The organism is Rubellimicrobium aerolatum, from assembly GCF_017872975.1.
Classification (GTDB): Bacteria; Pseudomonadota; Alphaproteobacteria; order Rhodobacterales; family Rhodobacteraceae; genus Rubellimicrobium; species Rubellimicrobium aerolatum.
On sequence record NZ_JAGGJP010000003.1, the window covers coordinates 1 to 224391 of the forward strand.

The 224391-nt window shown below is 72.3% G+C and carries 197 protein-coding genes, 1 tRNA gene and 1 pseudogene (1 of these 199 only partly in view); 103 read left to right on the forward strand and 96 right to left on the reverse strand.

The window, feature by feature from the left end:
* Window positions 1–294 precede the first annotated feature (294 nt).
* Window positions 295–732, forward strand: a complete 438-nt coding sequence (gene arfB, locus J2Z33_RS04305; protein WP_209838278.1) for an alternative ribosome rescue aminoacyl-tRNA hydrolase ArfB — start codon at window positions 295–297, stop codon at window positions 730–732.
* A 711-nt stretch (window positions 733–1443) separates the two neighbouring features.
* Here arfB and J2Z33_RS04310 read toward each other — a convergent pair.
* The 4 genes from J2Z33_RS04310 to pncA are packed head-to-tail and all read right to left on the reverse strand — an operon-like array spanning window position 1444 to window position 5514.
* Entirely contained in the window at window positions 1444–2301 is an 858-nt protein-coding gene (locus J2Z33_RS04310; RefSeq protein ID WP_209838280.1) for a hypothetical protein, read from the reverse strand.
* On the reverse strand, window positions 2288–3577 hold the full coding sequence (locus J2Z33_RS04315) for an AAA family ATPase (protein ID WP_209838282.1): 1290 nt from the start codon (window positions 3575–3577) through the stop codon (window positions 2288–2290). Before J2Z33_RS04315 ends, J2Z33_RS04310 begins: the two co-directional genes overlap by 14 nt.
* A 45-nt stretch (window positions 3578–3622) precedes the next feature.
* The gene (gene pncB / locus J2Z33_RS04320) at window positions 3623–4915 is read right to left on the reverse strand and encodes a nicotinate phosphoribosyltransferase (protein WP_209838284.1); all 1293 of its coding nucleotides are present in this window, start codon (window positions 4913–4915) and stop codon (window positions 3623–3625) included.
* Window positions 4912–5514 carry a bifunctional nicotinamidase/pyrazinamidase gene (gene pncA, locus J2Z33_RS04325; RefSeq protein ID WP_209838286.1) on the reverse strand — a complete coding sequence of 201 codons (603 nt, stop codon included), beginning with the start codon at window positions 5512–5514 and terminating at the stop codon, window positions 4912–4914. Before pncA ends, pncB begins: the two co-directional genes overlap by 4 nt.
* Window positions 5515–5648: 134 nt before the next feature.
* Here pncA and J2Z33_RS04330 point away from each other — a divergent pair, with 134 nt between their 5' ends.
* The 11 genes from J2Z33_RS04330 to J2Z33_RS04380 all read left to right on the forward strand — a co-directional run bounded on the left by J2Z33_RS04330 (window position 5649) and on the right by J2Z33_RS04380 (window position 20945).
* On the forward strand, window positions 5649–6281 hold the full coding sequence (locus tag J2Z33_RS04330; RefSeq protein WP_209838289.1) for a nucleoside triphosphate hydrolase: 633 nt from the start codon (window positions 5649–5651) through the stop codon (window positions 6279–6281).
* A 160-nt stretch (window positions 6282–6441) separates the two neighbouring features.
* Window positions 6442–9165, forward strand: coding sequence for a glycosyltransferase (locus J2Z33_RS04335; protein ID WP_209838291.1), 2724 nt, complete (start codon window positions 6442–6444; stop codon window positions 9163–9165).
* Window positions 9162–10217, forward strand: coding sequence for a hypothetical protein (locus J2Z33_RS04340; RefSeq protein WP_209838293.1), 1056 nt, complete (start codon window positions 9162–9164; stop codon window positions 10215–10217). Before J2Z33_RS04335 ends, J2Z33_RS04340 begins: the two co-directional genes overlap by 4 nt.
* Window positions 10218–10546: 329 nt before the next feature.
* A complete protein-coding gene (locus J2Z33_RS04345; protein WP_209838295.1) occupies window positions 10547–12790 on the forward strand; it encodes a hypothetical protein in 2244 nt (747 codons plus the stop codon).
* Window positions 12790–14277, forward strand: a complete 1488-nt coding sequence (locus tag J2Z33_RS04350; RefSeq protein ID WP_209838297.1) for a hypothetical protein — start codon at window positions 12790–12792, stop codon at window positions 14275–14277. The genes J2Z33_RS04345 and J2Z33_RS04350 overlap by 1 nt, the downstream gene beginning before the upstream one ends.
* Window positions 14274–16466 (forward strand): glycosyltransferase family protein, encoded by a 2193-nt coding sequence (locus J2Z33_RS04355; RefSeq protein WP_209838299.1) that lies wholly within the window; start codon window positions 14274–14276, stop codon window positions 16464–16466. The genes J2Z33_RS04350 and J2Z33_RS04355 overlap by 4 nt, the downstream gene beginning before the upstream one ends.
* A gap of 95 nt (window positions 16467–16561) precedes the next feature.
* Window positions 16562–17473: a KpsF/GutQ family sugar-phosphate isomerase gene (locus J2Z33_RS04360; protein WP_245218580.1), complete on the forward strand. Its 912-nt coding sequence runs from the start codon at window positions 16562–16564 to the stop codon at window positions 17471–17473.
* Window positions 17474–17487: 14 nt separating this feature from the next.
* Complete coding sequence (locus tag J2Z33_RS04365) at window positions 17488–17988, forward strand: hypothetical protein (protein ID WP_209838303.1); 501 nt, start codon at window positions 17488–17490, stop codon at window positions 17986–17988.
* A 58-nt stretch (window positions 17989–18046) separates the two neighbouring features.
* A complete protein-coding gene (locus tag J2Z33_RS04370) occupies window positions 18047–18748 on the forward strand; it encodes a glycosyltransferase (RefSeq protein WP_209838305.1) in 702 nt (233 codons plus the stop codon).
* Between the two features lie 335 nt (window positions 18749–19083).
* Complete coding sequence (locus J2Z33_RS04375) at window positions 19084–19866, forward strand: SGNH/GDSL hydrolase family protein (RefSeq protein WP_209838307.1); 783 nt, start codon at window positions 19084–19086, stop codon at window positions 19864–19866.
* Window positions 19863–20945, forward strand: coding sequence for a GSCFA domain-containing protein (locus J2Z33_RS04380; protein ID WP_209838309.1), 1083 nt, complete (start codon window positions 19863–19865; stop codon window positions 20943–20945). The genes J2Z33_RS04375 and J2Z33_RS04380 overlap by 4 nt, the downstream gene beginning before the upstream one ends.
* A gap of 24 nt (window positions 20946–20969) precedes the next feature.
* Here J2Z33_RS04380 and J2Z33_RS04385 read toward each other — a convergent pair whose 3' ends face one another.
* From J2Z33_RS04385 to mutM, 9 genes are all read right to left on the reverse strand, one after another.
* Window positions 20970–23933, reverse strand: coding sequence for a type I secretion C-terminal target domain-containing protein (locus J2Z33_RS04385; protein ID WP_209838312.1), 2964 nt, complete (start codon window positions 23931–23933; stop codon window positions 20970–20972).
* A 190-nt stretch (window positions 23934–24123) separates the two neighbouring features.
* A complete protein-coding gene (gene gyrB, locus J2Z33_RS04390; RefSeq protein WP_209838314.1) occupies window positions 24124–26562 on the reverse strand; it encodes a DNA topoisomerase (ATP-hydrolyzing) subunit B in 2439 nt (812 codons plus the stop codon).
* 114 nt (window positions 26563–26676) lie between these two features.
* Entirely contained in the window at window positions 26677–27297 is a 621-nt protein-coding gene (locus J2Z33_RS04395) for a LysE family translocator (protein ID WP_209838316.1), read from the reverse strand.
* The gene (locus J2Z33_RS04400) at window positions 27294–27722 is read right to left on the reverse strand and encodes a VOC family protein (RefSeq protein WP_209838768.1); all 429 of its coding nucleotides are present in this window, start codon (window positions 27720–27722) and stop codon (window positions 27294–27296) included. The genes J2Z33_RS04395 and J2Z33_RS04400 overlap by 4 nt, the downstream gene beginning before the upstream one ends.
* A gap of 14 nt (window positions 27723–27736) precedes the next feature.
* Window positions 27737–28843, reverse strand: coding sequence for a DNA replication/repair protein RecF (recF, locus tag J2Z33_RS04405; RefSeq protein WP_209838318.1), 1107 nt, complete (start codon window positions 28841–28843; stop codon window positions 27737–27739).
* Entirely contained in the window at window positions 28840–29961 is a 1122-nt protein-coding gene (gene dnaN, locus J2Z33_RS04410) for a DNA polymerase III subunit beta (protein ID WP_209838320.1), read from the reverse strand. Before dnaN ends, recF begins: the two co-directional genes overlap by 4 nt.
* A 75-nt stretch (window positions 29962–30036) precedes the next feature.
* Entirely contained in the window at window positions 30037–31434 is a 1398-nt protein-coding gene (gene dnaA / locus J2Z33_RS04415) for a chromosomal replication initiator protein DnaA (protein ID WP_209838322.1), read from the reverse strand.
* Between the two features lie 628 nt (window positions 31435–32062).
* Entirely contained in the window at window positions 32063–32347 is a 285-nt protein-coding gene (gene rpsT / locus J2Z33_RS04420; RefSeq protein ID WP_209838324.1) for a 30S ribosomal protein S20, read from the reverse strand.
* A gap of 104 nt (window positions 32348–32451) precedes the next feature.
* Window positions 32452–33306 (reverse strand): bifunctional DNA-formamidopyrimidine glycosylase/DNA-(apurinic or apyrimidinic site) lyase, encoded by an 855-nt coding sequence (gene mutM / locus J2Z33_RS04425; RefSeq protein ID WP_209838326.1) that lies wholly within the window; start codon window positions 33304–33306, stop codon window positions 32452–32454.
* Between the two features lie 121 nt (window positions 33307–33427).
* Here mutM and ubiE point away from each other — a divergent pair, with 121 nt between their 5' ends.
* Together ubiE and ubiB are read left to right on the forward strand one after the other, a co-directional pair.
* Entirely contained in the window at window positions 33428–34183 is a 756-nt protein-coding gene (ubiE, locus tag J2Z33_RS04430; protein ID WP_209838328.1) for a bifunctional demethylmenaquinone methyltransferase/2-methoxy-6-polyprenyl-1,4-benzoquinol methylase UbiE, read from the forward strand.
* The gene (ubiB, locus tag J2Z33_RS04435; protein ID WP_209838330.1) at window positions 34183–35709 is read left to right on the forward strand and encodes a 2-polyprenylphenol 6-hydroxylase; all 1527 of its coding nucleotides are present in this window, start codon (window positions 34183–34185) and stop codon (window positions 35707–35709) included. Before ubiE ends, ubiB begins: the two co-directional genes overlap by 1 nt.
* 384 nt (window positions 35710–36093) lie before the next feature.
* Here the strand turns inward: ubiB and J2Z33_RS04440 are convergent, their stop codons facing one another.
* Entirely contained in the window at window positions 36094–36756 is a 663-nt protein-coding gene (locus J2Z33_RS04440; protein WP_209838332.1) for a flagellar hook capping FlgD N-terminal domain-containing protein, read from the reverse strand.
* Window positions 36757–36765: 9 nt separating this feature from the next.
* Window positions 36766–38148 (reverse strand): flagellar hook-length control protein FliK, encoded by a 1383-nt coding sequence (locus J2Z33_RS18655; RefSeq protein ID WP_209838334.1) that lies wholly within the window; start codon window positions 38146–38148, stop codon window positions 36766–36768.
* A 101-nt stretch (window positions 38149–38249) separates the two neighbouring features.
* Here J2Z33_RS18655 and J2Z33_RS04450 point away from each other — a divergent pair, with 101 nt between their 5' ends.
* The 6 genes from J2Z33_RS04450 (at window position 38250) to J2Z33_RS04475 (ending at window position 42305) form a co-directional block, all read left to right on the forward strand.
* Complete coding sequence (locus J2Z33_RS04450; protein ID WP_209838336.1) at window positions 38250–38528, forward strand: rod-binding protein; 279 nt, start codon at window positions 38250–38252, stop codon at window positions 38526–38528.
* The gene (locus J2Z33_RS04455; RefSeq protein WP_209838338.1) at window positions 38518–38853 is read left to right on the forward strand and encodes a flagellar protein FlgN; all 336 of its coding nucleotides are present in this window, start codon (window positions 38518–38520) and stop codon (window positions 38851–38853) included. Before J2Z33_RS04450 ends, J2Z33_RS04455 begins: the two co-directional genes overlap by 11 nt.
* Window positions 38854–39145: 292 nt before the next feature.
* Window positions 39146–40615 (forward strand): flagellin, encoded by a 1470-nt coding sequence (locus J2Z33_RS04460; RefSeq protein WP_209838340.1) that lies wholly within the window; start codon window positions 39146–39148, stop codon window positions 40613–40615.
* 90 nt (window positions 40616–40705) lie between these two features.
* The gene (gene flaF / locus J2Z33_RS04465; protein ID WP_209838342.1) at window positions 40706–41107 is read left to right on the forward strand and encodes a flagellar biosynthesis regulator FlaF; all 402 of its coding nucleotides are present in this window, start codon (window positions 40706–40708) and stop codon (window positions 41105–41107) included.
* A complete protein-coding gene (gene flbT / locus J2Z33_RS04470) occupies window positions 41104–41523 on the forward strand; it encodes a flagellar biosynthesis repressor FlbT (protein WP_209838344.1) in 420 nt (139 codons plus the stop codon). Before flaF ends, flbT begins: the two co-directional genes overlap by 4 nt.
* Window positions 41520–42305 (forward strand): DUF1217 domain-containing protein, encoded by a 786-nt coding sequence (locus J2Z33_RS04475; protein WP_209838346.1) that lies wholly within the window; start codon window positions 41520–41522, stop codon window positions 42303–42305. Before flbT ends, J2Z33_RS04475 begins: the two co-directional genes overlap by 4 nt.
* A gap of 539 nt (window positions 42306–42844) precedes the next feature.
* Here the strand turns inward: J2Z33_RS04475 and J2Z33_RS04480 are convergent.
* Window positions 42845–44185: a FliI/YscN family ATPase gene (locus J2Z33_RS04480; RefSeq protein WP_209838348.1), complete on the reverse strand. Its 1341-nt coding sequence runs from the start codon at window positions 44183–44185 to the stop codon at window positions 42845–42847.
* Window positions 44186–44287: 102 nt separating this feature from the next.
* On the opposite strand from J2Z33_RS04480, the gene J2Z33_RS04485 reads away from it, so the two are divergent.
* From J2Z33_RS04485 to J2Z33_RS04525, 9 genes are read left to right on the forward strand one after another with little or no spacing between them, the layout of a single operon-like run.
* Window positions 44288–44656, forward strand: coding sequence for a FlgB family protein (locus J2Z33_RS04485; RefSeq protein ID WP_209838350.1), 369 nt, complete (start codon window positions 44288–44290; stop codon window positions 44654–44656).
* 3 nt (window positions 44657–44659) lie between these two features.
* Window positions 44660–45043, forward strand: a complete 384-nt coding sequence (gene flgC / locus J2Z33_RS04490; RefSeq protein WP_209838352.1) for a flagellar basal body rod protein FlgC — start codon at window positions 44660–44662, stop codon at window positions 45041–45043.
* A 9-nt stretch (window positions 45044–45052) separates the two neighbouring features.
* The gene (fliE, locus tag J2Z33_RS04495; RefSeq protein WP_209838354.1) at window positions 45053–45343 is read left to right on the forward strand and encodes a flagellar hook-basal body complex protein FliE; all 291 of its coding nucleotides are present in this window, start codon (window positions 45053–45055) and stop codon (window positions 45341–45343) included.
* Window positions 45340–45609: a flagellar biosynthetic protein FliQ gene (locus tag J2Z33_RS04500; protein WP_209838356.1), complete on the forward strand. Its 270-nt coding sequence runs from the start codon at window positions 45340–45342 to the stop codon at window positions 45607–45609. The genes fliE and J2Z33_RS04500 overlap by 4 nt, the downstream gene beginning before the upstream one ends.
* A gap of 3 nt (window positions 45610–45612) precedes the next feature.
* Complete coding sequence (locus J2Z33_RS04505; protein WP_209838358.1) at window positions 45613–46329, forward strand: flagellar hook-basal body complex protein; 717 nt, start codon at window positions 45613–45615, stop codon at window positions 46327–46329.
* A 6-nt stretch (window positions 46330–46335) separates the two neighbouring features.
* Complete coding sequence (gene flgG / locus J2Z33_RS04510; RefSeq protein ID WP_209838360.1) at window positions 46336–47121, forward strand: flagellar basal-body rod protein FlgG; 786 nt, start codon at window positions 46336–46338, stop codon at window positions 47119–47121.
* Between the two features lie 11 nt (window positions 47122–47132).
* On the forward strand, window positions 47133–47546 hold the full coding sequence (gene flgA, locus J2Z33_RS04515; protein ID WP_209838362.1) for a flagellar basal body P-ring formation chaperone FlgA: 414 nt from the start codon (window positions 47133–47135) through the stop codon (window positions 47544–47546).
* An 8-nt stretch (window positions 47547–47554) separates the two neighbouring features.
* Window positions 47555–48295 carry a flagellar basal body L-ring protein FlgH gene (gene flgH / locus J2Z33_RS04520; RefSeq protein ID WP_209838364.1) on the forward strand — a complete coding sequence of 247 codons (741 nt, stop codon included), beginning with the start codon at window positions 47555–47557 and terminating at the stop codon, window positions 48293–48295.
* A 9-nt stretch (window positions 48296–48304) separates the two neighbouring features.
* Window positions 48305–48877 (forward strand): flagellar basal body-associated FliL family protein, encoded by a 573-nt coding sequence (locus tag J2Z33_RS04525; RefSeq protein ID WP_209838367.1) that lies wholly within the window; start codon window positions 48305–48307, stop codon window positions 48875–48877.
* 185 nt (window positions 48878–49062) lie between these two features.
* Here the strand turns inward: J2Z33_RS04525 and J2Z33_RS04530 are convergent, their stop codons facing one another.
* The 10 genes from J2Z33_RS04530 to J2Z33_RS04575 form a co-directional block, all read right to left on the reverse strand.
* Window positions 49063–49452: a hypothetical protein gene (locus tag J2Z33_RS04530; RefSeq protein ID WP_209838368.1), complete on the reverse strand. Its 390-nt coding sequence runs from the start codon at window positions 49450–49452 to the stop codon at window positions 49063–49065.
* Window positions 49449–50540 carry an EscU/YscU/HrcU family type III secretion system export apparatus switch protein gene (locus J2Z33_RS04535; protein WP_209838370.1) on the reverse strand — a complete coding sequence of 364 codons (1092 nt, stop codon included), beginning with the start codon at window positions 50538–50540 and terminating at the stop codon, window positions 49449–49451. Before J2Z33_RS04535 ends, J2Z33_RS04530 begins: the two co-directional genes overlap by 4 nt.
* Window positions 50537–51328, reverse strand: coding sequence for a flagellar biosynthetic protein FliR (locus tag J2Z33_RS04540; protein ID WP_209838372.1), 792 nt, complete (start codon window positions 51326–51328; stop codon window positions 50537–50539). The genes J2Z33_RS04535 and J2Z33_RS04540 overlap by 4 nt, the downstream gene beginning before the upstream one ends.
* Complete coding sequence (gene flhA, locus J2Z33_RS04545; RefSeq protein ID WP_209838374.1) at window positions 51325–53409, reverse strand: flagellar biosynthesis protein FlhA; 2085 nt, start codon at window positions 53407–53409, stop codon at window positions 51325–51327. Before flhA ends, J2Z33_RS04540 begins: the two co-directional genes overlap by 4 nt.
* A 3-nt stretch (window positions 53410–53412) precedes the next feature.
* A complete protein-coding gene (locus J2Z33_RS04550; protein ID WP_245218567.1) occupies window positions 53413–53994 on the reverse strand; it encodes a lysozyme family protein in 582 nt (193 codons plus the stop codon).
* A 361-nt stretch (window positions 53995–54355) separates the two neighbouring features.
* Complete coding sequence (locus J2Z33_RS04555; RefSeq protein ID WP_209838375.1) at window positions 54356–56671, reverse strand: hypothetical protein; 2316 nt, start codon at window positions 56669–56671, stop codon at window positions 54356–54358.
* Complete coding sequence (motA, locus tag J2Z33_RS04560) at window positions 56668–57534, reverse strand: flagellar motor stator protein MotA (protein WP_209838377.1); 867 nt, start codon at window positions 57532–57534, stop codon at window positions 56668–56670. The genes J2Z33_RS04555 and motA overlap by 4 nt, the downstream gene beginning before the upstream one ends.
* 72 nt (window positions 57535–57606) lie before the next feature.
* Window positions 57607–58185: a MotE family protein gene (locus J2Z33_RS04565; RefSeq protein ID WP_209838379.1), complete on the reverse strand. Its 579-nt coding sequence runs from the start codon at window positions 58183–58185 to the stop codon at window positions 57607–57609.
* The gene (locus tag J2Z33_RS04570) at window positions 58182–58553 is read right to left on the reverse strand and encodes a hypothetical protein (RefSeq protein ID WP_209838381.1); all 372 of its coding nucleotides are present in this window, start codon (window positions 58551–58553) and stop codon (window positions 58182–58184) included. Before J2Z33_RS04570 ends, J2Z33_RS04565 begins: the two co-directional genes overlap by 4 nt.
* A 19-nt stretch (window positions 58554–58572) precedes the next feature.
* On the reverse strand, window positions 58573–59073 hold the full coding sequence (locus J2Z33_RS04575) for a flagellar basal body-associated FliL family protein (RefSeq protein ID WP_209838383.1): 501 nt from the start codon (window positions 59071–59073) through the stop codon (window positions 58573–58575).
* Window positions 59074–59196: 123 nt separating this feature from the next.
* On the opposite strand from J2Z33_RS04575, the gene fliF reads away from it, so the two are divergent.
* From fliF to fliP, 4 genes are read left to right on the forward strand one after another with little or no spacing between them, the layout of a single operon-like run.
* Window positions 59197–60768 carry a flagellar basal-body MS-ring/collar protein FliF gene (gene fliF / locus J2Z33_RS04580; RefSeq protein ID WP_209838384.1) on the forward strand — a complete coding sequence of 524 codons (1572 nt, stop codon included), beginning with the start codon at window positions 59197–59199 and terminating at the stop codon, window positions 60766–60768.
* A gap of 1 nt (window position 60769) precedes the next feature.
* On the forward strand, window positions 60770–61348 hold the full coding sequence (locus tag J2Z33_RS04585; RefSeq protein WP_209838385.1) for a FliH/SctL family protein: 579 nt from the start codon (window positions 60770–60772) through the stop codon (window positions 61346–61348).
* Window positions 61341–61634, forward strand: coding sequence for a FliM/FliN family flagellar motor switch protein (locus J2Z33_RS04590; protein ID WP_209838386.1), 294 nt, complete (start codon window positions 61341–61343; stop codon window positions 61632–61634). The genes J2Z33_RS04585 and J2Z33_RS04590 overlap by 8 nt, the downstream gene beginning before the upstream one ends.
* Window positions 61631–62431: a flagellar type III secretion system pore protein FliP gene (fliP, locus tag J2Z33_RS04595; protein ID WP_209838387.1), complete on the forward strand. Its 801-nt coding sequence runs from the start codon at window positions 61631–61633 to the stop codon at window positions 62429–62431. The genes J2Z33_RS04590 and fliP overlap by 4 nt, the downstream gene beginning before the upstream one ends.
* Window positions 62432–63677: 1246 nt before the next feature.
* Here the strand turns inward: fliP and J2Z33_RS04600 are convergent.
* The 10 genes from J2Z33_RS04600 to J2Z33_RS04645 form a co-directional block, all read right to left on the reverse strand.
* Window positions 63678–64718: a flagellar basal body P-ring protein FlgI gene (locus tag J2Z33_RS04600; RefSeq protein WP_245218584.1), complete on the reverse strand. Its 1041-nt coding sequence runs from the start codon at window positions 64716–64718 to the stop codon at window positions 63678–63680.
* A 56-nt stretch (window positions 64719–64774) separates the two neighbouring features.
* Complete coding sequence (locus J2Z33_RS04605) at window positions 64775–65770, reverse strand: flagellin (protein WP_209838388.1); 996 nt, start codon at window positions 65768–65770, stop codon at window positions 64775–64777.
* A gap of 1 nt (window position 65771) precedes the next feature.
* Window positions 65772–67202, reverse strand: a complete 1431-nt coding sequence (gene flgK, locus J2Z33_RS04610) for a flagellar hook-associated protein FlgK (protein WP_209838390.1) — start codon at window positions 67200–67202, stop codon at window positions 65772–65774.
* A 24-nt stretch (window positions 67203–67226) separates the two neighbouring features.
* Window positions 67227–68543, reverse strand: coding sequence for a flagellar hook protein FlgE (locus J2Z33_RS04615; RefSeq protein ID WP_209838392.1), 1317 nt, complete (start codon window positions 68541–68543; stop codon window positions 67227–67229).
* Window positions 68544–68604: 61 nt separating this feature from the next.
* Window positions 68605–69456: a flagellar motor protein MotB gene (locus J2Z33_RS04620; protein WP_209838394.1), complete on the reverse strand. Its 852-nt coding sequence runs from the start codon at window positions 69454–69456 to the stop codon at window positions 68605–68607.
* A gap of 134 nt (window positions 69457–69590) precedes the next feature.
* On the reverse strand, window positions 69591–69989 hold the full coding sequence (locus J2Z33_RS04625) for a DUF6165 family protein (RefSeq protein WP_209838396.1): 399 nt from the start codon (window positions 69987–69989) through the stop codon (window positions 69591–69593).
* The gene (locus J2Z33_RS04630; RefSeq protein WP_342454127.1) at window positions 69986–71389 is read right to left on the reverse strand and encodes a tetratricopeptide repeat protein; all 1404 of its coding nucleotides are present in this window, start codon (window positions 71387–71389) and stop codon (window positions 69986–69988) included. Before J2Z33_RS04630 ends, J2Z33_RS04625 begins: the two co-directional genes overlap by 4 nt.
* Before the next feature lie 58 nt (window positions 71390–71447).
* The gene (locus J2Z33_RS04635; protein ID WP_342454128.1) at window positions 71448–72620 is read right to left on the reverse strand and encodes a Gfo/Idh/MocA family protein; all 1173 of its coding nucleotides are present in this window, start codon (window positions 72618–72620) and stop codon (window positions 71448–71450) included.
* Complete coding sequence (locus J2Z33_RS04640; protein ID WP_209838398.1) at window positions 72617–73402, reverse strand: ThuA domain-containing protein; 786 nt, start codon at window positions 73400–73402, stop codon at window positions 72617–72619. Before J2Z33_RS04640 ends, J2Z33_RS04635 begins: the two co-directional genes overlap by 4 nt.
* A gap of 65 nt (window positions 73403–73467) precedes the next feature.
* Window positions 73468–74235 carry a sulfite exporter TauE/SafE family protein gene (locus J2Z33_RS04645; RefSeq protein ID WP_209838400.1) on the reverse strand — a complete coding sequence of 256 codons (768 nt, stop codon included), beginning with the start codon at window positions 74233–74235 and terminating at the stop codon, window positions 73468–73470.
* A gap of 130 nt (window positions 74236–74365) precedes the next feature.
* Between J2Z33_RS04645 and tal the strand changes: the two genes are divergently transcribed.
* Window positions 74366–75328, forward strand: a complete 963-nt coding sequence (gene tal, locus J2Z33_RS04650) for a transaldolase (RefSeq protein WP_209838403.1) — start codon at window positions 74366–74368, stop codon at window positions 75326–75328.
* 144 nt (window positions 75329–75472) lie between these two features.
* Here the strand turns inward: tal and phoB are convergent, their stop codons facing one another.
* The 8 genes from phoB to J2Z33_RS04690 all read right to left on the reverse strand — a co-directional run bounded on the left by phoB (window position 75473) and on the right by J2Z33_RS04690 (window position 85002).
* Window positions 75473–76168 (reverse strand): phosphate regulon transcriptional regulator PhoB, encoded by a 696-nt coding sequence (gene phoB, locus J2Z33_RS04655; protein ID WP_209838404.1) that lies wholly within the window; start codon window positions 76166–76168, stop codon window positions 75473–75475.
* Window positions 76165–76899 (reverse strand): phosphate signaling complex protein PhoU, encoded by a 735-nt coding sequence (phoU, locus tag J2Z33_RS04660; RefSeq protein WP_209838406.1) that lies wholly within the window; start codon window positions 76897–76899, stop codon window positions 76165–76167. The genes phoB and phoU overlap by 4 nt, the downstream gene beginning before the upstream one ends.
* A gap of 13 nt (window positions 76900–76912) precedes the next feature.
* Window positions 76913–77710, reverse strand: a complete 798-nt coding sequence (gene pstB, locus J2Z33_RS04665; protein WP_209838408.1) for a phosphate ABC transporter ATP-binding protein PstB — start codon at window positions 77708–77710, stop codon at window positions 76913–76915.
* A 13-nt stretch (window positions 77711–77723) separates the two neighbouring features.
* Window positions 77724–79079, reverse strand: coding sequence for a phosphate ABC transporter permease PstA (gene pstA, locus J2Z33_RS04670; RefSeq protein WP_209838410.1), 1356 nt, complete (start codon window positions 79077–79079; stop codon window positions 77724–77726).
* On the reverse strand, window positions 79076–80497 hold the full coding sequence (gene pstC / locus J2Z33_RS04675; RefSeq protein WP_209838412.1) for a phosphate ABC transporter permease subunit PstC: 1422 nt from the start codon (window positions 80495–80497) through the stop codon (window positions 79076–79078). Before pstC ends, pstA begins: the two co-directional genes overlap by 4 nt.
* Before the next feature lie 63 nt (window positions 80498–80560).
* Window positions 80561–81604, reverse strand: a complete 1044-nt coding sequence (locus J2Z33_RS04680; protein ID WP_209838414.1) for a substrate-binding domain-containing protein — start codon at window positions 81602–81604, stop codon at window positions 80561–80563.
* A 193-nt stretch (window positions 81605–81797) separates the two neighbouring features.
* Entirely contained in the window at window positions 81798–82763 is a 966-nt protein-coding gene (locus tag J2Z33_RS04685; protein WP_209838416.1) for a TIGR03885 family FMN-dependent LLM class oxidoreductase, read from the reverse strand.
* Between the two features lie 121 nt (window positions 82764–82884).
* Window positions 82885–85002, reverse strand: a complete 2118-nt coding sequence (locus tag J2Z33_RS04690) for a TonB-dependent siderophore receptor (protein WP_209838418.1) — start codon at window positions 85000–85002, stop codon at window positions 82885–82887.
* A 479-nt stretch (window positions 85003–85481) separates the two neighbouring features.
* On the opposite strand from J2Z33_RS04690, the gene J2Z33_RS04695 reads away from it, so the two are divergent.
* The 6 genes from J2Z33_RS04695 (at window position 85482) to J2Z33_RS04720 (ending at window position 92259) form a co-directional block, all read left to right on the forward strand.
* The gene (locus J2Z33_RS04695; RefSeq protein ID WP_209838420.1) at window positions 85482–86480 is read left to right on the forward strand and encodes an XdhC family protein; all 999 of its coding nucleotides are present in this window, start codon (window positions 85482–85484) and stop codon (window positions 86478–86480) included.
* Window positions 86477–87151, forward strand: coding sequence for a nucleotidyltransferase family protein (locus tag J2Z33_RS04700; protein ID WP_209838421.1), 675 nt, complete (start codon window positions 86477–86479; stop codon window positions 87149–87151). The genes J2Z33_RS04695 and J2Z33_RS04700 overlap by 4 nt, the downstream gene beginning before the upstream one ends.
* Window positions 87152–87357: 206 nt before the next feature.
* A complete protein-coding gene (locus J2Z33_RS04705; RefSeq protein ID WP_209838423.1) occupies window positions 87358–88440 on the forward strand; it encodes a catalase family protein in 1083 nt (360 codons plus the stop codon).
* The gene (locus J2Z33_RS04710; RefSeq protein WP_209838425.1) at window positions 88437–88973 is read left to right on the forward strand and encodes a (2Fe-2S)-binding protein; all 537 of its coding nucleotides are present in this window, start codon (window positions 88437–88439) and stop codon (window positions 88971–88973) included. Before J2Z33_RS04705 ends, J2Z33_RS04710 begins: the two co-directional genes overlap by 4 nt.
* The gene (locus J2Z33_RS04715) at window positions 88970–89983 is read left to right on the forward strand and encodes an FAD binding domain-containing protein (protein ID WP_209838427.1); all 1014 of its coding nucleotides are present in this window, start codon (window positions 88970–88972) and stop codon (window positions 89981–89983) included. Before J2Z33_RS04710 ends, J2Z33_RS04715 begins: the two co-directional genes overlap by 4 nt.
* A gap of 14 nt (window positions 89984–89997) precedes the next feature.
* Window positions 89998–92259 carry a xanthine dehydrogenase family protein molybdopterin-binding subunit gene (locus tag J2Z33_RS04720; protein WP_209838429.1) on the forward strand — a complete coding sequence of 754 codons (2262 nt, stop codon included), beginning with the start codon at window positions 89998–90000 and terminating at the stop codon, window positions 92257–92259.
* 504 nt (window positions 92260–92763) lie between these two features.
* Here J2Z33_RS04720 and J2Z33_RS04725 read toward each other — a convergent pair.
* From J2Z33_RS04725 to J2Z33_RS04740, 4 genes are all read right to left on the reverse strand, one after another.
* Window positions 92764–92839, reverse strand: a tRNA-Thr gene (locus tag J2Z33_RS04725).
* Between the two features lie 41 nt (window positions 92840–92880).
* Window positions 92881–94323: a heme biosynthesis protein HemY gene (locus J2Z33_RS04730; RefSeq protein WP_209838431.1), complete on the reverse strand. Its 1443-nt coding sequence runs from the start codon at window positions 94321–94323 to the stop codon at window positions 92881–92883.
* A 36-nt stretch (window positions 94324–94359) separates the two neighbouring features.
* Entirely contained in the window at window positions 94360–96030 is a 1671-nt protein-coding gene (locus J2Z33_RS04735; protein ID WP_209838432.1) for a COG4223 family protein, read from the reverse strand.
* 42 nt (window positions 96031–96072) lie between these two features.
* Window positions 96073–96819, reverse strand: a complete 747-nt coding sequence (locus J2Z33_RS04740; RefSeq protein WP_209838434.1) for a uroporphyrinogen-III synthase — start codon at window positions 96817–96819, stop codon at window positions 96073–96075.
* Window positions 96820–96915: 96 nt separating this feature from the next.
* Here J2Z33_RS04740 and J2Z33_RS04745 point away from each other — a divergent pair, with 96 nt between their 5' ends.
* The 3 genes from J2Z33_RS04745 to J2Z33_RS04755 are packed head-to-tail and all read left to right on the forward strand — an operon-like array spanning window position 96916 to window position 99526.
* A complete protein-coding gene (locus J2Z33_RS04745) occupies window positions 96916–98112 on the forward strand; it encodes a tRNA (adenosine(37)-N6)-threonylcarbamoyltransferase complex transferase subunit TsaD (RefSeq protein ID WP_209838436.1) in 1197 nt (398 codons plus the stop codon).
* On the forward strand, window positions 98109–99074 hold the full coding sequence (locus tag J2Z33_RS04750; protein ID WP_209838438.1) for an NAD(P)H-dependent glycerol-3-phosphate dehydrogenase: 966 nt from the start codon (window positions 98109–98111) through the stop codon (window positions 99072–99074). The genes J2Z33_RS04745 and J2Z33_RS04750 overlap by 4 nt, the downstream gene beginning before the upstream one ends.
* 32 nt (window positions 99075–99106) lie before the next feature.
* Window positions 99107–99526 (forward strand): EVE domain-containing protein, encoded by a 420-nt coding sequence (locus tag J2Z33_RS04755; RefSeq protein ID WP_209838440.1) that lies wholly within the window; start codon window positions 99107–99109, stop codon window positions 99524–99526.
* Window positions 99527–99718: 192 nt separating this feature from the next.
* Here the strand turns inward: J2Z33_RS04755 and J2Z33_RS04760 are convergent, their stop codons facing one another.
* Both J2Z33_RS04760 and ahcY read right to left on the reverse strand, forming a co-directional pair.
* Window positions 99719–99913 (reverse strand): hypothetical protein, encoded by a 195-nt coding sequence (locus J2Z33_RS04760; RefSeq protein WP_209838442.1) that lies wholly within the window; start codon window positions 99911–99913, stop codon window positions 99719–99721.
* A 62-nt stretch (window positions 99914–99975) separates the two neighbouring features.
* A complete protein-coding gene (gene ahcY, locus J2Z33_RS04765) occupies window positions 99976–101370 on the reverse strand; it encodes an adenosylhomocysteinase (protein ID WP_209838444.1) in 1395 nt (464 codons plus the stop codon).
* 110 nt (window positions 101371–101480) lie between these two features.
* On the opposite strand from ahcY, the gene J2Z33_RS04770 reads away from it, so the two are divergent.
* The gene (locus J2Z33_RS04770; RefSeq protein ID WP_209838778.1) at window positions 101481–102086 is read left to right on the forward strand and encodes an HD domain-containing protein; all 606 of its coding nucleotides are present in this window, start codon (window positions 101481–101483) and stop codon (window positions 102084–102086) included.
* 196 nt (window positions 102087–102282) lie between these two features.
* Window positions 102283–103149: a LysR family transcriptional regulator gene (locus tag J2Z33_RS04775; RefSeq protein WP_209838446.1), complete on the forward strand. Its 867-nt coding sequence runs from the start codon at window positions 102283–102285 to the stop codon at window positions 103147–103149.
* A 25-nt stretch (window positions 103150–103174) separates the two neighbouring features.
* Here the strand turns inward: J2Z33_RS04775 and J2Z33_RS04780 are convergent, their stop codons facing one another.
* Window positions 103175–103759, reverse strand: a complete 585-nt coding sequence (locus J2Z33_RS04780; protein ID WP_209838448.1) for an ActR/PrrA/RegA family redox response regulator transcription factor — start codon at window positions 103757–103759, stop codon at window positions 103175–103177.
* A 56-nt stretch (window positions 103760–103815) separates the two neighbouring features.
* A complete protein-coding gene (locus tag J2Z33_RS04785; protein WP_209838450.1) occupies window positions 103816–104436 on the reverse strand; it encodes an SCO family protein in 621 nt (206 codons plus the stop codon).
* 102 nt (window positions 104437–104538) lie between these two features.
* Here J2Z33_RS04785 and regB point away from each other — a divergent pair, with 102 nt between their 5' ends.
* The 10 genes from regB to hslU all read left to right on the forward strand — a co-directional run bounded on the left by regB (window position 104539) and on the right by hslU (window position 118521).
* Window positions 104539–105876, forward strand: coding sequence for a sensor histidine kinase RegB (regB, locus tag J2Z33_RS04790; protein WP_209838780.1), 1338 nt, complete (start codon window positions 104539–104541; stop codon window positions 105874–105876).
* A gap of 107 nt (window positions 105877–105983) precedes the next feature.
* Window positions 105984–107579, forward strand: a complete 1596-nt coding sequence (locus J2Z33_RS04795; RefSeq protein WP_209838452.1) for a PAS-domain containing protein — start codon at window positions 105984–105986, stop codon at window positions 107577–107579.
* A 92-nt stretch (window positions 107580–107671) separates the two neighbouring features.
* A complete protein-coding gene (gene tsaE / locus J2Z33_RS04800) occupies window positions 107672–108139 on the forward strand; it encodes a tRNA (adenosine(37)-N6)-threonylcarbamoyltransferase complex ATPase subunit type 1 TsaE (RefSeq protein WP_209838454.1) in 468 nt (155 codons plus the stop codon).
* Window positions 108132–109115: an aminoglycoside phosphotransferase family protein gene (locus tag J2Z33_RS04805; protein ID WP_209838456.1), complete on the forward strand. Its 984-nt coding sequence runs from the start codon at window positions 108132–108134 to the stop codon at window positions 109113–109115. Before tsaE ends, J2Z33_RS04805 begins: the two co-directional genes overlap by 8 nt.
* Window positions 109112–109795 carry a nucleotidyltransferase family protein gene (locus tag J2Z33_RS04810; protein ID WP_209838458.1) on the forward strand — a complete coding sequence of 228 codons (684 nt, stop codon included), beginning with the start codon at window positions 109112–109114 and terminating at the stop codon, window positions 109793–109795. The genes J2Z33_RS04805 and J2Z33_RS04810 overlap by 4 nt, the downstream gene beginning before the upstream one ends.
* Window positions 109795–112734 carry a double-strand break repair protein AddB gene (addB, locus tag J2Z33_RS04815; protein ID WP_209838460.1) on the forward strand — a complete coding sequence of 980 codons (2940 nt, stop codon included), beginning with the start codon at window positions 109795–109797 and terminating at the stop codon, window positions 112732–112734. The genes J2Z33_RS04810 and addB overlap by 1 nt, the downstream gene beginning before the upstream one ends.
* 42 nt (window positions 112735–112776) lie before the next feature.
* The gene (addA, locus tag J2Z33_RS04820) at window positions 112777–116190 is read left to right on the forward strand and encodes a double-strand break repair helicase AddA (RefSeq protein ID WP_209838462.1); all 3414 of its coding nucleotides are present in this window, start codon (window positions 112777–112779) and stop codon (window positions 116188–116190) included.
* Window positions 116191–116271: 81 nt separating this feature from the next.
* Window positions 116272–116592 (forward strand): thioredoxin, encoded by a 321-nt coding sequence (gene trxA, locus J2Z33_RS04825; protein ID WP_209838464.1) that lies wholly within the window; start codon window positions 116272–116274, stop codon window positions 116590–116592.
* Window positions 116592–117149 (forward strand): ATP-dependent protease subunit HslV, encoded by a 558-nt coding sequence (hslV, locus tag J2Z33_RS04830; protein WP_209838465.1) that lies wholly within the window; start codon window positions 116592–116594, stop codon window positions 117147–117149. The genes trxA and hslV overlap by 1 nt, the downstream gene beginning before the upstream one ends.
* Before the next feature lie 64 nt (window positions 117150–117213).
* On the forward strand, window positions 117214–118521 hold the full coding sequence (hslU, locus tag J2Z33_RS04835; protein WP_209838466.1) for an ATP-dependent protease ATPase subunit HslU: 1308 nt from the start codon (window positions 117214–117216) through the stop codon (window positions 118519–118521).
* Here the strand turns inward: hslU and J2Z33_RS04840 are convergent.
* From J2Z33_RS04840 to J2Z33_RS04860, 5 genes are all read right to left on the reverse strand, one after another.
* On the reverse strand, window positions 118509–119342 hold the full coding sequence (locus J2Z33_RS04840; RefSeq protein WP_209838467.1) for a metallophosphoesterase family protein: 834 nt from the start codon (window positions 119340–119342) through the stop codon (window positions 118509–118511). The two genes, hslU and J2Z33_RS04840, sit on opposite strands and share 13 nt — an antisense overlap.
* Window positions 119339–120292, reverse strand: coding sequence for a diacylglycerol/lipid kinase family protein (locus J2Z33_RS04845; RefSeq protein WP_209838468.1), 954 nt, complete (start codon window positions 120290–120292; stop codon window positions 119339–119341). Before J2Z33_RS04845 ends, J2Z33_RS04840 begins: the two co-directional genes overlap by 4 nt.
* A 69-nt stretch (window positions 120293–120361) precedes the next feature.
* Complete coding sequence (locus tag J2Z33_RS04850) at window positions 120362–120949, reverse strand: Smr/MutS family protein (protein ID WP_209838469.1); 588 nt, start codon at window positions 120947–120949, stop codon at window positions 120362–120364.
* Window positions 120946–121911 (reverse strand): murein transglycosylase A, encoded by a 966-nt coding sequence (gene mltA, locus J2Z33_RS04855; protein WP_209838470.1) that lies wholly within the window; start codon window positions 121909–121911, stop codon window positions 120946–120948. The genes J2Z33_RS04850 and mltA overlap by 4 nt, the downstream gene beginning before the upstream one ends.
* Window positions 121912–121931: 20 nt before the next feature.
* A complete protein-coding gene (locus J2Z33_RS04860; protein WP_209838472.1) occupies window positions 121932–122594 on the reverse strand; it encodes a Tim44/TimA family putative adaptor protein in 663 nt (220 codons plus the stop codon).
* 139 nt (window positions 122595–122733) lie between these two features.
* Here J2Z33_RS04860 and J2Z33_RS04865 point away from each other — a divergent pair, with 139 nt between their 5' ends.
* Both J2Z33_RS04865 and secB read left to right on the forward strand, forming a co-directional pair.
* Window positions 122734–123213, forward strand: coding sequence for an FxsA family protein (locus tag J2Z33_RS04865; protein ID WP_342454135.1), 480 nt, complete (start codon window positions 122734–122736; stop codon window positions 123211–123213).
* Window positions 123214–123299: 86 nt separating this feature from the next.
* Window positions 123300–123824: a protein-export chaperone SecB gene (secB, locus tag J2Z33_RS04870; RefSeq protein ID WP_209838476.1), complete on the forward strand. Its 525-nt coding sequence runs from the start codon at window positions 123300–123302 to the stop codon at window positions 123822–123824.
* A gap of 7 nt (window positions 123825–123831) precedes the next feature.
* Here secB and dnaQ read toward each other — a convergent pair whose 3' ends face one another.
* From dnaQ to J2Z33_RS04890, 4 genes are read right to left on the reverse strand one after another with little or no spacing between them, the layout of a single operon-like run.
* Window positions 123832–124533: a DNA polymerase III subunit epsilon gene (gene dnaQ, locus J2Z33_RS04875; protein ID WP_209838478.1), complete on the reverse strand. Its 702-nt coding sequence runs from the start codon at window positions 124531–124533 to the stop codon at window positions 123832–123834.
* Between the two features lie 11 nt (window positions 124534–124544).
* Window positions 124545–125132: a dephospho-CoA kinase gene (gene coaE, locus J2Z33_RS04880; protein WP_209838479.1), complete on the reverse strand. Its 588-nt coding sequence runs from the start codon at window positions 125130–125132 to the stop codon at window positions 124545–124547.
* Window positions 125132–125959, reverse strand: coding sequence for a shikimate dehydrogenase (locus tag J2Z33_RS04885; RefSeq protein WP_209838480.1), 828 nt, complete (start codon window positions 125957–125959; stop codon window positions 125132–125134). The genes coaE and J2Z33_RS04885 overlap by 1 nt, the downstream gene beginning before the upstream one ends.
* Window positions 125956–126558 (reverse strand): Maf family protein, encoded by a 603-nt coding sequence (locus J2Z33_RS04890; RefSeq protein WP_209838481.1) that lies wholly within the window; start codon window positions 126556–126558, stop codon window positions 125956–125958. The genes J2Z33_RS04885 and J2Z33_RS04890 overlap by 4 nt, the downstream gene beginning before the upstream one ends.
* Window positions 126559–126946: 388 nt before the next feature.
* On the opposite strand from J2Z33_RS04890, the gene hemJ reads away from it, so the two are divergent.
* From hemJ to J2Z33_RS04930, 8 genes are all read left to right on the forward strand, one after another.
* The gene (gene hemJ / locus J2Z33_RS04895; RefSeq protein WP_209838482.1) at window positions 126947–127408 is read left to right on the forward strand and encodes a protoporphyrinogen oxidase HemJ; all 462 of its coding nucleotides are present in this window, start codon (window positions 126947–126949) and stop codon (window positions 127406–127408) included.
* Window positions 127409–127419: 11 nt separating this feature from the next.
* Entirely contained in the window at window positions 127420–127761 is a 342-nt protein-coding gene (locus tag J2Z33_RS04900) for a putative quinol monooxygenase (RefSeq protein ID WP_209838483.1), read from the forward strand.
* A gap of 130 nt (window positions 127762–127891) precedes the next feature.
* Window positions 127892–129166, forward strand: a complete 1275-nt coding sequence (rho, locus tag J2Z33_RS04905) for a transcription termination factor Rho (protein ID WP_209838484.1) — start codon at window positions 127892–127894, stop codon at window positions 129164–129166.
* 102 nt (window positions 129167–129268) lie between these two features.
* Window positions 129269–130567, forward strand: coding sequence for a tRNA uridine-5-carboxymethylaminomethyl(34) synthesis GTPase MnmE (gene mnmE, locus J2Z33_RS04910; protein ID WP_209838486.1), 1299 nt, complete (start codon window positions 129269–129271; stop codon window positions 130565–130567).
* Between the two features lie 4 nt (window positions 130568–130571).
* Entirely contained in the window at window positions 130572–132443 is a 1872-nt protein-coding gene (gene mnmG / locus J2Z33_RS04915; RefSeq protein WP_209838488.1) for a tRNA uridine-5-carboxymethylaminomethyl(34) synthesis enzyme MnmG, read from the forward strand.
* The gene (gene rsmG / locus J2Z33_RS04920; RefSeq protein ID WP_209838490.1) at window positions 132440–133057 is read left to right on the forward strand and encodes a 16S rRNA (guanine(527)-N(7))-methyltransferase RsmG; all 618 of its coding nucleotides are present in this window, start codon (window positions 132440–132442) and stop codon (window positions 133055–133057) included. The genes mnmG and rsmG overlap by 4 nt, the downstream gene beginning before the upstream one ends.
* Window positions 133050–133841: a ParA family protein gene (locus J2Z33_RS04925; protein ID WP_209838492.1), complete on the forward strand. Its 792-nt coding sequence runs from the start codon at window positions 133050–133052 to the stop codon at window positions 133839–133841. Before rsmG ends, J2Z33_RS04925 begins: the two co-directional genes overlap by 8 nt.
* Before the next feature lie 8 nt (window positions 133842–133849).
* Window positions 133850–134743, forward strand: a complete 894-nt coding sequence (locus J2Z33_RS04930; RefSeq protein ID WP_209838494.1) for a ParB/RepB/Spo0J family partition protein — start codon at window positions 133850–133852, stop codon at window positions 134741–134743.
* Between the two features lie 283 nt (window positions 134744–135026).
* Here the strand turns inward: J2Z33_RS04930 and hemW are convergent, their stop codons facing one another.
* From hemW to rph, 3 genes are read right to left on the reverse strand one after another with little or no spacing between them, the layout of a single operon-like run.
* Entirely contained in the window at window positions 135027–136208 is a 1182-nt protein-coding gene (gene hemW, locus J2Z33_RS04935) for a radical SAM family heme chaperone HemW (RefSeq protein WP_209838496.1), read from the reverse strand.
* Window positions 136201–136809 carry an RdgB/HAM1 family non-canonical purine NTP pyrophosphatase gene (rdgB, locus tag J2Z33_RS04940; RefSeq protein WP_209838498.1) on the reverse strand — a complete coding sequence of 203 codons (609 nt, stop codon included), beginning with the start codon at window positions 136807–136809 and terminating at the stop codon, window positions 136201–136203. The genes hemW and rdgB overlap by 8 nt, the downstream gene beginning before the upstream one ends.
* Window positions 136809–137513, reverse strand: coding sequence for a ribonuclease PH (gene rph, locus J2Z33_RS04945; RefSeq protein ID WP_209838499.1), 705 nt, complete (start codon window positions 137511–137513; stop codon window positions 136809–136811). The genes rdgB and rph overlap by 1 nt, the downstream gene beginning before the upstream one ends.
* A gap of 172 nt (window positions 137514–137685) precedes the next feature.
* On the opposite strand from rph, the gene hrcA reads away from it, so the two are divergent.
* Window positions 137686–138768, forward strand: a complete 1083-nt coding sequence (hrcA, locus tag J2Z33_RS04950; protein ID WP_209838501.1) for a heat-inducible transcriptional repressor HrcA — start codon at window positions 137686–137688, stop codon at window positions 138766–138768.
* Window positions 138769–138778: 10 nt separating this feature from the next.
* Complete coding sequence (locus J2Z33_RS04955; RefSeq protein WP_209838503.1) at window positions 138779–139330, forward strand: nucleotide exchange factor GrpE; 552 nt, start codon at window positions 138779–138781, stop codon at window positions 139328–139330.
* A gap of 221 nt (window positions 139331–139551) precedes the next feature.
* Here J2Z33_RS04955 and mutS read toward each other — a convergent pair whose 3' ends face one another.
* Window positions 139552–142179, reverse strand: coding sequence for a DNA mismatch repair protein MutS (mutS, locus tag J2Z33_RS04960; RefSeq protein ID WP_245218568.1), 2628 nt, complete (start codon window positions 142177–142179; stop codon window positions 139552–139554).
* A gap of 129 nt (window positions 142180–142308) precedes the next feature.
* Between mutS and J2Z33_RS04965 the strand changes: the two genes are divergently transcribed.
* Window positions 142309–144573 carry an NADP-dependent malic enzyme gene (locus J2Z33_RS04965; RefSeq protein ID WP_209838505.1) on the forward strand — a complete coding sequence of 755 codons (2265 nt, stop codon included), beginning with the start codon at window positions 142309–142311 and terminating at the stop codon, window positions 144571–144573.
* A complete protein-coding gene (locus J2Z33_RS04970; RefSeq protein ID WP_209838507.1) occupies window positions 144570–145436 on the forward strand; it encodes a ribokinase in 867 nt (288 codons plus the stop codon). Before J2Z33_RS04965 ends, J2Z33_RS04970 begins: the two co-directional genes overlap by 4 nt.
* Window positions 145437–145554: 118 nt before the next feature.
* Here the strand turns inward: J2Z33_RS04970 and J2Z33_RS04975 are convergent, their stop codons facing one another.
* Both J2Z33_RS04975 and J2Z33_RS04980 read right to left on the reverse strand, forming a co-directional pair.
* On the reverse strand, window positions 145555–146787 hold the full coding sequence (locus J2Z33_RS04975; protein ID WP_209838509.1) for an argininosuccinate synthase: 1233 nt from the start codon (window positions 146785–146787) through the stop codon (window positions 145555–145557).
* Window positions 146788–147414: 627 nt separating this feature from the next.
* A complete protein-coding gene (locus tag J2Z33_RS04980; RefSeq protein ID WP_209838511.1) occupies window positions 147415–147849 on the reverse strand; it encodes an NUDIX domain-containing protein in 435 nt (144 codons plus the stop codon).
* Window positions 147850–147966: 117 nt separating this feature from the next.
* Here J2Z33_RS04980 and hslO point away from each other — a divergent pair, with 117 nt between their 5' ends.
* The 7 genes from hslO to J2Z33_RS05015 all read left to right on the forward strand — a co-directional run bounded on the left by hslO (window position 147967) and on the right by J2Z33_RS05015 (window position 156510).
* Entirely contained in the window at window positions 147967–148974 is a 1008-nt protein-coding gene (gene hslO / locus J2Z33_RS04985; RefSeq protein WP_209838513.1) for an Hsp33 family molecular chaperone HslO, read from the forward strand.
* Complete coding sequence (locus J2Z33_RS04990; RefSeq protein WP_209838515.1) at window positions 148961–149581, forward strand: NUDIX hydrolase; 621 nt, start codon at window positions 148961–148963, stop codon at window positions 149579–149581. The genes hslO and J2Z33_RS04990 overlap by 14 nt, the downstream gene beginning before the upstream one ends.
* Window positions 149578–150744, forward strand: coding sequence for a CCA tRNA nucleotidyltransferase (locus J2Z33_RS04995; protein ID WP_209838517.1), 1167 nt, complete (start codon window positions 149578–149580; stop codon window positions 150742–150744). Before J2Z33_RS04990 ends, J2Z33_RS04995 begins: the two co-directional genes overlap by 4 nt.
* Before the next feature lie 114 nt (window positions 150745–150858).
* The gene (locus tag J2Z33_RS05000; protein ID WP_209838520.1) at window positions 150859–152727 is read left to right on the forward strand and encodes an ABC transporter ATP-binding protein; all 1869 of its coding nucleotides are present in this window, start codon (window positions 150859–150861) and stop codon (window positions 152725–152727) included.
* Window positions 152724–154619, forward strand: coding sequence for an ABC transporter ATP-binding protein (locus J2Z33_RS05005; protein WP_209838522.1), 1896 nt, complete (start codon window positions 152724–152726; stop codon window positions 154617–154619). Before J2Z33_RS05000 ends, J2Z33_RS05005 begins: the two co-directional genes overlap by 4 nt.
* A 78-nt stretch (window positions 154620–154697) precedes the next feature.
* A complete protein-coding gene (locus J2Z33_RS05010) occupies window positions 154698–155957 on the forward strand; it encodes a class I SAM-dependent RNA methyltransferase (protein ID WP_209838524.1) in 1260 nt (419 codons plus the stop codon).
* Between the two features lie 43 nt (window positions 155958–156000).
* Entirely contained in the window at window positions 156001–156510 is a 510-nt protein-coding gene (locus J2Z33_RS05015) for a L,D-transpeptidase family protein (RefSeq protein WP_377109764.1), read from the forward strand.
* Window positions 156511–156529: 19 nt separating this feature from the next.
* On the opposite strand, the gene dalA is transcribed toward J2Z33_RS05015, so the two are convergent.
* Window positions 156530–157051 (reverse strand): divisome-associated lipoprotein DalA, encoded by a 522-nt coding sequence (gene dalA / locus J2Z33_RS05020; protein WP_209838528.1) that lies wholly within the window; start codon window positions 157049–157051, stop codon window positions 156530–156532.
* A 167-nt stretch (window positions 157052–157218) separates the two neighbouring features.
* Here dalA and J2Z33_RS05025 point away from each other — a divergent pair, with 167 nt between their 5' ends.
* A complete protein-coding gene (locus J2Z33_RS05025; RefSeq protein ID WP_209838530.1) occupies window positions 157219–157821 on the forward strand; it encodes a L,D-transpeptidase in 603 nt (200 codons plus the stop codon).
* A 111-nt stretch (window positions 157822–157932) separates the two neighbouring features.
* Window positions 157933–158607 (forward strand): ribulose-phosphate 3-epimerase, encoded by a 675-nt coding sequence (gene rpe, locus J2Z33_RS05030; protein ID WP_209838532.1) that lies wholly within the window; start codon window positions 157933–157935, stop codon window positions 158605–158607.
* Window positions 158608–158620: 13 nt separating this feature from the next.
* Here rpe and J2Z33_RS05035 read toward each other — a convergent pair.
* From J2Z33_RS05035 to J2Z33_RS05045, 3 genes and pseudogenes are all read right to left on the reverse strand, one after another.
* A pseudogene (locus tag J2Z33_RS05035) lies at window positions 158621–159919 on the reverse strand (ABC transporter substrate-binding protein).
* A 122-nt stretch (window positions 159920–160041) separates the two neighbouring features.
* Window positions 160042–161106, reverse strand: coding sequence for a ferrochelatase (hemH, locus tag J2Z33_RS05040; protein ID WP_209838534.1), 1065 nt, complete (start codon window positions 161104–161106; stop codon window positions 160042–160044).
* A gap of 89 nt (window positions 161107–161195) precedes the next feature.
* The gene (locus J2Z33_RS05045; protein WP_209838784.1) at window positions 161196–162011 is read right to left on the reverse strand and encodes a methyltransferase domain-containing protein; all 816 of its coding nucleotides are present in this window, start codon (window positions 162009–162011) and stop codon (window positions 161196–161198) included.
* A 40-nt stretch (window positions 162012–162051) separates the two neighbouring features.
* On the opposite strand from J2Z33_RS05045, the gene J2Z33_RS05050 reads away from it, so the two are divergent.
* Genes J2Z33_RS05050 through J2Z33_RS05065 form a run of 4 tightly spaced genes read left to right on the forward strand, consistent with a single transcriptional unit; the run spans window position 162052 to window position 164699 of the window.
* The gene (locus J2Z33_RS05050; protein ID WP_209838535.1) at window positions 162052–162780 is read left to right on the forward strand and encodes a ComFC family protein; all 729 of its coding nucleotides are present in this window, start codon (window positions 162052–162054) and stop codon (window positions 162778–162780) included.
* Between the two features lie 55 nt (window positions 162781–162835).
* Complete coding sequence (gene grxC, locus J2Z33_RS05055; RefSeq protein ID WP_209838537.1) at window positions 162836–163096, forward strand: glutaredoxin 3; 261 nt, start codon at window positions 162836–162838, stop codon at window positions 163094–163096.
* Between the two features lie 5 nt (window positions 163097–163101).
* Complete coding sequence (locus J2Z33_RS05060) at window positions 163102–163917, forward strand: carbon-nitrogen hydrolase family protein (RefSeq protein ID WP_209838539.1); 816 nt, start codon at window positions 163102–163104, stop codon at window positions 163915–163917.
* Window positions 163917–164699: a hypothetical protein gene (locus J2Z33_RS05065; RefSeq protein WP_209838542.1), complete on the forward strand. Its 783-nt coding sequence runs from the start codon at window positions 163917–163919 to the stop codon at window positions 164697–164699. Before J2Z33_RS05060 ends, J2Z33_RS05065 begins: the two co-directional genes overlap by 1 nt.
* Before the next feature lie 10 nt (window positions 164700–164709).
* On the opposite strand, the gene ubiG is transcribed toward J2Z33_RS05065, so the two are convergent.
* The gene (ubiG, locus tag J2Z33_RS05070) at window positions 164710–165477 is read right to left on the reverse strand and encodes a bifunctional 2-polyprenyl-6-hydroxyphenol methylase/3-demethylubiquinol 3-O-methyltransferase UbiG (RefSeq protein ID WP_209838786.1); all 768 of its coding nucleotides are present in this window, start codon (window positions 165475–165477) and stop codon (window positions 164710–164712) included.
* Between the two features lie 53 nt (window positions 165478–165530).
* Between ubiG and pip the strand changes: the two genes are divergently transcribed.
* From pip to infB, 6 genes are all read left to right on the forward strand, one after another.
* Window positions 165531–166586 carry a prolyl aminopeptidase gene (gene pip, locus J2Z33_RS05075; RefSeq protein WP_209838544.1) on the forward strand — a complete coding sequence of 352 codons (1056 nt, stop codon included), beginning with the start codon at window positions 165531–165533 and terminating at the stop codon, window positions 166584–166586.
* A gap of 44 nt (window positions 166587–166630) precedes the next feature.
* Entirely contained in the window at window positions 166631–167908 is a 1278-nt protein-coding gene (locus tag J2Z33_RS05080) for an ABC transporter substrate-binding protein (protein WP_209838546.1), read from the forward strand.
* A 135-nt stretch (window positions 167909–168043) separates the two neighbouring features.
* Window positions 168044–168664: a ribosome maturation factor RimP gene (gene rimP / locus J2Z33_RS05085; protein ID WP_209838548.1), complete on the forward strand. Its 621-nt coding sequence runs from the start codon at window positions 168044–168046 to the stop codon at window positions 168662–168664.
* A complete protein-coding gene (nusA, locus tag J2Z33_RS05090; RefSeq protein WP_209838550.1) occupies window positions 168664–170262 on the forward strand; it encodes a transcription termination factor NusA in 1599 nt (532 codons plus the stop codon). The genes rimP and nusA overlap by 1 nt, the downstream gene beginning before the upstream one ends.
* 19 nt (window positions 170263–170281) lie before the next feature.
* Entirely contained in the window at window positions 170282–170923 is a 642-nt protein-coding gene (locus J2Z33_RS05095) for an RNA-binding protein (RefSeq protein WP_209838552.1), read from the forward strand.
* Window positions 170924–170939: 16 nt separating this feature from the next.
* Window positions 170940–173462: a translation initiation factor IF-2 gene (gene infB, locus J2Z33_RS05100; RefSeq protein WP_209838554.1), complete on the forward strand. Its 2523-nt coding sequence runs from the start codon at window positions 170940–170942 to the stop codon at window positions 173460–173462.
* A gap of 291 nt (window positions 173463–173753) precedes the next feature.
* On the opposite strand, the gene J2Z33_RS05105 is transcribed toward infB, so the two are convergent.
* From J2Z33_RS05105 to J2Z33_RS05120, 4 genes are all read right to left on the reverse strand, one after another.
* The gene (locus J2Z33_RS05105; protein WP_209838556.1) at window positions 173754–173900 is read right to left on the reverse strand and encodes a hypothetical protein; all 147 of its coding nucleotides are present in this window, start codon (window positions 173898–173900) and stop codon (window positions 173754–173756) included.
* Window positions 173901–173997: 97 nt separating this feature from the next.
* A complete protein-coding gene (gene mutT, locus J2Z33_RS05110; protein ID WP_209838558.1) occupies window positions 173998–174408 on the reverse strand; it encodes an 8-oxo-dGTP diphosphatase MutT in 411 nt (136 codons plus the stop codon).
* A complete protein-coding gene (gene argJ, locus J2Z33_RS05115; protein WP_209838560.1) occupies window positions 174405–175622 on the reverse strand; it encodes a bifunctional glutamate N-acetyltransferase/amino-acid acetyltransferase ArgJ in 1218 nt (405 codons plus the stop codon). The genes mutT and argJ overlap by 4 nt, the downstream gene beginning before the upstream one ends.
* Window position 175623: 1 nt before the next feature.
* Window positions 175624–176568 (reverse strand): peptidylprolyl isomerase, encoded by a 945-nt coding sequence (locus J2Z33_RS05120; protein WP_209838562.1) that lies wholly within the window; start codon window positions 176566–176568, stop codon window positions 175624–175626.
* Window positions 176569–176764: 196 nt separating this feature from the next.
* On the opposite strand from J2Z33_RS05120, the gene secA reads away from it, so the two are divergent.
* Window positions 176765–179548, forward strand: a complete 2784-nt coding sequence (gene secA / locus J2Z33_RS05125; RefSeq protein WP_209838788.1) for a preprotein translocase subunit SecA — start codon at window positions 176765–176767, stop codon at window positions 179546–179548.
* Between the two features lie 381 nt (window positions 179549–179929).
* On the opposite strand, the gene radC is transcribed toward secA, so the two are convergent.
* From radC to dnaK, 3 genes are all read right to left on the reverse strand, one after another.
* Window positions 179930–180694, reverse strand: coding sequence for a RadC family protein (gene radC, locus J2Z33_RS05130; protein ID WP_209838563.1), 765 nt, complete (start codon window positions 180692–180694; stop codon window positions 179930–179932).
* A 156-nt stretch (window positions 180695–180850) separates the two neighbouring features.
* Window positions 180851–182008, reverse strand: coding sequence for a molecular chaperone DnaJ (gene dnaJ / locus J2Z33_RS05135; protein ID WP_209838565.1), 1158 nt, complete (start codon window positions 182006–182008; stop codon window positions 180851–180853).
* A gap of 79 nt (window positions 182009–182087) precedes the next feature.
* Window positions 182088–183998 carry a molecular chaperone DnaK gene (gene dnaK, locus J2Z33_RS05140; RefSeq protein WP_209838566.1) on the reverse strand — a complete coding sequence of 637 codons (1911 nt, stop codon included), beginning with the start codon at window positions 183996–183998 and terminating at the stop codon, window positions 182088–182090.
* Window positions 183999–184204: 206 nt separating this feature from the next.
* Here dnaK and J2Z33_RS05145 point away from each other — a divergent pair, with 206 nt between their 5' ends.
* Together J2Z33_RS05145 and J2Z33_RS05150 are read left to right on the forward strand one after the other, a co-directional pair.
* Window positions 184205–184807: an alpha-ketoglutarate-dependent dioxygenase AlkB family protein gene (locus J2Z33_RS05145; protein WP_209838567.1), complete on the forward strand. Its 603-nt coding sequence runs from the start codon at window positions 184205–184207 to the stop codon at window positions 184805–184807.
* Between the two features lie 97 nt (window positions 184808–184904).
* On the forward strand, window positions 184905–185198 hold the full coding sequence (locus J2Z33_RS05150; protein WP_209838568.1) for a hypothetical protein: 294 nt from the start codon (window positions 184905–184907) through the stop codon (window positions 185196–185198).
* A 39-nt stretch (window positions 185199–185237) separates the two neighbouring features.
* On the opposite strand, the gene J2Z33_RS05155 is transcribed toward J2Z33_RS05150, so the two are convergent.
* On the reverse strand, window positions 185238–185831 hold the full coding sequence (locus tag J2Z33_RS05155; protein ID WP_209838569.1) for a COG3650 family protein: 594 nt from the start codon (window positions 185829–185831) through the stop codon (window positions 185238–185240).
* 131 nt (window positions 185832–185962) lie between these two features.
* Between J2Z33_RS05155 and cysQ the strand changes: the two genes are divergently transcribed.
* From cysQ to J2Z33_RS05195, 8 genes are all read left to right on the forward strand, one after another.
* Window positions 185963–186760 carry a 3'(2'),5'-bisphosphate nucleotidase CysQ gene (gene cysQ, locus J2Z33_RS05160; RefSeq protein WP_209838570.1) on the forward strand — a complete coding sequence of 266 codons (798 nt, stop codon included), beginning with the start codon at window positions 185963–185965 and terminating at the stop codon, window positions 186758–186760.
* Complete coding sequence (locus J2Z33_RS05165; protein ID WP_209838571.1) at window positions 186760–187560, forward strand: 3-deoxy-manno-octulosonate cytidylyltransferase; 801 nt, start codon at window positions 186760–186762, stop codon at window positions 187558–187560. Before cysQ ends, J2Z33_RS05165 begins: the two co-directional genes overlap by 1 nt.
* Before the next feature lie 119 nt (window positions 187561–187679).
* Entirely contained in the window at window positions 187680–188573 is an 894-nt protein-coding gene (locus tag J2Z33_RS05170; RefSeq protein ID WP_209838573.1) for a UTP--glucose-1-phosphate uridylyltransferase, read from the forward strand.
* A 294-nt stretch (window positions 188574–188867) separates the two neighbouring features.
* Window positions 188868–189752 carry a formyltetrahydrofolate deformylase gene (gene purU, locus J2Z33_RS05175; RefSeq protein WP_209838574.1) on the forward strand — a complete coding sequence of 295 codons (885 nt, stop codon included), beginning with the start codon at window positions 188868–188870 and terminating at the stop codon, window positions 189750–189752.
* Window positions 189753–189875: 123 nt separating this feature from the next.
* Complete coding sequence (locus tag J2Z33_RS05180) at window positions 189876–191051, forward strand: ScyD/ScyE family protein (RefSeq protein WP_209838576.1); 1176 nt, start codon at window positions 189876–189878, stop codon at window positions 191049–191051.
* A 162-nt stretch (window positions 191052–191213) separates the two neighbouring features.
* Entirely contained in the window at window positions 191214–192218 is a 1005-nt protein-coding gene (locus tag J2Z33_RS05185; RefSeq protein ID WP_209838578.1) for an ABC transporter substrate-binding protein, read from the forward strand.
* 49 nt (window positions 192219–192267) lie between these two features.
* Window positions 192268–193050 (forward strand): ABC transporter ATP-binding protein, encoded by a 783-nt coding sequence (locus J2Z33_RS05190; protein WP_209838580.1) that lies wholly within the window; start codon window positions 192268–192270, stop codon window positions 193048–193050.
* Window positions 193050–193808, forward strand: a complete 759-nt coding sequence (locus tag J2Z33_RS05195; protein WP_209838582.1) for an ABC transporter permease — start codon at window positions 193050–193052, stop codon at window positions 193806–193808. Before J2Z33_RS05190 ends, J2Z33_RS05195 begins: the two co-directional genes overlap by 1 nt.
* A gap of 7 nt (window positions 193809–193815) precedes the next feature.
* On the opposite strand, the gene J2Z33_RS05200 is transcribed toward J2Z33_RS05195, so the two are convergent.
* The 4 genes from J2Z33_RS05200 to J2Z33_RS05215 form a co-directional block, all read right to left on the reverse strand.
* On the reverse strand, window positions 193816–194019 hold the full coding sequence (locus J2Z33_RS05200; RefSeq protein WP_209838584.1) for a hypothetical protein: 204 nt from the start codon (window positions 194017–194019) through the stop codon (window positions 193816–193818).
* A gap of 406 nt (window positions 194020–194425) precedes the next feature.
* On the reverse strand, window positions 194426–194842 hold the full coding sequence (locus J2Z33_RS05205; protein WP_209838586.1) for a hypothetical protein: 417 nt from the start codon (window positions 194840–194842) through the stop codon (window positions 194426–194428).
* A 148-nt stretch (window positions 194843–194990) separates the two neighbouring features.
* Entirely contained in the window at window positions 194991–196499 is a 1509-nt protein-coding gene (locus J2Z33_RS05210; RefSeq protein ID WP_209838588.1) for a S8 family peptidase, read from the reverse strand.
* A 150-nt stretch (window positions 196500–196649) separates the two neighbouring features.
* Window positions 196650–196868 (reverse strand): YjiS-like domain-containing protein, encoded by a 219-nt coding sequence (locus tag J2Z33_RS05215; protein ID WP_209838590.1) that lies wholly within the window; start codon window positions 196866–196868, stop codon window positions 196650–196652.
* A gap of 262 nt (window positions 196869–197130) precedes the next feature.
* On the opposite strand from J2Z33_RS05215, the gene J2Z33_RS05220 reads away from it, so the two are divergent.
* Window positions 197131–197457: a hypothetical protein gene (locus J2Z33_RS05220; protein WP_209838593.1), complete on the forward strand. Its 327-nt coding sequence runs from the start codon at window positions 197131–197133 to the stop codon at window positions 197455–197457.
* A 10-nt stretch (window positions 197458–197467) separates the two neighbouring features.
* Here J2Z33_RS05220 and J2Z33_RS05225 read toward each other — a convergent pair whose 3' ends face one another.
* Together J2Z33_RS05225 and J2Z33_RS05230 are read right to left on the reverse strand one after the other, a co-directional pair.
* Window positions 197468–199780, reverse strand: a complete 2313-nt coding sequence (locus tag J2Z33_RS05225; RefSeq protein ID WP_209838594.1) for a Tex family protein — start codon at window positions 199778–199780, stop codon at window positions 197468–197470.
* A 115-nt stretch (window positions 199781–199895) separates the two neighbouring features.
* Entirely contained in the window at window positions 199896–200378 is a 483-nt protein-coding gene (locus tag J2Z33_RS05230) for a cupin domain-containing protein (RefSeq protein ID WP_209838596.1), read from the reverse strand.
* A 267-nt stretch (window positions 200379–200645) separates the two neighbouring features.
* Between J2Z33_RS05230 and J2Z33_RS05235 the strand changes: the two genes are divergently transcribed.
* Window positions 200646–200930, forward strand: a complete 285-nt coding sequence (locus J2Z33_RS05235; RefSeq protein WP_209838598.1) for a hypothetical protein — start codon at window positions 200646–200648, stop codon at window positions 200928–200930.
* 3 nt (window positions 200931–200933) lie between these two features.
* On the opposite strand, the gene J2Z33_RS05240 is transcribed toward J2Z33_RS05235, so the two are convergent.
* The 8 genes from J2Z33_RS05240 to J2Z33_RS05275 form a co-directional block, all read right to left on the reverse strand.
* Entirely contained in the window at window positions 200934–204476 is a 3543-nt protein-coding gene (locus tag J2Z33_RS05240; protein ID WP_209838600.1) for a PAS domain S-box protein, read from the reverse strand.
* A gap of 138 nt (window positions 204477–204614) precedes the next feature.
* A complete protein-coding gene (locus J2Z33_RS05245) occupies window positions 204615–205082 on the reverse strand; it encodes a PTS sugar transporter subunit IIA (protein ID WP_209838602.1) in 468 nt (155 codons plus the stop codon).
* 10 nt (window positions 205083–205092) lie between these two features.
* Window positions 205093–205713 carry a ribosome hibernation-promoting factor, HPF/YfiA family gene (gene hpf / locus J2Z33_RS05250; protein ID WP_209838604.1) on the reverse strand — a complete coding sequence of 207 codons (621 nt, stop codon included), beginning with the start codon at window positions 205711–205713 and terminating at the stop codon, window positions 205093–205095.
* Window positions 205714–205848: 135 nt separating this feature from the next.
* Window positions 205849–206670, reverse strand: coding sequence for an LPS export ABC transporter ATP-binding protein (gene lptB, locus J2Z33_RS05255; protein WP_209838606.1), 822 nt, complete (start codon window positions 206668–206670; stop codon window positions 205849–205851).
* Window positions 206667–207146 carry an LptA/OstA family protein gene (locus J2Z33_RS05260; RefSeq protein WP_209838608.1) on the reverse strand — a complete coding sequence of 160 codons (480 nt, stop codon included), beginning with the start codon at window positions 207144–207146 and terminating at the stop codon, window positions 206667–206669. Before J2Z33_RS05260 ends, lptB begins: the two co-directional genes overlap by 4 nt.
* Window positions 207146–207772 carry an LPS export ABC transporter periplasmic protein LptC gene (gene lptC, locus J2Z33_RS05265; RefSeq protein ID WP_209838610.1) on the reverse strand — a complete coding sequence of 209 codons (627 nt, stop codon included), beginning with the start codon at window positions 207770–207772 and terminating at the stop codon, window positions 207146–207148. The genes J2Z33_RS05260 and lptC overlap by 1 nt, the downstream gene beginning before the upstream one ends.
* A 5-nt stretch (window positions 207773–207777) precedes the next feature.
* Window positions 207778–208749, reverse strand: coding sequence for a KpsF/GutQ family sugar-phosphate isomerase (locus J2Z33_RS05270; RefSeq protein WP_245218572.1), 972 nt, complete (start codon window positions 208747–208749; stop codon window positions 207778–207780).
* Entirely contained in the window at window positions 208739–209350 is a 612-nt protein-coding gene (locus tag J2Z33_RS05275; protein WP_209838611.1) for a ribonuclease D, read from the reverse strand. Before J2Z33_RS05275 ends, J2Z33_RS05270 begins: the two co-directional genes overlap by 11 nt.
* Before the next feature lie 430 nt (window positions 209351–209780).
* On the opposite strand from J2Z33_RS05275, the gene J2Z33_RS05280 reads away from it, so the two are divergent.
* The gene (locus J2Z33_RS05280) at window positions 209781–217184 is read left to right on the forward strand and encodes a DUF7507 domain-containing protein (protein WP_209838613.1); all 7404 of its coding nucleotides are present in this window, start codon (window positions 209781–209783) and stop codon (window positions 217182–217184) included.
* 8 nt (window positions 217185–217192) lie between these two features.
* Window positions 217193–220753: a hypothetical protein gene (locus J2Z33_RS05285; RefSeq protein ID WP_209838615.1), complete on the forward strand. Its 3561-nt coding sequence runs from the start codon at window positions 217193–217195 to the stop codon at window positions 220751–220753.
* An 81-nt stretch (window positions 220754–220834) separates the two neighbouring features.
* Here the strand turns inward: J2Z33_RS05285 and J2Z33_RS05290 are convergent, their stop codons facing one another.
* Complete coding sequence (locus J2Z33_RS05290) at window positions 220835–221614, reverse strand: hypothetical protein (RefSeq protein WP_209838617.1); 780 nt, start codon at window positions 221612–221614, stop codon at window positions 220835–220837.
* 783 nt (window positions 221615–222397) lie between these two features.
* Window positions 222398–224391 carry the 3' portion of a putative bifunctional diguanylate cyclase/phosphodiesterase gene (locus tag J2Z33_RS05295; RefSeq protein WP_209838619.1) on the reverse strand. It continues 142 nt past the right edge of the window, so 1994 of the gene's 2136 nt are visible here — the last part of the coding sequence; the start codon falls outside the window, past its right edge; it ends in the stop codon at window positions 222398–222400.

Here is a 224391-nt window from a genome sequence, read left to right on the forward strand (position 1 = left end):
CGCGGCACACGACGCCGCAATGCTCAACCTCGTCGCGACACCCACGCTTCCCATCCAGATTGTCGCGCTCACCTCACCCAGATCGTCGCGCTACAAGCGGTTACGTTCGTTCAGGCGCCCCTTCTTGAGCACCAGACGGGATGAGCCCTCGGGTCGCGGACAACCCGAAGCGCACGGATGGGTGGGTTCGGTTCACGCCGGGCGAGCGCGCGGGGATGACAGGTCGGGCGGACGGGGCGATAAGTTCTCCGGTGGCCGCGCTTGGGTTCGGGCGCGAGGGCGAAGGGGGCGGTCGTGCTGCGGATCAGCGATCAAGTGACGATCCAGGACTGGGAATTGACGGAGCAGTTCACCCGCGCCTCGGGGCCGGGGGGACAGAACGTCAACAAGGTCTCGACTGCCGTGGAGCTCCGCTTCGAGGCGGAGCGGTCGCCGTCGCTGCCGCCGCCGGTCAAGGCCCGGCTGCGCCGCCTTGCGGGGCACCGCTGGGTGGGCGCGGAGGGGTCCGGCGCGGTGCTGATCCGGGTGGAGGACACGCGGCATCAAGCGCGCAACCGCGAGATCGCGCGGGAGCGGCTGGCGGAGCTGATCCGGCAGGCGCTCGTGGCGCCGAAGCGGCGGATCGCGACCAAGCCCACGCGGGGCAGCGTGCGGCGGCGGCTGGAGGCGAAGGCTAGTCGCGGCGAGGTGAAGGCCGGGCGCGCGAAGGTGCCCGGCGAGCCGCCGTCCTGAGCGCCGAGGGGGGCGGCCCGGCGGAGAGGCCTGATGGAGGGAGCGACGGGACGCTCCGGGTGGTCGATGCGGGTCATGTCGGTCCTCCTCGAATCAGTAGGGTGGCCGCTGGGGGCCGGGATGAGGACAGGTATAGCAGGGAGAGGTTAAGGAGTGGTTGAGCACACCCCAGGATCACCGGACGCGACGAAGCGGGTCGATCTCTGATGCGGCGTCTATTCGAGTCGTGGGCGCCCGCCGTCAGACCTGCATCCGTGAGATCAAGAAAAGGCCGGCCGAGCAAATTCGACAGGCGCTCGTGACACCGAAACGGCGGATCGCGACCAAGCCCAGGCAGGGAGCGCGCGGCGACTGGAGGAGAAGGCCAAGCGCGGCGACGTCAAGGCCGGGCGGGCGAAGCCGTACGACGAGTCCCTGTCATGACCGCCCGCGCGGGGGTGGACCCCAGCGGGCGGCGGCGGCGGAACGGACGATCCGGGCGGTGGGCGTGGCGGGATGCTCGGGGCGGTGGTGGAAGCGGGTCATGGCGGTCTCTCCGAATCAGTGGGGTGGCCCTGAGGGGCCGGTTCGAGAGACGGTATAGCAGGGGGAGGTTAAGGAAGGGTTGAGGGTGCCTCACTCTTCGACTGATCGTCCATGCTGGAGCGCAGACCGTGCATTGGAGTGACGCTTGGTCGAGTTGCTCGCCCGCAGTCGTGTAACCGCCTCTCCTTACGCGAGCGCGTAGTTCCTCCATCGCTGGACGAGCTCATCAAAATATGCATCACGCTGCCCGCCCCTACCATCATGCTGCATATTAAGAATTAACGCACTGCAAAAGGTGTCGTACGTTACCGACCGGCCGCTCGACTTGCTCTTCGAATTTCCAACAAACCACTGATAGGCTAGCTTTAGAACGGTTTTTCCGAAGAATAGTTCACGTCCCAAGCGACCATGCAGTTGTTCCTGTCGAATCTGAACCTTTTCAAAAAAGCGCGTCGCTCTACACTTACTTACAACACCAGATGCACGCAAAGCACGGCCACCTGTTGTATCACTTGCCACGAGCGACGCTGGTTTGCTACGGTCGAAAATCTGCACTGGTGCGCTTCGATAGCGAACATCAATCAAACACAGCCTTCGCAACTGTGCGTCGCTACTTTGCATGAAACTATAGTAACTCTGTTCCAGCCGCGAAGTATCGACAACCGTAAAGAAAAGATTCATGATCTTACCAAAAGAGAATCCATACGGGAGATCACTCTCCCAACTGTAGCCGTAGCTATACAGCACACACGGATGCTCCACCTGCTCGCTGAGCAACCAATCGTAATCCCGATCAAGCGCCACAATAGCCCGAGCCACGTTACCTGAAAATATTCTCCCAGCTAGCGCTATCAAATCAGCCTTGCAACCAAAACTCTTGCAAAAGACCTTCTGACCACGCGCCGCCATCACCTCCGACCAAAATAACTCATCCAGGGACGAAGTTCCATCTTCCTTCGATGAACCCTCGCAATATAGAACGACGTCAGCCTCATAAAATCTGTGCTCGGCCGACAGGCCGTCGGCAGTTCTACTGAATATCATGGATGCATTCCCGGACTTCGATTATTCGGTCCTGAAACTTGCCCACTATATCAGGGGAGTGGGTCGCTGTGATAACCTGACAAGACCCATTAAGCTTCCTGATATCTTCGAAAAGAGTGTTTTGCCAGCTTACATGAAGCGATAGCTCCGGCTCATCAGAGATGAAGACAACTGGTTTCTCTTCTTGCAGCAGCGCCTCCCCTAATAAAATAAAAAGTTGCTTCTCTCCCGAAGACAGAACGCTCACGCCAACCTTCTCACCAGACGCAAGATGAATCACTGGATCATTTCGAGCGTCAAATCGAATCTCTTTCCCGGTAAACAGTTTATTGATTATCTCCTCAAAAACTGTCTTTGGACGGAAGATTTTGCTGCGAGCCTCCACAGAGTCACGCCACTTATCAACCATGTGCTTTATTCTTCGCGAGTCGGATAGAGTTATCGCCTCAGACATGCTAATTGCACGGCGATCTCGCGCACTCTTTACAGCGGCCTCCAGTTTAGAATAATGCGAACTAACGCTTCGGGTTGCTTGGGCCTGACTCACACCAAGAGTCCGAAGCACTCCTATAACTGTTCTTCGGTCCTCTGGCTCAACCTCGGCGTATGCGAAGACATTAGCCCTGTCATCGTCCTGTTCTAGCAGAGATAGAAAAACATACTCCTGAAATCCTTTTGTAACTTCGGTTGCTTTGGAGTCGAGCAATGAGAAGTAGCTGGCAAACTTTCGCGACATTTCCCAGATTCGCTGATCTATGACCGTATCAAATTCTTCTTCCCTAGCAGCGCGACTGAAACGTTCGAAAGTGCCCCGATGCACAGTAACCCAGTTCACGGAGACTATCTGGCCCAAGATGCTTCCAAGTCTTGCGCCCATTTCTTGGGAACGCCTAGAGCGCACATAACGGGAATCCCGATATAGTCTTTCGTCGCTAGGACCTTCGATTCCGAACGTTTGACCCTCTTCCGTAGTCTTCTCCTTAACGCTATAAATTAACTCAATGTTACCAAGCGATGGGTTTACAATCTTGGCCACCTCAATGACAGGCTTCTGATTTCTTCCAAAAGATCGCAGCTTAACCCTCACCTTCTCGAACTGAGTGGCGTAGAGGGTGGGTATATCAGCGCGGAGTACCGCAGCTAGCAGGTTGATGATTGTTGTCTTCCCGCTACCGTTAGCGCCTATGAGAAAATTTAGGTCCCTGTAAAATTTTATTTGAACCTTCTTGTTACCCCAGAATCCGTCAATTTCGATGGATTCGACAAAGTTGATCATATTACATCCTAGTATTCGCGTTGCATGGCTTCGGTGTCAGTTTTATTACACCCTCACCCGCCTCCCCACCTGCTCCCCCACCCCGAACACCCTCTTATACCGCTCCACCTCCGCCGTCGGGCCCATCGCCTTCTCCGGGTTGTCCGACAGCTTGACGGTTGGACGTCCGTCAGCCTCGACGGCCTTGCAGACGAGGCTGAAGGGGGCCAGCGCGTCGCCCTCGACCAGCCCCGCGAAGTCGTTGGTCAGCAGCGTTCCCCAGCCGTAGGTCAGGCGGACGCGGCCACTGAACCGTGCGTGGAGGGACTCGATCTCCTCCACGTCGAGGCCGTCGGAGAAGACGATCAGCTTCTCGCGCGGGTCCTGGCCGTGGGACTCCCACCAGCGGATCGCGGTCTCGGTGCTTTCCACCGGGTCGCCGGAGTCGATGCGGATGCCGGTCCAACGGGCCAGCCAGTCGGGCGCGCGATCGAGGAAGCCCTTGGTGCCATAGGTGTCGGGCAGGATCACGAGGAGGTTGCCGTCGTGCTCCTCCTGCCAGTCCTCCAGGACCTTGTAGGGGGCGCGGGCCAGCTCCTCGTCGCTGGAGGCCAGGGCGGCGTAGACCATGGGCAGCTCGTGGGCGTTGGTGCCGATGGCCTCCAGGTCGCGCTTCTTGGCGATCAGGCAGTTGGAGGTGCCGACGAAGGCGGGGCCCAGCGCCTCGATCATCGCCTGCACGCACCAGTCCTGCCACAGGTAGCCGTGGCGGCGGCGGGTGCCGAAGTCGGCGAGGCGCAGGCCGGGGATGCGCTTGAGACGCTCGCCCTTCTCCCACACGCGGGTCATGGCGCGGGCGTAGAGGACCTGAAGCTCGAACCGGCCCATGTTGCGGAGGACGGCGCGGGAGCGCAGCTCCATCAGGATGGCGAGGGCCGGGATCTCCCACAGCATGACCTCGGGCCAGCGGCCCTCGAAGGTGAGGACGAACTGGCCGTCCTGGCGGTCCAGTTGGTAGGGGGGGAGGCGCAGGGCCTCGAACCACTCCATGAAATCGGGGGAGAACATCTGGCGCTTGCCGTAGAAGGTGTTCCCCCGCATCCAAGTGGATTCGCCGCGCGTGAGCGAGAGGGTGCGGACGTGGTCGAGTTGCTCGCGCAGCTCGCCCTCGTCGATGAGGTCGGCGAGGCGGATGTCGCGGGAGCGGTTGATGAGCTGGAAGGTGACGTGGGTGTCGGGCTTGTTGCGGTAGACCGACTGGCACATCAGCAGCTTGTAGAAGTCGGTGTCGATGAGGGAGCGGACGATCGGGTCGATCTTCCAAGTGTGGTTGTAGACGCGGGTGGCGAGGTCCATCACGCGGCCACCGTGATGCCGGCCTGGCCCCAGGCGGCGCGGGCGGCGGCGAGGCTGCCCGAAAGGTCGATGGCGCGGGTCAGGTCCTCGCGCACGGTGATGCGGAAGCCGAGGCGGGCGCCGTCGAGGGCCGAGTAGCTGACGCAGAAGTCGGTGGCGAGGCCCGCGAGGGTGATCGTGTCGATGCCGCGCTCGCGCAGGTAGCCGGACAGGCCGGTGGGGGTCATGCGGTCGTTCTCGAAGAAGGCGGAGTAGCTGTCGATGCCGGGGCGAAAGCCCTTGCGGAGGATGAGGTCGGCGTCGGTGCGGAGCGCGGGGTGGAAGGCGGCGCCGGGGGTGCCCTGCACGCAGTGGTCGGGCCAGAGGACCTGCGGGCCATAGGGCATCTGGATCGTGTCATAGGGGTCGCGGCTATGGGTGGTGGCGAAGGAGGAGTGGCCGGCGGGGTGCCAGTCCTGGGTAAGGACGACGGCGGGGAATTCGGCCATCAGGGCGTTGATGCCCGGCACGATCGCGTCGCCGTCGGGGACGGCCAGCGCGCCGCCGGGGCAGAAGTCGTTCTGGACGTCGATGACGACGAGGGCCTCGTTCGCGGGACGCATGGCAGTCTCCCTCCGCATGGCGTGGACGCCATGGGTAAGGAGGGGGCCGGGGGCGGTCAACCGGCGCGTCGGCAGGGCATGGACAAGGGACGGGGCGGGCTGCGAAAGAGGAACGGACGATGGAGGCGGAGCCGATGACGACCGTGACCGATCCCGAGGCGCTGGCGCGGCATCTGGCCGGGCTGTCGCAGGAACGGCGGGTGCTCTGCGCCATCGCCGGGGCGCCGGGGTCGGGCAAGTCCACGCTGGCCGAGGCGCTGGTCGGGCGGCTGAACGCCGACGCGCCGGGCCAGGCGGCGCTGCTGCCGATGGATGGGTTCCATTACGACGACCTTTATCTCGTGCCCGCCGGGCTGCGGCCCCGCAAGGGCGCGCCCGAGACCTTCGACGTGGGGGGCTTGCGCCACACGCTCCTGCGGCTGCGCGCGAACGACGAGGACGCGGTGGCGGTGCCGGTCTTCGACCGCGACCTGGAGATCGCGCGGGCGGGGGCGCGGCTGATCCCCGCGTCGGTGCGGATCATCGTGGCGGAGGGGAACTACCTGCTGCTCGACCGCGCGCCCTGGGACGGGCTCCGGCCGCTGTTCGACGCGACGGTGATGATCGAGGTGCCCGAGGCGGAGCTGCGCGCGCGGCTGACGCGGCGGTGGGAGCAGTACCGCCTGACGCCCGAGGAGATCGCCTGGAAGCTCGACGGCAACGACCTGCCCAACGGACGGGCGGTGCGCGATGGGAGCGTGTCGGCCCAGTTCGTGATCCGGGGCTGAAACGGCGGCCCGTGGCGCAGGACCGGGCGAGGCATCGTTGCGCTTGGGCGGGTCCGCGATTACGGAAGAGCCCGACGCGAGGCTCGATAGGCGCGGAGGGTGGCGGAGCGATGATCGTGGCGGCGGCTGCCCTGTCGCGCCGGACGACGCCAGGCCCGGCATGACCGGCGAGGCGGGAACGGCCCGTGAGCGGGACGAGGAGGCGCGGGCCCGGATCGCCGGCCACCCGCTCTTCGACGAGGTGTGGTATGCGGCGCGCTATCCCGACGTGGCGGTCTCGGGCCTAGGTCCGGCCGAGCACTTCCTGCGCCTGGGCGCGGCGCTGCAGCGCGACCCGGGCCCGGCCTTCCGCATGGCCGAGCATCTGGCCCGCCATCCGGAGGACGCGGCGGACGGCCTCAACCCGCTGCTGCGTCCCGGCTTCGACGGCCCCCCGGAGCCCGGGCGGGGGCCGGTCGCGCCCCCCGCGCCGGCGAGCGAGCGCGTGGACGTCATCGTGCCCGTGCACAACGCGCTGGAGGATGTGCGGATCTGCCTGCGCGCGCTGGTCCGCGCGCCGACCGGGTTCCAGGTCCGCGTCCTGGTCGTGAACGACGGATCGGACGCCGCCACGGCGGACTGGCTGCGCGCGGCGGTCGCGTCGATGGGCACGGCGACGGTGGCCTTCGAGCTGATCGAGCACCCCGAGAGCCGGGGTTACACGGTGGCGGTGAACGCGGGGCTGCGGGCCTCGACGGCCGGCCATGTGGTCACGCTCAACAGCGATACCATCGTGACGCCGTTCTGGCTCGACGCCCTGGTGCGCTGCCTGCGCTCGGCCCCGGGGATCGGGATCGCCGGGCCGCTGTCGAACGCCGGCGGCTGGCAGAACGTCCCCCGGCTCCGGGCCGCGGACGGCGGCTTCGCGATCAACGCCCTGCCGTCCGGGCTCGGGCCCGACGGGATGGCGGCGCTGGTGGCTCGGGCCAGCGCGCGGCTTTATCCGCGCGTCCCCTTCGTCAATGGCTTCTGCTACATGATCCGGCGCGAGGTGATCGACCGCATCGGGCTCATGGACGAGGCGGCCTTCCCGGTCGGCTACGGCGAGGAGAACGACTATTCGATCCGGGCGCGGGACGCGGGTTTCGCCCTGGCCGTCGCCGACGACGCCTATGTCTTCCACGCCAAGTCCAGGAGCTTCGGCACCAAGCGCCGGCGCGACCTGACGCGGGCGGGCACCGAGGCGCTCCGGGCCAAGCACGGGGCCGAGCGGCTGGCGGCTCTTATGGCCGAGTCCAGGGAGTCGCCGGTGCTGGACGGGATGCGCGCCCGGGTGGCCCGCGCGCTGGCCGAGCACGCGACGACGCCCTGGGCCGCCCTCGCCGCGATCCTCGAACGGCGCGTCCTGTTCCTCGGGTCCGCCCCGGAGGACGTGGACGCCGTGCGGCTCGCCTCGGACCTGCGGCGGATGGGGGTCGATGCGCGGGTCGGCGTCGAGGCGGCGCGGATCGAGGCAATGGCCCGAGCCTTCGCGGACCTGCCGGGGAGCGAGGACCTGTTCGTCGGCCATGCCCCGACCGACCTGACCATGACGGCGGCCCGCTTCGACATCGTCGTGGCGGCGCGGCCGTGCGCGGCCGGGCTCGTGGCGGGCATCGTCCGGCATTGCCCCTGGGTGCTGCCGGCCCGCCACGCCCGGGCGGACGCGGCCGAGAACCCTCCGGCGGTGCGCGATGCGGTCGGGATCGGGGCCGATCCGGGCCTGGACGGCGCCAGGGAGGACCTGCGCCGCCTCGGGCCCGCGTTGGCGGGCCTGCGCCGGCAAAGGCCGCGCCCGGAGCGCCCCCGGGTGACGGTCCTGCCCGCGCTGTCGTTTCCCGGACCCTACATCACCGGATCGGGCTTCGTCCGCACGGTCCTGCCCTATGGTCAGGACGGGCTTGCCGGGCGCTTCGACGTGACGGTCTCGGCTCGGGGATGGCTGCCCTACCGGGCGGCGGCCGAGGCCGTGCTGATCCAGCGGGATCTGTCCGAGAAGGCCTGGGCGAAGTTCGCGGCGTGGCATCCCCCCTTCCGCGCCATGGGGGGCCGCCTGATCTACGAGATCGACGACGACCTGCTCGACGCCGCGGGGCTGGTGGCGCGGGGCTATGCCCGCCCGCCCGAGGAGCTGGGCCGGCGCGTCGCGGCCTATGCGGCGGCGGCGGACCTCGTGGTCGTGTCCACCGACGAGCTGGCCGGACGGCTGCCCGGCTGCGAGGGCAAGATCCGCGTGGTGCCCAACCTCATCGACGAGCGGCTGTGGCTGGCGGACGGGCGGGAGCCGCGCCGCGCCCGGCCCAAGGCGCCGGGGCAGGTGCGGATCGGCTACATGGGCACCGCGACGCATCACGACGACCTGCGGATCGTGCAGGAGGCCATGCGCCGGTTGCAGGCGCGGCATGGGGCGGCTCTCGACATCGAGGTGATCGGCGTCTTCGAAACGCGGCCGCCGCTCTTCGGGACGCGCCTTCCGTTGCCGCGCCGGCGGTCCTACCCGGATTTCGTGCGCTGGCTGCGGGAGGTCGTGGACTGGGACATCGCCCTCATCCCGCTGGCGGACGACCGCTTCAACCGCGCCAAGAGCGACCTGAAGTTCATCGAGGCCGCCGCGCTGGGGACGGCCATCGCCTGCTCGGACGTGCCGACCTACCGGACGGTCGCCCGGCACGAGGCGAACGGGCTCCTGGTCCCGAACACGACGGCGGATTGGGTCGCGGCGCTGGAGCGGCTGATCGGGGACGCGGCCCTGCGCGGGAGGCTGGCCCGGACGGCCCATGAGGAGGTGGCACGGCGGATGACCCTGCAACGTCACGAGGACCTGCACCTGTCCATCCTGGACGAGGCGCTGGGGATGCCGCGATGAGCGCGCGGACGGCGGTGCTGGTGCTGGGCACCGGCTGGGACACCGGCCGGGCCCTGACGGACCTGCTGGACGGGGGACGCGACCGGACCGCGGCGGAGGCGTTCCCGGCCGCCGGCCCGAGGATGCGGCAGGTCGCGGCTCTGACCGACCGGGTCCTGGCGGCGTCGGGGCGGTCCTGGCACGACTGGCGGCCCGGTCCGGTCCCGGGACCGGACTCGGCCGAGGGGCGCGGCCTCCGCGAGTCGGCCGCCCTGATCGTCCGGGGAATGGACGGGGCTGGCCCCCTCGTCCTCGGCGACCCGCTCCTGGGCCGCGTCCTCCCCGTCTGGCGCGATGCCCTGGACGGGGGGCACCGTCCGGTGGCGGTCCTGACCCTGGCCGAGCCGATGGCCTTCGCCCGGGCGCTCCGGGCGGCCGAGGGACTCCCCTTGGCCCATGGGGCGCTGCTCTGGATGCGCCTCGCGCTCGACGCCGAGCGCCTCGGCCGGGGCCTGCCCCGGGTCGTCCTGCGGCCCGGCGCCCCCTGGGACGCGCTGGAGCGGCTGGGCCTGGACCTCCCGCCCGGCGGCGGTCCCGCGACGGAGACCCCGCCTCCCCCGGGTCGCGAGGAGGTCGCGGAGGCGGGCGTGCCCGCGCTCGGCGAGGCATGGCGCTGCTTCGCCATCCTTGACCGGTGGGCCTCCGAGGGCGAGCGGCCCGAGGATCGCGCCACGCTCGACGGGATGGGCGCGGCGCTGGACGCGGCCGCCTGGGCCTACGTGGACCCGCCCGACGACCGGCGCCTCGCGGCGGGGCTGGCCCGGGCGGAGGCCTCGGCCCGGGCGCTCGGCGAGGACCGCGACCGGCAGGCTTGGGAGCTGGGCGTGCTGGCGCGCCTCCTGTCCGAGGCCGAGTCCAGGCTGGACCGGCAGCGCGGGGAGGTGCGGGCCGCCCGCTCGGCCTTGGCGGCGTCGGAGCGGCGCTACGCCGCCATCGTCGGGAGCACGTCGTGGCGCATCACCGCGCCGCTGCGACGGGTCGCGGCCAAGCTCGGGCAGGGCCGGGGTTCCTGACCGGCGGACATGCGCCGGTTGTGTGACGCCAATGCCGCAACCGCGAAATCGGCGAGACGCCCCACGAGGGAGACGGTAGAAGAACCTTGAGACGGGAGGCCCATGATCCTATGGGAAACCCAACAGGCCGAGAGAACGCGCTTTGCGTGCATCAGTTCCCACGATGACCGAACATCCAGCCGAGCCCGGCGCGGCCCGAGGGTTCCGGATCGGCCGCCGCCGAGGCCCGTCGGCTGCGGAGCGAGCCCGCGGCCACCCCGTCCCTGCATCCGTTCGAAGGCCCATGCTCCAGATGATCGCTTCCCCATCCCGTCCGACAGGATCGCTCCATGGCTGAGGAGGACATCGTCATCGACGCCCGCTGGTATCGCGCCGCCCATCCCGACGTGGACCTGCTGGAGATGGACCCGGCCGAGCATTACGAGCGGATCGGCCGCCTTCTCGGCCGCCGGCCGCGCCCCGAGCCCTCGACGCTCGACAGGCCGCTGGCCGATCTCGCCATCGCCGTCGCGGCGCTGCCGCGCGCGGCGGCCGACGCGCCCCCCGGTACCCTGGGCGATCCCTCGTCCGCTCCGATCATCGACGCGCCGGCCGAAGCGGAAAACCAGGTCTCCTCCGTTCCGGCCCACGGCGTGGAGCCCTGGACGGGCGAGAGCCTGCGCGTGAACGGAACCGAGGTGGCGCGACCGGCGGACGACGAGGCCCTGGCCTGGCCCGTCCTCGCGGCCTTCTGCCGGCTGCATGGGCTCGACCCGGCCGCGGCCTGCGAGGTCCAGGCTGGGGGCGTCGCGCGTCCGGATCGCCTCCATGACATGGCGGGGACGACCCCGTTGCCATCCCCCATGGCCCCGCGCGGGCTCGGGGATCTTTGGTTCAGCTCCAGCCATGGCCTCGTGCTGTCCTTCGACGACCCGGACGGGCCTGGCAAGGGCGCGGCCGTCCGGCTGTTCCAGATCGACCCGCGCCTGGGGGACGCGGTCGTGCAGGTCGGCGGGCAGGCGCTCGCCCCGCAGGGACCGACCTTCGTGGAGGCCGTTCTCCGCAACCCCCTGATGCCCCTGCTCGTCGAGGTCTCGGATGCCGGGGGCGCGACGCGGGAGCTGGCGCTCCTGGCCTTCCCGTCGCTCGCGCGCGGCGGGCTCCACGCGGCCGAGCTGGCCGCGCTGGCCGAGGGCGATGGCGGGATGGACACGGTCTGGGCCTACGCGGCCGCGCGTCTGGCCGAACGGCTCGCGGCCGGGCCATCCGGCCAGTTGGGGCGGCTGGCCGTCACGATCGAGGGCGCGACGGGGGCCGAGGCGATCTTCTCCGCCGAGGTCGGGGCCTGGCTGCGCCTGTTCGGCCTCGCGCCCGAGCCCGCCCAGGGCGCCCAGCCGCAGGACCTGTCGCGCCTGCGGGCCATGCTGCCCTCGGCCGACGACGGGGCCGGCGCGGCCCAGGGGCCCATGCTCGTCCTGCCCGCCGACGCCATCCCGACCGTCGCGGCCCTGACGCGGCCCCTCGACGCCGTCGGCGGGGAGGGCGCGACGCTCGCGCCCTTCGTGGTCGCCGAGCGGGTGTCGAACCGGCCCCTGTGGTCGGTGGCCCCGCCCCGGGACGCCATGGAGGATCTGGCTGGCCTGCAGCCCGGCGCCTGGCACCCGCCGCTGCTGGCCGGAGGCGAAGGCCTGGGCCTGCCCTTGGCCGTGGTGCAGCGCGACACGCGGGCCCAGAGCCACGTGGAGCTGCTGCTCCCGTCCTCGCCCGACCGGCCGGCGCTGAGCGCCCCACCCGGACCGGGGCCGGTTTCCGGGGCCGTGACCTGCGTCCTCGTGGTCACCGAGGTCGCCGCCGCGCGCACCTTCCTCGAAACCCTGGCGGGCCAGGCGGAGCGGCCGGATCTCCGCGTCGCGCTGGTGGCTGGCGCGCGGGAGGCCGAGGCCCTGGACGAGACGCTCCACCGCCTCTTCCCCGCCGCGCATCGCCGGCTGGACGGTGGCCGCCTGCCGGACGCCGCCCGGCTGCTGGACGTGTCCGAGGGCCGGCCCCTGCTCCTCGCCGAGGATCGCGTCCTGCTCCACGATCCGCGCACGCTGGCGACGCTGCGGGCGATGCTGGCCGGCGGCCGCGTCGCCAGCGCGGCCTGCGTCGCCCTGCACGAGGAGGTCGGCCGGAAGGGCACGACCCTGCGACCCGAGTCCGGCGGCTTCTTCCCGTCGCGCATCGGCTTCGTCGGCGGGCCGCACCTCGTCTTCGACCAGCCGGACGTGCTGGGCGCTCTGCCGCGCGCCACCTATCCGGTGGCGGCCAACGCCTTCGCGGCAACGCTGGTCGAGCCCTGGGCCCTGGAGGCCGCCCTGCCCCGCCTCGCCGCCTGGAGCGGACCCGCCGGGGCCCCGCTCGATCCCCTGGCCTTCGGGCTCGCCACGGTGGCCGAGGGCTGGCGGCACCTCTGCACCTCGACGGTGCGGGTCGCCACCACGAGGCCGCGGCGGCGCGCGGACCGGACGGACCCGGCGCTCCTGCGCGCCGTCGCCCCGGCCCGCTGGGAGGACCTGCTCGCCCGGGTCACCGTGGCGCGGGAGCTGCGCTGATGGATATCACGGTGGTGGTCCCGTCGGAGGACTCGTTGGGTTTGGCGGGCGTCCGCATCCGCTACGACCGGCTCCGGCCGGCCCTTGAACGGCTGGGCCATCGCCTTGAGATCCGCGTCATCGACACGCTCGGCCTTGGCGACCCCTTCGAATCGGACGCCTACCTGTTCTGCAAGTGCCAGGACGTGCGCTCCGTCCTTCTGGCCCAGGCGATCCAGGCTGCGGACCGGCCTGTCGGCGTCGATATCTTCGACGACTACTTCAGCCAGGAGGAGGACCCGCGCCTCGTGCCGATGCGCGGCTGGCTCGTCCGGATACGGCCGCAGCTTCGCTTCGCGCTCTGCGCCACCGAGACCATGCGCGAGAGGCTCGGGACCATCGCTCCCGGCCTGCCCGTCCATGTGCTCCCCGATCCGGCCCCGGAGTTCGATCCGGATGTCGTGGTGGCGTCGGTGGAGCGCAAGATCGCCCGGGCCCGCGCGACCGGGCGGATCGGGATCGGCTGGTTCGGCACCGGAAGCAACAAGTACTTTCCCGTCGGGCTCGACGATCTCGTGGCCTGGGGCGGCGCGCTGACCGAGCTGCGCTCGGCCGGCCTCGCGCCCAGCCTCCGCGTCCTGACGAACCGACGGGCCCTCACGCCGTCGGCGCTGGAGGGACTCGCCCGCCTGCCCGTGCCCGTGCACCTAGCCGAGTGGAGCCTGGACCGCGAGGCGGCGCTGATGGACGAGTGCCTGGCCGTGTTCCTGCCGGTGAGCGCGCAGCCCTTCAGCACGGTGAAGTCGCTCAACCGCGCGGTGACGGCCCTGACGGGCGGCGCGCAGGTCTGGACCGTGGGCCACCCGCTCTATGCCGATCTGGACGACTTCGTTTACCGCTCGGGCCTGGAGCTTGCCCGGGACGTCCTGACAGGCCGGGCGCGGTTGGACCGCGCCGCCTTGCCGCGGCTGGTCCGCCGCCTGGAGGAGGCCGGAGACGCCGAGGTCGAGGCCGGCCGCCTCGTGGCGTTCCTGTCCGGTCCAGCCGGATCGGCGGAAGCCATCCCGTTCGACCGCAAGGCGGGACCGCCGATGGTGATCCACGGCGTGGGCAGCACGACCACGATGCACAACTGGTTGCGGAAGGACGAGATCCTCTCGGTCGCCAGCCCCTTCGCGCAGCCCAAGCCGGCCTGCGACCTTCGCTTCGAGAGCGACGCCGAGGGTCGGTCCTGGGCCGTGCTGTCCGAGGCCGCCTGCGCCCGGATCGACCCCGCCTTCGCGCCCGGCCTTGGCGAGCCGTTCAAGAAGAGCAACACCACGTTCCGGAAGCTGTTCCTCGGGTGGAGCCCGCTGCCCGGATCGAACGCCCCTCGAATGGCCGAGCGGATCGCGCTCTATCCCGCCGCGCTCGCGGCGACGCGGGACCTGGTGGCCCGCCTGATCCCCGGCGCCCGGATGGTCCTGTCCGAGACGGCGGCCCCCTTCCAGGAGGGACGCGCGCCATGAGCCGTCCCAGCCTCGTCTTCGTCGTCAACCTGCTCCAGGACGTGAACGTCCTGCGCCCCCTGGCCTTCCTGGCGGGGCGCGAGACCGGGGCCCGGCTCCGGTTCCTTGTCACGTCCCGGTTCTTCGATCGCGATGCCGGCGGGGTCTGGAAGGCCGAGATCGACGACATCGCCCGGCGGATCGGCGCGGAGGTGGACACCTACGGCAGCGCGATGGACGCCGTCCTGGCGCTGCAAGGCGGATGGGGCGCCCTGATCGCGGCCAGCGAGTCCGACCTGTCCGGCCATGTCCATGTGCACGAGGTCTTCCGAGCCGCGCCGCCCGGCTACCTGCGGATCACGCTCCAGCATGGGCTCGAATGCGTGGGCTTCCTCCAGAACCGCGAACACGTGATGGCGCATGGCGAATCCGTGACCTTCGCCGCCGACGTGGTCTGCGCCTGGATGGAGCCGAGCCGCCTCCTCTCGCTCCACCCCTCGCAGCGGGCCAAGGTGCGGGTGACGGGGCCGACCTCCCTGCTGTCGCGCCCCGAGGGCAGCCCTGCCCCGGCCCGCAGCGGGCTGGTCTGCGAGAACCTCCATTCCGTGCGGCTGCGCGCCTCCGGGGAGCACGGGCGTCCCTTCATGGAGACCTTCGGGCGGTTCTGCGGGCTCCTGGGCTCGGCGGGCGAGAGGGTGACCTTGCGCCCGCATCCCGGCGGGCAATACGTCCTCAAGAACAGGGTCGCGCTGCCGCCCAACGTGGCGATCGAGAACCGGCCGATGTACCGGGTGGACCTGACGGCCTTCGATTGGGGCATCTCCGCTCCCTCGACGGTGGTGCTCGACATGGCGCTCGCGGGGATCCCGGTCGGCGTCTGGCAGGACCCCGAGGGCGTCATGGACCTGTCCACCTACGAGGGGCTCCATCGGATCAGCACGCTGGAGGAATGGATGGGCTTCGTCCGCGACGCGCGGGCGCGCCCCGAGGCAATCCTGGCCCGCCAGCGCCGCTGGCTGGAGGGGCTGGAAATGCCGCTCGACCCGGCGGAGGTGTATCACCGCTTCGCGCGGCTGCTCAGGAGCGCCACCGTTCCCCGAACGCGGGTGAAGAACATCCCTCGAATAGGCTCCACCTCCCTGAACGCCGCGTCCCGAACCGACGTGCGTTCCGTGCATGTGGTGTCCGACCAGACAGGCCCGACCCAGGCCATCCATCTCCGCAACCCGATCGCGGACACGGTGACGATGACCTTCGCGGATTGTTCCGGTGGAACCAAGGACCTGCAATCGCTCCTGCCCGAGACCGTGCCGGACGTGCTCGTGCTGTCGCGCCTGACTTCCGCGTTTGGGGGGCCCCTCATCGACTGGGCTGCGACGCGGGACATACCTGTCGTCTTCCACATCGACGACGACCTCCTCGAGGTGCCCGAAGTCCTCGGACGGGAGAAGACGAAGCGCTACCGTGACCCTGTGCTGCTGCGGAACCTGCGCGCCAACATGGAGGGCAGCGACCTCGTCTATGCCTCCACCAGGCTCTTGGCCGACCGGCTCCGCAAGCATGGGATCAGCGCGCCGATCGTCGCGGGCGCCATTTCGGGTTCCATCGATCCGGGCAAGATCCGTTCGGGGCGTCCCTCTCCGACGCCAGTCCTGGGCTACATGGGCACGAAGGGGCATGTGGCCGACTTCGACCTCGTGACGCCGGCCATCCTGCGGCTCATGGACGAGATCCCGGCTCTCCGCTTCGAGACCTTCGGCACCATCGCCATGCCGGACGCCTTCCGGCGCTTCGGCTCCAGGGTGCATCACCATCCTCCCGTCCCCGATTACGACGGCTTCATGGACCGGCTCTGGACGTTGGGCTGGTGGGTCGGGATCGCGCCGCTCGTGGACCACCCCTTCAACCGCTGCAAGACGGAAACGAAATGGGTGGAATACAGCGCGGCCGGCATTGCGGTGGTGGCGCAGGACCTGGAGGTCTATCGCGGCCCTTGCGCCGGTGGAGCAGGACGGCTGGCCGCGACGGAGGACGAGTGGCTCACCGAGATAAGGATGCTTCTCGACGACCAGGGCGCTCGGGCTTCGGCCGTCGCGGCCGCACAGGCCAAGCTGCGCCGGGTCTATTCACGAGATGCCTTGCGCGAGCAGGTGCTGGCTGTATTCAAGCAGGCGCAGGCCGCGAGGCCATCGCTCAGGAGGGCGGGATGAACGATCTGGGACCACGGGGATGGGCTGGACGGACCGCCCCCTCCTCGCCCGAGACCACCGCCATCGCCGTCGCCACCGCGCGCCGGGTCCTGACGATGGAGGCCGAGGCGCTGGTCGCCATGGCCGATCGCCTGCCCGAGGACTTCGCGCCGACCGTGGAGTTGATCCTCGCCACCCGGGGCCGCGTGATCCTGTCGGGGATGGGCAAGTCCGGCCATATCGCCCGCAAGATCGCCGCCACCCTGTCCAGCACCGGCACCTCCGCCTTCTTCGTCCATCCCGCCGAGGCGAGCCACGGCGACCTCGGCATGGTGGGCGAGGACGACGCCTGCCTGCTCCTGTCGAACTCGGGCGAGACAGCCGAGCTGTCGGACCTCATCGCCCACACGCGGCGCTTCGGCATCCCTCTCATCGGCATGGGCTCGCGCCGCCAGAGCACGCTCATGGAGGCGGCCGACCTGCGGCTCGTGCTGCCGCCCATGCCCGAGGCCTGCATCATCGGCATGGCCCCCACCACCTCGACCACCATGTCGCTCGCCCTGGGCGACGCCCTGGCCATCGCGCTCATGGAGCGGCGCGGCTTCGCGCCCGAGCATTTCCACGCCTTCCACCCCGGCGGCCGGCTGGGCGCGCGGCTCGCCAAGGTCGGCAGCCTGATGCGCGGGGCGGAGTCGCTCCCGCTCGTGGGGCCCGACACGCCGATGGGCGAGACCATCCTGGAGATGACGGCCAAGGGCATGGGCGTCGCCGGCGTCGTCGAGGACGGTCGCCTCGTGGGGATCATCACCGACGGGGACCTGCGGCGGAACATGGAAGGGCTGATGTCCCGAACGGCGCGCGAGGTGGCGACCCGGTCGCCCGCGACCGCGCCGGCGGACATGCTCGCGGCCGAGGCCATGGCCGAGATGAACGCCCGCAAGGTCCATGTCCTCTTCGTGGTGGACGACATGGGGGTTCCCCGAGGCGTGCTGCACATCCACGACTGCCTGCGGGCGGGCGTGGTCTGACGGAGGAACCGGACATGGGACACAGGCAGGCCACCGCCGCGATGACGCTGGACCCGATCGGATTCGGCGAGGGCGCAGGACCCTCGACCCCCTCTGTCGAAGCGACGCCGGAGCGGGACGAGGCACGGCTCCACCTCCTTGAGCTGACGGTCGCGGCACGCGAGGCCGAGATCGCCGAGCTGGCCCGCCGCGCCCAGGCCGCCGAGGCCGCCGCCGTCGAGGCGCGGACTCGGGCGCGGGCGCTCGAGGCCGAGTTGGCCGAGCGCTACCGCGAGATCGCCACGCTGTCCCGGCTGCACCTCGCGGCCAGCGCCGGAGCGGGCGCATCGGCCCGGAGCGGCGCCGACGCGGAACGCCTCGTCAGCGCCGGTCCCGAGGCCGTGCGCCAGGCCCTCGCCTCCCGCGAGGCCGAGCTTCGGCAGATCAAGCGCCAGCATGACCGCCTGCTCGCCAGCACCTCATGGCGGCTCACGGCCCCCGTGCGGCGCGTGTCGGACTGGCTCCGCTCGCGCTGACCCTTTCCCGCGGAGGCGACCTTTGGGCCGCCGCCGCCTCCAACGAAGGACCACTGACGTGAACGACAAGCTCAAGATCTACATCGGCTACGACACGCGCGAGGACATCGCCTACCAGGTCTGCCGCCATTCGATCCTGCGGCACGCCTCCCGGCCCGTCGAGATCTACCCGCTCAAGCAGGCCTCGCTGCGCGAGCTCGGCCTTTACACGCGCGGCGCCGACAACGCGACGACCGAGTTCTCGCTGACCCGGTTCCTGACCCCCTACCTAGCGGCGCATGACGGCTGGTCGATCTTCGTGGACTGCGACTTCCTGTTCACCCGCGATGTCTACGAGGCGCTGGACATCGTCGATCCGAGCAAGGCGGTGCACGTGGTCCAGCACGACTACAGCCCGGCCAACGCCATCAAGATGGACAACAAGCAACAGACCGTCTACCCGCGCAAGAACTGGTCCTCGTTCATCCTGTTCAACGGCACGCATCCCGACGTGAAGGCGCTCACCCCGTCGGTGGTCAACGCCGCCGAGCCGGCCTTCCTGCACCGCTTCACCTGGGTCTCGGACGACTCCATGATCGGCAGCCTGCCGCTCGAATGGAACTTCCTCGAGGGCGAGTACAGGAAGCCCGACGCGGTGCCGATGGCGATCCACTACACCAACGGTGGGCCGTGGTTCGATAACTGGCAGCACGTGGATTTCGCCGACCTCTGGACGGCCGAGCGCGACCTGGTCACCCAGACCATGACCGAGGCCGCGTGAGGCCGGAATGATCGATCCCGTCACCGGCGGGGCGGGTTTCATCGGCTCGCGCCTCGCGCCTTTTCCCCTTGGAGCATGGCACGGGGTGCGGCGCCTCGACAGCTGGACGCCGCGGACCACGGCAACCTGCCGGGGCGGGGCTCGACTGGATCCGCAACCATCGGAGCATCGGGGTCCACCGACGCGCGGGTGACGGTCGAGGCGGACCCGCATGGCGCCGGCGCGGTGGCCCGCCCCGCCGACCGCATGGCCGGGGCCAAGGCGAACCCGGACGAGTGAAGGATGGCAGGATGAATTGGCTACCTTGGCGACGCGAGACGAAAGATGAATCATTCTTGCCCGACACGACATCCGTGACGACGCGCTCCATCACCATCATCGGCGACAGCCACATCCAGGCCATCAAGAAGGCCCTGCTCGACCGGACCAATGCCGGGGCGAAGCCGAGGATCTCCGCGCTTCGCCTGACGGGCAAGAAGCAGGGCGACCTCACCTTCGACGAGGCGGTCGCCTTCGCGGCGCAACGTGGCCCCGAGGACATCCTCGCCGTCATCCGTCGAGGAAACTTCTACAACACGCTGGCCCTAATCCAGCATCCGCAAGCCTTCGACCTGCTGGAGCCCGGAGCGGATGCGGCTGATCTCCAGGAAGGGGCCGAACTTGTTCCCCACGCCGTCATGAAGGACTTCTTCACGTCCACCATCCAATCGGGTTACGTCAAGATGCACCGTCGCCTCCGCGAGGCGTCGCCCGCCCCCGTGATCTGCCTGGAAGTGCCGCCCCCCAAGGAGGATGCGGAACACATCCGACGCAGCGCCGAAACCTTCTTCGTCCAGAACAACATCGCCGAGGCCGGCGTGACGCCCGCGCCGATCCGCCTCAAGCTCTGGAAGCTCCAGCAATCCGCCTTGGCGGCGAGCTGTCATGAACTGGGCATCGACTATCTCCCGAGCCCCGCGGGCACGCGAAACGAACGGGGCTTCCTCAGGCCGGAGTTCTACGCGCCGGACGCCACCCACGCCAACGCCGCTTACGGCGAGCTGGTCCTGCGGCAGCTCGAGGCCATCTCCCGGACGCCGAACGCCGGCCTTGCCACTGTCCAGGAGGCGATCCGATGAGCGGGCATCCCTACCGCGCCCTGCCCGCCAAGGCCTTCTGGCGCCGCGAGGTCGCCGGACTCGCCCCCGCCGATGTGGACCCCGTGGGCCGGTTCGACCTGCGGATCACCCCGGAGACGCGGGTCGCCACCGCCGGAAGCTGCTTCGCCCAGCACATCGCGCGGCATCTCAAGGGCTCGGGCTTCCATTACTACGTGGCCGAGGCCGGGCACCCGATCCTGCCCGAGAGGATCCGCGAGTCGCACAATTACGGCACCTTCTCGGCGCGCTACGGCAACGTCTACACCGCGCGCCAGCTCCGCCAGCTCGTCGATCGGGCCATGGGCCGCTTCGCGCCCTCGGAGCCCGCCTGGATCGACCCCGACGGCACCGTGCGCGATCCGTTCCGGCCGACCGTCCAGCCCGGCAACTTCGTGTCTGTGGCCGAGATGGAGATCGACCGCCGCCAGCACCTCGCCGCCGTGCGCCGGATGCTGACGGATCTCGACGTCTTCGTCTTCACCCTGGGCCTGACCGAGGGCTGGCTCTCGCGCGAGGATGGGGCCGCCTTCCCGCTCTGCCCCGGGGTCGAGGGCGGCACCTTCGACCCCGCTCGCCACGTCTTCCACAACCAGACCGTGGCCGAGGTGGTCGAGGACATGGAGGCCGTCCTCGCCACGCTGCGCGCCGTGAACCCCAGGGCGCAGGTCTGCCTGACCGTCTCTCCCGTGCCGCTGATGGCGACGGCGGTTCCCGGCCAGCACGTCCTTTCGGCCACGACCTACTCCAAGTCGGTGCTGCGGGTGGCGGCGCAGGAATTGACCGATAGCCACGCCTTCGTGCATTATTTTCCGTCCTACGAGATCATCACCGGTGCCTTCAACCGGGGTCGCTACTTCGCCGAGGATCTACGGAACGTCACCGAGGAGGGGGTGGGCCACGTCATGCGCCTCTTCCTCGCCCATGCGACGGTGGGGGAGGTCGCGCGTGCCCGGCCCGCGCCGCCCGCCAGGGAGGACGCGGCGGAGCACCTGCTCGCCCAGGCGGCCCGATTCGTCGAGGTGGAGTGCGACGAGGTGGCGCTCGACCGGGGGTCCTGACGGCCCCGGGCGGGGCCGCCGCCCTCAGAACAGCAGGATGTCGGCGCTGGTCACGCTCGCCTTGCCCTGGAGGTCGGCCAGGAGGGTCAGCTTCCCCGCCGCAGCGCCGTTGGCGTCGAACCAGAGCGTCCGGTCGGTGGTGCGGAAGATGAAGTGGTCGTCGGCATCCTGCGCGCGGTTGTCCGCGCGGACGCGGAACTCCGACGCGGGCAGCCGGCCTTCGTCAAGGCCGGCCCCGAAACCCGAGGCGTCGATGCGGAACAGGTCGTCGTCGCGAAAATCCGTGATGACGTCGCCCCCCTCGCTCGGCCGGAGGAACAGGAAGGCGTCGTCGCCCGCGCCGCCCGTCAGGCTGTCCTTGCCGGGGCCACCCTGGAGTCGGTCGTCGCCCGCCCCGCCGATCAGGATGTCCCTTCCGTCCATTCCCTTGAGCAGGTTGCTCGACCCATTGCCGGTGATGCGGTTGCCCAAGGCGTTGCCGGTCCCGCCGATCCGGCCCGCGCCGGTCAGCAGCAGGTTCTCGATCTCGGCGGGCAGCGTGACGGCGACGCTGGACCGGACCTGATCCGTCCCGCCGCCCCGCGCCTCGACTACGGCGTCGCGCGCGTCCCCGAGCAGGTAGAGGTCGTCGCCCGCGCCCCCGTCGAGCCGGTCCGTTCCGGTCCCGCCATCGAGGATGTCGGCCCCGCCCCCGCCGATCAGCACGTCGTCGGCGCCGGCCCCGGACAGCGCGTCGCCGCCCGCGCCGCCCACCAGGGTGTTCGCCCGGTCGTCCCCCGACAGGACCTCGGTCCCAAGGTCGGCCACGGCGATGACGAAGGTCCGAAGCGTCGCGCCTCCGCGACCGTCCTCCACGAGCACCTGCACCTGATGGGAGGCCTGCTGCTCGAAGTCGAGGCGGAGCCCGTCGGCCACCACGATCCGCGCGCCGGACAGGGCGAAGCGGCCGTCCGCCCCGTCGACCAACCGGTAGGTCAGCGCGTCCCCATCCGCGTCCCCCGCCGCAAGCACCCCCGCCACGGTGCCCGCCCCCGCCGCCTCGACCACCGGCCCGCCGTCCAGGTTCGGCGTCCCCGGCGCGTCGTTCACCGCCGCCACGGTCAGCCGGAACGTGGCCTGCGCCGTCAGCGCCCCGTCGAAGGCGACCACCCGCAAGTCGATCGCTCCGGTCCAGTTCGCGGGCGGCGTGCCCGAGAATCGCCGCGCCGCCGCGTCGAACCCCATCCAAGCGGGCAGCGCCGCCCCGTCGGACAGGCTGGCGGCATAGGCCAGCGCGTCGCCGTCGATGTCCGAGAAAGCCGGGACCGTGAAGCTCCAGGCCGTGTCCTCCGCGACGCCCTGGTTGGCGAGGATCGGCGCCACCGGCGCGTGGTTCTCGACCATGACCGCCCCCGGGTTCCAGCCCTGGGCGAGGTTGTCGGACGTCAGGGCGGCGGCGACGGTGCCCTCGAGCACCAGCACCGTCCGCCAATGCACGCCCGTTCCGGTCGGATCGACCCGAAGCTCGGCCTGCGGGCCCGACTGCACCCAGAGCAGGCACCCGGTCAGGAAAGGGTTCGCGCCGGCCGCATGGTTCTCAAGCTCCGCCACGAGGTCGGCGAGGTCGATCACGTCCCCGCCCGCGCCCGCCGTGAAGTCCGTGATCCGGTCCGCCGGGTCCGCGAAGATCAACTCGATCTGGTTGTCGGTCTCCAGGTCCCAGCCCCAGTCCCGCGTCCAGCCCCAAGCCAGGTGATAGGTGTCCCGCCCCGCCCCGCCAGTAAAAAGCTCGCCCGCCGCGTCGGCGTCGGACACTTCCCAGAAGTGGTCGGCCCCGGCCTCGCCCCAAAGCCGATCCACCCCCGCGCCGCCATAGAGATGATCGGCCCCGTCCCCGCCGACCAGCGTGTCCGCGCCGGCCCCGCCCCGCAGGAGGTCATCGCCGCCCTGCGCCTGCAAGATGTCGGCCCCGCCCGTGCCCTCCAGATGCCGCCCCTTGCGGAGGGGGGTCCAGGGCGGCGTAAAGTTGTCCGCCGTCAGGTCCGCGATGCCCAGACCCTCCAGCATCAGGAGAGCCGTCCAGACCCGCGAGGAGGCGCCGCCCGTGGCGACCATGAGCTCGGCCCCCGCGTCGGTCTGGAACAGCGCCAGCCGATCGGAGCCCAGGAGGTCCGTCCCCAGCGTCAACGTCAGGTCGATCAGATCGATCAGGTCCCCGCCCGCGCCCGCCGAGAAGTCCGTCACATGGTCGGCCACCGGCACGTCATTGCCCATCCATGTCCAGACGAGGCCATAGGCGTCGCGCCCCGCCCCGCCCGTCAGCACGTCGGCGGCCACGTCCTGCGACACCGCGCGGAAGCGGTCGTCGCCCGCCCCGCCCGACAGACGGTCCAGGCCGAGTCCGCCGAACAGCGAATCGTTGCCGTCCCCGCCGTCGAGGGTGTCGTTCCCGTCTTGGCCGTCCAGCCAGTCCGCGCCGGTCCCGCCGGCGATGATGTCGTTGCCGTAGCCGCCCCAGATCGAATCGTTGCCGGTCAGCCCGCTGATGTCGTCGTCGTTGGGCGTGCCTGCCAGCGTGTCATTGATGAGCGACAGCGTGCGGTCGCCCAGGATCGTGTCGCCCAGGCCGGTCGGGCTCCAGATCGGGCTGAAGTTGGCGCCGGTCAGGTCGCTGGCCTGGATGCCGTCCAGCACCAGCAGCGGCTGCCAGTTCGAGCCCGTCCCCCAGGCGTCCACCTGCAGCTCGGCGTCCGCGCCGACCTGCACCCAGCGCAGATACCCGACCAGGAAAGGGTTGTCCGCGTTCTGATGGCCGACGAACTGCGTCAGCAGGTTCGAGAGGTCGATCATGTCGCCCCCCGCGCCTGTCGTGAAGCCGGCCACGCGATCGGCGATGTTGCCCGCCCCGCGCGTCCAGTCGATGACGAAGGACTCGCGCCCCGCGCCCCCGGTCAGGAGGTCGAGGCTTCCATCGCTGGACACCCCATGATGCTGGATCTGCACCGTCATGTCGTGGCCCGTCACCTTCCCGTGCTGGGAGGGCCGGAGCCTCGCGATCCCACGGCGACGGCGTCGTCTGGCCGTCGTCGCGGCGCGAGCGCCCCGACCGAGGCCCGATCCTAGCCGACAAAGGGTAAACGTTTGCTTGACGGCACGCCCCCGGCCTCATGGCCGGGGGAGCGCGGATCTGGCTGGCGCGTCAGGTGTCGAGGTTCGCCACCGACAGGGCGTTCTGCTGGATGAACTCGCGCCGCGGCTCCACGGCGTCGCCCATGAGGCGCGAGAAGATATCCTCGGCCTCGGCCACGTCGTCGATGCGGACCTGCAGCAGCGTCCGCGCCTCGGGGTCGAGCGTCGTCTCCCAGAGCTGCTCAGGGTTCATCTCGCCCAAGCCCTTATAGCGCTGCAAAGCCAGCCCCTTCTCGCCCTCGGCCAGAATGGCCCTGAGAAGATCGAGCGGCCCGAAGATCATCTGGCTCCGGTCCTTGCGGATCAGCGTCGCGGGCTTGTCGTAGGTCTCGGCCAGCGCTTCGGAATGGCTGCCCAGCCGCCGGCTCTCGCCCGACCGCAGCATCGCGCCGTCGAGCGTCCGCAGCTCCTCCACGCCCCGCAGGACGCGGCTCAGGCGGATGCCCTTGTCCTGGGTGACGCGGCCGCGCCAGCCCTTCTCGTATTCCAGCGCGATGAGGTCGAGCCGCTGCGCCACCGTCTCGGCCACGCCGTGAAGGTCCTGATCCACGGCGCCGGCCCGGAACGCCCCGGCGATGGCTGCCTGCTCCAGGATGTGACGCGGATAGTGGGTCGGATAGGCCTCGATGCTCCGCCGCACGGTCCGCGCCTCCTCGACCACGCGCAGGAGGTCCGCGCCGGCGATCTCGGCCCCGGAGCCCAGCCGCAGCACCGCGCCCTCGGTCCCCTGCTGGATCAGGTACTCGTCGAGCGCCGCCTGATCCTTGAGATAGACCTCGGACTTGCCGCGCGACACCTTATAAAGGGGCGGCTGCGCGATGTAGAGGTAGCCGCCCTCGATCAGCTCGGGCATCTGCCGGAAGAAGAAGGTCAGCAGCAGCGTGCGGATATGCGCGCCGTCCACGTCGGCGTCCGTCATGATGACGATCTTGTGGTAGCGCAGCTTCTGGATGTTGAACTCGGTCCGGCCGATGCCGGTGCCGAGCGCCATGACGAGGTTGCCGATCTCCTGCGAGGACAGCATCCGGTCGAAGCGCACCCGCTCCACGTTCAGGATCTTGCCCCGAAGCGGCAGCACGGCCTGGGTCCGCCGGTCGCGCCCGGTCTGGGCGCTGCCACCGGCCGAGTCGCCTTCCACCAGGAACACCTCGGTCTTGGAGGGGTCCTTCTCGGAGCAGTCCTTGAGCTTGCCGGCCAGGAAATTCACGTCCATGGCCGTCTTGCGCCGCGTGAGCTCCCGCGCCTTGCGCGCCGCCTCGCGCGCGAGCGCCGCCTCGATGATCTTGGCCGTGATGACGCGGGCGTGCTGCGGGTTCTCCTCGAACCATTCGGCCAGCTTCTCGCCCACCAGCCCCTCGACCGCCGGGCGCACCTCGCTCGACACCAGCTTGTCCTTGGTCTGCGAGGAGAACTTGGGGTCCGGCACCTTGACCGACAGCACGCAGGTCAGCCCCTCGCGCGCGTCGTCGCCGGTGAAGTCCACCTTCTCCTTCTTCGCGATGCCCGAGGATTGCGCGTAGCTGTTGATCGTCCGCGTCAGCGCCGCCCGGAAGGCCGCGAGGTGCGTGCCGCCGTCCCGCTGCGGGATGTTGTTGGTGAAGGGCAGCACCGTCTCGTGGTAGCTGTCGTTCCACCACATCGCCACCTCGACGCCGATGCCCCCCCGCTCGCCGGCGATGTGGATGGGCTCGGGCATCGCCGAAGCCTTGGAGCGGTCGAGATACTTCACGAACTCCTTGACGCCGCCCTCGTAGAACAGCTCCGAGCGCAGCGGCTCGGCCGGACGCTCGTCCTCCAAGAGGATGCGGACGCCCGAGTTAAGGAAGGCCAGCTCGCGCAGCCGCGCCTCCAGCGTCTTGAAGCTGTAGTCGAGGTTCGTGAAGGTCCCGTCCGGCCGGTTGATCTTGGCCGAGGCGAGGAAGCGCACCTCCGTCCCCTTCTCGCCCGGCTGGGCGTCGCCTTCGACCCGCAGCGGGATGGCGGTGTCGCCGTTCTCGAAGCGGGCGTAATGGACCTTGCCGTTCCGCCAGATCCGCAGGTCGAGCCAGTCCGACAGCGCGTTCACCACCGACACGCCGACGCCGTGCAGCCCGCCCGAGACCTTGTAGCTGTTCTGGTCGAACTTCCCGCCGGCGTGGAGCTGGGTCATGATGACCTCGGCCGCCGACACGCCCTCTTCCTGGTGGATGTCCACCGGGATGCCGCGCCCGTTGTCGCGCACCGAGACCGAGTTGTCGGCGTGGATCTTCACCTGCACGGCGGTCGCGTGGCCGGCCAGCACCTCGTCGATGCCGTTGTCCACGACCTCGTAGACCATGTGGTGCAGGCCCGACCCGTCGTCGGTGTCGCCGATGTACATGCCCGGCCGCTTGCGCACGGCATCCAGGCCCTTGAGAACCTTGATGGAATCGGCGTCGTAGGCGGTGGCCGCGGCGGCGGTGTCGGACATGGGGGAAAGCCCTTCTGAAACTCGTCGATCTTATAGGGGGAGGAGGGGGTGATGTCACCCCTTGGCCCTTGCAAATATGGGGTTTCCCGGCCGGATTGCCACCCCCGGCGGGGGTCACAGGAAGGGGATCAGGAGCCCCACGCCGACCAGCAGCCCGCCCGCCGCGAAGGTGGTCCGCCGCACCGCCCCCGGCGAGGACAGGAGGGTCCGCGCCCGGTCCACGACCAGCGCCAGCCCCAGGTTGCCGAGGAGAGGGATCGTCCCCGACACGAGGAGGATCGCCGCGATGTCGGGGCCGCCCAGCCGCGTCACGTCGAAGAAGCCGGGCAGCATCCCCATGTAGAACAGGATCGCCTTCGGGTTGCCCAGGATCGCCAGCACACCGGCCCCGAACCCCGCCCACATCCCTGGCCGCGTCAGCCGCGAATCGGCCCCGAGCGGCCGGCCCGCGCCCCGGATCACCAGCGCGCCCATGAGAACGAAAGTCCCTGCCGCGACCCATTTCAGCGCCGCAAGGAAGCCGCCCCAGACCGACAGGACCCAGGTCACGCCCAGGATCGCGCAGAACGGCCACAGAAGGTCCCCGAGCGTCACCCCCACCGCGAGGGGCCACGCGCTTCGGAAGCCCCCCGCCAGCGTCCGCGCCGTCAGCGCCACCCAGACCGGCCCGGGCGTGAGCCACAGGAGCGCCACGGCAACCGCATAGAACCCCAGATCCGCAAGCGAGACGGTCATGGCGTCGGCAGCGTCAGGCTCCCGTCCTCGGCCAGTGGCCAGAACGGGTTCACCGCCAGTTCCCAGACATGGCCGTCCGGGTCGGCGAAATACCCCGAATAGCCGCCCCAGGACGTCGCCTGCGGAACCTTGATCGCCTTGGCTCCCGCCTGCATCGCCCGATGCCAGGCGGCGTCCACGTCCTCCTCCGCGCCGAAGTTCTGCGCCAGCGTCACCGCCCCCGTCCCCAGCTCGCCCACCGGCCGGTCCTGGTCGTCCGCGAGGTCTCCGAGCCCGAACAGCGCCAGCGCCGCCCCGTGCATCTGGTAGAACGAGATCCGCTCCGTCTCCTGCGCCGGCTGCCAGCCCAGCGCGCGATAGAAGGCCCGCGACCGCCCCAAGTCGCGCACCCCCAGCGTGACCAGGGTCACGCGCTGCTCGGGCAACAGATGGTGGCGGGTCATGGTGGGCTCCGTTCCTGCAAGATGCTGACGCCGCCCTCCTCGGCGGCCTCCCAATACTGCGCCCGCGCGCCCAGTTCCGCAAACAGCGCGGGCTCCGTCCCGGTCAGGAAGGCCTGCAACCCCAGCCCGCAGACCTCGTCATAAAGCGCCGCGCGCCGGCCGGGGTCGAGATGCGCCGCCACCTCGTCCAGCAGCAGGACCGGCGCGGTGCCGTCCTCCTCCAGCGCGCGGGCGTTGGCGAGGATCAGCGACACCAGCAGCGCCTTCTGCTCCCCCGTGGAGCAGTCGCGCGCCGCGACGCCCTTGGCCGTCCACAGGGCGTCGAGGTCGGCGCGATGCGGCCCCAGCAGGCTCCGCCCCGCCGCCATGTCGCGCCAGCGCCCGCGTTCGAGGGCCTGCGCGAACAAGGCCTCCGTCTCCGGCAGCGGCTCCTCGGGGTAGACGATGGCGAGCGTCGCCGCCGGAAACGCCGTCTCGGCCCGCGCCTGCGCCGCCATCAGCCGGCCCAGCGTCGCGTCGCGGTTCCCCGCCAGCCGCATCCCCGCCTCGGCCATCTGCCCTTCCAGCGCCCCATACCAATGCCCATCCCGCGAGCCATCCTTCAGCAGCCGGTTCCTCTCCCGCATCGCCTTCTCGTAGGCCAGCGCCGCCTCCCCGTGGTCGGGGAACAGGCTCAGGCAGGCCCGGTCGAGGAATCGCCGCCGACCCTCCGCCCCTTCCAGCCACAGCCGGTCCATCGCCGGCACCAGCCAGAGCACCGGAATCAGCCGCGCGAGGTCGAGCTGCGGCGCGCTCTTGCCGTCGATCCGCACGGTCCTAGGCTCGCCCGGATGGGCCTGGGTCTCGACCTCGCGGACCGCGCCCGGCATATCCAGCGTCGCCGCCACCCTCCAGCCGACGCCCTCGGCCCGCCGCCCGACCTCCTCGGCCCCCGCGCGACGCAAGCCCCGTCCCGGCGACAGAAAGGACACCGCCTCCAGCAGGTTCGTCTTGCCCGACCCATTCGCGCCCCAAAGCGCCACGGGCCGCCCGTCGAAGGCCAGCCGCGCCCGCGCGTGGCTGCGGAACTGCGACAGCGCGAGGTGCTGGACGTGCGGCCTCACACCCGCATCGGCATCACGACATAGAGCGCGGACAGGTCGTCGCCCTCGCGCATCACAGTCGGGTCGCCCGAGGAGTTGAACAGGAACACCGCGTTCTCGCGGTCCACCTGATGGGCGATCTCCAGCAGGTATTTCGCGTTGAAGCCGATCTCCAGCCGCTCGTCCCCGTAGGCCACGGCCAGCTCCTCCTCGGCGGTGCCCTGGTCCGGGGCGTTCACCGACAGGATCAGCCGGTCCTCGTCGAGGTTCAGCTTCACCGCGCGCGACCGTTCCGACGACACCGTGGCCACCCGGTCCACGGCGCGGGCGAACTCCTTGGCGTCCACCTCCAGCCGCCGGGCGTTGGCCTGCGGAATGACGCGGGTGTAATCCGGGAAGGTGCCGTCGATCACCTTCGAGGTCAGCGTGAGGCTCGGCGTCTCGAAGCGGATCTTGGTGTCCGAGACCGAGACCTTGATGACCGCCTCGTCGTCGTCGAGCAGCTTGCGCAGCTCCGCCACCGTCTTGCGGGGCACGATCACGCCCGGCATCCCGTCCGCGCCCTCGGGCAGCTCCGCGTCGATTCGCGCCAGCCGATGCCCGTCGGTCGCCACGGCGCGAAGCACGCGCTTGCCATCCGCGCCGGCGGACACATGGAAATAGACCCCGTTCAGGTAATACCGCGTCTCCTCGGTCGAGATCGCGAACTTCGACTTGTCGAACAGCCGCCGCAGCAGCGGCGCGGGGGCCTCGAAGCTCGTGGTGTAGTCGGGCGAGGCCATCTGCGGGAAATCCTCGACCGGCAAGGTCGAGAGCTGGAACGTGGACCGCCCCGCCTCGATGGTCAGCCGCCCCGGCGCCCCTTGCGTGGACAGCGTCACCAGCGCCCCGTCGCCCAGCTTGCGCACGATCTCGTTCAGCATCAAGGCCGCCACGGTCGTCGCGCCCTTCTGCGCCACCTGCGCGGGCGCGCGGTCCACCACCTCGACATCCAGATCGGTCGCGCGGAAGCGCACGCCGTCGCCTTCCGCCTCGATCAGCACGTTGGCGAGGATGGGAATCGTGTTCCGCCGCTCCACCACCGACTGCGCCTGCGCCACGGCCTTGGAGAGAACGGCCCGTTCGATGCTGAATTTCATATGCTCTCTCCCCCGTCATGCCCCGTTCGCCGGGAGGCGAACCCTATCCGTTTCCCTGCCCTTCTCAAGAGGGGATCAGGACTCCAGCGCCCGCTTCAGCAGGTCGAGGTCGTCGGCGATCTGCGAGTCGGTGCCCAGCAGTTCCTCGATCTTGCGGACGCCGTGCATGATGGTCGTGTGGTCGCGCCCGCCGAAGCGCCGGCCGATGTCCGGCAGCGACCGGCTCGTCATGGTCTTGGACAGGTACATCGCCACCTGACGCGGCCGGGCAAAGCTCCGCAGCCGCTTGGGCCCGATCAGGTCCGCAAGCCGGATGTGGTAATGCTCCGCCACCCGCCGCTGGATCTCCTCGATGGACACCTTGCGGTCCGACGCCCGCAGCACGTCCCCCAGGCAGTCGCGGGCGAGGTCCAGCGTGATCTCGCGACCCACAAGGCTCGCCTGCGCGCAGAGCCGGGTCAGCGCCCCTTCCAGCACCCGCAGGTTCGAGGTCACGCGCGCCGCGAGGAAGTCGAGCACCCCGTCCGCGATCCGCAAGGAGGGGTCCGCCGCCCGCGCTGCCGCCACCTTGGATTGCAGCACGCCCAGCCGCAATTCATAGTCGGCCGGGTTCACCTGCACCACCAGCCCCGACTGGAGCCGCGAGGTCACCCGCTCCTCCAGCGCCGCGATCTCCACGGGGGAGCGGTCGGCGGTCAGCACGATCTGCTTGCCCTGGTCCACCAGCGCGTTGAACGTGTGGAAGAACTCCTCCTGCGTGGAGTCCTTGCCGGCGATGAACTGGATGTCGTCCACCATCAGCACGTCCACCGCGCGGAAGACCTGCTTGAAATCCATCATCTTGCGGTCGCGCAGCGCGGTCACGAAGCGGATCATGAACTGCTCGGCCGAGAGATACAGCACCCGCGTCTGCGGCCGCCGCGCCCGCATCTCGTGGGCGATGGCCTGCATGAGGTGGGTCTTGCCCAGGCCCACGCCGCCATGAAGGAACAGGGGATTGAACCCCACCGCGTTGCCCTCGGCGATGCGGCGGGCGGCGGCGTAGGCCAGCTCGTTCGACTTGCCGACCACGAAGCGGTCGAAGACCAGCCGCGGGTCGAGCCGCATCGCCTCCTCGGCGGGCTCGGCCTGCGGCGCGGGGGCCGGGGCGACCGGCGCGGCGGCGGCGGCCTGCGGCGCCACCCGGCCTTGCGGCGCGAAGACGAGCCGGCTCGACGGCGCGCCGGCCTCGGCCAGCGCCGCCAGGATCGCGTCCTGGAAATTGCGGGCGACGTAGGAGCCCAGGAAGGCCGTCGGCACCGTCAGGGTCGCCACGCCCTCCTCGACCGAGGCGAGGCGCAAGGGCGCGATCCAGCTTTGGAAGCTGCCCGCGCCCACCCGCTCCCGCAGGGTCGCCCGGACCCGGCCCCAGAGGGCGTCCACGCCCTCCGCGCTGTCCGCGTGGATCGTTCCGAAGCCCGCGCCGTCCGCCATGTCATCGTCCTCGCATACGAACGGGCCACGTCGCCCGCCGGTCCCCCCAGGACCTCGCCTCGTTCCACGCCCGAGACGTCCCCAGGGGATGATGCAAGGCACCGCGCCCGCCCCTTCGGACGGCGCACGGCAACGGGACCCGCGTGGCAGCGCGGACCCACCCTTCCCGACCAGCGCGACAGGATCACCCCGACCGGCCTGGCAGGGCCGACCCGGCGGCCCCGCGCCGCCCTGGCAGGGGCGGAGGATGCGGAGCCATGTCGCGCCAATCCCTTCATTCCCCCAGGAACGACCGGAATCGCAGGACTGAAGCTAGCAACTCCCCGGGGTCCCGCAACCGAACAACACGCTTGACGCCCGAGTCCCGGGACTCGAATCGTAACGCTTCCTTAACGACTCGTCCGACTCCTGAGGATTCAGCCGAGTCGCGTCACAGGCTTGTGACAGACTCGCCAAGGACTCGAAATTTTTGTCCCCAGGCCCGGAACCCGCCCCGCCGCCCTCTGGACAAGCGCCCCGGCGCGAGTCCGCCGACCCACACCCCCGAGTCGCGCAATTCCTTGGAAACAAAAGAAAAGGGGCGCATCCCCCGCGGGATGCGCCCCTTGATGCCGCGAGTCGCTGGGACTCAGGCCGTCGCGACCGGAGCCGCGCCGGTCGCCTTCACGCGGGCGGCCAGGCGCGAGATCTTGCGCGACGCGGTGTTCTTCTTGACCACGCCCTTGCTGACGCCGCGCATCAGCTCCGGCTGGGCCTGGCGCAGCGCCTCGCGGGCGGCGGCGTTGTCGCCCGAGGCGATCGCCTCCTCGACCTTGCGCAGGAAGGTGCGGATGCGCGAGCGGCGCATCTTGTTGATCTTGAAACGGGCCTCGCTCTGGCGGGCGCGCTTCGCGGACTGGGGCGTATTGGCCATGTGATGTCGTCCCGCGGCAGGGGTTTAAATCTGAAGCCGCGTCCCTAGACGGGATGTGGGTAAGTGTCAACCGACTGGCGGGACGAAGTTGCCGGCTGTCAACTCTAGCCCTGGCACTCCGGGCAGTAGAAGCTCGACCGCCCCGACTGCACGACCCGCGCGACGGTGCCGCCGCAGCCCTCGGTGCGGCAGGGCTGGCCCGCCTGATCGTAGACGCGGAACGAATGCTGGAAATACCCCAGCTCCCCATTCGCCTGCCGATGGTCGCGCAGGGACGACCCCCCGGCCTCGATCGCCTCCTCCAAAACCGCCCGGATGGCCGCCACGAGGCAGGCGACCTCCTCCGCCGTCACCCGGCCCGCCGGCCGCAAGGGGCTGATTCCCGCCCGCGCCAAGGCTTCCGAGACATAGATGTTCCCCAATCCCGCCACGATCCCCTGGTCGAGCAGCAGCGCCTTAACCGGCGCGGCCCGCCCCCGGAACGCCGCCTCTAGCCCCTCGGGGGAAAACCCGTTGCCCAGCGGCTCCGGCCCCAGCGCCCGCAGCAGTCGGTGATTCCCCACCTCTCCCGTGGGCCACAGGTCCATCGCCCCGAACCGCCGCGCGTCGTTGAAGGTCACGCGCGCGCCGCCCTCCATCTCGAACACCACATGGTCGTGCGGCCCCGGAGCCGCACCCACGTCGTGGTGGAACCCGCCCAGCACCGCGCCGCCCACCAGCATCCGCCCCGACATCCCCAGATGCGCGATCAGCGTCTCGCCCGAATCGAGGTCGAGCAGCAGATACTTCGACCGCCGCCCCAGCCGCTCCACCCGCGCGCCGGTCAGCCGCTCGGCCATGCGCTCGGGGAACGGCCAGCGCAGGTCCGGCCGGCGCACCTCGGCCCGCGCGATCCGCCGCCCCTCCATCACGGGCAGCAGGCCGCGGCGCACCGTCTCGACCTCGGGCAGCTCGGGCATGATTGGGTCCTTTCGCGGGCAGGGCGTCCCCTATAAGGACCCGGACGCGAGGCCCCACAAGCCTTGGCAAGTCACGACCGCGCGCCACCCTCCGGCGCGCAACCCCAAGCGAGCCGGACCCATGCCCGATCACAGCCGCGACCAGACGACCCATTTCGGCTTCGAGACCATCCCCGAGGCCGACAAGGCGGGCCGCGTCCAGGGCGTCTTCACCTCGGTCGCCGCGCGCTACGACCTGATGAACGACCTGATGAGCGGCGGGCTCCACCGGCTCTGGAAGGACGCGATGCTCGACTGGCTCGCGCCCCGGCCGGGGATGCGCGCGCTCGACGTGGCGGGCGGCACCGGCGACATCGCCTTCCGCCTCCTGCGCCGCGCGCCCGGCGCCCATGTCACCGTGCTCGACCTCACCGAATCGATGCTGGTCGAGGGGCGCCGCCGGGCCGAGGCGCAGGCCCTCGCCGACCGCCTGACCTGGGTCGCGGGCGACGCCATGGCACTCCCGTTCCCGGACGCGACCTTCGACAGCTACACCATCTCCTTCGGCATCCGGAACGTCACCCGCCCCGAGGCCGCGCTGGCCGAGGCCTTCCGCGTGCTGAAACGCGGCGGCCGCCTCCTCGTGCTCGAATTCTCGCAGGTGCCGGTGCCGCTCCTGCAGGCGGCCTACGACCTCTACTCCTTCAACGTGATCCCCCGCATGGGCCAGGCCGTCACCGGCGACCGCGCGAGCTATCAATACCTCGTCGAATCGATCCGCCGCTTCCCGGATCAGGAGACCTTCCTCGGCCTGATCCGGCAGGCGGGCTTCCGGAACGCCAGCTTCCGCAACCTGTCCTTGGGCGTGGCCTGCCTCCACTCCGCCTGGAAGATCTGATGCGCGGGCCGGTCAACATCGTCCGCCTGCTGCGGACGGGCGCGACCTTCGAGAGGACCGGGGCCATGACCCAGATCCTCGACGCCATGCAGGCCCCGCCTCTCCTGCGCGGGCTGGTGCGCGGGCTCGTGTGGCCCTTCCGCTGGCTGGGCTATGCGGGCGACCCCGCCATGCCCCCCGTCACGCGCGCCATCACCGCGCTCGGCCCCGCCTACGTCAAGTTCGGCCAGATCCTTTCCACCCGCCCCGACATCGTGGGCGAAGGCCTCGTCCAGCAGCTCCGCATCCTCCAGGACCGCCTGCCCCCCTTCCCCACCCCCGTCGCCAGGGCCGCCGTCGCCGCCGATCTCGGCCGCCCGGTGGACGAGCTGTTCTCCGAGTTCTCCGAGCCCGTCGCCGCCGCCTCCATCGCCCAGGTCCACCGCGCGCGCCTCCGCGCCACGGGCGAGGAGGTGGCCGTCAAGGTGCTCCGCCCCGGCATCGAGCGCGCCTTCCGCCGCGACATCGACGCCTTCCGCTTCGCCGCCCGCACGCTCGACCTGTTCGTGCCGCAGACCCGCCGCCTGCGCCCCATCGACGTGATCGCCCATTTCGAGGGCGTCGTGCGCGGCGAGCTCGACCTCCGGCTCGAAAGCGCTTCCGCCTCCGAGTTCGCCGACACCACCAAGGACGATCCGGGCTTCCGCGTCCCCGCCGTCCGCTGGGCCCATTCGGGCAAGCGCGTGATGACGCTCGACTGGGTGGAAGGCATCGGCGCCGCCGACGTGGAGGCCCTGCGCGCCCAGGGCCACGACACCGAGGACCTCGCCCGCCGCGTCCTCCAGCTCTTCCTGCGCCACGCGCTGCGGGACGGCTACTTCCACGGCGACATGCACCAGGGCAACCTCAAGGTGGACGCCGAGGGCAACATCGTCGCCTACGACTTCGGCATCATGGGCCGGATCGACGACTACACCCGCCGCGTCTACGCCGAGATCCTGTTCGGCTTCATCCAGCGCGACTACCGCCGCGTGGCCGAGGTCCATTTCGAGGCCGGCTACGTCCCCGCCGACCGCAGCGTGGACCAGTTCGCCCAGGCCCTGCGCGCGGTGGGCGAGCCGATCTTCGGCATGGACGCCTCCCAGATCGCCATGAGCCGCCTCCTCGCCTATCTCTTCGAGGTGACGGAGCGCTTCGGGATGCAGACCCGGACCGAGCTCATCCTCCTCCAGCGCACCATGGTCGTGGTGGAGGGCGTGGCCCGCACGCTCGACCCCCGCATGAACATCTGGGACGGCGCGCGGCCCGTGGTCGAAGGCTACATCCGCGATTCGCTGGGCCCCCTGGCGCTGGCCCGCGACCTCGCCCGCTCGGCCCGCATCCTTGCCCGCTTCTCGCCCCGCCTCCCGGAGCTGGCGCGCGAGGGCCTGATCCGCACCGCGACCCCGCCCGCCCCCTGGCGCCCCGGCCTCCTCGCCGCCGCGCTCTACATGGCCGCCGGCGCGGCGCTGGCCGTCCTGGGCGGCCTCATCGCCGGCGTGCTCTGACACCCCCTCCTTGGTCCGCCACCAAGATCCGCGCCCGACGGACCATGTCCGACCGGCCGGGCCCTCCTGGCGGCCGAAGCCTCCGCACCCGCCCGAGCAGCCCCGAGCGAAGGGACTCGGCCTCCATGATCCGCCGCCAAGGACCGATGCCCAAGCGCGACGGTCCATGCCTGACCCGCCGATCCGCCCAACCGTCGGAGCCCATGCACCCGCCCGGCAACGCCGGACAACCGGACCCGGCCCCGAACGCCGCCGCCAAGGATCGATGCCCCAGCCTGATGGCCGCCATCGACAGGCCCTCCCCGACCGCCGAGTCGCGACGGTCGCGCCTTGACGGCCGCCGTGTCCGGCCCGGCATCATCGGACCGCCCTTCACGTCGCCCCTCACCCCGCCCGCCGCAGCCCCGTCACCGCCGAGGAGGCCACCGTCGCGCCCCCTTCCATGACCAGCACCGTCGCGCCGTTCTCCGTCCGCACCTCCGTCACCGTGCCATAGACCTCCGCCACCTTCGACCCGAGCACCTGCCCGTCCTTCAGGCTCACCACCTCGAAGCTGTAGAGCCCGCTCGCCAGCGGCGAGCCGTCCTCGCCCACCCCCGCCCACTCGACCGGCTCCGAGGAGACGGGGATCGCGCCCCGCGCCACCTCCCGGCCCGATGGATCGCGGACCACGAGCTGCGCCTCGTCCGCCGCCGAATCGACGGACGGCACGATCGTCACGGGCGATCCGTCGAACCGCGCCGGCATCGCCGCCCGCGCCTCCTGCCCGACCCAGCCCGCCATCACCCCCAGCCCCGACAGCGCGAGCTGCGCCGACAGGCTGTTCAGCAGGTCGTTGGTCTTCACCTGCTGCTCCACCCCGGAGAACGTCGCGAGCTGAGTCGCGTAGTCCGACGAATCGGTGGGGTTCAGCGGGTCCTGGTTCTGCATCTGCGCGGTGAGCATCTTCAGGAAGGTGTTGAAGTCGCTCGAGATCACGCCCGGGGACGTGGGGGAGGCCGCCGAGGCGGCGGTCGTGGTCGAAGCGGTGACGGTCGAGATGTCCAAGATGCTCTCCTAGAATCGCAGATCGATGTGGCCCGGCGCGGCGCGGGGCCGGGCGGCGACGGGAAGGGATTCGGCCAGGGCCGTCCCGGCGCTCCCGACGGCGGCATAGCCGGGACGGTCGGCCCCCTGGGACCGCCCCTGCGAGGTCGATTCGCGCTGGGAGTCGCCCCCGCCGATCGACACGCTGACCCCGCCCAGCCCCTCCTGCCGCAGTTCCTGGCGCAGCGCCTCCACGTGCCGCCGCATCAGGTCGGCAGTGTCGGGCCGCGCGGCCTCGATATGGACGCGAAGCCCGTCGCCCACGACCTCGACGCTCAGGCGCAGCTCGCCCAGCTCCTTGGGGGCCAAGCTCACCTCGGCCGCGCCCCCGGTCCGAAGCGCAGGCTGCGCCGCGATCTGGCGCGCGACGCTCCGGGCGGTCGCGGCCCCCTCGGGCCCGGGGGCCGTCGTGGCGAGGGCGGCGAAGCTCCCCGTCGGGGCCGCCCCGCCCTCGGCCGTGCCACGGTCCTCCGCGCGGGTCCGCCCGGGACTGGCCGAGCCTCCGCCCCGCGCGCGCGCCTCCCGCGCGGCCTCCACCGGCTCGGCCGCGACCGGCGGCCCGGCCCGGACGGGGGCCGGCTCGTCCGTTCCTTCCTGGCGACGCGCGGCCGAACGGGCCTCCGACCCGCGCTCCGGGAGTCCGGCCGATTCGCCGGCCCGCGCCCGCGTCGGAACGGAGGGAGCGGCTTCGGGACTCCGCGCGGGGGCCGGCGAAGGGGACGCAGGGTCGCCCAAATCTCCCGGCGACGCCTCGCCCGCCGAGGCGGGCTTCGCGGCCGCTTCCTCGCCTGGGTCGGAAACGGCGGTCCAGGCCAGCCGCGCCCGGGCCGCGTCCGCCCCGGCGCCGGCCGCCTGTCCCGCCCGCGACGCCACCCCGGTCCCCGGCCCGGCCTGCTCCGCCGCCTCCGCGACCGGGGCCTCGGCCTCGCCGGCCTCCGCACCCCCAAGGCCCGCCTCGCCCGGCGGCCCCGCCACCTCGCCCTTCGGCGGCAGCGGGAACGGGACGGCCGGCCATGGGCCTTCGCCAACGCCAAGCCCGCCCTCCGGGGCCGGGACGCCCGCCTCCGTCCTCGGGGGCGGCGCGGGGATGACCGGAACGACGGCGGTCGCGACGGCGGCCGCGTCCTCCGTCCTGTCGCGCTCCCCGTCCTCCGTCGCCTCCGGAGGCGATTCGGCCCCATCCGCCTCGCCGGCCCGCGCCGCCTCCTCGGGCCTGGGCCCGCCGCCGTCCACCAGTCCCGCGAAGCCGTCGTCCCCCGGGGGGGACCGCCCCTCGCCGTCCGCGCGCGCCCTGGGGGCCGCCGGTCCGACCGGGCCCACCGGGGGCCAACCTGCCGCGATCGCTCCTGCCATCCGATTCGTCCTTCTGCGTCACCCCCTTTTCCCGCAGAAAACTTACGAATCCTTTACCCGGCCGCGCGAAACTGCCCCGGACACCGATTCCGAGGACGCCCATGAACATTCCCCCGCCGCTGGCCCCACCCGCCGATCCCCTCGCCGCCCGCGACCACGCCCTGCGCGAGGCCGCCGTGAAGCTCGAGGCCGGGTTCCTCAAGCAGATGCTGAGCGAGGCCGGCCTCGGCCGCGCCCCCGGGGGGATGGGCGGCGGCGCCGGCGAGGACCAGTTCGCCTCCTTCCTGCTGGAGGAGCAGGCGCTCCGCATGGCCCGCTCCGGCGGGATCGGGCTGGCCGAATCGTTGTTCCAGGCGCTCAAGGCCCGAGATGCGGCCTGAGCCCCTCCCCGACCTCGCCCTCCTGCTGGAGGAGGAGCGCCGCCTGATCCTCGCCGGCGCCTGGGACGGGCTCCAGGCCCTCGCCCCCCGCAAGGCCGCCGGCCTCGCCGCGCTCCCGCGCGAGGGCGGGGCGGCTCTGGCCCCGCTGGCGCGCGGGCTGGCCCGCAACCAGGCCCTCCTGTCCGCCGCGCTCGACGGGGTGAGGGAGGCCGTCCGCCGCCGCGCCGCCATGGCGACCATGCGGCGGGGCCTCGTCACCTACGACGCCCAGGGCCTCCGGGCCGAGCTGCCCACCGCCCCCCCACGGATCGAGCGCAAGGCCTGAAGCCCGCCTCCGCGCCCCGCGCCCGGCCGTGCCCCCGCACCGCCGGGCGCGGCCGTTTCAGGCCCTCCCCACGGGCGGCCGCATTTGATTCGAATTGCAGGAATCTCCGCTCGCCGCGTTAAGCCCTCCTTCACCTCGGGGGCGCATGGTGGCCTGGCATCCGATGGATGGCGCAGATGGGGCAAAGCTCCCTCAGCACAGGTCAGAATGACGAACCGCCGACGCGGCCCACTCGCGGCCCCGGCCTCCCGAAACGCTGGCGCAAAACGCGCATCACGAAGGACCACTCATCATGTCGAGCATTCTGACCAACAACGGCGCGATGGTCGCGCTCCAGACCCTCCGCTCGGTCAACTCGAACCTCGCCAAGACCCAGAGCGAGATCTCGACGGGCAAGACGGTGGCGACCGCCAAGGACAACGCCTCCATCTGGTCGATCTCCAAGGTCATGGAGTCCGACGTCAAGGGCTTCCAGTCCATCTCGGACAGCCTGAGCCTCGGCGAATCGACCTTGGCCGTGGCTTCGACCGCCGCCGAGAAAATCACCGACCTCCTCAAGGACATGAAGGCGACCATCGTCTCCGCCCAGAGCGAGAGCGCGAACCGCGCCACGCTCCAGACCGACGTGGACAAGCTGCGCGACCAGATCAAGACCATCGTGGAGGGCGCGCAGTTCAACGGCGTCAACCTCCTCAAGGGCACCGAGTCGATGGACCTGCTGTCCTCGCTCGACCGTAACAGCAACGGCACCGTGGCCGTTTCCAACATCATCGCCGACCGCAACGACCTGACCACGTCGGCGGGCAAGCTGGGCACCGGCGCGGCCCTGACCGCCCCGACCGTCTCGGCCTCGCCCGTGGCCAACACGGCCAAGACCGCGACGCTGACCATCGCCGGTTCCGTCGCCATCGGCGACACCTTCACGTTCAAGGTGGGCGACACGGAGGTGAGTTTCGCCGCCACCGCAGCTACCGTCGCCAACGTCGCCACCGGCCTGACCTCCAAGCTCAACGAACTGGGGCTTTCAGGCCTCACCGCCGCCGCCTCGGCCGGCGTGCTCACGCTGTCGTCCACCAAGGCCTTCGATGCCACCGCCCTGGTGGCGAGCAACAACGGCTCCGGCACGAGCACCCTGTCCGCCACGACGATCGCCGCGCGGGCCGAGACGGTGACCTTCGGCACCACGGCGGTCGCGGAAGGCGACGGCTACCGGGTCGTTCTCGGCGGCCAGAACTTCGACTACGTCGCCGGCAAGGGCGAGACGATGGAGGACGTGGCCCGCGGGCTGAAGGGGGTCATCGACTCCGCCAAGGTTGCCGGCATCTCCACCAACGTGAGGCTCGACTCGGCCACCAACCAGTGGTCCCTGCAGATCGACAACAACAGCTCCACCTCCCGAACGCTCACGGCGAGCGGCGCCAAGGGCGGCACGGCCACCGGCGGCCTGCAGGCCTTGGCGGGCATCGACGTGACGACCAAGGCCAACGCGCAGTCGGCGCTCGCCAACATCGAGACGCTGATCCAGTCCGCCACCAGCGCCGCCGCCTCGTTCGGGGCCTCGAGCTCGCGCGTGTCGATCCAGAACGACTTCGTGACCAGCCTGACGGACACGATGAAGACCGGCATCGGCAGCCTCGTGGACGCCGACATGGAGGAAACCTCGGCGCGGCTCCAGGCGCTGCAGACCCAGCAGCAGCTCGCCGTGCAGTCGCTGTCGATCGCCAACCAGGCGCCGCAGTCGATCCTGTCGCTCTTCCGCTGATCGCGACGGCGGAGGCGTCCCGGCGCCTCCGCCCCCCTCCCCCGCCGCGGCAAAGCCACGGCCCGTCCTCCGGTCCCGAAAGGACATCGCGTGAACGCCATCGAACGAGCCCACCAGGCCTATGCGGGGGCCGCCGCCCCGATCATGACCGACCGGCGCGCCGAGCATCAGGTCTTCTCGACCGTCACCGCCCGCCTCCACGCCGCCGCAAAGGCCGACCCGGCGGAGCTTGGCGCCTTCCCGCGCCTCGCCGCCGCGCTCCACGACAACCGCCGCCTCTGGACCCGCCTCGCCGTCGATGTTGCCGACAGCGACAACGGCCTGCCCGCCGAGCTGCGCGCCCGCATCGTCTACCTGGCCAAGTTCACCCTGCATCACAGCTCCCGCGTCCTGCGGGGCGAGGCCGAGCCGCAGGCGCTGATCGACATCAACACCGCCGTCATGCGGGGCCTCGCCGGGACGCCGGCCGCCCCGGCCCAGGTGCCGCAATGACCGGGCTCGTCCTCAAGCTCGGCCCCAAGGAGCGGGTCCTCGTCAACGGCGCGGTGATCGAGAACGGGGACCGCCGGTCGCGCCTCGCGATCCTGACGCCCAACGCCAACATCCTGCGCCTGCGCGACGCGATCCGCCCGGGCGAGGCCAACACGCCGGTGCGCCGCGTCTGCTACATCGCCCAGCTCGTGCTGTCGGGCGACGTGGCCGAGGACCAGGCCCGCCACCAGCTCCTCCGCGGCATCGAGCAACTGGCCCAGGCCCTGATGGACCCCGACAGCCGCCTTGCGCTGGCCGAAGCGGCCGAGGCCGTGCAGGCGGCCGATTTCTACCGGGCGCTCAAGCGCCTCCGCAGCCTGCTGCCGCGCGAGGAGCGGCTTCTCGGCGGGGTCGGCCAGTCCGGGCTGCCGTCATGACCTACCAGCCGGTCCTGCCGCTGGGCGGCTACACCGGCTGGCGCGTCCTGCAGCGCACGCTCGACCGTCAGGAGGCGAACTTCAACAAGAGCGCCCCGGTCCAGCGCGCGACCGACTACTTCAAGGCCAACATCGCCAAGGCCAAGACGGCCGCCGACCTGGTCGGCGACCGCCGCCTGCTGGAGGTCGCGCTGGGCGCTTTCGGCCTGTCCGAGGACATCAACTCCAAGGCCTTCCTCCGGAAGGTGCTGGAAGGCGGGACGCTCAACTCGGCCTCGCTCGCCAACAAGCTGTCGGACAAGCGCTACGCGGCCTTCGCCAAGGCGTTCGGCTATGGGGACGGCGGGGCGCGCACGGGACTCTCGACCTTTCCTGACACCATCATCTCCAGGTATCGGGCCGAATCCTTCGAGCAAGCCGTCGGCGAGCAGGACAACAACCTGCGCCTTGCGCTCAACCTCAAGGACAGCCTCGCTGAAACCGCCGCCTCGACAACCAACACCAACGCGCAGTGGTACTACCTGATGGGGAACACGCCGCTGCGGAGCGTGTTCGAGACGGCGCTGGGCCTGCCCTCGACCCTGAGCGCGGTCGACGTGGACAAGCAGCTCGCCGCCTTCAAGAGCCGATCCGAGGCGGTGTTCGGGACCTCCAAGCTGTCGGACTTCACCGACGCGACCCGGCAGGAGAAGCTGATCCGGCTGTTCCTCGTCCGCTCCGAGATGCAGACGAGCGCGGCGACTCCCGCCGCGATGGCTCTGAGCCTGCTGAGCAGGTCCTGAAGCTCGCCCTGCTGTCACATGCCTGCGACGATGGCCCTGCGGAACGAAGGATTCGGTTGCCCCTGCACACGCGCACGAGCCGGCAGGCGGGTGTCATAACCATGTGCGAGGCGACAGGACGGTAGTTCGCGGAACACCCCCAGCGCGGCGCATGACCCTGCATGTCCCACAAGATGACAGGATCGCCGATCGCCACCATCTCGGGTTCCTGGCCGACAGAGCCCCATTTCTGCCGGGGTGGCTGGGTCTGGCGGCGATGTGGGAGCGGGCTCGCACCTCCGCACGCTTGGCCGCCATGCGGGGCACGTCGGAAATGAAGGGCTCGCCCCGGCTCTCCGGACGCTTTCGGAAATCCTGGTTGGCCCATACGCGCCTCTGCCCACCCGGCGCGCGACGACGAGCGCCTCCCGGCCACAATGCGCGACCTCCATCTCGTCCTCTTCGCCCGCCTCGTGCCCGGAAAAGCCGCGACCCTGCCGGCGCAAGTCCCTTCCCGGTAGGACGCGGCATCCAGGATCGCAGAACTCCACAGGTCGGCGTCACGCCTTGCGGGCCTGCGGCCGCGCTGGTGCGATGACCTGGCGGAGGGCCGCGAAGCTCGCCTGCGGCGAAGGCAGGCCGGTCTGGGCCAGGAAGCGGTCGAGCCCGGCCTGCACGGCCACGGCGGCATCGACCTCGGGGTCGGAGCCGGGGGCGTAGAGGCCCGCCCGGATCATCAGCGCCGCCCGGTCATAGGCGCCGAGCAGCGCCCGCGCCTCGCCGATGAGCTGGTTCTCGGGCCGCGAAGCGACGCCGGGCAGGGACCGGGACACCGAACGCAGCAGGTCCACCGCCGGGAACCGGCCCCGTTCCGCGATGGCGCGGTCGAGCACCACGTGCCCATCCAGCACGCCGCGCAGCCAGTCGGCCACCGGCTCCTCCATGTCCGAACCCTGCACGAGCACCGAATAGATTGCCGTGATGTCGCCCTGCTCGCCCGCGCCCGGTCCGGCCCTCTCGCAGAGCGCGGCGATGGCGGGGCCGGTTGAGGCGGGGAAGCCCCGCAGGGCCGCGGGCTCGCCAGCCGAGACGGCGACCTCGCGATGCGCCTCGGCGAATCGGGTCACGCTGTCGAGGAGGAGGAGCACCTGCCGGCCCTCGTCGCGGAAGTGCTCGGCCACGGCGGTCGCGGCGAGCGCGCAGCGACGGCGCACCTGCGGCGCGCGGTCGGACGTGGCGGCCACGACGACGGCGCGCGCCATCCCATCGGGGCCCAGCACGTCCTCGACGAAGTGGCGCAGCTCGCGCCCCCGCTCCCCCACGAGGCCGATCACCACCACCTCGGCCGCGACCCCGCGCGCGAGGCCGGCAAGGAGCGTGGACTTGCCCACGCCCGACCCGGCGAAGAGCCCGATCCGCTGCCCCTGCGCGAGCGGCAGGAGCGTGTCGAAGACCGCGTAGCCGGTCGCCGTGCGCGCGCCCATGGCCCGCCGCATCCCCGCCGGCGGCGGATCGGCGCGCAGGGGCCGCGCCGCGGGCCCGGGGAGCAGCGGACGTCCGTCGAGCGGCCGCCCGTCGGGGTCCACGACCCGGCCGATCCAGGACGAGTCGGGGGCAAAGGCAGGCGCGGGCTCGAGCCGCACCGGGTCGGACAGCGACACCCCGTCCGCCGATCCCTCGGGCAGCAGATGCACCAGTCCCTCGCCGATCCGAATCACCTCGGCCGCGAGCGGAGCGCCACGCCGGGGCGTCACCCGGGCCCGGTCGCCCAAGCGCGCGTTCTGCGAGAGCCCGGACACATGGAGCATCCCGCCGCTCGCCCCGGCGACGCGGCCCAAGGGGAAGTCGGCGCGCGCGCGCGCCACGGCGGCGGCAACGCGGTCGATCAGCGGATCGGCCATTCTGGTCCCTTTCTCGATTCTGCCCGCAAGACCGGGCGCGTGAACCGATCATTAGGGAATCGGTGTTAAATTTCCCTTGCATTGTTCGAGGGAGAAACCCCGATGTACGAGTCGCTGGACATCCTGCGCCTGTCGTCCGCGCTGGCCCGCAACGCCGGGCAGCGTCAGGCGTTGGCCGCCGTGAATGTCGCCAACGCCGACACGCCCGGCTATCGGGCGCAGGCCCTCCCTTCCTTCGCCGCGACCTTCGACGCCCAGGCCATGCGCGCGACGCGCCTCGGCCACCAGGGCGGTCGCGGGCTGGAGGAGGCGCAGCCGGTCGAGGCCGATGGCGAGGCTTCGCCCAACGGCAACACCGTCTCGATCGAGAGCGAGATGTTCGCCTCGGCCGAGGCATCGCGGGATCACGGGCGCGCGCTGGCCATCTGGCGCCACACGATCACGGTGCTCCGCACCTCGTTGGGGCGCTGAGCCATGGCCGACTTCTCCGACGCTCTCCGGGTGACCATGTCCGGCCTGCGGGCCCAGGCCACGCGCCTGCGGCTGACGGCCGAGAACATCGCCAACGCCGACACCTCGGGCTACCACCGCAAGACCGTCAGCTTCGCGGCCATCGCCGGCGAGCCCGGGCTGGTGGCGACCGGCCCCGTCACGCTCGACCGAGCCGCTGTGGAGCGGATCCACGACCCCTCGAACCCGCTGGCCGACGCCGGGGGCTACGTGGACGGCTCCAACGTCAACCTCCTCCTCGAGATGACCGACGCCCGCGAGGCGTCGCGCAGCTACGAGGCCAACCTCAAGATGTTCGAGCAGACGCGGGCCATGTCCTCGTCCCTCCTCGACCTCCTCCGTCGATAAGGAACCAGAATGGATCTCAAGGCCGTCCTCTCGCAGGTCACCAACGCCTATGCCGCCGCCCGGCCCGCCACGGCGCCCCAGCCGGGCACCGGCGGCAACCTCGTGCGCGACGCCGCGCTCGACTTCTCGGCCACCCTCGCACAAGGCGAGCGGACGGCCCTTTCCGCCATGGCGGGCGGATCGGACGCGCACGCCCTGGTGCAGGCCCTCACGCAGACCGAACTCGCGGTCGAGACGGCGGTGACGGTCCGCAACAAGGTCGTGGAAGCTTACCAGGAAATCCTGCGGATGCCGGTATGATGAGCGAGGTCGCCTTCTACGACATGCTCCGCCAGGGGCTCTGGACCGCCACGGTGCTGTCGCTGCCGATCCTGTCGGTGGCGCTGGTCGCCGGGCTCGCCATCGGCCTCCTGCAGGCGCTCACCTCGGTGCAGGAGCAGACGCTGACCTTTGTGCCCAAGCTCGCGGCCATCGTTGCGGTCTTCTGGGTCTCCATGGGCTTCATGACCGAGACGCTGGTGAGCTTCTTCCGCGACACCATCGCGCCCGCGATCGTGGGAGGGTGAGGCATGGACAACGCGGTCTACGCCACCCTCGGCCGACAGACGGGCCTGATGGCCCAGATGCGGATGGTGGCCAACAACATCGCCAACGCCAACACCACCGGCTACCGAGGCGAATCGGTGGGCTTCGTGGAATACATCCGCACGACCGGCTCGGGCGCGTCGCTGTCCATGGCGACGGCGCGGGTGAAGCTGACGGACTGGACGCAGGGCTCGCTCTCGCCAACGGGGGGCGACCTCGACCTCGCCATCGAGGGCGAGGGCTTCTTCCTGGTGCAGACGCCGCAAGGGCCGCGCCTGACACGCTCCGGCCACTTCACCGCCAACGAGAACGGCGACCTCGTGACATCCGAAGGCCACGCCGTGCTCGACGCGGGCGGGGCCCCGGTCTTCGTGCCGCAGGGCCAGGGCCCCGTCGGCATCGCTCCCGACGGGACGATCTCGGCCGGAGGGGAGCCGGTGGGCCAGGTCGGCATCGTCCTCCCGCGCGAGCCCGACGGCCTCGTGCGCGAAGGGGGGACGCTGTTCCGCGCCGACGAGGGCACCGACCCCGCCCTGAACGGTCGCGTGCTCCAGGGATTTCTGGAGGAGTCGAACGTCAATCCCGTGCTCGAAGTGTCCCGCATGATCGAGGTCCAGCGCGCCTATGAGATGGGCCAGGGCTTCCTCGACCGCGAGGACGAACGCATCCGCAAGACCATCCAGGCCCTTCAGACAAGGTAGACCGACATGCGCGCCCTCGAGATCGCCGCCTCCGGCATGACCGCCCAGCAGACCCGGGTCGAGGTCATCTCCAACAACCTCGCCAACATGAGCACGACCGGCTATTCGCCCCGGCGGGCCGAGTTCGCGGACCTCCACTACCAGCAGCTCGTCAAGCCGGGCACGATCAACGCCACGGATGGGACGGTCGTGCCGGTCGGCGTGCAGCTCGGTCTCGGGGTGCGGCCCACGGCGGTGTCGGTGATGATCGCGCAAGGGGCGCTGTCGGCCACGGGCAACAACCTCGACGTGGCGATCGAGGGCGCGGGCTACCTAGAGGTGACGCTGCCGGACGGCGGCGCGGGCTACACGCGGGACGGCTCGCTCAAGCTGTCGCCGGACGGCCTGATCGTGACCTCGGACGGCTTCACGGTCCAGCCCGAGATCACCGTGCCCTCGGACGCGCAGTCGGTGTCCATCAACGCCGAGGGCGAGGTCTACGCCTACTTCAGCAACCAGGCCGCGCCGCAGCTCCTGGGCCAGTTCACGCTGGCGAGCTTTACCAATCCCAAGGGGCTGGAGGCGACAGGCTCGAACCTGTTCCTTGAATCGCCCGCTTCGGGTCCGGCGCTGGTCTCCACCCCTGGGCAGGACGGTCTGGGCACGTTGCGGCAGGGCTACCTCGAGGAGTCCTCGGTCGATGCCGTGAAGGAGGTCACCGACCTGATCGAGGCGCAGCGCGGCTACGAGCTCAACTCCAAGGTCATCTCGGCCGCCGACCAGATGCTCGGCGCGACGGTCCAGGTCCGGTGAGGTTCCTTCCGATGCTCCGCCCACTCGCCCTTGCCCTGCTAGCCACGCCAGCGCCGGCCGAGATCGTCGTCCCGGCCCGCACCCTTGCGCCGCAGACGCTCATCGCGCCCGAGGACCTCGTCCTGTCGGACGCGGAGGTTCCCGGCGCGATCAGCGACCCGGCCCAAGCCATCGGCCTCGAGACGCGGGTAGCTCTCTACCCCGGGCGGCCCATCCGGCCGCAGGACCTCGGCCTGCCGGCGGTGGTGGAGCGGAACGCCATCGTGGCGCTGGTCTACGATCGCGGCGGGCTCCTCATCACCGCCGAGGGACGCGCCCTGGACCGCGCCGGTCCCGGCGAGGTGATCCGGGTGATGAACACCGCCTCCCGCACCACCGTCAGCGCCCGCGTAGGCACGGACGGGGCGGCCTACGTTTCAGAATGAGACCTCGCATGACCCCTCCCCGCGCGCTCCCGCTGCTTCTCCTGCTCGCCGCCTGCGGCACCGCGCCCATCGGACGGCCTCCCGCCTTCACGCCGGCCGACTACCCAATCCCGGACGAAGAGGCAGCGATGCGCGACCCTCTCGCCCTTCCGGCCGCGATGACGGCCCTGCCGGCCTCCGGCGCGGCGGGCTCGGCCTCGCTCTGGACCGGCGCGCGCGGATCGCTTTTGGGCGACAACCGCGCGGTGTCGCGCGGCGATATCCTGACCGTGGTGATCGAGATCGACGACTCGGCCCAGATCAACAACTCCACCGACCGGGGCCGGTCGAACTCGGAGTCGCTAGGGGTGGACGCCCTGTTCGGCCTGCCCGAATCCGTGAATGGCGATCTCCCGGGCGGGGCCGGACTATCGCCGGCGGTGGACCTGACCTCGCAGAACAGCTTCAGCGGCCAGGGCACGGTCAAGCGCGCCGAGCAGCTCGAGCTTCGCATCGCCGCCACAGTGACCGAGGTCCTGCCGAACGGCGTCCTCGCCATCGGCGGCAGCCAAGAGGTCCGGGTCAACAACGAGCTGCGCGAGCTTCTCGTGACGGGTTTCGTGCGCCCGACGGACATCACCCGCCAGAACGAGGTCACCTACGACAAGATCGCCCAGGCACGCATCTCCTATGGCGGGCGCGGGCAGATCACCGATGTCCAGCAGCCGCGCGTGGGCACGCAGGTGCTCGACCGCGTCCTGCCCTTCTGAGGTCCCGACATGAAACGTCTCCTGATCCCTCTCGTCCTGCTGCTCCTCGGCCTGGGGGGCGGCGTCGGCGCTGGCCTGATGCTCGCGCCGGCCCCCGTCGAGGAGCCGACCGCCGAGCTGGCCAACCCTTGCGGCGTCCCCCCCGGAGGAGAGGCCGTCGTGCCGGGCGAGGAGGAGCACGCCATCGCTGAAGGGGAGCACGCGGAGGGCGAGCCGGCCGAGGACGGCGAGGCGGCGACCGGCGAGGATGGGCTGCCCACCCACGACTACGTCAAGCTCAACAACCAGTTCGTGGTGCCGCTGCTGAACGAGGGGCGGGTCGAGGCGCTGGTGCTGATGTCGCTGTCGCTCGAGGTGCCGCCCGGCAAGCAGGAGACGACGCTGGCGCTCGAGCCCAAGCTGCGGGACGCCTTCCTGCAGGTTCTCTTCGACCATGCCAACACCGGGGGCTTCGACGGCCTCTACACCGCCTCCTCGGCCATGAGGGGGCTGCGCTCGGCGCTTGTCCGAGGGGCGCAGGACGCCGTTGGCGAGCTCGTTACCGATGTGCTGATCTTGGACCTGGTGCGTCAGGACAAGTGAGGACGGCCCGACCCTGGGCTTTCATCCTCCGGGATCGGGCGGCTTCACGGGCCGGATCGCGGCGGCCCTGAGCTTCGCGTTGGCCTGCCACTTGCCGTCTTGGGCTCGCGAGCGGCGGGTCGCGGCTGCCAGGACCGGGCGAGCAGCCGCGCGCCTCACGGGCGGCTCCGACGCAAGGCGCGGGTTCAGGAGTTCCGTTCCTCGAACCTGAGACGGCGGGCGGCCCTGTCGCGACGGACGTCCTCTGCCAAGGTCTCTATGGCCGTGCGGCGGCCGAAGGCGCGGGCGAGATCGTCGCGGGCGACCTCGATCCGGGCGCGCAGGCGGGCGAGCTCCGCGCCGAGAGCGGCGGACCGGCCCTCGATCCATCCTTCCCAGCGCAGGTCCGCCCCGGCGCGAAGCGCGACGTCGGTGGCCAGAGCCTCGGCGGCACGGGCCCGGCGGGCCGAATCCAGCGCGCCGATCTGGCGACGCAGTTCCGTCTCCTCCTGGCGCAGCCGCGCGAGCCGCGCCTCGGCGGCGTCGCAGGCCATCGCCGCGACCCCGGCCAGGGCGGTCAGGTCCTTCGCCGTCATCGGCTGCCCTCCTGGGCCTTGGCGCGCAGCCGTTCGGCGAATCGGATCGCCGCGGCGACGGCCCGCCATTCGGGGCGCGCGACCTCCTGGCCAATCTCGACGCTGGCGTAGATGGCGCGCGCCGTGGGCGGATCGCGCCGGATCGGAACGCCGGCGGCCATCGCCCGCTCGCGGATGCGGGCGGCCATCTCGTCCACGCCCTTGGCGACGCAGACCGGCGCGCCGCCCCGGGCGCGGTCCCATTTCAGCGCGACGGCGTAGTGGGTCGGGTTGACGACGACGACCGACGCCTCGGGCACGTCGTTCAGCATCCGGTTCATGGCGATGCTCATGCCCCTCTGGCGGCGCTGCTGCTTGACATGGGGGTCGCCCTCGCTGTCCTTGGTCTCCTCGGTCATCTCCTGGCGGCTCATCATCAGCCGCTTCTGGAAGGACAGCCGTTGCCAGAGCAGGTCGCCGATGCCCAGGACGACGGCGACAGCCGCGACCTTGCCAAGCAGAGCCAGGGCGATCTCGAACATGAGCAGCACCGCCTGCGGCGGCGCTTCGCGCACCGTGCCGACCAGCCGGGGCGTGGCCTCGACCAGCCCCAGGCCCAGCACCGTCCCGTAAAGGGCCACCTTGATAAGTCCCTTGGCGAACTCCACGAGGCCGTGGAGCCCGAACTTCTGCCCGGCCACGGCCAGGGGCGAGATGCGGGACAGCTTGGGCGCGAGCCGGTCGGGCGCGACCACCAGCCCCTGCTGCGCGAGGAGGCACAGGAGCGAGGCCCCCGCCGGCAGGACGAACCAGGGCCAGAACGCGCTCACGGCCTGGCCCAGCGCCGCCGCCCAGATCGGGTGCGGGCTGCCCGCGAAGGCCTGCGCGGCCAGCGGATCGGCCTGCGCCAGGAACGTCCCGAGCGTGGCGCCCATCGCAAGGAGCGATCCGGCGCCGAAGGCCGACACCGCCAGGACGAAGCCTCCGTAGGCCGCGGCGGTCACGAGGTCGTTGGACTGGGGGATCTCGCCGCGCTTGCGCGCCTCGTCGAGCCGTCGTTGCGTGGGTTCGAAACTCTTTTCGCTCTCGTCCCCGCCCTCGGCGCTCATGGGGAGCCCCCGAAGGGATCGCCCATGAAGGCGCCGAAGGCCTCGGCCCAGACGGCCAGCATGACCGGCGCGGCGACGAGAAAGAGGAGCAGGCCCCCCGCCGTCAGAGCGGGCGCGCCGATGAAGGTGATAGACAGTTGCGGCATCGCCCGGTTGATGACACCCATCGCGACGTTGTAGAGCAGCGCCGCCGTCACGAAGGGCGCGGCCAGCGAGAAGGCGAGCGCGAAGCTGCGCCCGACCTCCCCGAGGCCGGCCTCGAGCAGCATCCCGGGATCGAGCGCCGCGCCGGCCGGGACCAGCTCGTAGCTCTGGACCATGTAGGCGGCCACCTGCACGTGCAGCCCCAGGATCGCGGCCAACGCGAGGCCGCCGATCACCAGGAGGTGAGTCATGGCCGGCGACGGCTCGCCCCCCGGGCCGGAGCCGAAGAGCTGGGACAGCGAGGTGGACTGCGCGGCCATGGCCCCGGCCGTCTGCAGCGCCAGCACGAAGAGCCGCAGCATGAGCCCGAAGGCGAGGCCTATGGCCGCCTCGCCCAGCACGAGGAGGAGGAGCCGGGCCGGCGAGCCGGCGGATGGCAGGGTGGCGGCCTGGGTCGGCAGCACGACCAGCGTGAAGGCGAGTCCGAGGCCTAGCCGGACGCGCATGGGGATCGTCGCCTCGCCGAACAGGGGCACGGCGGCGAGCATGGCCCCGACCCGCAGGAAGACCACGAAGGCCTGCCAGAGGCCCGCCCGCGTCCACCCCAGCAGCGGGCCCAGCGTATCGAGCAGCTCCGGGCTCATGCCGGGACGAGCCCCACCAAGGCGGGGCGCGCGTCGATTCCGATCTCCTCGAAGGACAGGACCGGGTTGGTGATGCCCTTGGCGGCCAGCACCGTTCGCAGAAAGCGCCGCCGCCGCGTCGATGTGACCAGCGCCGGGAAGGTCCCGTGCTCGGCCGCCTGCGCCACCTTCTCCGCCACGGCACCGGCCAGCCGGTTGAACTCCTCCGGCGGCAGGGCCACGTCGGAGGGGCCCCGGTCGGCGCCGATCTGATAGGTGCTGAAGATCTCCTCCCATTCCGGCGCGAGCTGCACGAGGGGGATGGTCCCGTCCGCGCGCCGGAGCTCGGCCACGAGCTGGAAGCCAAGGCGCTGGCGCACGTGCTCTGCGATGGCCTCGGCGGTGCCCATCGAGGGGCGAGCCTCGGCCACCGCCTCGAGGATCAGGGGCAGGTTGCGGATCGAGACCCGCTCCTCCAGCAGGAGGCGCAGAACGGACAGGAGCAGGTCCACCGGCACCCGGTCGGGGATGAGCTCGTCCAGCATCTTGCGGTTGGCCTCGGCCCGTGCGGGATCGGACAGGTTCACCATCTCGTCGAGAAGGCGCCGCAGGGCCTTGAGCGTCATCAGCCGGGCGAAGTTGCGCTTGATGATCTCGAGCAGATGGGTGGCCAGCACCTCGGCGGGCCAGACCGTGGTCAGCCCGGCCAAGGCCGCCGCCTCCTGCTCGCCCTGCCCGATCCAGCGGGCCGGGGCTCCATATACGGGCTCCTTGACGTCCTGGCCGTCGAGGTCCGGGGCATCGAAGCCCGACAGCAACGCGAGGACGCGCCCGGGCTGGAGCACGTCCTTGGCCTGCTCCACCCCTTGGACCTTCACGCGGTAGGTGCCGGCGGGCAGCGCCGCGTTGTCGGTGAGCCGGATCTCGGGCAGCAGAACCCCGAAGGCGGTGGCCACGTGGTTCCGCATGTTGGCGATCCGCACGTCGAGTCCCGTCGCCGGGTCGAGGACCATGTCCACGAGGTCGGGCGCGAACTCCACGTGGATATCGTCCAGATCCAGCAGGTCGCCCATGGACGCCTTGGGCGCCGGAGCGGCCGAGGCTCCGGCCTCGCCCTTGGGCGTGGTCTCGGCGGGCCGGCGGAACTGCCGCCAAGCCACGCCGCCCAGGATGAGGGTCCCGGCCATGAACGGCAGGAACGGCATCCCCGGCACGACGGCGAAGACGCCCATCACGGCCGCCACGGTGGCGATGGCGGCGGGGTGCTGGCCGAGCTGGCCCATGATGGCGGCGTCGGTGGTCTGCGTGGAGCCGCCGCGTGCCAGGAGGAGCGCCGTGCCAACGGCGATGATGACGGCCGGGATCTGGCTCACCAGCCCGTCGCCCACCGTCAGGATCGCATAGGTCTCCAGGGCACTGCCGATCGGCATCCCGTGGACGAAGACGCCCATGGCGAGCCCCACGAGCAGGTTGAGCGCCGTGATGAGCAGCCCTGCCACCGCGTCGCCCTTGACGAACTTGGACGCGCCGTCGAGCGAGCCGAAGAAGGTGGTCTCCTGCGCCTCGCGCTCGCGTCGGGCGCGGGCCTCGGCGTGGGTGATGGCGCCGGCGGCGAGGTCGGCGTCGATGGCGAGCTGCTTGCCCGGCATGGCGTCCAGGGCGAAGCGCGCGCCCACCTCGGCCATCCGGGCCGCACCCTTGTTGATGACGACGAAGTTGACGATCAGCAGCACGAGGAAGACCACGATCCCCAGCAGGACCTGCCCCCCCATCACGAACATCGCGAAGCCCTCGATCACGTGGCCGGCCGCGTCGGTGCCGGTGTGGCCCTGTCCGATGATGAGCTTGGTGGAGGACACGTTGAGCGACAGCCGCAGCATCAGCGACGCGAGCAGGATCGACGGGAAGGCCGAGAAGTCCAGCGGACGCTCGATGAACAGGGTCACCGTGAAGATCAGGATGGCGAGCGCGAAGGACATCGCGAGGCCCACGTCCAGCACCCAGGCCGGCATGGGCAGGACCATCATGATGATGACCGCCATGAGCCCGAGCGCGAGAAGGATGCGCGGCTGGAACAGGGAGGAGAACGTGATCGTGGGCATGTCTCAACCGTCTCCGAGCGGGACGAGGGAGCCCAGGCGCAGCGCCCCGCCCGCCGGCTTGAGGAGCGGGAAGGTGTTCACGCGCGGCGCGCCCAGCCCCTTGCCCTCGGCCAGCAGCGTGCCTTGGGCGGCGAACGGCCCCGCGAGTTCGCCGCCATCGACGCCGGCGGCCTGGGCCACCGCGAGGTTCTCATCGAACAGCGCCCTGTATTTCGCAGCAAGGTCGGGCGTGCGGGAATGGAAGGCCCCCGCCGCCTCGGACCAGCCGCCCTTTTCCTCGGCCAGCGTCCTGAGGAAGCTCGCCGCGTAGGTGGCGTTCGCCAACGGGTCGAACATCTGGTCGATGGACACGAAGTTTTCGTGGTGCCACAGCCAGTTGATCTGGAAGCAGCCGACGTCGAAGCTTTCCGCGCCGCTGGCGTGACGGGCCTGCGCGAAGGCCAGCGCCTCGTCCCGAGTGGCGAACCAGTGCCCCTCGCCCTCCATGTTGACGGTCCAGGGCCATGGACGCCGCGTCCCGTCCCGACCACGTCCGGTCTCGGTCAGTGTGACGGCGATCAGCACGGACAGGGGGACGCCGGACAACCGGCTTGCGTCCTGCGCGGCTAGGAGGCAGAGGTCCGAATCGTCCGCCCGCGCCGAGCCGGCGAGACCCAGCGCAAGGAGCGCGCCCAGGAGGATCGCCGATGGCCGCCCGATGGAGGCGACAGCGCTGGCCCGGCACGTGGCTCCTGAACCGCGTCCGCCTCGGGCCGGGCCGCTCCCCTCTCCCGCAAGCCGGCGCGAGCGGCGGGCGATGGACCAAAAGGGCGTGGGGCCAAGAGGTCGAGGGACGTCCGGCAGGTCGGAGGCGGCGTCGGGCGGCGAGTCGGTCATGGCTGGCGGCTTTCTGCTGCTCTCCCCAAGTATCGGCCAAAGAGATTGAGAATTCCCTAACCCCCCTTCCTCAGGGGGAAGGAGACGGCCCGAGCAGCGCCAGTGCCCGGTCCCGCGAGGCCTGCGCCTGCTCGAGGAGGATCCGGCCCTGCGTCAGGCTGATGGTGGCTTGACCGTCGGACGTGGTGCCGGGCGGCGGGGTGATCGCACTGGCGGGGAGGCTGGGGATGGCGGGATCGCTCGCCATCGGGATGAGCGTCGTCACGGTAGCCGAGGAGGAATCAGCGGCCGCGGCAGATTCGAGGCTGGCGTTCGACGTCGGGCCGACCGCCGGCTGGACGGGCAGGAGTGCCGGGGGCAGCCCTGCATCGGACTGGAGATTCGCCGCTTGCGGCTCGGGCCTGGGAGGCGCGCGATCCTCGGAGGGAACGTCCAGCGTCCGCGACCCAGCGGTGGGCGGCAGGAGGGTCGGCAGGCCCGGGGCAGCGCTGCGCGATCCGGGCGTCGCGAGGAGGGGGTCCGGCGGCAGCAGGGTCGGCAGCCGGCTCGGGCCCGCGGCGGGGTCGGCCGGGATCGGTTCGGCGTAAGCGGCCGCATCCTTCGACGTGTCGAGGCCGCCGAGCCGACGCGCCTCGTCCGGGAAGCCGAGCGCCTCCAGGCGATTCGCGACGGCCCCGACGGCCGGAGGCGGCAGGTCCGCCGGGAGCCGGGCCAGGGCGAGCTCCAGGAACGGCCCGTCCTCCAGACCGTCCGTCAGCGCCAGGACCGCGGCCGCCAATCCGGTCTCCAGGTCGGGGCCGGGGTGCACGCGCCGTTCCTGAAGGAGCAGCGACAGGGCCTCGTCGAACCGCGTGGCGGCGGTCAGGGCCCGCGCCTCGGCAAGGAGGAGGGCGCGGCCGTCCTCGCCCCCATGCTCGAACCGCAACGACCGGGCCAGCTCCAGGTCGTCCTCGGACAGGGCGCGCCCTTCCCGGATCGACAGGTCGATCAGGTCCACCATTCCCGCCGGCGTCATGCGGGGATCGGTCTCGGCCAGCTCCCGAAGCTCCGCCAGGGCCGGCTCGGGGCCCTCGGTCTCCTTCAGGATGGTGGCCTGGGTCAACTGGGCATCTGTCGGCAGGTCCTCGGCATCGGCCATGTCGGCCACGGCCTGCGCCTCGTGGGGGGCGCCGTCCGTGAGGAAGAGATCGGCCAGCCGGGGGGCCAGGAGCGCGCGCGCCGGGTCCGGCAGGGCCCGCAGCGCGACGGTCATGGCCGTCCGCTCCCGCTCGTCGGTGGCGTCGATCGAGCCGCGCGACAGGGCGCGCCAGAGAGCGACGGGACCGGTGCAGCCTGCCTGGTCCTCCAGCACGTCCGCCGGGGCGGGCTCGCCGTCGATCAGGCGGGCCAGGAAGGTCAGGAGATCCCGCTCGCGGGAGGAGACCCCGTCGAGGCCGAGCGTCTGGCGGGCCTCGCGGCCGAAGCCGAAGACGAGATAGGCCCGCGCCAGGTCCTCGATGGCCTCGGGATCGAAGCGCTCCCGCTCGTCGCTGATCCGCGCCAGGCGCGGGGGGATCTCCGCCTCGAACTCGACGCCGTCGGTCCAGGCGGCGAGATCGAAGGTCTCGTCCGGCAGGCAGGCGGTGCCCCTGGAGCCCAGCGCGGCGCGGCGCGTGGGCCGGTCCGTCGCCGTGCGGAAGGCGATCCCGGGGCCGGCATCCGCGGCCGGGCGCGGGAAGTCCTGGGGCGGTCCGGGCTCCAGCACGCGGGCGCTCGGCTCGGGCATCGGCGGGCCGGCGGGCGGGACCGGCTCGGGCAGGTCCGCCGTCGGAGCGAGGTCGAGGAAGCCTTGCGACGCGGCGTCGGCGAAGCTTTCGAGGATCGCCTCCTCGGATTCGGCGACGCGCTCCATGGTGGCGACGGCCTCGGGGTCCGGGGCCGCCTCGGCGGGCGGGGGCGGCGGGGCGAGCAGCGTCGCCCCGCCCCGCCCTTCGGCGACGAGCGGAATGAGGCCCGGCCCGGCGGCCGGGGCCGAGGGCGCGCCCGGGCGCAGGGGTCCGGGGCCGTCGATCACGTCGAGGACCAGCCCCACCCCGCGCAGCGCCTGCGTCTGGACGTGGCAATCGCAGTCCACCGTCAGGCCGAGCCGCCCGAGGCCCCTGGCATCGAGGGCCCGGACGCGGGTGCGGGGGATCTTGTCGAAGGCGCGCGACAGGTCGTAGCTCGCCCCGGGCGGCATCCGCAGCTCGAAGCCGCCGGGCACGGGGACCAAGGTCCAGATGGCGCCGTCCGGCACTCCGACGACGAGGCGGGTGTATTCGGCGTGCTCCCCCCCCCGGATCGGCACCGTCTCGGCCAGGGCGGGACCGGCGGCCAGCAGCAGCGCGGACAGGGCCAGCGATCTCATGCGGCCTCCTTGGTGGCCTTCAGGGCTTCCTCGAGCTCCGCGAAGGAGGGGCGGTTGTGGCCGGGGGTCGCCTGCCGCCCGACCTCGATGCAGATGTTGGGCGCGTGGGCGTGGAGGTTCGCCACGAGCACCTGCCGGATGAGCTGGTGGAAGTGCGCGTCCTCCTCCAGCACGGTCTTGAGCTTGGTGGCGAAGGGGCCGACGAAGCCGTAGGCGAGGAACACGCCCAGGAACGTCCCCACGAGGGCGCCGCCGATCATGTGGCCCAGCACCTCGGGCGGCTGGTCGATCGCCGCCATCGTCTTGATGACGCCCAGCACCGCCGCGACGATCCCCAGCGCCGGCAGGCCGTCCGCCACCGACTGGAGCGCGTGGGTCGAATGCATCGCGTGGTGCTGCGCGGCCTCCATCCGGGTGTCGAGGATCTCCTCCACCTGGTGGGGGTCGTCGTAGTTCATGCTGCCGGCGCGCAGGGTGTCGCAGATCAGCGCCACCGCCTCCTTGTCGGCGAGGATGCGGGGATACTTGCCGAAGAGCGCCGATTCCTGCGGCTTCTCGATGTGCTCCTCCAGCGCGATGGGGTTGGAGCGGCTGATCCGGATCAGCGCGAAGAGCAGGCACAGGAGGTCGCGGTAGTCCTCGTGCTTCCAGCGGGGGCCCTTGAAGACCTTGCCCACGTCCTTGAGCGTGTGCTTGATCGAGGCCCCGTTGTTGGAGATCACGAAGGCGCCCACGGCCGCGCCGCCGATCATCATCATCTCGAAGGGCAGCGAGCCCAGGATGATGCCGATCTTGCCCCCGGCCAGCGTGTAGCCGCCGAACACCATCACGAAGATGATGACGATTCCGACGATTCCGATCATGCCAGCCTCCTTTCCTGTCCGTGACCCCCCGAGTCTCCCACGAAAAGGTTAAGAAACCGGGAACGCGCGCGCCTAATCCGTCGGCGCGCGCGCGTTGCGCCCCGCGAGGACGGCGCTGATGGCGTAGGCGGCCGCCGGTTCGAGGTTGGTCATCACGGCGGCGGCCGATTCGGGGTTCATCAGGCCCACGAACCCGGCCGCGAAGTCCGGGTCCATCGCCGCGAAGAGCGCGGCGGCGTCGGCGGGCTTCATCGCCTCGTAGACCTTGGACAGCCGCGCGAGGTCGTCCCGCGCGGCGGTCTCGGCCAGCGCCAGGGTGGCGGACAGGCGGGCCTCGGCCTCCTGGAGCGTGGCGATCTGGGCCTGGAGCTCGGCCCGGGCGAGGTCGATCTCGCGCAGCCGGGCCTCGACCTCGGCCTCGCGGGCGGCGATCCGCTCCTCCCGCGCGCGGAAGGCGGCGAGAAGCTCGTCCGGGGCCTCGGCGGGGGAGGAGGGGGCCTCGGCGGGGGCCGTCCCCTCGCTGGCCAGGACCTCGCCCGCGCCGGGGCCCAGCCGGACCAGCGCCGACAGGAACAGCATCCCAGCCACGACGGGAAGCACGCGGCGCGGCGCGCGGCGGCGCGCGGGGGCCTGCGACGCGCGCCGGGTCATGACGTCCCTCCCGCCGGGGCGGCGCCGCGGACGAAGACGGGGCCGATCGGGGCGCGGGCCTGCTCCTCAGCCGGCGGCGGCAGGTCGTGCAGCGAGGCCATCAGCAGCTCCAGCCGCTGGCCCGCGGCCTCGGCGCGGTCGGTGGCCTGCGCGAGGCTGGACACCGAGTCCCTGGCGGCCGATTCGGCCCGTCGCAGGGTCTTGGACAGGTCATCGACCTGCGCCGACAGGACGGCCACGGCGCCGCCGACCCCCCTTTCGAGATCGGTGAAGCGGCGCAGGCGCCGCGACAGCACGAGGCAGTAGACCCCCGCGCCGATCGCCCCCGCGGCGAGGAGGATGTCGCTCAGCTCGGCCAGGATCTCCATGTCGCGCACCTCGTCCGAATCAGTTGATCACGAATTCCATCACCAGGAGGTCGCGCACGCGGTCCCCCCCGGCGACGACCTGAACCCGCCGCAGCATCTGCGCGCGGATGCGGAGAAGGGCGGTCGGGTCCTCCACCTCCCGGGGCTCCAGCGCCCGCAGGTAGCCGTTGAGCACGTCCACCACGCGCGGCGACAGGGTCGTCACCTCCTCCACGTGCTCGGGCGCGACCTCGAGCTGGCCGGAGAATCGCAGGAAGCGCCGCCCGTCGCCGCCCGGAAGGTTCACGACCAGCGGCGGCAGGGCCACGAAGGCGGCGGGCGCCAGCTCGGGGAGCTGGGCCTCCTCCAGCGCCTCGGGCGCGGGCTCCTCCTCAGCATGGGAGCCCAGGAGGCCCATCTTGACGGCCATGAAGCCGCCCGCGCCGCCCAGGACCGCGAGCACGACCCCGAGGATCAGCGGCAGCTTGGACTTCTTGGGCTTCTCCTCGGCGGGGAGGTCGGTGGCGGCGGCTTCGGTCATGCGGGTTCTCCGGTCGGGGGCTTGGCCCTCCATAAACCGGCAGGAGCTAACCAATTCTTAATCCGAATCCCGCATGGTCGTGGCGTGGGGCAGAAGCCCCGGCCTTGGCAGGGAGGATCCCTCTTGGAAAGCGTGGTTTCGGTCTGGGGCAAGCTCGACGCGCGTCGCCGCCTCGTGGTGGTGGGCGCCACCCTGGCGATGTTCGCGGCCGTTCTTTTCCTGGCCCGGGGCCCCGGGCCGGGCACGATGGCCCTTCTCTACGCGGGGCTCGATCCGGCCGCCGCCGGCGAGGTCGTGGCCGCCCTGGAGGCGCGCGGCACCCCCTACGAGGTGCGGGGCGACGCCATCTGGGTGCCCGAATCGGCCCGCGACCAGGAGCGGATGACGCTGGCGTCGGAGGGACTGCCGGCAACGTCGGGGCAGGGCTACGAGCTGCTCGATTCGCTGTCGGGCTTCGGCACGACCTCGCAGATGTTCGACGCCGCCTACTGGCGCGCGAAGGAGGGCGAGCTGGCGCGGACCATCCTGGCGGTGCCGTCGATCCGCGGCGCCCGCGTCCACATCTCGGCGGGCGCGAGCCGGCCCTTCCGCCGCGAGGACGCGCCCACGGCCGCCGTCACCGTCACCACGCGGAGCGGCGCGCTGGGCCCCGACCAGGCCGACGCCCTGCGCCATCTGGTGGCCGCCGCGGTGCCGGGCCTCGACCCGGCGGACGTGGCGGTGATCGACGCGGAGCGGGGACTCGTGGCCGGGCGCACGGACGCCCAGGCCCCCGACACCCGCGCCGAGGAGCTGGCGCAGCGCGCCCAGCGGCTGCTGGAGGCGCGGGTCGGCGCGGGCAACGCCGTCGTGGAGGTCTCGATCGACGCGGTGACCGAGAGCGAGCGAATCACCGAGCGGAGCCTCGATCCCGAGGGACGGGTCGTGATCTCGACCGACGCCCAGGAGGGCAAGTCGAGCGGCGAAGGCGGCGGCAGCGTCACGGTCGCCTCGAACCTGCCCGACGGCGAGGCGCAGGGCGGCGGGCCGACGTCGTCCGAGGAAAGCTCGCACACCGTCACCAACTACGACGTGTCCGAGACTTCGCGCGAGGTGGTGCGGGCGCCCGGCGCGGTGCGGCGGCTGACGGTGGCGGTGCTGGTGAACGACGTGCCCGCCACCGACGCGGAGGGGGTGGTGACCTTCAGCCCCCGCCCCGCCGAGGAGCTGGCCGCGCTGGGCGAGCTCGTGTCCTCGGCCGTCGGGGTGGACGCGGAGCGGGGCGACGTGCTGACCGTGAAGTCGATGCCCTTCGAGCCGCTGGCGACCGAGGGCAGCGAGGCCGCGCCCGCCGAGGGGCGGCCTTTCGACCTGATGTCGCTGCTGCGGCCCGTGCTGCTGGCGCTGGTGGCGATCGTGCTGGGGCTCTTCGTCGTGCGGCCGCTGCTGCGGTCGGGCGCGCAGGCGAACATGGTCCCGCTGCCCCCCGCCCTGCCGCCGTTCGAGGGGATCGGGTTGCCGATGACCGCGCCGATGCTGGCGGGGGACTTCGGCGGGTTCGGCGGGGGCCCGGGCGAGGTGGCGGACGCGGAGATCGTCGATCCGGCCGCCCGCCTCCGCCGCCTGATCGAGGAGCGGCAGGACGAGACGGCGCAGATCCTCCAGTCCTGGATCGACGAGGTCCCGGGCGCGGGCCGGGCGCAGGAGACGGCGTGACATGGGCCTGATGCTCGAATCCTTCGACGCCGCCCCGCCCGAGCCGGTCCCCGAGGAACCCGCCGGCCCCTCGGCCGAGTGGCGGGAGGGCTTTGCCGCCGGCCATGCGGAGGGCCTGTCGCAGGGCCGCGCCGAGGCCGAGGCCGAATCGGCCCACCTGTCGGCCGAGCTCGCGCGGGGGTTGCAGGACATGGCCTTCGGCTATGCCGAGGCGAGGGGGCAGGTCCTGGCCGCGCTGCGCCCGCTGGTCGAGCTGCTGATCGAGCGGCTGCTGCCGCAGCTCGCCGCCGAGGCGCTGGGGCCCTGGATCGCCCAGGCGGTGCTCGACGCGGCGCGGGCCGACAGCGCCGCGCCCCTCGTCGTGGACCTGCACCCGGATCGCATCGAGGCGGTGCGGGCCTGCCTGCCGCCCGGGATGCCGGCGACGCTGCGCCCCGACCCCGCGCTGGGGCCGAACGCGGCACGGCTCTCCACCCTTCACCGCGAGAGCGACCTCGACATCGACGCCTGCCTGGGCGCGATCCGCGAGGCGCTGTCGGCCCTCATCGACACCAGCCCAGGATTGCTTCGCCATGGATGACCCGACCCTCGCCGCCCCGGTCCTCGGGGCCGACCACCCCCTTCGCGCCCTCCCCGTCGAGATCACCATCTCGGTCGGCCGCGCCCGGCCGCTGGTGCGCGATCTCCTCGCCCTCGGGCCGGGGGCGGTGCTGCCACTGGACCGCCGCATCGACGACCCGGTGGAGCTCTACATCGGCGAGCGGCTCATCGCCCGGGGCGAGCTCCAGGAGCTGGAGGGGGGCGAAGGCGGGCAACTGGCCGTGCGCCTGACCGAGGTGGCGCATCCCCGGGGCGACCTCGCATGACCCCGCCGCGCTATCCGGCCGGGGCCGGCGCCGGCCGGATCGCCGCGCTCCTGGACCGGACGGGCCCTGGCTGGAGGGTCGGGCCAGGCCTCCTGGTCGCCCTTCTCGCCTTGGCCGGGCCGGCCGGGGCGCAGGAGCTGAACCTGGACCTCGGCGGCGACGGCTCGCTCGCCACGCGGTCGATCCAGCTCATCGCGCTGGTGACGGTGCTGAGCCTGGTGCCGGGCCTCGCCATCATGGTGACCTGCTTCCCGTTCATCGTGACGGTCCTGTCGATCCTGCGGCAGGCGCTGGGCCTCCAGCAGGCGCCGCCCAACATGCTGATCGTCACTCTGGCGCTGTTCCTGACCTGGTTCATCATGCAGCCGGTGTTCGACCAGGCCTGGGCGACGGGCGTCCGGCCGTTCCTGGACGGCAGCCTGCCCCTGGAGCCAGCGTTCCTGACCGCGCTGCAACCCTTTCGCGTCTTCATGGCGGGGCGGGTGGCGGCGGACACCTACGACGCGCTCGCCGCGCTGCGCCCCGCCTACGACCCGGCGACCGCGCCGGTCGATGCGCCGCTGTCCGTCCTCGTCCCCTCGTTCCTCCTGAGCGAGATCACCCGCGCCTTCCAGATCGGGTTCCTGATCTACCTGCCGTTCCTGATCATCGACCTGGTCGTGGCGGCGGTGCTGATGTCGATGGGCATGATGATGGTGCCGCCCGCGATCGTCGCCCTGCCCTTCAAGCTCGCCTTCTTCGTCGTCGCGAACGGTTGGACCCTGATCGCCGGCAGCCTGGTCCGCAGCTACGGCTAAGGCCCGGACAGAGGGCCGGGGTTCCTCTTGGAGCGGCCCGACGCAAGCTGTCCGGAACACGGGATCCAGAGGGCGCCAGGGGACTCGGTCGCGTCGAGGCCGGGCGGGGCACCGCCGAATCCCTGGAGGCGCGTTGGACACCGCATCGCCTAGGACGGCCCCGGAACTGCGGGACCCAGACGCCCTCGCGCGGGATGCCATCGATGCGGCCCACCCAGGGACGGTCCGGGTGGAGGGGCTCCGAGGCCAGGGACGGCGCGACGCGCGAGGTCGGCGGGACACGCATCGACGCCTGGGTGACGGCCGACCGGCACGACGGCAGCACGCGGCGCGGCGCGCGGCGCGATCGACCGTGCCGGAGACATCTCGGGCTCCCCGCCTTCCAAGGCCGGCGATGCCGCATCCGTTCCGTGCGGTCCCCCAGTCCGGCTCGGGGCGGAGATCGGCAAGGACGGGCCGGCGCGATGTGGCGCTGGAGCCTTGGCGGCAACGCTTCCGTCCGCTGTCGATCCTCCAACAGCGGCCCGCCGATCTGCGCGAAGCCTCCAAGGCCCTCGGATCGCCCGCGCCTGCCGCAGCCAGATCGGACGAGCCTGTTGGGTGTCGTGAGCCTCGGCTCGGGCGGCTTGGGACCGCCCTCTGTCCCCCTCACGGAAGGATTCCGAAATGCGATGCACGACAGATCGAGGTCGCGCGACCGCTTCGTGGCTGGAGCCGGCTCCGGGCGATCCGCGCCTCACGCCGACAAGGGCGGTTCCGCTGGCCGGGGGGATGGGCAGGCTGCGGCTCGAACGTTGTTCCAGCAGCCTCGGGCCTCCCCCGACAGGGCACGGCGGCTCGCCCTCGTCCTGCCTCTCGATGACCGCCGCTTGCGCCCGTAGGATGTCGGGTGCAACCTCGCGCGGCCCTAGTCGGGCTGGTCCGTTTCGCCGCCTGCTTCCGCGTCGCCGTCCTGTCGCCGAACCGCCCGAGCGTCCCTCCAGTTCACCGGTCCGGGACCGTGGTCATGTGAGGCCAAGGCGGCTCCTTCGGCCCGCAGCCGATGAACGCGGCCCTCTGCCCTTCGCTCTCAGGCCGGACGTGGCGACAGGCGGCCACGCCGAGCAGGAACCCAGGCGCAGGCAGGGGCCTGCTGGACGCCGCCCGCCTCCAGGCTGGCCCTCGTCGGTGTCGCGGCGTCGGCCGCTCGCCCCGAGGTGGCCCGGGCGCCGGAGCCGGGCCCCGAAGGGCCGGATCCCCCTCGCGACTATCGCACCAGGAACTCGGCCTGAAGCGCGCCGGCGGCTTTGATGCTCTTCAGGATGTCGATCATGTCCAGGGGCGCGACCCCCAGGGCGTTCAGGCCGGCCACGACCTCGGAGAGCGAAACGCCACCCCCCGTCTCGGCCAGCCGTCCCGGCTCCTGCGTGATCGAGGCCTCGCTGCGCGGGACGACCACGGTGTCGCCTGGCGTGAACGGGTTCGGCTGCACGGCCAGCGGCGCCTCCTCGATCCGCAGGGTCAGGTTGCCCTGGCTGACGGCCACGCGGGACACGCGGACATCCTCGCCCATGACGATGGTGCCCGAGCGCTGGTCCACCACCACGCGGGCGCGGATCTCGGGCTCGACGAGGATGTTCTCGAGCCGCGCCAGCGCGTGGGCGGCCGAGGCCTCGCCCGTGGCGACGATGTCCAGCGACACCGTGCCCGCGTCCTGCATGAGGGCGACCGCGCGGCCGAAGTCCTGGTTCACCGCGTTCTCGATCCGGGCCGCCGTGGTGAAGTCGGGGTTGCGGAGCGCGAGCCGCAGCGTGCCCAGCGTCGAGAAGTCGAAATCGACCTCCCGCTCCACGGTGGCGCCGGAGGGGATGGTGCCGGCCGTCGGCACGCCCTGGGTGACCGAGGCCGCCTCGCCCCGGGCCGAGATGCCGCCGGCGATGATCGTGCCCTGGGCGACCGCGTAGATCTCCCCGTCGGCGGCGTTGAGCGGCGTCATCACCAGCGTCCCGCCAAGGAGCGAATCGGCGTCGCCGATGGCCGAGACGGTCACGTCGATGCTGCTGCCGGCGCGCGCGAAGGGCGGGAGCTTGGCGGTGACGAGGACGGCGGCGACGTTGCGCGGGCGGAACTGCTCGCCCGTGATGTTGACCCCCAGCCGTTCGAGGATGTTGGCCATCATCTCCTCGGTGAAGGGGGAGTTGCGGAGGCCGTCGCCGGTGCCGTTCAGCCCGACCACGAGGCCGTAGCCCAGGAGGTCGTTCGACCGCATCCCGTCGAACTCGACGAGATCCTTGAGGCGGATGGGCATTGCCGGGGCGGCCCCGGCGAGGCCGCAGAGGAGGAGCGCGAGGAGGGTCCGGGCGATCACCGCAGGTAGCTCATCAGGCTGAGGGAGGAGAGGCGCTGCGTCATCTCGTAATGGGTCTCGAGCTGGGTCTGGAGCGCCTCGACCTCGGAGGCGGTCCCGTAGGGATCGACCTCGGCCAGCTCGTTGCGCAGGATCTGCCAGGCCGAGGCCTTGGCGGCGTGGCGCGCGATGGCCTGATCGACGCGGGACTGGCCCAGGCCGATGCCGGCCCGCAGCTCGGTCAGCGGGGAGGACAGGGACAGGAGCGCGTCGCGCGATCCCTCGATCAGGGCGCCCGCCTCCTCGTCCGGCAGGTCGAGCGTGACGTCGGCGGCCAGGGCCCCCAGGGCGGCGGCCCTGAGCAGGCCCCGCAGGGTCGGATCGTCGGCGCGCACCCCGATCCGGACCCTGGTGTCCGCGTCGATGTCGCGGCGCGCGTCGGCGTCGCTGCCCTGGTAGGCCGCGCCGAAGCCGTCCCCGGTGCCGGCGAACCAGTCGTCGAGCCCGGCCTCGACCCCGGCCGCCGTGGTCACCCCGGCCATGGTCGCCAGGATGTCCGCCATCATCGCGTCGGCGCTGGCCAGGGCGGTGCCGCCCGTGGCCGTGCCGGCGAAGAGGCCGTCGTCGCCGAGCTGGGTGTTCAGGGCGGAGACGATGGTCGCGAAGGCCGAGCGGGCCGAGGCGGAGGCGGTGCCGAGATTGCCGCCGGCGGTGGCGGTGACGAGATCCGAGAAGAGGCCGGAGCGGGCCGTCTCCACCCGTTCGAGGGCCTCGTCCACGAGGCCGAGACGGGTGGCGGCCTCCTTGGCGGCGGAGCCGTAGGCCTTGGCCAGGGCCACGCGCCGGTCGAGGTCGGCCAGGGGCGCGGTGTCGCCCTTGCGATGGGCCACCATGTCGCTGGCCACGCCGGTGGACAGCTCCTGCGAGCGGGCCGCCAGGCGGGTGCGGATCTCCGTGTTCTGGCGCAGTCCGAGGAGGAGCTGCGCGCGATCGCCAAGTCCCGTGACGCTCATCTCAGATCTCCAGGATGGTCTGCATCATGTTGTCGAGGGCCGAGATGACCCGCGCGTTGGCGGCGTAGGCCTTCTCGATCTGGAGGAGCATCTGCGCCTCCTGGTCGCTGTCCACGCCGCCCGCGAGCTCGGAGGAGCGCAGGGTGGACCAGCGGGCGCTGGAATAGGTCTCCTTCTGCTCGGCCGAGAGCCGCCTCGCGCCGATGTCGGACACGAACTCGGCCGCGAGGGCGGCGGAGGAGCCCGGGCTGCCGCCGGAGGTCAGCGGCCGCGATTCGGCCAGGGCGTCGATCCAGCGGCCGATCTGGGTGGAATCGCCAGGATCGGCCGGGGTGGAGGCGCCCAGGCCGTCCCGCAGGAGGGTCGGGTCGCCGGCCGCCGCCGTGTTCACGGCGAGGCGGCGGGCGAGGCCCGAGGTGGTCGTGGCCGAGGCGGGGCCCTGCGCGTCGGTGAGGAGGCCCGCGTCGGACGCGCCCAGCGTGGGATCGGCGTCGGCGAAGCGGTCGAGGAGGTCGCGGGCGAGCAGGTCCAGCGTGTCGGCCACGGCGGGAAGCGTCTCGTCGCGCAGGACGAAGGCGGCGCCGAGCGAGCCGCCGGACAGGGCGCCCACGCCGTCGTCGCCGCCGACCGGCTTGCCGTTCAGGGTAAGGCCCTGGAGGTTGTCGGGATAGGCCATCGCGCCGGTGATGGTGGGCGAGGCGACGAAGCCGACCGTGGCCGCGCGGGAGCCGTCGAGGAGCGTGGCGCCCTGCGGCGTGATGAGGGCGATGGCGCCGCCCGTCCGCTCCATCTGGCGGATGGGGACCATGGTCGCCACCTTGTCGAGGAGGACCCCCTGCTGGTCGAGCAGGCCCGCCGCATCGACGCCGATGGCCCTGGCCCGGACGATATCCACGTTGAGCTGCGCGAGGCCCTGGAGCGCGGCGTTCAGGTCGCCGACCTGGGTGGCGATGGAGGCATCCGCCTCCTCGCGCCGCTGCTGGACGGTCGCCGCGCCCTGGTTGAGGGTGGAGGCCATGGACCCGAGGCTGTCCATGACCTGCGACAGCCGCGTGTCGGAGGACGGGTCGGCCGAGGCCGAGACCAGGGCCTCCTCGACCGCCTGGATTCGGGCGGCGAGGCTGGTGCCGGCGTCGGTCGAGCCGAGGTCGTCCTCGAGGCCCCGCAGCGCCCCCGCGAGGGCGGCGTCGCCGGCGAGGGTGCCCTCGGCGCTGCGGCGTTCGGCCAGGAGGGCGGTGTTGACGTGGCGGGCGATGCCGTCCACGCGGACGCCCATGCCGCGCCCGCCCACCGACAGGGAGGACAGCTCCACCGAGCGGCGCGCATACCCTTCGGTGAGGGCGTTGGCGAGGTTGGACGCCACCACCTCGGACATCCGGGAGGCGGCCCCGAGGCCGGACAGGGCGTTGCCGAAGGCGGTGCTGAGGCTCATGGGACGGACCCCTTTCGGTCAGGTTCAGCGCTTGAGGTTGGTGGTTTCCTGGAGCATCTCGTCCACGGTCTGGATGATCTTGGCGTTCGAGGAATAGGCCCGCTGGGTGCGGATGAGCTGGGTCAGCTCCTCGGCGACATCGACGGACGATTCCTCGCGCGCGTAGCCCTGGATCTCCCCCGTGGGGCCGGAGCCCGCGTCCCAGAGGATGAAGGCGCCCGAGGCCTCGGACGGGGCGTAGGTCTGGCTGGAGAGCGCGGTCAGGCCGTTGGGGTTGGGCACGTCCACCACGGGGATCTGGAACAGGCGGCGGGTGTCGCCGTCGCCGTAGGTGGCGACGACGTAGCCGCTGGCGTCCACCTCCACCCCCGTCATGCTGGAAGCGGCGGCGCCGTCCTTGGTCGTGTTGCCGGGCGAGAAGTCGTCGGCGAACTGGGTGAAGCGCCCGGCCTCGCCCGGCTGGCCGACGTTGATCTCGATGGGGCCGCTGGCCGTGGTGACGGTGAGCGCGCCGGTGGCCGCGTCGTAGGCCCCGCCCACGGTGCCGACGCGGGCGACGGTCGCGATGCGGCCGTTGTTCACGCTCGTGTCGGTGAAGGTCATCGCGTAGGTGCCGACCACCGCGTCGCCCTGGGCGCTGTCGGTGACCGTCATGGTCCAGGCGTTGGAGCGCGCCGTGCCGGTGGCGGGCACCGTCGGCGTGAAGGTGAAGGCGAGCGTCTGCGCGCCGCCCAGGTTGTCGTAATAGGTGGCGGACATGGTTTTGGTGGCGCCGTCGGCCTCGGGCAGCGTCTCGTCGGCGGGCAGGTTGGCCGAGATCGACATCTCCGTGGTGGGGGAGCCCTGGATCTGGTTGGCCTGGATCCGCACGGGGACCAGGGAGGCCGAGGTCGTGCGGGGGAAGGCGGGCGTGACGCCATCGTCGGCCACCGGCACGCCGAGCAGGACATGGCCCGTGGCGGTCGTCAGGTAGCCGTTGGCGTCCGGCTTGAAGGAGCCGGTCGTCGTCATCAGGAAGGGCAGGTCCGTGCTGCCGGCCCGGACATCGGTGATGCTGGTCACGGGGAGCATCCCGCGCCCGGTGATCGCCAGGTCGGTCGAGTTGCTGGTCGTGGTCAGCGCCCCCTGCGCGGCGACGTTGCGGAGGGCGGTCGCCCGCACCCCGCCGGCGGTGTAGGAGGACCACTGGTTGCCGCCGATCACCATGGCCGCGAAGTCGGTCGTCGCCCGCTTGTAGCCGGTGGTCGAGGAGTTGGCGATGTTGTCCGAGATGGTGGAGATGCTCATGGACTGGGCCGCGAGCCCGGCCACGCCGGCGTTCATGGAAGACGAGATCGACATGCGAGGGCCCTTGTGCAGCTTCGGTTCCCCCGAGTCGTATCATGTCGGCCCTAACATCCCCTTAACGCAGCCCGCCTTCGCGGCCCCGGCGCAGCAGCGTGATCTCCAGCCGGTCGTTGCGGGGGGCGGTGGGGTCGCCCACGGCGGGCGAGCGGTCGCCGTGGCCGGTGACGCGGGCGATCCGCTCGGCCGGGAGGCCGTGGTCGCCGAGCATCCGGCGCGTCCGGTCGGCGCGGGCGAGCGAGCTGTCCCAGGCCGGGCTGGGGGCCAGGAGCGCGGGCGCGGCGGGGACGTGCGCGGCCACCGCGACGGGGTTGGTGACGAGGCCCGCCATCCGGGCGACGGTGCCCACGATCTCGAAGGTGGCGGGGAGAGGCTCGTCGAAGGCGTCGAAGATGGGCGCGCCGGGGGTCGCGAAGATCTCGACCACGAGGCCCTCGTCGGTGAGGCGGGTCACGACGTGCTGGAGCGCCTCCTCGGAGATGAAGCTCTCGCCGCCGCGGCCGAGGAGCGCGTCCTCGATCTTGACGAGGGCCGCCACCTCGGCGGCGCGGTCGGCGGCCTCGGATTCGGATTCGCCCTGGCCGGGGAAGCCGGCGGCGCCGACGAGGCCGGGGGCGGTCTTGCCCTCGGTCCGGGCGGCGTCGGAGGAGGTGGGCGAGTCGCCGCCGAACATCCCGTCGGAGCCGCCCGAGACCCGCGACAGCGGGATGTCGGGCGCGAAGTAGTCGGCGAGGCCCTTGCGCTGCTGTTCCGTCGTGGCGTTGAGCAGCCACATCAGCAGGAAGAAGGCCATCATCGCCGTCACGAAGTCGGCGTAGGCCACCTTCCAGGCGCCGCCGTGGTGGCCGTCGCCGCCGCCGGCCTTCTTGCGCTTGATGATGATCGGCGCGAGGCCGGCCCCCTTGCTCATGGTAGATCACTCCCGTCTCACCCGCGACCGGGATAGGGGAAGAGTGGGCAAGGTTTTCTTAACGGATCGAATCCGCCCGAAACGTCGCGGGGATGCCGCAATGCGGCGCGGGTTCCGCCGCGGATGGGGCAGGGTCAGGGCGGCGTGCCGTGGGCGTGGTAGGACTTCTCCTCCACCAGCGCCGAGCCGGTGAGGCGGTTGATCGCGCGCTTGAGGGCGGCGCGGCGGTCGTTGGTGCGGTAGACGGCCTGGGCGAGGCGGACGAAGGCGGGGCCGAAGTCGCCGGCTGCGTCGCGGGCGCGGATCGCATCCTCGATGTCCCAGAGCTGCTCGTTGATGGCGCGGAGGTCGGCTTCGAGCGCGGACAGGGCCGGGCTGGGGGGGATGGCGCGGGCGACGGCTTCGAGGGCGGCGAGTTCCTTGTGGATGTTGGCGAGCTTGGCGGGATCGGGGATGCGCGCGGCCTTGATGCGGAGGATCGCGATCTTGTCGAGGAGCTCTCCGGCGGAAACGGGGGCGAGGAGGTCGGTCATGCGGGAGAGCCTTGGGTTCGGTCCCGGAGCAGGGCCTTGAGGTCGGCGCGGACGCGGGCGAGGACGCCGGGCCAGTCGCGGGGCGCGGATTGGCGGATGAGGCGCATGGAGGGATACCAGGGGGTCGCGTCGCCGGTGGGACCCCAGAGCCAGAAGGCGTCCCAGTGGAGGAGCGTCCAGACCGGGCGGCCGAGGCTGCCGGCGAGGTGGGCGGTGACGGTGTCGGAGGTCACGATCAGGTCCATCTCCTCCATCAGGGCGGCGCAGTCGGCGAAGTCGCGGTCGGCGGAACCGGCGTCGATGATGAAGGCGGAGGTGCCGTCGGCCTGGAAGGCGGCCAGCTCGGGGCCCTTGTAGAGGGAGACGAGTTGCAGGCCGGGCAGGTCGAGGAGCGCGTGAAGCTCGGTGTGGGGGAAGCTGCGGAAGGCGTTGCCGCGGTAGGTGACGGAGCCGCACCAGACGACGCCGACCTTGAAACGGTCCCGGACGGGGGCGGTGAGGGCGCGGGCGCGGGCGCGCGAGTCGTCGGGGATGTGCAGGCGCGTGGGCGGGGGGATCGTGTCGGTGGCGGCGAAGTGGAGGGTGGGCAGGTCCATCATGTCCACCCAGACGTCGAAGCCGCCGGGCGGCGCTCCGGGGCCGACGTGGTCTGCGCCGTCGACCCCCTGCATGAGACGGAGGAGGGGCGCTTCCGCGAGCAGCGCCACGCGGGCGGGGTTGAAGCGGCGCAGGGTGGGCAGGACTCGCGCGAAGCAGAGGGCGTCGCCGAAGCCCTGCTCGGGCAGGACGAGGATCGTTCGGCCGTCGAGCGGGCCGCCGTCCCATTTCGGTGCGTCGATCCGGCGGGGCGTGAGTTCCCCGGTGCGCCAGCGGGCGGCGTAGTGGCGGAAGCCGTCGGCGTAGCGGGCGGCGGCAAGCTCGGTCAGGGCGAGCTGGACCTGCGTCTCGGCGTCGTCGGGGAAGCGGCGGAGGGCGTCGTCGAGGAGGGCTATGCCTTCGTCGAGGCGGCCGAGGGAGCGCAGCGCCTTGCCGGCCATGGCGGGGTGGCTGGGGTCGTCGGGCGCATCGCTCAGGAGGTCGCGGCGGAGCGACAGGCTGCGCTCGTGCTGGCCGAGGTCGTTGAGGATGTTGGCGAGGTTGTTGCGGATGCCGGGGTCGGCGGGGAGCAGGGCGAAGGCCCGCTCCTGCGCCTGGAGGGCTAGGTCGTGGCGGCTCTCGGCCCGCAGGAGGGCGCCGAGGTTGGTCCAGAGGCCGGCGTCGCGCGGCGCGCGCGCCAGGGCGGCGGCGTAGAGCGGCAGCGCCTCGGCGCGCCGGCCGGCGCGGTGGGCGGCGACGGCGCGGTCGCGCAGGGTGGCGAGGCCGGGCGCGGGCCCGGGCCCCGGGATGGTCGGGACGGTCACGCGGTCCTCCCCCCTTTCACGGGGAGAGGAAAGCCGAAACCGGCGGGAAAGGAAAGGCTTAGACCGCCATGTCGAGCGAGCGCGCCTCGTCGGAGGCGGCGGCGAGGTCGAGCACCTTCTGGAGCGCCGCGCCGCGCGCGAAGTCCGGCAGGACCGGGGTGCCCGCGCGGATCGCGGCGATGAAGCGCTGGTAGTTGGTGGGCACGGGCGGGCTGGGCAGGTCGCGCCAGGTGCCGGACAGCATATCCTCGCCGAGGCTGCCGCGCAGCTCGCTCAGCTCGTTGTTGCCGCGCACCTCCAGGCCGCCCTTGGTGCCGAAGAGCTTGAGCGTCAGGTCGTTGAGGTGGCCCGAGGCGAAGCGGGAGGCATGGACGACGCCGGTCGCGCCGTTGGCGAGGCGGAGGTGCATGACCGCCGAGTCGTTGGCGTCGAGGACATATTCGCCGATCCGGTCGTCCGGCGCCTTGGGGAAGGTCGCCAGCCGGCAGGAGACGTTGGTGGGGATCGATCCCGCCGCGAAGGTGGCGAAGTCGAGGATGTGCACGCCCACGTCGCCCAGGACGCCCATGCTCCCGTGCGATTTCGACAGCCGCCAGAGCCAGGTGGAGGAGGTCGACCATTCGCCCCAGGCGGGCTGGGTCAGCCAGGACTGGAGATAGGAGGCCTCGAAGTGGCGCACCTCGCCGATCGCGCCCTCGGAGACCAGCCGGGCGGCCTCGTTGATCGCGGGGACGTTGCGGTAGGTGAGGTTCACCATGTTGACCACGCCGGCGAGGGAGGCGGCCTGCGCCATCTCGGCCGCGTGGGCGTAGTTGGAGGCGAGGGGCTTCTCGCACATGACGTGCTTGCCGGCCGACAGGAACGGCAGCGTCGTCATGTAGTGCACGGCGTCCGGGGTGACGTTGGTCACGGCGTCGAACTCACCCCAGTCGAGCGCCTCCTGCACGGAGGCGAAGCCCTGGGGGATGCCGTGCGCCTCCTGGAAGGCCGCGAGGCGGTCGGGGTTGGTGTCGATGCCGGCGGCCAGCGTCACGCCGGGGATGGCGCCGAACTTCTCGGCGTGCTGGCGGGCCATGCCGCCGGTGCCGACGATCAGGAGGCGCACGGGCCGTTCGCCCGCCTGGGCGGCGGGCTGGGCGGCCTCGGCCGGGGCCATCACGGCGCTGTCGGCGGGCTGGGTCGCGGGGGCGGTGGAGGTGCCCGTCTGGGTGCCGGATTGGGGGTCGCTCACCGGAAGCCCTCCTCGCCGGCCTCGTGGAGCGTCGCGCCCCATTTCTCGAAGGGCTCCAGCGCCTTGTCGTGGGGGACGTTGGGGGCCTTGGTGGGGTCGGACAGGCGGGCGGCCGGGTTGTGGGCCCATTTGACGGCGTTCTTCAGCACGAGCTGGACGTTGGCGTCGTGGTAGGTCGGATAGGTCTCGTGGCCGGGGCGGAAGTAGAAGACCGACCCCGCGCCGCGCTTGTAGGTGAGGCCCGAGCGGAAGACCTCGCCGCCCTGGAACCAGCTCACGAACACCGTCTCAAGGGGCTCGGGGACGCCGAAGGGCTCGCCATACATCTCCTCGTGCGGCAGCTCGAAGTGGTCGGGGAGGCCCGCCGCGATGGGGTGGTTGCGGGACGTGACCCAGAGGCGTTCGCGCTCCCCGGCCTCGCGCCAGGTGAGGTTGCAGGGCGCGCCCATCAGGCGCTTGAAGATCTTGGCGAAGTGGCCCGAGTGCAGGACGAGGAGGCCCATGCCGGACCAGACGGCCTCGGCCACGCGCTCCACCACCTCGTCCTTGACCTCGGCATGGGCGGCGTGGCCCCACCAGAGCAGCACGTCGGTCCGCGCCAGCCGCTCGGCCGGAAGGCCGTGCTCGGGCTCCTGGAGGGTGGCGGTGGTGGCCTCGATGGCGGGGTCCGCGTTCAGCGCGTCGGCGATCGTCCGGTGCATCCCCTGGGGGTAGACCTCCGCGACGCGGCGGTTCTTGTGCTCGTGGACGTTCTCGCCCCAGACGACGGTGCGGATGGCCATGGGTTCTCTCCCGGATGAAGGGTCGGCGCGAAATTGCATGGGCGGGGACGATAGCGCAACCGGGGTCAGAGTCCCGAAAGGCCGTCCCAGATGAGCTTGATCCCGACCAGCGCGGTGAGCGCGTAGGTGAGCGGATAGAAGACCTCGGCCCGCATCCGGCGGATGATCCAGGCACCCACGAAGGTGAAGGCGACCGCCAGCGGGGCGAGCAGCGCCGAAAGGCCGAGGTTGGTGGCGTCGAACTCTCCCAAGGCGGCGTAGGGGATCAGCTTGATGTAGTTGACGACCGTGAAGAAGGCGACGGAGGTCCCGGTCAGCGTGCGGGGGTCGAGGCCGAGGGGCAGCGTGTAGACCTGGAAGGGCGGGCCGCCGGCGTGGGCGACGAAGCTGGTGTAGCCGGCGAGCGCCCCCCAGAAGGAGGCGGGGGCGGGCCGTTCGGGACGCGGCTCCTGCCCGTGGCGGTGCCAGAGCTGCCAGAGCCAGCGGGCGACGAAGGCCACGGCGACCGCGCCGACGATCAGCCGCACGGCGGCGTCCGAGACCAGGGCGGCGGTGAGCCAGCCCACGCCGATGCCCGCCACCGCGCCGGGCAGCATGAGGGCGAGGGTCCGGCGGCTCCAGGTGCCCCACCAGGTCCAGGTGGCGACGATGTCGGTGAGGCAGAGGATCGGCAGCAGGATCGCCGCCGCCTGCACGGGCGGCAGCACCAGAGCGAGGAGCGGCACGGCCATGGTGCCGACGCCCGCGAGCCCGCCCTTGGCGAGCCCCACGACGGCGGCGGCCAGCGCCATGACGGCCAGGGCCACGGGATCGTGGAGCTGCGCGATGTCCATGCGGTGTCGGCCTTCTTCCTGCCCGGCGCCTCACTTGCGCCTTTCCCCGGCGGGGTCAACGGGCGCGCGTTTGCGGCGGGGCGCGGGATGGCCTAGATAGGGGGCGCAGCCTTCGGGGAGGACAACAGCCATGGCGAGCAAGCTCGAGCAACTCCGGTCCATGACCGTCGTGGTGGCCGACACCGGCGACCTGGAGGCGGTGCGGCGGCTCCAGCCGCAGGACTGCACCACGAACCCGTCGCTGGTGCTGAAGGCGATCCAGAACCCGGCGATGGAGGAGCACCTCGCCCGCGCTGTCCAGACGGGGCGCGGGTCCGACGACGCCGAGGCGGTGATCGCGCAGGAGCTGACGGTGGGGCTGGGGGCGGAGCTGGCGAAGATCGTGCCCGGCCGCGTCTCGACGGAGGTGGACGCGCGGCTGTCCTTCGACACCGAGGGGTCGGTCCGAAAGGCGGAGGCGATCCTTGCGGCCTACGACCGCTTGGGCGTGGGCCGGGAGCGCATCCTCATCAAGCTCGCCTCCACCTGGGAGGGCATCCGTGCCGCCGAGCGGCTCCAGCGCGACGGGATCGATTGCAACCTGACGCTGCTGTTCTCGCTCGCGCAGGCCAAGGCCTGCGCGGACGCGGGGGCGTTCCTGATCTCGCCCTTCGTGGGGCGGATCACCGACTGGCACGGCAAGGCCACGGGCCAGACCACCACGCCCGAGACCGATCCCGGCGTGCTGTCGGTCCGGCGCATCTACGAGCACTACAAGGCGCACGGCATCGCGACGGTGGTGATGGGCGCGTCCTTCCGCAACACCGGCCAGATCGAGGCGCTGGCGGGCTGCGACCGGCTGACGATCTCGCCGGACCTGATGACGAAGCTGGCGGAGGACGGGGGCGACCTGCCCCGCCGCCTGTCGCCCGGCGCGGCGGAAGGACGGGCCGAGCCCATCTCCGAGGAGGCGTTCCGCTGGGAGATGAACGAGGACGCCATGGCGACCGAGAAGCTGGCCGAGGGCATCCGCAACTTCCATGCCGACGCGGGCAAGCTGGGCCGGATCATCCGGGAACGGCTGGCGCAAGGCGCGGTGGCGGCGGCCGAGTGACCGCCGGCTCGACCCGAACGGCGGCGGGCTGACGCCCGGCCTGCTGGCCCTTCTTTGGCTCCAAATATCCCGGGGGGAGTCTCCGCAGGAGACGGGGGGCAGAGCCCCCCTCCCCCGCCGCGACCGGGCCTGGCCCCCGGCCGGTCAGCCCAGCGAATACCCGGCGCCGCGCACCGTCCGCAGCGGGTCCACGCCGCCCTCGGCCATCAGCGCCTTGCGGAGGCGGCCGATGTGGACGTCCACCGTGCGGGTGTCCACGTAGATGTCGCGCCCCCAGACCCGGTCGAGGAGCTGCTCGCGCGACCAGACGCGGCCGGGCTTCTCCATCAGCACCGCCAGCAGCCGGAACTCGGTGGGGCCGAGCCTCAGCGCGTGGCCGTCGCGGGTGACGCGGTGCGTCTCGGAGTCGAGGACGATGCCGCCGTGATCGAGCACCTGCCCCACCGTGGAGGGGCGCACGCGGCGGAGCTGGGCGCGCACGCGCGCCAGCAGCTCGGCCACGGCGTAGGGCTTGGTCACGTAGTCGTCGGCCCCGATCTCCAGGCCCCGCACGCGGTCCACCTCCTCGGAGCGGGCCGAGAGCATGATGACGGGGAGCGCCCGCGTCTCGGCCCGGGTGCGGATGCGGCGGCAGATCTCGATCCCCGACACGCCGGGCAGCATCCAGTCGAGCACCACCACGTCGGGCGGGTCGTCGCGCAGCGCCGACAGCCCCTCGTCGCCGTCCGCCGCCTGGGTCACGCGGAACCCCTCGGCCTCCAGGTTGTAGGCCAGGATCTCGCGCTGGGCGGGCTCGTCCTCCACCACCAGCACGTGGGGCGCGAGGGAGGGCCGGCTCACGGCGCCCCCGAGTCCGGTCCCGCCTCCGGCCCGGCGATGTAGGCGGTGCGGTCGCCCTTGGGCCGGTCCTCCTGGGGCTTCTCGCCGGTGACGAGATAGACCACCTGCTCGGCCATGTTGGTCACGAGGTCGCCCATCCGCTCCAGGTTCTTGGCGATGAAGTGGAGGTGCATGGAGGGCGTGATGGTGCGCGGGTCCTCGAGCATGAAGGTCAGGATCTCGCGGAAGAGAGCGTTGTACATCTGGTCCACGCTCTCGTCGCGGGCCAGCACCTCGCGCGCCAGCGCGGCGTCGCGGCGCACGAAGGCGTCGAGCGTGTCGCGCAGCATCCCCTGCACCTCGCGCGCCATGCGGCGCAGGGAGGCGTCGGCCCCCTCGATGCCCCGCGCCTCGGAGATCACCGTCACGCGCTTGGCGATGTTCTTGGCGTAGTCGCCGACCCGCTCCAGCGCGGCGGCGAGGCGAAGGACCGACAGCAGGATGCGGAGGTCGGCGGCCATCGGCGCGCGCAGCGCGATGGTGCGGGCGACCTCCTCGTTGACCTGCTCCTCCAGGGCATCGATGGCCTTGTCGGCCAAGCGGACGCGGTCGGCGGCCTCCACGTCCCGCGCGGCGAGCGCCTCGGAGCCCTGGAGGATCGCGTCCTCCACCAGCCCGCCCATCTTGAGGATCTGGGCCTGGATCGCCTCCAGGTCGCGGTCGAAGGACTTTAGGATGTGCTGTTCGTTCATGGGCGCGGCCTCCTCAGCCGATCCGGCCGGAGATGTAGGATTCGGTCCGGGGGTCGCGGGGGTTGGTGAAGATCTGCCCGGTCTCGCCGTATTCCACCAGGTTCCCGAGGTGGAAGAAGGCGGTGCGCTGGCTGACGCGGGCGGCCTGCTGCATGGAGTGGGTGACGATCACCACCGAGTAGCTCTGGCGCAGCTCGTCGATCAGCTCCTCGACCTGGGCGGTGGCGATGGGGTCGAGCGCCGAGCAGGGCTCGTCCATCAGGAGCACCTCGGGCTCGGTCGCGACGGCGCGGGCGATGCAGAGCCGCTGCTGCTGGCCGCCCGAGAGGCCGGTGCCGGGCGATTGGAGCCGGTCCTTGGCCTCGGTCCAGAGGGCGGCGCGGCGGAGCGCCTTCTCGACGATCACGTCGAGGTCGGCGCGGGAGCGCGCGAGGCCGTGGATCTTGGGCCCGTAGGCCACGTTGTCGTAGATGGATTTCGGGAAGGGGTTCGGCTTCTGGAACACCATGCCGACCTTGGCGCGGAGCTGCACCGGGTCCACGCGGCGGTCGTAGATGTCCTGGCCGTCGATCTCGATCCGGCCGGTGACGCGGGCCGAGGGGATGGTGTCGTTCATCCGGTTCAGGCAGCGCAGGAAGGTGGACTTGCCGCAGCCCGAGGGGCCGATGAAGGCGGTCACCAGCCGGTCGCCGATGTCCACCGACACGTCCTTGAGCGCGTGGGCCGCGCCGTAGTGGACGTTCACGCCCTTCGCCGAGATCTTGGTGTCGTCCAAGGCGGTCGCCCTTTCGATCGGTCGCATGTCGTTCATGGCCTGTATCCTATCACCAGCGCCGTTCGAAGCGGCGGCGCACCAGCACGGCCGCGAGGTTCATCAGGAGCAGGAACACGAGCAGGATGACGATGCCACCCCAGGCGCGTTCGTAGAAGGCGGGGTCGGCGCGCTTGGCCCATTCGTAGATCTGGGCGGGCATCGCCGAGTTGGGCGAGGTGAAGCCGTCGAGCGCGCCGTTCGGGTAGTTGGAGGCGACGAAGCCCACCATGCCGATAAGGAGGAGCGGCGCCGTCTCGCCCAGGGCGTGGGCCATGCCGATGATGGTGCCGGTCATGATGCCGGGGATCGCCAGCGGCAGGACGTGGTGGAACACCGACTGCATCTTCGACGCCCCGACCCCCAGCGCGGCGTCGCGGATCGACGGCGGCACCGCCTTGAGCGAGGCGCGGGTGGCGATGATGATCGTGGGCAGCGTCAGCAGCGTCAGCACCAGCCCGCCCACCAGCGGCGCGGATTGCGGCAGGCCCATGAACTGGATGAACACCGCCAGCCCGAGGATGCCGTAGACGATGGACGGCACGGCGGCGAGGTTGGCGATGTTGACCTCGATGAGGTCGGTGAAGCGGTTCTTGGGCGCGAACTCCTCCAGGTAGATGGAGGCGGCGACGCCGATGGGCAGCGACAGCGCCAGCACCACGAGCATGGTGTAAAGCGAGCCGATCATGGCGACGCCCATCCCCGCCTCCTCGGGCCGCCGCTCCGAGGCGTCGGCTCCGGTGATGAAGTCGGCGTTGAAGCCGCGCTCGATGGTGCCGGCCTCGCGCATGGCGTCCACGATGTCGAGATGCTCGGGCCGGAGGTTGCGGTCGTTGGCGAGGCTTTCGCGGGTGACGCGGCCCTTGACGTAGCCATCCACGCGCGACGAGGCGAGCAGGTCGAAGGTCACGGTCTGGCCGATCAGCGAGGGGTCGCGGAGCACCGCCTCGCGGATCTGCGCGCCGGCGCCGGGGGAGAGGATGTCCTCCAGGTCGCCGGGCTCGATGGCGGTCGGGACGCCGGCCGCCGCGACGGCCTGCACCATCGCGGCCTCGATGAGGTCGCCATAGCCGAGGCTCGACGTTTCGCCGATCACGGCGGGGTCGCGGGTGCCCTGGGGGTCCAGCTCCGACTCCAGCAGCTCCACGGGGAGCTGGATGCGGGTCTGCGTGAAGGCGCTCAGGCCGTTCAGGAGGATGGAGCCGAGGAGAAGCACCAGGAAGAACAGGCCGACCAGCAGGGCGCCCAGGCCATAGGCGCGGAAGCGGGCCTCGGCGCGGTTGCGGGCGCGGGTGCGCGGGTCGAGGTCGAGGATGGACCGGGCGGGGCGGGCCTCGGGCATTGCCCCGTGGAGGGGGAGGTCGGTCATTCGTACTGCTCCCGGTAGCGGCGCACGATCCAGAGCGCGAGGATATTGAGGCACAGCGTGACCACGAACAGGGTCATGCCGAGGGCGAAGGCGACCAGCGCCTCGGGCGAGGAGAAGTCCTGGTCGCCGGTGAGCTGGCTCACGATCTTGGCGGTGATCGTGGTCATCGCCTCGAAGGGGTTGAGCGACAGCTTGGCGGCGGCCCCCGCGCCCAGCACCACGATCATCGTCTCGCCGATGGAGCGGGAGGCGGCCAGCAGCACCGCGCCGGCGATGCCGGGGAGCGCGGCGGGGAGGACGACCTGGCGGATGGTCTCGGACGGCGTGGCGCCGAGGCCGAGGGAGCCGTCCCGCATGGCCTGGGGCACGGCGTTGATGATGTCGTCCGACAGCGAGGACACGAAGGGGATGAGCATGATCCCCATGACGAGGCCCGCCGTCATCACCGCCGTGCCGCCGTCCATCCAGCCGAGGCCGCCGTCGCCGAACACCGCGAGGAGCGCCGGGCCGACGGTGAGGAGCGCGAAGAGGCCGTAGACGATGGAGGGGATGCCGGCGAGGACCTCCAGCATCGGCTTGGCCCAGGCGCGGACGCGGTGCGAGGCGTATTCGGACAGGTAGACCGCCGACAGGAGGCCGAGCGGCACCGCGACCAGCAGCGAGATGAAGGAGATGTAGAGCGTGCCCCAGATCAGCGGGAGGATCCCGAGTTCCGAGCCGCCGCCGAAGGACGGGCTCCAGGTCAGGCCGAAGAAGAAGTCGGTGGCCGGGTAGAGCTGAAAGAACTTGATGGTGTTGAAGATCAGCGCGAGGACGATGCCGATGGTCGTCGCGATGGCGACCAGCGCGGCGGCGATCAGCAGCCCCTGGATGCCGCGCTCCACCTCGTTGCGGGCACGCAGGTCGGGAGTGGTGCGGCGCAGCGCCCAGGCGGCAGCGCCCCCCGCGATGGCCAGCGTCAGCGCGGTCAGCAGCCACGAGGAGCGGGCGGCCAGGATGTCGTATCGCTCGGCGGCGGCCAGGGTCGATTCCGACACGTCCTGGCCCACGGCGACGCCGACGCTGGCAAGGCGGTCGCGCAGGCCCTCGGCGGCAATGGTATCGAAACCCTCGTCCAGGATCACGAGGCCGCGGGCGACGCGGCGGACGTCGCTCATCACGAGGGCGGGGTCGCCTTGGTCGGCGACCATCGGCGCGACCATGCGGTCGATCACGGAGGGCGCGACGGCCGTCCAGGCGGCCATGAGCAGCAGCGACGGGATCAGCACCGCCATCGCCACGTTCCAGCCGTAGGCGCCCGGGAGCGAGTGCATGGCCCGGGTGTCGCCCCCGGCGCCGGACAGGGCGCGGCGTCGCCCCATGACGTAGCCTGCGGCGGCGATCAGCAGGACCAGGAGGAGGAGCCAGCCAAGGGGCATCGAAGCTTGTCCCGAATGAGGATGGGCCGGCGCGGGGATGCGCGCCGGCCCGGAGGGGTCAGGTCACTCGGCCGGGGCGGCCATAACCGTTTCGCTGGCGACGATCTCCTGCACGGAGGCGAGTTCCGGGTCGGAGACGAGGCCGTAGTCTGACAGCGGGCCGCCGGGGCCGGCCATGTCGTCGGACACGAAGAACTCGGCGAAGTCCTTGAGGCCGGGGATCACGCCGATATGGGCCTTCTTGACGTAGAAGAACAGCGGACGCGAGACCGGGTATTCGCCCGAGGCGATGGACTCGGTCGAGGGGGTGACGCCCGACATGGTGGCGACCTGGAGGCGGTCGGTGTTGTTCTCGTAGAAGGCGAGGCCGAACACGCCGATCCCGTTCGGGTTGGCGTCGAGCCGGGCCAGCGTCTCGTTGTAGTCGCCGTCGATGTCGGTGGACACGCCGTCGGTGCGGAGCGTCAGGCAGGCCTCCTCGGCCGCGTCCTCGTCCAGGCCGGAGGCGGTGAAGGCTTCGAGCGCGCCGGTGGCCTCGCAACCTTCGAGGATCACGTTGTCCTCGAACACCTCGCGGGTGCCGTGCTTGGTGCCGGGGATGAAGGCGGCGATCTCCTGATCCGGCAGGGCCGGGTCGATCTGCGACCAGTTGGTGTAGGGGTTGGCGACAATCTGGCCATCCTGCACGACCTGGGCGGCCAGGGCGTTGAACCAGTGCTCGGGCGTGAAGGCGAAGGCCGGGCCGGCCTTGGCCGAGGCGAAGACGATGCCGTCGTAGCCGATGCGGACCTCGATGATGTCGGTCACGCCGTTGGCGGCGCAGGTCTCGAACTCGCCGGCGCGGAGCGGGCGCGAGGAGTTGGCGATGTCGATCTGGTTCTCGCCCACGCCCTCGCAGAAGCGCGCGAGGCCCGCGCCCGAGCCGCCGCCCTCGACCACCGGAGTCGGGAAGTCGAAGTTCTCGCCGAAGGCCTCGGCCACGATGGTGGCGTAGGGCAGCACGGTCGAGGACCCGGCGACCTGGACGTTCTCGCGCGTCTGCGCGAGCGCGGGCGCGGCCGCGAGGACCAGCGCGAGGGCCGTGGCCGGGCGTTTCACGTGAAACATGGGGAGCTCCTGTTATTCCCTGCAAGCCGGACGGGCGTTCCGCCAGCTTCCGGGGCTGCTTTAGGGGCGGTCGGCGATGCTTGTGTAACGGTTGTGTAAAGGTTTCATGACAACCGGCGGATTCCTTTGCCATGTCGTCGAGCTGACGCCACGTCAGGGGACATGGCGAGCCGGGACCGTTCGGGTCCGAGCTTCAGGAGGCCCGGATCTGCGGCAGGACCCTGCCGCCGAAGGCGTCGAGGAACTCGTCCTGGTTGCGGCCGACGTTGTGCAGGTGGATCTCCTCGAAGCCCATCTCGATGTAGCGGCCGATCCATTCGACGTGCCGGTCGAGGCTGGCGGAGACGAGGATCGACTCGGCCATGTCCTCGGGGCGGACATGGCGCGTCGCCGTCTCGAACTGCTCGGGCGTCCGCAGCTCCCAGTTCACCTCGCCGCCCAGGACGTTGGTGCGCCACTGGTCCCAGGCGTTCCGGAGCGCCGCTTCCTCGGTCGGGGCCCAGCTCAGGCCGACCTGCATGACGAGCCTCTTGCCCTCCCCTCCCCCGCGCCGGAAGGCGTCCACGACCTTGCGGACCCGGTCGGGCTCGGCGCTGGTGGTCAGCAGGCCGTCGGCCCAGCAGCCCACGAACTCGGCCGTGGCCTCGGTGATGGCCGCGCCCAGGAGGGGCGGCGGCGTCTCGGGGCGGGAGTAGAGGCGCGCGTCCACCACGGGCACGCGGCCGTGGCACGACACCGATTCGCCCCGCAGCAGGTCGCGGATGATGCCGGCGCACTCCTCCAGGCGGGCGTTGCGCTCGGGCTTCTCGGGCCAGGGGACGCCCATGATGTCCTCGTTGAGCCGCTGGCCGCTGCCCAGCGCCAGCCAGAAGCGGCCAGGGAACATCTCGGAGAGCGTCGCGGCGGCCTGCGCCACCACCGCCGGGTGGTAGCGGTAGCCGGGCGCGCAGATGGAGCCGATGGGGAAGCGCGTCCGCGCCAGCGCCGCGCCGAGCCAGGACCAGGCGAAGCCCGAGTGACCCTGCCTCTCGCTCCAGGGTCGGAAGTGGTCCGAGCACTTGGCCGCGTCGAACCCCGCCGCCTCGGCCGCCACGACGAGGCGGAGGAGCTCGGAGGGCGGGAACTGCTCGTGCGAGGCGTGAAAGCCGATGCGGGCCATGGAGGTCTCCGGTTCGGCCGGATGAACCCGCGACGGGCCGGGAATGTTCCCCGGGCGGGAGCCCCGCCGGGCGGTGGGGCCATTCGGCCCCGGCGCGAGGTGCGCGCCGGGGCCGGGCGCGTCACCAGGTGTAGGTCAGGCGCGCGCGGACTTGGCGGCCGTCGTTGTACCAGTTCGCGTCGTAGGAGTAGATGACCTCCCGCTCGTCGAAGAGGTTGGACACGTTCAGCGCGAGGGCCACGTTGTCGGAAAGCTCGTAGCTGACCGCCGCATCGACCACGGTGATGCCGCCGAGCTCGGTGGTGTTGGCGTCGTCCGCGAAGCTCGGCCCCGTGTGGCGCAGGCCGCCGCCGAGGTTGAGGTCGCCGCGCGCCCCCTGCCCCGCCACGGTGTAGTCGGCCCAGAGCGAGGCGATGTGCTCGGGCGTGTTGTAGGGGCGGTTCCCTTCGTTGCCGCCCAGGCCGTTCTCGGTGATCTCGGCGTCCCAGTAGGCGTAGGAGGCGGTGAGGCTCAGGTTCCCGATGGCCCACTTGCCGTCCAGCTCCGCGCCGCGCACCCGCACCTCGCCGATCTGGCTGTAGGCCAGCGGCGAGAGTTGCCGCACGAGGTTGGTCTGCGTCAGGTCGAAGACGGCAGCCGTGAAGAGCGCGTTGCCGCCGCCGGGCCGATACTTCGCGCCCAGCTCGTATTGCGTGCCCTCCTGCGGCTCCACGTCCGTCACGAGGCTGCGGAAGTAGGAGCCGACCGGCTGGAACGACTCGGAGTAGTTGGCGTAGAGCGACAGGTCGGCCGTCGCCTTGTAGGTCAGCCCCGCGCGCGAGGTGACGGCCTCGTCCTCGAAGCTGGCGGTCGCGCCGGGCGCGCCCGTCTCGGTGCTCACCGTGTCGTAGCGGGTGCCGAGCGTCACGATCCAGCGGTCGGCGAAGGTCAGCTCCTCCTGGAGGAAGACGCCGGTGGTCTCCTGGGTGGTCTCCAGCTCGGTGGGCGTGCCGAGGCTGGCGAGGACGCAGGCGCGGCCGCAATACTCCGGGTCGAAGGGGTCGATGCCGGCGATGGACCCGAAGGCCGAGACCTCGGACAGCTCGTCGCGGGCGTAATCGACCCCTGCCAGCGTCCGCGTCCCCACGCCGCGCAGGGTGGCGTCGTACTGGAGCTGGCTGTTGATCGCGAAGGACTCGAGCGTCCCGTCCACGTAATAGGCCGAGCGCGGCGTGGCGGCGGTCGCGCCGCCGCCGTAGACCTGCTCGAGATCGAGGTCGAGGCTGGTGTAGCGCGCGACCTGGCTGAAGGTCAGGCCCGGCGCGACGCGGTGCGCGAGATCCCAGCCGAGGCTGGCCTCCTCCCGGTCCGTCCGGTTGAAGTCGGGCTCGGCCAGGAAGGTGTCGGGATCGATGTCCACGCCGACGGGCGTGGAATGGGGCGCGTTGCCGTCGCGTTCGTAGTAGTGCGCGAGGAAGGTGACCCGGGTCGCGTCGCTCGGCCGCCAGGTCAGCGCCGGGGCGAAGTAGAGGCGGTCGTCCCTGGTGTGGTCGCCGTCGTTGCTGCCGTCCTGCGCCAGCGCCGTGACGCGGTAGGTCCATTTTCCCGCCGCGTCGATCGGCCGGCCGAAGTCGAGCCCGAACTCCTGATGGTCCGGGCCGACGGCCATCGTGGATTCGCCGAAGGCCTGGTCCTGCGGGCGCTTGGTGATCGCGTTGACGAGGCCGCCCGGCGCGTTCAGGCCGAAGAGCGTCGAGGTCGAGCCCTTGAGCACCTCGATCCGCTGAAGGCCGAAGGGCTCCAGCTTGGGGCCGGTGAAGTTCAGGGTCCGGCTTGGCAGGCCATCGCGATACAGACCCTCGCCCGTCTGGTAGAAGCCCCGGATGCGGAAGTAGTCGTAGCGGTCGTCCGAGCCGTATTCGTCGGTCGTCACGCTGGACGTGTAGGACAGCGCCTGCGTGGTGTCCTCGACGTCGCGCCGCTCCAGCTCGGCCTCGGTGACGACCGAGACGGCGGCGGGCAGGTCGATGAGGGCGGTGTCGGTGCGGCTCCCCGTCGCGGTGCGGGTGGCGACGATGGTGTTGTCGGGGCCGATGGCGCCTTGGCCTTCCTGCTCGTAGCGGACGGTGCCGAGGTCGTAGGGGTCCGCCACCTCCTGCGCGAGAAGCGGCAGCGGCAGGAGGACGCAGGCCGTGCCGAGCAGCGCCCGCAGGCGGGCGGATCGGGACAGGGTCGGGATCGTGCGGGAGAAGACGGTCATGGGCCAATCCGGGCGATGAGGAGGAGGATTGGCTGCCCTCGCGGTGGCTCCCGCGAGGCTCTGGCTTGTGGCGCCCGGCTAGCGACAGGCCCGCCGCTGGTCAAACCTCGCCCATGCCGGACGACGCCGCGCCGTGGCCGAAAGGCCGCACTCGCCGTCGGATCGGGCTTGGCGCCGTCCGGCGGAGCGGCCGGCGGAACGGATCTGCTCGATGATGGTCCCGAGGCGGTCAACGCCTGCCAGCTGTCCGGTCGGTGGGAAGCGGGGCGGAATGATCTTCCGCCAGGAGCGCGGGGACGGCTTCACCGTGATGCGTGCCATCCTGGGACGCGGTTCTCGACTCCCCGAGCCCGACGGGCCGCGCGGGGGGAACCGGCCCACCGGAACGGGGGTTGTCGGCCAGTTTGGCGCGGATGCGCCTGGGCGGAGCGGAGGAAGGCCCGGATGTCGGAGCAAGCCCGGTCGTCGCGGCGGCTGCCGTGACCCTCCCGTTCCCACCCCCTCGGGAGGCCTTCGACCTGCCGTCTCGTGTCGCGGAGTCGCAGGCCGGGCCCGACGGGTTCGCGTCGTTCCTGGAGGAGGACATGGCCCCCGTCATCCTCGCGCTCGACCCGGGCGAGCCCTTCGCCCTGGCGACGCTCCACGGCCGCGAGGGCGGCCCGCGTCCCGTGGGCTCGCAGATGATCGTCACGGCGAGTCGCACCTGGGGCTTCCTGTCGGGCGGGTGCGTGGAGGCCGACCTCGCCACCCATGCGCGGGCGGCGCTGGCCGACGGCCGGGCGCGGCGCCTGACCTATGGCCGGGGCAGCCCCTTCTTCGACATCCGCCTGCCCTGCGGCGGGCGGCTCGACCTGCTGGTGGAGCCAATCCCGGCCGGAGACCCGGCCATGGCGCGGCTCCGAGCCCTGCACGGGCATCGCCGCGCGCTCCGCTACCTGAGCGACGGCGAGCGGCGGCGCTGCGTCGAGGCGGACGCGGATGCCGGGAAAGGCTGGATCGTGGACAAGGCCATCCTGCCGCCGCAGCGCCTCGTGGTGATCGGGAGCGATCCCTTCGCCTTGGCCATCGCGGTCGCGGGCGTCCAGCAGGGATGGGGGGTGACCCTGATCTGTCCGGTTCCTCCCCCGGGCCGGCCGCCAGAGAGCCTGCGCGTCGCGACGGCCCCGCCCGCCGAGGTCCTGGCCGACCTCCGGCCCGACCCCTGGACGGCCATCGCGGTGGCCAGTCACGAGGAGGAGGCCGGCCTTGCGGCGCTTGTGCCCGCCCTGCTCTCGCCCGCTGGATACGTCGGCGTCCTGGGATCGCGGCACCGCCTGGAGCAGCGACGGCGACGGCTGCTCGGGGCGGGCCTGGACGCGGCGGCCCTGGGCCGGCTGCGCGGCCCGATCGGGCTGCCGATCGCGGCCCAGACCCCGCGCGAGATCGCCGTGGCCACCATCGCCGAGATCGTCGCCCTCCGCCCGGGGGCGAGGGCGTGAGCGGCTTCCACGCCCTGCTGCTGGCGGCGGGGGCCGGGACGCGGTTCGGGGGCGGCAAGCTCCTGGCGCCCTGGCGTGGCGAGCCCCTGGTGCGCGCCGCCGCCCGGATCGCCCTGGCCGCCCCGGTGGACCTCTGCATCGCCGTGACGGGCTGCGACGCCGAACGGGTCGAGGCGGCGCTGGCCCCGGTCCGGGGGGATCGCCTGATCCTCGCGCGCTGCCCGGACTGGGGCGACGGGCTTTCGGCCTCGCTCCGGTGCGGCCTTCGGGCGCTGCCCCGCACCAGCCGAGGCGTCGTGGTCTTCCTGGCCGACATGCCCCTGGTCCCGCCCGGGGCCGCCGCCCCGCTGCTGGACGCGCTGGAACGGGGCGCCATCGCCGCCGAGTATCGGCGGGGCGGGCAGCCGGCGCATCCCGTGGCCTTCGCCCGCGACCTTTACCCGGAATTGGCGCTCCTGCGCGGGGACCAGGGCGGGCGGGCCCTCCTGCCGGGCCGGGCAGGCGTCGCGCGGCTGACGACGGGTGAGCCCGGGGCCGTGCTCGACATCGACCGGCGGTCGGACCTGGACGCCCCGGCCCGTTCGGAGCCGCGACGGCTCGCCATGATGAGGGACCGGAGCCTCGCCCGGGCCACGCCGTCCGGGGAACAAGAAGGCGTCGAGCCGCCTTGAGGTCGGATCGCGCGGACCCGGGGCCGGTCCGTGCACGGACATCCAGCGAGGCGGCCGCCTTCCTCCTGCGGAAGGGGCCGTCCAGGGAGGGCGGATATGATGGCAGGCCGGTCACTCGCGATAGGCGGGCGCGCGGATCGGGACCGTCTAGGGGACGCCCCCTCGCCGGCCGCGGCGGCCCCTTCCCAGGCTTGACGAGGAACCACATGCCCTACCTGCGCTACGCCCCCGAGATCGAACGGCCCGAGCCCGACGAGGAGGCGGTCATCGAGGGCATCATCCAGGGAATGATCGGCCAGCTCGGGACGGTGGAGGCGCGCGAGGGCCATGCCGTCCGCGCCAGCCACGCCAAGAGCACGGCCTGCGTCGTGGGCACGATGGAGGTGCCGGACGACCTGCCGGCCGAGCTGGCGCAGGGCCTGTTCGCCCGAGGGAAGACCCACGCGGTCGCGATCCGCTTCGCCCAGGGGCCGGGCGAGACGCTGGGCGACCGGGTGTCCACGCATCGCGGCATGGCGATCAAGGTGTTCGGGGCCGAGGGCGAGCGGCTTCCCGGCCACGACGCGCCCGTGCAGGATTTCGTGCTCTCGACCGGGACCACCTTCCCGTCCGGAACCGCCCGGGGCTTCCTGCGCGACGGCGCGGCCATCAGCGGCTCGGCCGCGCTCCCCGAGGGAGCCAAGAGCGCGGTGTCCTCGCTCGCCCGGAACCTGAACCGGGCGCTCGGGGCGGTCGGGGCCTCCAGCCCGACGGCCGAGTTCTTCGGCCACCCCTACGACCATCCGCTCCGCAACGCCTATTTCAGCCAGGCGCCGCTGCGCTGGGGCGACCACGTCGCCAAGATCGGGGCCTTCCCGGCCTCGGCTCCCCAGGACGCGCTGCGCGACTGGCGGCTCAACCCGCATCAGGACGAGGACGGGTTCCGCACGGCGACCGTGGCCTATTTCCGCGCCCACGACGCGGTCTTCGAGCTGCGCGCCCAGCTCTGGGCCAATGCCGACACCCAGCCGATCGAGGACGCCTCGGTCGAATGGCCCGAGGCCGACAGCCAATATCGCACTGTGGCGACCATCACGCTGCCCCGCCAGGACGCCCATTCCGACGCCCGCGCGCGCTTCTTCGACGAGGCGCTGACCTTCCGGCCGTCCCATTCGCTGGCTGCCCACCGACCGCTGGGCTCGGTCATGCGGGCGCGGCTGCGGGTCTATCCGGCGCTGTCCGAGGTCCGCCACCGCGCCACCGGCGTGGCCGAGGCCCACCCCACCCGCATCGAGGAGATCCCGGCATGAGCCAAGCGGCCCTGAGCCTCAAGGACGACCCCGGCCCGGCGCTCGCCTCGCGGCCCATCGGCACCCTGCCCGTCCGGCTCACCATCAACGGCGAGGACCACGCCCTCGACCTGGAGCCCTGGGTCACGCTGCTCGACCTCCTGCGCGAGCGGCTGCACCTCACGGGGACCAAGAAGGGCTGCGACCACGGGCAATGCGGGTCCTGCACGGTGCTGGTGGACGGCACGCGCCTGAACGCCTGCCTCAAGCTCGCCGTCTCGCTCGACGGGTCCGAGGTCACCACCATCGAGGGGCTGGGCCAGCCGGGGAACCTCCACCCCCTCCAGGCCGCCTTCATCGAGCACGACGCCTTCCAGTGCGGCTACTGCACGCCGGGGCAGATCTGCTCGGCCGTGGGGCTCATCGCCGAGGGGCACGCCCACACCCGCGACGAGGTGCGCGAGCAGATGAGCGGGAACCTGTGCCGCTGCGGGGCCTACACCAACATCGCCGACGCGATCCTCGACGTCATGGGGCAGGAGGGCCGGGAATGATCCGCTTCGACTACGCCCGCCCGGCGGATGTCGCCGAGGCCCTGCGCGACGGCGCGGACGCCCAGGCGGCCTACCTCGCGGGGGGGACCAACCTCGTGGACCTCCTCAAGGAGAACGTCGCGCGCCCGACCCGCGTGGTGGACATCACCCGCCTCCCGCTGTCCGGCATCGCCGAGATCGAGGGCGGCGGCCTGCGCCTCGGGGCTCTCGCGACCAACACCCGGACGGCCTACGACGAACGGGTGCAGGCGGACTATCCCCTGCTCTCCTCCGCGATCCTCGCCGGCGCGACCGCGCAGTTGCGGAACGCGGCCACCAACGGCGGCAACATCAACCAGCGGACGCGCTGCTACTACTTCTACGACGTGGGCACCCCCTGCAACAAGCGCAGCCCCGGCCAGGGCTGCGCGGCCATCGGAGGCGTCACCCGCATCCACGCCATCCTGGGCGCGAGCCACCAGTGCATCGCCACCCACCCGTCGGACATGGCCGTCGGCTTGGCGGCGCTGGAAGCCCAGGTCCGCGTCGCCGGCCCCGGCGGCGAACGGGTCATCCCCTTCGGCGATTACCACCGCCTGCCCGGCGACGAGCCTTGGCGCGACACCACGCTCCAACCGGGCGAGCTGGTGACGGCCATCGACCTCCCGCCCGAGACCTTCCCGACGCACTACACCTACCTCAAGCTGCGCGACCGCCTGTCCTACGCCTTCGCGCTGGTCTCGGTCGCGGTCGCGCTGCGGCTGGAGGCGGGGCGGATCGCCGAGGCGCGGATCGCCCTGGGCGGCGTCGCGCACAAGCCCTGGCGACGGCCCGAGGCCGAGGCGCTGCTCCGGGGCCAGGAACCCGCCCGCGACCTGTTCGGCGCGGCGGCGGACGCGCTCCTCTCGGGGGCCAAGGGCCAGGGCGCCAACGACTTCAAGCTGCCCCTGGCCCGCAAGGCCATCTTGCGCGCGCTGGAGCAGGCCGCCGCTGGAACGCCGCAGTCGCAGACCGACAAGCGCATCGCCTGAAAGGAGCCGACCCCATGCCCGACACGCGCCAGACGCCCATCAAGGTCGGCATCGGCACCCCCCTGAGCCGCGTCGATGGCGTGGACAAGGTGACCGGCCAGGCCCTCTACGCGGCCGAGTATGTCGTGCCGGGGATGCTCCATGGCGTGATCGTCTCGGGTCGCATCGCCAAGGGTCGGATCGCCGTCATCGACGAGGCGGCGGCGCGCGCCGTCCCCGGCGTCGCGGAGGTGCTGACGCACCGCAACCGCCCCCACGTCGCCTGGCGCGACAGCGCGCACAAGGACGAGCTGTCGATCCCCGGCGACCCGTTCGTGGCGCTGCGGGACGACCGCATCCTGTTCAGCGGCCAGCCCGTGGCCCTGGTCCTGGCCGACAGCTTCGAGGCCGCGCGCTTCGCCGCCTCCCTCCTGGACGTCACCTACGAGGAGGAACCCCACAACGTCGATTTCGACCTGTCGCTGGCCGAGAAGACCCTGCCCCTCTGGAAGCGCAAGAGCTTCCACGCCCCCAAGTCGCACGGCGACGCCGACACGGCCTACGCCGAGGCGGACCTGCGCCACGAGGGCGAATACCGCCTCGCGACCGAGCACCACAACCCGATGGAGATGCACGCCTCCACCGTCCACTGGCACGGCGACGGCACCATCACCGTCTATGACAAGTGCCAGGGCGCCCAGGGCGTGCGGGACTTCATCGCGTCGAGCTTCGGGTTCCGCAGCAAGGACGTGCGCGTCGTCAACGCCTACGTGGGCGGCGCCTTCGGATCGGGGCTCCGCCCGCAGTATCAGGTCCAGCTCGCGGTCCTCGCGGCCAAGCACCTGCAACGGTCGGTGCGCGTGGTGATGACGCGGCAGCAGATGTTCACCCACGTCCACCGCCCGCAGGCGATCTACTCCATCAAGCTGGGCGCCGAGCGGACGGGCAAGCTCACCTCCATGATCCACGACGCGACCACCTCCACCTCGCGGTTCGAAAACAACCTGGAGGACGTCGTCACCTGGGGGATGATCAACTACGCCTGCCTCAACATGCGCGGCGAATACACGGTGGCCCCGCGCGACACCTACACGTCCTCGGACATGCGCGCGCCGGGGGCGGCGACCGGCATGACCCTATTCGAGATCGCCATGGACGAGCTGGCCTACAAGGCCAAGGTGGACCCGCTCGAATTCCGGCTCCTCAACTACTCGGACGAGGACGCGATGAACCGGCAGCCCTTCACCTCCAAGGCGCTGCGCGAGGCCTACCGCGAGGGGGCGGCCGCCTTCGGCTGGCAGGGCCGCCCGATCGAGCCCCGCCAGATGCGCGACGGGCGCGAGATGATCGGCTGGGGGGTGGCCACCGGCATCTGGGACGCGCAGTTCTCCAAGACCTCCGCCCGCGCGACGCTGCTGGCCGATGGCCGCCTGGAGGTGGCCTCGGCCACCGCCGACATCGGCACCGGCACCTACACGGTCATGACGCTGGTCGCCGCCGACACGCTGGGGATCGCGCCCGAACGGATAACCAGCCGGCTCGGCGACAGCGACCTGCCCACCGCGCCGGTCGAGGGCGGCTCCTGGGGCGCGGCCTCCACGGGGGCGGCCGTCCAGCTCGCCTGCCGGTCGGTGGCCGAAAGGCTGCTCAAGGCCGCCGCCAAGGTCGAGGGCCAGCCCCTCGCGGCCGCGTCCTCCATCGACGACCTCGTCTTCGCCGACGGACGCATGGCACTTAGGGCCGATCCCGGCCGGTCGGTCGCGATCATCGATGCGATGCAGGCGGCGGGCCTCGACCGGATCGAGGTCGAGGAGACCGCCGCCACCGGGCTGCGCGGCCTCGTGAGCCAGGCGCGCAAGTCGCGCAAGACGCACAGCGCCGTCTTCGCCGAGGTGCGGGTGGACGAGGAGCTGGGCCAGATCCGCGTGACCCGGATCGTCAGCGCCATCGCCGCCGGGCGGATCATCAACCCCAAGACCTCGCGCAGCCAGATCCTGGGCGGCGTGGTCATGGGCATCGGCATGGCGTTGCACGAGGAGACGCTGGCCGACCTGCGGCTCGGCCGCTGGATGAACCACAACTACGCCGAGTATCACATCCCCGCCCATGCCGACATCCACGACATCGAGGTGATCTTCGTGGACGAGCCCGACCCCGAGGTGACGCCGCTGGGCGTCAAGGGCCTGGGCGAGATCGGCATCATCAGCGTCGCCGGCGCGATCGCCAACGCGATCTTCCACGCCACCGGCCAGCGCCATCGCAGCCTGCCGATCACCCTCGACAAGCTGGTGGCCTGAGCCTCGGCCCGGCCGATCCCAAGCGCCTGCTCGGTCCCGGACCCCGACTCTGGCCATCGCCTTGTTCCTGAGCGTCGGCACCACCTTGTGCCGGTCGGCCATGAGCGCGTCATGGGCCGCCTTGGCCACCACGGCCGGATCGTCCTTGCCCTGCGACGCCCCTGCCCGCGTGTCGTCCATGTCGGCGCGGCGGACGATGTGGTTGCCGGTGACGCCGGGCGTCCGCGAAGGGGCCCTGGCGGTGAAAGAACATCGTCCCCATGGGACTCGCGGACCAGTGATCCGGCTGGGATCAAACGGAGTCCAACCCGCATCGGTTACTTGCGGAACCGTGGCGCCTGTGAGCCGGTGCCTTGTCCCTGCTCCCCTCTGCTTCAGTCCAAGGCGGATCGAAGCCTCCGGCAGGATGCTTGGGCAGGATCACGTCAGGCCCGGATAGACGGAAGGTGGGAAACCCTTGTGAGCCGACAGCTTGCTTGATGTCCTCGGCATGGCCGGGAAGGCTGGTGCCGCAGAAGGGACTCGAACCCCCGACCCCATCATTACGAATGACGTGCTCTACCAGCTGAGCTACTGCGGCGACGGGGGCCGTTTAGCACCCGCTCGCGGGAGGGAAAAGCCCTAACTTGAAGTCACGGGGGCCGCGCGGGCCGCATCCGGTTCAGGCTCCGGGGCCGCCGCCGGGGGGGTGCCGTCGCGGACCAGCAGGGGCAGCAGCTCGACGCCGCTGGGCAGGGTCGCCTCGGTCGGGGGCGTCTTCCAGCTCAGGGTGTCGAAGGCGTGGCAGCTGGCGCAGATCGGCGCCCATTGCGGATGGATGCGCCCGCAGTTGTCACAGACCCATTGCGGCCCGCGCGGCGCCGTCAGCGCGCGGGTGAGCCAGCCGCGCACGGTGGCCTCGTCCTCGCCCATCCCGCGCGCGATCGCCGCCATCAGCGTCAGGTTGCGCCCCGTCGGCTGCGTCTCGGGCAGGTCGCCCAGGGCGCGGCGGGCGGCGGCGAAGTCCTCGGCGGCGATCAGCAGCTCGGCCACCAGCATCCGCGTCTCCGGATGCTCGGTCCGGATCGCGGTGAGCGCCTGGAACCGCTTCAGCCGCTCCTGCGGGGTCTCCTCGGGGGCGATCTCGGCGAAGGCGGCGGCGAGGTCGGGATGGGGCTGCGCGTCCCACGCCTTGCGGAGCACCCGCGCGGCATAGCGGGCGTTCCCGGCGGCGATGTAGCCGCGCGCCGCCATCACGGCGGCCGGGATCAGGTCCGGCGACAGGCGGTTCGCCTCGATCGCCGCCTCGCGCGCCTCGATGTCCTTGCTCTCGTCGATCACGTCGGCCGCCTGCGACAGCGCCAGCACGGCGTCCCGCCGCTTGTGCACGTCGCGCGGCAGCGCGCCCGACTTGCGCTGCGCCCCTAGCGTGCGCCGCGCGCCGGCCCAGTCGTGCGATTCGGCCTGGAGCCGCAGGAGCACGTCCTGCGTCTCCCGGTGGCGCGGGTCCAGCTCGAACGCCTTCTCGGCCAGCCGCAGCGCGGTCACGTCGTCCCCCTGCGCGAGCTTCTGGCGCAGCAGCCCCCGGATGCCGGCAAAGCGCGTCCGCTGGTGCCGCGCGAGCACCTTGTAGGTCTCCTCGGCCCGCGCGGCGTCGCCCGACACCTCGGCGGCCTGCGCGATCAGGAGCTGCGTGAGCTCGGGCTTGTCGAGGTAGCGGTTCGCGACCACCGCCCGCGACAGCGCCGCCTTGCCATCGCCCGAGGCCAGCGCCACGGCGGCGTCGGTCAGGGCCTCCAGCCCCTTGCGCTCGCGCCGGCGCGAGAAGTGGTTCGACAGGGCGTTGTTGTCGCCGTTCAGGAAGCGCAGCGCCGCCCCCAGAACGCCCAGGACCTGAAGCACGACCCAGAGCAGCGCCACGAGAAGGATCAGCCCAATGGCGAGCTGGAGGGGGCTCAGGCTGATCTCGTAGCCCGCCATGGCGACCACGGCGCCGCCGCCCTGCTCCATGAGATAGGCCCCGCCGAGGGTCAGGCCGGCGACGACCGCCACGAAGGCAAGCAGCTTGATGAGGGACCGAAGCATGGGCCGGGGCCTTTCGATGCGTGTTCCTGGGAGCCGTCAATCGGCCGGGGTCGGGGGCGCGGCACTCGCCTCGCGCAGCGCGTCGAGGGCGGCGGTCGCGTCGGCGCGGGCGCGGGCCTGGGCGATCCAGCCGTCCATGGCGGCGCGGACGGGCTCGGGCAGGGCCTCCACCTCGCCAAGGGCGACGGACAGGTTCCCCTGGGCAAGCTGCGCCTCGGCGCGCGACAGCACGGCGTCGGGGTCCTGCCCGGCGCGAGGCGTCACGGAGCGGACCGAGAGCTGCTCGCGCAGGAAGCCCACCACGCCCGAGCCGTCCCCGACCAGCCCGTCGTCCCGGGCCACGGACAGGGCGGCGCGCGCCGCCTCGGGAAAGTCGTCCCGCAGCGCGGCGAGGGTCGGGACGCCCTCGGCCGCCCGCGCGGACAGGGCCTCGGGCACCTCGACCCCCGCCGCGCGGAGCTGCCCGAGGGCGGGCTCCAGCGGCTCGCCTGCGTCCAGGGCGGCCTGCGCCGCCGCGAGGGCGGTCGCGGCGCGCGTCCGCGCCTGGGCGGTGGTGGCGCGGGTCTCCAGCTCGGTGGCGGCGGCCGAGGCGGCGCGGGCCTCCTCGACGGCGGCGGCGCTGGCGGACTCGGCGGCGCCCAGCCGGGCGTCGAGGTCGTCCAGCCCGGCGCGAAGCTCCGTCACGGCGGCCTCGGTGCCCGAAAGGCGGGGCTCCAGCGTGGCCAGCACCGCGTCGCGCAGGGCCGAGGCATCGGGGCCGGCGGCGGTGGTGGCCGGCGGCGCGGCTTGAGGCGCGGCGAGGGATCCCAGCGGGGCCTGACCGCCGGTCGGCGCGGCGGGCCGGGCCTCGACGGCGGCGAGGCGCTGCTCCAGCGCGGCGGCCCGGGTCTCGGCGGCCTGCGCCGCCCCGGCGATCTCGGCGCGGAGCGGGGCGAGGTCGATCGGGCCCGCCGATTCGTCCAGGGCGGCGACCTGGGCCTCGACCCGGTCCAGCCGGGCCGCCAGGGCCTCCACGGCGGCTCCGTCGGGCAGGGGCCGTGCCTCCAGGGCGGCGAGGCGGGCCTCCAGTTCGGGGGTCGTCCGCGCGGGCAGCAGGCCCAGCCGGTCCTGGGCGAACCAGGCCGCCCCCGCGCCCAGCACCGCCGCGATCATCCCGCCCAGGAGGAGCGCGCCGAAGCCGCCCCGCCGCCGGGGCGGCGCGACGGAAGCTGGCGCGGCCGACGCCGCCCCGGCGCCCGACCCAGCGCCCGACCCGGCGGCCCGGGGACCGTCCGCGCCCTTGTCCAGGACAGGCGTCGCGACCCGGGAGGCTTCGGCGGCGGCGGACGCCCCGGACGAGGGCCGGGGCCGCCACGGATCGGGCGGGACCGATCCGGACGCGGCCAAGGCCGGTCCGTCGTCCCGGGCGGGCCTGGTCATGCCGTCCGGCACCCCCAGGCTCCCGTCGTCGGGACCGTCGCCGGGATCGTGGCCCGGGCCGCCCAGGCCGTCGCCGTCGCGGCCGATGACGCCGCCCGGCGTCGCCACGACGCCCGCGCCATCCTCCGCCACGTCCGGCCCCACGCCGCCCGTCCCCGCCGCCCGGTCGCCCGGCTGGCCGGGCGCGGCCCTCTCGCCAAGGGGCTCCGCGCGGCCGGCGGATGGCTCCTCCGCGCGTCCCTCCGGAGCGATGTCCGTCCCGTCGTCGAGGCCCGGCTTGCGCGCCATGGTCGTTCCTTCGCTGGGAGCCCTCGGGCCCGATACCGAACCTTACCTAATCCGCTCCGCCCCGCCCCTCAAGCCGGGGCTCGGCCAAGCCAGCCGATCCAGCACCGCCTCCACCATCGCCAGGCCGTCCGGGGCGCGCGCCACGTCCAGGCTCGCGGGCCCGAGCGGCGCGGCGGCGACGGCGACGGCGGGGCTCATCGCCACCACGTGAAGGGGCGCGCGCGACGCCCAGCCTTGCGCGAGCGTGGCGCTGCGCGGCGAGAACAGCGGCAGGACCAGCGGCCGGTCGGCGTCGAGGGCGCGGCGGGCCTCGGGCGTGGGAGGCCGAGCCTCCTGCCGGTAGGCGACCAGCTCGCGCGCCTCAAGGCCCCCGGCGCGGAGCCGGGCGGCCACGTCGCCCCGGGCGTGCTGGCCCCGAAGGTGGAGGATCGGCCCGGCCGGGCGCGCGGCCAGCATCGCGGCGAGAAGGCCCTCCGCGTTGGGCCCCGCCTCGATGGCCCGCAGCCCTCCGGCCCGCGCGACGGCCGCCGTGCGCGGCCCAACGCACCACGCGGGCCGATCGCGCAGGCCCATCTCGACCGCCCGCGCCGCACCGTTCTCCGAGGTGAGGATCAGGGCGGCCGGGTCCTCGCGCAGGACGACCTCGACCGGCCGGATCGCCAAGACCGGGCTGACCAGGGCCGGGATCGGCCCGCCCCAGGCGGCCTCGCAGGCGGCAAGGAATCGGCGCGAGGCCGCCTCCGGCCGCGTCAGGAGCAGGCGCGCGCCCGGCTCGGCCCTGTGATCCATCCGCCGCGTCCTTGCCCGCCCCTCCGCCGGATGATACGCGCCGAGCCCAGCCGAAGGCCAGCCCGCGCGGACGGACGGCCATGGCACGGGAGCCCCATGGACCGACCCCTCACCTTCCTGGGCATCGAGTCGAGCTGCGACGACAGCGCCGCCGCCATCCTGCGCGACGGCCCGGCGGCGGGTCGCGTGCTCGCCTCCGTCGTGCGCGGCCAGGGGGCGCTCCACGCGGCGTTCGGCGGCGTGGTGCCCGAGATCGCCGCCCGCGCCCATGCCGAGGTGCTGGATCATTGCGTCGAGGCGGCGCTGGCGCGGGCCGGGGTGGGCCTGGGCGACCTCGACGGCATCGCGGTGACGGCCGGGCCGGGTCTGATCGGCGGGGTGCTGGCGGGGGTGATGACGGCCAAGGGGCTGGCGGCGGCGACAGGGTTGCCGCTCTGGGGCGTGAACCACCTCGCCGGCCACGCGCTGACCCCGCGCCTGACCGACGACCTCGCGTTCCCCTATCTGCTGCTCCTCGTCTCGGGCGGGCACTGCCAGTTCCTGGTCGTGGAGGGGCCCGACCGCTTCCGCCGCCTCGGCGGCACCATCGACGACGCCCCCGGCGAGGCCTTCGACAAGGTCGCCAGGATCCTCGGCCTGCCCCAGCCCGGCGGCCCCGAGGTGGAGCGCGAGGCCGCGACCGGCAACCCCCGCCGCATCCCCCTGCCCCGCCCGCTCCTGGACCGCGAGGGCTGCGACCTGTCCTTCTCGGGCCTCAAGACGGCGGTGCTCCGCGCCCGCGACTCGCTCATGTCCGCACATGATGGAATCATGTCCGGACATGACGAGATCAAGTCCGGACAGCAGACGCGAGTCCCGTCCGCGCATTTGTCCGGACATTCCGATGGGCAGTTGTCCGGACAATCCGGGCTCCGGGAGAGCGACCGGCGCGACCTCTGCGCCGCGTTCCAGGCCGCCGTCGCCGACATCTTGGCCGAGAAGACGCGGCGGGCGCTGGCCCTCTACCGGGACGCCGCCCCGCTCCGCCCCGCCTTCGCGGTGGCCGGCGGCGTCGCCGCCAATGCGGCGATCCGGTCGCGACTCCAGGCCGTCTGCGCGGCGGAGTCGGTGGAGTTCGTGGCGCCGCCGCTGGCCCTGTGCACCGACAACGCCGCCATGATCGCCTGGGCCGCCCTGGAGCGGGCGCGGGCGGGCCTCGGTCCCGACGCCGCCATCTCCGCGCGTCCGCGCTGGCCCCTCGACCCGTCCGCCGCGCCGATGATCGGGGCCGGCAAGAAGGGCGCCAAGGCGTGAGCCGCATCGCCGTGGCCGGCGCGGGCGCCTTCGGCACGGCCCTGGCGGTCGCCCTGTCCGCGACGCGCGAGGTTGTCCTCTGGGGACGCGACGCCCCGGCCCTGGAGCGGATGGCGCGCGAGCGGGGCAACCCGCGCCTTCCGAACGTGATCCTGCCCGACCTGCTCACGATCACCGGAGACCCGGACGAGGCGTTCGCGCGGGCCGGGACGGTGCTCCTGGCGGTGCCCGCCCAGGCCCTGCGCGGCCTCCTGGCCGAACAAGGGGCGCTGCTCGCGGGCAAGCCCCTGGTGGCCTGCGGCAAGGGCATCGACCTTGAAACGCTCCACGGGCCTAGCGCCGCCATCCGGCAGGCGATCCCCTCGGCCCGCCCGCTGGTCCTGACCGGGCCCAGCTTCGCCGCCGACATCGCCCGGGGCCTGCCCACGGCCCTGACGCTGGCCTGCGCCGATCCGGCGGAAGGGGAGCGCCTTCAGGCGCTGCTGGCGACCCCGGTCCTGCGGCTCTACCGCACCACCGACCTCGTGGGGGCGGAGCTGGGCGGCGCTCTCAAGAACGTCGTCGCCATCGCCTGCGGCGCCTGCATCGGCGGCGGCTTCGGGGAATCGGCGCGCGCCGCCCTGCTGACGCGCGGCTTCGCCGAGATGCAGCGGCTCGCCCTGGCGCTCGGGGCGTTGCCCGAGACGCTCATGGGCCTGTCGGGCCTGGGCGACCTCGTGCTCACCGCGACATCGGACGGCTCGCGCAACTACCGCCACGGCCTGCATCTGGGACGCGGCGAGGCCCTGGAGGAGCGCGTCACCGTGGAGGGCGCGGCCACGGCGCGGGCGGCGGCGCGGCTCGGGCGGCGGCTCGGGCTCGACCTGCCGGTGACCGAGGCCGTGGCGGCTCTGGTGGAAGGGCGAAGCGACGTGGCCACCGTGCTACGGCGGCTCCTCGACCGTCCGCTCCGGGCCGAGTAGGACCGGCGCGGGACAGCGAAGGAACACACGGGATGGCCTATTGGCTCTTCAAGTCCGAGCCGGACGTCTTCGGCTGGGACGATCAAGTCGCCTTGGGCGCAGCGGGCGGCGAATGGCACGGCGTCCGCAACTATCAGGCGCGCAACAACATGCGGGCGATGGTTCCGGGCGATCGGGGCTTCTTCTACCATTCGCAGAAAGGGCGCGAGATCGTCGGCCTCGTGGAGGTCGCCTGCGCCTGCCATCCCGACAGCACGGCCGACGATCCCCGCTGGGACTGCGTGGACGTGCGCGCCCTGCGTCCCCTGGTCCAACCGGTGACGCTGGAACGCATCCGCGCCGAGCCCGCGCTGGCGGACATGGTGCTGGTGCGGAACAGCCGCCTGTCGGTGCAGCCGGTCACGGCCGAGGAATGGCGGATCATCTGCGAGATGGGCGGCATCGAGCCCTGAACGGGGCAGGTCCGGGAAGGTGAACGAAGGGGCCCCGCAGGACGGCGCGGGACCCCTCCTCCTCACCCGCGCTCCCACACGCGACGAAGATCGTGGTCCGAACCGTCCTGGCTCCCGATCTGTCTACCATGATGTCCGGGCCTTCTCCAAACGGAGAACCCCGACAAATCGACGCAAATGCTTGGGACTGGCCTAGCGTCCGGCCCGCCGCGCGGCCCCGAGGACGAGGAGCCCGACCAAGGCCGTGAGCAGGCCCCAGCCGATCCAGGGCCGCTGGCCGACCATGAAGCTTTGCGTGGGATAGGGGAACAGCCCGCTGCCCTGCGCCGCCCAAAGGAGGCCCGAGGCGATCATCAGGACGCCCAGGAGGGCGAGGAACCGGCGCATCGCGGGTCTCCGGAGGGGAACGGCGCCAGACTAGGCCGGGCGCCGCTCCTCCGCCAGCGGGTTCAGTAGCGGTAATGCTCGGGCTTGAAGGGGCCCTCGACGGTCACGCCGATGTAGTCGGCCTGATCCTTCTTGAGCTCGGTGAGCTTGGCCCCGATCTTGCGAAGATGCAGCTTCGCCACCTTCTCGTCGAGCGTCTTGGGCAGGATGTAGACGCCCGGCGCATACTCCTCCGGCTTGGTCCAGAGCTCGATCTGCGCGAGGACCTGGTTCGAGAAGGACGCCGACATCACGAAGCTCGGATGCCCCGTGGCGTTGCCGAGGTTGAGGAGCCGCCCCTCGGACAGGAGGATGATCCGGCTGCCCGAGGGCATCTCGATCATGTCCACCTGTTCCTTGATGTTGGTCCACTTGTGGTTGCGAAGGCTCGCGACCTGGATCTCGTTGTCAAAGTGGCCGATGTTGCCGACGATGGCCATGTCCTTCATCGCGCGCATGTGCTCGATGCGGATCACGTCCTTGTTGCCGGTCGTGGTGATGAAGATGTCGGCCGATCCGACCTCGTCCTCCAGCAGCGTCACCTCGTAGCCGTCCATGGCGGCCTGAAGCGCGCAGATCGGGTCCACCTCGGTCACCTTCACGCGCGCCCCCGCGCCGCGCAGGGACGCCGCCGATCCCTTGCCCACGTCGCCATAGCCGCAGACCACCGCGACCTTGCCGGCCATCATGGTGTCCGTCGCGCGGCGGATGCCATCCACGAGCGACTCCTTGCAGCCGTACTTGTTGTCGAACTTCGACTTGGTGACCGAATCGTTGACGTTGATCGCCGGGAACGGGAGCAGGCCCTTGCGATGGAGGTCGTAGAGGCGCTTCACGCCGGTCGTGGTCTCCTCGGTGACGCCCTTGATCACGTCGCGCTGCCGGGTGAACCAGCCGGGCGTCTCGGCCATCCGCTTGCGGATCTGGGCGAACAGGCAGACCTCCTCGTCCGAGGTCGGCACGGCGATCAGGTCCTCCTCCCCGTTCTCGACCCGCGCGCCGAGCAGGATGTAGAGCGTGGCGTCGCCGCCGTCGTCGAGGATCATGTTGCAGGTCCCTTTGGGGAACTGGAAGATCCGGTCGGTGTAGGTCCAGTACTCCTCCAGCGTCTCGCCCTTGATGGCGAAGACGGGGACGCCCGACTCGGCGATGGCCGCCGCCGCGTGGTCCTGGGTCGAGAAGATGTTGCACGACGCCCAGCGCACCTCGGCCCCGAGCTCGACCAGCGTCTCGATCAGCACGGCGGTCTGGATCGTCATGTGCAGCGAACCCGCGATGCGCGCGCCCTTGAGCGGCTTGGAGGCCCCGAACTCCTCGCGCAGCGCCATGAGGCCCGGCATCTCCGTCTCGGCGATGGCCAGTTCCTTGCGGCCGAAGGCGGCGAGGCCGAGGTCCTTGACGATGTGATCGGCGGGCATGGGCGGCTCTCCTGCGTGCGGCGGGTTCAGCGGCGCGACTTAGCATCGCGGGGGTGAGGCGGCAATCGCTTGGCGAAAAGGCTATGGAATGGCTAGATCGCCCCGTCAGGATGGAGGTGCAGGTGGCCCGGCGCGCATGGCAGCGGATGCTCTCGGGGCGGAGGCTCGACCTGCTCGACCCCACCCCGGTGGACATCGAGGTGGAGGACATCGCCCACGGGCTCGCCTTCGTGGCGCGCTGGAACGGGCAGACGCGGGGGGAATGGCCCTATTCGGTCGCGGAGCACTCGCTGCTGGTGGAGGAGATCTTCGGGGCCACCGCGCCCGATCCCTCGCCGCGCTGGCGCCTCGCGGCGCTGCTGCACGACGCGCCGGAATACGTCATCGGCGACATGATCTCGCCGGTGAAGGCGGTGCTGGGCGAGGGCTACGGCGCGCTCGACGCCCGGCTGGCGCAAGCGGCGCACCTGCGCTTCGGCCTGCCCGCCACGCTCCCGCGCGAGGTGAAGGCCGCGATCAAGCGGGCCGACAAGGTGAGCGCCTGGCTGGAGGCCACGCGGATCGCCGGCTTCTCGGTCGCCGAGGCCGACCGGGTGTTCGGGCGGCCGGTCGAGGGGGTGCTGGCCGGCCTGGAGCTGCGGCTGCGCCCCCCGCTGGAATCGCGCGCCGCCTTCCTGGCGCGGCACGCGGAGCTGATGGGAGGGCTGACCCCTTAGCCTTGGCGCGGCCCGGCCGACTGGCGGCTGTCGCGGCGAAGGGCGGGGCGCGCCGGACCGGAGGCCCGGGCGACGAGGCTGATCACCTCGGCAAGGATCTGAAACATGATGTGGACTCCTGAAACCAACATCGCTCAGATAAGTGGCAATTCCGCAAAGCGCGAGTCAGGAATCCTGACGACCTGTTAGGCCAGCTATGATCCAGCTTCCCTCGCTGACCAGCCTTCGCGCCTTCGAGGCCGCCGCCCGGCTGGGTGGGTTCTCGGCCGCCGCCCGCGAGCTGAACGTCACCCACGCGGCCGTCGCGCAGCAGGTTCGGGGGCTGGAGACGTCCTTGGGCGTGACCTTGCTGGAACGGGCCGGGCGGGGCCTCGCCCTGACATCCGAAGGGGAGCGGCTGGCTGCGGCGCTGGCCGCCGGCTTCGAGACCATCGCGGCCGCCGTGCAGGAGGTGCGTGCGGGCGAGGACGGCCGGCCGCTTCAGGTGACGCTGACCCCCGCCTTCGCCAGCCAATGGCTGGTGCCGCGCCTGGGGCGCTTCTGGGCGCGCCATCCGGAGGTGCCGATCTCCCTGCATCCCGACCGGCAGGTCGTGGATCTGGCCCGGACCGGGATGGATCTCGCCATTCGCCTGGGCGAAGGGCAATGGACAGGACTCGAATCCGAGCTGCTGGTGCCGGCCGCCTACACGGTGGTGGGAGCGCCGTCGCTGCTGGGCGACCGCGACCGGCTCGACCCGCCGCAGATGGCGGCCCTGCCCTGGATCTTCGAGGAAGGCTCGCACGAGGAGCGGGCCTGGCTGCGCCGGATCGGCCTCGACCCGGACGCGCTCCAGGCGACGACGATGCCGACCGAGGAGCTGGCGCTCTCGGCCGCGCGGTCGGGCTATGGGCTGTACGTGGAACTCTTGGCGCTGCTGGGGGACGACCTGGCCTCGGGTCGCCTGCGCGCCGTCCACGCCGCGACCGATCCGCGCTTCGGCTTCTGGATGGTGCGCCGGCCGATGCCGCCGCGACGGGCGCTGCGCCGGTTCATGGCCTGGCTGCGCGCCGAGGCCGGCTAGGGATGTTTCACGTGAAACGGCGCCCCTATTTGGGGCTGCGCTTGGCCAGGATGCGCTGGAGCGTCCGCCGGTGCATCCCCAGCCGCCGGGCCGTTTCCGAGACGTTGCGGTCGCACATCTCGTAGACGCGCTGGATATGCTCCCACCGCACGCGGTCGGCGCTCATCGGGTTCTCGGGCGGGTCCGGGAGGTCCCCCTCGCCCGAGAGGAGCGCGCGCGTCACCTCGGCGGCGTCGGCGGGCTTGGACAGGTAGTCGATGGCGCCGATCTTGACGGCGGCCACCGCGCTGGCGATGGCGCCGTAGCCGGTCAGCACGATCACCCGGGCGTCGTCGCGCACCTCGCGCAGCCGCTCCACCACGTCGAGCCCGTTGCCGTCCCCGAGCCGCAGGTCCACGACGGCGAAGGCCGGCGGCCGGAGCGCGATGGCCGACAGCGCCGCCGCGACGGAGCCCGCCATCTCAACCCGGAACCCGCGCCGCTCCATCGCGCGGCCGAGGCGGCGCAGGAAGGCCTCGTCGTCATCGACCAGCAGGAGCGTGGGGTCGGGACCGAGGTCCAGGGACTCGGACGGATGGTCGGGTGCGGGGAGCGGGCCATCGGGCGACATGGCTCGACAATAGTCGCCGCCGGCCGGTTTTCAATGCGCCACGGGACGAGGCGCCGTCAGGCCGCCGCCCTGGCGAAGCATTCGAGCTTGTCGGCCACATCCTCCGGGGTGGCGTCGCGGCCGACGAAATCGACGAACCCGGCCTCCGGCAGCACGAGATAGCTGAAGGTGGAATGGTCCATCTGGTAATACTCGGGATCGCCGTCCTGCCTGGCGTAGTAGACCCGGTAGGCGCGGGCGGCCTCGGCCACCTGCTCCGCGTCCCCCGTGAGCCCGACCATGCGCGGGTGGAACGCCTGGGCGTAGCTGTCCACGACCTCGGGGGTGTCGCGCTCCGGATCGACCGAGATGAAGACCGGCGTGGCCTCCACGCCCCGCTCGGCCAGGAGATCGACCGCCTGGGCGTTGCGGGCGTTGTCGAGAGGGCACACGTCGGCGCAGGAGGCGAAGCCGAAGTAGACGATGGAGGGAGCCGTGATGACGTCGCGGTCGGTGACGGTTCGCCCCGTCCCATCCACCAGGGTGAACGGCCCGCCGATGTCGCCGCCGGCCACCTGTCCGTCCCGGCAGTCCGCGAAGGCGTCGGACGCGCCTCCCAGCCGTGGCGCCAGGGCCATGCCCGCGACGCCCGCGAGGACCACCGCCCCGGCGGCGAGAGCGAAGGTTCTGGTCCGCATGAGCGTTCCTCCTAGCTGTTCGGAACCTAGATCGGTCTGTCGGCGGAGCGCGGCAATGCGCCCATCCGCCGCAAGGAGGCGTCCCTGCTGAGCCCGGATCCCCTGCCCCGCTGGTCGGCCTCGCCCGATCTCGCCCATCCGCGCGACTGGGTGCCGCTGCGGACGCTGACCGTCCTGCGCTGGCTGGCCATCGGCGGGCAGGTCGCGGCGCTGGTGGCGGCGGACCGCCTGCTGGGCCTCGGCATCGCGACCGGCGCGGCGTCCCTCGCCATCGGAGCCTCGGTACTGGTCAACCTCGTGGCGACCTTCACCGCTCCCCGCACCCGCCGCCTCACGGAGCGGGAGGCGACGCTCCTCCTCACCTTCGACATCCTCCAGCTCGGGCTGCTGCTCGCGCTGACCGGGGGGCTCAACAACCCCTTCGCCGTGCTCCTCCTCGCGCCCGTCACCATCGCCGCCAGCGTCCTCGACCCCCGGACCACGCTGGTCCTGGGCGGCCTCACCGTCACCGTCATCACCGCGATCGGGCCCTGGCACGTGCCCCTGCTGACGCCCGAGGGCCCGCTCGAGACGCCGCGCCTGTTCCTGGGGGGCTTCTGGGTCGCCCTGACGATCGGCGTCGGGTTCCTGGGCCTCTACGCCCGCAGCGTCACCGCCGAGATGACCGCCATGAGCGACGCCCTCGTGGCGACTCAGCTCGCGCTCAGCCGGGCGCAGCGCCTGTCCGATCTCGACGGCGTCGTGGCCGCCGCCGCGCACGAGCTGGGCACCCCCCTCGCCACCATCAAGCTCGTGTCGAGCGAGATGATCGAGGAGATCCGGGACCGGCCCGAGCTGGCGCCCCTGCTGGAGGATGCCCGGCTGCTGCACGCCCAGGCCGACCGCTGCCGCGACATCCTGCGCTCCATGGGCCGCGAGGGGCGGCGCGACCCCTATCTCGACCGCGCCCTGTTCGAGGCCGTCCTGCGCGAGGCGGCCGAGCCGCACCTGTCCCGCGGCAAGGCGGTGGACATCGTGGTGGCCGAAGGCCGCCAGCCCGAGATCCCCCGGCGTCCCGAGATCGTCCACGGCCTGCGGAACCTCGTCCAGAACGCGGTCGATTTCGCGACCGCGCGCGTGGACATCCGCCTCGACTGGAGCCCCGACCGGCTTCGCGTCCGCATCCACGACGACGGCCCGGGCTTCGCGCCCGCCCTCCTCGACCGCATCGGCGACCCCTTCATGCGCGGCCGGTCCCCCGGCCGGCCGCCCTCCCCCGAGGGGGACCGGGCCCGGCCGGGATACGAGGGCATGGGCCTGGGCCTGTTCATCGCCAAGTCGCTGCTGGAGCGCACCGGCGCGCGGCTCGCCTTCGCCAACGACGCCTCGGGCGGCGCCGTGGTCGTCGTGAGCTGGCCGCCCGCCATGCTGGCCGCGCCGCAACCGCAGGACGGCTCCTGATCCGCCAGCGCCCCGTCGGCAGCGCCCGCGCACCATCTCCAGCCGGTTAACCCCTGATTAACCTTTTATCCCCAGGTTATCCCCATCAGCGGGAGCGGGATCGAAGGATGCTGGAGACGCTCGACATCGTCAGATCTGGGGTATTCGCCTTCGCGGCGGCCTCCGCTATCGTCCTCACGCTCGAAGGCTGGAACCGCGTGGCGGCCCGGCGAGGCGCGCGTCCCGCCGGCCGGGCCGTGTTCCTCTTCGAGGGCGGGGAGCTCGTGGACGCCTCGCCGGCCGGCCGTCGCCTCCTGCACGGCACGCGCCGGGCCGAATCCGACCTCGGGCGGCTGCTGTCGATCCTGTCGCGGGGCTTCGGGACCGACCTGGGCCAGCGGCTGGACGCCCTGTCCTCCGCCGGACGCCTGCTCCTCGTCTCGCAGGTGGGCGCCGGCACCCTCGAGGCGGTCGTGGCCGCCGGCCGGCTGCGCCTCACCCTGACGCCCGCCGCCGAGGGTGCCTCGGCCGTCGATCGCCTGTCCCTGGAGGCCGCCGAGGCCGAGCTGGCCCTCCTGCGCGGCTTGGCCGAATCGGCGCCGCAGCCGATCTGGGTCGTCGATGGGTCCGGCCGGCTGTCCTGGGCCAACGCCTCCTATCTCGCCCTCGCGGACAAGGTCCGCTCGCCGGCCGACGATCCGGAGAAGGCGGCGATGGTGCGGGCGCTCTGGCCGCTGATCCCGCTCTTCGAGGTGCCCCAGGACCTCTGGGACGGCCGGTGCCGACAGGCCCGGATGTCGCTCGCGCCGGTCTCGGGGACCGAGGAGCTCTGGTACGACGTCACGAGCATCCGGCGCGGCGAGGGCAGCCTCCATCTGGCCAGCGACGTGGGCGGCCTCGTGATGGCCGACTCCGCGCGCGAGCACGTCGTCCAGACCCTGTCCCGGACCTTCGCCCATCTGCGGACGGGCCTCGCCATCTTCGACCGCGACCGGCGGCTCGTGCTGTTCAATCCGGCGTTGGTCGAGCTCACCGGGCTGCCGGTCGGCTTCCTCAGCAGCCAGCCCCTGGTGCAGGCGGTCCTCGACCGCCTGCGCGACGCCCGGATCCTGCCCGAGCCCCGCGACGGCGCCACGTGGCACGACGCGGTCGCCGCCATCGAGGACGCCGCGACCGAGGGGCAGCTCTCCGAGACCTGGACCCTTCCCGGGGGCCAGACCTACCGCGTCACCGGTCGCCCCCATCCCGACGACGCCCTGGCCTTCCTGTTCGAGGACATCAGCGACGAGGCGGGGCTGACGCGCCGCCAGCGGGACGAGATCGACCTTGGGCACGCCGTGCTGGACGCCATGGACGAGGGCATCGCCGTCTTCGCCCCCTCCGGCGCGCTGAGCTGGACGAACGCGGCCTATGACCGGCTCTGGGGCGGCGCGGGGGACGCCGGCCGCGACCTGCCCGGAGAGGTCGGCCGCTGGGAGCGGGGCTGTCGCCCCTCCGCCGCCTGGGCCGGTCTGCGCCGGCGGGAACGCCCGCACGGCGTCCAGGACGCCTCGATCGTCCACGCCGATGGCCGGGGCCTCGCCCTCCGGATCGTCGCCCTGCCGCGAGGCGGCACGATGGCGAGGTTCCTCCGGCTGGACACGGATGAGCCCGCCCTTGCCGGAGGGGTCGGGACGCTGGTCCCGACCGCGACGGCCCGCGAGGCCGCGCCGATCGGGGCCTGACCGGACGGGCCGGCCACGGTCCGCCCGCGTCCGTCGGGTCGGGGCCGCCCCGGGGCTGGCGGCAGGACGACCGACTGCGTAATCTCGCGTCCATGCTGCTGGCCGGCCCCCTTCATCTTCCGACCGAGGCCGACACGGCCCGCCTTGCCGCGCGTCTCGCGCCCCGGCTGGGCCCCGGGGACACGATCCTGCTGTCGGGTCCGCTCGGCGCGGGCAAGTCGGCCTTCGCGCGGGCCCTGATCCGCGCCCGACTCGACGATCCGGCGGCCGAGGTTCCGTCCCCGACCTTCACCCTGGTCCAGACCTATGGCGAGGGCGGGGACAGCCTCTGGCACGCCGACCTGTATCGCCTGTCCCACCCCGACGAGGTGGCCGAGCTGGGCCTCCTCGCCGCCATGGAGGAGGCGATCTGCCTGATCGAATGGCCCGACCGCCTGGGGCCCTTCACGCCCGTCGGGGCGCTCCGGCTCGACCTGGAGCCCGCCCCGGACGAGGCCCGCCGCGCCACCTTCTCGGGGCCGGCCGGCTGGGCCCCCCGCCTCGGAGGGCTCGATGGCTGACGCGACCCTGGCCGAGACCCCGGAGGCGTTCCTGGCCGGCTCGCCCGCCGCCGGCTGGGTCCGCGCGCCCCTCGCCGGGGACGCCTCGGGGCGTCGCTACGAGCGGCTGACCGGCCCCGGCGGGCGCACGGCGATCCTGATGGACGCCCGCTCCGAGCCCGGCTCGCTCGCCCCCTTCCTGCGGATCGGCGCGCATCTGCGCGCCCTGGGCCTGCGCGCGCCGGAGGTGCTGGCCGAGGGACGCGGGCTTCTCCTGCTCGAAGACCTCGGCCCCCACACCATGGCCGCCTGGCTGACCGGACGGCCGGGCGAATCGCACCTCCTCTACGGCAGCGCCATCGACCTGCTTGCCCGGCTCCAGATCGCACCGCCCCCGGGCGGCCTCATGGCCCTGACGCCCGAGCGGGCCGCCGGGATGATCGCCCCGCTCTGGGAGCATTACGCGCCCATGACGGACTCCCGCCGGATGGCCGACCTGACGTTCCGCCTGCGCGAGGCGCTGGAGCGCCATGCCCCCGACGCCACCGTCCTGTCGCTGCGCGACTACCACGCCGAGAACCTGATCTGGCGGCCCGACCGCGAGGGGACGGACCGCGAGGGGACGGACCGGCTGGGCCTGCTCGACTTCCAGGACGCCGTGCTCGCGCCGCCCGAATACGATCTGGCCTCCCTCCTCCGGGACGCCCGGCGCGACACCGATCCCGCGCTCCGCGCCGCGATGACCCGCCGCTTCGCCGAGGCCACGGGGCGCGACGCGGCCCGGGTCGCCGCCGCCGCCGCCGTCCTGGGGGTGCAGCGCAACCTCCGCATCCTCGGCATCTTCGCCCGCCTCGCCCACGAGCGCGGCAAGCCCGCCTACCTGCGTCTGCTCCCCCGCGTCCACGCCCACCTGCTGGACGACCTCGCCCATCCGGCGCTGGCCCCGCTGGCCGACCTCGCCCGCGCCGCCGTCCCCTCGCCCGGGTCCCTTCCATGAAGCCTCGCGCCGCCATGATCTTCGCGGCGGGTCTCGGCACCCGCATGGGCGCGCTCACGGCCGACCGGCCCAAGCCGCTGATCGAGGTCGGGGGCCGCCCGCTGATCGACCAGGCCCTCGCCCACGCGCGGGACGCGGGGGCCGATCCGGTGGTGGTCAACGTGCATTACCGCGCCGACCAGCTCCGCGCGCACCTCGCCCCCCACGCCGTCCGCATCGCCGACGAGACCGAGCGCCTGCTCGAAACCGGCGGCGGCCTCAGGGCGGCGCTGCCGCTGCTCGGCCCCGGCCCGGTCTGGACCCTCAACAGCGACGCCGCCTGGACCGGCCCGAACCCGCTCCGCGCGCTGGCCGGGGCGTGGCGGCCCGGCATGGAGGCGCTCCTCCTCCTGATCCCCCGGTCGCGCGCCCTGGGCTACGCGGGGGCGGGCGACTTCGATCTCGACGCCACGGGACGGCTCGCGCGCGGGACCGGCTACGTCTACACCGGCGCGCAGATCCTCCGCACCGAAGGGCTGGCCGAGATTCCCGATCCCGTCTTCTCCCTGAACCGCCTCTGGGACCGCGCCGCCGCGCGCGGCCGCCTCCACGGCCTCGTCCACGACGGCCACTGGTGCGACGTGGGCCGGCCCGAGAACCTCGCCCTCGCCGAATCCCTCCTGCGCGAAGGGGCCGCCTGATGTTCGCCTCCCCCGGCCCGCGCCTCTTCGGCCTCCCCCCCGGCACCGACTTCGCGACCGAGATGCTGCGCGGCCTCGCCCAGAGGCTCGACGGCCAGCCGCCCGAAGCCTGGGCGCGCGTCACGGTCTACGTCCCCACCCGCCGGATGCAGCGCCGCCTGCGCGAGGCCTTCGACTCCGGCGCGGCCCGCATGGTGCCGCGCATCCGCCTCGTCAGCGACGTGGCGCTCGACCCCATCGGCGCGGACCTGCCCGCCCCGGTCCCGGCCCTCCGCCGCCGGCTGGAGCTGTCGCAGCTCGTCGCCGCCCTCCTGGCGCAGGAGCCCGGCCTCGCCCCCCGCGCCCGGCTCTTCGATTTGTCCGACAGCCTCGCCGACCTCATGGAGGAGATGCAGGGCGAGGGCGTGCCCCCCTCGGCCATCGCCGCGCTCGGCGTGGAGGACATGTCCGGCCACTGGGAACGCTCGCTGCGCTTCCTGCGAATCCTCGAACCCTGGTTCGAGGCCGAGGGCGCCCCCGACGGCGACGCCCGGATGCGCCGCGTGGTGGAGCGGCTGGAACGCGCCTGGCTCGCCGACCCGCCCGCCGATCCCATCCTCGTCGCCGGGGCCACCGGCTCGCGCGGGGCGACCATGCGGCTCATGGAGGTGGTGGCCCGCCTGCCGCAGGGGGCGGTGGTGCTGCCCGGCTTCGACCCCGACCTGCCCCCGCCCATCTGGGAGCGCCTCGACAGCCCGCTCACCGGCGAGGATCATCCCCAGTTCCTCTACGCGGGCCTGCTGCGCCGCCTGGGCCTCGCGCCCGGCGAGGTGCCCTCCTGGTCCGGCGCCGGGCCCCCCTGCCCGCCCCGCGCGCGGCTCGTCTCCCTGGCGATGCGCCCGCCGCCCGTGACGGACCAGTGGCTCACCGAGGGCCCGAGCCTCGGCGACCTCGCCCCGGCCTGCGGCCGGCTCACGCTGATCGAGGCCCCCTCGCCGCGCCTGGAGGCCGAGGCCATCGCCCTGCGGATGCGCGAGGCCATCGCCGAGGGCCGCACCTGCGCCCTTGTCACGCCCGACCGGACGCTGACCCGCGCCGTCGCCGCCACGCTCGACCGCTGGGGCGTGGCCCCGGACGACAGCGCCGGCGAGCCGCTGCCCCTCTCGCCTCCGGGTCGCCTGCTCCGGCAGGTCGCGGACCTGCGGGGCGCGCGGCCCAGCGGCGAATCGCTGCTGTCGCTGCTCAAGCACCCGCTCTGCCACGCCGGCGGCGACCGGGGGGCGCACCTGCGCCGCACCCACGCGCTGGAGCTGCAACTGCGCCGCAAGGGGCCGCCGCAGCCCGATGCGCGCACGATCCGCGCCTTCGCCGAAGGGCAGGCCGGCCACGATCCGGCGGTCGCGCCCTGGGCCGACTGGCTGGCCGACCTCCTCGACCGGCTCCGCCCGCGCGGGGACCTGCCCCTCGCCGAGCACGTGGCCGACCACCTCGCCCTGGCCGAGGCCGCGACGACCGGCCCCCACGAGGTTCCCCACCCCGCCCTCTGGCAGGAGGCCGCCGGGCGCGAGGCGCGGCGCGTCTGCGAGCAGCTCGTCCGCCACGCCGACGCCGGCGGGCGGCTCTCGCCCCGCGACTACGCCGCCCTCTTCGACGGCGTGCTCGGCACCGCCGAGGTGCGCGACCGCGACCGGGGCCACCCGCAGGCGCTGATCTGGGGTCCGCTGGAGGCGCGGGCGCAGGGGGCCGACCTCGTGATCCTGGGCGGCATGAACGAGGGCGTCTGGCCCCCCGCCGCCGCGACCGATCCCTGGCTGAACCGCCGGATGCGCGGGACCGCCGGCCTGCCCCTGCCCGAAAGGCGCATCGGGCAGGCGGCGCTCGACTATACGCTGGCGCTCGGCGCCCCCGAGGCGTGGATCACCCGCGCGGTCCGCACCGACGAGGCCCCCACCGTCCCCTCCCGCTGGCTGAACCGCCTCCTCAACCTCATGGAGGGCCTGCCCGGGCAGGGCGGCCCCGAGGCCATCGCGGCCATGCGCGCCCGGGGACGCGGCTGGCTGGCCCGCGCCGCCGCCCTGTCGCGCCCGGCGGCCTGCCAGGAGGCCGCCCCGCGCCCCTCGCCGCGCCCGCCGGCGGCGCACCGGCCCCGTCGCATCTCGGTCACCGCCCTCGACCGCCTGCGCCGCGACCCCTATTCCGTCTACGCCGAGACGATCCTGCGGCTTCCCGCGCTCGACCCCCTCACCGCCGAACCCGACGCGCCCCTGCGCGGCACCGTCATGCACAAGGCCCTGGAACGGTTCATCGGAGCGGGCGTCCCTCCCGACGGACCCGAGGCGCTGCCCCGCCTCCTGCAAACCGCGTCCGAGGTGTTCGAGTCCGACTGCGCCTGGCCCGTGATGCGCCGGCTCTGGCTCGCGCACCTCGCCCGGGTCGCGCCGGAGTTCCTGCGGGACGAGATCGGACGACGGGTCAGGGCCACGCCCAGCCTGTTCGAGACCAAGGGCGAGATCGAGGTGCCCGGCCTCGGCATCACGCTGGTGGCCAAGGCCGACCGGATCGACCTGACGCCGGATCGACGGGCGGTGATCCTCGACTACAAGACCGGCCAGGTGCCCACCGAGAAGCAGCAGAAGCTCTTCGCCAAGCAGCTCCTCCTCATGGCGGCCATGGCCGAGCGCGGGGCCTTCGGCGCGCTGGGGGCGATCCGGGTCGCCGAGGCGGCGTTCGTGGGCCTGGGCTCCACGCCCAAGGTGGTCCCCGCGCCCCTCCAGGACGTTTCCCTCGACGAGGTTTGGGACGAGCTGCAGGTCCTCCTCCGCGCCTGGATGGACCCGGCGCGCGGCTTCTCGTCCCGCATGATCGTGGAGCGGGAGGCCGAGGATGGCCCCTATGACCATCTTGCACGCTTCGGCGAATGGGATCACACGACCCCGGTGACGCCCGAGGACATGGTCTGATAGCGTCCTCCCGACGCCCATGACACCGGTGCCCGCGCCCGCATGACCGCCCCCCGCCCGAGTTTCCAGGCCGATCACCCGGCCTCCGAGCGGCAGCGCCAGGCCGCCGACCCGCTGGCCTCGACCTGGCTTTCGGCCAACGCCGGCTCGGGCAAGACGCGCGTGCTCACCGACCGGGTGGCGCGGCTGCTGCTGGCCGGGGTGGACCCGGCCAACATCCTCTGCCTCACCTACACCAAGGCGGCTGCCGCCGAGATGCAGACCCGGCTGTTCAAGCGGCTGGGCGGCTGGGCGATGAAGGAGGACGGCCGCCTCATCGAGGAGCTGCGCGGCCTCGGCCTGACCGAGGGGCTGGAGCCCGTGAACCTCCAGGAGGCGCGGCGGCTCTTCGCGCAGGCGCTGGAAACGCCGGGCGGCCTCAAGATCCAGACGATCCACGCCTTCTGCGCCTCGCTCCTGCGCCGCTTCCCCCTGGAGGCCGAGGTCTCGCCGCAGTTCCGCGAGCTGGACGACCGCGGCATGGCGCTCCTGCGCGCCGAGGTGGCCGAGGAGATGGCCATGGGCCCCCAGGCCCCGCTGGTGGACGCCGTGGCGCGGCACCTGTCGGGCGACGCCTTCGACAGGATGCTGGAGGCCGTCGCCGGCAAGCGCGACGCCTTCTGGCCCTGCCCCGCCGAAGCCGACCTCCGCGCCGTCCTCGACCTGCCCGGGGACGCCTGCGAGGAGTCGCTCCTCGCCTGCATCGAGAGCGCCGAGCGCCGCAAGCTGCTGCGCGACGTGGCCGAGCTCTGCGACGCGGGCGGCGTGAACGACCAGAAGGCCGCCACGGCGCTGCTGGCCGTCTGCGGGCACTCGCCGTTCCGGCTCGACTCCCTGGCCGATCTGGAGAAGCTGTTCCTCTACGGCGAGAGCGCCGAGAAAAGCGGCCCCTTCACCGCCAAGATCGGCGCCTTCCCCACCAAGGCGCTGCGCGGCAAGGCCCCCGACCTGATCGAGAGGCTGGAGGCGCTCATGCGCGACGTGGAGGCCGGGCGCGACCTCCGCCTCTGCCTCCAGGCCCATGCGAGGAACCGCGACCTCCACGCCTTCGCCGCCGCCTTCGTCGAGGCCTACGAGCGCCGCAAGCTCGCGCGCGGGCTCCTCGACTTCGACGACCTCATCGCCCGCGCCCGCCGGCTCCTGACCGACCCGGCGGTGGCGCAATGGGTGCTCTGGCGGCTCGACGGCGGCATCGACCACATCCTCGTGGACGAGGCGCAGGACACCTCGCCCGGCCAATGGGCGGTGATCGAGCGGCTGGCCGAGGAATTCGCCGCCGGCGAGGGCCGCGACCCCCAGCGCCGCCGCACGATCTTCGTCGTGGGCGACCGCAAGCAGTCGATATTCTCCTTCCAGGGCGCGGACGCCGAGGGCTTCGACCGGATGCAGGCGCATTTCCGCGAGAGGCTGGGCCGGATCGGCCAGACGCTCCAGTCCACCGCCCTCGAATACTCCTTCCGCTCCTCCGAGGCGGTGCTGCGCGTCGTGGACGCCACCTTCCGCGACCACGCGGGCCTGGGCGACGAGCCGCCCCGCCACCTCGCCTTCAAGGCCGGGATGCCCGGCCGCGTGGACCTCTGGCCCCCGATCCCCAAGACCGAGAAGGACAAGGACGACCGGCCCTGGACCGCCCCCGTCGATTCGGTGGACCCGGAGGACGCCTCGCAGGTCCTGGCCCGCCGCATAGCCGACGCCGTGCACCGCATGGTCCACCACGACAGCCTGCCCGTGGAGGCCAACGGCGTCTGGATGCGCCGCCCCGTCACGCCCGGCGACGTGATGATCCTGGTGCAGCGGCGCGGCGCGCTCTTCTCCGCCATCATCCGCGAGCTCAAGTCGCGCAACCTCGACGTGGCCGGCGCCGACCGGCTCAAGCTCAAGGGCGAGCTGGCGGTCCGCGACATCGAGGCCGTGCTGCGCGTCCTCGCCCTGCCCGACGATTCCCTGTCCCTCGCCTGCGCGCTCAAGTCGCCGCTCTTCGGCTGGACCGAACGGCAGCTCTACCGCCTCGCCCAGCCCCGGCCCGAGGGCCAGAGCCTCTGGGACGCGCTGCGCCAGGCCGGCCCCTGCGAGGCGCTGGCGATCCTCCACGACCTGCGGGACAAGGCCGACTTCCTGCGGCCCTACGACCTCGTGAACCGCCTGCTCCTGCGCCACGATGGCCGCCGCCGGCTCCTCGCCCGCCTCGGCCCCGAGGCCGAGGACGGCATCGACGCCTTCCTCGCCCAGGCCCTCGCCTACGAGGGCGAGGCCGTGCCCTCGCTGACCGGCTTCCTCGAATGGCGCGGCCAGGACGAGACCGACGTGAAGCGGCAGATGGACGCCGCCGGGGACCGCATCCGGGTGATGACCGTCCACGGCTCCAAGGGACTCGAAGCCCCCATCGTGCTCCTCCCCGACTGCGCCAGCCGCAGGCCGCCCACGCTGTCCCCGCTCTATCCCCTGCCCGGCCGGCGCCACGTCCTCTGGGCCTGCCCGGCGGCCGACATGCCGCGCGTCATGCGCGAACGGAAGGCGGCCCTCCTCGCCGCGCAGGAGGCCGAGCGGCGGCGGCTCCTTTACGTCGCCATGACGCGGGCCGAATCCTGGCTGGTGGTCTGCGCCGCCGGCGACTGCGGCCCCGAAAGCTGGCACGGCACGGTGCGCCAGGGCCTCGCGGCGCTCGAAGCGCCCGAGCATCCCTTCTTCGACGAGCCCGGCGGCCTCCGCTACGGCGGATGGGACCACCTGACCCCCATCCCCCGCCCCGACCGCCAGGACGCGCCGGACCCGACGCCCCCCGTCGATCTCGCGCCCGTGCCGTCCCCGCCGCCGCACGTCCAGGCGCGCGCGCCCTCGGACCTCGGCGGCGCCAAGATCCTCGACGACGAGGACGCCGACCAGGACCCCGAGGCCGTCCGCGCCCGCTCGCTCGCCCGCGGCCACCTGATGCACCTCGCGCTCGAGCACCTGCCCCGCACCTCGCCCGAGGCGGTCCTTTCGCTCCTCGCCGCCACCGAGGAGGCCGCGCTCGCCGGCGACCTGCCCGAGATCGTGGCCGAGGCGCGGGCCCTGATCGCCGCGCCCGGCCTCGCGGAGCTCTTCGGCCCCGGCTCGCTGGCCGAGGTGGAGCTGAGCGCCGAGGTGGAGGGCCTGGGCCGCCTGCACGGCCTCATCGACCGGCTGATCGTGACGCCCGAGGCGGTGACGGCGGTGGACTTCAAGACCAACCGCCTCGTCCCCGACACGCCCGAGCAGGTCCCCGAGGGCATCCTGCGCCAGCTCGGGGCCTACGTGGCGATGCTGGGCGCGCTCTATCCCGGCCGCGAGGCGCGGACGGCCGTGCTCTGGACGCGCGCGGCCCGGCTGATGCCGCTGCCCTCCGCCCTCGTCATGGCGGCCTTGCGCCGGGCGTCCGGCCCGCCGGGGCCGCCTTGACGCCCGGGGGCGCGGTCCATACCTTCCCCCTCCGACCCGTCGCGCCGTCCTCGACGCGACGCCCCTCTCAGGAGTGCCAACATGGCCAGCGTTCCCGTCACCGACGCGACCTTCGGGTCCGAGGTGCTGAATTCCCCCGTTCCCGTGGTCGTGGACTTCTGGGCCGAATGGTGCGGCCCCTGCCGGATGATCGGCCCGGCCCTCGAAGAGTTGTCGGCCCAGTATGGCGACCGCGTGAAGATCGCCAAGGTCAACGTGGACGAGAACCCGAACACCGCCGCCCAGCTCGGCGTGCGGGGCATCCCGGCGCTCTTCGTGTTCAAGGACGGCAAGCCCGTGTCGAACCGCGCCGGCGCCGCGCCCAAGGCCGCGCTCCAGGCCTGGATCGACTCGTCCATCTGATGGCCGGCAGCGATTTTCCCGGCTGGCACGGCACGACGATCCTGGCCGTCCGCAAGGGCGGCCGCGTCGTGGTGGCCGGGGATGGCCAGGTCTCGCTCGGGCAGACCGTCATCAAGGGGACGGCGCGCAAGGTGCGCCGCCTCTCGCCCGGCGGGCACCATGTCGTCGCGGGCTTCGCCGGCTCCACCGCCGACGCCTTCACGCTGCTGGAGCGGCTGGAGGCCAAGCTGGAGGCTTCGCCGGGCCAGCTCGCCCGCGCGGCGGTCGAACTCGCCAAGGACTGGCGCACCGACAAGTATCTCCAGAAGCTGGAGGCCATGCTGATCGTCACCGACGGCAGCGCCCTCCTCGTGGTGACGGGCGCGGGCGACGTGCTGGAGCCCGAGAACGACGTGGCCGCCATCGGCTCGGGCGGCAACTACGCGCTGGCCGCCGCGCGGGCGTTGATGGAGACCGACCTCGATGCCGAGGCCATCGCCCGCAAGGCCATGGCCATCGCGGCCGAGATCTGCGTCTACACCAACGGCAACCTGACGGTCGAGGCGCTGCCCGCCTGACCGCCGCTCCCTTGGCAGGCCCGATCCCCGGTCATACATGGGTCGCGACACCGAAGGACCCCCCATGACCGACCTGACCCCCCGCGAGATCGTCTCCGAGCTCGACCGCTTCATCATCGGCCAGGACGCGGCCAAGCGGGCCGTGGCCGTGGCCCTGCGCTCCCGCTGGCGGCGCAAGCAGCTCGCCCCCGACCTCGCGCAGGAGGTGACGCCCAAGAACATCCTGATGATCGGCCCCACCGGCGTCGGCAAGACCGAGATCAGCCGCCGCCTCGCCCGCCTTGCCAAGGCGCCGTTCCTGAAGGTGGAGGCCACCAAGTTCACCGAGGTCGGCTACGTGGGCCGCGACGTGGAGCAGATCGTTCGCGACCTCCTCGACGCCGCCATCGTCCAGACGCGCGAGACGATGCGCGAGGACGTGCGCGCCCGCGCGCTCCAGGCCGCCGAGGATCGCGTCATCACCGCGCTGGCCGGGGAGGACGCCCGCCCCGGCACCCGCGACGCCTTCCGCCGCAAGCTCAAGAGCGGCGAACTCGATGCCACGGTGATCGAGCTGGAGCTGAACGACACCTCCGGCCCCATGGGCCTGCCGCCGGGGCTCGACCTGCCCGGCAGCCAAGGCATCGCCATGGCGTCCCTGGGCGACCTCTTCGGCAAGGCCTTCCGCCGCACCAGCAAGAAGCGCATGACCGTGGCCGAGAGCTACGAGGTGCTGCTGAACGAGGAGGCCGACAAGCTCCTCGACGACGAGACGGTGACCCGCGCCGCCTTGGAAGCCGTGGAGCAGAACGGCATCGTCTTCCTCGACGAGATCGACAAGGTCTGCGCCCGCGCCGAGACGCGCGGCGCCGACGTCAGCCGCGAGGGCGTGCAGCGCGACCTCCTCCCCCTCATCGAGGGCACCACGGTCTCGACGAAGCACGGCCCGGTCAAGACCGACCACATCCTGTTCATCGCCTCGGGGGCGTTCCACATCGCCAAGCCCTCGGACCTCCTGCCCGAGTTGCAGGGCCGCCTGCCGATCCGGGTGGAGCTCCAGCCCCTCACCGAAGCCGACTTCGTGCGCATCCTGACGGAAACCGAGAACGCCCTGACCCGCCAGTATGCCGGATTGATGGCGACCGAAGGCGTGGAGGTCACGTTCACGGAGGATGGCATCGCCGCCCTGGCCCGCATCGCCGCCGAGGTGAACCGCTCGGTGGAGAACATCGGCGCGCGCCGCCTCTACACGGTGATGGAACGGGTCTTCGAGGACCTGAGCTTCGCCGCGCCCGACCGCGGCGGCGACAGGGTGACCGTGGACGCCGCCTTCGTGGAGCGGCACCTCGGCTCGCTCATGTCCCGCGCCGACCTCGGCCGTTACGTGCTCTGAGCGCGGCGGGGCCCGTCCGTGTCCGGCAGCGCCCTCCAGGGTGCGCCGGGATCGGCCGGGTCGCGCCCGAACCAGGCGCTCTCGGCCACCTCGAAGGCGGGCCGCTCGAAGGCCGCGTAGCGGTCCACCCGCACCAGCCCCGGCTCGATGGTCAGGAGGTTGAGCGTGTTGGGCTCCTGCCGCAGCCGCGTGGACAGGCCGGTGCCCGCCTGCACCAGCAGCACGCCCGGCGCCGCCGTGAGCGGGGCCACGTGCGCGTTGTGCAAATGTCCGGACAATACGATGTCCGCCCCCGCCCCCCGCAACGCCGCCACCCCTTCGGCCGAATGCCGCATCGGGCGCTTGGTCGAGCCATCGGGATGCTCGGGCGGGTGGTGCATGACCACGATGACCGTTTTCTGCGGATTGTCGCGGAACGCCGTCGCGATAGCGCGGAGCTGCGACCGCCCGATCCGGCCCGACTGATGGGCGTAGCGGTTCACGGTGTTGACGCCCAGAACCGTCATCTCCTCGTCCTCGTGGCGCGGCGCGAGGTCCTCGTGGATGAAGCTGCGATAGCGCCCCCAAGGGTCCAGGAGCCGCACCAGCACGTTGTCGAGCGAGACGTCGTGGTTTCCCGGCACCGCCAGCCACGGCGAGCGCAGCCGGTCCAGGAAGGCCGCCGCTTCCACGTATTGCCCCCGTCGGGCCCGCTGCGTGAAGTCGCCCGAGATCGCCACGAGGTCCGGCGCGGTCTCCTCGACCAAGGCGACCAGCGGGTCCACGAGGTCGGGCCGGGTGCGCCCGAAGTGCAGGTCCGACAGGTGGAGGACTCGTCTCATGCCGCCGCCCCGGTCGGCTCCGTCACCTCGCCCGACACGGCCTCGGACGGAGCGAAGACCTCCAGCGCATCGTGCCGCATCCTCAGGCGCAGCGGTGTCCGCATTCGGAACTTCTCGCCGTCGCAGGCGACGGTCAGGTGGCGCGACCGTGTGGCGATGCCTACCTCGCTCGCGCAGAGGAGGTCGAAGTCGCGTCCCTCCCTCATGCTGCGCCGCACGAGACGGAAGGCTTTCTCGAACAGGCCGACCCGCCCGGTGTCGGGTGCCACGAAGACGGCGAACCGCCCGTCCGCCACGCAATCGCTCCCCGCAAGCCCGAAGCTCTCGAGCTGATAGGCCGATCGCGCGACGAACAGCAGCGGCGTCCGCACTCGCCGCTCCTCTCCGTCGGCCTGCACCGTCAGGAAGAGCGGTCGCTGGAACCGCACGAAGGTCTTGGCCGCCGACCAGTGGGCGGCGATGCGGCGGCGGCCCCAACGGGCATAGACGTCCTCGCGCGCGCGCAGGATCGCCGGATAGATGCCCAGGCTGATGTTGTTGAGGAAGACGTGCCCGTTCACCTCGCCCACCGCGTAGGGCCGCGTATGGCCGTCGAGGATGATGCGGGCCGCGCCGGCCGGGTCCTCGGGGATGCCGAGGCCACGCGCGAAGTAGTTGAAGGTGCCTAACGGCAGCACCCCGAAGCGTCGGCCGGAGTCGGCCATGGCCCCGGCCACGGTCATGATCGTGCCGTCGCCGCCCGCCGCCACGACCGCGCCGAAGCCGTCGCGCACCGCCTGCTGGGCCGTGGCCTTGATGTCGTGGCCATTGACGCGTCGCAGCACGGCGTGCGGCCCCAGCACCTCCATGGCGATCCGGATGGCGTCGGCCTCGCGGCTGTTGCGCCCCGAGCCTTGGTTGCAGATCACGCAGATACGGTCGTCGGTGCGGCGGGGAGTCTGGTCTGTCATGAGGTAGGTCCGTGTCTCGGCGCGCGACGCGCTGGGACGCAACGCCGGCGGGCCATCTTGGGTTTCGGATCAGGATCGCAGATAGACGTAGAGCGCTCCCTCTCCCCCGTGCTTCCGGTGCGCGGGAGCGACTTGGAGCACCGCCTCGGCCAACGGCGGCAGGGCGAGCCAGCGCGGCACGTCGTGACGGAGCCGCCCGGCCCGCGCCGGCATGGGCGCGAGGTCCTCGGTGACGCGGCCCTTGCCGGTGATGACCAGCACCAGTCGCTTGCCGCGCGCCCGCGCGCCCAGGATGAAGCCCACCAGCGCCGGATGCGCCTCGGCCAAGGTCAGGCCGTGCAGGTCGATGCGCGCCTCCGGGGCCAGCTTGCCGCGCGTCAGCTTGCCGAACCGCCCCGCGTCCATCCGCAATGGCATCCGCGCCAAGTTCTCTGCCAGCCCCGGCAAGAGGTCGTTCGACCGGCGATGATCGACCATCTGCCCCACCCGGAACGGCGCGGGCTTCGGCGCGGGCGGCGTTCCCCCGGCCGCCTGAACGAACTCCTCCAGCTTCGGCTTCGGCGGCGCGGGAATGGGCTGGCGGGCGTGCAGCGGCACCGCGCTGCCCTTCACGCGCTCCCAGAGCTCGCGGTCCTCGGACGACAGGCGGCGCCTCACGTCGGCCCCGCCTCGCGCGGCCAGAGCACCACCATCCGTCCCCCGTCCCGGATGCGCCCGGCCCGGGCCCCCGCCTCTGGCCCCGTTCCCACGAAGATGTCGGCCCGCCGTGCCCCCTTGATGGCGCTCCCGGTGTCCTGCGCGACCATCAGGCGACGCCAGGGCTCCGCGCCGTCCGTCTCGATCCAGACCGGCGCGCCCAACGGCACATGGGCCGGATCGACGGCCAGCGTCCGTCCCGCCGTGACCGGCCGGCCCAGGGTCCCCAACGGTCCCGCCCCGGGCGGCAGGCCCTCCAGGACGCGGAAGAACACGAAGGAGCCGTTGGCCCGCATGACGTCCGCCCTCTCCCCGGGATGGGCGCGGAGCCAGTCCTTCACCTCCTCGGCCGAGGCGCGGTCCGCCGGCAACGCCCCCCGGGCGATCAGGAGCCGACCGATCGAGACGTAAGGGTGCCCGTTCCCGCCCGCATAGCCCAGCCGGAGCACCCGCCCCTCCGGCAGCCGCACCCGCCCGGAGCCCTGGATCTGCAGGAAGAAGGCGTCCACCGGATCGGACAGCCACGCAATCTCGTGGCCTTGCCCCGCCAGCGCACCCGCCTCGATCTCGGTCCGCGACAGCCACGGGGTTTCGGCCGGCCTGTCCGGCGGCAACGCATAGAGCGGCACGGGACAGCGCGCCGACGCGCGCAGGTCGCCATCCAGCTCGGGCTCGTGATAGCCGGTGAACAGCGCGGGCCCCCCATCCTCGACCAGCACCGGCCGGAAGGCACGCTCGAAGAAGTCGCGCGCCGCCCCGGGTCGCACGTCCCGCGCCAGCCCGGCCGCCCAGGCCCATCCGGGACCGGCCATCAGGTCGCAGGTCGAGCGGAAGACCTCCAGCGCCCCGGCGTGGTCGTCCCCGGCCCAGCCATCCAGGTCGCCGAAGCCGAGCATCGCCCGGCGGGCCGGCCCGGGGCGCATGGCGGCCTCGCCCGGCCCGATCATTCGCTGGTGGCGACCAGGATCCAGTTCGGATCGGACGACCCCATGGTGCGGGCGAAGGCCCAGACGTCCTTCTGCCGCCGGATCTCGGTCGGGGAGCCCTCGACGATCTGCCCCGCCGCGTCGCGCACGACCGAGGTCAGCTCGCCCACGAAGCGCACCGACACCTCGCCCTCGCGGGTGGCCGAGTCGAAGACCGCATCCTTGAGGGCGAGGTCGCTCACGCCCACGAAGGTCGCCTCGACCTTGTATCCGTTGCGATTCCGCTCCTCCACGACCTGGGCGAAGGCGTTGTAGACGTCCGGCGACAGGAAGGGCCGGACCGAGGCGAGGTCGCCCCGCTCGAAGGCCATTAGGATCATCTCGTAGGCGGCGCGAGCGCCTTGCAGGAACTCGCGGACGTTGAACGACGGCTCCGCCGCCTTCATGGCCGTCAGCGCCCGTGCGGCATCCGAATCCTCGGCCACGTGGTCGGTGATGTCGCGGTCGGGCCGCCCCTCGATCACCTCGAACTCGGGCCGGGCGCGGCGGGCCGGGGCCTCGGGCAGCGCCACGGGTGGCTTCTCGAAGCCCTCGCGGCTGCCCAGCACGCTCCGCAGGCGCAGGATGAGGAAGATGGCGATGCCGGCCAAGACGAGAAGCTGGATGATGGGAGAGTTCATGACGTCCTCGTGGCCGGGTGGGGCCAGCGCTAGCGCGGAGGCCTCGGGTCACCTATGTATGCCGCGGGTGGGATCAAGTCCATCGGGCCACAAGGAGCCCCGGACGGCGCGGATCCCGGCGAAACGGAGGCGTTCCTTGGTGCGATTTGTCGTGGCGGCCGTGGTCCTGGCCGAGATCGCGGGATTCGTTCTCGTGGGCCGCGGGCTCGGCGTGTTGCTCACGCTGCTCCTCGTCGTGCTGGCGACCGTGCTGGGCGCGGCGATCCTGCGTCGCGAGGGCGGCGAGAGCATCGCGCGGATGCAGCACGCGCTGCGGACAGGCGGCGACCCCCGGCCCGCGCTGTGGCGCGGCGGCTTCCGGCTCGCGGCGGCGCTCCTGCTCCTCGTCCCGGGCTTCCTGGGCGACATCGTGGCGCTCCTGCTGCTGCTGCCGCCGGTGCAGCGGGTGCTGGCGCGGCGCTTCGCCGTCCAGGGCGCGCGCATCGTCACCGTCCGCTCCGCCCATCCCGGTGAGGAGCCGCCCCGTCCGCCCCAGGACCGCGTCATCGATGCCGACTGGGAGGAGATCCCAGCTCCCAAGCGCCCGACGCACCGTCCCTCGGGCTGGACGCGGCACTGACGGGACCCCGCCATTGAGGCGGGGCGGCGGCGGTGCTAGGGACGGCGGATCGACGACGAACCCCTTGCGATCCCCCGGGAGGACCCATGCAAGACACGCCCGACGCCCCCGAAGGGGCCGCCCCCGCGCCTGTCGCGGCGCCCAAGGTCAGCCAGCGCATCCTCGCGCAGTACATCCGCGACCTCAGCTTCGAGAACGTGCTGGCCCGCAAGGGAGCCACCGGCGACGTCACGCCCGAGATCGCCGTGCAGGTGAGCCTCGACGGCCGCAAGCGCAGCGGCATCGACAACCAGTACGAGGTGACGACCAAGCTCACCGCCACCTCCAAGGGCAAGGCCACGGGCGACGTCCTTTTCGTGGTCGAACTCGAATACGTGGGCGTCTTCCAGATCGAGGGCGTGCCCGAGAACCAGATCCACCCCTATCTCCTGATCGAGTGCCCGCGCATCACCTTCCCGTTCGTGCGGCGCATCGTCTCGGACGTGACCCGGGATGGCGGCTTCCCGCCCCTGAATCTCGAGATGATCGATTTCGTGGCGCTTTACCGCAACGAGATCGCGCGTCGCGTCCAGGCGAACCAGCCCGCCGCCGCCCCGCGCCTGGACGCCTGATCGCGGCTCAGCGCCGCCAGAGCGCCGCGTCCCCCAACCCCGCCACGAACCTTTCGTGCGCCGCCACCTCCTCCTCGGTGATCCGGGGGGGAAGCGGCACGGGACGGGGACGCGGACGCCAGGCGACCGCCTCCTCCACCGCCTGCCGGGCGGCGCGGGCGGGCGGCGCCGGCTCGGCGCCCAGGCCGAAGTCCGGTTGCCGACCGCCGATCAACTCCAGATAGACCTCGGCCAGGATCTGGCTGTCGAGAAGCGCGCCGTGCAGCGTCCGCGCCGAGTTGTCGATCCCGAACCGCCGGCACAGCGCATCGAGAGAGGCCGGCGCGCCCGGGAACTTCCGCCGCGCCATCAGCACCGTGTCGATGGCGCGATCCATCGGCATGGGAGAGTAGCCCAGCCGCCCCAGCTCATGGTTCAAGAATTTCATGTCGAAGGCGGCGTTGTGGATCACCAGCTTCGCGTCGCTCACGAACTCCACGAACTTCGGGCCGATGGCGGCGAACTTGGGTTTGTCGCGCAGGAAGTCGTCGCCCAGGCCGTGCACCGCGAAGGCCTCGGGCGGCATCGGCCGCTCGGGATTGATGTATTCGTGGAAGGTCTGCCCCGTGGGCATATGGTTCCACAGCTCGACCGCCCCGATCTCGACGATGCGGTCGCCAGTCTCGGGCTCGAAGCCCGTGGTCTCGGTGTCGAGCACGATCTCGCGCATGGGAGGCTCCTCTAGGCCGCGCCGTTTCGGATGTCGGACAGGATCTGTCGCACGGCGACGCGGGCGTCCTCAAGGGTCTCGGTCGGCACGACCCAGCGCGCCCGCGCCCGCTTCTCCGCGTCCGGCATCTGCCGCGCGACCAGCATCGCGGCCCCCGCCCGGTCGAGCCCGGGCCGCGCCAGCAGCCGCGCCATCTGCGTCTCCGACCGGGCCGAGGCCACCGCGACCCCGTCGCAATCCGCGTCGATCCCCCGCTCGAACAGCAGCGGCACGTCCAGCACGACGATGTCGCCCTGGGCCACGGCCAGGAACCGCGCCCGGTCCTCGGCCACCAGCGGATGAACGACCGCCTCCAGCCGGGGGAACAGCGACGGATCGCGCTCCAGCGCCTCGCGCAGGGCCGGCCGGCTCACCGCGCCATCGACCACCGCGTCCGGCACCAGCACCGCCACGGGCGCGACTGCCGCCCCCCCCGGCGCATAGAGCGCATGAACCGCCACGTCCGCGTCCCAGACCGCCAGCCCCTCGTCGCGGAACATCGCGGCCGTGGTGGATTTCCCCATGCCGATGGAGCCCGTGAGCCCCAGCACGAAGGCCATCAGGCCATCACCGCCGCGCGCAAGGCGTCGTCCACCTCGGGCCGGACCCCGAACCAGCGCGCGAAGGCCGGCACCGCCTGATGCAGCAGCATCCCGAGCCCGTCCACCGCGACAGCCCCCGCCGCCCTGGCCTCCCGCAAGAGCCGCGTCTCCAGGGGCGCATAGACGAGGTCCATCACCACCTGTCCCTGCCGCAGCCCGTCCAGGGGCACCCGCAGCCCGGGCTTGCCCACCATGCCGAGCGAGGTCGTGTTCACGATCATTCGCCCTTCCTCCACCGCGTTCCCCGCCTGCACCCAATCGAAGACCCGCACCCGTTCGCCGAACTCCCCGGCCAGGGCGTCGGCGTTCTCCCGCGTGCGGTTCGTCAGCAGCACCTCCGGCGCGCCCGCGTCGAGCAGCGCCACGATCACCGCCCGCGCCGCGCCCCCGGCGCCCAGCACCGTCGCTGGCCCCGCGCCGGCGTCCCACTCCGGCGCGCCCTGCCGCAGCGATTCCAGGAACCCCTCGCCATCGGTGTTGTCCGCGAGGATGCGGCCATCCTCGAAGACGAGCAGGTTCGCCGCCCCGATCCGCCGCGCCCGCTCCGTCGCCTCGTCGGCGAGCGCGAGGGCGGCGGCCTTGTGGGGGATCGTCACGTTCACGCCCCGGAACCCCGCCTTGGGCAAGGCGCGCAGCACCTCCGCGAGATCCGCCTCGCCCACGTCCATCGCGACGTAGTCCCCGGCGATCCCGTGCCGGGCGAGCCAGTGGCGGTGAAGCTTGGGGGAACGCGAATGCGTGACAGGGCGTCCGACGACGCCGGCCAGGGGGAAGGAGCTGCTCATGCCGGGATGCTCCCCCGCACCGACAGGAAAGACAAGAGGGGCAGGAGCGGCAGTCCGAGGATGGTGAAGTGGTCGCCCTCGATCCGCGTGAACAGCCGCACTCCCTCGGCCTCCACCTGGTAAGCCCCGACCGAATGGCGCACGGCCTCCCAGTTCCGCCCGAGATAGCCGTCGATCCACTCCTCCGACAGTCGCCCCATGGTCATGCGCGCCTCCGCGACGTGCCGCCAGACCGGCTCCGCGCCGCGATGGATCACCGCCGCCGAATGGAGCCGGTGCGTCCGCCCCATCAGGAACGCCAGTTGCGCGCGCGCCTCCTCCACCGTCGCGGGCTTGGAGAACACGCGTCCCTCGCAGGACAGCACCTGATCGCAGCCGAGCGCCAGCGCCTCGGGCCGCCGCGCGCCCACCCGCGCCGCCTTCATCTCCGCCAGCGCATCCGCGAGGTCGCGCGGGCTCGTCCCTTCGGCCAGCAGCGCCGCCTTCAGCGCCGCCTCGTCCACGCGCGGCACCACGACCTCGAACTCCAGACCCGCCGCGCGCAGCATCGTCGCCCGCGTGGCGGAGCCGGAAGCCAGGATGAGCGGTTCGGACGGCATTGTGGACAACCCTGCGGAGGAACGGGGGACGGAACGCCCGGCACTCTGGACGACTCGGGGACCGGACGGAAGGCCTGTGGGGGACTCGGGGATTCGCGCCCCGAGTCGCCCCGAGTCCCCCACGGGGGATAGGGATAAGTCGGGCCTGTGGACGAATCGGAGTCTTGCCATCGCGGCTCGGCTGGCTTCCGGTAGGAACATCTGCGAAATCAATGGTCTGCTCGACTCCATGTGGCCATTCGGCCCGTCCTGCCTGTTGATTCGGCTGTGGACTCCTTTGGGGAGGACGGGCGGCCCGAGCGCTTGTCCACACTCCAACCGCCATCCACCTCCCCTTTCCCTATCGGGAATCTTAAGAGAAGGTGGGCCGACCCAAAGGCCGCCCGGAATGCTCGACGCCCTTCAACCCCTCTATCCCTGGATCAAGGCCGCCCATGTGATCGCGATGGTCGCGTGGATGGCGGGGATCTTCTACCTGCCGCGCCTTTTCGTGTATCATGTCGAGGGCTTGCGGAAGCAGGGCGTGGTTCGGGGCAGCGACATGGACCTGCTCTTCCAGCATCAGGAAAGGCTGCTCCTCCGCGCGATCATGAACCCCGCCATGGTCGCGACATGGGCGCTCGGCGTCCTGCTGATCGGCTTGGGCGGCTGGTGGTCCTCGGGCTGGCTCTGGGTCAAGCTCGCGGCGGTGGTGGCGCTCACGGGGTTCCACATGTGGCTCGCCGCGCGGCGGCGCGACTTCGTGGAGGGCCGCAACACCCTCAAGGGCCGCAGCTACCGCATCATGAACGAGGTGCCGACGCTGCTCCTTCTCGTCATCGTCGTCATGGTGATCGTGAAGCCGTTCTGAGGGAGGTGGCCATGCTGGTGCGCCTGGCCGAGATCGAGGTCGATCCCGAGAACCTCGAACGATACCTGACCCTGCTGCGCGAGGAGATCGAGGCTTCCGTGGCCAACGAACCGGGCGTGCTCGCCCTCCAGGCCATGGCGCTCCGGGATCGACCGGGCTGCATCCGGCTCCTGGAGGTCTACGCCGACGCCGGGGCCTATGCGGCGCACCTGCTCTCCCCCCACTTCCTCGCCTACAAGGCCGGGGCGGAAGGTCTGGTCCGATCGCTCCGCCTGACCGAGGTCGACCCCGTTCTCCTCCGCGCCCAGGACGGATTCGGCTCGGCCGGCGGGGATCGCGATGAGCCCGGTTGACCGGACGCCGAGAGATGCCTATCTCTGGGGCGCCCTCCCGTCCGGGAACGGCGCCTCACGCGCATACCTCCGCTCCGACCGCCGCCCGACATGGGGCGCGCGCGGTCGCGCCGGACCTTTCAGGACTTCCATGACCCAGGACCGTCTCAACCTCGCCGACCTCAAGGCGCAGAGCCCCAAGGATCTCCTCGCCCTCGCCGAGGAGCTCGAGATCGAGAACGCCTCGACCATGCGGAAGGGCGACATGATGTTCGCCATCCTCAAGGAGCGCGCGGACGAGGAATGGGTCATCGGCGGCGACGGCGTGCTCGAGGTGCTCCAGGACGGCTTCGGCTTCCTGCGCTCGCCCGAGGCGAACTACCTGCCCGGCCCCGACGACATCTACGTCTCCCCGGAGATGATCCGCCAATACTCGCTTCGCACCGGCGACACCGTGTCCGGCGTCATCCAGGAGCCCAACGACAACGAGCGTTACTTCGCCCTGGTCAGCGTGGAGCGCATCAACTTCGAGGAACCCGAGAAGGCCCGCCACAAGGTCGCCTTCGAGAACCTCACCCCCCTCTACCCCGACCAGCGCCTGCAGATGGAGGTCGCGACCGATCCCACGCTCAAGGACCGCTCGGGCCGGATCATCGACCTCGTGGCCCCCATCGGCAAGGGCCAGCGCGGGCTGATCGTCGCGCCGCCGCGCACCGGCAAGACGGTGCTCCTCCAGAACATCGCCCACTCGATCGCCAGCAACCACCCGGAGGTCTACCTGATCGTGCTGCTCATCGACGAGCGGCCCGAGGAGGTGACCGACATGCAGCGCTCCGTGAAGGGCGAGGTCATCTCCTCCACCTTCGACGAGCCCGCGACGCGCCACGTCGCCGTGGCCGAGATGGTGATCGAGAAGGCCAAGCGCCTCGTGGAGCACAAGCGCGACGTGGTGATCCTGCTCGACTCCATCACCCGCCTGGGCCGGGCCTTCAACACCGTCGTCCCCTCCTCGGGCAAGGTGCTGACCGGCGGCGTGGACGCCAACGCCCTGCAACGCCCCAAGCGGTTCTTCGGCGCGGCCCGCAACATCGAGGAAGGTGGCTCGCTGACCATCATCGCCACCGCGCTGATCGACACCGGCAGCCGGATGGACGAGGTGATCTTCGAGGAGTTCAAGGGCACCGGGAACTCCGAGATCGTGCTCGACCGCAAGGTGGCGGACAAGCGCGTGTTCCCGGCGATGGACATCCTCAAGTCCGGCACCCGCAAGGAGGATCTGCTGGTCGAGAAGGCGGACCTCGCCAAGACCTACGTTCTGCGCCGCATCCTGAACCCGATGGGCACCACCGACGCCATCGAGTTCCTGATCTCCAAGCTGAAGCAGACCAAGACCAATTCGGACTTCTTCGACAGCATGAACGCCTGACGCGGGGCGCGCGCCGGGGAACGCCCGAGCCGCGCCTCTCCGCCCTTCTCATCTCGCGGCGCCCGGGACCGTCCCGGGCGCCGTCCCGTTTCCGGTCCCGCCATGAGCCCCGCCCCGCCCGCCTCCGACACGATCTTTGCCCTGGCCACCGCGCCCGGCCGGGCGGGCATCGCCGTCCTGCGCGTTTCCGGCCCCGAGGCCCCGAGGGCCGCCCAAGCCCTTGCCGGCCCCTTGTCCCCGCACGGCCGCAGCCTCCGCACCCTGCGCGACGCCGCCGGAGAGCCGCTCGACCAGGCCCTCGTCCTCACCTTCGCGCCCCAGCGCAGCTTCACCGGCGAGCCCGTCGCCGAACTGCACACCCACGGCGCCCCCGCCGTGACCGCCGCCGTCCTGCGCGCGCTGTCCGCCCTCCCCGGCCTCCGCCCCGCCGAACCCGGCGAATTCACCCGCCGCGCCCTGGAGAACGGCCGCCTCGACCTCGCCCAGGTCGAGGGCCTCGCCGACCTCCTGTCCGCCGAGACCGAGGCGCAGCGTCGCCAGGCCCTGCGCGTCTTCGCCGGCGCGCTCGGGCAACGCGCCGGGGACTGGCGTGCCCGCCTCCTCCGCGCCGTGGCGCTGGTCGAGGCCACCATCGACTTCTCCGACGAGGACGTGCCCGCCGACGTCTGGCCCGAGGTGCTGGACCTGATCGCCACGCTGGAGGAGGAACTGCGCGCCGAGGCCCAGGGCGCGCGGATCGCCGAACGCCTGCGCGACGGCTTCGAGGTCGCCATCATCGGCCCTCCGAACGTCGGCAAGTCCACCCTCCTCAACCGTCTCGCAGGCCGCGAGGCCGCCATCACCTCCGAGATCGCCGGCACCACGCGCGACGTGATCGAGGTCCGCATGGACCTCGCCGGCCTCCCCGTGACGCTCATCGACACCGCCGGCCTCCGCGAGGCGCAAGACCCCATCGAGGCCATCGGCATCGCCCGCGCGCGGGATCGCGCCGCGCGGGCCGACCTCCGCGTCCACCTCCACCTCGCCGGCGAGCCCGCCCCCGACCCCGGCCCCGACGACCTCCCCGTCCTCGCCAAGTCCGACCTCGCGCCCGGACCCGGCCTCGCCATCTCCGCCACGACCGGCGAAGGCCTCGACGCCCTCGTGGCCGAGATCGCCCGCCGCCTCTCCGCCCGCACCGCCGGCCTCGGCGTCGGCCTGCGCGAGCGTCACGCCCGCGCCATGCTCGACGCCGCCGGCCAGCTCGACGAAGCGCGGGCTCTCATCGACATCGGCGCCCCGGTCGAGATCGTGGCCGAAACCCTCCGCCGCGCCCTGCGCCAACTCGACGCCCTTGTGGGGCGGGTCGGGGTGGAGGATATACTCGGCGAGATCTTCGCAAGCTTCTGCATCGGCAAGTGAGGCGGTGTTTCACGTGAAACAGTTCGACGTCATCGTGGTGGGCGGCGGCCATGCGGGCTGCGAGGCGGCGCACGCGTCCGCCCGCGCCGGCGCGCGCACCCTCCTCCTGACGCTCCGGCTGGCCTCCGTCGGCGTGATGTCCTGCAACCCGGCCATCGGGGGATTGGGCAAGGGCCATCTCGTGCGCGAGGTGGACGCCCTCGACGGCATCATGGGCCGGATGGCCGACCGCGCCGGCATCCAGTTCCGCCTCCTCAACCGTTCCAAGGGCCCTGCCGTCCAGGGCCCCCGCACCCAGGCCGACCGCCGCCTCTACCGCGAGGCCGTGCAGGCCGAGCTCGCCGCCTGCCCCAACCTCACGCTGCTGGAAGGCGAGGCCGCCGACCTCCTGGTCGAGAACAACCGCGTCGCCGGCCTCACCCTCGCCGACGGCGCCCGGATCCGCTCTGGAGCCGTGGTCCTGACCACCGGCACCTTCCTTAACGGCGTGATCCATGTCGGCGACCGCTCCCGCCCCGGTGGCCGCGTGGGCGAGCCGCCCTCCAAGGCCCTCGCCGACCGCCTCTACGGCCTGAACCTCCCCATGGGCCGCCTCAAGACCGGCACGCCCCCGCGCCTCGACGGCCGCACCATCTCCTGGGACCGGCTGGAGCGGCAGGAGGCGGATGCCGACCCCGCGATGCTCAGCTTCCTGTCGGACGGCCCCACGGCCCCGCAGATCGCCTGCGGCATCACCCACACCAATGCGCGGACACACGAGATCATCCGCGCCAACCTGTCCCGCTCGGCCATGTATGGCGGCCATATCCAGGGCGTCGGCCCGCGCTACTGCCCCTCCATCGAGGACAAGGTGGTGCGCTTCGCCGACAAGGATTCGCACCAGGTGTTCCTCGAACCCGAAGGGCTCGACGACCCGACCGTCTACCCCAACGGCATCTCCACCTCGCTTCCCGCCGAGGTGCAGGAGGATTACGTCCGCTCCATGGACGGGCTGGAGAACGCCGTCATCACCCAGCCCGGCTACGCCATCGAATACGACTACGTGGACCCGCGCGCGCTCTCGCTCTCGCTGGAGGTCAAGGTCCTGCCCGGCCTCTGGCTCGCCGGCCAGATCAACGGCACCACCGGCTACGAGGAGGCCGCCGCCCAGGGCCTCGTCGCCGGCCTCAACGCCGCCCGCGCGACCCACGACCAGCCCCCGGCCGAGTTCAGCCGCGCCGACTCCTACATCGGCGTCCTGATCGACGACCTGACCACGCGCGGCGTGACCGAGCCCTACCGGATGTTCACCTCGCGGGCCGAGTTCCGCCTGTCTCTCCGCGTGGACAACGCCGACCAGCGCCTCACGGCCAAGGGCCGCGACTGGGGCGTCGTCGGCGACACCCGCTGGCAGGCGTTCTCCGAGAAGATGGACGCGCTCGACGCAGCGCGGGCCGACCTCCGCGCCCGCCGCTTCACCGCCCGCCGGATCGCGGGCGCGGGCCTCAACCTCAACCCCGACGGCGAGACGCGCGACGGCCTCCAGACCCTCGCCCTCACCGACGCGACCTGGGACCACCTCGCCGCGCTCGACCCCGCGCTCCCCCTGCCCGCGCCGAAGGTCCGCGAGCAGCTCAAGCGCGAGGCGCAATACGCCACCTACCTCGACCGGCAGGAGCGGGACATCGCCCAACTCAAGCGCGAGGAATCCACGCGCCTGCCCGCCGACTTCGACTACGCGGCGGTCCCCGGCCTTTCCATCGAGCTGCGCCAGAAGCTCGAACGCGCCCGTCCCGCCTCCCTCCGCCATGCGGCCGAGATCGACGGCATGACGCCCTCGGCCCTCCTCCTCCTCGCCGCGCGGCTCAGGAAGCGCGCGGACGGCCTCGCCGCATGACCGTGACGCGGGACCTCCCCGGACTGGACCTCCCCCCCGCGACGCTGGAGCGGCTGGGGGCCTTCGAGGCTTTGGCCCGTCGCTGGACGGGGAAGATCAACCTCGTCGCCCCCTCCACCGTCCCCGACCTCTGGACGCGCCATATCGCCGACTCCGCCCAACTCTGGCCGCTCGCGCCTAGCGCCGCCGCGACCTGGGCCGATCTCGGCTCGGGCGGCGGCTTCCCTGGCCTCGTCATCGCCATCCTGTCGGGCGACACCGGCCCCAAACTCACGCTGATCGAGAGCGACGGACGCAAATGCGCCTTTCTCCGCACCGCCGCGCGCGAGTTGGGCCTGTCCGTGACCATCCTCGATCAGCGCGTCGAGTCCGCCCCGTCCCAGGCCGCGCAGATCGTCTCCGCCCGCGCCCTCGCCCCGCTCGTCACCTTGCTTCCGCTCGTCGCCCGCCACCTCGCCCCCGGCGGCACCGCGCTCCTCCCCAAGGGCCGCGACTGGGCGGCCGAGATCGACGCCGCCCATGCCGGGGGCTGGACCTTCGACGCCGAGCCCATCCCCAGCACCACCGACCCCACCGCGCGCGTCCTGCGCCTCCAGAACATCGCCCATGGCTGACCCGCGCAAGCTCCCCAAGATCATCGCCGTCGCCAACCAGAAGGGCGGCGTCGGCAAGACCACGACCGCCATCAACCTTGGCGCGGCTCTGGCGCGGCGCGACCGCCGCGTGCTCCTCGTGGACCTCGACCCGCAGGGCAACGCCTCCACCGGCCTGGGCCTCGCGCCCGAGGCGCGCAAGGTCTCCAGCTTCGACCTCCTCCTGGGCGAGGCCACGCCCGAGGAGGCGGCGCACCCGACCGCCAACCCCAACCTCCTCCTGGTGCCCGCCACCTCAGACCTCAGCGGCGCCGATTTGGAGCTGGGCAACCGCCAGGGCCGCACTGGCCTCCTGCGCGGCGCGCTGCGCCAGCCGCTCATGGACGCGCTGCGGCTCGATTACATCCTGATCGACTGCCCGCCCTCGCTGAACGTGCTGACGATCAACGCCCTCGTCGCCGCGCAATCCGTCCTCGTGCCGCTGCAAAGCGAGTTCTTCGCCCTCGAAGGCCTGTCCCAGCTCATGCTGACGATCCGCGAGGTTCGCCAGACCGCCAACCCCTCGCTCCGCATCGAGGGCGTGGCGCTGACCATGGTGGACCGCCGCACCAGCCTCGCCCAGATGGTCGAGGCCGACGCGCGCGAGAACCTGGGTGACCTCGTGTTCCAGACCGTCATCCCCCGCAACGTCCGCCTCTCCGAGGCCCCGTCGCACGCCCAGTCCGTCCTCGATTACGACCCCTCCTCGGCCGGCGCGAACGCCTACCGCGCGCTCGCGGCCGAACTCCTCGCCCGCGAAAGCTGAGACCGCCCATGGCCGAGAAACCCCTCCTGAAACGCGGCCTCGGACGGGGTCTCTCGGCGCTGATGGCCGACCTCGGCACCGACCTCGCCAAGGAGGCCGCGCCCGCTGCGCCTCCACCGCGCAGCCCCGAGCGGCTCATGCCCGTCGAATCGCTGCGCCCCAACCCCGACCAGCCCCGCCGCACCTTCGAGCCCGCCGCGCTGGAGGAGCTGGCCGCCTCGCTCCGAACCAAGGGCGTGATCCAGCCGCTGATCGTCCGTCCCGACCCGCACGAGCCCTCGGCTTGGCAGATCGTCGCCGGCGAGCGGCGCTGGCGCGCGGCCCAGAAGGCGGGCCTGTCGGAGGTTCCGGTGATCGTCCGCAACTACGACGATGCCGAGCTGCTGGAAATCGCGATCATCGAGAACATCCAGCGCGACGACCTCAACCCCATCGACGAGGGCGCGGCCTACCGCAGCCTGATCGACCGCTTCGGCCACAGCCAGGAGCAGGTCGCCACCGCCCTCGGCAAGAGCCGCAGCCACGTCGCCAACCAGATGCGCCTCCTGGGCCTTCCCGCCGAGGTGCAGCGCATGGTCGCCGATCGCACCATCTCCGCCGGCCACGCCCGCCCGCTCATCGGCCATCCCCGCGCCCTCGACCTCGCCCGCCGCATCGCCGAGCGTGGCCTCTCGGCCCGCGACGCCGAGCGCCTCGCCAAGACCGCCCAAGCCGAGAAGCAGAAGCGCGAAAGGACCGAAAAGGACGCCGACACCCGCGCCATCGAGGGCGAGCTGTCGGCGGCGCTCAAGATGGGCGTCCGCATCGACCACGGTGCCGCCGGCGAGGGCGGGCGCGTGACGATCACCTACAGGAACCTCGACCAGCTCGACGACCTGCTGCGGCGGCTCTCGGGCGGCTGAGGTCGAATGGGGCTCTGCCCCCGTCTCCTTCGGAGACTCCCCCGGGATATTTGGAGCCAAAGAAAGGCCAGTTCGGTAGAGCGGGTTTCAGCCCGCTTTCCTGCCGCTCCGCAACGGCGCGAACCTTCTCAAGTCGGAGACCGTCATCCCGTCGGATGAAGTTCCACCCCACCATAGCTCCCGCGCATAGGGTGCGCTTCAGCGCACCAAATGAGGCCTCCGGAACGTGGTGCGCTGAAGCGCACTCTACGGACGCGGATAGGACGAGCTGCGTCCGAATTCCCTACGCCAGCAGGTCCCGCAGCACCGCATTGAGCACAGGCCGCCCAGAAGCGGTTGTCCGCAGCCGCCCGTCCTCGACCACCACCAGCCTCATCCCCGCCAAAGCCTTCGCACGCTGCCCGAGGTCGGGCAGCGCCCACAGCCGCGCCAACTCCACGCCCTCGGCCAACCGCAGCCCCATCATCAGCCGCTCCTCGGCGGCCTCGACCTCGGTCAGCCACTCCCGCCCGCTCTCGCCCGAGCCCTCCCCCTCGACCCGCGCAAGCCAGAGCCCCGGCGCCCGCTCCGTCTCGATCCCCGTCCGCGCGCCGCCCAAGGTCAGCCGTCCATGCGCCCCCGGCCCGACGCCGACCCAATCGCCGCCCCGCCAGTAGACGAGGTTGTGCCGGCTCTCCTGCCCCGGCGCGGCGTGGTTCGACACCTCGTAGGCCGGCAGCCCCGCCGCCTCGGTCAGCCGCTGCGTCACGTCCCACAGGTCCGCCGCCCGGTCCTCGTCCGGCAGGTCGCGCAGCTTCCCGGCCGCGAAGCGGTCTCCGAAGGCCGTCCCCTCCTCGATGGTGAGCTGGTAGAGCGACAGGTGGCCCGCTGCGAGGCGCAGCGCAGCGCCAAGCTCCGCCTCCCAAGCCTCCGGCGTCTGTCCTTGCCGGGCATAGATCAGGTCCAGGCTCACCCTCTCGAACGTGTCCCGCGCGATCCCGAAAGCCGCGACCGCCTCCTCGGCCGAATGCATCCGCCCCAGCGCCCGCAGGTCGCGGTCGTCCAGCGCCTGCACCCCCAGCGACAGCCGGTTCACGCCCGCGTCCCGATAGCCCCGGAACCGCCCCGCCTCGACCGAGGTCGGGTTGGCCTCCATGGTGATCTCGATGTCGTTCGCGAATCCCCAGGCCGCCCGCGCCGCGCCGATCACCGCCGCGACCGTCTCGGGCTCCATCAGCGACGGCGTCCCTCCGCCCAGGAAGATCGACCGCAGCACCCGCCCCGGCACCTCCGTCGCGGCCCGCGCGATCTCCGCCTCGTAGGCCCGCGCCCAGCGCCCCTGGTCGATGCGTTGCGCCACGTGCGAGTTGAAGTCGCAATAAGGGCACTTGGCCGCGCAGAAGGGCCAGTGGACGTAGAGCGCGAAGCCCCCGGCCTCCCAATCCTCCCGCCGGACCTCGGCGACCGGGCGCGTCCCGTCAGCCAAGGCAGGCCGCCTCGAAGGCGCGGATCGACCGGCCCCGGTGGCTGAGCGCGTTCTTCTCGTCGTGGGTCATCTCGGCAAAGGTCCTCGTCTCGCCCTCGGGCACGAAGATGGGGTCGTAGCCGTGCCCCATCACCCCGCGCGGCGGCCAGATCACGCGACCGTTCACCTCGCCACGGAACGACTCCTCGTGCCCGTCCGGCCAGGCCAACACCAGCACGCTGACGAACCGCGCCCGCCAGGGCTCCTCGGCCCCCGCCGCGACCAGCGCCCCGTGGGTCCGCGTCATGGCCCGCAGGAAGTCCCGCCCCCCCGGTCCCTCCGCCCAGTCCGCCGTCCGCACCCCCGGAGCGCCGCCCAGCGCCTCGACCTCAATGCCGCTGTCGTCCGCCAGCGCCGGCAGCCCCAGCGCCTTCGCCGCCGCATGGGCCTTGATCCGGGCGTTGCCGAGGAAGCTGTCCTCCGTCTCCTCCGGCTCGGGCAAGGCGTGATCCTTCAAGGACGTGATCGCGATGCCGCGCGGCGCCAGCAGCTCGCGCATCTCCTCGAGCTTGCCCGCGTTTCCCGTCGCCACCACCAGCGAGGGCTCCGTCAGCCGCCGCATCACGCCACCGCCGCCATCTGCGCCTGCGCCAAGAGCCCGTTCCCCAGCCCCGCGAGGTCCAGCAGCACCGCCATCTGCTCGCGCGAGAAGGTCGCGCCCTCGGCGCTCATCTGCACCTCGATCAGCCGCTCGCCCGTCATCACGACGTTGGCGTCCACGCCCGCCTCGCTGTCCTCGGGATAGTCGAGATCCAGCACCGGCTGGCCCGCGTACATCCCCACCGAGATCGCCGAGACCGGCGCGGCCAGCGGGTCGCGCTGGATCGCCCCAGCCTTCAGCAGCTTGTTCACCGCCAGCCGCAGCGCCACCCAGCCCCCGGTGATCGCCGCGCAGCGCGTGCCGCCGTCGGCCTGGATCACGTCGCAGTCCACGGTGATCTGCCGCTCGCCCAGCGCCACGAGGTCGCACCCGGCCCGCAGGGACCGCCCGATCAGCCGCTGGATCTCCTGCGTCCGGCCCGAGGCGCCGTCGCGCTCGCGCCGCGTCCGCGTGTTGGTGGCGCGCGGCAGCATCCCGTATTCGGCCGTCACCCAGCCCTTGCCGGTGTTCTTGAGGAAGGGCGGCACCCGCTCCTCCAGCGAGGCGGTGCAGAGAACGTGCGTGTGCCCCACACGGATCAGGCAGGACCCCTCGGCGTGGCGGCTGAAGTTGGGCTCGATGGAGAGGGCACGCAGGGCGTCGGTGGCTCGGCCGGAGGGGCGCATGGGAACTCCTGTGGGATGGGATCGGGCCGGTCCCTACAGGAGGCACGGCCCGAGGCCAACCCGGGCGCCGCCTTGTCGCCCTGTCCCCGCGCCCGCCGCCGCGTGCCCGCGTCCGGTTGACGCCCCGGCCGGGGTTGCTTACATACGGCCGCCCCGGACTCCGCAGAGGCCCATGCCCGACCGCTCGCCCGCCATCGAGGAGATGAACGACCGCTCGCGCGAGGTCTTCCGCCGCGTGGTCGAGGCCTATCTGGAATCCGGTCAGCCCGTCGGCTCGCGCAGCCTGACCCGCACGCTCTCCGAGCAGGTCAGCGCCGCCACCATCCGCAACGTCATGCAGGACCTGGAGGAGATGGGTCTCCTCGGCCACCCGCACGTCTCGGCGGGCCGCGTGCCCACCCAGGCGGGCCTGCGCCTCTTCGTGGACGGCCTCCTGGAGGTCGGCCCCATGACCGGCGAGGACCGCGAGCGGCTGGAATCCACCGTTGCCGGCCCCCCCGCCCGGCGCGGCGCCGACGTGACCGACGCGCTCGACCGCGTGGGCGCGGCGCTCTCGGGCCTGACGCGGGGCGCCTCGCTCGTCCTTGCGCCCAAGCGCGACGGCGCGCCCATCCGGCACGTGGAGTTCGTCTCGCTCGGGCCCGACCGCGCCCTCGTGGTCCTCGTCTTCGCCGACGGCCACGTGGAGAACCGCGTCTTCGCGCCGCCGCCCGGCCAGACCCCCTCCTCGCTGCGCGAGGCCGCCAACTTCGTCAACGCGCTGGCCGAGGGCCGCACGCTCTCCGAGCTCCACGCCGCCATCGCCCGCGAGATGGAGACGCGGCGGCAGGAGCTCGACGCCCTCGCCCAGGCGATGGTGCAAAGCGGCTTCGCCACCTGGGCCAGCGAGGACCACGGCGCGCCCGAGCGTCTGATCGTGCGGGGGGCCGGCAACCTCCTCGACAGCCCCGAGGCGCAGGCCGACCTCGACCGCGTCCGCTCCCTCATGGACGACCTCGAACGCAAGAGCGACATCGCCAGCTTCCTCGAGCTGGCCCAGGGCGCCGAGGGCGTCCGCGTCTTCATCGGGAGCGAGAACAAGCTCTTCTCGCTCTCCGGTTCCTCCCTCGTGGTGTCGCCCTACATGAACGCCGACCGGACGATCGTCGGCGCCATCGGCGTCATCGGCCCCACGCGGCTCAACTACGGGCGCATCGTCCCCATCGTGGACTACACGGCGCAGCTCGTGGGCCGCCTCCTCTCCGAACGTTCCTGAAGGGTTTCCCATGTCCGACCAAACCGAACCGATGTCCCTGGACGAGCTCGCCGCCGAGGCGGACGCGGAGGAAAGGGCGCAGGCCGACCTGCTGGCCGAGCTCGACGCCCTGAGGGCCGAGCGGGACGAGCTGAAGGACCGCGTCCTGCGCCAGCTCGCCGAAACCGAGAACATGAGGAAGCGCGCCGAGCGCGACCGCAAGGAGGCCGAGCAGTACGGCGGCTCCAAGCTCGCCCGCGACGTGCTGCCGGTCTACGACAACCTGCGCCGCGCGCTGGACGCCGTGACCGAGGAGCAGCGCGCCCAGAACGCCGCCCTCCTCGAAGGGATCGACCTGACCATGCGCGAGATCGTCAGCGTCTTTTCCAAGCACGGCCTCAGGGTCATCGCGCCCCAGGTCGGCGACCGCTTCGACCCCGCCATCCACGAGGCGATGTTCGAGGCGCCCCTCCCCGGCACCAAGGCAGGCGACATCATCCAGGTCGCGACCGAGGGCTTCATGCTCCATGACCGCCTGCTGCGCCCGGCGCAGGTGGGCGTGTCCTCGATGCCGGCGTCGTAAGGGGGGCTCCGCCCCCCGCGCGTTCCGCGCTCCCCCCGGGATATTTGGAGCCAAAGAAGGGCAGGAGCGCCGGAGAGGCGGTGATCGTGGGGCGGGCTTCAGCCCGCCAGCGACGGCAAGGCCGGGGGCGCTCCAGATGGTCAGGGCGGGCTGAAGCCCGCCCTACGGCCTTGCCTTCGTAGGGTGGGGTTCACCCCAGCACGGCCCCGCCGCCGGACGCCTCACCCTTCCCCCAGCAGCCCCTTCAGCTCGTAGACCAGCGCCAGCGCCTCGCGCGGGGACAGGTCGTCCGCCCGCACCGCGCGCAGCCGCTCCTCCACCGCCGAGGGCTCGCGTGCGGGTTCGGCCTCCACTCCCCGCGCGAAGAGAGGCAGCTCCTCCTCCAGCGTCCGCGGCCCGCCCTCGCGCGCCCGCGCCTCCAGCCCCCGCAGCACCGCCCGTGCCCGTGCCACCACCTTCGGCGGCAGCCCGGCCAGCTTGGCCACCTGCACCCCGTAGCTCCGATCCGCCGCCCCCTCGCGGACCTCGTGGAGGAACACCACCTCCCCCTCCCAGTCCGCCACCGCCACATGGGCGTTCCCCGCGCCCGGCAGGGACGCGGCCAGCGTCGCCAGCTCGTGGTAGTGCGTGGCAAAGATCGCCCGACAGCGGTTCACGCCCTCCAGATGCTCCAGCACCGCCCAGGCGATCGACAGCCCGTCCCAGGTCGCCGTGCCCCGCCCGATCTCGTCCAGCAGGACCAGCGACCGGTCGTCCGCTTGGGTAAGGATCGCCGCCGTCTCGACCATCTCGACCATGAAGGTGGACCGCCCGCGCGCGAGGTCGTCCGAGGCCCCCACACGGCTGAACAGCCGGCTCACCAGCCCCATCTCCAGCCTCTGCGCCGGCACATAGCTCCCCGCCTGCGCCAGCACCGCCAGCAGCGCCGCCTGCCGCAGGTAGGTGCTCTTCCCCCCCATGTTCGGCCCCGTGAGCAGCCGCACCGGCCGTTCCGACAGGTCGCAGTCGTTGGCGACGAAGGCCTTCCCCTCGCGCCGCAGCGCCGCCTCCACCACCGGATGCCGCCCGCCCGTCACCCGGAACGCGCGGCTCCCGTCCAGCACCGGCCGCGTCCACCCCTCCGCCAGTGCCAGGTCCGCCAGCGCCGCCGCCACGTCCACCTCGGCCAGGGCCGCCGCCACCCGCGCCAGCCCCTCCGCCTCGGCCAGCACCGCCCCCCGCAACTCCCCGAAGATGCGCCGCTCGATCGCCAGCGCCTCGCCGGCGGCGTTCAGGAGCCGCGCCTCCGTCTCGCTCAGGGCTTGCGTGGCAAAGCGCACCGCCGATCCCGTCGTCTGCCGATGGTGGAACACCGCATCGAAGGGCGGCCGCTTCAGCTTCTCCGCCTGTGCCGCCGTCACCTCCACCACGTAGCCCAGCGTCCCGTTGTGCCGGATCTTCAGCGAGCCCACCCCCGTCTCGGCCGCATACTCCGCCTGCATCGCGGCGATCACCGCCCGCCCCTCGTCCCGCAGCCGTCGCGCCTCGTCGAGGTCGCCCGCGAACCCTGCCGCCACGAAGCCCCCGTCCCGCGCCAGCGTCGGCGGCGCGGCGACCAGCGCCTCGTCCAGAAGCCCGGCCAGCCCCTCCGGCCCCACCAGCCCCGCCCCGGCCAGAACCCCGGGCAGCGCCTCCGGCCCCAGCAGCCCCGCCACCCGCTCCGCCGCCCGCAGCGCGTCGCGCAAGGCCCCGAGGTCGCGCGGCCCGCCCCGGTCCAGCGCCAGCCGCGACAGCGCCCGGTCCATGTCCGGCGCCCCCCGCAGCGCCTCGCGCACCTCCCGCGTCAGCGAGGGCCGCTCCACCAGCGCCTCGACCGCATCGACCCGCCCGGCGATCACCTCCAGCCGTCGCGACGGCGCCGCGATCCGCGCCTCCAGCAGCCGCGCGCCCCCCGCCGTCACCGTCCGGTCGATGCAGCCCAGAAGCGACCCCGCCCGCCCGCCGCCTAAGGCCCGCGTCAGCTCCAGCGAGGCGCGGGTGGCCGCGTCGATCTCCACCACCTCGCCCTCGCCCTCGCGCACGGGCGGGCTCAGATGCGGCCGAGCCCCCTTCTGCGTGAGGTCGAGGTAGTCCAGCAGCGCCGCCATCGCCGCCACCTCGGGCCGCCCGAACGCCCCCCAGCCGTCCAGCGTCGCCACCCCGAACCAGCCCTGCACCCGCCGCGCGCCCCCGTCGAAGGCCGCGCGCGGCAAGGGCGTCATCGGCACCCCCGCCTCCCGCGCGAGCCCACCGACCTCCCGCTCCAGCTCATCGCAGACCAGCAGCTCGCGAGGGGCCAGACGTGCAAGTTCCGCCCCCAAGCCGCTGATCCCGCAGGGCTTCACCCCGAACGCGCCCGTGGAGATGTCGGCCCAGGCCAGCGCCCCCTCCCCTCCCCTTCCGCCCCAGGCGCACAGGAAGTTCGCCCGCCGCGCCTCCAGCAGCGCCTCCTCGGTCAGCGTCCCGGGCGTCACCAGCCGCACCACGTCGCGCTTCACGACCGACTTCGACCCGCGCTTCTTCGCCTCCGCCGGGTCCTCCAGCTGCTCGGCCACCGCGACCCGGAACCCCTTGCGGATCAGTTGCAGAAGATAGCTGTCCGCCGTCGCCACCGGCACGCCGCACATCGGGATGTCGCGCCCCAGATGCTGCCCCCGCTTGGTCAGCGCGATGTCCAGCGCGGCGGCGGCGGCCTCCGCGTCCTCGAAGAACATCTCGTAGAAGTCGCCCATCCGGTAGAACAGGAGAGCGTCCGGATGCCGCCCCTTGATCTCCAGGAACTGCGCCATCATCGGCGTCGCGGCACCCGTCTCCAGTCCCGTCCCGTCCATGCCCTGCCCCCCGGTGAACCGCGTCCCGCAGGCTAGGCCCTCGCGCGCCCTCGGGCCAGCCCCCGCGCCTCCGGGTTGCGGCCGACGTGGCCGTCGCGCAATCTCCTCCGCAACAGGGGGGAACCGACCATGACACGATCGCGCGTCACGCCCGAGGAGGCGCTGGCCTTCCACCGCGAGCCGCATCCCGGCAAGTGGGAGGTGCAGCCCACCAAGCCCATGACCACCCAGCGCGACCTGTCGCTCGCCTACTCCCCCGGCGTGGCGATCCCCTGCCTCGCCATCCGCGACGACCCCGGCGCGGCCTACGACCTCACGAACAAGGGCAACCTCGTCGCCGTGATCTCCAACGGCACGGCGGTCCTGGGCCTCGGCAACCTCGGCGCGCTGGCCTCCAAGCCGGTGATGGAGGGCAAGTCCGTCCTCTTCAAGCGCTTCGCCGACATCAACAGCATCGACCTCGAACTCGACACCGAGGACGTGGACGCCTTCTGCAACGCCGTGCGCCTCCTCGGCCCCTCCTTCGGCGGCATCAACCTCGAGGACATCAAGGCCCCCGAATGCTTCGTCATCGAGAGCCGCCTCAAGGAGGAGATGGACATCCCCGTCTTCCACGACGACCAGCACGGGACGGCGGTGATCTGCGCGGCGGGGCTCCTCAACGCGCTGCACCTGACGGGCAAGCGCCTCGCCGACTGCCGCATCGTCCTGAACGGCGCGGGCGCGGCGGGGATCGCCTGCATCGAGCTGCTGAAATCCATGGGCGCGCGGCCGGAGAACTGCCTCGTCTGCGACACCAAGGGCGTGATCTACCAAGGCCGCACCGACGGCATGAACCAGTGGAAGTCCGGCCACGCGGTCAAGACCGACCTCCGCACCCTGGAGGACGCCATGCGCGGCGCCGACGTGTTCCTCGGCGTCTCGGCCAAGGGCGCGGTCACGCCCGGGATGGTGGCCTCCATGGCCCGCGACCCGGTGATCTTCGCCATGGCCAATCCCGACCCCGAGATCACGCCCGAGGAGGCCCACGCCGTCCGTCCCGACGCCATCGTGGCCACGGGCCGCTCGGACTACCCCAACCAGGTCAACAACGTCCTGGGCTTTCCCTACCTGTTCCGCGGCGCTCTCGACATCCGCGCCCGCGCCATCAACGACGCCATGAAGATCGCCTGCGCCGAGGCGCTCGCCGCGCTGGCCCGCGAGGAGGTGCCCGACGAGGTGGCGCTCGCCTACGGCAAGAAGCTGGCCTTCGGGCGCGACTACATCATCCCCACCCCCTTCGATCCCCGCCTGATCCACCGCATCCCGCCCGCCGTAGCCGCCGCCGGGATGCGGACCGGCGTCGCCCGCAAGCCGATCCCCGACGCCGAGGCCTACGCCGCCCAGCTCCGCTCCCGCATGGACCCGACGGCCTCGGTGCTGCGCGGCATCCACGCCCGCGCCCGCGCGTCCCAGGCCACCATGATCTTCGCCGAAGGCGACGACCCCCGCGTGCTGCGCGCCGCCGTCAACTACCAGCGCGGCGGCTACGGCCGCGCCCTCGTCGTCGGCCGCTCGGGCGACATCCGCGACAAGCTCACCGCCGAGGGCCTCCCCGAGGCCGTGGACGAGCTGGAAATCGTCAACGCCGCCAACACCCCGCACCTGGAGACCTACAAGACCTTCCTCTACGGCCGCCTCCAGCGGCGCGGCTTCGACCGCGAGGACATCCACCGCCTCGCCGCCCGCGACCGCCACGTCTTCGCGGCGCTCATGCTCGCCCACGGCCACGGCGACGGCATGATCACCGGGGCCACCCGCAAGTCGGCCCACGTCATCGACCAGATCGGCCATGTCTTCGACGTGGACCCGGCCAGCGGCGCGGTCGGCATCACCGCCGTCCTCCACCGGGGCCGCATCGTGCTGATCGGGGACACCCTCGTCCAGGAATGGCCGATGGAGCGCGACCTCGCCCTCATCGCCCGGCGCGGCGCGCAGGTCGCCCGCGACCTCGGCCTCACCCCCCGCGTGGCCTTCCTCAGCTTCTCCACCTTCGGCCACCCGGTCTCCGAGCGCGCGACCAAGATGCACCTCGCCCCCCGCGTCCTCGACGAGGAAGGCGCCGACTTCGAATACGAGGGCGAGATGACCGTGGACGTGGCCCTCAACCCCAAGGCGCAGGAGGCCTACCCCTTCCAGCGCCTCACTGGCCCCGCCAACGTCCTTGTCATGCCCGCCCGCCACTCCGCCTCGATCAGCGTCAAGCTCATGCAGGAGATGGCGGGCGCCACCGTCATCGGCCCCATCCTCGCCGGCGTGGACCGCCCGATCCAGCTCTGCTCGACCGTCTCGACCGCGAGCGACGTGCTCAACATGGCCGTCATGGCCGCCGCGCAGGTGGAGCGCCCGGCATGACCATCTGGAACCTCGGCAGCATCAACGCCGACCACGTCTACGCCCTGCCCCACATCCCCGCACCCGGCGAGACGCTGGCCGCCCGCTCCCTGACCCAAGGCTTGGGTGGCAAGGGAGCAAACATGTCGGTGGCCTGCGCCCGGGCTGGCGGCAAAACAAAGCACATCGGCGCAATCGGCCCCGACGGCGCGTGGATGGCGGACCGCCTGCGCGCCTACGGCGTGGACACCGCCGCGATCCTGACGCTCCCCGGCCCCTCCGGCCACGCGATCATCGCCCTGGACGACCGGGCCGAGAACACGATCATCGTCTTCCCCGGCACCAACCGGCAGATCCCGCCCGCCCACATCGACGCGACGCTGGCGGGCGCGGCCCCCGGCGACCTCTTCCTCACGCAGAACGAGACCAACCACCAGCCCGAGGCCGCCTTCTCCGCCAGGCTGCGCGGCCTCCGCGTGGCCTACGCGGCTGCCCCCTTCGACGCCGGGGCGGTCCGCGCGATCCTCCCCCACGCCGACCTCCTCCTCCTCAACGAGGTGGAGGCCGAGCAGCTCCGGCAGGCCACCGGCCAAGGCCCGGCCGACCTCGGCCTTTCCGACGTGATCGTGACGCTGGGCGCGCGGGGCTCCGTCTGGCTCCAGGGCGGGCAGGAGCACCGCGTCCCCGCCCCCCGCGTGACCCCTGTGGACACCACCGGCGCGGGCGACACCTTCACAGGCTACGTGCTGGCGGGCCTCGACGAAGGCCGCCCCATGCCCGACGCCCTCGCGCTGGCCACCCGCGCGGCCGCCCTCAAGGTCACGCGGCCGGGCGCCGCCGACGCGATCCCCACCCGCGCGGAGGCCGAGGCCTTCCACCCCTGAAACGAAAAGGGGCGGGGAAACCCCCCGCCCGTGACACGTCCCGACCCGGTGTCCGCCCAGAGAGGCCGCCGGGCGTTCGGCGCGGCGACTGTCCCCCGGACAGTCGCCCAATCGCGCCTCACCCCTTCGCCCGCGCGTTCCGCACCGCCACCAGCCGCAGCCGCAGCGCGTTCAGCCGGATGAACCCTTCCGCGTCCTTCTGGTCGTAGGCCCCCGCGTCCTCCTCGAAGGTCACGTGCTTCTCGGAATACAGCGACTGGTCCGACCACCGCGCCACCGTCCGCGCGCTGCCCTTGTAGAGCTTCACCCGCACCGTCCCGCTCACGTGCTCCTGGCTCTTGTCGATCAGCGCCTGAAGCATCTCCCGCTCCGGCGAGAACCAGAATCCGTTGTAGATCAGCTCCGCATAGCGCGGCATGATCGAATCCTTGAGGTGCCCCGCCCCCGCATCCAGCGTGATCTGCTCGATCCCCCGGTGCGCCTCCAGCAGGATGGTCCCGCCGGGCGTCTCGTAGACCCCCCGCGACTTCATCCCCACGAAGCGGTTCTCCACGAGATCGAGCCGCCCGACCCCATGCCGCCCGCCGATCTCGTTCAGCCGCGTCAGGATCGTCGCCGGCGACATCCGCTCGCCGTCGATGGAAACGGCATCGCCCCGCTCGAACCCGATCTCCACCACCTCCGCCTGATCCGGCGCCTCCTCGGGATCGACGGTCCGCTGATAGACGTAAGCCGGCGGTTCCTCGGCCGGATTTTCCAGGACCTTTCCTTCGGAGGACGTATGCAACAGATTGGCATCGACCGAGAACGGCGCTTCGCCCCGCTTGTCCTTGGCAATGGGAATCTGGTTCGCCTCGGCGAACTCCAGCAGCTTCGTCCGCGAGGTCAGGTCCCACAGCCGCCACGGCGCGATCACCTTCAGCGCGGGGTTCAGCGCCGCGACGCCCAGCTCGAACCGCACTTGGTCGTTGCCCTTGCCGGTCGCGCCATGCGCCACGGCATCGGCGCCCGTTTCCGCCGCGATCTCCGCGAGCCGCTTGGCGATCAGCGGCCGCGCGATCGAGGTGCCCAGCAGATACAGCCCCTCATAGAGCGCGTTCGCCCGGAACATCGGGAACACGAAGTCCCGCACGAACTCCTCGCGCAGGTCCTCGATGTGGATGTTCGAGGCCTTGATCCCCAGCAGCTCCGCCTTCGCGCGCGCCGGCTCCAGCTCCTCGCCCTGCCCCAGGTCGGCGGTGAAGGTCACGACCTCGCAGCCGTATTCGGTCTGGAGCCATTTCAGGATGATGGAGGTGTCGAGCCCGCCGGAATAGGCGAGGACGACCTTCTTGGGGGCAGGCGCGGTCATGTGGGGCTCCCTTGGGGCAGTTCGCCGCGCCCCTAGCCCGTTTCGCCCACCCCGGCAAGCGAGCCCCCCGCGTCCACCGTCGAGGGGGGCTCTGCCCCCCGCGCGTTCCGCGCTCCCCCCGGGATACTTGGAGCCAAAGAAGGGCTCCCGCGCGCGTGGCACGGCCCTTCGGGGTGTTGCGCGGATCGCGCCCGACCGTTCGTTGCTGACACTCCGGGTTAACGCTTCCGTGCGACTCTCTCCCTCGCACGACCCCACGCAAGCGGCCCCCGTCCGCACGGCCCGGCGCTCCCCAGGGGCGGAGACGCCGGCACCGACGGCGGGGGGCGGAAAGGAGAGACAAGGACGAAGGGACGCCCATCCGCAAGGAGGGCTCGAACGAACGCGATGGGCCAGGAGCGGCCAGATACCCGGCCAGGGAGGCCGAGGCGCCCCACGGGCGTTCTCCCTCGATGCCACTGAGACCCAGCCCGCTAAATAGCGGCCGGTGCTCCCGCTCGCGCGCCCCTGGTCCCCGCGAGCCGGCGAGTGAACCCGGAGGCTTCGCGGGGATTTAGTCTGTCCGAGACCCCCCTCCTTCTTTGGCTCCAAATATCCCGGGGGGAGCGAAGCGGGGGGCGGAGCCCCCTACGTCATCAGCCGTCGCAGGAACTCCCGCTCCCCGTCGTTCGCCAGCAGCCCCAGAGCCACCCTGGGGCTCGCCCACAGCGCGACGTGCCCCGGCTCCGACGGCTCCCCCAGCCGCCGCACCGGCCGGGCCAGCCAGACCTGGCATACCTTCTCGGCCCAGAGATCGTATTCCGGCATGAAGGCGAAACGCCGGTAGGCCCCCAGCCGCCGCGCCCCCGCGATGCTCCAGCCGGTCTCCTCCCGCACCTCGCGATGCAGCGCCCGGAGCGGCGACTCGCCCGGATCGATCCCGCCGCCCGGCAACTGCACCTCGGGCTCGGGCTCGGCCTGGAAGGTCAGCAGCAGCTCGCCCTCGCGCCACAGGATCGCATAGGCCCCCGGCCGGCGGCGGTAGACCCGCCCCCGCTCCACCGCCCCGCCCCATCGCCGCATCCCGTCCCCCTTCAACACCCGGCCTCGCGGCCCTATATGGACCACCGACCCCCTCCCCGGCCAGTCGCGCCCTCTCCCCCGTTGGAGGCGCCGGCATTCTTCGCTAAGGATTTTCCCATGGATCTCGGAGCCCGCATTGCCTGGGACGATACCGTCCTGCCCTTCCAGCTCGACGCCTCGGACATCCGGGGCCGCGTGGCCCGTCTCGACGGCACGCTGGAAAGGGTGCTGGCCCAGCACGACTATCCCCCCGCCATCGAGGCGCTGGTGGCCGAGACCGCCCTCCTCGCCGCGCTGATCGGGCCGACGGTCAAGCTGCGCTGGAAGCTGTCGCTCCAGATCCGGGGCGACGGCCCGGCCCGCATCATCGCCGCCGACTACTACGCCCCGGAGGCCGACGGCGAGCCCGCGCGCATCCGCGCCTGGGCCAGCTACGACCCCGCCCGGCTCGACCCCGCCGGCGAGGGCTTCGGTCAGATCGGCAAGGGCTACTTCGCGATCCTGATCGACCAGGGCGAGGGGACGACCCCCTACCAGGGCATCACGCCCCTCTCGGGAGGCTCGCTCTCGACCTGCGCCGAAACCTACTTCGCGCAGTCCGAGCAGTTGCCCACCCGCTTCGCCCTGTCCTTCGGCCGCTCCCGCCTTGTGGGGGGGGCCGAGCAGTGGCGCGCGGGCGGCGTGATGATCCAGTCGATGCCCAAGGCCGGCATGGGCGTCGCTGCCGCCGAGGGCTCGGGCGACAACGGCCTCCTCCATCACCGCGACCTCCTCGACGGCGAGGAGGGCGAGAACTGGTCCCGCGCCAACATCCTCCTCGACACCGTGGAGCCGCTGGAACTCGTGGGTCCGCAGGTGCACCCGACCGACCTGCTCGTGCGGCTCTTCCACGAGGACGGGCCGCGCATCTTCCCGGCCCATCCCGTCGCCTTCGGCTGCTCCTGCGGCGAGGACAAGGTGCGCCAGTCCCTGTCGATCTACTCGGCCAAGGACATCCGCCACATGACCACGCCCCAGGGCGTCGTCACCGCCGACTGCCAGTTCTGCGGCGCGCATTACGAGTTCGATCCCACGACCCTCGGCTTCGAGGCCACCTCCCCGGCGGGCGCGGGTGCGTCCGTCTGAGGCCGAGCCCCTGCTGCGCCGGGCGCTGGCGGTCCCCCGGGCCGCCTCGTCCGACTACGACCTCGACCCCGGCCTGCCCCGCCCGGAGGGCCGGGCGCTGCGCCCCGCTGCCGTGCTCCTCGCCGTGGACCTGTCGGGACGCGAGGCGCGGGTGATCCTGACCAAGCGCTCGGCCCACCTGCGCCACCACCCCGGCCAGATCGCCCTGCCCGGCGGCAAGCTGGAGCCGGGCGAGGACGCCCCCGCCGCCGCCCTGCGCGAGGCGCGCGAGGAGATCGGCCTGCCCCCCGGCCAGGCCGAGGTGCTGGGCGCCTACGGCCCCCACGAGACGGTGACCGCCTTCGAGGTCACCGCCGTCCTTGCCCTGGTCCGCCAACCCTTCATCGCCCGCCCCGAGGCTGGCGAGGTGGCCGAGGTCTTCGCCGTGCCCTTGTCGCATCTCGCCTCGCTGGACCGCTACCGGGTCGAGGGCCGCCGCTGGCAGGGCCGCCACCGCCGCTATTGGGTCGCGCCCTGGGGCCCGTATTATGTTTGGGGCGCCACCGCCCGCCTCCTGCGCGAGCTGGCGGCGCGGATGGACGCCGCCCGATCCGAAGGTTCCGCATGACCGACCCGATCCCTGCCGCCCTCCTGTCCGACCCGTCCGCCGCCCGCGTCCTTCGCCTGCTGGGCGAGGGCGGCCACCGCGCCTGGATCGTCGGCGGCGCGGTGCGCGACGCGCTGCTGGGCCGCCCCGTCGGCGACATCGACGTGACCACCGACGCCCCGCCCGAGCGGGTGGCCGAGCTGGCGGGCCAGGCCGGCCTCAAGGCCCTGCCCACCGGCATCGAGCACGGCACCGTCACCCTCCTCGCGCCCCGGCCCGTGGAGGTGACGACCCTGCGCCGCGACGTGGAGACCGACGGCCGTCACGCGACCGTCGCCTTCGGCACCGAGCCGGAGGAGGACGCCCGCCGCCGCGACTTCACCATGAACGCGCTCTACCTCACGGCGGACGGCGCGCTGCTCGACCCGACCGGCGGCCTGCCCGACCTCCACGCCCGCCGCATCCGCTTCGTCGGCGACGCCTCCACCCGCATCCGCGAGGATTACCTGCGCGCCCTGCGCTACTTCCGCTTCCACGCGCAGGTGGGCGACCCCGAGGAAGGGCTCGACCCCGACGCGCTCGATGCCATCGCCCGCAACCTCGACGGCCTCGACACCCTCTCGCGCGAGCGGGTGGGCCACGAGATGCTCCGCCTCCTCGCCACCCCCGACCCCGCGCCCGCCGTCGCCGCCATGCGCGCGACCGGAGCGCTGGCCCGCGTCCTCCCCGGAGCGGGCGACGGCCTGCTCGCCCCGCTCGTCCACATCGAAGGCGAGGCCGGCCTCCCGCCCGACCCCCTGCGCCGCCTCGCAGCCCTGGGCGGCGAGGATGTCCCCGAGGCGCTGCGCCTGTCGCGCCAGCAGGCCAAGCGGCTCGACCGGCTCCTCGACGGCATGGGCACGTTCTCGGCTCCTGGCGAGCTGGGCTACCGGCTGGGCGAGGCGGAGGCGCTCGACGTGCTCGCCCTCCGCGCCGCGCTGTCGAACGCGCACCTCGACCCCGAGGCCGCCCGCCTCGCCCGCCACGGCGCGGGCCAGCGCTTCCCGTTGGCCGCCGCCGACCTCGCGCCCCTTGCGGGTCCCGCTCTCGGCCATCGCCTGCGGGCGCTCGAACGGGCCTGGATCGACTCGGGCTTCGCCCTATCGCCCAAGTCGCTGCGGACCCTCCCCGAGGAACCTGCCTGAAAACCCGGCACCTCCGGTTTCCCCAGCCTCCCGCCCGGCCTATATCCGCCGGGCAACCCCGTTCCCCTGGCCCGCTCCGCCACCGCGCGGCAGCGGCCCCCTTTTGATGATCCCATGTTCCGCTTCTTCGAGAACCTCGTCGATCCCTTCGCGCCGCACACCCCGGTGAACGACCCGCCGCGCCGGCTCTGGCCGTTCCTCAAGGGCTACATGGGTCCGTTCCGGGGCGTGTTCCTCGCCACCGGCCTCTTCGCCGCCGCCGTCGCGGCGGTGGAGCTGTGGCTGATCTCCTGCTCCGGCCGCCTGATCGACACCCTGACCGCCTCCTCGCCGGAGGCGGTCTGGCGCGACCACGGGACCGAGCTGCTGCTCGTCGCCGCCTTCGTGCTGCTCGTGCGGCCCTTGGTGTTCGGGGTGCAGGCGCTCCTGCTCAACAACGCGATCCTGCCGAACTTCGGCACGCTGATCCGCTGGCGCGCGCACGGCCACGTCCTGCGCCAGTCGGTCGGCTGGTTCGAGAACGACTTCGCCGGTCGCATCGCCAACCGCGTCATGCAGGCCCCCCCGGCGGCGGGGGATGCCGTCTACAACGCCTTCGACGCCATCGCCTATGCGATCTCCTACATCGCCGGCGCGGCGGTGCTGCTCTGGACGGCGGACCCGCGCCTGCTGATCCCGCTCGCGCTCTGGGTCATCCCCTACGCCGCGCTAGTGGTCTGGGTCGTGCGCCGCATCGGCCCGGCCTCCGAGGCCTCGTCCAACGCCCGCAGCCAAGTCAACGGCCGGGTGGTGGACGCCTACACCAACATCCATTCCGTGAAGATGTTCGCTCAAGGCGACCGCGAGTTGCACGAGGCCCAGGCCGCCATCGCCGAGACCCGCCGCACCTTCCAGCGCGAGATGCGGCTCTTCACGATCATGGACCTGGTGCTGACGCTGCTGAACGGCCTCCTGATCGTGGGCGTGGTGGGCTGGGCCATCGGGCTCTGGACCGGCGGCCTCGCGAGCGTCGGCATCGTCGCGGCGGCCTCGGCGCTGGTGCTGCGGCTGTCCAACATGTCGGGCTGGATCATGCTGTCGGTGTCCGACTTCTTCCGCTCGCTCGGCACCGTGGCCGAGGGGATGCAGACCATCGCCCAGCCCATCGAGCTCCTCGACGCGCCGGACGCCAGGCCCCTCCGCGTGACCGAGGGCCGGATCGAGATCCGCGACCTATCCCACCACTACGGGAAGGGCGGCGGCGGCCTCGACTGCCTGACCCTGACGGTCGAGCCCGGCCAGAAGGTCGGCCTCGTCGGCCGCTCGGGCGCGGGCAAGTCCACGCTGGTCAAGCTGCTCCTGCGCTTCTACGACGCCGAGAGCGGGTCCATCCGCATCGACGGCCAGGACATCCGCGCGGTGACGCAGGATTCGCTCCGCTCCGCCATCGGCATGGTCCAGCAGGACTCCTCGCTCCTTCACCGCACGGTGCGCGAGAACATCCTCTACGGCCGTCCCGACGCCACCGAGGCCCAGATGATCGGCGCCGCCCATCAGGCCGAGGCGCACGACTTCATCCTCCGCCTCCAGGACGGCGAGGGGAACCGCGGTTACGACGCCAAGGTGGGCGAGCGGGGCGTGAAGCTCTCGGGCGGCCAGCGCCAGCGGATCGCGCTTGCCCGCGTGATCCTCAAGGACGCGCCCCTCCTCATCCTCGACGAGGCGACCTCGGCGCTGGACTCCGAGGTCGAGGCCGCGATCCAGGGCACGCTGGCGACGATGATGGAGGGCAAGACGGTCATCGCCATCGCGCACCGCCTGTCCACCATCGCCCGCATGGACCGCATCGTCGTCCTCGACGACGGCCGCATCGCCGAGGACGGCGCGCACGAGGCGCTGCTGGCCCAAGGCGGCCTTTACGCCCGCTTCTGGAACCGGCAGTCCGGCGGCTTCCTTGACCTGGACGCGGAGCCCGAGCCCGCCCTCACGGAGATCGCCCGATGACCGACGCCGCGGATCACCGCCCCGCCCGCCCGTCCTGGGCCGATCGGTTCTCGCGCCTGATCCCGCCCTTCGACGAAGGCCCGGTGCCGCCGCCGCCCACGACGCTCTGGCGCTTCTTCGCCTGGTGCCTGCGCGGGTCCTTCCCCGTGCTGCTGGTGGCGTCGGTCGTCAGCGTGCTGGCGGGCTCGGCCGAGGTGGTCTCGGCCATGCTGCTCGGCACGGTGATCGACGCCGCCAGCGCGAGCGGCCCCGACGCGCTCTGGAGCGAGCACACGCTCCTCTTCGCGGCCATCGCGGTGTTCCTGATCGTGCTGCGGCCGCTGACCTTCGGCGCCTCGGCGCTGTTCCAGTCGGTGGTGATCGGCCCGTCGCTGAACGTGCTGGTGCTGTCGCGCCTGCACCGCTGGACGCTCGGGCAGGACATCACCTTCTTCGACAACGACTTCGCGGGCCGCATCGCGCAGAAGCAGATGCAGGCGGGCCGGGCGGTCACCGAATCGACGGTGGAGTTCATCAACACCATCGTCTTCGCGCTCTCCTCGGTCATCGCCACGCTGATCCTCGTGGTCGCGGTGGACTGGCGCGTCGGCCTCGCGCTCGGCCTCTGGTTCGTGGGCTACCTCCTCTACATCCGCCGCTACCTCCCCCGCATCCGCAAGCAGGCCGAGGGCCGGGCGGCGGCGCGCGCTGTGGTGACGGGGCAAGTGGTGGACACCATCACCAACATGCGGACCGTCAAGCTCTTCGCCCATGCCGAGGCCGAGGACGAGGCCGCCATCCGTGCCATGGCCCGCTACCGCGACACCACGCTCGACTACGGCACGATCTCCACCAGCTTCCGCTATGGCCTCATGGTCATCGCCGGCATCCTGCCGGTGCTGATGGTCGGCCTGACGCTGCACTTCTGGACGCAAGGAACAGCGACGGCGGGCGACATCGCCGCCACCGGCACCGTCGCCCTGCGGATCGCGCAGATGACCGGCTGGGTCAGCTTCGCCCTCATGGGCCTTTACGCCAACGTGGGCGAAGTCGAGGACGGCATGAACACCCTCGCCCACAACCATTCTCTCGTGGACGCCCCCGACGCCGTGCCCCTGCGGAGCGCCGAAGGCATCCGCTTCGAGCACGTCCATTTCACCTACGGCCGGCAAGGCGAGGAGGACGAGGGCGGGGGCCTGCACGACCTCGAGCTGTTGATCGCCCCGCGCGAGAAGATCGGCCTCGTCGGTGCCTCGGGCGCTGGCAAGTCCACGCTCGTCGCGCTGCTCCTGCGGCTCTACGACGTGGAGCGGGGGCGGATCACCGTCGGCGGCCAGGACATCCGGCACATCACGCAGGAATCGCTCCGCAAGGCCGTCGGCATGGTCACGCAGGAAACGGCCATGTTCAACCGCTCGGCCCGCGACAACATCCGCTACGGCCGCCCCGACGCCACCGACGAGGAGGTGGTCGCCGCGGCCAAGGCGGCCCGCGCCCACGACTTCATCCTGACGCTGGAGGACTTCAAGGGCCGCACCGGTTACGACGCCCACCTGGGCGAACGCGGGGTGAAGCTTTCGGGCGGCCAGAGGCAGCGTATCGCGCTGGCCCGCGCCATGCTCAAGGACGCGCCGATCCTGGTGCTGGACGAGGCCACGTCCGCGCTCGACTCCGAAGTGGAGGCCGAGATCCAGGCCGCGCTGGAGGAGGCCATGGTCGGCAAGACCGTCATCGCCATCGCGCACCGCCTGTCTACCATTGCCAGCATGGACCGGATTGTTGTTATGGACGCCGGAACCATCGTCGAGGAAGGCACGCACGAGGCGCTGCTGGCGCGCGGCGGCCTCTACGCCCGCTACTGGAACCGCCAGTCAGGCGGCTTCCTGACCATGGAGGCCGAGGCGGCCGAATGACCGTGTGCGACGCCCCGCCGACTTGCGCCGGGGACCGCCCTCGCCCATCTAGGCCGCCTTGACCTTCCGGGCCGCTTCATGACCGCAATCCCCGACACCGCCGCACGCGTCGCGACCCTCACGCACCACGGCCAAGGCCGCCTCGCGAACGGCACGCTGATCCCCCGTGTCCTGCCCGGCGAGGAGGTCGCGCCCCGCTCCGACGGGACGTGGCGGATCGTCACGCCCTCGCCCGACCGGGTGGCCGCTCCCTGCCCTCATTTCACCGCCTGCGGCGGCTGTGCCATGCAGCACGCCTCCGACGCCGTCGTGGCGGACTGGAAGGCGGGGATCGTGCGCGGCGCCCTCCAGGGCCAGGGCCTCGCGGGCGAGGTCGCGCGCGTCCTGACCTCCCCGCCCAACAGCCGCCGCCGCGCTCGCCTCGCTGCCCGGCGGCTGAAGAAGGGCGCGCTCCTGGGCTTCCACGCCCGCGCCTCGGACACGGTGATCGACAACCCCCATTGCAAGATACTCACGCCCGGCCTCATGGCGCTGCGCCCCGCGCTCCTCGACCTCGCCCAGATGGCCGCCCCGCGCTCGCGCGAGATCGGGCTCCTGCTCACCGACAGCCCGGCGGGCGCGGATGTCGTCGTGGAGGACGCGCGCGACCTCGACCTCGCGCTCCGCCAGGACGCCGCCGCCTGGGCGGCCCGCGCCGGCGTCGCGCGCGTGACCTGGAACGGAGAGCCCACCTTCCAGCGCGAAGGCCCCTGGCAACCCATGGGTCGCGCCCGCGTCGTCCCGCCGCCCAGCGCCTTCCTCCAGGCCACGCGCGAGGGCGAGGCCGCGCTCGTCGCCCTGGTCCGCGAGGCGACGCGCGGCGCGACCCGCGTGGCCGACCTCTTCGCTGGCGTGGGCACCTTCGCCCTGCCCCTCGCCGAATCGGCCGAGGTTCACGCCGTCGAGGGCGAGGCCGCGATGCTCGACGCGCTCGCGAAGGGCTGGCGCTCCGCGCCGGGCCTCCACCGCGTCACGACCGAGGCCCGCGACCTCTTCCGCCGCCCGCTCGACCCGCTGGACCTGCGCCGCTTCGACGCTGCCGTGATCGACCCGCCGCGCGCCGGGGCCGAGGCGCAGGTCCGCGCGCTGGCCGAGGCGCGGCTGCCCGTCATCGCCTACGTCTCCTGCAACCCGGCGAGCTTCGCCCGCGACGCGAAGACCCTTCTCGCGGCGGGCTACCGGATGGACCCGATCACCGTCGTGGATCAGTTCCGCTGGTCCGCGCACGTGGAGCTGGCGACGCGGTTCACGCTCGGCCGGGATCAAGAATCCCTCGCGGAATCGGGAACGATGACGTAGGATCGTCGGGGAACGGCGTCAGACCGGACAGGCGACAGTGATGATCTCCCGACGAAACCTCCTCCTGGGCGGCACCGCCCTGATTGGCCTCGCAGGCTGCGGCGCGCCCTCCAAGTTCCGCAAGTACAAGGGCCCGCGCGTCACCCGCGTCCTGGTCTACAAGTCCGAGCGCAAGCTCTACCTGATGCATGGGGACAAGGCGCTGCGCGTCTTCGACTTTGAATTGGGCGGCGACCCGGTCGGCCCCAAGATGATGGAAGGCGACGGCAAGACGCCCGAGGGCACCTACCGCATCGATCGCCGCAACCCGAACTCGAGCTACCACCTGTCCATCGGGATTTCCTACCCGAACGAGATGGACAAGGCGCGGGCCGAGGCCATGGGCGTGCGCCCGGGCGGCGACATCTTCATCCACGGCCAGCCCCGGGGGATCGACGGCCGCGCCTACATCGACGGCGACTGGACCGCCGGCTGCATCGCCGTCCCCAACCGCGAGATGGAGGACATCTACGCGATGGTGCCCGATGGAACCCCGATCACCCTGTTCCCGTGACGCGAGGCGCGGGCCGCCGTCAGGTGGCCAGCACCAGCGTCCACCAGATCTTGCCCGAGGGCTCCTGGAACCAGGCCAAGCCCAGCCGGGTCGCCGTGCGGTCGAGAAGCACGGCCCGGGTCGTCGGGTCCTCGGCCCAGGCGGCGAGGGTCTGCAACTCGTCCTCGTAGGTTTCCGAGATCAGCTCCCCCACGAGGCGGCCCTGGTAGCCTACGCGCTGGAGGCGATCCACCGCCGAGGAGCCGTCCGAGCCGAAGTGCCAGGGCCGGTTCTGCACCGCCATGTCGCGGCTGTGGGTGGCGGCGGCGGCGTTCAGCGCCGGGTCGAGCGCCACCGGCGCGGCCCCGGCCGCGGTCCGCAGCGTGTTGAGCGAATCGGCCAGCCGATAGCCGATCTCGGCCTCCATCTCGGGCGTGATTCGATAGACCGTCGGCAGCGGCAGGCCGTCCGGCCCCACCAGCGGCCGGGCCGCGCGCCCGCCTCCGCAGGCCGAAAGCCCCAGCAGGGCCAGTCCCGCCGCCATCATCGCCCTGCGCTGCATCCCGAGAAACCCCTGATCGCTGTCCCAGCGGCTCCTTTAGCCGCGCGCCCCGGGGGTTTCAAACGGGTTCGCCACAGTGGGACGCATCTGACGAGACCTTGAGTTGTGACGCCGCGACAGGGATTGTAACGCTCCGCTCACGAAGACGGCAGAAAAGGGCAGGCAACATGGCCGACGGCAAGGGAATCACTCGCAGGGGCGTGCTGGGCGCGGGCATGGCGATGCTGGGCGCGGGGCTCGCGGCCCCGGCGCTGGCGCAGCAGGCCAACTCCACGGAGATGGAGGCCGAGATCTCCCAATCGACGCGTCACAACATCTCGGCGTTCCGCACCGTGAATTGGCAGGACCACTTCGCCACCACGGCGGGCGGCGTCATCATCTGCGACATCCAGTGCCGCGCGCTGCATTACTGGAGCGCGGACCAGTCGATCTACCGCCTCTACCCGACCTCCGTGCCCGCCACCGACGAGCTGACCCGCCTGGGCGAATGCTCGGTGGTGGACAAGGTCGTCGCGCCGCCGTGGCGTCCCACGCCCTCGATGCGCGAGCGCAACCCCGACTGGCCCGAGTTCGTGGCGGGCGGCGATCCGATGAACCCGCTCGGGCCCTATGCGCTCTACCTGAGCTGGCAGTTCTACCGCATCCACGGCACCCACGACACGCGCAAGATCGGCCGCCGCTCCTCGAACGGCTGCATCGGCCTCTACAACGAGCACATCGCCGAACTGTTCAGCCTCACCAACGTCGGCACGCAGGTGAAGCTGATCTGAGGTCGAGAGAGGGGGGCTTCGCCTCCCCTCGGGATATTTGGGGTCAGAAGAAAGGCCGGGTCTTGGTTTTCGTGCCTTTCCTCGTCTAACTCCGCGACGGGAGGACCGACCATGAGCCACGCCGTCACCATCTGCCCTTCCATCCTCGCCGGCGACTTCGCCGCCCTGGGGGCCGAGTGTCGCGCCCTGGGCGAGGCGGGGGCGGACTGGATCCACGTGGACGTGATGGACGGGCACTTCGTCCCCAACATCACCTTCGGCCCGCAGATGTGCGCGGCGCTGCGGCCCCATGTCACGGGGGTCATGGACGTCCACCTGATGATCGCGCCGGTGGACCCCTACATCGACGCCTTCGCCAAGGCCGGGGCCGACGTCATCACCGCGCATCTGGAGGCCGGGCCGCACGTCCACCGCACGCTCCAGGCCATCCGGGGCGCGGGCTGCAAGGCCGGGCTCGCGATCAACCCCGGCACGGGGATCGAGGCGGTGGGGCACCTGCTCGACGACATCGACCTCCTTTGCGTCATGACCGTGAACCCCGGCTTCGGGGGGCAGTCGCTGATCCCCGCGATGGTGGAGAAGGTCCGCGCCCTGAAGGCCCTGACCGCCGGCCGGCCCATCCGCATCCAGGTGGATGGCGGCGTGACCCTCAGGACCGCTCGCAGCGTCGCGGCGGCCGGGGCGGACCTCCTCGTGGCCGGGTCGGCGGTGCTCCAAGGCGGCCCCGCCGCCTACGCCCGCAACATCGCCGCCCTGCGCGACGCGGCGCTGGGCGTCCTCGTCTAGGGCCGTCTCCCGCTCAGGGCCGGAGATACCCCGCCGCCGTCATCTCCTGCAAGGCGATCCGCTGCGCCATGGCCAGCGCCTCCTCGGGCGTCCGCTCCCCGGTCAGGACGGAGGCGATCACCTCGCCCACGGCATTGCCGAGGCCCTGGAACTCGGGGATGGCCACGAACTGCACGCCGACATAGGGCACCGGCTCCACCGCGGGATCGGACGGATCGGCGGCCAGGATCGACCTTAGGGTGAGCTCCGCGAAGGGCGCGGCGGCGCGGTAGTCGGGGCTCGCATAAAGCGAGGCGCGCGTCCCCGGCGGCGCGGCCGCCCAGCCGTCCCGCTCCGCCACCAGCTCCGTGTACCCCCGCGAGGTGGCCTAGGCGACGAACGCCCGCGCCTCGGGCACCGCGTCCGAGGAGGCGGGCACCGCCAGCGCCCAGGCCCAGAGCCAGCTCGCCCGCCGCCCCAGCCCCGCATCGGGGGCAAGCGCATAGCCCAGCGTCCCGGGCGCGCCCTCCAAGGCCGAGGCCGCCACCGTCGCGTCGATCAGGAGCCCGCAGCGCCCGTCGCGGAACAGGGCCACCGTCTCGTTGAAGCCCCGCGCCTCCGCGCCCGGCGGCCCCAGCGCCAGCAGCTCCAGGTAAAGGTCGAGCGTCGCCCGCCAGGCCGGCCCGTCGAGCTCGGGCCGCCAGGCCTCGTCGAACCACCGCCCGCCCAGCGAATTCGCCATCGCCGTCAGCAGGGCGACGTTCTCGCCCCATCCGGGCTTGCCGCGCAGGCAGATGCCGTAGGGTCCCGCCTCGGGATCGTGGACCGCCCGCGCCACCTTGCGGATGTCGTCCCAGGTCGGCGCCTCGGGCATCGCGACCCCCGCTCGGGCCAGCAGGTCGGCCCGGTGGATCGTCATGGACGACTCCCCGTAGAACGGCACCGCGTAGAGCGTGCCCTCCAGCGACAGCGCCTCGCGGATCGGCGGCAGCAGGTCCTCCACCTCGTAGGCGGCAGGCAGGTCGTCCAGCGGCACGAGCCAGCCCCGCCCGCCCCAGATCGGCACCTCGTAGGTGCCGAGCGTCAGCACGTCGTAGCGGCTGCCGCCCAGCGCGATCTCGGTCCCCACCTGCCGCCGCAGGGTTCCCTCGTCCAGCACCACCCATTCGAGCCGGAGGCCGGGATGTTCGGCCAGGAAGGCCCCGGACAGGGCCTGCATCCGCGCCATGTCCGGGTTGTCCACGGTCGCGATGGTCAGCGTCACCGGCTCCGGCTCCTGCGCCAGGGCGGGACCGGTCAGGCAGGCCAGCGCGGCCAGGAACCGGCGCATCATGGACATGGCTCCTCCCCAGGGCCGGCGTGACCCCGACCTCGGTCCTCGCGTCCGGAGAGCCTAGCGCGGGCGCCCCGCCATCGTCCATGCGCGATTCCGGCCGTGGGGCAGGCCGCGCCGGATCAGATCCAGCCCCCCAGGCTCCGCAGGATCGCCCCCGTAAGCGCGTCCAGATGCGCGGGGTCGTCGTTGAGGCAGGGGATGTAGGTGAACTGTTCCCCGCCCGCGTGCTCGAAGGCCTCGCGGATCTCGCCCTCGATCTCCTCCAGCGTCTCGATGCAGTCGGCCGAGAAGGCGGGCGCGCAGACGGCGAGGCGCTTCACGCCCTCCTCCTTCACCAGCCGCGCCACTTCCTCGACGGTGTAGGGCTTCAGCCATTCCTCGGGGCCGAAGACGCTCTGGAACGTCGTGCGGACCTTGGTCCTGTCCCAGCCCAGCGCCTCGCGCAGCAGGCGCGTCGTCTTCTGGCACTGGCAATGGTAGGGATCGCCCTGCATCAGATACCGCTTCGGCATCCCGTGATACGAGCAGACCAGCAGCTCGGGCTCCCGCTCCGCCGCCGCCCAGCCCCGCCGCACCGAGCCCGCCAGCGCCTCGATATAGGCCGGATCGTCGAAATAGGGGTCCATGACGCGGGCGATGGGCTGCCAGGTTTCGGCCATCAGCGCGCGGAAGAACTGGTCGCAGGCCGTGGCCGAGGTCGCGCCCGCGTATTGGGGATACAGCGGCACGAAGAGGATGCGCTGGCACCCCTCCTCCACCATCCGGTGCAGCACCGCCTGCGTGGAGGGATTGCCGTATCTCATGCAGAACTCGACCCGCACCCCGTCACCGAAGCGCGCCACCAGCCGGTCGCGGAGCCCCTCGGTCTGCGCCTTGGTGATGGTGAGGAGCGGGCTCTCGTTGCGCTCCCTGTCCCAGATCTTGCGGTAGTTGGCCCCCGAGGTGAAGGGCCGCTTGGTCAGGATGATGGTCTGGAGCAGCGGCTGCCACTTCCAGGCCGGGTAGTCGATCACCCGCCTGTCGGACAGGAACTCGCTCAGGTAGCGCCGCATCGACCAGTAGCCGGGATCGTCCGGCGTCCCGAGATTGGCGAGCAGGATGCCGATCCGGGCGGGCTGGACCGCCGGGTGCCCCTCGGGGGCATGGGCGGGGATGGCGGGCGGAAGGGGCGTCAGGGCGTTCATGGTGTCTCCCGAAACAGCGCCCGGCACCTTGCCGGGACCGGGGGGCGGGGGCAAGGGAGGATGCGCCGCAACTCCCTGCCCCGGCTGGATCAATTCGGCTCGACCGGAGGTCCGTCCCCGCGTCGCGCCTCCTCCAGCGCGTCGGACAGGCGGCGGGTGGCCGAGCCGGGCCGCAGCGCCTTGGGCTGGCCCGGCGCGGGGGCCCAGGCCGACAGCGTCACGACCTCGAAATGCGCCACCGCCCGGCCTTCGGCCAGCGGATAGCGTGCCGCCGCGCCCGCGATCACCGCGCGCCGGGTGAAATGGCGCACCCGCCCCTCCAGCGCGTTGGCCTCTCCCATCGCGCGCAGGTCCCGCATGAGAGCGAGCGCGTCGGGATAGCTCACGTCGTAGGGCAGCGAATCGGCCACCGGCAGCGCGAGCCCGACACGGCCCAGCAGGTTCCCCAGGTCGCGGATCTCCCCCATCGGCGCGACGCGCGGGCTCAGCCCGCCTGTCGCCTCGACCTCCGCCTCGGCCAGCGCCGCGCGCAGGTCGGCCAGCGTCGTCCCCCCGAACAGCGTGGCGAGCAGCAGCCCATCGGGCGCGAGCGCGCGGGCGCATTGCACGAGCTGGCCCACCGGGTCGTCGGCCCAGTGCAGGCAAAGGTCATGGATCACGAGGTCATGCGCGCCGGGCCGCAGGTCCAGCACCTCGGCATCTGGCAAAAATGTCGCGCCGGGCAGGCGTTCGGCCCAGACCTGCGGGAAAGGCGTCACCACGGCGGGTGCCGTGAACCGCCTCTTAACCTCGACCAGTCTATCCTGCACCTCGTCGGCGACCGCTTCCCGCAGGAACAAAGCGGAGGCCCGCCGGCGGTGTCGCAGCAATGCGGTCTGGTCGGTGAGCTTGGCCATGCCGCCCATGTAGGGGAGGGAACGAATGTTGCAAAGCGCGCGCGCGACGATGACGGACACGGCGATCGTGCTTCGCCGCGCGGTCTACCCGCCCGCCTGCGTGGCCTGCGGGGCGATGACCGAATCCGAGTTCGCGCTCTGCGGCCCCTGCTGGCGCGAGGCGGGCTTCCTTGCCGGCGCGCTGGTCTGCGACCGCTGCGGAACGCCCCTGCCCGGCCGCGACGTCGCCCTGGTGCTCTGCGACGACTGCCTCCGCCGTCCCCGCGCCTGGAGCCGAGGCCGCGCCGCCCTGCCCTATCGCGGCACCGGCCGGACCCTCGCCCTCGCGCTCAAGCACGGCGACCGGGCCGACCTCGCCCGCCCGCTCGGCGTCTGGCTCGCCGCCGCCGCGCGCCCCCTGCTGACCGGGGATCAGGTCCTCGTCCCCGTGCCCCTGCACTGGGGCCGCCTCCTGCGCCGCCGCTACAACCAGGCCCAGCTCCTCGCGACCGAGGCCGGGCGCGTCCTGAACCGCCCCGTCCTGCCCGACGCGCTGATCCGCCGCCGCTCCACCCGCGCGCTCGGCCATGGCGGGCGGGACGCGCGGTCCCGGGCCATGGCCGACGCCATCGCGCCGCATCCCCGGCGCGGCGCGGCGCTCCGGGGCCGGGCCGTGCTGCTGGTGGACGACGTGATGACCTCCGGCGCGACGATGAACGCCTGCGCCGAGGCCGCGCGGGCCGCAGGCGCGTCGGACGTGCGCGTGCTGGTCCTCACCCGAGCGCTGCTCGAACCCTAGAACACCGATGGCCCAAGCCCTAGCTTGATCCGGAACCCCTTCCAGGAGGCCCACCATGCCGACCGTCGAGATCTACACCTCCCCCACCTGCGGCTACTGTCACGCGGCCAAGCGGCTCCTGACGCAGAAGGGGGTCAGCTTCACCGAGGTGGACGTGGCGCGCGACCCCGCCCGCCGCCCCGAGATGATGCAGCGCGCCAACGGCCGCCGCACCGTGCCGCAGATCTTCATCGACGGCCGCCACGTCGGCGGCTGCGACGACCTTTACGCGCTGGAGGAGTCCGGCAAGCTCGACCCCCTCCTGACCGCGACCTGATCCCCATGCGTGCCGCGCTGATCCAGTTCACCTCCTCGGACGACCCTCAGGACAACCTCGCCCGCCTCCGCCCCCTGATCGCCGAAGGCGCCAGGGACGGCGCGCAGCTCCTCTGCACGCCCGAGGTGACGAACGTCGTGGCCCCCCGCGACCGCCTGCGGGAGGTCGCGACGACCGAGGACGCCGACCCGGTGCTTGCCGGCCTGCGCGAGGAGGCGTCGCGCCACGGCCTCTGGATCGCCGCCGGCTCCCTCGCGATCCGCACGGACGACCCGGACGGCCGCCTCGCCAACCGGTCTTTCCTCCTCGCCCCCGACGGCGCCATCGCCGCGCGCTACGACAAGATCCATATGTTCGACGTGGACGTGTCGGCGACCGAGACATGGCGCGAATCCAAGGGCTTCCGCCCCGGCGACCGCGCGGTGACGGCCGCCCTGCCCTTCGCGACCCTTGGCCTCGCCATCTGCTACGACCTGCGCTTCCCGCACCTGTTCCGCGCGCTGGCCAAGGCCGGCGCGCAGGTCCTCCTGGTCCCCGCCGCCTTCACCCGCCCGACGGGCGAGGCGCATTGGGAAACCCTTCTCCGCGCCCGCGCCATCGAGACGGGGTGCTTCGTCCTCGCCGCCGCCCAAACGGGCGAGCACGCGGGCCGCCGCCTCACCCATGGCCATTCGCTCGCCGTCGCCCCGTGGGGCGAGGTCCTGGCCGACGCGGGGCGCGCCCCCGGCGTGACGCTCGTGGACCTCGACCTCGCGCGGGTGGCCGAGGCCCGGCGGCGCATCCCCGCCCTCCTCCACGACCGCCCGTTCGCCGGGCCCTGATGCGGTCGCTCGGCCTCGCAACCGATCTCCTGGCGCTCTCAGGCCTCGCCTGGATCGAGGAGCATCCCGGCCATGTCGTCATCCGCACGCCCTCGGAGCCCGACTACTGGTCCGGCAACCTCGTGATCCTCCTCGGCCCGCCCGGCCGTCCGGCGGAGGAGATCGCCCTCTTTCGCCACCACGTCCCCGAGGCCCGGCACGTCAGCCTCGCCTGGGACCTCCCCGACCTCGACCCCGGCCCGCTCCGCGCCCTGTGGGAGCCGTTGGGCTTCGCCGTCGAGGTCGGGGATGTTCTGGCCTGCACCGGCCCCCCGCCCCGGCCCGAGCCGCCCACTGGCTATGTTCTCCGCGAGCTTCACGGTGACGCCGACTGGGCCGAGGCCCTGCGCCTTGGCCTTCGGATCGCCGCCGAGGAAGGCTACGACCTTCCGCGCCATGAGACTTATCTGCGCCGCCGCCTCGCCGGGCAGCGCCGGCAGGCCGAGGCCGGACGCGCCCGCTGGTGGGGCGCCTTCGCCGGACCGCGCCTCGCCGCCTCGCTGGGGCTGGTGGAGGGCGACGGCCTCGCCCGCTACCAGGACGTGCACACGGAACCGTCCGACCGCCGCCGGGGGCTCTGCTCCGCGCTGCTCGGCCACGCCGCCCATGCGGCGCTCGGACGCGACCCGTCGATGCGCCTCGTCATCGTCGCCGACGCCGAGGGCGCGCCGGGACGCCTCTACCGCCGCGCGGGCTTCGCCCTGGCCGAACGGACCGTCGGCGTCCTGCGCTCCGGCTACTGAGGCCTGCGCGTCAGTCCCGCACGCTCGTGGTGACGTAGTTCACCGACAGGTCCCGCTCGAACAGGCGCCAGTTCCAGCCCAGCGGGTTGAACACCATCCCCATCCGGTCCACCGGCCGCAGCCCCGCCCCGCGCAGCAGGTCGAACAGCTCGTCGGGCGTGATGAACTTGCGCCAGTCGTGCGTGCCGCGCGGCAGCCAGCGCATCACCCGCTCGGCCCCGACGATCGCCATAGCATAGCTCTTCGCGTTCCGGTTCAGCGTCGAGCAGACGTGCAGCCCCCCCGGAACCAGCAGCGCATGGACCGATCGCAGGTAATCCGCCGGGTCGGCCACGTGCTCGATCACCTCCATGTTCAGCACGATGTCGAACCGCTCGCCCGCCTCGGCCAGCGCCTCGGCCGTCGCGTGGCGGTAGTCGATCGCCAGCCCCGACCGCTCCGCATGGAGCCGCGCGACGGGGATGTTCCGCGCCGCCGCATCCGCGCCCACCACCTCGGCACCCAGCCGCGCCATGGGCTCGCTCAGCAGACCCCCTCCGCAACCGATGTCGAGAAGCCGCAGACCCGAAAAGGGCCTCTCCGCCTGCCGGTCCCGCCCGAAATGCGCCGCAATCCTCGTCACGATGTAATCGAGCCGCACCGGGTTCATCAGGTGGAGCGGCTTGAACTTTCCCTGCGGGTCCCACCATTCGGCGGCCATGCGCTCGAACTTCTCGACCTCCTGGGCGTCGATGCTGCGACCGGACGCCCCCTTCCCTGCCAGGCCGTCAGAACGCATATCCATGTCTCATCCCCTCGCAACCGCGCCACAAGGAATGATATAGCCCGGCCATGGACAAGGTCTCCGCGCCCCTTTCGTCGCGTTTCGCGCCCCATCCCGCCCTTTATCCGGGGCAGGAGCCCTTCGCGACGCACGCGCTCGACGTGGGCGACGGGCATCGGCTCTACGTGGAGGAATGCGGCAACCCCGACGGGTTGCCGGTGGTGGTGCTCCACGGCGGCCCCGGCGGCGGGTGCAGCCCGGCGATGCGGCGCTACTTCGACCCGCGCCTGTTCCGCGTCGTGCTCTTCGACCAGCGCGGCTGCGGCCGGTCCCGCCCCCACGCGAGCGTCGAGGCCAACACCACCTGGCACCTCGTCGCCGACATCGAGCGTATCCGCGAGCACCTGGGCGTGAACGCCTGGGCCTGCGTCTTCGGCGGCTCCTGGGGGGCGACGCTGGCGCTGATCTACGCCCAGGCCCACCCCGAGCGGGTGCGCGGCCTCGTGCTGCGCGGCGTGTTCCTGATGACGCAGGCGGAACTCGACTGGTTCTATGGCGGCGGCGCGGGGGCCTTCTGGCCCGACCTCTGGGACCGCTTCGCCGGCCTCATCCCCGAGGCGGAGCGCGGCGACCTCATCGCCGCCTACCACCGCCGCCTGTTCTCGGGCGACCCGCGCGAGGAGGTCCGCTTCGCCCGCGCCTGGGCCGGGTGGGAGAACGCGCTCGCCTCCATCGACAGCGAGGGGCCGGGCGGCACCCATGCCGCGACCGGGGCGCCGCTCGGCGGCTTCGACGCGCCGGCCGACTACGCCCGCGCCTTCTCGCGCATCGAGAACCACTATTTCGTGAACAACGGCTTCCTGCGGCCCGACCAGGCGATCCTGTCCAACATGCACCGCATCGGCCACATCCCCGGCGCGATCGTGCAGGGCCGCTACGACATGATCTGCCCGCCCTCCTCCGCCTGGGCGCTGGCGCGGCTCTGGCCCGCCGCCCGGCTGGAGATGGTCGCCAAGGCCGGTCACGCCCTGAGCGAGCCCGGCATCACCGCCGCCCTGGTCCGCGCCATGGACGCGCTGGGCGACCGCCTGTCCCCCGTCCGACAGCGGCAGGCCGCCCCGTGACGCCCCGCCGCCCCGCGCGCCCCCTGCGCCGCCTGGACTCCCGCATGAGCCGCCGGGGGCTCCTCGGGGCCGGGGTGCTGGCCGGGGTGCTGGCGGCCAGCGGCGTGCCGCTCCAGGCGCGGACGCGGGGCGGCGCGCTGCGCCTGGGCCTCGCGGGGTCCCTGCCCGGCCGCGACTGGACCCGCGCGCCCGCCGTCCTCGCCCAGGGCGCCGTCTACGAGACTCTCACCGAGATCGGCCCCACCGGCGACCTCCGGGGCGAGCTGGCCGAGGCCTGGGAGGCCGCGCCCGGCGCCCGCGTCTGGCACATCGCGCTCCGCCCCGAGGCCCGCTTCCACGACGGCCGCCCGCTGGGGGCCGAGGACGTGCTGGCCTCCCTCGCCCGCCACCGCGACGGCGTGCTGTCCGGCGTGGAGGAGATCGCCCCCCAAGGCCCCCTCGCCCTGCGGATCACCCTGGCCGAGGGCGATCCCGACTTCCCCCTCCGCCTCGCCGACCCGCGCCTCGTGATCGGGCCGGAGGGGCGGCTCGACGGCACCGGCAGCGGGCTCTACCGGCTGGCCGCGACCTCGCCCGACCGCCTGAGGCCCGACCGCTTGCGGCTCGACCGCGTGGCCGCCCATCCCCGCGACGGCCGCGCCGGCTGGTTCGACGCCATCGAGGCGCGCAGCCTCCCCGACCCCGCCCAACGGCTCGACGCCCTGCTCGCGGGCGAGGTGGACGTGGTGGACCCCCTGCCCCCCGACCTCCTGCGGGTCGCCCAGGAAGCCGGGCTCCTGGCCACCGCCGTTCAGGGCAACCGCCAGCTCCACGCCCGTCTGCCGCCCGACGCCGACCCGGCGCTCGCGGCGGTCCTGCCCCGCGCGCTCGACCGTGCCGCTCTGGCCGAGGCTTGGGGCGGCACGCCCGCCGCCGACCATCCCCTCGGGCCGCTGCACCCGGCGCTCGCCGCCCTGCCCCCGCCCGCCTTCGACCCCGGCGCGGCCGCCGCGCTGGCGGGCCACGCCCCCCTCCTGTCCGCCTGGGGGGGCCGCCCGACCGAGGACGCGACCTTCCGCCTCGCCCTCGCCGGGCCCTGGGGTCCCTTGCGCGACGACCCCGATCTCCGCGCCCACCTCGCCGCCGCCCGCGCGACCGAGGGTGAGGCGCGCGCCGCCCATTACGCCGCCGCCCAGGCGCTCTGCGCCGCCCGCGCGCCGGTCGCGGTGGTGGCGCACATTCCCGCCGTGACTCTCCACTCGCCGGCGCTGGCCCACGACGCTGTGTCCCCGCTCGCCCCTCTCGACGGCGGCCGCATCGCCAAGAGATGGTGGTTCGCCTAAATCCCTTGCAACAGGACGCGGCCTTCCCTATATGCCCTTCAACAGCGGCGTGCCGGCCTCCACCCCCGGCACTCCACCGGCAGACTATCGACGGGCCGCGCGCCCGTCTTTTCGTTTTCAGGACTGCCCTAGACCATGTCTGACCTCATCGCCAAGACCGCCATCGACAAGCGCCTCGCCGAGATCATCGAGCCGGTGGCCGCCGACCTCGGCCTCGAACTCGTGCGCCTCCGGCTCATGAGCGGCCAGCACCCCACGCTGCAGATCATGGCCCAGAAGCCCGACGGCAGCATGGAGGTGGACGACTGCGCCCGCCTGTCCACCGCCGTCTCGGCCGTGCTGGACGTGGAGGACCCGATCACCGAGGCCTACACGCTGGAGGTCTCCAGCCCCGGCATCGACCGCCCGCTGACCCGCCTCAAGGACTTCGACGCCTGGGCTGGCCACGAGGCCAAGCTGGAGCTCTCCGAGGCCGTGGACAACCGCAAGCGGTTCAAGGGCACGCTCCAGGGCACCGAGGGCGACGAGGTTCTCATCGAGATCGAGCAAGGCGAGGAGCATGTGACCATCGGCCTCAAGTTCGACTGGATCGCCGACGCCAAGCTGGTGCTGACCGACGACCTGATCCGCGAGACGCTGCGCGGCCGCCGCGACGCCGGCCAGATCGACGAGGCGCAGTTCGACGCCGTGGAAGAAATCATCGAGGGGGACGACGAAGGCGAGACGCCCGCCCCCACTTCGCAGGAGACCCACTGATGGCCATCACCTCCGCCAACCAGCTCGAGCTGCTGCAAACGGCCGAGGCCGTCGCGCGCGAGAAGATGATCGACCCCGGCCTCGTGGTCGAGGCGATGGAGGAGTCGCTCGCCCGCGCCGCCAAGTCCCGCTACGGCGCCGAGATGGACATTCGCGTGAAGATCGACCGCAAGACCGGCCGCGCCACCTTCACCCGCGTCCGCACCGTGGTCGAGGACGACGGCGTGGAGAACTACCAGGCCCAGCTCACCGTCGAGCAGGCCAGGCAGTTCCTCCCCGAGCCCAAGGTCGGCGACGAGATCATCGACGAGGTCCCCCCCGTGGACCTCGGCCGCATTGCCGCGCAGTCGGCCAAGCAGGTCATCCTCCAGAAGGTCCGCGAGGCCGAGCGCGACCGCCAGTTCGAGGAGTTCAAGGACCGGATCGGCACCATCATCAACGCCACCGTCAAGCGCGAGGAATACGGCAACGTCATCGTGGACGTGGGCGCCGGCGAGGCGATCCTGCGCCGCAACGAGAAGATCGGCCGCGAGGCCTACCGCCCCGGCGATCGCATCCGCGCCTATGTCAAGGACGTGCGCCGCGAGTTGCGCGGGCCCCAGATCTTCCTTAGCCGCACCGCGCCCGAGTTCATGGCCGAGCTGTTCAAGATGGAGGTCCCCGAGATCTACGAGGGCGTCATCGAGATCAAGGCCGTGGCCCGCGATCCCGGCTCGCGCGCCAAGATCGCCGTCATCTCCTACGACAGCTCCATCGATCCGGTGGGCGCCTGCGTGGGGATGCGTGGATCCCGCGTGCAGGCCGTCGTGAACGAGCTTCAGGGCGAAAAGATCGACATCATCCCCTGGAACCAGGACATGCCGACCTTCCTCGTCAACGCGCTCCAGCCGGCCGAGGTGTCCAAGGTCGTGCTCGACGACGAGGCCAACAAGATCGAGGTGGTGGTCCCCGAGGAGCAGCTCTCGCTCGCCATCGGGCGGCGCGGCCAGAACGTGCGGCTGGCCTCCCAGCTCACCGGCCTCGCCATCGACATCCTCACCGAGGAGGAGGAATCCAAGCGCCGGCAGGCCGAGTTCGACGAGCGCACCAAGCTCTTCGTCCTGGCGCTGGATCTGGACGAGTTCTTTGCCCAGCTCCTCGTGGCCGAGGGCTTCCGTACCCTGGAGGAGGTCGCCTACGTCGATCAGGAGGACCTCCTGTCCATCGACGGCGTGGACGAATCCACCGCACAGGAACTCCAGGCCCGCGCCCGCGACCACATCGAGGCCGAGCGCAAGAAGGTGCTCGACCGTGTGCGCGCCTTGGGCGTCGAGGAGACCCTCATCAACTTCCCCGGCCTCACGCCCCCGATGATCGAAGCTCTGGCCCAGGACGGCGTCAAGACGCTGGAGGACTTTGCCACGCTCGCCGACTGGGAGCTGGCTGGCGGCTGGACCGAGCAGGACGGCCAACGCGTCAAGGACACCGGCATCCTCGAGCCCTTCGACCTCGGGCTGGAGGAAGCCCGCGACATGGTGATGTCGGCGCGCGTCGCCTTGGGCTGGGTGGACCCGGACGACATCGAGCAGGATGCCCGAGAGGAGGCGGAGGGGGTCTGACCTCCTCCGGATCGCCGCGATGACGCGAGGCGGAGCCAGACTGGAACGCGAGGAGCCCGAGCGGCGCTGCCTCGTCACCAACGAGACGGGGCCCAAGTCGGGCCTTGTCCGTTTCGTGGTAGGGCCCGACAATGTGGTCGTGCCCGATATTTCCGGAAAACTTCCGGGACGGGGGATGTATGTGACGGCCTCCCGCCCCATATTGGAGCAGGCGAGGAAGGGCCAGTTCGCCCGCGCGGCGAAGGCGCCCGTCAACGTGCCCGAGGGCCTTGCCGACGAGGTCGAGCGTCAGCTCGTCCATCGCGTGGTGGATCTCGTGTCGCTCGCGCGGAAGGCGGGGCTCGCGATTGCGGGCTTCGAGAAAGTGAAGGAGGCCTTGGCCTTGGCGGGCGAAGGCCTCGGCAAGCGGGCCTGGTCCAAGGTGCGCGTCCTGCTCCAGGCCTCCGACGGGTCCGAGCGCGGGAAGGCGAAGCTCTGGACGCCTGAGGGCGCGCGCTACTTCAGCTGCCTCACGAGCGAGGAATTGGGGCAGGCCTTCGGTCGTGGAACCGTGATTCATGCGGCTTTGGCGTCTGGCGCCTTGGCCGACCGTGTTGTAGAGGAGGCCGCGAAACTCCGTGGCCTGAGAGAACTGGATGACGGCGACCGCGCCGCTCCCTGAGGAACAGATACCCTTCATGAACGATACCGGCGACAAGAAACCCCTTGGCCTTCGCGCTCCCGGCGCCCGGCCCGGCAACGTGAAGCAGAGCTTCTCGCATGGCCGGACCAAGAACGTCGTTGTGGAGACCAAGGCCCGCAAGCGCGTGGTCGCGGCGCCGCCGTCGGCCAGCCCCGCGCCGGCCGGAACGGCCACGCGGGCGAGCGCCATCTTGGGCGATCCCTCCAAGCGGCCCGCCGGCATCTCAGACGCCGAGCTTGAGCGTCGCATGAAGGCCCTGGCGGCCGCCCGCGCCCGCGAGGCCGAGGATGCCGCGCGCCGCGCCATTGAGGATGCGGCCCGCGAGGAGGAGCGCGCCCGCAAGCGCGCCGAGATCGAGGCCCGCGAACGCGAGGAGCGCGAACGCGAGGAGGCCGCCCGCGCCGCCGCCGCCGAAGAGGAGCGTAAGCGACTCATCGCCGAACGCAAGGCCGCCGCGCAGGCCTCGGCCGCCGCGCCGTCCCGCGCCCCTGTCCAGCCCGGCCCGCCGCCCTCCGAGGAGGATCGTCGCGCCGCGCTCCAAGCCCGCAAGCCGGACCGCGAGAAGGGTGACGCCCGCGGCCCCGCCAAGGAGGTCAAGGCCAAGCCCACCCGCGAGACCGAGGAGCGGCGGGGCGGCAAGCTCACGCTCACGCAGGCTCTCGATGGCGGCGACCGCCAGCGTTCCATGGCCGCGATGCGCCGCAAGCAGGAGCGGGCGCGTGCCAAGGCCATGGGCGGGCACGACCCGCGCGAGAAGGTGGTGCGCGACGTGCAGCTTCCCGAGGCGATCACGGTGGCCGAACTGGCCAACCGGATGGCCGAGCGCGTGGCCGACGTCATCAAGGCCCTGATGCGGAACGGCATCATGGCAACGCAGAACCAGACGCTGGATGCCGACACGGCCGAGCTCATCATCGACGAGTTCGGGCACCGCGTCGTGCGCGTCTCGGACGCGGACGTGGAGCAGGCGATCGACACCGTCATCGACAAGGACGAGGACCTCAAGTCGCGTCCGCCCATCGTGACCATCATGGGTCACGTGGACCACGGCAAGACCTCGCTCCTGGACGCGATCCGCCACGCCAACGTCGTGGCGGGCGAGGCCGGGGGCATCACCCAGCACATCGGCGCCTATCAGGTGAAGACAGAGTCCGGGGCCGTGCTGAGCTTCCTCGACACGCCCGGCCACGCTGCCTTCACGTCCATGCGCGCCCGGGGCGCGCAGGTGACGGACATCGTGGTGCTGGTGGTGGCCGCTGACGACTCGGTGATGCCGCAGACCATTGAGGCCATCAACCACGCCAAGGCCGCCAAGGTCCCGATGATCGTGGCGATCAACAAGATCGACAAGTACGAGGCCGATCCGCAGAAGGTCCGCACGGAGCTTCTGCAGCACGAGGTCGTAGTCGAGGCGATGTCGGGCGATGTGCAGGATGTGGAGGTGTCAGCCAAGACGGGGCAGGGGCTCGACAACCTTCTCGAAGCCATCGCGCTTCAGGCCGAAATCCTGGAGCTCAAGGCCAACCCGAGCCGCCCTGCCATGGGCGCGGTGATCGAGGCCAAGCTCGACGTGGGCCGCGGCCCCGTGGCAACGGTGCTCGTGCAGAACGGCACGCTTCGCAAGGGCGACATCTTCGTCGTCGGCGAGAAGTGGGGCAAGGTCCGCGCCCTTATCAACGACAAGGGCGAGACCGTCACCGAGGCCGGCCCGTCGGTTCCCGTGGAGGTCCTGGGCCTCGACGGGACGCCGCAGGCCGGGGACGTGCTGAACGTCGTCGAGACCGAGCAGCAGGCCCGCGAGATCGCCGACTACCGCGAGAAGGTCACGCGCGACAAGCGCGCGGCGGCGGGCGCGGCGACGACGCTGGAGCAGCTCATGGCGCGCGCCAAGGCCGACAAGAGCGTGGCCGAGCTGCCGGTTGTGGTGAAGGCGGACGTCCAAGGCTCGACCGAGGCGATCGTGCAGGCGCTGGAGAAGGTCGGCAACGACGAAGTGCGCGTGCGTGTGCTACATTCGGGCGTGGGCGCCATCACCGAGTCCGACATCGGTTTGGCCGAGGCGTCCAAGGCGCCGGTCATCGGCTTCAACGTTCGGGCCAACGCCCCGGCGCGGGCCTCTGCCAACCAAAAGGGCGTGGAGATCCGCTACTATTCGATCATCTACGACCTGATGGATGACATCAAGGCGGCGGCATCGGGCCTGCTCAAGGACGAGGTGCGCGAGCGCTTCATCGGCTACGCCCGCATTCTCGAAGTCTTCAAGGTCTCGGGCGTGGGCAAGGTCGCGGGTTGTCTCGTCACCGAAGGCGTGGCGCGCAAGTCGGCTGGCGTGCGGCTCCTGCGCGACAACGTCGTGATCCACGAGGGCACGCTCAAGACGCTCCAGCGGTTCAAGGATCAGGTCAACGAAGTCCAGTCCGGCCAGGAATGCGGCATGGCCTTCGAGAACTACGACGACGTCCGCCAAGGCGACATCATCGAGATCTTCGAGCGCGAGACGGTCGAGCGTACGCTCTGACCGTCATCGCCAGCCCAGTCAAAATAACGGAGGAGCTGACATCTCGTCGGCTCCTCCGCTTCGTTTATGCATCTGGTCAGGAAACTTGGCCGGACGGCGGGGCAGGGCCCTTTATGGAACCAGGCCACCCATGGGCTGGGAGCGTGTGATGAGCCGTGTCTGCCCTGAGTTCCGCGCACATGGAGCCACGTCGCGGAGTGCGGGAGCACCGACTGGTCCCTGTCCCTTGGACCTTGACACTGGAGCGGCAAACCGTGGTCGGTCGCCGCAGCCAGAATTTCACTGCAAACGTCAGGCCACCCGGGCGAGTGGGCGCTCGACAGGGAAGCCTTTGTAGACCTTCTCGTCGACCCGGATGATGACACGGCCATCGTCCAACTGGCGGACGAGGATGCCCTGCACCGACATGCAGCTCCCGATCTGGATTGTACGAAGCATCTGATTCCTCCCCTGCAAGCTCTCGTCATAAAAGTGCCACAGCAATAGTTAATAAACCATTTAAAGCGAGCAAGAACTCATCAAGTTGTAGAGATTTTCAGAGCCAGTCCCGCAGGATCGGGATCAGTGGGATATCGGCGGGCGGCATCGGGTAGCTTTGCAGCTTGTTCGGCTTTGCCCAAGCCAAGGTTTGACCTTCCCGGGGCTGCGGCGTGCCTTGCCAGCGCCGACAGGCGAAGAGCGGCATCAGGAGGTGGAAGCGCTCGTAGGCGTGGCTCGCGAAGGTCAGGGGGGCGAGGCAGGAGGCGTGGGTGTCGATGCCCAGCTCCTCGTGCAACTCGCGGATCAGGGCGGCTTCGGGGGTCTCGCCGGGCTCGACCTTGCCGCCGGGGAATTCCCAGAGGCCGGCCATGGACTTGCCCTCGGGGCGCTGGGCCAGGAGGATGCGGCCGTCGGCGTCGATGAGCGCGACGGCCGCCACAAGGAGGAGCGGCCGGGGGTCGGTCACGAGCGGTAGTCAGCGTTGATGTCGATGTAGCCGTGGGTCAGGTCGCAGGTCCAGACGGTCGCCGCGCCGTCGCCGAGGCCGAGGTCCACGCCGATCTCCAGTTCCTGCCGCTTCATGTAGGCCGAGGCGGCCTCCTCGGAGTAGTCGGGGGCCCGGAAGCCGTCGAGGGCCACGACGATGTCGCCGAAGCGGATCGACAGGCGGTCGCGGTCGGCCTGGGCCCCGGACTTGCCCACCGCCATGACGATGCGGCCCCAGTTGGCGTCCTCGCCCGCGATGGCGGTCTTGACCAGGGGGGAGTTGGCGATGGCCATGGCGGTGCGGTGGGCGTCGGGTTCGGAGGCGGCGCCGGTGACGCGGACCTGCACGAGCTTGGTCGCGCCCTCGCCGTCGCGGACGACCTGGAGGGCGAGGTCGAGGAACACGGATTCCAGCGCCCGCGCGAAATCGGGCTGGCCGGAGGCGTCCACGCCCGAGGCCCCGGTCGCCGCCACGAGCAGCGTGTCCGAGGTGGAGGTGTCGCTGTCCACGGTGATGCGGTTGAAGCTGCGGTCGCAGGCGGCGGAGGTGAGGGCCTGAAGCTCCTCCCGGCCGATGCGGGCGTCGGTGAAGACATAGACCAGCATCGTCGCCATGTCGGGCGCGATCATGCCCGAGCCCTTGGCGATCCCGGCGATCCGCACCGTGCCGCCGGGCAGGTCGAGCTCGGCCGAGGCGCCCTTGGGGAAGGTGTCGGTGGTCATGATGGCGCGCGCCGCCGCCTCAATGCCGTCGGGGGCCAGCGCGTCGCGCAGGGCGGGCACGGCGTCGGCGATGCGCTGCCAGGGCAGGGGCTCGCCGATGACGCCGGTGGAGGAGGTGAAGATGCGCGACGGCGGGAGGTCGAGCGCGGCAGCGGCGGCTGTGCAGATGCCGTGCACCGCCTCCTCGCCCAAGCGGCCTGTGAAGGCGTTGGAGTTGCCGGAATTGACGAGGAAGGCAGCTCGGCCGCCCTCGGAATGTGCCAGTTTGCTTTGCCCGTCGCGCACGGGGGCCGAGCGGGTGGCCGAGCGGGTAAAGGTGCCGGCGACGGTGGCCTCCTCTATGACGGCGAGCATCACGTCGGTGCGGCCCTTGTAGCGGACGCCGGCGGCGGCGGATGCGAAACGGACCCCCCCGATGATGGGGAGGTCCGGGAAGCGGGCGGGCGCCAGAGGCGAGACCTTGGACGCCAACTCAGTCGTCCAGGAGGGTCGCGTCGTTCAGCACAGCGGGGTCGAATTGGCCGGGCGCAGGCCGCGTGACCTCGGCCTGTCCTTCGAGCTCGGTCAGGCGGGCCTGCACGGCCTCCTGCTGGAGCTGGCCCTCGATCTCGCCGCGCACCTCGTCGAGGGTGGGGGGCGTCGTCGGGCGGGTGTCGTTGAGGCGGATGACGTGCCAGCCGAACTGGGACTGGACGGGGGCGGAAAGGGCGCCCTTCTCCAGGCCGGCGACGGCCTGCTCGAACTCGGGCACCATCATGCCGGCGGTGAACCAGCCGAGCGCGCCGCCCTGGGCACCCGAGCCGGTGTCGGTCGAAAGCTCGGTGGCGACGGCCTCGAAGGCCTCGCCGGCGGTGATGCGCTCGATGGCGGCGTTGGCCTCCTCCTCGGTGACGACGAGGATGTGGGAGGCGTCCCATTCCGTGCCGGGCTCGGCGCTGGCGTATTGGGCGTCGTATGCGGCCTGCACCGCCTCGTCGCTGACGGCGCCCGTGGCGATGTCGCCGATCACCTCGTTGGCGAGGAGCGAGCGGCGCTGGTTCTGGAGCGCGATCTCGGTGGCGGCGGAGGGGGTCGTGACGGTCTCGGCCAGGAGCTCCTGCTGGATGAGCTGATCGGTCACGCCGGAGAAGATCACGTCGGGCGGGAGCTGCTGGTATTGCGGCGGGAGCTGGCGCACGGCGACGAGAAGCTGGCCGAGGGTGATGTCGGTGCCGTTCACGGTGGCGACCACGGTGTCGCGCGTCACGTCCTGGGCGGGGGTCGCAGTTTCGGCCGTCACAGAGCCTTCGACCGGCGTGTCGGTCGCGGGAGCCTCGGGGGCGGGCGCTTCCGTCGTCGCCTCCTGCGCGGTAGCTGGCAAGGCCAAGGCCAGGGCCAGCACCGAGGCGGTCTGGAGGAGCGTGAGCTGTTTCAGCATGGAACGAAGCCTTGATCGGGCGGCCCGCCGGGCCGCGTTGACAGCGCGACAGCCCCCCCTTATGTCCGCGAACATCCCGAGGGGGCACACCGGCCCCCATCTAGGCCGGGCGTGCGCGGGCCACAAGGAACCTCCTCTCAATTTGGCGGGAGTCCCGGTCCAGCCCGGAGGGCGCGGACAGAGGACGAGGACGACGATCATGGGTTTGGGCACGCTCGCGCGGAGCATCTTCGGCACCCCGAACGACCGCAAGGTCAAGTCGGTTCGTCCGCTCGTCCAGGCCATCAACGCCCGCGAGGCCGAGGTCAAGGCGCTGAGCGACCAGGGCCTGAAGGACGCGACCGCCGCGCTGCGCGAGCGGGCGCGGGGGGCCGAGGACCTCGACCGGTTGCTGCCGGAGTGCTTCGCCCTCGTGCGCGAGGCGGCGTGGCGCGCGCTGGGGCTGCGGGCCTTCGACGTGCAGCTCGTCGGCGGCATCTTCCTTCATCAGGGCAACATCGCCGAGATGAAGACCGGGGAGGGCAAGACCTTGGTCGCGACCTTCCCGGCGACGCTGAACGCGCTCGCTGGCAAGGGCGTTCATGTGGTGACGGTGAACGACTATTTGGCACGCCGCGACGCGGAATGGATGGGCAAGGTCTACGGGATGCTGGGCCTGACGACCGGGGTCGTGGTGCCCCAGCAGCCCGAGCCCGAGAAGCGCCTAGCCTATCAGGCCGACATCACCTACGCGACCAACAACGAGCTGGGCTTCGACTATCTCCGCGACAACATGAAGTCGGACCTTGGGCAGATGACCCAGCGCGGCCACAACTACGCCATCGTGGACGAGGTGGACTCGATCCTCATCGACGAGGCGCGCACGCCTCTCATCATCTCGGGGCCGTCGCAGGACCGCTCGGACCTTTATATCCGCATGGACAAGCTGATCCCGCTGCTGCCCGAGAGCGGATATTCGGTGGACGAGAAGACGCGCAACGTCACCTTCACGGACGAAGGCAACGACGTCTTGGAGGAGAAGCTGCGCGAAGCGGGGCTGCTGCCCGAGACGCAGAGCCTCTACGATCCCGAGTCCACGACGCTGGTCCACCACGTCAATCAGGCGTTGCGGGCGCACAAGCTGTTCCAGCGTGACAAGGATTACATCGTCCGCGACGGCAAGGTGGTGCTGATCGACGAGTTCACCGGCCGCATGATGATCGGTCGTCGCCTGTCGGACGGCCTGCACCAGGCTATCGAGGCCAAGGAAGGCGTGAAGATCGAGCCTGAGAACGTCACGCTCGCCTCCGTGACATTCCAGAACTACTTCCGGTTGTATAGTAAGCTGGCCGGGATGACCGGCACCGGCCTGACCGAAGCTGACGAGTTCCGGGAGATCTATGGGTTGGGCGTCGTGGAGATCCCAACGAACCGTCCCGTCGCCCGCAAGGACGAGCATGACGCTGTCTACCGCACCGCGCGCGAGAAGTACGAGGCCATCGTCAAGGCCATCCGCGAGGCGCACGAGCGGGGGCAACCGATCCTGGTCGGCACGACATCCATCGAGAAATCCGAGATGCTGTCGGGCATGCTGCGGAAGGATGGCATCCCCCACAACGTCCTGAACGCCCGCGAGCACGAGCGCGAGGCGCAGATCGTAGCCGAGGCCGGGCAGCCGGGCGCCGTGACCATCGCGACCAACATGGCGGGGCGGGGCACCGACATCCAGCTTGGCGGCAACGTCGAGATGAAGGTTCTGGAGGCGCTGGCGGCCGATCCCGAGGCGCACCCCGACGAGGTGCGCGCCCGCATCGAGGCCGAGCACGCCGCCGACAAGGAGCGGGTGAAGCAGGCTGGTGGACTTTACGTGCTGGCCACCGAGCGGCACGAGTCGCGTCGCATCGACAACCAGCTCCGTGGCCGATCGGGCCGTCAGGGCGACCCGGGGCGGTCGAGCTTCTTTCTCTCGCTCGAGGACGACCTGATGCGGATCTTCGGATCCGAGCGGCTGGACAAGGTGCTGTCCACTCTGGGGATGAAGGAAGGCGAAGCCATCGTCCACCCTTGGGTGAACAAGTCTCTGGAGCGCGCGCAGGCCAAGGTCGAGGGGCGCAACTTCGACATCCGCAAGCAGCTTCTCAAGTTCGACGACGTGATGAACGATCAGCGCAAGGTGATCTTCGCCCAACGCCGGGAGATCATGGAATCCAGGGACATTGGCGAGATCGTCGCCGACATGCGGCATCAGGTCGTCGCGGATCTCATGGACGACTTCATGCCGCCGCGCTCCTATCCGGAGCAGTGGCAGGCCGAGGCGCTCTACGAGTCGGTCAAGCTGAAGCTCGGTCAGGATCTGCCCATCCTGCAGTGGGCGGCCGAGGAAGGGGTGGATCAGGACAAGATCCGCGAACGTATCGTCGAAGCTACGGACAAGGCAATGGCCGAGAAGGAGGCCGCCTTCGGTCCCGAGACGATGCGAAGCATCGAAAAGCAGGTCCTGCTGCAAACCATCGACGCCAAGTGGCGGGATCACCTGCTGCGGCTGGAGCACCTCCGCTCGGTCGTGGGCTTCCGGGGCTACGCCCAGCGCGACCCCCTGAACGAATACAAGACCGAAAGCTTCCAATTGTTCGAGAAGCTGCTCGACGGCTTGCGCGAGGAGGTGACGCAGAAGCTTTCCGCCCTCCGCCCCATCACGCCCGAGGAAAGCCAGGCCATGATGCAGAACCTGCTCGCGCAGCGGCGGGCTCAGGCGGCCGCGCAAGCTGACTCCGCATCGGCGGGGCAGGGGGGGAGTGTGGCCAACGCGATTCGGGTCGGGACGCCTGCCTTGGTGACGGCGGGTACGGAGAACGGGGCTCTGCAGCCGCAGCCGGACGTGGGCCTCGTTCGCCCTGGGTTCGATGTCGAGGATCCGTCGACATGGGGTAATCCCTCGCGCAACGATCCGTGTCCCTGTGGCTCGGGGCAGAAGTTCAAGCATTGTCATGGGGCGTTTTGAGGAACCCGCAGGACAGGCAGCACGGTCTGGACGTTTCACGTGAAACGTCGGACTCCGCGATGCGGGCCGGCTTCACGAGGGTGATCTGAGAGGATCCTAACTCGGCGGCACTTGCCGTCCTCCGCCTTGGCAGACGGCAAAACAAGACCGCAGAATTGAGGGGCGTCTTTCAAGTCCAATCTCGGGCTCATGCCGTGGCGACATTTTTCGGCCTTGGCATGATTCGATCTGAAACGCAGTAGGGACTCTGCCCTTCGTCCCTGCGGGCCTCACCCCGTGATATTTCAAGCCGAAGAAGGCCGGATGCACCCAACGGGGTGCGCTGGAGTCCTTGCCAGACATGGAGAAGCGGTTGCCGATGTGACGCCGTCGCCTGTGGTCTTACAGGTACCCTTCCGCCCGGAAGCTCAGTTCCCGCTCTCGCCCGATGATGAGATGGTCATGCAGCGAGAGGCCCAACGCCTGCGCCGCTGCCTCGACCTGCGCGGTCATGTCGATGTCGGCTTGGCTGGGCGTGGGATCGCCCGACGGATGGTTGTGGACGAGGATCAGGGCCGAGGCGTTCAACTCCAGAGCCCGCTTGACCACCTCGCGCGGGTAGACCGGAACATGGTCCACGGTGCCGCGCGCCTGCTCCTCGTCGGCGATCAGCACGTTCTTGCGGTCGAGGAACAGGACGCGAAACTGTTCCTGCTCCCGATGCGCCATGACCGTGTGGCAGTAGTCGAGAAGCTGGGCCCAGCTTGAGACCACGTGCCGCCGCAGCACCTTGGCCCGTGCCATCCGATGCGCCGCCGCCTCGATGATCTTCAACTCGGTCGCTACCGCCTGTCCCACCCCCTCGATTTGGAGAAGGCGGGGCAGGGGGGCTGACAGCACCGAGGCCACGTCCCCGAACGTCTCCAGGAGCCGCCGCGCCAGCGGCTTCACATCCTGTCGTGGGATCGCGCGAAACAGCACCAATTCCAGAAGCTCATAGTCCGGCAGCGCCGCCGCGCCCCCATCGAGGAACCGTTGCCGCAGCCGTGCCCTGTGGTCGGCGATGTAGGATGGGAGCTTGCTGCCGGACAGCGGGACAGGCAAAGCCTCGTCCCCGTCCAACGGGAAAAGCGCGAGTGAATCGGACAGGCCAGGCGGCTTGGTCATGCCCCCAATGATGCCTGCGAATAATTAAGATCCGGTGAAGGACAGCCTCGGAAACGATATGAAGCGGCGGCCGGGGCCAGTCCCGGACCACCGCTCTCCGCCTTCGATGACGATCGGGGGGCCCTACCGGGCATCCCGCCCCGAAGAAGGGACAGTTCAGCCCTTCATCGAGTCCCAGAAGCCCTTAACAGCCGAGAAGAACCCGGCGCTCTGAGGATTGTTCTTCTGCTCCGAGAGCTTGTCGAACTCGCGGAGCAACTCCTTCTGACGGGAAGTCAGGTTCACCGGAGTTTCGACCGCAAGCTCGATGAACATATCGCCCACGTCCTTGGTCCGCAGGACGGGCATTCCCTTGCCGCGCAGCCGCATCTGGCGACCCGCCTGCGAGCCCTCGGGGATGCGGACGCGGGCGCGGCCGCCGTCGATGGTCGGCACCTCGATGTCGCCGCCCAGGGCCGCCGTCGCCATCGACACTGGCACCCGGCAGTGCAGGTCCGCGCCGTCGCGCACGAAGATCGCGTGCTCCTTGACCTCGACGAAGATGTAGAGGTCGCCCGTGGGGCCGCCGCGCATCCCCGCCTCGCCCTCGCCGGCGAGCCGGATGCGCGTGCCCGTCTCCACCCCGGCGGGGATGTTGACGGAGAGCGTCTTCTCCTTCTCCACGCGGCCGGCGCCGTGGCAGGCCTTGCAGGGGTTCTTGATCGTCTGGCCCAGGCCGTTGCAGGTCGGGCAGGTGCGTTCGACGGTGAAGAAGCCCTGCTGCGCCCGCACCTTGCCGATGCCGGAACAGGTGGGGCAGGTCTGCGGCTCGGACCCACCCTCGGCGCCTGTGCCCTTGCACACGCCGCAGGTGACGGCGGTGGGGACCTGGATCGTTTTTTGCAGGCCCTGGTGGGCCTCCTCCAGAGAGATGCGCAGATTGTAGCGCAGGTCGTTCCCCCGCGCCGCCGCCCGCGCCCGGCCTTGCGCCCCGCGCGCGCCCATGATGTCGCCGAAGAGGTCGTCGAACACGTCCGAGAACGCGCTGGCGAAATCGCCGTTGGGCCGGAACCCGCCCGCGCCGCCCGGCCGCGCGCCGCCCATGCCGCCGTCAAAGGCCGCGTGGCCGAAGCGGTCGTAGGCCGCCTTCTTCTGCTCGTCCTTCAGGACCTCGTAGGCCTCGTTCACGTCCTTGAACTTGGCCTCGGCCTGCGGGTCGTCGGCGTTGCGGTCGGGGTGCAATTCCTTGGCCTTGGCCCGGTAGGCCTTCTTGATCTCCTCGGCCGAAGCGCCGCGGGTCACGCCCAGGGTCTCGTAGTAGTCGCGTTTCGCCATCACTCACATCCTCCGGCCCCTGAAACGAAAGCGGCCGGCCCGTGGCGGGCCGGCCCTTCCCCGATCAGGGGCCCCGCCCTCAGCGGCCCCGCTTGTCCTCGCCCAGGTCCTCGAAGTCGGCGTCCACGACGCCGTCCTCGTCCTGGCCCCGGTTCGCCGGGCCGTCATCGCCATCCGGCCCCTCGGCGGCCTGCGCCTTGTAGATCGCCTCGCCCAGCCGCATCGCGGCCTCGGTCACGTTCTGGATGCCCGAACGGATCTTGCCGACGTTGTCACCCTCGAGCTCGTCCTTGAGGGCGGCGACCGCCAGCTCGATCGCCTCGACCGTGGAGGGATCGACCTTGGAGCCATGCTCCTTGAGCGATTTCTCGGTCGAGTGGACAAGCGATTCGGCCTGGTTCCGGGCCTCGATCAGCTCACGCCGCTTCTTGTCGGATTCGGCGTTGGCCTCGGCGTCCTTCACCATCCGCTCAATGTCGGCGTCGGACAGGCCGCCCGAGGCCTGGATGGTGATCTTCTGCTCCTTGCCGGTGCCCTTGTCCTTGGCCGAGACCGACACGATGCCGTTGGCGTCGATGTCGAAGGTCACCTCGATCTGCGGCATCCCACGCGGGGCTGGCGGGATGTTCTCCAGGTTGAACTGGCCCAGCATCTTGTTGTCGGCCGCCATCTCGCGCTCGCCCTGGAAGACGCGGATCGTCACGGCGTTCTGGTTGTCCTCGGCCGTGGAGAAGATCTGCGACTTCTTGGTCGGGATCGTGGTGTTGCGGTCGATGAGGCGGGTGAACACGCCACCCAGCGTCTCGATGCCGAGGCTCAGCGGGGTCACGTCCAGAAGGACCACGTCCTTCACGTCGCCCTGGAGCACGCCCGCCTGGATCGCCGCGCCTAGCGCCACCACCTCGTCGGGGTTGACGCCCTTGTGCGGCTCCTTGCCGAAGAACTTGGTCACTTCCTCGACGACCTTGGGCATCCGCGTCATGCCGCCCACCAGCACCACCTCGTCGATGTCGCCCGTAGTCACGCCGGCGTCCTTGAGGGCCGCCTTGCACGGGTCCATCGACTTCTTGATGAGGTCGGCCACGAGGCTTTCCAGCTTGGCCCGCGTCAGCTTCATGACGAGGTGCAGCGGCTGGCCGTTGGCCATGGAGATGAAGGGCTGGTTGATCTCGGTCTGCGAGGTCGAGGACAGCTCGATCTTGGCCTTCTCGGCGGCCTCCTTGAGCCGTTGCAGCGCCATCTTGTCCTTGGTCAGATCGACGCCATGCTCCTTGCGGAACTCCTCGGCAAGGTAGTTCACGATCCGCATGTCGAAGTCCTCGCCGCCGAGGAACGTGTCCCCGTTGGTGGACTTCACCTCGAAGAGGCCGTCGTCGATTTCGAGGATGGTCACGTCGAAGGTGCCGCCGCCGAGGTCGTAGACCGCGATCGTCCGCGTTTCCTTCTTGTCGAGCCCGTAGGCCAGCGCGGCGGCCGTCGGCTCGTTGATGATGCGCAGCACCTCAAGGCCCGCGATCCTGCCGGCGTCCTTGGTCGCCTGCCGCTGGGCGTCGTTGAAGTAAGCGGGCACGGTGATGACGGCTTGCGTCACCTCTTCGCCGAGGTAGGATTCGGCGGTTTCCTTCATCTTCTGGAGAATGATGGCCGAGATCTGCGAGGGCGAATACCTTTGGCCGCGCGATTCGACCCAGGCGTCGCCGTTGCCGCCGTCCACGATCTTGTAAGGGACGAGCTTCTTGTCCTTCTCCACCTCGGCGTCCGTCGTGCGGCGGCCGATCAGGCGCTTGACGGCGAAGATGGTGTTCTCGCTGTTGGTGACGGCCTGCCGCTTGGCAGGCTGGCCGACGAGCCGCTCGCTGTCGGTGAAGGCGACGATCGACGGGGTCGTGCGCGCGCCTTCCGAGTTCTCGATGACGCGGGGCTGCGAGCCGTCCATGATCGCCACGCAGGAGTTGGTCGTGCCGAGGTCGATCCCGATCACTTTGGCCATGGTCAAATCCCTTTCAGGCGGTTTGAGCGTGGGGGCCCTGACGCATGAGGCACCCCCATATGGTTGATGGGTGTTGCGGGCGGGGCGGCCCCGCCGCGGACGCACGGTATATAAGGAGGGGGTCCAAGCCGCGCAACCACGCCCGGCCGGCCCCCTGCAACGAATTTGAGCGGGTGTCCGCGAAACCCCGCGACGAAGGGAGCCGCATGGCGATGATCGATGTCCGAGGGGTGGAGATCCGGGCGGGCGTCCTGTCCCGCCCGGAGCAGGAGGCGATGCTGCGCGACGTGCTGGCGGTGCAGGCCGCCGCGCCTCCGTTCCATCCCGTCACCCGCTGGGGGAAGGCCATGTCGGTGGCCATGACCTCGGCCGGGCGGTTCGGCTGGGTGTCGGACCGGAGGGGCTATCGCTACGAGCCGCGCCACCCGTCGGGCGTTCCCTGGCCGCCGATCCCGGACTCGGTGCTGGCGGTCTGGCGGGCCGTCGCGCCGGGGATGCGCGAGCCGGAGTGCTGCCTCGTCAACCTTTACCGCGCGGGCGCGCGGATGGGGTTGCACCAGGACCGGGACGAGGCGGATCTCTCGCAGCCCGTCGTGTCGATCTCGCTCGGCGACGAGGCGCTGTTCCGGGTGGGGAACCTGGAGCGGGGCGGGACGACCGAGTCCGTCTGGCTCCGGTCGGGCGACGTGGCGGTGATCGGCGGGGCGGCGCGCCTGATCCACCACGGCATCGACCGGGTGCGCGACGGCTCCTCGGACCTGATCCCCAGCGGCGGGCGGATCAACCTGACGCTGCGGGTGGTGACGTGAGGCACGCGGGGAAACTCGCCGAGCCGCCCGTGGGATGGGAACGCCCGCCGCGCTGCCGGGTTGCCCGCACGGATGGACCCACAACCCGAGGAACCCGATGGACCAGAACCAGACCGCCGGCGGCGATCAGGGCGACCAGCGCAGCCAATCCCTCCAGCGTCGCTACCAGGTGCGCGAGGTCACGCAATACCAGGCCTCCTGGGTCGAGCAGGGCCGGGGCGAGGACGGCAAGTTCACCCTCCAGCTCATCCTCGACAACGGGGTGGAGGAATACATCCTCGAACCCACCGAGGACGACATCGACGTGATTCTCAAGCTCCTGGGGCAGAGCAAGCACACGATGTTCGACATGGAGCGCAAGGTGCTGATGTTCTCGAACCTCAAGGCCTGAGCGCGGCCCGCGCGGGGGGCGTCCGCGCCCCTCGCTCCCTCAGGGCGGGGCCAGCGTGCAGCAGCCTTCCAGCACCGGCCCGTCCCGATCCCAGACCAGCGCCGTCAGCCCATAGGGTCGGTCGCTCATCCCGTCCGAGCAGGCGGCGCGCACCACCGTCAGGTCGCGCGTCGCGCCGTCGTCGTCGAAGGCCAGCACGAAGCCCGAGAATCCCGTCCCCCGTCCGATCTCGCGCAGCGCCCGCTCCCCCTCGGGCGTGGAGAAGGTTGCGCCCTCCGCCGTGACGGTCAGGTTCCAGAAGGGCTCGGTTCCCAGGCAGGCCAGCGGCACGGGCACGGCGCGCGGGTCGGCGGGCTCCTCGGCCAGGAAGCGGCGGGCCACCCAGCCCTCGCCCTCGGGCCGGCCAATCCGCGCCCAGGTTCCGTCGGGCGACAGGCCCAGCATCTCTACCCCTGTCGCGTCGGGGGGCAGCGTCGCCAGCACCTCCGCCCCGGCCGAGGGCGCGGCACGGACATTGAGCGCATCCCCCGCGGCCACGCCCGTCACGGCGGCGCGGGCCGGAAAGGGTTCGGCCGCGGCCGGCCCTGCCAGCGCGAGGGTCGTGGCGCAGAGAAGGGCACGGGGCAGGGGCATGGCGCGTCTCCGAACGGATCGCCCCATTGCACCACGCCCGACCCCCGCCCGGCAAGCTCCGGCTTGCCCATCCCCCTCCGCCACCTCATAACGGCCGGCATTCCCGAGGCAGCGGGACGGGAGGGACCCCCTTGGACTTCGACCATCTCTGCGAGACCCTGCGTCGCCTCGCCCTCGCGGCGGGCGAGGCCATCATGGAGATCTACGAGGCCCCGGACCTGGGCGTGACGCTCAAGGCCGACGCCTCGCCGGTCACCGCCGCCGACCTCGCCGCCGACCGGATCATCTCGGAGGGGCTGCGCGCCGCCTTCCCCGACGTGCCGCTGGTGACCGAGGAGCAGGCGGACACCCACACGGCGCTAGCCGGCGACTTCCTGATCGTGGACCCGCTCGACGGCACCAAGGAGTTCGTGCAGCGGCGCGGCGACTTCACGGTCAACATCGCCTTCGTCCGCGACGGCATCCCCGTGCGCGGCGTCGTCTACGCGCCCGCGCAGGGGCGGATGTTCTACACCAACGCCGTCGGTGATTCGGTCGAGGAGGACGGCACACGCGACCCTACCCGCGTCGGCGTCTCGCTCCCCATCCGGGTCTCCGAGCCCGACAACCGCGCCCTCCGCGTCGTCGCCTCGAAAAGCCACCGCGACGCCGCGACCGACGCCTACATCGCCCGCTACGAGGTCGCCGACTTCCGCAGCGCCGGAAGCTCGCTGAAGTTCTGCCTCGTGGCCTCCGGCGAGGCCGACCTGTATCCGCGCCTTGGCCGCACGATGGAGTGGGACACGGCAGCGGGCCACGCCGTGCTCCTGGGCGCGGGGGGGCGCGTCGTGCGCTTCGACACCCACGCGCCGCTCGGCTACGGCAAGCCCGGCTACGAGAACCCCTTCTTCATCGCCCATGCGCCGGGCGTCGCACTGAAGCACCCCTGATGTCCACGCTCCTCGTCATCCCCGCCCGCCACGCCTCCTCCCGCTACCCCGGCAAGCCGCTCGTCCCCCTGCGGGGCGCCACCGGCGAGGCAAAGAGCCTCCTGCGCCGTTCCTGGGAGGCCGCCCGGGCCGTGCGCGGCATCGATCGCGTGGTGGTCGCCACCGACGACGAGCGCATCCGCGCCCATGCCCTGTCCTTCGGGGCCGAGGTCGCCATGACCTCCGACCGCCACCTCAACGGCACCGAACGCTGCGCCGAGGCGCTGGCCCAGGCCGGAGCGGGCTTCGACCTCGTGGTGAACCTCCAGGGCGACGCGCCGCTCACGCCGCCCTGGTTCGTCGAGGCGCTGGTCGAGGGGCTGCGCACCCGGCCCGAGATGCAGGTCGCCACCCCCGTCCTGCGGATGGAAGGGGCGGCGCTCGCGGGGTTCCTGGAGGACCGGCGCGCGGGCCGCGTCGGCGGCACCACGGCGGTCTTCGGAGCGGAGGGCCGGGCGCTCTACTTCTCCAAGGAGGTGATTCCCTACACCGGCCGTCCCTACGCCGGGCACGAGGCCACGCCCGTCTTCCACCACGTCGGCGTCTACGCCTACCGGCCCGACGCACTCGCAGCCTACGGGGCCTGGGAGCCGGGGCCGCTGGAGATTTTGGAGGGATTGGAACAACTTCGTTTCCTGGAACGCGACTGGCCGGTGCTTTGCGTCGAGGTGGAGGCGAGAGGGCGGCAGTTTTGGGAGCTCAACAACCCGTCCGACGTGCCACGTCTCGAAGGGATGATGGCCGAAATGGGGCTTCCCTGACCGAAGGTCGCAGGCAGGGATAAGCCGCCCTGCATCTCGCGCCGCGATGCGGCGTATTTGCCTCGTCTAGGAGGCGTGCTAAGTTCAGGCAGCAACCAAGGCGAGCAAAAGGGATCGTGATGCAGCGCAAGGTGACCAAGGCGGTCTTCCCGGTCGCGGGAATGGGAACCCGGTTCCTGCCCGCCACCAAGTCCGTCCCCAAGGAGATCATGACGCTGGTCGATCGGCCGCTGATCCAATACGCGATCGACGAGGCGCGGGCTGCCGGCATCACCGAGTTCATCTTCGTCACCGCCCGTGGCAAGAACGCGCTCGAAGACTACTTCGACTGCGCCCCCGAGCTGGAGTCGAAGCTGGAGCGTGACGGCAAGCACGAGCTTCTGGAGGTCCTGCGGTCCACCTACATGGACTCCGGCGCCATCGCCTACATCCGTCAGCACAAGGCGCTGGGCCTGGGCCACGCCGTGAACTGCGCCAAGCGCCTCATCGGCGACGAGCCCTTCGCGGTCATCCTCCCCGACGACGTGATCGCGGCGGAAAAGCCCTGCCTCCAGCAGATGGTCGAGGCCCACGCCGAGACCGGCGGCTCGGTCGTCGCCGCCATGGAGGTGGCCCCGTCGCGCGCCTCCTCCTACGGCGTGCTCGACATCCGCGAGGACATGGGCTCGATGGTCTCGGTCAAGGGCATGGTCGAGAAGCCCAAGGCCGGCACCGCGCCGTCGAACCTCGCCGTGATCGGCCGCTACATCCTGGCGCCCGAGGTGATGGCCAACCTCGATCGCATCACGCCGTCGGCGGGCGGGGAGCTTCAGCTCACCGACGCCATCGCCATGGAGATCACCGAGGGGCGGCCCGTCTATGGCTACCGCTTCCGGGGCGAGCGCTTCGATTGCGGCTCCAAGGCCGGGTTCCTCCAGGCGACCGTGGCCTTCGGCCTGGCGCGCGAGGATCTCTGCGACGAGTTCTCGAGCTACCTCCAGCAGATCGTCTCCATGCGCGAGGCCGCGCAGTAAGCTGCAGGCCCTGACGACCCGATCACGGCCGCGTCCCGACCCGGGGCGCGGCCGTTTCCTTGTGGCCGCCGTCACCGGGGGCTCCGCCCCCCGCGCCTCCGGCGCTCCCCCCGGGATATTTGGAGCCAAAGAAGGGCCGTCGCCTTTCGGCAACCCGCTCCCCGATCTGGAACGGGCCGAGGTCGCATCCCGCCGCTGCCCGGTCGTGTTCGCGGGCGCGGCGTCTGGTTCCCTGCGGTCTTCTCGCCTAGCAATGCGGGCGCGTTCCGACCCGTTTCCCTTCCCGAGGCCCGAATGAACCGATACGTCCTGACCGTCCAATGCGTCTCGCGGCGCGGCATCGTCGCCGCCGTCTCGTCCTTCCTCGCCGAACAGGGATGCAACATCACCGACGCCTCGCAGTTCGACGACGAGGTGACGGGCCAGTTCTTCGCCCGCATCACCTTCCGCGCCGAGACGGGGGCACCGCTCGACGCGCTGCGGACGGGCTTCGGCCCGGTGGGCGAGGCCTTCGGCATGACCTGGGCCATCCACGACGGCGCGCATCGGATGAAGACGCTGCTGATGGTGTCGAACTTCGGCCATTGCCTCAACGACTTGCTGTATCGCTGGCGCATCGGCGCGCTGCCGGTGGACATCGTGGGCGTCGTCTCGAACCACCTCACCTATCAGAAGGTCGTCGTGAACCACGACCTGCCCTTCCACCACATCCGCGTCACCAGGGAGAACAAGCCCGAGGCCGAGGCGCGGCTCCTCTCCCTCGTGGAGGAGACCGGGGCCGAGCTGGTGGTGCTGGCCCGCTACATGCAGGTGCTGTCGGATGCCTTCTGCCAGCGCATGTCGGGGCGGATCATCAACATCCACCATTCCTTCCTGCCTTCCTTCAAGGGCGCGAACCCCTACAAGCAGGCCTACGAACGCGGCGTGAAGCTGATCGGCGCAACGGCGCACTACGTCACCGCCGACCTCGACGAAGGCCCGATCATCGAGCAGGACACCGTGCGGATCACTCACGCGCAATCGTCCGAGGACTATGTCTCGCTCGGCCGCGACGTGGAGGCGCAGGTCCTGTCCCGGGCGGTCCACGCCCATATCCACAACCGCGTGTTCCTGAACGGCAACAAGACCGTGGTCTTCCCCGCGAGCCCCGGCAGCTACGCGTCCGAGCGGATGGGCTGAGCATCGGCCATTTCGCGCCCAGGGATCGGTGGGCCGCAACTCCCGATTGACAGGCGAGCCCTCGCGGGTGCTGCCTTCCCGGCAAGGGTGACGCTAGGTCACCGAGCTGGGAGGAGGACCGCGATGCGCCGGATATCCACGTGGCGGACGAGCGGCCTTGCCCTGCTCCTTGCGGGCGGGCTTCTGCCCGCCGTCGCCCAGGCTACGACGCTGCGGATCGAGTCCACGGTGATGACCGGCCTCGCCAATCCGCGCGGCCTCGCTCTCGGCCCCGACGGCGCTCTCTACGTGGCCGAGGCGGGCACGGGCGGCGACCTCGGGACCGTCGTCGTCTCCAGCGGCACGACGGCGGGCTACGGCCTGTCCGGCGGGATCAGCCGCTTCAGCGGCGGCGTGCAGGAGAGGGTGGCCTCGGGCCTGCCCTCGCTTGCCGGCGAGGGCGGGGTAGAGGGCGTCGGGCCGCAGGACATCGCCTTCGACGCGGCGGGCACGCTCCATGCGGTGGTCGGTCTCGGCGCCGACCCAGCGGTGCGGTCCGGCGCTCTCGGAGGCCTGCCAGGGGCCGACCTCCTGGGCACGCTGGTCGCCATCGAGGGCGGGACGCCCCAACTGGTCGCCGACCTCGCGGGCTTCGAGGCCGCCGAGGACCCCGACGGCGCGGGGCCGGACAGCAACCCCTTTGGCCTCGTGGCGCAGGGGGGCGGCTTCCTCGTCACCGACGCCGGCGGCAACAGCGTGCTGACCGTGGACGGCACCGACGCGATCACCGACCTCGTCGTGCTGCCGCCCGCGCCCAACCCCTTGCCCTTTGGGCCGCCCGTCTACCAGGCGGTGCCTACCGGCGCGGCGCTGACCCCGGCGGGCGATCTCGTGTTCGGCCAGCTCACCGGCTTTCCGTTCCCACCGGGCGCGGCGCAGGTCTTCGGGCTCTCGGGCGGGACGCTCTCGGTTCTGGCGACCGGCTTCACCAACCTGATCGACGTGGCCGCTGGGGAGGACGGGACGCTGTATGCGCTGGAACTCGACAGCGACAGCCTGCTCGGGCCGGGGACCACCGGCTCGCTCTACGCCATCGACGCGGACGGGGCGGCGTCGCTGCTCCTCGCCGGACTCTCCAGCCCGACCGGCCTCGCGGTGGGCACGGCCGGCGACATCTTCGTGACGGTGGACGGCTTCTCGGCCACGGCGGGCCGCGTGGTGCGGCTCGCCCCGGTGCCGCTGCCCGCCGCGTTGCCGCTCCTTTTGGGCGCGCTGGGGCTGCTGGCCGCCCTGCGCCTTCGCCCGGGGGCCGCCGTCTAGCGTCGGCCTGTTTTTGCGGCGAACCGTTCGCCTGTCGCCCGTTCGTTGTGCGCCACGGAACTCCGCGCCGCCCTGGGTGTCGCCGGGCTTCCCCTTCGCCCGACTGGCGCGGCAGGAACCGACAGCACCGGCGAGACAGCCGGCAGGGCAGGGGAGTCCGCCATGTTCCACCGCATCGCCGCCGTCGCGGCCACCATCGTCCTGGGCCAGGGGGTCGCGGCGCAGACCGCGCTGCCCTTTGCGCTCGACTGGAAGTTCGAGGGGCCCGCCGCGCCCTACTTCCTCGCCATCGACAATGGCCACTTCGCCGAGGCCGGGCTGGACGTGGAGATCACCGAGGGCAACGGCTCGCTCGACGCGATTCCCAAGATCGCGACCGGGGCCTATCCGGTGGGCTTCGCCGACATCAACTCGCTGATGCGCTTCCTCGACCAGAACCCCGGCGCGCCGGTGACCGCCGTGATGATGATCTACGACAAGCCCGCCTTTGCCGTGGTGGGCCGCAAGTCGCTGGGCGTCTCGGAACCCGCCGACCTGATCGGCAAGACCCTCGGCGCGCCGCCGCCCGACGGGGCCTGGGCGCAGTTCCCCATCTTCGCCGCCGCCAACGGCCTCGACATGAGCCAGATCACCGTCGAGCCCGTGGGCTTCCCCGTGCGCGAGCCGATGCTGGCCGATGGGCAGGTGCAGGCGATCACCGGCTTCTCCTTCACTTCCTCCCTCAACGCGCAGCGGCTGGGCGTGCCGGCCGACGACCTGTCGGTGATGCTCATGGCCGATCATGGCGTGGCGCTTTACGGCAACGCGATCCTCGTCAACACCGACTGGGCCGAGGCCAACCCCGCGCTGCTGACCGGCTTCCTGGGCGCGGTGGCCGAAGGGTGGCGCGATGCCATCGCCGACCCCGCTGCCGCCACGCAGGCGCTCCTCGTCCGCAACCCGGCCGCCGACCCGGCGCTGGAGCAGCAGCGGCTGCAACTCGCCATCGACGCCAACGTCCTCACCCCTTGGGTGCAGGAGAACGGCCTCGGCAACGTCGATCCCGCCCGCATGGCCGAGGCGATCGAGCAGACGAAATCGGTCTACACCTTCACGACCGAGCCCGAGGCGGCGACCTTCTTCGATCCCGCCTACCTGCCCACCGACGGCAGCCTGATGCTGCAATGACCCGGACGCGGGGTCGCCCGTCGCGACCCCGCCTCCCCTGGGGGCGACCATGAACCTGATCGACATCAAGGGCGTCAGCCACGCCTACCGCACGCCCTCGGGCCCCCTCCCGGTCCTCGCCGGGCTCGACCTCGGCGTGCCCGCCGGCACTTTCGCCGCCGTGGTGGGGCCCTCGGGTTGCGGCAAGTCCACGCTGACGCGCCTCGTCGCCGGCCTGATGATCCCCGACACGGGCGAGGTGCGCCTCCACGGCGAACGGGTTCGCTCGCCGCGCAAGACGGTGGGCATGGCCTTCCAGAACCCCGTCCTCCTCGAATGGCGCACGATCCTCGACAACGTCATCCTGCCGCTGGAGATCGTCGCCCCCCGCACCTCGCGCGCCAGCCGCGTCGCCCGCGCCGAGGAGCTGCTGGCCCTCGTTGGCCTCTCCGGCTTCGAGGGCAAGAAGCCCTCCGAACTCTCCGGCGGGATGCGCCAGCGCGCTTCGCTCTGCCGCTCCATCGTCCACAAGCCCGAGGTGCTCATCATGGACGAGCCCTTCGGCGCGCTCGACAACTTCACGCGCGAGGACCTCTGGCAGACCATGCGCGACCTGCGCGCCAAGGAGCCCTTCACCTGCGTCCTCATCACCCACGACCTGCGCGAATCGGTGTTCCTGGGCGATCAGGTCATCGTCCTGTCGGGCCGCCCGGCGCGGACGCAGCGGGTCATGCCGGTGGACCTGCCCGCCGACCGCACCATCGACATCCTCTATGAGCCCAGGGCCGTCGCCATGCTCCACGACCTGCGCGACGAGATCCGCATCGCCCAGGGACGGGAGGGCGCCCACTGATGCTCCGCCGCATCGGCGTTCCCGTCGCCGCGATCCTCGCCTTCCTCCTGCTGTGGGAGGCCATCGTCCGCCTCAACGGCTGGCCCAACTACGTCATGGCCTCGCCCTCGGACCTGCCGGCGGCCTATGCCCGCTTCTGGAGCCTGTTCCTGCTCGGCGGCTGGCAGACGCTCTGGCGCACGGTGGCGGGGCTCGGCCTTGCCGTGGCCTTCGGCACGCTGCTCGGCATGGCGATGGGCTTCTCCCGGCTCGCCCGCGACGCGCTCTATCCGCTGCTGGTGGGCTTCAACGCGATCCCCAAGGCGACGCTGGTCCCGGTGCTGTCGCTGCTGTTCATCGGCCAGCACGACTTCAACACCGTGATGATGGCCTTCCTCATCTCCTTCTTCCCGATCGCCGTCTCGGTCGGCATCGGCCTCTCGACGCTCGAGCCCGAATACCGCGACATCCTCCGCGCGCTCGGCGCCTCGCGCGTCACGATCTTCCGCAAGATCGCGCTCCCCAAGACGCTGCCCGAGTTCTTCGGGGCGCTGAAGGTCGCGGTCACGCTGGCCTTCATCGGCACCAACCTCGTGGAGATCGTCTCTCCGCACGGACGGGGCCTCGGCGCGCTGTTCCAGTCGGGGGCGACGAACGGCGACTATCCCCTCATGTTCGCCGTCCTCATCGCCCTCGCCGCTCTGGGCATCCTGCTCTACTACGCGGTCGTGTTCCTCGAACGGACCTTCGCCGGCTGGGCCGAGCGCGAGGCGACCTGAGCGGCCGCTACCAGAGCCGTGGTCGCGACACCCCGGCGCGCTCCTTGCCGCCGCTGCGGCGGGCGAGCGCGTCCAGAAGCACCTGGAACCGATCCTCGTCCGGGCCGCCCGCCTCGGGCAGGGGATAGGCGCGGCGCAGGCCCGGCCGGATCAGCGCGTCCAGCCCGGCGGCCGGGTGAAGGTCGGGGTCGGGGATCTCGTGGCGGGCCATGGGGCTCCTCCGGTGGGCTGCGGCGGCCTCGTCCCCCGGAGATCGGGGAAACCCAAGCGGCCCGGTGTCGTGGAAAGAACCCCCGAGACCCCGGTTCGGTTCGCCCGAATCCGGTTCGACCAAGGTCGGGCGCGACGAATCCGCCACAGGGCCGGCGGCCGGGGTGGCGAGGAGGGCCGGAGGGGACGATGATTCGGGCAGATGCGACATATCGGAACCTCCGGGGCTGATGGCTGGCGGGATGGGTCCACCTTCGCAGCAGGAGGTGAAGGAACAGTTACCGGCGCGAAGGGCGCGGTTGCCTGTTGCCGAAACGCCACAAGCGGCGAGCCGGGGGAACCCAACTACCGGAGCAGGGCGGGCGGACGGCCCGCCGTGCGGCCGATCCCGCGCCGGAGGAGGACGCCTAGCTCCCCGGCGTGGCCTCGGCCACCGCCGCGCGGCGGGCGTTGGGCCAGATGGCCCGCACCGCCGGAACCTCGGCGAGCCGGCGCAGCTCGGGCCCGCTCGCGCGGACCACGAAGGCGCGGGCGGAGCGGAGGTAACGCTCGGCCGCGTGGCCCAGGGCGGCCTCGACGGCCTCGCGGATGGGGTGCAGGTCGGCGGCGGGCAAGCCCCCAGTCTCGGGCCCTGTCCCGAATCCGGCCTCGGGCGCGACGCGCAGGGCGGGGCGGCCGGGGGCGGACGGCCGGGCGACCTCCAGCCGGGCGGGGGGCAGGGCGATCTCGACCAGCACGACATGGATGGCGGGGTCGGCGGCGGCGGCGTCGCGGCGCAGCGCCTCGGATCGGATCTTGTCCAGGGTCCCGTTCGGATCGGCCATCGGGTCGCGCGACTCCCTTGCCTCCTGCCGATATAGGGCAGGCGGCGGGACAAGTCCCGCGTCCCGTGCGGGGCGGGGCGGGGCAGGACGGGGCAGGACGGGGCGGGGCAGGGCGGGGCAGGACGGGGCGTCCCGTCCGGCCGGATCGCTACAGCCCCAGCCCGCGCGCCGCGCCGATGGCGCGCAGCACGTCGAGCCGGCCGAAGCCGAAGCGGTGGTCCTGCCCGGCCTCGCCGCCCTCCTCGGCCGAGCCGGTCAGGAGATCCTGGAGCAGGAAGGCCCGTTCGGCCGGCTCCACGCGGTCGCGGATGCCGGTCGCCGACAGGAGCAGCGCCACGGCGCCCGCGACGTGCGGCGCCGCCATGGAGGTGCCGTTGAGCCGCTCCCACCCGCCGCCCGGCACCGCCGACCGGACCGCCACGCCCGGCGCGGACAGGTCGGGCTTGGAATAGGCGAGCGGCAGCATCTCGGGCGGGAGATGCGGCGAGGCGCGGATCACCTGCGTCCGCCCGCCCGAGAAGCCGGCGGGCCGCCCGTCGCGTCCGAAGGCCCCCACGGCGAAGGCGAGGTAGTCGTTCCCCGGCGAGCCGGTGGTCTGGTGCCCCTCGTTGCCGATGGCCGTCACCACGGGGACGCCCAGGCGCAGGGCGGCCAGGAGCGCGCTCGTGTAGGTCGAGGGCGTCTCGGGGCCCCAGGTCGGCCCGCCCAGCGACAGGTTGAGCACGTCCACCCCCTGGTCGAGCGCCCAGTCGATCCCCGCGAGCACCTGCGCGTCGGTGCCGCCCCGCGCGCCGTCCAGCACCAGCGCCGCCGCGATCTCGGCCTCGGGGGCGACGCCGATCCAGCCGCCGCCGGCGTCGCCGCCGACCATGATCCCGGCGCAATGCGTCCCGTGCCGGTCGCTGTCGTGCGGGCGCGAGCCGGGGACGGGCGCCCCCTCGGCGTCGAACTCGGCCCAGGCGGCGATCTTGCCGCGCAGGTCGGGGTGGTCGGGATCGACGCCGGTGTCGAGAAGGCCGATGCGGACGCCTTTTCCGCGCGCCCCGAAGGCCCCCCAGGCCCCCAGCGCACCCACGGCGCGCAGGCCCCAGGCGCCGATCCCGTCGTCGTCCCCGCCCGGGGCGGGGCGGGCGGCGACATGGGGCGGCAGGGGCAGGCGGCGGTTGGGGAACACGCCCTCCAGCCGGTCGGCGAGGTCGTCGCGGGGCAGGGCCATGAGGTCCGCCTCCGCCAGCCGCAGGAGCAGGGCGTCGGCGGCCCAGAAGGCGCGGGGCTTCCCGGCGGCGTGGCGCACGAGGTCCGAGCGCAGGACGGGGCCGAGCGCGGCGAGGCGGGCGGCGCGCAGCGCAGGGAGCGGCGGCCGGGCGGGGTCGGGGAGGCGGTCGGGGCGCGGGCCGGCGAGGGCGGGCTGGAGCGCCCGCGCCGGTTCGCGGACGGGGATCGCGACGGGCGGGGCTATGGGCAGGAGGTCGCGCGGCGAGGCGGCCAGCGCCCGCAGCCGCAGCGATTCGGCGGCGCGGCGATGCAGCGCGCCCTCGGCCCCCGGCGGCGGCGCGGCCTGGAGGATCACCTCGCGCAGCGGCCCGTGCCCCCGATCGAGGATCGCCTCGACTTGGTGGCGCAGCGTCCGGCGCCGATCCTCGCGCGATGTTGCCATTTTGTTCTCCCGATCGGATCGCGCCGTTCCCCGAGGGGCCGGCGCGTGTTCCAGTTTAGTTCACCTTACGGCGAGATCAAAGGAGAACGATGCCCGTGGAGCGCGAATGGCGGCGGCCCTGCGGGGCACGCCGCCGAGGCGGTTCGTCGCTTAGGCGAGGCGGGCGGCCTCGCGCGCGATCTCGGGGATCCGGCTGCGGTGCAGGTCGAGGTCGGCGAGCTCGCGGTCGGACAGCGCCTCAAGCTCGGCCAGCGTCTCGCGGTAGGCGCGGCGGCGGGCGCGATGCTCGGTCCAGGCGGCGCGGAGGTCGGTCAGGCGCTGGGCCAGCGAGGGGGCGGCGGAGGTCGGGTGGAAGGTCGCGAAGGCCATGGGTCTCTCCCGGTTCATCTGGCGCCTCGCGGATCGAGGTGCCTTGCGGATCGTCGTGGGCGCGACTGTTTGCGCTCACGGGATGCATATCGGGCCGGAGGGGCCTTGGCGCAACCGGGGGTTCAGAAGGGCCGCCATGCGCGGGACGCATCGGTCGGCGCGGCCTCGCCGGAGCGTGGCTGCGGGCTATGTGAGGGGGAAGCGCCCGGTGGCCGAGCCTTCGGGGCCGACCGGCGTCCGCATTCCCAGAAAAGGACCTCCCATGGCTCGCCGCACGTCCGACCTCATCGATTCGACCCTCGACGCGCTGTTCCGCCACGAGGCCTCCCAGGCGCGGCCGGCGGCGGCGAGCCAGGGGGCCGAGCCGGGGTTCCGCCCGCCGCCGAGCCGCTCGGAGGCCAAGGCCGACGAGACCACGCGCGCGGTGCGGGCGATGACCGAGGCGGCGGCCGAGACGCGGGCGGTGGCGACGGCGCGGCTGCGCGAGGCGCGCAAGGCCAAGGAGGCCCAGGCCCGCGCCGAGGCCGAGGCGGCGGCCGCGCTGGCCCCGGCCAAGGCCCCGCGCAAGCGCAAGGCCAAGGCGACCTGAGCGGGGGCGCTCAGCGCCCGAACTTGCCCCGCAGCGCGTCCGCGAAGGCGTTGCCGGCCTTGGCGTCCTTGGGCCCCGCCTGCGACGGCCCGCGCGACGGCGTCCGGTCCTTGGCCGGGCCGCGCTCGCGCGCCTGGTCGCGGGCGTCGGCGCTGTCCTTCCGCATGGTGAGGCCGATGCGCTTCCGCGCCACGTCCACCTCGACCACGCGGACCTGCACCACGTCGCCGGCCTTCACCACCTCGTGCGGGTCCTTCACGAAGCGGTCGGCGAGCTGGCTCACGTGCACGAGCCCGTCCTGGTGCACGCCCACGTCCACGAAGGCCCCGAAGGCCGCGACGTTGGTGACGGTCCCTTCCAGCAGCATCCCCGGCTTCAGGTCGCCGATGTCACGGACGCCCTCCGCGAAGGTCGCGGTGCGGAAGGACGGGCGGGGGTCGCGGCCCGGCTTCTCCAGCTCGGCCAGGATGTCCCTGACGGTCGGCAGGCCGAACCTCTCGTCCGCGAAGGCGCGGGGGTCGAGCCCCCGCAGCGGCGCGGGGTCGGCCATCAGCGCGCGGATGTCGCGGCCGCAGGCCTTCACGATCCGGCGGACCACGTCGTAGGCCTCGGGGTGGACGGCGGAGGCGTCCAGCGGCTCGGCCCCGTCGGGGATGCGAAGGAACCCCGCCGCCTGCTCGAAGGCCTTGGGGCCGAGGCGGGACACCTTCAGCAGCTCGCGCCGGCTGCGGAACGGCCCGTTGGCGTCGCGGTGGGCGACGATGGCGGCGGCCAGCGACGGCCCCAGGCCCGACACGCGCGCCAGCAGCGGCGCGGAGGCGGTGTTGAGGTCCACCCCCACCGCGTTCACCGCGTCCTCGACCACGCCATCCAGCGAGCGGCCCAGTCGTCCCTGGTCCACGTCGTGCTGGTATTGGCCCACGCCGATGGACTTGGGCTCGATCTTCACGAGTTCCGCCAGCGGGTCCTGCAACCGCCGCGCGATGGACACCGCCCCGCGCAGCGACACGTCGAGGCCCGGGAATTCCCGCGCCGCCAGCTCCGAGGCCGAGTAGACCGAGGCCCCGGCCTCGCTCACGATGGCCTTCACCGGCTTTTCCGGGCCGGGCAGCAGCGCCAGGAGGTCCGCGACCATCCGCTCCGTCTCGCGGCTGGCGGTGCCGTTGCCGATGGCGATCAGCTCCACCCGGTGCGCGACGAGGAGCTGCGCGATCCGCGCCTGCGCCCCGCGCAGGTCGTTCCTGGGCTGGAAGGGATACACGGTGTCCGTCGCCAGCACCTTGCCCGTCCCGTCCACCACCGCGACCTTGACCCCCGTGCGGATGCCGGGGTCGAGCCCCATGGTCGCCCGTCCCCCCGCCGGCGCGGCGAGCAGCAGGTCCTTGAGGTTGCGGGCGAAGACGCGGATCGCCTCCTCCTCGGCCTTTTCCCGCAACTCCACCATCAGGTCGAGCGTGAGGGAGCCGCGCAGCTTGATGCGCCAGGCCCAGGCCGCCGCCTCGCGCAGCCAGCGGTCGCCGGGGCCGGGGCCTGCCGCCTCCAGGGCGCGGGCGCACATCCGCTCGGAGGGGCTGTCGCCGCGCGGCGCCTCCTCGTCCACCTCCAGGTCGAGCGCCAGCACCCCCTCGTTGCGCCCCCGCAGCATGGCGAGGACGCGGTGCGAGGGCGCGGCGCCCAGCGGCTCGGAATGGGCGAAGTAGTCCGAGAACTTGGCCCCCTCGGCCTCCTTGCCCGCCACCACCCGGGCCGCCAGCCGCCCCACCTGCTTCATGTGCGCCCGCAGCCGCCCCAGCAGCTCGGCGTTCTCGGCCAGCCCCTCGGCCAGGATGTCCCGCGCGCCCTCCAGCGCGGCCTTGGTGTCCGGCACGGCCTCCGACCGGAAGCCCCCGGCCAGCCCCGCCGGATCGGCGCGGCGGTCGGCGAGGATCGCCTCCAGCAGCGGCCCGAGCCCGTTCTCCCGCGCGATCATCGCCTTGGTGCGCCGCTTGGGCTTGAAGGGGAGATAGATGTCCTCCAGCTCGGCCTTGGTCGCCGCCTGCCCCAGCGCGCGGGCGAGGTCGTCGGTCATCTTCCCCTGCTCGGTGATCGACCCCACGATGGCCGCCCGCCGCGATTCCAGCTCGCGCAGGTAGCCCAGCCGCTCGGCCAGGGTCCGAAGCTGGGTGTCGTCCAGGCCGCCCGTCGCCTCCTTGCGGTAGCGGGCGACGAAGGGCACCGTCGCGCCCCCGTCCAGGAGCGCGATGGCCGCCGCCACCTGCGGGGCCCCCGCGCCGATCTCGGCGGCGATGAGGTGCGGGATGCGGCGGGCGGCGTCGGGGGTCATGGGGCGTCCTGCGGGCTGGAACGGTTGGGCGCGGCATAGCCCCCGGCGGGCGTTTGGCCAAGGGCCGGGGGCGGCGACCCCCCCGGCCGGCCAAGGCTGGCCGATCAAGCCCGCGTCACCAGGGCGTCCCGTCCTTGCGCGTGAAGCCCCAGCGCCCGTCCGGCCCCAGCACGGCCCGCAGGTCGTCGCGCGGGTAGCTTCCCTCGTCGCCGGGGCTGCGGTCGCCCACCTCCAGATACAGCACGTCCCGTTCGGTCCGGTTGACGAGCTGGTGCGCCACGCCCCCGGCCGGGAACCCCGCGCACATCCCCGGCCCGAGCGCGACCTCGCCCTTGTCGGTGACGAGCGTGGGCGCGCCGTCGAGGATGTAGACGAACTCGTCCTGCCGGCTGTGGCGGTGCAGCAGCGCCGATTCGCCGCCGGGCGACAGCCGTGTGAGGTTCACGCCGAAGTTGGTCAGCCCGAACAGGTCGCCCAGCGGGCGCTTCTCGCGGCCCGCCATGCGGCTCGCGAAGGGCTCGGGGTAGTTGGAGCGCCGGGCGCGCGGGGCGGCCTCGGCGGCGCGGAGGGCGAGGGGGCGGGACGGGGGCTGGTCCATGGCGAATCTCCGGGGGCGGCCCCGGCCGGGCGGGGCCCGCGCCGAGCCTACACGCGATGGGCCTGCACGCGACGGGCCCGGATCGTGGCCCGGATCGTGGCCCGGACCGTGGCCCGGAACGGGGCACGGCCCCGCCGGCCCGGAGCCTTGGCAGATCTTGGCCGAAGGGTGGCGAAATCGGGGCGTTGCGTCACAATGTCAGATGAACCCGCCGCCCGCCAAGCTATAGACTAAAGTATAGGCTTTTTCGGTCCGGGTCCGGTTCCCATGCTGCTCCATCTCCACAATCCCACCTCCGAGGCGCATCTCGAGGATCTCCGCGACCGGATCGCCGGCGCGCTGCCGCCGCTGGCGTCCGACCGCGACCGGTTGCGGGTCGAGCGGCTGGTCGAGGTGGTGCGGGCGATGGACGAGGGCCACCTCACCCCCCGTCAGGCCGCCGAGGCCTTCGCGCGCGACCGCCTGCCGGGCTTCTGCCTCGATCGCTGGCTGGCCGACATGGTGGACGAGGGCGTCTACGTGGAGCGGTCGCCCGCCCGGCGCGCGGCCTGAGCCCTAGCGCCGCGCCAGGAGGTCCGCGACCGCCGTCCCCAGGTCGGCGCGGCGGAAGGGCTTGGCGAGGCGCGGCAGGTCGGGCGCGATGCCGTCCACGCCGGCATAGCCGCTGATGACCAGCACCGGCAGGCCGGGACGCCGCGCCCGCAGCAGCCGCGCGAGGTCCGTGCCGTGCATCCCCGGCATCAGGTGGTCGGTGATGACCAGATCGGGCGCGAGCCCCCCGTCCAGCCGGTCCAGCGCCTCCCCCGCCGAGGCCGCCTCCACCACGCCGAAGCCCAGCTCGGCCAGCAGGGCCGCCGTGCTCGCGCGCACGAGGTCCTCGTCGTCCACGAGCAGGACCGTGCCGCCGGCGGGCGCCCGCTCCCCCTCGGGCGGCGGGCCGGGACGGTCGGCCGCGCCCTGCTCGGTCGCGGGCAGCCACAGCTCGGCGGTGGTGCCCCGGCCCGGCGCGCTGAGGATGCGGAGCGCCCCGCCGAGCTGCGCCGCGAGGCCGTGCACCATCGACAGCCCCAGCCCCGTGCCCTGGCCCAGCGCCTTGGTCGAGAAGAACGGCTCCACCGCCCGCGCCAGCGTCGCCTCGTCCATGCCGGTGCCGGTGTCGGCCACCGACAGCCGGAGGTAGCGGCCCGGCGGCAGGCCCGTGGCGTGCCCGGGCCCCACCGCCTCGCCGTCCGCCGACAGCCGCAGCGTGCCGCCCTCGGGCATGGCGTCGCGGGCGTTCACCGCGAGGTTGAGGATCGCCATCTCCACCTGGTTGGCGTCGGCCAGCGCCGGGGGCAGGCCGGGGGCGACCGCGACCTCGACCTCGACGCGGGGGCCGGTCGTGCTCCGCACCAGGTCGGCCATCCCCTCGACCAGCGCGCCCAGGTCCACCGCCGTCGGCTGGAGCGGCTGGCGGCGCGCGAAGGCCAGGAGGCGCTGCACCAGCGTCCGCGCCCGCTCGGCCGACTGCGCCGCCCCGGCGATCAGCCGCCGCTCGCGCGGCTCGCCCAGCCCCTGGCGCTGGAGGCGGTCCAGCACCGCCAGGATCGGCGTCAGCAGGTTGTTGAAGTCGTGCGCGACCCCGCCGGTGAGCTGGCCCATCGCGTCCATCTTCTGCGCCTGCCGGAGCTGCTCCTCGGCCTCGACCTGGGCGGTGATGTCGCGGGCGCTGCCGATCAGGCGCGTGACCCGGCCGGCCCGGTCCCGGACCGGGACCAGCACCGTGTCCCAGTGCCGCCGCCCCGCCGGCAGGGCCAGCACCTCGCGGTAGCTGGTGGGCCGGCCCAGCGCGACGGCGCGGCGGTAGTTCGCGGCGACCGCCCGCGCGACCTCCGGGGGGAGCTGCTCCTCGACCCGCCGGCCGCGCAGAGGCCGCACGTCGAGCCCCGTGGCGGCCTGGTGCGCCGGGTTCAGCTCCTCGATGGTGAAGCCGCCGTCGGGCTGCGCGCCGATCACGAACAGCGCCTCGGCGGTGTTCTCGAAGTAGGCGCGATACAGCGCGTCCGCCTCGCGCCGGGCCGCCTCGGCCGCGTCGAGCCGCGCCTGCCGCTCCCGCTCGGCGGTGATGTCGCGGCCCGTGGCGTAGGTCGCGTCGCCGCCCTGGGCCGCCGTCCACGAGATCCAGCGGAGCGAGCCGTCCTTGTGGCGGTAGCGGTTCACGACCCGGGGCTGGCCGCCATGGGCCGCGAGGCCGGCGGCCGCGGCCGTCGCCGCGTGGTCCTCGGGGACGACGAACTCGGTGACGTGGCGGCCGACCATCTCCTCGGGCGCGTAGCCCAGGATCGTCGTCCAGGCCGGGTTCACCCGCCGCAGCACGCCGTCGAAGCCGATCACCAGCATCAGGTCGGGCGAGGTCGCCCACATCCGGTCCCGCTCGGCGACCGCCTGAGCGACGCGCGCCTCCAGCGTCTCGTTGGCCTGCCGCAGCGCCGCCACCGCCCGCGCCCGCTCCACGGCCGTCCGGGTGCGCCCGGCCACCTCACGGATCAGATCCAGGTCCTCGGGCGACCAGTCGCGCGGGCGGGCGTCGTTGGCGAACAGGAGCGCCACGAGCCGGCCCCGCTCCAGGACGGGGACGTTGACGACGGCGCGCACGTCCACCGCCGCCAGCGCGGCCGTGGCCTCCGGCCCGCCGGTGCGGGGGTCATGGCCTGTGTCGGGGATGACCGTGGGCTCGCCCCGCTTGAGATCCTCGACGATGGACCCGTAGTCCCGCAGGCGATGGACGCCCGCCAGCGTCGCCACCCCCGGCGCCGTCCAGTCGCGCTCGACCCGCAGCGTCTCGGCCTCGTGGTCCATCGTGCCGTAGCCCACCCGGCCCACGCCCAGCGCGCGCCCCAGCTCCTCGGCGGCGGCGAAGGCGATGGCGGCCGGCTCCTCCAGGTCGCGCAGCCGGTCGGCGATGCGCGCCAGCGCCGCGCGCCGCGCCTCGGCCGCCTTGCGCGCGGTGATGTCGAGCACGACCTCGAAGGCCGTGCCGTCGGGCAGCAGCTTCGCCGCGAACAGCGCCCACCAGCGGCTCCCGTCCGGGCGCAGGTATTCCTTCTCGTAGGGCGTGGTCCGCCCGGTGGCCGTCAGCTCGGCCCAGGCGCGCTCCGAATCGGCCATCCACTCGGGCGGGGTGAGCTCCTGCCACCTCAGCCGCCCCGCCTCCAGATCCGCGCGCCCGTGGCCGGCCATCCGCAGGAAGGCGTCGTTGGCATCGACCAGCCGCCCCTCCGCGTCGATGTAGATCGCGCCCACCGTCTCGATGTCGAGCGCGGCGCGCAGCCGCGCCTCGCTCGCCCGGAGCCGCGCCTCTCCCTCGTGCTCGGCCGTGCGGTCGCGGAACATCTTGATGTAGCCGCGGCCCGGCCCGTCCGCGCGCATCATCAGCCCCGAGCCCCAGAAGCGGGTGCCGTCCTTGCGGAGATGCCAGCGCTCGTTGACGGCCCGGCCTTCGCTCAGGGCGCGCGCCATCTCGCGGTCGGGGTCGCCCTTGGCGCGGTCCTCGGGCGTGAAGAACATCGCGCCCGGCCGGCCCAGCGCCTCGGCCTCCGTGTAGCCCATCAGCCGCTCGGCCCCGGTGTTCCAGCTCGTGATGAGGCCCTTCTCGTCCTGCGTGATGATGGCGAAGTCGTCCGCCCCCTCGACGATCCGGCGGTAGCGCTCCTCGCTGGCCTCCAGCGCGGCCTTGGCGCGGGCCTGCTCGGTCACGTCGTGCCCCTGCACGAGGATGCCCTCCACGGTCCCGTCGGCCGCGCGGACGGGCTCGTAGATGAAGTCCAGCACCCGCTCCCCCTCGGGGGCGTCGGCGCTCGGGCGGAGGCGGATCGCGCGGCTCCGCGCCACGTGCCGCTCGCCCGTGGCATAGACCCGGTCGAGCAGCTCGTAGAAGCCCTGGTCCACGATGTCGGGCAGCGCCTCGCGCACCGGCTTGCCCAGGATGTCCGCGCGCTCGACCAGCCGCAGATAGGCCTCGTTCGCCACCTCGAAGACGTGCCGGGGGCCCCGCAGCACGCACATGAAGGTCGGCGACTTGTCGAAGAGGGCGGCGAAGTCCAGGTCGGGGCGGTTCAAGGGACGGCTTTCGTTCGGGGTCGGCACGGTCGGCTTGAGGAAGCCTAGCCGGGCCGGGCGGAAGGCGACCCCGCGCGCCCGGCCCGCCTTCGGTCAGGCTCGGGCCGCGAGGTTGCGCGGCCCGCCCTCGGTCGGGTGTCAGGCCGCGAGGTTGCGCGGCCCGCCCTCGGTCAGGATCGTGTGCAGCGTCGCCGGGTCGCTGTTGGCGCGCAGCTTGGAGCAGATCGCCGCGTCCCGCAGGGTCCGCGACACCAGCGCCAGGGCCTTGAGGTGCTCCACCCCCGAGCCCGAGGGCGCGAGGAGGCAGAACACCAGGTCCACCGGCTGGCGGTCCACGGCGTCGAAGTCGAGCGGCCGTTCGAGCCGCAGGAACAGCCCGCGCACCCGGTCCACCCCCGGCAGACGCGCGTGCGGCAGGGCCACGCCACGCCCCACGCCGGTCGGCCCCAGCGCCTCGCGGTCGAGAAGCGACTCGTTCACCCGCGCCGGATCGAGCCCCCAGCAGCCGTGCGCCATCTCCGCGAGGTCCTGGAGGAGGCGTCGCTTGCTGGGCGAGGTGGCCATGACCTTCACGCCGTCGGGCCGGAGGATTTCCGCCAGTTGCATCGCTCGTCCGTCAGCCCTGGGCAGAGGAGCCGCCGGATTCGACGCGGGGGTCGATCCAGCCGATGTTGCCGTCCTCGCGCCGGTAGACGACGTTGATCGCGCCGCCCTTCTCGTTGCGGAACACGAGCACCGGGGCGTGCTGGAGGTCCATCTGGAGGACCGCCTCGGCCACCGACAGCGACGGCACGCGCAGCTCGGTCTCGGCGATGATGGTCGGCCCGGCGTCGCCGTTGACCGACTCGTCGTGGTGGTCCTCGTCGTCCTCCACGTCCTCGTCGAAGGGTGCCAGCACGAACGATCCGGCGGGCACGGTGTCCACCGGGTTCGGCCGCTCCTTGTGGTGGTCCTTCAGCCGGCGCTTGTGGCGGCGGAGCTGCTTGGCCATCCGCTCGCGCGCGGCCTCGAAGGCGGCATAGCAGTCGGCGCCCATGCCGTTCGCCTGCGCCACGAGCCCGGTGGACAGGTGGACGAAGACCTCGCAGGCCAGCCCGAAGCCATCGCGCGAGAAGGTCACGGTCGCGTCCGTGGGCCGCCCGGCGTACTTGGCCGTGGACTCGGTCAGCGCCTGGTTCACGTGCGCCTGGAGCGACTCCCCGATATCGATGTCCTTGCCGCTGACTCGGATGCGCATGTCATCTCCTCGGTTCTGCCCGGCGGCCCTGGGGGGCGGCCGGTGGGTGGTGCCCGGCGGGACGCGGGCCATGGCCGCCCCCGCCCGCCGGGCCGTCGATGCGGGCCTTCGCCCCTCCGGGCGCTGGCGTCAAGGTCATGGCGGGCGCCGCCCGCCGACGAGGCCGAGCCCCGCCGGCCGGCCGGCCTCCGGCGAGGCCCCGAAGCCCTGCCCGAAGCCCTGCCCGAAGCTCTGGCCCAGGTAGACGCGGCGCACGGCCTCGTCGCGGACCACCTCGGCGGCGGTGCCGGACATCAGGACGCGCCCGTCGTGCAGGATGTAGGCCCGATCCACCAGGCCCAGGGTCTCGCGCACGTTGTGATCGGTGATGAGCACGCCGATGCCACGCCCCTTCAGCCCCTCGACCAGGCCCCGGATGTCGCCCACGGCGATCGGGTCCACGCCCGCGAAGGGCTCGTCCAGAAGCACATAGGAAGGCCGCGCCGCGAGGCAACGCGCGATCTCCACCCGCCGCCGCTCCCCTCCCGACAGCGCGAGCGCGGGCGCGCGCCGCAGATGGGCGATGCCGAACTCGGACAGCAGCTCCTCCAGCCGCCCGCGCCGCGCCTCGCGCCGCTCGGCCAACTCCAGGATGGCGAGGATGTTGTCCTCGACCGTCAGGCCGCGGAAGATCGACATCTCCTGCGGGAGGTAGCCCAGCCCCAGCCGCGCGCGGCGATACATCGGCAGGCCGGTCACGTCCTGCCCGTCGATGACCACCTGCCCGCCCTCGGGCGCGACCAGCCCGGCGATGGCATAGAAGCAGGTCGTCTTGCCCGACCCGTTCGGCCCCAGCAGCGCCACCACCTCGCCCGGCGCGAGGTCCAGGCTCACGTCGCGGATCACCGGCCGGCGGCGATAGCTCTTGCGGAGGGAGCGCACCGACAGGCCGGTGCGGGCGGCGGGCTCGGGACTCATGGCGGGGGCCCCCCCAGCACGGTCCGCACCCGCCCCTCCATCCGCGCCGTCCCGGCGTCGAGGTCCACCACCAGCCGCTCCCCCGACACCGCGCTTTGCCCCTGCGTCAGCAGCACGTCCCCCGTCAGGATCAGCGTCCGCGCCGTCAGGTCGTAGTCCGCCCCCTCGGCCTCGGCGGCCTCGTCCGGCGTGGCCAGCGTCACCCCGCCGGACGCGAGCAGCCGCGCGATGGCCCCCGTCGCCGCGTCGTAGAACACCTCGACCGTTCCCGCCGACAGCCGCAGCCCGCCCTGCCCGATCACCACGTCGCCGGTGAAGGTCGCCGCCCCCGTCGCCTGGTCCACGCTCAGGCTGTCCGCCGTCACCTCGACCGGCGCGGCGGGGTCGGTGGCGAAGCTGCCGCCCAGCGACACCCCCTGCGCGACGGCCCCCCCGGGGATCAGGAGCGCGAGGACAAGGACGCGCAAGCGGAACATCAGGGACCCTCGGCAGTGACCTGGGGATGATATAGCAGCCGCACGCCGCCGTCGAACAGCAGCCGCGCGGCCCCCGCGCCGTCGCCCGCCTCCAGCGCCAGCCACCCCGCCTCGATCGCGCCGAAGGGCGCGGTCCCCGTCACCGGCCCGGTGATGGCGGTCCCGGTGGACAGGTCCGCCGTCACCTCCGGCGTCTCGACCGCCGTGGCCGGGCTCGCCTCCACCCGCACGCCGCCCGCCAGCCGCAGCCGCCGCGCCGGCCCGTCCACCTCGCCCGTCCCGGCGGTCAGCGTCGCGGTCCCGCCCCCCGGCGTCCGGGTCTCCAGCCGGGGCGCGGCGACGGCGTACACGTCCTCCCGCCCCGGCAGCGGCGTCAGCCGGTCGGCCGAGAGCGTCACGGTCGTCCCGTCCGGCGCGACCCCCGACAGGCGCGGCCGGTCGATGCGCGGCTCGCGCGCGATCTCCTCCAGCCGGGCGAAGGGGATGCTGTCCGGCCCCGCCGGCGCGCGCGCCAGCAGGAACATCGTGGACAGGAGCGCCAGCGCCGCCAGCGGCAGCAGCACCTTGGCCCAGGCGATGGCGCGGCTGCGGCGGCGGAAGGGGATGCGGAAGCCGGGCTCGGCCATCGCCGTCACCCCAGCCCCGCCCGCAGGCAGTCGTGGACATGGAGCACCCCCGCCACCCGCCCCGGCTCGGCCGGGTCCACCACGAACAGGCAGGTGACGCGGCGGGCGTTCATCAGCGCCACCGCCTCCTCGGCCAGCGCGTCCGGCGCGACGGTCAAGGGCCTGCGCGTCATCACCTCGCCCGCCGTCCGGTCCAGCAGCCCCGCCATGTGCCGCCGCAGGTCGCCGTCCGTGACGATCCCGACCAGCCGCCCGCCCGCGTCCGTCACGCCCACCACGCCGAACCCCTTGCGGCTCATCTCCAGCAACGCCTCGCCCATCGGGGCGCCCTCCGCCACCAGCGGCACGGCCGCGCCTCCGTGCATCAGCGCCGCCACCCGCGTCAGCCGCGCCCCCAGCCGCCCGCCGGGGTGGAAGCCGCGGAAGTCCTCGGGCGTGAAGGCCCGCGCCTCCATCAGCGCGATGGCCAGCGCGTCCCCCAGCGCCAGCATCATCGCCGTCGATGTCGTGGGCACCACCCCGATCCCGCAGGCCTCCGGCACCGCCGGCAGCAGCAGCGCCACGTCCGACCGCCGCAGCAGCGACGACCCGGCCCGCCCCGCCACCCCGATCAGCGGAATCCCGAACCGCCGCGTGTGCGCCACGAGGTCCGCCAGCTCCGGCGTCTCCCCCGAATTGGACAGCACCAGCACCACGTCGCCGCGCATCATCATGCCGAGGTCGCCGTGCGAGGCCTCCGCCGGATGCACGAACTGCGCCGGCGTGCCCGTCGAGGCCAGCGTCGCGGCGATCTTGCGCCCGACGTGCCCCGACTTGCCCATGCCCGACACGACGACCCGGCCCCGCGCGCCCAGGATCGTCTCGACCGCCGTCTCGAACCCGTCCCCCAGCCCCTCGGCCAGCGCGTCCAGCGCCCGCGCCTCCTCGCGGATCACGCGAAGGGCGGTGGCGCGGGCGCGGGGCGGGTCAATGGGCAAAGATGTCCACCTCGGGCCACCCGGCCAGGTCGAGCCGCGCCCGCGTCGGCAGGAACTCGAAGCAGGCCCGCGCGATCTCCGTCCGCCCCTCGCGCGCCAGCAGCACGTCGAGAGCGTCCCGCAGCCGGTGCAGGTGCAGCACGTCCGACGCGGCATAGTCGAGCTGCGCCGGCGACAGCGCCTCCGCGCCCCAGTCCGACTGCTGCTGCTGCTTGGAGATGTCCACGCCCAGCAGGTCCTGGAGCAGGTATTTCAGCCCGTGCCGGTCGGTGAAGGTCCGCACCAGCTTGGACGCGATCTTGGTGCAATAGACCGGCCGCGTCTGCGTCCCGAACGTGTGCTCCAGCACGGCGATGTCGAACCGCCCGAAATGGAACAGCTTCAGCACCTCCGGGTCGGCCAGCATCCGGCACAGGTTCGGCGCCTCCGTCTGCCCCGGCGCGACCTGCACGAGGTGGCAGTTCCCGTCGCCCCCCGACATCTGCACGAGGCAGAGCCGGTCGCGGCCGGGGATCAGGCCCATCGTCTCGCAGTCGATGGCGACCACGGGGCCGAGATCGAGTCCGTCGGGCAGGTCGCCCTGGTAGAGGTGGTTCGCCATGGCCGTCTCGCGTCTGGGGCAGGGTGGCCTCCAGCTATGCGGGCGAAGGGCGCGGGTCAATGCGGGGGCCACGCGGGGCCCGGGGGCGAACGGCCCTCGTCCGAGACCCCGTCCAGGGCCCTGCCGCCACGCCCGTTGGCCGAACCGCCGCCGCCCTCGCCGGACTCCCCCGCCGATTGAATCGAATTGAGCGGAGACGCCATGGACTCGCAAAGGTTGCGCCACGTTTTCGCCGCGATCCGGCCGGATATTCACCACGAGCCGGACAGGACGCCGGCCTGACATATTCGGAGTTGGAACAGACCAGATGGACCATGATGCTCGTGCGGACAGCAGGGCGGCGGCCCTGCATCCGCCGGCATCCCGACGCCTCGCGCGCCGGCTCTCCCCGCGCGCGCCCACCTTCCGGGCGCCCGCCTTCCGCGCGCCCGTGTTGCGCGTCCCCGGGGCGGCGCGCGCCCTCGCTCGCGCCCTCGCTCGCGCCCTCGCGCTGGCGCTTCCCCTCGCCGGGCTCCTCGCGGCCCGGCCCGCCCCGGCGCAGGCGCAGAACGTCAACTGGGTCGTCAACCTCGACGACACCGGCTCGGACCCGATGCCCGCCGGCGGCACCGTCGCCTACGCCCTGCGGGTGGAGAACGGGGGCTTCGATCCCGCCCCCGCGACCACCGTCACCCTCGCCGTGCCTTCCGGCGCGACGCTGACCGCCGCCTCCGGCGCGATCGCCGGCTGCGCGCCGCGTCCCGCCACCGGCCCGGCGCAGGTCACCTGCACCGTCCCCGCGCTTCCCGCCGGCGGCGCGGCCTCCGCCGCCCTCTCCGTGCGGGCGACGGCCTCGGGCATGATCGTCCTCGGCGCCTCCGTGCCCGCGACCGGCGACATCGACCCCGCCGACAACACGGAAAGCGAGGGAACCACCATCACCCCGGGCGCGGACCTCGCGCTCGCGCTCGCCGCGCCCGCCTCCGTGCGCGCCGGCGGCCGGGCCGCCATCGTGCTGACCGCCACCAACGCCGGTCCCGGCGCGGCGACCGCGCCCCGCATCGCCTTCACCGTCCCCACGGGCCTCGTCCGCCTGGGCCTGCCCACCGGCTGCGCGCTGTCGGGGACCACCGTCACCTGCTCCGCCGCCAGCCTCGCCCCCGGCGCGCAGATGGCCTTCACCGTCACCGGGCAGGCGGCGGTGGCCGGCGGCTCGACCCTCGCCCTCGCCGCCGCGACGGCGCTGGCCTCGCCCACCGACCCCGTGCCGGGCAACGACACCGCGACGCGGACCCTTTCCGTCACCGCCGGCAGCGACCTCGCCCTGACCAAGGCGCGGACCCCGGCCTCGCGCATCTACGTGGACGACGCCGCGACCTTCACGCTGACGCCCACCTACACGGGCGACGCGCCCCAGGCCGTGACCGTCACCGACACCGTCCCCGCGAGCTACCGGATCGATTCGGTCACCGCGCCCGGCTGGACCTGCGCCACCCAGGGCCAGGCCGTGACCTGCGCGCGCGCGGCCGTCACCGGCGCGGGGCAGGACCGCCCGCTCGGCCCCATCGTCCTCGGCGTCACCGCGCTGGCGGCGGGCTCGCCCGTCAACGCCGCCTCCATCGCCGCCCAGGCCCCCGCCGACCCGGACGCCACCAACAACGCGGCCAGCGACGGCGGTCCCGCCATCGCCGCCCGCTACATCGACCTCGTGGCCCGCAAGTCGGGGCCGAGCCCCGCCCTCGTGGTCGTCGGCAACCGCTACGACTTCCGCCTCGGCGCCTCCAACGCCGGCAACATGGGCCTCGTCGGCACCGTCGAGGTCGCGGACGACCTCCCCGCCGGCATGACCGCCACCGGCTACGCCGGCGCCGGCTGGACCTGCCTCCCCGCCGCCCCCGTCGCCGGCCCCGCCCGGATCACCTGCGCGCGCGCCTACGCCTCGGCGGGTCCGCTCGCCGCCGGGGCCGCCACCCCCGACGCCACCATCCGGGTCGAGATCACGGGCACCGGCCCCCTGACCAACGCGGCGACCGTCCACAGCCCCGACGCGGCCCCGCCCGACCTCCTCCCCGGCAACGACGCGGCGGCGGCGACCGTGACCGGCAGCCTCGTCCCGGCCACCGCCGACCTGCGGGTGATCAAGACCGCCCGCGCCGCCAGCGTCGCCGCCGGCGACCCGCTGGCCTTCGACATCGAGATCGTCAACGACGGCCCGCAGCCCGCCACGGCGGTCACCCTGACGGACCAGCTCGACGGCCTGATGAACGGCGGCACGGGGGCGACCGGCGCGGGCCTCGTGTCCATCGACACGAGCCGGGCCCCCGGCCTGTCCTGCGGCTCCGCCGCGACCTCGCCCACCGGGCGGCGGCTGACCTGCACGGCGGCCAGCCTCCCCGCCTGCCAGCCGGGCGTCGATTGCCCCGTCGTCGCCGTGACCGTCCGGCCCGGCGGCAACGCCTCCGCGCGGACCAACGCGGCCTCCGTCCTCTCGGACCAGGTGGCCGACCCCGACCTCGCCAACAACGAGGGGCAGGCCGCCCACGCGGTGACCGCCCGCGCCGACGTGACCGTGACCCTGGCCGCCGCGCCCGCCTCGGCCACCGCCGGGCAGGGCCTCGCCTACACCCTGACCGCCATCAACCAGCCCAACGGCCTCAGCGACGCGCAGGCCGTGTCGGTCACGCAAAGCCTGCCGCCCGGCGTCGTGCTGCTGTCGGTCACCCCGTCCTGCGCCTCGGGCCCCGCCGTGGGAGAGCTGATCTCCCCTGCCTCCGCGCCCCTCGCCTGCGACCTCGGCCCCCTCGCCAACGGCGCGCAGCGGGCGGTGACCGTGGTCGTCCGGCCCACCGACGCCACCGCCTCCACCACCCTGACGAGCGTGGCCACCGTCGCCACCTCCACGCCCGAGACGGACACCGGCAACAACGCCGCCACCCGCGCCACCCCGGTCGCGCCGCCGGTCGTCGATCTCCAGGTCAACCAGTCCGACACCGTCGATCCCGTCACCATGGACGACGCCACCACCTACACCGTCATCCTCCGCAACAACGGCCCCTCCGCCGCCGAGGACGCGCGCCTGACCGACCAGCTCCCCGCGACGCGGCTTGCCTTCCAGTCCGTCGCCGCCCCCGGCGACGCCACCTGCACCGCGCCCGCCGTGGGCGCCCTCGGCGGGGTCCTGACCTGCGCCGTCCCCCTCCTCCCCGCCGGGGAAAGCCGCACGGTCGCCGTGACCCTCCGCGCCGTCGCCAAGGGCGTCGCCGCCAATACCGCCACCGCCTCCTCCTTCGAGACGCGGACCTGGGCCGACGCCAACCCCGCCAACAACCAGGCGGTCGAGAACACCACCATCCGCACCCGCGCCGACATCCGCGTGACGGAGAAGCGGGCCTCGCCCGCCACCGTCAGCCTCCGCGACGACTTCGACTGGCTGGTGACGCTCGACAACCGCCAGGCCCCCGGCCTGAGCGAGGCCGACAACGTCACCCTGACCGACACCCTGCCCGCCGGGATGCGCCTCACCGGGCCGCCGGTCGTGCAGTCCTCCTCCGACCCCGCCCTCGCGGCGGGGACCACCTGCACCGGCGCGGCCGGGGCCACCGCCTTCACGTGCAGCCTCGGCACGGTCCCGCCCGGGGCCAGCCTCGTGCTGCGCGTCCCCGCCGAGGTCGTGGAGGTCGCCGCCCGGCCGCAGGCCTTCGCCAACACGGCATCGGCCACCACCTCCTCCTACGACGCGGACGGGACGAACAACGCCGCCACCGGCACGGTGACGGTCGGCTCCTCGTCGCTCGCCGGGACGGCCTTCCGCGACTTCGACCGCCAGGGCGACCTCGACGCCGGCACCGACACCGGCCTCGCCGGCCTGACCATCACCCTGGAGGGGCAGAGCCACGACGGCCAGCCTATCTCCCGCGCGACGACCACCGCCGCCGACGGCGGCTACGCCTTCCCCTTCCTGCCCGCCGGAACCTACGCCATCGCGGGCGGCCCGTCCGGCGAGGCCCATCTCGCCCCCGGCGCGGCGATCCCCGGCTCGACCGGCGGCACCCCGGCCCCGGGCGGCGCGCGGCTGGAGGGGATCCAGCTCCCCGCCAGCGCCGTCTCGACCGGCAACGACTTCACGCGCCACCCGCAGCCGCGCCTCGGCCTTGCCAAGGCGGTGCAGGCCGGTCCCGCGCCGAACGGCGACGGCTCCTACGACGTGACCTTCCGCCTCCAGCTCCGCAACCTCGGGGCCGAGCCGCTGCGGAACGTCGCCGTCACCGACGCCCTCGCCGGGCCCGCCCCCGCCTTCGGGGGCCTCGCGCCCGGATCGGGCCCCCTGCCGGCGGGCGGCTACCGCCTCCTCGCGGCCCCCGGCGGGACCTGCGCGGGTCTGAACCCCGGCTTCGACGGCCAGGGCGACGCGACGCTCGCGGCGGGGCTGGCCCTCGCGCCCGGCGCGGCCTGCGCCATCGACCTCGCGATCCGGGTGCAGCCCGCCGCGCCCCTGCCCGCCGCGCTCCTGTCCGGCTACCGCAACCAGGCCCAGGCCACGGGCGAGGGGGCGCTCTCCGCCGCCACCCCGACGACCGAGCCCTTGCTTCAGGACCTGTCCGACGACGGGACCGCGCCCGACCCCAACGGCAACGGCCGCGCCGACGACGCGGGCGAGGACGACCCCACGCCCGTCCTCCTGCCCGCCGCCGCGCCCGCCATCGCCCTCGTCAAGACGATCGACCCCGTCCCCCCCGCGCCTCTGGCGGTCGGCGACACCCTCGCCTACGCCCTGACGGTCACCAACACCGGCAACGTCGCCCTGACCGGGATCGCCGTCGCCGACCCCAACGCCACCGTGACCGGCGGCCCCGTCCCGCTCCTGCGGCCTGGCGAGGCATCGACCGCCTTCGTCGCCACCCATGTCGTGACCGAGCAGGACCTCGCCCTCGGCGCGATCGTCAACCAGGCCACCGCCACCGGCACCTGGGCCGCCTCGGGCGGCGCGCCGGCGGTCGCCGACCCGTCCGGCGCGACCGTGGCCGACGATGTGCCGACGGTCTGGACGCTCGGCCCGGCCCTGGGCCTCGTCGCCGTCAAGTCGGTGCTGGCCCTGGAGGACGCGACGGGCGACGGCATGATCGGGGCGGGCGACCGGGTGCGCTACCGTCTCGCGCTGACCAACGCCGGCCGGCTGACGCTGGGCGGCTTCGTGGTGACCGACCCGAACGCCGCCCTGGTCGGGACGCCGCCCGCCGCGCTCGCCCCCGGCGCGACCGACACGAGCCTCGAGGCGCTGCACGTCCTCACGCAGGCCGAGGTGGACCGGGGCTGGCTCGACGCCCAGGCCGAGGTTCACGCCCGCGCCGTCGCGGCCGGCACCGGGGCGATCCTCCTCGACGCCAACGGGTTACCGCTGGAAGTGGCGGACCTGTCCGACGCCGGCACCGACCCCCTGCGCGCAGCCGTCGCCGCCCCCGCCACCACGGAGACCGAGGGCGGCGCGGGCGGCCCCGGCAACGGCGACCCGGGCGACGACCCGACGCCCCTGCGGCTGGGCCAGGTGGCCGAGCTGGAGCTGGTGAAGTCCTTCACCGGCTTCCGGGACATCAACGGCAGCGGCGTCACCGACGCGGGCGACCGTGCGGGCTATGCCTTCGCGCTGCGGAACCGGGGCAATGTCGCGCTCCGGGTCACGCTGGCCGATCCGGGCGCGGACGAGGTGGCGGCGCCCCCCCTGCTGCTCGCCCCCGGCGAGATCGTCCCGCAGGCGGGCACCGCCTGGCGGGCGCTGGGCCCGCGCGACATCGCCCGCGCCTGGGTCGAGAACCGGGCCACCGCCACCGCCGAGGCCCTGGACGACGCCGGCGCGCCGCTCCTGGCCGGCGGCGCGGCGCTGGTGGTCGAGGACCTGTCCGACACCGGCACCGACCCCGAGGGCGCGACCCTGCCGGACCCGGCGGCCCTGGACTCCCCCGACGCCTCGGGCGCCACCGACGGCGATCCCGGCAGCGACCCGACCGTCGTCCGGGTGCCGCGCGACGTGGCGCTGTCCCTCGTCAAGTCGGTGACGGGGGTGGAGGACCTGAACGGCAACGGCCGGACCGACCCGGGCGACCGCGTGACCTACGGCTTTCACGTCGCCAACCCCGGCAACCTGCGGGTGGCCGGGATCACCCTGGCCGACCCGGGGGCCGAGGTCGCGGGCGGCCCCCTGGATCTCGACCCGGGCATGGGCGACGCGACCGCCTTCACCGCGACCCGGCTCCTCACGCAGGAGGACATGGATCGCGGCTGGCTCGCCAACAGCGCCACCGTCACCGGCACGGCGCAGGGCCCCGACGGCCCCGCCCTGGGCCCCGATGGCGCGCCGCTTTCCGTCAGCGACCAGTCCGACGCGGGCACCGGCCCCGACCTCGCCCCCGTGCCCGAGCCCGAGGGGCGGGAGACTCCCGACGGCGCGGGCGCGACCGACGGCGACCCCGCGAACGACCCGACCGTGCTCGCGCTCGCGCGGCATCCGGCGGTGACGCTCGTCAAGACGGCGGACGTCTCGGCCTTGGGCGATCCGGCGCGGGCGGGCGACCCGATCCGCTACGCCTTCACCGTCACCAACACGGGCGACGTGACGCTCCGGGACGTGACCCTGACCGACCGCCTCGTGGGGGTGGACCTGCGCGGCGGCCCCATCCCGGCCCTCGCCCCGGGGGAGAGCGACTCCACCACCTTCACCGCCACCTACCGCCTGACCGAGGCCGACCTCGACGCCGGCCGGGTGGAGAACCAGGCCCTCGTCGTCGCCCTCTTCGGCCCCGACGCCGAAGAGGTCGTGCAGGACGAATCCGGCCAAGGCCCCGACGACGACGAGGCGACGCGCGTGACCTTCGCCACCGGCACGCCGGGCGGGCTCACCCTCGCCAAGACGGCCGACCGGGAGGAGGCGCGCGTCGGCGACCTCGTGGGCTACGCGATCACCCTCGCCAATCCCCGGCGCGGCCTCGCCGCCACCGCCGCCATCGTGGACGACCTGCCCGAGGGGTTCCTCCCCCAGCGGGACTCGGTCGAGATCGGGGGGCGGGCCGCCGCCGCCCGGATCGACGGCCGGCGCGTCGTCGTGCCCGGCCTCGACGTCCCGCCCGGCGAAAGCGTGACGATCACCCTGCGCGCGCTCGTCACCGCCGAGGCGCGCCCGGGCGGGCACGTCAACCGCGCCCAGGCCGTCGCCGCCGACGGCGAGCCCCTGACCGCCGTGGCGGAAGCCACCGTCCGCGTCGTGGCCGAGGCGGTGTTCGACTGCGCCACCGTGATCGGGCACGTCTTCGACGACCGCGACCAGGACGGCCACATGCGCGGCGTGGACGAGGGGGGCCTGCCCGGCGTCCGCCTCGTGGCCCCGGACGGGCTGGCGGTGAACGCCGACGCCCAGGGCCGCTTCAGCCTGCCCTGCGCCGCGCTCCCGCCCCAGCGCGGCGCCAACGTCCAGCTCCGCCTCGATGAACGGACGCTGCCCACCGGCTACCGCGTCACCACCGAGAACCCGCGCGTCGTGCGCGTCACGCCCGGCATGGTGACGCGGATGAACTTCGGGGCCGCCCTGCCGCGACTGGTGCGGATCGACGTCGCCGCGCGCGCCTTCCACGGCCTCGATCCCCGGCCCGAGCTGCTGCGGGCGCTCGACGCCCTGGTGGCCCGGATCGCCGACCAGCCCTCGGTGCTGCGGATCGCCTACCGGGCCGAGGGCGAGGACTCCGCCCTCGTGCGCGGGCGGATCGCCGCCGTCGCGGCCGCGCTGCGCGCCCGCTGGCCCGTGAACGGTCGCCACGATCCGGTCATCGAGGCGACGGCGCTGGGCTCCGCCCGCGTCGGCGGGCGGTGAGCGTCGCCATGGCCCCCTTCCGCTCCCCTTCGACGATCGGCCGCCCCGCGGGCCTTGCCGCCATGGCCGCGCTCTGCGGCCTGCTGCCCGCGCTCGCGCTGGCCGATCCGTCCGGCGGGTCCTGCGCCCCTGCCGGACCCTGCGCGGCCTCTGCGTCGCCGGATCCCGCCCCCGAGGTGGGCCTCGGCTTCTCCATCTCCATCGAGGGCGCGACCCCGGAGGGGGAGCCGGTGCGGCAGGTCATCGCCGGCGACCCGGCCCCTCCGGTTCCGCCCGAACCGGCCGGACCCGACCCGCTCCCGCCCGATCTGACAGCGGACCTCGGCCTGTCCGAGCCGGCCACTCCCGACGACCTCGCGCGGGCGGCGGATCGGCGGCTCGCGGCGGCGGATGTCCAGCTCCGCTTCGACGGTCTGGGCGTGCGGCCCCGGCTCGACGTCGCCGCCGCCGGGTCGGCCGACGGGACGGTGACCTTCCGGGCCTCCTCCAACTACCCCGCCTGGATCAAGCGGGCCGAGATCCTCATCCGCCAGAGGGGCCGGCCCGGCCGGGTGATCGCCGAAATTCCCATTGCCCCCAACGGCGAGGCGACCTGGACCATGCCCCCGGCCGGGCCCGCGCGCCTCGACTACGTGCTGCGCGTCTACGACGGCGCGGGCCGCCATGACGAGACGGTCGTGCGTCCCCTGGAACCGGGAGTCGCCGGGACCGACCCTTCCCTCCCCGGCGAGGGGGAGGGCCGCATCGCCCGGCGCGGCATCCCCCTCCGGGGCGGCGCCGTCACCCTGAGCGGCGAGGGCCTGCCCCCCGGCACGACCGTCACCGCCCTGGGCGGGCCCGTGCCGGTGGACCCCTCGGGCCGCTTCGTCGTGCAGCGCGTCCTTCCGCCGGGCGACCACGAGATCGCCGTGACCCTGGCCTCGCCCGGCCGGCCGGCCCGCACCATCGCCCGCACGGTGACCATCCCCCGGGCCGAGTGGTTCGCGACCGGCATCGCCGACGTGACCCTGGGCCGCGGCGTGGCCGAGGGCGGCGGGCCGGGCACCGGGCGGCTCGCCGCCTTCGCGGACGGCTGGCTGGCGGACGGCACCCGCGTCACCGCCTCGGCGGACACGGGCGAGGGCGACCTCGACGGCCTGCTGCGCCGCGTCGGCCGCAAGGACCCCGACGCCATCCTGCGCGGGATCGAGCCCGACGAGGTCTTCGCCGTCACCGGCGACGACTCCGCGACCGAAGAGCTCGCCCCCAGCCGCGACGGGCTGTATCTCCGGGTCGAGAACGGGCCGAGCCATCTGATGCATGGCGATTTCCAGCCGCTCTCGGACCCGGGCCTCTCGGCGCGGACCGACCGGACGCTGACGGGGATCGAGGGGAGCCACGGCTCGCGCGCCGTCACCCGCCACGGGGAGGAGCGGCTCCGCCTGTCCGCCTTCGCCGCCCGGCCCGACACCCTGAGCCAGCGCGACGTGCTGCGCGGCACCGGCGGCAGCGCCTATGTCCTGGGCCGGCAGGACATCGAGGACGGGACCGAGGTCCTGACGGTGGAGCTGCGCGATCCCGTCTCGGGCCGGCTGGTCGAATCGCGCCGCCTCGTGGCCGGGACCGACTACCGCATCGAATACCTTCAGGGCGTGGTCCTCCTGGCCGAGCCGCTGGCCCCCTCCGCGTCCCGGCCGGGGCTGGTGTCGGACGCACCGGGGGGCGATCTCGTGGTGAACCTCGTCGCGCGATACGAATACGTCCCCACGAACGGGGAGGTCGGCGGGCTGGCCGCCGGGGCGCGCGCCGAGGCCTGGGTCACCGACGGCCTGCGCTTGGGCGCCTCGGCGCTCTCCGACGACAGCGGGCTCGCGGCGCAACGCCTGCTCGGGCTCGACCTCCTCCTCCGGCGCAGCGACGAGACCTGGGCCGCCCTCGACTGGGCGCGGAGCGAGGGGCCGGGCTTCGGCTCCACCCTGTCGGTGAACGGCGGCCTGCGGAGCGAGGAGATGCCCTCGGCAGGGCGGGTGGGACTAGGGGCGCAATCCATCCGCCTGGAGGGTCGCGCCGACCTCGCGGAGATCGGGCTGACCGGGCACGTCGAGGGGTTCCTGGACCGCAAGGAGGCCGGGTTCTCCTCGCCCGACCAGGAGGTCGCGGCGGATCAGGTCGCCGCCGGGATCGGCGGAACAATCGCGTTGCGCGACGGACTGGGCGTCACCTTCGGGGCGGAGCGCTTCGATGCCGCCACGGGCGAGGCGCGACGCGACGTCCGGCTGGGGCTTGCGGCGGAGATGCGGCCCCGCCTCGCCCTCGACGCCGAGGTGCTCCGCACCGAGCGGGCGGACCCCGACGACGCCGACGGCACCGGCCGCCGCACCGACATCGCCGCGCGCCTGACCTGGATCCCCGACGCAGCCACGAGCTACGCCCTCTTCGCGCAGGCCACATTGGGTCGGCGGGGGCTGCCGTCCAACGACCGGCTGGGCCTGGGCCTGACGCGCCGCCTGACCGACGCCCTCGCGGTCGAGGGCGAGGTGTCGGGCGGCTCGGCCGGTCCCGCCGCCGCCGCGCGGATCGCCTACGAGCCGAGCCCGGGAACCCGCTACAGCCTGGGCTACAGGACCGACCCGGCGCAGGCCGACGGGACCGGCCTCGTGCTCGGAATGGAACGCCCGCTGGGCCCCCGCCTGACCGCCCGCGCCGAGACGGCCTGGGGCGTCCGAGGCGACGATCCCTCCGTCCTGCAGAGCTACGGCGTGACCTTCGCCCCCGACGAGACCTGGGCGATCGAGGGGGGCCTGCTCCGGGGCCGGTCGGTGGAGGCCGGCGGGACCGAGCTGCGGCGGACGGGCGTCTCCCTGAGCCTCCGCCGCACCCTTGGGGAGGAGCTGCGCGCCTCCCTGCGGGCCGAGCTGCGCCGCGAGACCTCGGACGGGCCGATGGCCGATGACCGGACCACATGGTTGCTCGCGGGGTCCTACGACCGCCGGACCAGCCCGGACTGGCGGCTGCTCGCCGACCTCGACCTGCTGTTCTCCGACGCCGACGAAGGCTCGTTCCTCGACGGCCGATACGCGGAGGCGCGGCTGGGCTACGCCTTTCGCCCGGCCGACCACGACCGGATCAACGCACTGTTCAGCTACACCTTCCTGTATGACATGCCCGGCCCCGATCAGGTCAACGTGGACGGCGACGCCGAGGGCGACCGGCAGCGCAGCCACATCCTGAATGCCATCGTCACCTGCGAACTGGGCCCGCGCTGGACGCTTTCGGCCAAATACGGCTTCCGCCGCCGCGAGCAGGCGTCGCGCGCGGGCGGCGGTTACGACCTCTCGACCGCGCATCTGGCCGCCGTCCGGCTCGACTACCATCTGGTGCACGACTGGGACCTGATGGCCGAGATGCGCGCCATGATCCTGCCGGGAGCCCGCGCCACCGACCGGGGCGCGGTGCTGGGCCTCTACCGGCATGTCGGCCGCAACATCCGCCTGGGAGTGGGCTATGAATGGGGCCGGGTGTCGGACGACCTGCGCCGCATCGAGGGCGACCGCGAGGGGTTCTTCGTCAACATCACCGCGTCGTTCTGACCTTCGGCGGTCCGCGCACGGGCCAAGAATCAGGCCGATGCTCGCCCGGATCGCCCACGGCCGAGAGGCGCGAGCGGGCCTTCAGGCGGCGGCGCGCAGGCCTTCGCGCGCTGGGCGGAGCCAGCTCGGGTCGTCCGCCGTCGCGGGGGGATAGGCGATCCAGAGGGGCGAGCTCGTCCGGCGGCCGGGAACCAGGCGCGCGATCTGCGGGCGCCGGCCCGTCTCCTCCACGGCCTGACGGTAGGCGGGCAGGACCGTGCTCTCGAAGAAGGCGGCGGTCTGGCTGTCCGCCACGAAATCCTCGAGCAGCACGAGGCCGCCCGTGAGCATCTTGAAGAACTCGCGATAATAGGCCGCCGGGCCGGCGGCCTGGGTCGCGACGACCTGGCCCATGTCGATCACGCGCGGTGCCTCGGGCCCCAGGACCTGCAGGAGCTTGCGGTGGTGATAGGCGATCAGCCCCTCGCCGGTGGCGGTCTCGATCTCCTCCAGGCGGCGGCCCTCGCAGGCGGCGGGGTCCAGGATCTTCTGGCGGCGCAGGATCGGCTGGCCGTTGCGGCTCCGCCCCAGGACGATGGGCAGGGTCGCCAAGGCGCGCTTGGTCGGGTTGTGCACGGTGAAGCGGTCGGCCCGATGCTCGATCACCAGGGGATGGAAGCCGTTGCGGCGGGCCAGCCGGACGAAGCGGAGCATCTCGTAGTTCGGCGTGGCGACCTGCCGGGCCAGCACGGCGATGGGCCGGGCCAGCGCGCTGCCGAGGGCCTGAGCGCAGACGCCCTTGGGGGCCCGCGCCACGGGACGGGGCCTGACCTCGTCCAGCCCGACATAGATGTCCCTGTCCAGTTCCGTGCACCAAGACATGTCTGCTCGACCTCCTTGCTTCTGGCTGCGCGCGGCCCGCGCGGCCACGATCGCCCGGCCGGAAGCCGGCGCGGGCGCGATTGGGGGAAGGCGACGGGACCCGGTAGGACCCCGCGCCATGCGACGCGTTGGAAGCCGCGGACGCCCCTGTCGGAGGCGAAGCCGGGCCTTAAGCTGCGCCCGCCGTCAGGAAAGCGACAGGCGGGCGGAGCCGGGGCCGAGACCCCGATCCGCCGACGCGCGGCGGGTCGGGGGCGAATCCCGGCTCATGGACGATCTGAAGACAGATTACAGGAAAGTAGTTAACGCTGAGTAAAGCACGACCCCGGGAAGGCCGGACTTGCCCGGCTTGATCGTAGCATTCGATTAAAATGCCAGGATTCGCGACGGAGGCATTCGCCCGGCTTGATCGTCGGACCTGCCGGGAGTGGCGTCTTCGGCGAAGGGCGAAGGGCGAAGGGCGAAGGGCGAAGGGCGAAGGGCGAAGGGCGAAGGGCGAAGGGCGAAGGGCGAAGGGCGAAGGGCGAAGGGCGGGTCGCGGGAGGGCGGACCGGCCGGGAAGCGTCAGGCGGCATGGTCGCCGGCGGCCGGCCGGAGCGCCGACGATTCGGCAGTGGGCGGTGGGCGATGACCGTGCCGGGTCGCGGGCGGGCGAGCGGGCGGACAGGCCACAACGGCGGCGGCAGTCACGGTCGGCCAACCGGAGCGCCGACAGATCGGCGAGGGGCGAAGGTAGGAGCGACGGCCGCTCCGGGTGCGGGAGGCCGGATCGTTCGGGTCGCGTCAGGCGGCGGCGCGGTCGCTGGCGGTGAGCCGGAGCGCCGACAGCTCGGAGACGGGCATCGGGCGGCCGAGGTGGAAGCCCTGGACGAGGTCGCAGCCGAGCTCGGCCAGCAGGCGCAGGTCGTCCTCGGACTCCACGCCCTCGCAGACCACCTCCAGGTCGAGGCCATGGGCCATCTGGATCATGGTCCGCAGGAGGGCATGCCGCTTGGGCGAGTGCCGCACCTCCGAGACGAAGGAGCGGTCGATCTTGAGGGTGTCGAAGCTGAGCTGGTCGAGATAGGCGACGGAGGAGTAGCCCGTCCCGAAATCGTCGAGCGCGACGCCGAACCCAGCGGCCCGCAGTTCGTGGAGGTGGCGGGCCGCCTGGGCGGGATCGCGGACGAGGACCGATTCGGTCAGCTCCACCTGGATGCGGGCGGGATCGATGGACCGCGCCCGCAGGTCGGCCACGAGGTCGGCGATGAAGTCGGGCGCGAGGAGCTGAAGCGACGAGATGTTGACGCTGACCCGCAGGCCGGCATCCGCCGCGAGGTCGTCGCGGACCCGGCCCAGGATGATCCGGCCGAGGTCGATCACGAGGCCCGCCTTCTCGGCCAGGGCGATGAAGCGATCGGGCGGAACCTCGCCATGCTCGGCCGAGGTCCAGCGCGCCAAGGCCTCGGCGCGGCGGAACCGGCCGTCGATGCCCAGGATCGGCTGGTAGGCAACCGAGAACTCCTCGGGGCGGGCGGCCAGCGCGGTCCGCAGCGCCCGCTCCAGCACGAGGGCGTTGCGGACCCCTTCCTCGATCAGGGCGCCGAAGGCCACGGGCGCCCGCCCGCCCAGGCGCTTGCCCTCGTACATGGCGAGGTCGGCCTGCCGGACCAGATCCGCGCCGCGCATGGCGTCGCCGTCCTGGACGGCGTAGCCGATCGCGGCGCTCACGCGCAGTTGGTGGCCCAGCACCTCGAAGGGGTCGTCGAAGCTTCGGGCGATGGCCTCGGCCAGCGCGGCGATCCGCTCCCTGGCCTCGGGGCCCGTCACCATCAGCACGAACTCGTCGCCCGAGATCCGCGCGAGCAGGGCGCCCGGCCCCAGGAGGAGGGCGATGCGACGGGCCAGGGAGACGATCACCGCGTCGCCCGCCGCGTGGCCCAGGCTGTCGTTGACCCCCTTGAAGCCGTTGAGATCGAGGAACAGGATCGCCCGTTCGCCCGTGCGGGCGGGGAGGGCCAGCGCCTCCTGGAAGGCGGCCCGGTTGGGCAGGCCCGTCAGGGGGTCGCGCCGCGCCGCGGTCGAGGCCCGCTGCTCGGCCGCCACGAGGTCCGACGCGCTCCTCCGCAGCAGGCGCATGGCGAGGATCGCGAGCAGGGCGGTCGCCACCGCCACGAGCGAGAGCGGGACGAGCAGCCGGTCCAGCATGGCCGTCCCGGGGCGCGGCACGTCCCAGGTGATGTGGCCGACGGGCGTCCCATCGACCCCGGGCAGGGTCACGGAGGGCCGATCCGGGGCGGGCCGGCGGACCACCTCCAGCCCGGTGAGGGCGATGGCGTCGGCGATGCCGGCGACCAGGCCCCTGTCGATGCGGATGCCCATGACGAGCTGGCCGACCTGACGCTTCGCCTCGGGGAAGAGGGGGGCGTTCTCCACCGGCTCGAAGTGCGAGGCGCCGAGCACGAACAGCCCGCCGTTGCGCCACGCGAAGAACTCCGTGCCGCCGAAGGTGCCGGGCCGGGCGCCGGCCAGTTGCCGGTCCACCGCCGCCCGCGTCGCGGGGGGCAGGATGCCGGGCTGCCCGGACTTGTCGCCGCCGGTCTCCCAGCCGATGTCGATGTCGGAGGGCCCGCCCCAGATGGCGGCGAGCTGCACCGCCTCGCCCATGAGGGCCGAGGAGCCGATGTTGTCGAAGAGCCAGGCCGCGTCGCCGTCGAGGATCGCCCGGTGGGCCGCGTCCCACTTGGCGTAGTCGATGGTGATGACCCGGGCCTGGGAGAGGAGGTGGTCCCGGGCGA

What these genes read in the sequence shown, in the direction of transcription:
- J2Z33_RS04310 (WP_209838280.1), bottom strand. Translation starts at nt 2,301, where the DNA reads ATGATATTCAGTAGAACTGCCGACGGCCTGTCGGCCGAGCACAGATTT.
- J2Z33_RS04315 (WP_209838282.1), bottom strand. Translation starts at nt 3,577, where the DNA reads ATGATCAACTTTGTCGAATCCATCGAAATTGACGGATTCTGGGGTAAC.
- pncA (WP_209838286.1), bottom strand. Translation starts at nt 5,514, where the DNA reads ATGCGTCCCGCGAACGAGGCCCTCGTCGTCATCGACGTCCAGAACGAC.
- J2Z33_RS04330 (WP_209838289.1), top strand. Translation starts at nt 5,649, where the DNA reads ATGACGACCGTGACCGATCCCGAGGCGCTGGCGCGGCATCTGGCCGGG.
- J2Z33_RS04335 (WP_209838291.1), top strand. Translation starts at nt 6,442, where the DNA reads ATGACCGGCGAGGCGGGAACGGCCCGTGAGCGGGACGAGGAGGCGCGG.
- J2Z33_RS04340 (WP_209838293.1), top strand. Translation starts at nt 9,162, where the DNA reads ATGAGCGCGCGGACGGCGGTGCTGGTGCTGGGCACCGGCTGGGACACC.
- J2Z33_RS04345 (WP_209838295.1), top strand. Translation starts at nt 10,547, where the DNA reads ATGGCTGAGGAGGACATCGTCATCGACGCCCGCTGGTATCGCGCCGCC.
- J2Z33_RS04350 (WP_209838297.1), top strand. Translation starts at nt 12,790, where the DNA reads ATGGATATCACGGTGGTGGTCCCGTCGGAGGACTCGTTGGGTTTGGCG.
- J2Z33_RS04355 (WP_209838299.1), top strand. Translation starts at nt 14,274, where the DNA reads ATGAGCCGTCCCAGCCTCGTCTTCGTCGTCAACCTGCTCCAGGACGTG.
- J2Z33_RS04360 (WP_245218580.1), top strand. Translation starts at nt 16,562, where the DNA reads ATGGAGGCCGAGGCGCTGGTCGCCATGGCCGATCGCCTGCCCGAGGAC.
- J2Z33_RS04365 (WP_209838303.1), top strand. Translation starts at nt 17,488, where the DNA reads ATGGGACACAGGCAGGCCACCGCCGCGATGACGCTGGACCCGATCGGA.
- J2Z33_RS04380 (WP_209838309.1), top strand. Translation starts at nt 19,863, where the DNA reads ATGAGCGGGCATCCCTACCGCGCCCTGCCCGCCAAGGCCTTCTGGCGC.
- J2Z33_RS04385 (WP_209838312.1), bottom strand. Translation starts at nt 23,933, where the DNA reads ATGACGGTGCAGATCCAGCATCATGGGGTGTCCAGCGATGGAAGCCTC.
- gyrB (WP_209838314.1), bottom strand. Translation starts at nt 26,562, where the DNA reads ATGTCCGACACCGCCGCCGCGGCCACCGCCTACGACGCCGATTCCATC.
- J2Z33_RS04395 (WP_209838316.1), bottom strand. Translation starts at nt 27,297, where the DNA reads ATGACCGTCTCGCTTGCGGATCTGGGGTTCTATGCGGTTGCCGTGGCG.
- dnaN (WP_209838320.1), bottom strand. Translation starts at nt 29,961, where the DNA reads ATGAAATTCAGCATCGAACGGGCCGTTCTCTCCAAGGCCGTGGCGCAG.
- dnaA (WP_209838322.1), bottom strand. Translation starts at nt 31,434, where the DNA reads ATGGCGGACGGCGCGGGCTTCGGAACGATCCACGCGGACAGCGCGGAG.
- rpsT (WP_209838324.1), bottom strand. Translation starts at nt 32,347, where the DNA reads ATGGCCAATACGCCCCAGTCCGCGAAGCGCGCCCGCCAGAGCGAGGCC.
- mutM (WP_209838326.1), bottom strand. Translation starts at nt 33,306, where the DNA reads ATGCCCGAGCTGCCCGAGGTCGAGACGGTGCGCCGCGGCCTGCTGCCC.
- ubiE (WP_209838328.1), top strand. Translation starts at nt 33,428, where the DNA reads ATGCCCGATCACAGCCGCGACCAGACGACCCATTTCGGCTTCGAGACC.
- ubiB (WP_209838330.1), top strand. Translation starts at nt 34,183, where the DNA reads ATGCGCGGGCCGGTCAACATCGTCCGCCTGCTGCGGACGGGCGCGACC.
- J2Z33_RS18655 (WP_209838334.1), bottom strand. Translation starts at nt 38,148, where the DNA reads ATGGCAGGAGCGATCGCGGCAGGTTGGCCCCCGGTGGGCCCGGTCGGA.
- J2Z33_RS04450 (WP_209838336.1), top strand. Translation starts at nt 38,250, where the DNA reads ATGAACATTCCCCCGCCGCTGGCCCCACCCGCCGATCCCCTCGCCGCC.
- J2Z33_RS04455 (WP_209838338.1), top strand. Translation starts at nt 38,518, where the DNA reads ATGCGGCCTGAGCCCCTCCCCGACCTCGCCCTCCTGCTGGAGGAGGAG.
- J2Z33_RS04460 (WP_209838340.1), top strand. Translation starts at nt 39,146, where the DNA reads ATGTCGAGCATTCTGACCAACAACGGCGCGATGGTCGCGCTCCAGACC.
- flbT (WP_209838344.1), top strand. Translation starts at nt 41,104, where the DNA reads ATGACCGGGCTCGTCCTCAAGCTCGGCCCCAAGGAGCGGGTCCTCGTC.
- J2Z33_RS04475 (WP_209838346.1), top strand. Translation starts at nt 41,520, where the DNA reads ATGACCTACCAGCCGGTCCTGCCGCTGGGCGGCTACACCGGCTGGCGC.
- J2Z33_RS04480 (WP_209838348.1), bottom strand. Translation starts at nt 44,185, where the DNA reads ATGGCCGATCCGCTGATCGACCGCGTTGCCGCCGCCGTGGCGCGCGCG.
- J2Z33_RS04485 (WP_209838350.1), top strand. Translation starts at nt 44,288, where the DNA reads ATGTACGAGTCGCTGGACATCCTGCGCCTGTCGTCCGCGCTGGCCCGC.
- flgC (WP_209838352.1), top strand. Translation starts at nt 44,660, where the DNA reads ATGGCCGACTTCTCCGACGCTCTCCGGGTGACCATGTCCGGCCTGCGG.
- fliE (WP_209838354.1), top strand. Translation starts at nt 45,053, where the DNA reads ATGGATCTCAAGGCCGTCCTCTCGCAGGTCACCAACGCCTATGCCGCC.
- J2Z33_RS04500 (WP_209838356.1), top strand. Translation starts at nt 45,340, where the DNA reads ATGATGAGCGAGGTCGCCTTCTACGACATGCTCCGCCAGGGGCTCTGG.
- J2Z33_RS04505 (WP_209838358.1), top strand. Translation starts at nt 45,613, where the DNA reads ATGGACAACGCGGTCTACGCCACCCTCGGCCGACAGACGGGCCTGATG.
- flgG (WP_209838360.1), top strand. Translation starts at nt 46,336, where the DNA reads ATGCGCGCCCTCGAGATCGCCGCCTCCGGCATGACCGCCCAGCAGACC.
- flgA (WP_209838362.1), top strand. Translation starts at nt 47,133, where the DNA reads ATGCTCCGCCCACTCGCCCTTGCCCTGCTAGCCACGCCAGCGCCGGCC.
- flgH (WP_209838364.1), top strand. Translation starts at nt 47,555, where the DNA reads ATGACCCCTCCCCGCGCGCTCCCGCTGCTTCTCCTGCTCGCCGCCTGC.
- J2Z33_RS04525 (WP_209838367.1), top strand. Translation starts at nt 48,305, where the DNA reads ATGAAACGTCTCCTGATCCCTCTCGTCCTGCTGCTCCTCGGCCTGGGG.
- J2Z33_RS04530 (WP_209838368.1), bottom strand. Translation starts at nt 49,452, where the DNA reads ATGACGGCGAAGGACCTGACCGCCCTGGCCGGGGTCGCGGCGATGGCC.
- J2Z33_RS04535 (WP_209838370.1), bottom strand. Translation starts at nt 50,540, where the DNA reads ATGAGCGCCGAGGGCGGGGACGAGAGCGAAAAGAGTTTCGAACCCACG.
- J2Z33_RS04540 (WP_209838372.1), bottom strand. Translation starts at nt 51,328, where the DNA reads ATGAGCCCGGAGCTGCTCGATACGCTGGGCCCGCTGCTGGGGTGGACG.
- flhA (WP_209838374.1), bottom strand. Translation starts at nt 53,409, where the DNA reads ATGCCCACGATCACGTTCTCCTCCCTGTTCCAGCCGCGCATCCTTCTC.
- J2Z33_RS04555 (WP_209838375.1), bottom strand. Translation starts at nt 56,671, where the DNA reads ATGAGATCGCTGGCCCTGTCCGCGCTGCTGCTGGCCGCCGGTCCCGCC.
- motA (WP_209838377.1), bottom strand. Translation starts at nt 57,534, where the DNA reads ATGATCGGAATCGTCGGAATCGTCATCATCTTCGTGATGGTGTTCGGC.
- J2Z33_RS04565 (WP_209838379.1), bottom strand. Translation starts at nt 58,185, where the DNA reads ATGACCCGGCGCGCGTCGCAGGCCCCCGCGCGCCGCCGCGCGCCGCGC.
- J2Z33_RS04570 (WP_209838381.1), bottom strand. Translation starts at nt 58,553, where the DNA reads ATGGAGATCCTGGCCGAGCTGAGCGACATCCTCCTCGCCGCGGGGGCG.
- J2Z33_RS04575 (WP_209838383.1), bottom strand. Translation starts at nt 59,073, where the DNA reads ATGACCGAAGCCGCCGCCACCGACCTCCCCGCCGAGGAGAAGCCCAAG.
- J2Z33_RS04585 (WP_209838385.1), top strand. Translation starts at nt 60,770, where the DNA reads ATGGGCCTGATGCTCGAATCCTTCGACGCCGCCCCGCCCGAGCCGGTC.
- J2Z33_RS04590 (WP_209838386.1), top strand. Translation starts at nt 61,341, where the DNA reads ATGGATGACCCGACCCTCGCCGCCCCGGTCCTCGGGGCCGACCACCCC.
- fliP (WP_209838387.1), top strand. Translation starts at nt 61,631, where the DNA reads ATGACCCCGCCGCGCTATCCGGCCGGGGCCGGCGCCGGCCGGATCGCC.
- J2Z33_RS04600 (WP_245218584.1), bottom strand. Translation starts at nt 64,718, where the DNA reads ATGCCCATCCGCCTCAAGGATCTCGTCGAGTTCGACGGGATGCGGTCG.
- J2Z33_RS04605 (WP_209838388.1), bottom strand. Translation starts at nt 65,770, where the DNA reads ATGAGCGTCACGGGACTTGGCGATCGCGCGCAGCTCCTCCTCGGACTG.
- flgK (WP_209838390.1), bottom strand. Translation starts at nt 67,202, where the DNA reads ATGAGCCTCAGCACCGCCTTCGGCAACGCCCTGTCCGGCCTCGGGGCC.
- J2Z33_RS04615 (WP_209838392.1), bottom strand. Translation starts at nt 68,543, where the DNA reads ATGTCGATCTCGTCTTCCATGAACGCCGGCGTGGCCGGGCTCGCGGCC.
- J2Z33_RS04620 (WP_209838394.1), bottom strand. Translation starts at nt 69,456, where the DNA reads ATGAGCAAGGGGGCCGGCCTCGCGCCGATCATCATCAAGCGCAAGAAG.
- J2Z33_RS04625 (WP_209838396.1), bottom strand. Translation starts at nt 69,989, where the DNA reads ATGACCGACCTCCTCGCCCCCGTTTCCGCCGGAGAGCTCCTCGACAAG.
- J2Z33_RS04640 (WP_209838398.1), bottom strand. Translation starts at nt 73,402, where the DNA reads ATGGCCATCCGCACCGTCGTCTGGGGCGAGAACGTCCACGAGCACAAG.
- J2Z33_RS04645 (WP_209838400.1), bottom strand. Translation starts at nt 74,235, where the DNA reads ATGGACATCGCGCAGCTCCACGATCCCGTGGCCCTGGCCGTCATGGCG.
- tal (WP_209838403.1), top strand. Translation starts at nt 74,366, where the DNA reads ATGGCGAGCAAGCTCGAGCAACTCCGGTCCATGACCGTCGTGGTGGCC.
- phoU (WP_209838406.1), bottom strand. Translation starts at nt 76,899, where the DNA reads ATGAACGAACAGCACATCCTAAAGTCCTTCGACCGCGACCTGGAGGCG.
- pstB (WP_209838408.1), bottom strand. Translation starts at nt 77,710, where the DNA reads ATGAACGACATGCGACCGATCGAAAGGGCGACCGCCTTGGACGACACC.
- pstA (WP_209838410.1), bottom strand. Translation starts at nt 79,079, where the DNA reads ATGACCGACCTCCCCCTCCACGGGGCAATGCCCGAGGCCCGCCCCGCC.
- pstC (WP_209838412.1), bottom strand. Translation starts at nt 80,497, where the DNA reads ATGCCCCTTGGCTGGCTCCTCCTCCTGGTCCTGCTGATCGCCGCCGCA.
- J2Z33_RS04680 (WP_209838414.1), bottom strand. Translation starts at nt 81,604, where the DNA reads ATGTTTCACGTGAAACGCCCGGCCACGGCCCTCGCGCTGGTCCTCGCG.
- J2Z33_RS04685 (WP_209838416.1), bottom strand. Translation starts at nt 82,763, where the DNA reads ATGGCCCGCATCGGCTTTCACGCCTCGCACGAGCAGTTCCCGCCCTCC.
- J2Z33_RS04690 (WP_209838418.1), bottom strand. Translation starts at nt 85,002, where the DNA reads ATGACCGTCTTCTCCCGCACGATCCCGACCCTGTCCCGATCCGCCCGC.
- J2Z33_RS04705 (WP_209838423.1), top strand. Translation starts at nt 87,358, where the DNA reads ATGCCCTACCTGCGCTACGCCCCCGAGATCGAACGGCCCGAGCCCGAC.
- J2Z33_RS04710 (WP_209838425.1), top strand. Translation starts at nt 88,437, where the DNA reads ATGAGCCAAGCGGCCCTGAGCCTCAAGGACGACCCCGGCCCGGCGCTC.
- J2Z33_RS04715 (WP_209838427.1), top strand. Translation starts at nt 88,970, where the DNA reads ATGATCCGCTTCGACTACGCCCGCCCGGCGGATGTCGCCGAGGCCCTG.
- J2Z33_RS04720 (WP_209838429.1), top strand. Translation starts at nt 89,998, where the DNA reads ATGCCCGACACGCGCCAGACGCCCATCAAGGTCGGCATCGGCACCCCC.
- J2Z33_RS04730 (WP_209838431.1), bottom strand. Translation starts at nt 94,323, where the DNA reads ATGCTTCGGTCCCTCATCAAGCTGCTTGCCTTCGTGGCGGTCGTCGCC.
- J2Z33_RS04735 (WP_209838432.1), bottom strand. Translation starts at nt 96,030, where the DNA reads ATGGCGCGCAAGCCGGGCCTCGACGACGGGACGGACATCGCTCCGGAG.
- J2Z33_RS04740 (WP_209838434.1), bottom strand. Translation starts at nt 96,819, where the DNA reads ATGGATCACAGGGCCGAGCCGGGCGCGCGCCTGCTCCTGACGCGGCCG.
- J2Z33_RS04745 (WP_209838436.1), top strand. Translation starts at nt 96,916, where the DNA reads ATGGACCGACCCCTCACCTTCCTGGGCATCGAGTCGAGCTGCGACGAC.
- J2Z33_RS04755 (WP_209838440.1), top strand. Translation starts at nt 99,107, where the DNA reads ATGGCCTATTGGCTCTTCAAGTCCGAGCCGGACGTCTTCGGCTGGGAC.
- J2Z33_RS04760 (WP_209838442.1), bottom strand. Translation starts at nt 99,913, where the DNA reads ATGCGCCGGTTCCTCGCCCTCCTGGGCGTCCTGATGATCGCCTCGGGC.
- ahcY (WP_209838444.1), bottom strand. Translation starts at nt 101,370, where the DNA reads ATGCCCGCCGATCACATCGTCAAGGACCTCGGCCTCGCCGCCTTCGGC.
- J2Z33_RS04770 (WP_209838778.1), top strand. Translation starts at nt 101,481, where the DNA reads ATGGAGGTGCAGGTGGCCCGGCGCGCATGGCAGCGGATGCTCTCGGGG.
- J2Z33_RS04775 (WP_209838446.1), top strand. Translation starts at nt 102,283, where the DNA reads ATGATCCAGCTTCCCTCGCTGACCAGCCTTCGCGCCTTCGAGGCCGCC.
- J2Z33_RS04780 (WP_209838448.1), bottom strand. Translation starts at nt 103,759, where the DNA reads ATGTCGCCCGATGGCCCGCTCCCCGCACCCGACCATCCGTCCGAGTCC.
- J2Z33_RS04785 (WP_209838450.1), bottom strand. Translation starts at nt 104,436, where the DNA reads ATGCGGACCAGAACCTTCGCTCTCGCCGCCGGGGCGGTGGTCCTCGCG.
- J2Z33_RS04795 (WP_209838452.1), top strand. Translation starts at nt 105,984, where the DNA reads ATGCTGGAGACGCTCGACATCGTCAGATCTGGGGTATTCGCCTTCGCG.
- tsaE (WP_209838454.1), top strand. Translation starts at nt 107,672, where the DNA reads ATGCTGCTGGCCGGCCCCCTTCATCTTCCGACCGAGGCCGACACGGCC.
- J2Z33_RS04805 (WP_209838456.1), top strand. Translation starts at nt 108,132, where the DNA reads ATGGCTGACGCGACCCTGGCCGAGACCCCGGAGGCGTTCCTGGCCGGC.
- J2Z33_RS04810 (WP_209838458.1), top strand. Translation starts at nt 109,112, where the DNA reads ATGAAGCCTCGCGCCGCCATGATCTTCGCGGCGGGTCTCGGCACCCGC.
- addB (WP_209838460.1), top strand. Translation starts at nt 109,795, where the DNA reads ATGTTCGCCTCCCCCGGCCCGCGCCTCTTCGGCCTCCCCCCCGGCACC.
- addA (WP_209838462.1), top strand. Translation starts at nt 112,777, where the DNA reads ATGACCGCCCCCCGCCCGAGTTTCCAGGCCGATCACCCGGCCTCCGAG.
- trxA (WP_209838464.1), top strand. Translation starts at nt 116,272, where the DNA reads ATGGCCAGCGTTCCCGTCACCGACGCGACCTTCGGGTCCGAGGTGCTG.
- hslV (WP_209838465.1), top strand. Translation starts at nt 116,592, where the DNA reads ATGGCCGGCAGCGATTTTCCCGGCTGGCACGGCACGACGATCCTGGCC.
- hslU (WP_209838466.1), top strand. Translation starts at nt 117,214, where the DNA reads ATGACCGACCTGACCCCCCGCGAGATCGTCTCCGAGCTCGACCGCTTC.
- J2Z33_RS04840 (WP_209838467.1), bottom strand. Translation starts at nt 119,342, where the DNA reads ATGAGACGAGTCCTCCACCTGTCGGACCTGCACTTCGGGCGCACCCGG.
- J2Z33_RS04845 (WP_209838468.1), bottom strand. Translation starts at nt 120,292, where the DNA reads ATGACAGACCAGACTCCCCGCCGCACCGACGACCGTATCTGCGTGATC.
- mltA (WP_209838470.1), bottom strand. Translation starts at nt 121,911, where the DNA reads ATGCGCCCCGGGCCGGCCCGCCGGGCGATGCTCGGCTTCGGCGACCTG.
- J2Z33_RS04860 (WP_209838472.1), bottom strand. Translation starts at nt 122,594, where the DNA reads ATGAACTCTCCCATCATCCAGCTTCTCGTCTTGGCCGGCATCGCCATC.
- secB (WP_209838476.1), top strand. Translation starts at nt 123,300, where the DNA reads ATGCAAGACACGCCCGACGCCCCCGAAGGGGCCGCCCCCGCGCCTGTC.
- dnaQ (WP_209838478.1), bottom strand. Translation starts at nt 124,533, where the DNA reads ATGCGCGAGATCGTGCTCGACACCGAGACCACGGGCTTCGAGCCCGAG.
- coaE (WP_209838479.1), bottom strand. Translation starts at nt 125,132, where the DNA reads ATGGCCTTCGTGCTGGGGCTCACGGGCTCCATCGGCATGGGGAAATCC.
- J2Z33_RS04885 (WP_209838480.1), bottom strand. Translation starts at nt 125,959, where the DNA reads ATGAGCAGCTCCTTCCCCCTGGCCGGCGTCGTCGGACGCCCTGTCACG.
- J2Z33_RS04890 (WP_209838481.1), bottom strand. Translation starts at nt 126,558, where the DNA reads ATGCCGTCCGAACCGCTCATCCTGGCTTCCGGCTCCGCCACGCGGGCG.
- hemJ (WP_209838482.1), top strand. Translation starts at nt 126,947, where the DNA reads ATGCTCGACGCCCTTCAACCCCTCTATCCCTGGATCAAGGCCGCCCAT.
- J2Z33_RS04900 (WP_209838483.1), top strand. Translation starts at nt 127,420, where the DNA reads ATGCTGGTGCGCCTGGCCGAGATCGAGGTCGATCCCGAGAACCTCGAA.
- rho (WP_209838484.1), top strand. Translation starts at nt 127,892, where the DNA reads ATGACCCAGGACCGTCTCAACCTCGCCGACCTCAAGGCGCAGAGCCCC.
- mnmE (WP_209838486.1), top strand. Translation starts at nt 129,269, where the DNA reads ATGAGCCCCGCCCCGCCCGCCTCCGACACGATCTTTGCCCTGGCCACC.
- rsmG (WP_209838490.1), top strand. Translation starts at nt 132,440, where the DNA reads ATGACCGTGACGCGGGACCTCCCCGGACTGGACCTCCCCCCCGCGACG.
- J2Z33_RS04925 (WP_209838492.1), top strand. Translation starts at nt 133,050, where the DNA reads ATGGCTGACCCGCGCAAGCTCCCCAAGATCATCGCCGTCGCCAACCAG.
- J2Z33_RS04930 (WP_209838494.1), top strand. Translation starts at nt 133,850, where the DNA reads ATGGCCGAGAAACCCCTCCTGAAACGCGGCCTCGGACGGGGTCTCTCG.
- rdgB (WP_209838498.1), bottom strand. Translation starts at nt 136,809, where the DNA reads ATGCGGCGGCTGACGGAGCCCTCGCTGGTGGTGGCGACGGGAAACGCG.
- rph (WP_209838499.1), bottom strand. Translation starts at nt 137,513, where the DNA reads ATGCGCCCCTCCGGCCGAGCCACCGACGCCCTGCGTGCCCTCTCCATC.
- hrcA (WP_209838501.1), top strand. Translation starts at nt 137,686, where the DNA reads ATGCCCGACCGCTCGCCCGCCATCGAGGAGATGAACGACCGCTCGCGC.
- J2Z33_RS04955 (WP_209838503.1), top strand. Translation starts at nt 138,779, where the DNA reads ATGTCCGACCAAACCGAACCGATGTCCCTGGACGAGCTCGCCGCCGAG.
- mutS (WP_245218568.1), bottom strand. Translation starts at nt 142,179, where the DNA reads ATGGACGGGACGGGACTGGAGACGGGTGCCGCGACGCCGATGATGGCG.
- J2Z33_RS04965 (WP_209838505.1), top strand. Translation starts at nt 142,309, where the DNA reads ATGACACGATCGCGCGTCACGCCCGAGGAGGCGCTGGCCTTCCACCGC.
- J2Z33_RS04970 (WP_209838507.1), top strand. Translation starts at nt 144,570, where the DNA reads ATGACCATCTGGAACCTCGGCAGCATCAACGCCGACCACGTCTACGCC.
- J2Z33_RS04975 (WP_209838509.1), bottom strand. Translation starts at nt 146,787, where the DNA reads ATGACCGCGCCTGCCCCCAAGAAGGTCGTCCTCGCCTATTCCGGCGGG.
- J2Z33_RS04980 (WP_209838511.1), bottom strand. Translation starts at nt 147,849, where the DNA reads ATGCGGCGATGGGGCGGGGCGGTGGAGCGGGGGCGGGTCTACCGCCGC.
- hslO (WP_209838513.1), top strand. Translation starts at nt 147,967, where the DNA reads ATGGATCTCGGAGCCCGCATTGCCTGGGACGATACCGTCCTGCCCTTC.
- J2Z33_RS04995 (WP_209838517.1), top strand. Translation starts at nt 149,578, where the DNA reads ATGACCGACCCGATCCCTGCCGCCCTCCTGTCCGACCCGTCCGCCGCC.
- J2Z33_RS05000 (WP_209838520.1), top strand. Translation starts at nt 150,859, where the DNA reads ATGTTCCGCTTCTTCGAGAACCTCGTCGATCCCTTCGCGCCGCACACC.
- J2Z33_RS05005 (WP_209838522.1), top strand. Translation starts at nt 152,724, where the DNA reads ATGACCGACGCCGCGGATCACCGCCCCGCCCGCCCGTCCTGGGCCGAT.
- J2Z33_RS05010 (WP_209838524.1), top strand. Translation starts at nt 154,698, where the DNA reads ATGACCGCAATCCCCGACACCGCCGCACGCGTCGCGACCCTCACGCAC.
- dalA (WP_209838528.1), bottom strand. Translation starts at nt 157,051, where the DNA reads ATGCAGCGCAGGGCGATGATGGCGGCGGGACTGGCCCTGCTGGGGCTT.
- J2Z33_RS05025 (WP_209838530.1), top strand. Translation starts at nt 157,219, where the DNA reads ATGGCCGACGGCAAGGGAATCACTCGCAGGGGCGTGCTGGGCGCGGGC.
- rpe (WP_209838532.1), top strand. Translation starts at nt 157,933, where the DNA reads ATGAGCCACGCCGTCACCATCTGCCCTTCCATCCTCGCCGGCGACTTC.
- hemH (WP_209838534.1), bottom strand. Translation starts at nt 161,106, where the DNA reads ATGAACGCCCTGACGCCCCTTCCGCCCGCCATCCCCGCCCATGCCCCC.
- J2Z33_RS05045 (WP_209838784.1), bottom strand. Translation starts at nt 162,011, where the DNA reads ATGGGCGGCATGGCCAAGCTCACCGACCAGACCGCATTGCTGCGACAC.
- J2Z33_RS05050 (WP_209838535.1), top strand. Translation starts at nt 162,052, where the DNA reads ATGACGGACACGGCGATCGTGCTTCGCCGCGCGGTCTACCCGCCCGCC.
- grxC (WP_209838537.1), top strand. Translation starts at nt 162,836, where the DNA reads ATGCCGACCGTCGAGATCTACACCTCCCCCACCTGCGGCTACTGTCAC.
- J2Z33_RS05060 (WP_209838539.1), top strand. Translation starts at nt 163,102, where the DNA reads ATGCGTGCCGCGCTGATCCAGTTCACCTCCTCGGACGACCCTCAGGAC.
- J2Z33_RS05065 (WP_209838542.1), top strand. Translation starts at nt 163,917, where the DNA reads ATGCGGTCGCTCGGCCTCGCAACCGATCTCCTGGCGCTCTCAGGCCTC.
- ubiG (WP_209838786.1), bottom strand. Translation starts at nt 165,477, where the DNA reads ATGCGTTCTGACGGCCTGGCAGGGAAGGGGGCGTCCGGTCGCAGCATC.
- pip (WP_209838544.1), top strand. Translation starts at nt 165,531, where the DNA reads ATGGACAAGGTCTCCGCGCCCCTTTCGTCGCGTTTCGCGCCCCATCCC.
- J2Z33_RS05080 (WP_209838546.1), top strand. Translation starts at nt 166,631, where the DNA reads ATGAGCCGCCGGGGGCTCCTCGGGGCCGGGGTGCTGGCCGGGGTGCTG.
- rimP (WP_209838548.1), top strand. Translation starts at nt 168,044, where the DNA reads ATGTCTGACCTCATCGCCAAGACCGCCATCGACAAGCGCCTCGCCGAG.
- nusA (WP_209838550.1), top strand. Translation starts at nt 168,664, where the DNA reads ATGGCCATCACCTCCGCCAACCAGCTCGAGCTGCTGCAAACGGCCGAG.
- J2Z33_RS05095 (WP_209838552.1), top strand. Translation starts at nt 170,282, where the DNA reads ATGACGCGAGGCGGAGCCAGACTGGAACGCGAGGAGCCCGAGCGGCGC.
- infB (WP_209838554.1), top strand. Translation starts at nt 170,940, where the DNA reads ATGAACGATACCGGCGACAAGAAACCCCTTGGCCTTCGCGCTCCCGGC.
- J2Z33_RS05105 (WP_209838556.1), bottom strand. Translation starts at nt 173,900, where the DNA reads ATGCTTCGTACAATCCAGATCGGGAGCTGCATGTCGGTGCAGGGCATC.
- J2Z33_RS05120 (WP_209838562.1), bottom strand. Translation starts at nt 176,568, where the DNA reads ATGCTGAAACAGCTCACGCTCCTCCAGACCGCCTCGGTGCTGGCCCTG.
- radC (WP_209838563.1), bottom strand. Translation starts at nt 180,694, where the DNA reads ATGACCAAGCCGCCTGGCCTGTCCGATTCACTCGCGCTTTTCCCGTTG.
- dnaJ (WP_209838565.1), bottom strand. Translation starts at nt 182,008, where the DNA reads ATGGCGAAACGCGACTACTACGAGACCCTGGGCGTGACCCGCGGCGCT.
- dnaK (WP_209838566.1), bottom strand. Translation starts at nt 183,998, where the DNA reads ATGGCCAAAGTGATCGGGATCGACCTCGGCACGACCAACTCCTGCGTG.
- J2Z33_RS05145 (WP_209838567.1), top strand. Translation starts at nt 184,205, where the DNA reads ATGGCGATGATCGATGTCCGAGGGGTGGAGATCCGGGCGGGCGTCCTG.
- J2Z33_RS05150 (WP_209838568.1), top strand. Translation starts at nt 184,905, where the DNA reads ATGGACCAGAACCAGACCGCCGGCGGCGATCAGGGCGACCAGCGCAGC.
- J2Z33_RS05155 (WP_209838569.1), bottom strand. Translation starts at nt 185,831, where the DNA reads ATGCCCCTGCCCCGTGCCCTTCTCTGCGCCACGACCCTCGCGCTGGCA.
- J2Z33_RS05165 (WP_209838571.1), top strand. Translation starts at nt 186,760, where the DNA reads ATGTCCACGCTCCTCGTCATCCCCGCCCGCCACGCCTCCTCCCGCTAC.
- J2Z33_RS05170 (WP_209838573.1), top strand. Translation starts at nt 187,680, where the DNA reads ATGCAGCGCAAGGTGACCAAGGCGGTCTTCCCGGTCGCGGGAATGGGA.
- purU (WP_209838574.1), top strand. Translation starts at nt 188,868, where the DNA reads ATGAACCGATACGTCCTGACCGTCCAATGCGTCTCGCGGCGCGGCATC.
- J2Z33_RS05180 (WP_209838576.1), top strand. Translation starts at nt 189,876, where the DNA reads ATGCGCCGGATATCCACGTGGCGGACGAGCGGCCTTGCCCTGCTCCTT.
- J2Z33_RS05185 (WP_209838578.1), top strand. Translation starts at nt 191,214, where the DNA reads ATGTTCCACCGCATCGCCGCCGTCGCGGCCACCATCGTCCTGGGCCAG.
- J2Z33_RS05190 (WP_209838580.1), top strand. Translation starts at nt 192,268, where the DNA reads ATGAACCTGATCGACATCAAGGGCGTCAGCCACGCCTACCGCACGCCC.
- J2Z33_RS05195 (WP_209838582.1), top strand. Translation starts at nt 193,050, where the DNA reads ATGCTCCGCCGCATCGGCGTTCCCGTCGCCGCGATCCTCGCCTTCCTC.
- J2Z33_RS05200 (WP_209838584.1), bottom strand. Translation starts at nt 194,019, where the DNA reads ATGGCCCGCCACGAGATCCCCGACCCCGACCTTCACCCGGCCGCCGGG.
- J2Z33_RS05205 (WP_209838586.1), bottom strand. Translation starts at nt 194,842, where the DNA reads ATGGCCGATCCGAACGGGACCCTGGACAAGATCCGATCCGAGGCGCTG.
- J2Z33_RS05210 (WP_209838588.1), bottom strand. Translation starts at nt 196,499, where the DNA reads ATGGCAACATCGCGCGAGGATCGGCGCCGGACGCTGCGCCACCAAGTC.
- J2Z33_RS05215 (WP_209838590.1), bottom strand. Translation starts at nt 196,868, where the DNA reads ATGGCCTTCGCGACCTTCCACCCGACCTCCGCCGCCCCCTCGCTGGCC.
- J2Z33_RS05220 (WP_209838593.1), top strand. Translation starts at nt 197,131, where the DNA reads ATGGCTCGCCGCACGTCCGACCTCATCGATTCGACCCTCGACGCGCTG.
- J2Z33_RS05225 (WP_209838594.1), bottom strand. Translation starts at nt 199,780, where the DNA reads ATGACCCCCGACGCCGCCCGCCGCATCCCGCACCTCATCGCCGCCGAG.
- J2Z33_RS05230 (WP_209838596.1), bottom strand. Translation starts at nt 200,378, where the DNA reads ATGGACCAGCCCCCGTCCCGCCCCCTCGCCCTCCGCGCCGCCGAGGCC.
- J2Z33_RS05235 (WP_209838598.1), top strand. Translation starts at nt 200,646, where the DNA reads ATGCTGCTCCATCTCCACAATCCCACCTCCGAGGCGCATCTCGAGGAT.
- J2Z33_RS05245 (WP_209838602.1), bottom strand. Translation starts at nt 205,082, where the DNA reads ATGCAACTGGCGGAAATCCTCCGGCCCGACGGCGTGAAGGTCATGGCC.
- hpf (WP_209838604.1), bottom strand. Translation starts at nt 205,713, where the DNA reads ATGCGCATCCGAGTCAGCGGCAAGGACATCGATATCGGGGAGTCGCTC.
- lptB (WP_209838606.1), bottom strand. Translation starts at nt 206,670, where the DNA reads ATGAGTCCCGAGCCCGCCGCCCGCACCGGCCTGTCGGTGCGCTCCCTC.
- J2Z33_RS05260 (WP_209838608.1), bottom strand. Translation starts at nt 207,146, where the DNA reads ATGTTCCGCTTGCGCGTCCTTGTCCTCGCGCTCCTGATCCCCGGGGGG.
- lptC (WP_209838610.1), bottom strand. Translation starts at nt 207,772, where the DNA reads ATGGCCGAGCCCGGCTTCCGCATCCCCTTCCGCCGCCGCAGCCGCGCC.
- J2Z33_RS05275 (WP_209838611.1), bottom strand. Translation starts at nt 209,350, where the DNA reads ATGGCGAACCACCTCTACCAGGGCGACCTGCCCGACGGACTCGATCTC.
- J2Z33_RS05285 (WP_209838615.1), top strand. Translation starts at nt 217,193, where the DNA reads ATGGCCCCCTTCCGCTCCCCTTCGACGATCGGCCGCCCCGCGGGCCTT.
- J2Z33_RS05290 (WP_209838617.1), bottom strand. Translation starts at nt 221,614, where the DNA reads ATGTCTTGGTGCACGGAACTGGACAGGGACATCTATGTCGGGCTGGAC.